This is a genomic window from Pseudomonas sp. KU26590, from assembly GCF_026153515.1.
Taxonomy (GTDB): Bacteria; Pseudomonadota; Gammaproteobacteria; order Pseudomonadales; family Pseudomonadaceae; genus Aquipseudomonas.
The window spans coordinates 2,762,042-2,992,727 of the sequence record NZ_CP110644.1 but is presented as its reverse complement, the minus strand read 5'-3'; the positions used below and the strand labels follow the sequence as shown (position 1 = coordinate 2,992,727).

189 protein-coding genes and 2 pseudogenes (2 of these 191 cut by a window edge) are annotated in these 230,686 nt (G+C 61.3%); 89 read left to right on the top strand and 102 right to left on the bottom strand.

Going from position 1 to position 230,686, the window contains the following annotated elements; genetic code table 11:
- Positions 1 to 1,246, top strand: partial view of an IS256 family transposase gene (locus OKW98_RS13105; RefSeq protein WP_265385925.1) — the 3' portion only. It extends 5 nt beyond the left edge of the window; 1,246 of the gene's 1,251 nt are visible here — the last part of the coding sequence; the start codon falls outside the window, past its left edge; the stop codon is at positions 1,244 to 1,246.
- Here the strand turns inward: OKW98_RS13105 and OKW98_RS13100 are convergent.
- From OKW98_RS13100 to tssL, 5 genes are all read right to left on the bottom strand, one after another.
- Positions 1,230 to 2,045, bottom strand: a complete 816-nt coding sequence (locus OKW98_RS13100; protein WP_416148382.1) for a tetratricopeptide repeat protein — start codon at positions 2,043 to 2,045, stop codon at positions 1,230 to 1,232. The genes OKW98_RS13105 and OKW98_RS13100 overlap by 17 nt on opposite strands.
- Positions 2,042 to 3,235, bottom strand: coding sequence for a DUF6396 domain-containing protein (locus OKW98_RS13095; protein WP_322114175.1), 1,194 nt, complete (start codon positions 3,233 to 3,235; stop codon positions 2,042 to 2,044). Before OKW98_RS13095 ends, OKW98_RS13100 begins: the two co-directional genes overlap by 4 nt.
- Before the next feature lie 89 nt (positions 3,236 to 3,324).
- Positions 3,325 to 5,283: a phospholipase D-like domain-containing protein gene (locus OKW98_RS13090; RefSeq protein ID WP_265389535.1), complete on the bottom strand. Its 1,959-nt coding sequence runs from the start codon at positions 5,281 to 5,283 to the stop codon at positions 3,325 to 3,327.
- On the bottom strand, positions 5,280 to 8,006 hold the full coding sequence (locus OKW98_RS13085) for a type VI secretion system Vgr family protein (RefSeq protein ID WP_265389534.1): 2,727 nt from the start codon (positions 8,004 to 8,006) through the stop codon (positions 5,280 to 5,282). Before OKW98_RS13085 ends, OKW98_RS13090 begins: the two co-directional genes overlap by 4 nt.
- Before the next feature lie 2 nt (positions 8,007 to 8,008).
- Positions 8,009 to 8,692 carry a type VI secretion system protein TssL, short form gene (gene tssL, locus OKW98_RS13080; RefSeq protein ID WP_265389533.1) on the bottom strand — a complete coding sequence of 228 codons (684 nt, stop codon included), beginning with the start codon at positions 8,690 to 8,692 and terminating at the stop codon, positions 8,009 to 8,011.
- Between the two features lie 1,365 nt (positions 8,693 to 10,057).
- On the opposite strand from tssL, the gene OKW98_RS13075 reads away from it, so the two are divergent.
- Entirely contained in the window at positions 10,058 to 11,716 is a 1,659-nt protein-coding gene (locus tag OKW98_RS13075) for a nitrite/sulfite reductase (RefSeq protein ID WP_265389532.1), read from the top strand.
- Positions 11,700 to 12,194, top strand: coding sequence for a DUF934 domain-containing protein (locus tag OKW98_RS13070; protein WP_265389531.1), 495 nt, complete (start codon positions 11,700 to 11,702; stop codon positions 12,192 to 12,194). The genes OKW98_RS13075 and OKW98_RS13070 overlap by 17 nt, the downstream gene beginning before the upstream one ends.
- A 234-nt stretch (positions 12,195 to 12,428) precedes the next feature.
- On the opposite strand, the gene sohB is transcribed toward OKW98_RS13070, so the two are convergent.
- Complete coding sequence (gene sohB / locus OKW98_RS13065; protein WP_265389530.1) at positions 12,429 to 13,451, bottom strand: protease SohB; 1,023 nt, start codon at positions 13,449 to 13,451, stop codon at positions 12,429 to 12,431.
- A 206-nt stretch (positions 13,452 to 13,657) separates the two neighbouring features.
- Between sohB and OKW98_RS13060 the strand changes: the two genes are divergently transcribed.
- The 7 genes from OKW98_RS13060 (at position 13,658) to OKW98_RS13030 (ending at position 22,995) form a co-directional block, all read left to right on the top strand.
- Positions 13,658 to 14,368 carry a histidine phosphatase family protein gene (locus OKW98_RS13060; RefSeq protein WP_265389529.1) on the top strand — a complete coding sequence of 237 codons (711 nt, stop codon included), beginning with the start codon at positions 13,658 to 13,660 and terminating at the stop codon, positions 14,366 to 14,368.
- A 57-nt stretch (positions 14,369 to 14,425) separates the two neighbouring features.
- The gene (locus OKW98_RS13055) at positions 14,426 to 14,740 is read left to right on the top strand and encodes an SCP2 sterol-binding domain-containing protein (protein ID WP_265389528.1); all 315 of its coding nucleotides are present in this window, start codon (positions 14,426 to 14,428) and stop codon (positions 14,738 to 14,740) included.
- 300 nt (positions 14,741 to 15,040) lie between these two features.
- Positions 15,041 to 16,108 (top strand): phosphotransferase family protein, encoded by a 1,068-nt coding sequence (locus tag OKW98_RS13050; RefSeq protein ID WP_265389527.1) that lies wholly within the window; start codon positions 15,041 to 15,043, stop codon positions 16,106 to 16,108.
- A 25-nt stretch (positions 16,109 to 16,133) separates the two neighbouring features.
- The gene (locus tag OKW98_RS13045) at positions 16,134 to 16,901 is read left to right on the top strand and encodes an SDR family oxidoreductase (RefSeq protein ID WP_265389526.1); all 768 of its coding nucleotides are present in this window, start codon (positions 16,134 to 16,136) and stop codon (positions 16,899 to 16,901) included.
- Between the two features lie 219 nt (positions 16,902 to 17,120).
- On the top strand, positions 17,121 to 18,260 hold the full coding sequence (locus OKW98_RS13040; protein ID WP_265389525.1) for a Gfo/Idh/MocA family protein: 1,140 nt from the start codon (positions 17,121 to 17,123) through the stop codon (positions 18,258 to 18,260).
- 344 nt (positions 18,261 to 18,604) lie between these two features.
- Positions 18,605 to 19,788 (top strand): IS3 family transposase gene (locus tag OKW98_RS13035; RefSeq protein ID WP_265385272.1). Its coding sequence is split into 2 segments (ribosomal slippage): positions 18,605 to 18,869 and positions 18,869 to 19,788, totalling 1,185 coding nucleotides; the frame shifts between segments, so codons are not numbered across the junction.
- 777 nt (positions 19,789 to 20,565) lie between these two features.
- Positions 20,566 to 22,995, top strand: a complete 2,430-nt coding sequence (locus OKW98_RS13030) for a DUF3772 domain-containing protein (RefSeq protein ID WP_265389524.1) — start codon at positions 20,566 to 20,568, stop codon at positions 22,993 to 22,995.
- Between the two features lie 84 nt (positions 22,996 to 23,079).
- Here OKW98_RS13030 and OKW98_RS13025 read toward each other — a convergent pair whose 3' ends face one another.
- A complete protein-coding gene (locus OKW98_RS13025; protein WP_265389523.1) occupies positions 23,080 to 24,438 on the bottom strand; it encodes an MFS transporter in 1,359 nt (452 codons plus the stop codon).
- A gap of 433 nt (positions 24,439 to 24,871) precedes the next feature.
- Between OKW98_RS13025 and OKW98_RS13020 the strand changes: the two genes are divergently transcribed.
- Complete coding sequence (locus OKW98_RS13020) at positions 24,872 to 25,276, top strand: type II toxin-antitoxin system HicB family antitoxin (protein ID WP_265389522.1); 405 nt, start codon at positions 24,872 to 24,874, stop codon at positions 25,274 to 25,276.
- A 92-nt stretch (positions 25,277 to 25,368) separates the two neighbouring features.
- Here OKW98_RS13020 and OKW98_RS13015 read toward each other — a convergent pair whose 3' ends face one another.
- The 16 genes from OKW98_RS13015 to tssA all read right to left on the bottom strand — a co-directional run bounded on the left by OKW98_RS13015 (position 25,369) and on the right by tssA (position 45,828).
- Positions 25,369 to 26,391, bottom strand: a complete 1,023-nt coding sequence (locus OKW98_RS13015) for a serine/threonine-protein kinase (RefSeq protein ID WP_265389521.1) — start codon at positions 26,389 to 26,391, stop codon at positions 25,369 to 25,371.
- Positions 26,388 to 27,116: a PP2C family protein-serine/threonine phosphatase gene (locus OKW98_RS13010; protein ID WP_265389520.1), complete on the bottom strand. Its 729-nt coding sequence runs from the start codon at positions 27,114 to 27,116 to the stop codon at positions 26,388 to 26,390. Before OKW98_RS13010 ends, OKW98_RS13015 begins: the two co-directional genes overlap by 4 nt.
- Positions 27,116 to 30,643, bottom strand: a complete 3,528-nt coding sequence (gene tssM / locus OKW98_RS13005) for a type VI secretion system membrane subunit TssM (protein ID WP_265389519.1) — start codon at positions 30,641 to 30,643, stop codon at positions 27,116 to 27,118. Before tssM ends, OKW98_RS13010 begins: the two co-directional genes overlap by 1 nt.
- A gap of 13 nt (positions 30,644 to 30,656) precedes the next feature.
- On the bottom strand, positions 30,657 to 31,544 hold the full coding sequence (gene icmH / locus OKW98_RS13000; protein ID WP_265389518.1) for a type IVB secretion system protein IcmH/DotU: 888 nt from the start codon (positions 31,542 to 31,544) through the stop codon (positions 30,657 to 30,659).
- 5 nt (positions 31,545 to 31,549) lie between these two features.
- Positions 31,550 to 32,881 (bottom strand): type VI secretion system baseplate subunit TssK, encoded by a 1,332-nt coding sequence (gene tssK, locus OKW98_RS12995; RefSeq protein WP_265389517.1) that lies wholly within the window; start codon positions 32,879 to 32,881, stop codon positions 31,550 to 31,552.
- Positions 32,878 to 33,384 (bottom strand): type VI secretion system lipoprotein TssJ, encoded by a 507-nt coding sequence (gene tssJ, locus OKW98_RS12990; RefSeq protein ID WP_265389516.1) that lies wholly within the window; start codon positions 33,382 to 33,384, stop codon positions 32,878 to 32,880. Before tssJ ends, tssK begins: the two co-directional genes overlap by 4 nt.
- Positions 33,385 to 33,389: 5 nt before the next feature.
- Entirely contained in the window at positions 33,390 to 34,589 is a 1,200-nt protein-coding gene (tagH, locus tag OKW98_RS12985; protein WP_265389515.1) for a type VI secretion system-associated FHA domain protein TagH, read from the bottom strand.
- Between the two features lie 17 nt (positions 34,590 to 34,606).
- On the bottom strand, positions 34,607 to 34,747 hold the full coding sequence (locus OKW98_RS12980; RefSeq protein ID WP_265389514.1) for a type VI secretion protein: 141 nt from the start codon (positions 34,745 to 34,747) through the stop codon (positions 34,607 to 34,609).
- Positions 34,748 to 34,825: 78 nt separating this feature from the next.
- On the bottom strand, positions 34,826 to 36,343 hold the full coding sequence (locus tag OKW98_RS12975; RefSeq protein ID WP_265389513.1) for a sigma-54 interaction domain-containing protein: 1,518 nt from the start codon (positions 36,341 to 36,343) through the stop codon (positions 34,826 to 34,828).
- 10 nt (positions 36,344 to 36,353) lie between these two features.
- Positions 36,354 to 38,933 (bottom strand): type VI secretion system ATPase TssH, encoded by a 2,580-nt coding sequence (gene tssH / locus OKW98_RS12970; RefSeq protein WP_265389512.1) that lies wholly within the window; start codon positions 38,931 to 38,933, stop codon positions 36,354 to 36,356.
- Positions 38,930 to 39,952: a type VI secretion system baseplate subunit TssG gene (gene tssG, locus OKW98_RS12965; protein WP_265389511.1), complete on the bottom strand. Its 1,023-nt coding sequence runs from the start codon at positions 39,950 to 39,952 to the stop codon at positions 38,930 to 38,932. The genes tssH and tssG overlap by 4 nt, the downstream gene beginning before the upstream one ends.
- Positions 39,916 to 41,703, bottom strand: a complete 1,788-nt coding sequence (gene tssF, locus OKW98_RS12960) for a type VI secretion system baseplate subunit TssF (protein WP_265389510.1) — start codon at positions 41,701 to 41,703, stop codon at positions 39,916 to 39,918. The genes tssG and tssF overlap by 37 nt, the downstream gene beginning before the upstream one ends.
- A 98-nt stretch (positions 41,704 to 41,801) precedes the next feature.
- A complete protein-coding gene (gene tssE / locus OKW98_RS12955) occupies positions 41,802 to 42,221 on the bottom strand; it encodes a type VI secretion system baseplate subunit TssE (RefSeq protein WP_265389509.1) in 420 nt (139 codons plus the stop codon).
- A 13-nt stretch (positions 42,222 to 42,234) separates the two neighbouring features.
- Positions 42,235 to 43,710: a type VI secretion system contractile sheath large subunit gene (gene tssC / locus OKW98_RS12950; protein WP_265389508.1), complete on the bottom strand. Its 1,476-nt coding sequence runs from the start codon at positions 43,708 to 43,710 to the stop codon at positions 42,235 to 42,237.
- Positions 43,711 to 43,735: 25 nt separating this feature from the next.
- Positions 43,736 to 44,239 (bottom strand): type VI secretion system contractile sheath small subunit, encoded by a 504-nt coding sequence (gene tssB, locus OKW98_RS12945; protein WP_265389507.1) that lies wholly within the window; start codon positions 44,237 to 44,239, stop codon positions 43,736 to 43,738.
- A 32-nt stretch (positions 44,240 to 44,271) separates the two neighbouring features.
- Positions 44,272 to 45,828: a type VI secretion system protein TssA gene (gene tssA / locus OKW98_RS12940; RefSeq protein ID WP_265389506.1), complete on the bottom strand. Its 1,557-nt coding sequence runs from the start codon at positions 45,826 to 45,828 to the stop codon at positions 44,272 to 44,274.
- A gap of 560 nt (positions 45,829 to 46,388) precedes the next feature.
- Here tssA and OKW98_RS12935 point away from each other — a divergent pair.
- A complete protein-coding gene (locus tag OKW98_RS12935) occupies positions 46,389 to 46,907 on the top strand; it encodes an Hcp family type VI secretion system effector (protein WP_122534661.1) in 519 nt (172 codons plus the stop codon).
- 77 nt (positions 46,908 to 46,984) lie between these two features.
- On the opposite strand, the gene OKW98_RS12930 is transcribed toward OKW98_RS12935, so the two are convergent.
- The 5 genes from OKW98_RS12930 to OKW98_RS12910 all read right to left on the bottom strand — a co-directional run bounded on the left by OKW98_RS12930 (position 46,985) and on the right by OKW98_RS12910 (position 51,863).
- Positions 46,985 to 48,052, bottom strand: coding sequence for an alpha/beta hydrolase family protein (locus OKW98_RS12930; protein ID WP_265389505.1), 1,068 nt, complete (start codon positions 48,050 to 48,052; stop codon positions 46,985 to 46,987).
- A 410-nt stretch (positions 48,053 to 48,462) separates the two neighbouring features.
- Complete coding sequence (locus tag OKW98_RS12925; RefSeq protein WP_265389504.1) at positions 48,463 to 49,068, bottom strand: FMN-dependent NADH-azoreductase; 606 nt, start codon at positions 49,066 to 49,068, stop codon at positions 48,463 to 48,465.
- A gap of 243 nt (positions 49,069 to 49,311) precedes the next feature.
- On the bottom strand, positions 49,312 to 49,692 hold the full coding sequence (locus OKW98_RS12920) for a VOC family protein (RefSeq protein ID WP_265389503.1): 381 nt from the start codon (positions 49,690 to 49,692) through the stop codon (positions 49,312 to 49,314).
- Positions 49,689 to 50,654 carry a hydroxymethylglutaryl-CoA lyase gene (locus tag OKW98_RS12915; RefSeq protein ID WP_265389502.1) on the bottom strand — a complete coding sequence of 322 codons (966 nt, stop codon included), beginning with the start codon at positions 50,652 to 50,654 and terminating at the stop codon, positions 49,689 to 49,691. Before OKW98_RS12915 ends, OKW98_RS12920 begins: the two co-directional genes overlap by 4 nt.
- 18 nt (positions 50,655 to 50,672) lie before the next feature.
- Complete coding sequence (locus OKW98_RS12910) at positions 50,673 to 51,863, bottom strand: CaiB/BaiF CoA transferase family protein (RefSeq protein ID WP_265389501.1); 1,191 nt, start codon at positions 51,861 to 51,863, stop codon at positions 50,673 to 50,675.
- Positions 51,864 to 51,976: 113 nt separating this feature from the next.
- Between OKW98_RS12910 and OKW98_RS12905 the strand changes: the two genes are divergently transcribed.
- Positions 51,977 to 52,156: a helix-turn-helix domain-containing protein gene (locus OKW98_RS12905; RefSeq protein WP_265389500.1), complete on the top strand. Its 180-nt coding sequence runs from the start codon at positions 51,977 to 51,979 to the stop codon at positions 52,154 to 52,156.
- A gap of 286 nt (positions 52,157 to 52,442) precedes the next feature.
- On the opposite strand, the gene OKW98_RS12900 is transcribed toward OKW98_RS12905, so the two are convergent.
- Complete coding sequence (locus OKW98_RS12900) at positions 52,443 to 53,018, bottom strand: TetR/AcrR family transcriptional regulator (RefSeq protein ID WP_265389499.1); 576 nt, start codon at positions 53,016 to 53,018, stop codon at positions 52,443 to 52,445.
- A gap of 181 nt (positions 53,019 to 53,199) precedes the next feature.
- On the opposite strand from OKW98_RS12900, the gene OKW98_RS12895 reads away from it, so the two are divergent.
- The 9 genes from OKW98_RS12895 to OKW98_RS12855 all read left to right on the top strand — a co-directional run bounded on the left by OKW98_RS12895 (position 53,200) and on the right by OKW98_RS12855 (position 61,794).
- On the top strand, positions 53,200 to 53,856 hold the full coding sequence (locus OKW98_RS12895; protein ID WP_265389723.1) for a glutathione S-transferase: 657 nt from the start codon (positions 53,200 to 53,202) through the stop codon (positions 53,854 to 53,856).
- A gap of 161 nt (positions 53,857 to 54,017) precedes the next feature.
- Positions 54,018 to 55,649, top strand: coding sequence for a methyl-accepting chemotaxis protein (locus tag OKW98_RS12890; RefSeq protein ID WP_265389498.1), 1,632 nt, complete (start codon positions 54,018 to 54,020; stop codon positions 55,647 to 55,649).
- Between the two features lie 66 nt (positions 55,650 to 55,715).
- Entirely contained in the window at positions 55,716 to 56,711 is a 996-nt protein-coding gene (locus tag OKW98_RS12885) for an aldo/keto reductase (protein ID WP_265389497.1), read from the top strand.
- A complete protein-coding gene (locus OKW98_RS12880; protein ID WP_265389496.1) occupies positions 56,708 to 57,151 on the top strand; it encodes a thiol-disulfide oxidoreductase DCC family protein in 444 nt (147 codons plus the stop codon). The genes OKW98_RS12885 and OKW98_RS12880 overlap by 4 nt, the downstream gene beginning before the upstream one ends.
- A 224-nt stretch (positions 57,152 to 57,375) precedes the next feature.
- The gene (locus OKW98_RS12875) at positions 57,376 to 58,770 is read left to right on the top strand and encodes an MFS transporter (protein WP_265389495.1); all 1,395 of its coding nucleotides are present in this window, start codon (positions 57,376 to 57,378) and stop codon (positions 58,768 to 58,770) included.
- Positions 58,721 to 59,650 (top strand): 2-hydroxyacid dehydrogenase, encoded by a 930-nt coding sequence (locus tag OKW98_RS12870; RefSeq protein ID WP_265389494.1) that lies wholly within the window; start codon positions 58,721 to 58,723, stop codon positions 59,648 to 59,650. Before OKW98_RS12875 ends, OKW98_RS12870 begins: the two co-directional genes overlap by 50 nt.
- A gap of 118 nt (positions 59,651 to 59,768) precedes the next feature.
- Complete coding sequence (locus OKW98_RS12865) at positions 59,769 to 60,563, top strand: NYN domain-containing protein (protein WP_265389493.1); 795 nt, start codon at positions 59,769 to 59,771, stop codon at positions 60,561 to 60,563.
- 33 nt (positions 60,564 to 60,596) lie between these two features.
- Entirely contained in the window at positions 60,597 to 60,845 is a 249-nt protein-coding gene (locus tag OKW98_RS12860) for a hypothetical protein (RefSeq protein WP_265389492.1), read from the top strand.
- Positions 60,846 to 60,918: 73 nt separating this feature from the next.
- A complete protein-coding gene (locus OKW98_RS12855; protein WP_265389491.1) occupies positions 60,919 to 61,794 on the top strand; it encodes an EthD domain-containing protein in 876 nt (291 codons plus the stop codon).
- Positions 61,795 to 61,856: 62 nt separating this feature from the next.
- On the opposite strand, the gene OKW98_RS12850 is transcribed toward OKW98_RS12855, so the two are convergent.
- A complete protein-coding gene (locus tag OKW98_RS12850; protein WP_265389490.1) occupies positions 61,857 to 62,483 on the bottom strand; it encodes a pyridoxamine 5'-phosphate oxidase family protein in 627 nt (208 codons plus the stop codon).
- A gap of 164 nt (positions 62,484 to 62,647) precedes the next feature.
- Here OKW98_RS12850 and OKW98_RS12845 point away from each other — a divergent pair, with 164 nt between their 5' ends.
- Entirely contained in the window at positions 62,648 to 62,848 is a 201-nt protein-coding gene (locus OKW98_RS12845) for a DUF2986 domain-containing protein (protein ID WP_265389489.1), read from the top strand.
- A gap of 1,474 nt (positions 62,849 to 64,322) precedes the next feature.
- Here the strand turns inward: OKW98_RS12845 and OKW98_RS12840 are convergent.
- Positions 64,323 to 65,219: a helix-turn-helix transcriptional regulator gene (locus tag OKW98_RS12840; RefSeq protein WP_265389488.1), complete on the bottom strand. Its 897-nt coding sequence runs from the start codon at positions 65,217 to 65,219 to the stop codon at positions 64,323 to 64,325.
- Positions 65,220 to 65,315: 96 nt separating this feature from the next.
- Here OKW98_RS12840 and OKW98_RS12835 point away from each other — a divergent pair, with 96 nt between their 5' ends.
- Positions 65,316 to 66,206, top strand: coding sequence for an SDR family oxidoreductase (locus tag OKW98_RS12835; protein ID WP_265389487.1), 891 nt, complete (start codon positions 65,316 to 65,318; stop codon positions 66,204 to 66,206).
- 73 nt (positions 66,207 to 66,279) lie between these two features.
- On the opposite strand, the gene OKW98_RS12830 is transcribed toward OKW98_RS12835, so the two are convergent.
- Genes OKW98_RS12830 through OKW98_RS12815 form a run of 4 tightly spaced genes read right to left on the bottom strand, consistent with a single transcriptional unit; the run spans position 66,280 to position 69,877 of the window.
- Complete coding sequence (locus OKW98_RS12830; protein WP_265389486.1) at positions 66,280 to 67,800, bottom strand: ArnT family glycosyltransferase; 1,521 nt, start codon at positions 67,798 to 67,800, stop codon at positions 66,280 to 66,282.
- Positions 67,801 to 67,803: 3 nt separating this feature from the next.
- Positions 67,804 to 68,082 (bottom strand): lipid-A-disaccharide synthase N-terminal domain-containing protein, encoded by a 279-nt coding sequence (locus OKW98_RS12825; RefSeq protein WP_065988912.1) that lies wholly within the window; start codon positions 68,080 to 68,082, stop codon positions 67,804 to 67,806.
- Positions 68,079 to 68,837: a glycosyltransferase family 2 protein gene (locus tag OKW98_RS12820; RefSeq protein WP_265389485.1), complete on the bottom strand. Its 759-nt coding sequence runs from the start codon at positions 68,835 to 68,837 to the stop codon at positions 68,079 to 68,081. The genes OKW98_RS12825 and OKW98_RS12820 overlap by 4 nt, the downstream gene beginning before the upstream one ends.
- Complete coding sequence (locus OKW98_RS12815; protein WP_265389484.1) at positions 68,837 to 69,877, bottom strand: NAD-dependent epimerase; 1,041 nt, start codon at positions 69,875 to 69,877, stop codon at positions 68,837 to 68,839. Before OKW98_RS12815 ends, OKW98_RS12820 begins: the two co-directional genes overlap by 1 nt.
- Positions 69,878 to 70,284: 407 nt before the next feature.
- On the opposite strand from OKW98_RS12815, the gene OKW98_RS12810 reads away from it, so the two are divergent.
- Positions 70,285 to 72,357, top strand: a complete 2,073-nt coding sequence (locus OKW98_RS12810) for a calcium-binding protein (RefSeq protein WP_265389483.1) — start codon at positions 70,285 to 70,287, stop codon at positions 72,355 to 72,357.
- A gap of 54 nt (positions 72,358 to 72,411) precedes the next feature.
- Here the strand turns inward: OKW98_RS12810 and OKW98_RS12805 are convergent, their stop codons facing one another.
- Positions 72,412 to 73,500 carry a YiiG family protein gene (locus tag OKW98_RS12805; RefSeq protein ID WP_265389482.1) on the bottom strand — a complete coding sequence of 363 codons (1,089 nt, stop codon included), beginning with the start codon at positions 73,498 to 73,500 and terminating at the stop codon, positions 72,412 to 72,414.
- Positions 73,501 to 73,541: 41 nt separating this feature from the next.
- Between OKW98_RS12805 and OKW98_RS27495 the strand changes: the two are divergent.
- From OKW98_RS27495 to mntP, 4 genes and pseudogenes are all read left to right on the top strand, one after another.
- A pseudogene (locus tag OKW98_RS27495) lies at positions 73,542 to 74,567 on the top strand (methyl-accepting chemotaxis protein); the annotation flags it as partial.
- A 30-nt stretch (positions 74,568 to 74,597) separates the two neighbouring features.
- Positions 74,598 to 75,470: a methyl-accepting chemotaxis protein gene (locus tag OKW98_RS27490; protein WP_416148463.1), complete on the top strand. Its 873-nt coding sequence runs from the start codon at positions 74,598 to 74,600 to the stop codon at positions 75,468 to 75,470.
- 133 nt (positions 75,471 to 75,603) lie between these two features.
- Positions 75,604 to 76,914 (top strand): ATP-binding protein, encoded by a 1,311-nt coding sequence (locus tag OKW98_RS12795; RefSeq protein WP_265389480.1) that lies wholly within the window; start codon positions 75,604 to 75,606, stop codon positions 76,912 to 76,914.
- Between the two features lie 246 nt (positions 76,915 to 77,160).
- Positions 77,161 to 77,727 (top strand): manganese efflux pump MntP, encoded by a 567-nt coding sequence (mntP, locus tag OKW98_RS12790; protein WP_265389479.1) that lies wholly within the window; start codon positions 77,161 to 77,163, stop codon positions 77,725 to 77,727.
- 39 nt (positions 77,728 to 77,766) lie between these two features.
- On the opposite strand, the gene OKW98_RS12785 is transcribed toward mntP, so the two are convergent.
- From OKW98_RS12785 to OKW98_RS12770, 4 genes are all read right to left on the bottom strand, one after another.
- Positions 77,767 to 78,807 (bottom strand): DMT family transporter, encoded by a 1,041-nt coding sequence (locus OKW98_RS12785; protein ID WP_265389478.1) that lies wholly within the window; start codon positions 78,805 to 78,807, stop codon positions 77,767 to 77,769.
- Between the two features lie 126 nt (positions 78,808 to 78,933).
- Positions 78,934 to 79,077: a hypothetical protein gene (locus OKW98_RS12780; RefSeq protein WP_265389866.1), complete on the bottom strand. Its 144-nt coding sequence runs from the start codon at positions 79,075 to 79,077 to the stop codon at positions 78,934 to 78,936.
- Positions 79,074 to 79,475: a VOC family protein gene (locus tag OKW98_RS12775; protein WP_265389477.1), complete on the bottom strand. Its 402-nt coding sequence runs from the start codon at positions 79,473 to 79,475 to the stop codon at positions 79,074 to 79,076. Before OKW98_RS12775 ends, OKW98_RS12780 begins: the two co-directional genes overlap by 4 nt.
- Before the next feature lie 19 nt (positions 79,476 to 79,494).
- Positions 79,495 to 80,238, bottom strand: coding sequence for an SDR family NAD(P)-dependent oxidoreductase (locus OKW98_RS12770; RefSeq protein ID WP_265389476.1), 744 nt, complete (start codon positions 80,236 to 80,238; stop codon positions 79,495 to 79,497).
- Between the two features lie 138 nt (positions 80,239 to 80,376).
- Between OKW98_RS12770 and OKW98_RS12765 the strand changes: the two genes are divergently transcribed.
- From OKW98_RS12765 to OKW98_RS12755, 3 genes are all read left to right on the top strand, one after another.
- The gene (locus tag OKW98_RS12765; RefSeq protein WP_265389475.1) at positions 80,377 to 81,270 is read left to right on the top strand and encodes an AraC family transcriptional regulator; all 894 of its coding nucleotides are present in this window, start codon (positions 80,377 to 80,379) and stop codon (positions 81,268 to 81,270) included.
- A gap of 120 nt (positions 81,271 to 81,390) precedes the next feature.
- Positions 81,391 to 82,899, top strand: a complete 1,509-nt coding sequence (locus OKW98_RS12760; RefSeq protein WP_265389474.1) for a Fic family protein — start codon at positions 81,391 to 81,393, stop codon at positions 82,897 to 82,899.
- A 76-nt stretch (positions 82,900 to 82,975) separates the two neighbouring features.
- Positions 82,976 to 83,437 (top strand): GNAT family N-acetyltransferase, encoded by a 462-nt coding sequence (locus tag OKW98_RS12755; protein WP_265389722.1) that lies wholly within the window; start codon positions 82,976 to 82,978, stop codon positions 83,435 to 83,437.
- Here the strand turns inward: OKW98_RS12755 and OKW98_RS12750 are convergent, their stop codons facing one another.
- The 4 genes from OKW98_RS12750 to OKW98_RS12735 all read right to left on the bottom strand — a co-directional run bounded on the left by OKW98_RS12750 (position 83,438) and on the right by OKW98_RS12735 (position 90,026).
- Positions 83,438 to 84,679 (bottom strand): DUF1835 domain-containing protein, encoded by a 1,242-nt coding sequence (locus OKW98_RS12750; protein WP_265389473.1) that lies wholly within the window; start codon positions 84,677 to 84,679, stop codon positions 83,438 to 83,440.
- Between the two features lie 256 nt (positions 84,680 to 84,935).
- Entirely contained in the window at positions 84,936 to 86,687 is a 1,752-nt protein-coding gene (locus tag OKW98_RS12745; protein WP_265389472.1) for a right-handed parallel beta-helix repeat-containing protein, read from the bottom strand.
- A gap of 311 nt (positions 86,688 to 86,998) precedes the next feature.
- Complete coding sequence (locus OKW98_RS12740) at positions 86,999 to 89,182, bottom strand: M48 family metallopeptidase (RefSeq protein WP_265389721.1); 2,184 nt, start codon at positions 89,180 to 89,182, stop codon at positions 86,999 to 87,001.
- Positions 89,183 to 89,324: 142 nt separating this feature from the next.
- On the bottom strand, positions 89,325 to 90,026 hold the full coding sequence (locus OKW98_RS12735; RefSeq protein WP_265389471.1) for a DUF3053 domain-containing protein: 702 nt from the start codon (positions 90,024 to 90,026) through the stop codon (positions 89,325 to 89,327).
- 431 nt (positions 90,027 to 90,457) lie between these two features.
- On the opposite strand from OKW98_RS12735, the gene OKW98_RS12730 reads away from it, so the two are divergent.
- Together OKW98_RS12730 and OKW98_RS12725 are read left to right on the top strand one after the other, a co-directional pair.
- Positions 90,458 to 92,155 carry a molecular chaperone HscC gene (locus tag OKW98_RS12730; protein WP_265389470.1) on the top strand — a complete coding sequence of 566 codons (1,698 nt, stop codon included), beginning with the start codon at positions 90,458 to 90,460 and terminating at the stop codon, positions 92,153 to 92,155.
- Positions 92,156 to 92,158: 3 nt separating this feature from the next.
- Positions 92,159 to 93,763, top strand: a complete 1,605-nt coding sequence (locus OKW98_RS12725) for a hypothetical protein (RefSeq protein WP_265389469.1) — start codon at positions 92,159 to 92,161, stop codon at positions 93,761 to 93,763.
- Between the two features lie 86 nt (positions 93,764 to 93,849).
- Here OKW98_RS12725 and OKW98_RS12720 read toward each other — a convergent pair whose 3' ends face one another.
- Entirely contained in the window at positions 93,850 to 94,794 is a 945-nt protein-coding gene (locus OKW98_RS12720) for a DNA/RNA non-specific endonuclease (protein ID WP_265389468.1), read from the bottom strand.
- A gap of 383 nt (positions 94,795 to 95,177) precedes the next feature.
- Here OKW98_RS12720 and OKW98_RS12715 point away from each other — a divergent pair, with 383 nt between their 5' ends.
- Positions 95,178 to 95,951, top strand: coding sequence for a TSUP family transporter (locus OKW98_RS12715; RefSeq protein ID WP_265389467.1), 774 nt, complete (start codon positions 95,178 to 95,180; stop codon positions 95,949 to 95,951).
- Here OKW98_RS12715 and nudC read toward each other — a convergent pair.
- Together nudC and OKW98_RS12705 are read right to left on the bottom strand one after the other, a co-directional pair.
- Positions 95,913 to 96,767 (bottom strand): NAD(+) diphosphatase, encoded by an 855-nt coding sequence (gene nudC / locus OKW98_RS12710; RefSeq protein ID WP_265389466.1) that lies wholly within the window; start codon positions 96,765 to 96,767, stop codon positions 95,913 to 95,915. The two genes, OKW98_RS12715 and nudC, sit on opposite strands and share 39 nt — an antisense overlap.
- 93 nt (positions 96,768 to 96,860) lie before the next feature.
- On the bottom strand, positions 96,861 to 97,673 hold the full coding sequence (locus OKW98_RS12705) for a crotonase/enoyl-CoA hydratase family protein (protein WP_265389465.1): 813 nt from the start codon (positions 97,671 to 97,673) through the stop codon (positions 96,861 to 96,863).
- Positions 97,674 to 97,959: 286 nt separating this feature from the next.
- Between OKW98_RS12705 and OKW98_RS12700 the strand changes: the two genes are divergently transcribed.
- Complete coding sequence (locus tag OKW98_RS12700; protein WP_265389464.1) at positions 97,960 to 99,444, top strand: ATPase domain-containing protein; 1,485 nt, start codon at positions 97,960 to 97,962, stop codon at positions 99,442 to 99,444.
- A complete protein-coding gene (locus OKW98_RS12695) occupies positions 99,441 to 101,471 on the top strand; it encodes a response regulator (RefSeq protein WP_265389463.1) in 2,031 nt (676 codons plus the stop codon). The genes OKW98_RS12700 and OKW98_RS12695 overlap by 4 nt, the downstream gene beginning before the upstream one ends.
- 71 nt (positions 101,472 to 101,542) lie before the next feature.
- Here OKW98_RS12695 and OKW98_RS12690 read toward each other — a convergent pair whose 3' ends face one another.
- The 5 genes from OKW98_RS12690 to OKW98_RS12670 form a co-directional block, all read right to left on the bottom strand.
- The gene (locus tag OKW98_RS12690) at positions 101,543 to 101,920 is read right to left on the bottom strand and encodes a response regulator (protein ID WP_265389462.1); all 378 of its coding nucleotides are present in this window, start codon (positions 101,918 to 101,920) and stop codon (positions 101,543 to 101,545) included.
- Between the two features lie 952 nt (positions 101,921 to 102,872).
- Positions 102,873 to 104,054, bottom strand: a complete 1,182-nt coding sequence (locus OKW98_RS12685; protein WP_265389461.1) for a hybrid sensor histidine kinase/response regulator — start codon at positions 104,052 to 104,054, stop codon at positions 102,873 to 102,875.
- The gene (locus OKW98_RS12680) at positions 104,048 to 104,665 is read right to left on the bottom strand and encodes a chemotaxis protein CheB (protein ID WP_265389460.1); all 618 of its coding nucleotides are present in this window, start codon (positions 104,663 to 104,665) and stop codon (positions 104,048 to 104,050) included. Before OKW98_RS12680 ends, OKW98_RS12685 begins: the two co-directional genes overlap by 7 nt.
- On the bottom strand, positions 104,662 to 105,480 hold the full coding sequence (locus tag OKW98_RS12675; RefSeq protein WP_265389459.1) for a CheR family methyltransferase: 819 nt from the start codon (positions 105,478 to 105,480) through the stop codon (positions 104,662 to 104,664). The genes OKW98_RS12680 and OKW98_RS12675 overlap by 4 nt, the downstream gene beginning before the upstream one ends.
- 48 nt (positions 105,481 to 105,528) lie before the next feature.
- On the bottom strand, positions 105,529 to 109,038 hold the full coding sequence (locus tag OKW98_RS12670; protein WP_265389458.1) for a response regulator: 3,510 nt from the start codon (positions 109,036 to 109,038) through the stop codon (positions 105,529 to 105,531).
- A gap of 271 nt (positions 109,039 to 109,309) precedes the next feature.
- Between OKW98_RS12670 and OKW98_RS12665 the strand changes: the two genes are divergently transcribed.
- Positions 109,310 to 109,672 carry a response regulator gene (locus OKW98_RS12665; RefSeq protein ID WP_265389457.1) on the top strand — a complete coding sequence of 121 codons (363 nt, stop codon included), beginning with the start codon at positions 109,310 to 109,312 and terminating at the stop codon, positions 109,670 to 109,672.
- 4 nt (positions 109,673 to 109,676) lie between these two features.
- Positions 109,677 to 110,975: a glycosyltransferase gene (locus OKW98_RS12660; protein ID WP_416148461.1), complete on the top strand. Its 1,299-nt coding sequence runs from the start codon at positions 109,677 to 109,679 to the stop codon at positions 110,973 to 110,975.
- A 10-nt stretch (positions 110,976 to 110,985) separates the two neighbouring features.
- Here the strand turns inward: OKW98_RS12660 and cobF are convergent, their stop codons facing one another.
- The 3 genes from cobF to OKW98_RS12645 form a co-directional block, all read right to left on the bottom strand.
- Positions 110,986 to 111,747: a precorrin-6A synthase (deacetylating) gene (gene cobF, locus OKW98_RS12655; RefSeq protein WP_265389456.1), complete on the bottom strand. Its 762-nt coding sequence runs from the start codon at positions 111,745 to 111,747 to the stop codon at positions 110,986 to 110,988.
- 71 nt (positions 111,748 to 111,818) lie between these two features.
- The gene (locus OKW98_RS12650) at positions 111,819 to 112,220 is read right to left on the bottom strand and encodes a type II toxin-antitoxin system HicB family antitoxin (protein ID WP_108121936.1); all 402 of its coding nucleotides are present in this window, start codon (positions 112,218 to 112,220) and stop codon (positions 111,819 to 111,821) included.
- Between the two features lie 397 nt (positions 112,221 to 112,617).
- Positions 112,618 to 113,394 carry an SDR family oxidoreductase gene (locus tag OKW98_RS12645; RefSeq protein WP_265389455.1) on the bottom strand — a complete coding sequence of 259 codons (777 nt, stop codon included), beginning with the start codon at positions 113,392 to 113,394 and terminating at the stop codon, positions 112,618 to 112,620.
- 113 nt (positions 113,395 to 113,507) lie between these two features.
- Here OKW98_RS12645 and OKW98_RS12640 point away from each other — a divergent pair, with 113 nt between their 5' ends.
- The 9 genes from OKW98_RS12640 (at position 113,508) to OKW98_RS12600 (ending at position 125,281) form a co-directional block, all read left to right on the top strand.
- Positions 113,508 to 114,407 carry an AraC family transcriptional regulator gene (locus tag OKW98_RS12640; RefSeq protein WP_265389454.1) on the top strand — a complete coding sequence of 300 codons (900 nt, stop codon included), beginning with the start codon at positions 113,508 to 113,510 and terminating at the stop codon, positions 114,405 to 114,407.
- A 1,239-nt stretch (positions 114,408 to 115,646) separates the two neighbouring features.
- Positions 115,647 to 116,552 (top strand): AraC family transcriptional regulator, encoded by a 906-nt coding sequence (locus OKW98_RS12635; RefSeq protein ID WP_265389453.1) that lies wholly within the window; start codon positions 115,647 to 115,649, stop codon positions 116,550 to 116,552.
- A gap of 242 nt (positions 116,553 to 116,794) precedes the next feature.
- Positions 116,795 to 118,117 (top strand): ABC transporter substrate-binding protein, encoded by a 1,323-nt coding sequence (locus OKW98_RS12630; protein ID WP_265389452.1) that lies wholly within the window; start codon positions 116,795 to 116,797, stop codon positions 118,115 to 118,117.
- 81 nt (positions 118,118 to 118,198) lie between these two features.
- A complete protein-coding gene (locus OKW98_RS12625; protein WP_108121932.1) occupies positions 118,199 to 119,131 on the top strand; it encodes a carbohydrate ABC transporter permease in 933 nt (310 codons plus the stop codon).
- Between the two features lie 10 nt (positions 119,132 to 119,141).
- Complete coding sequence (locus OKW98_RS12620) at positions 119,142 to 119,975, top strand: carbohydrate ABC transporter permease (RefSeq protein ID WP_108121930.1); 834 nt, start codon at positions 119,142 to 119,144, stop codon at positions 119,973 to 119,975.
- Between the two features lie 165 nt (positions 119,976 to 120,140).
- Complete coding sequence (locus tag OKW98_RS12615) at positions 120,141 to 121,244, top strand: ABC transporter ATP-binding protein (RefSeq protein ID WP_265389451.1); 1,104 nt, start codon at positions 120,141 to 120,143, stop codon at positions 121,242 to 121,244.
- A gap of 34 nt (positions 121,245 to 121,278) precedes the next feature.
- The gene (locus OKW98_RS12610) at positions 121,279 to 122,796 is read left to right on the top strand and encodes a mannitol dehydrogenase family protein (RefSeq protein WP_265389450.1); all 1,518 of its coding nucleotides are present in this window, start codon (positions 121,279 to 121,281) and stop codon (positions 122,794 to 122,796) included.
- Between the two features lie 23 nt (positions 122,797 to 122,819).
- The gene (xylB, locus tag OKW98_RS12605; protein ID WP_265389449.1) at positions 122,820 to 124,313 is read left to right on the top strand and encodes a xylulokinase; all 1,494 of its coding nucleotides are present in this window, start codon (positions 122,820 to 122,822) and stop codon (positions 124,311 to 124,313) included.
- Positions 124,314 to 124,345: 32 nt separating this feature from the next.
- Positions 124,346 to 125,281: a carbohydrate kinase family protein gene (locus OKW98_RS12600; protein WP_265389448.1), complete on the top strand. Its 936-nt coding sequence runs from the start codon at positions 124,346 to 124,348 to the stop codon at positions 125,279 to 125,281.
- 1,085 nt (positions 125,282 to 126,366) lie between these two features.
- On the opposite strand, the gene OKW98_RS12595 is transcribed toward OKW98_RS12600, so the two are convergent.
- Together OKW98_RS12595 and OKW98_RS12590 are read right to left on the bottom strand one after the other, a co-directional pair.
- Positions 126,367 to 126,981, bottom strand: coding sequence for a hypothetical protein (locus OKW98_RS12595; RefSeq protein ID WP_265389447.1), 615 nt, complete (start codon positions 126,979 to 126,981; stop codon positions 126,367 to 126,369).
- A gap of 219 nt (positions 126,982 to 127,200) precedes the next feature.
- The gene (locus tag OKW98_RS12590; RefSeq protein ID WP_265389446.1) at positions 127,201 to 128,229 is read right to left on the bottom strand and encodes an alpha/beta fold hydrolase; all 1,029 of its coding nucleotides are present in this window, start codon (positions 128,227 to 128,229) and stop codon (positions 127,201 to 127,203) included.
- A 323-nt stretch (positions 128,230 to 128,552) separates the two neighbouring features.
- Here OKW98_RS12590 and OKW98_RS12585 point away from each other — a divergent pair, with 323 nt between their 5' ends.
- On the top strand, positions 128,553 to 130,292 hold the full coding sequence (locus OKW98_RS12585; protein ID WP_265389445.1) for a dipeptidase: 1,740 nt from the start codon (positions 128,553 to 128,555) through the stop codon (positions 130,290 to 130,292).
- A gap of 69 nt (positions 130,293 to 130,361) precedes the next feature.
- Here the strand turns inward: OKW98_RS12585 and OKW98_RS12580 are convergent, their stop codons facing one another.
- The 6 genes and pseudogenes from OKW98_RS12580 to galU form a co-directional block, all read right to left on the bottom strand.
- Positions 130,362 to 130,667 carry a DUF1883 domain-containing protein gene (locus OKW98_RS12580; protein WP_265389444.1) on the bottom strand — a complete coding sequence of 102 codons (306 nt, stop codon included), beginning with the start codon at positions 130,665 to 130,667 and terminating at the stop codon, positions 130,362 to 130,364.
- Positions 130,668 to 132,010: 1,343 nt separating this feature from the next.
- The gene (gene ahpF, locus OKW98_RS12575) at positions 132,011 to 133,573 is read right to left on the bottom strand and encodes an alkyl hydroperoxide reductase subunit F (RefSeq protein WP_265389443.1); all 1,563 of its coding nucleotides are present in this window, start codon (positions 133,571 to 133,573) and stop codon (positions 132,011 to 132,013) included.
- A 163-nt stretch (positions 133,574 to 133,736) separates the two neighbouring features.
- The gene (gene ahpC, locus OKW98_RS12570; RefSeq protein ID WP_065987199.1) at positions 133,737 to 134,300 is read right to left on the bottom strand and encodes an alkyl hydroperoxide reductase subunit C; all 564 of its coding nucleotides are present in this window, start codon (positions 134,298 to 134,300) and stop codon (positions 133,737 to 133,739) included.
- A gap of 247 nt (positions 134,301 to 134,547) precedes the next feature.
- Positions 134,548 to 136,209, bottom strand: a pseudogene (locus tag OKW98_RS12565) (ATP-binding protein); the annotation flags it as partial.
- 159 nt (positions 136,210 to 136,368) lie between these two features.
- Entirely contained in the window at positions 136,369 to 137,724 is a 1,356-nt protein-coding gene (gene gorA, locus OKW98_RS12560; protein WP_265389442.1) for a glutathione-disulfide reductase, read from the bottom strand.
- Between the two features lie 147 nt (positions 137,725 to 137,871).
- Positions 137,872 to 138,702, bottom strand: a complete 831-nt coding sequence (gene galU, locus OKW98_RS12555) for a UTP--glucose-1-phosphate uridylyltransferase GalU (RefSeq protein WP_065987196.1) — start codon at positions 138,700 to 138,702, stop codon at positions 137,872 to 137,874.
- Between the two features lie 422 nt (positions 138,703 to 139,124).
- On the opposite strand from galU, the gene OKW98_RS12550 reads away from it, so the two are divergent.
- Positions 139,125 to 139,310 carry a hypothetical protein gene (locus tag OKW98_RS12550; RefSeq protein ID WP_265389441.1) on the top strand — a complete coding sequence of 62 codons (186 nt, stop codon included), beginning with the start codon at positions 139,125 to 139,127 and terminating at the stop codon, positions 139,308 to 139,310.
- A gap of 203 nt (positions 139,311 to 139,513) precedes the next feature.
- Entirely contained in the window at positions 139,514 to 139,795 is a 282-nt protein-coding gene (locus tag OKW98_RS12545; RefSeq protein WP_065987192.1) for a hypothetical protein, read from the top strand.
- A gap of 50 nt (positions 139,796 to 139,845) precedes the next feature.
- Here OKW98_RS12545 and OKW98_RS12540 read toward each other — a convergent pair whose 3' ends face one another.
- Positions 139,846 to 140,202: a hypothetical protein gene (locus OKW98_RS12540; RefSeq protein WP_265389440.1), complete on the bottom strand. Its 357-nt coding sequence runs from the start codon at positions 140,200 to 140,202 to the stop codon at positions 139,846 to 139,848.
- 203 nt (positions 140,203 to 140,405) lie between these two features.
- Between OKW98_RS12540 and OKW98_RS12535 the strand changes: the two genes are divergently transcribed.
- The 3 genes from OKW98_RS12535 (at position 140,406) to alkB (ending at position 141,679) form a co-directional block, all read left to right on the top strand.
- A complete protein-coding gene (locus OKW98_RS12535; RefSeq protein WP_237253206.1) occupies positions 140,406 to 140,711 on the top strand; it encodes a DUF1883 domain-containing protein in 306 nt (101 codons plus the stop codon).
- 80 nt (positions 140,712 to 140,791) lie between these two features.
- The gene (locus tag OKW98_RS12530; protein ID WP_265389439.1) at positions 140,792 to 140,971 is read left to right on the top strand and encodes a hypothetical protein; all 180 of its coding nucleotides are present in this window, start codon (positions 140,792 to 140,794) and stop codon (positions 140,969 to 140,971) included.
- A gap of 30 nt (positions 140,972 to 141,001) precedes the next feature.
- Positions 141,002 to 141,679, top strand: coding sequence for a DNA oxidative demethylase AlkB (gene alkB, locus OKW98_RS12525; RefSeq protein ID WP_416148459.1), 678 nt, complete (start codon positions 141,002 to 141,004; stop codon positions 141,677 to 141,679).
- Positions 141,680 to 142,343: 664 nt separating this feature from the next.
- Here the strand turns inward: alkB and OKW98_RS12520 are convergent.
- The 4 genes from OKW98_RS12520 to gnd all read right to left on the bottom strand — a co-directional run bounded on the left by OKW98_RS12520 (position 142,344) and on the right by gnd (position 147,562).
- Positions 142,344 to 144,149 (bottom strand): glycoside hydrolase family 15 protein, encoded by a 1,806-nt coding sequence (locus OKW98_RS12520; RefSeq protein ID WP_265389437.1) that lies wholly within the window; start codon positions 144,147 to 144,149, stop codon positions 142,344 to 142,346.
- A gap of 97 nt (positions 144,150 to 144,246) precedes the next feature.
- Positions 144,247 to 145,065: an HAD family hydrolase gene (locus OKW98_RS12515; protein ID WP_265389436.1), complete on the bottom strand. Its 819-nt coding sequence runs from the start codon at positions 145,063 to 145,065 to the stop codon at positions 144,247 to 144,249.
- Positions 145,062 to 146,585 (bottom strand): glucose-6-phosphate dehydrogenase, encoded by a 1,524-nt coding sequence (gene zwf / locus OKW98_RS12510; RefSeq protein WP_265389435.1) that lies wholly within the window; start codon positions 146,583 to 146,585, stop codon positions 145,062 to 145,064. The genes OKW98_RS12515 and zwf overlap by 4 nt, the downstream gene beginning before the upstream one ends.
- Positions 146,585 to 147,562: a phosphogluconate dehydrogenase (NAD(+)-dependent, decarboxylating) gene (gnd, locus tag OKW98_RS12505; RefSeq protein ID WP_265389434.1), complete on the bottom strand. Its 978-nt coding sequence runs from the start codon at positions 147,560 to 147,562 to the stop codon at positions 146,585 to 146,587. The genes zwf and gnd overlap by 1 nt, the downstream gene beginning before the upstream one ends.
- A gap of 321 nt (positions 147,563 to 147,883) precedes the next feature.
- Between gnd and OKW98_RS12500 the strand changes: the two genes are divergently transcribed.
- A complete protein-coding gene (locus OKW98_RS12500; protein WP_108121958.1) occupies positions 147,884 to 148,057 on the top strand; it encodes a DUF6026 family protein in 174 nt (57 codons plus the stop codon).
- A 359-nt stretch (positions 148,058 to 148,416) separates the two neighbouring features.
- The gene (locus OKW98_RS12495; protein WP_265389433.1) at positions 148,417 to 150,162 is read left to right on the top strand and encodes a phosphoethanolamine transferase CptA; all 1,746 of its coding nucleotides are present in this window, start codon (positions 148,417 to 148,419) and stop codon (positions 150,160 to 150,162) included.
- A 170-nt stretch (positions 150,163 to 150,332) separates the two neighbouring features.
- Here the strand turns inward: OKW98_RS12495 and OKW98_RS12490 are convergent, their stop codons facing one another.
- Both OKW98_RS12490 and OKW98_RS12485 read right to left on the bottom strand, forming a co-directional pair.
- On the bottom strand, positions 150,333 to 151,889 hold the full coding sequence (locus tag OKW98_RS12490; protein WP_265389432.1) for a TerC family protein: 1,557 nt from the start codon (positions 151,887 to 151,889) through the stop codon (positions 150,333 to 150,335).
- A 504-nt stretch (positions 151,890 to 152,393) separates the two neighbouring features.
- The gene (locus tag OKW98_RS12485; RefSeq protein WP_265389431.1) at positions 152,394 to 152,885 is read right to left on the bottom strand and encodes a GNAT family N-acetyltransferase; all 492 of its coding nucleotides are present in this window, start codon (positions 152,883 to 152,885) and stop codon (positions 152,394 to 152,396) included.
- Between the two features lie 603 nt (positions 152,886 to 153,488).
- Between OKW98_RS12485 and glgA the strand changes: the two genes are divergently transcribed.
- The 8 genes from glgA to OKW98_RS12445 all read left to right on the top strand — a co-directional run bounded on the left by glgA (position 153,489) and on the right by OKW98_RS12445 (position 166,155).
- Positions 153,489 to 155,075, top strand: coding sequence for a glycogen synthase GlgA (glgA, locus tag OKW98_RS12480; RefSeq protein ID WP_265389430.1), 1,587 nt, complete (start codon positions 153,489 to 153,491; stop codon positions 155,073 to 155,075).
- A 25-nt stretch (positions 155,076 to 155,100) separates the two neighbouring features.
- Positions 155,101 to 156,927, top strand: a complete 1,827-nt coding sequence (gene treZ, locus OKW98_RS12475) for a malto-oligosyltrehalose trehalohydrolase (protein ID WP_265389429.1) — start codon at positions 155,101 to 155,103, stop codon at positions 156,925 to 156,927.
- The gene (gene malQ / locus OKW98_RS12470; RefSeq protein WP_265389428.1) at positions 156,917 to 159,001 is read left to right on the top strand and encodes a 4-alpha-glucanotransferase; all 2,085 of its coding nucleotides are present in this window, start codon (positions 156,917 to 156,919) and stop codon (positions 158,999 to 159,001) included. Before treZ ends, malQ begins: the two co-directional genes overlap by 11 nt.
- Positions 158,998 to 161,784, top strand: a complete 2,787-nt coding sequence (locus tag OKW98_RS12465; RefSeq protein WP_265389427.1) for a malto-oligosyltrehalose synthase — start codon at positions 158,998 to 159,000, stop codon at positions 161,782 to 161,784. Before malQ ends, OKW98_RS12465 begins: the two co-directional genes overlap by 4 nt.
- Positions 161,785 to 161,800: 16 nt before the next feature.
- Complete coding sequence (locus OKW98_RS12460; protein WP_265389426.1) at positions 161,801 to 162,277, top strand: DUF2934 domain-containing protein; 477 nt, start codon at positions 161,801 to 161,803, stop codon at positions 162,275 to 162,277.
- A gap of 174 nt (positions 162,278 to 162,451) precedes the next feature.
- Positions 162,452 to 164,638 carry a glycogen debranching protein GlgX gene (gene glgX / locus OKW98_RS12455; protein ID WP_265389425.1) on the top strand — a complete coding sequence of 729 codons (2,187 nt, stop codon included), beginning with the start codon at positions 162,452 to 162,454 and terminating at the stop codon, positions 164,636 to 164,638.
- A 661-nt stretch (positions 164,639 to 165,299) separates the two neighbouring features.
- The gene (locus OKW98_RS12450; RefSeq protein WP_074885710.1) at positions 165,300 to 165,629 is read left to right on the top strand and encodes a hypothetical protein; all 330 of its coding nucleotides are present in this window, start codon (positions 165,300 to 165,302) and stop codon (positions 165,627 to 165,629) included.
- 220 nt (positions 165,630 to 165,849) lie between these two features.
- The gene (locus tag OKW98_RS12445; protein ID WP_265389424.1) at positions 165,850 to 166,155 is read left to right on the top strand and encodes a DUF6482 family protein; all 306 of its coding nucleotides are present in this window, start codon (positions 165,850 to 165,852) and stop codon (positions 166,153 to 166,155) included.
- 131 nt (positions 166,156 to 166,286) lie between these two features.
- On the opposite strand, the gene OKW98_RS12440 is transcribed toward OKW98_RS12445, so the two are convergent.
- From OKW98_RS12440 to OKW98_RS12430, 3 genes are all read right to left on the bottom strand, one after another.
- Complete coding sequence (locus tag OKW98_RS12440; RefSeq protein ID WP_265389423.1) at positions 166,287 to 167,072, bottom strand: sulfite exporter TauE/SafE family protein; 786 nt, start codon at positions 167,070 to 167,072, stop codon at positions 166,287 to 166,289.
- 146 nt (positions 167,073 to 167,218) lie between these two features.
- Positions 167,219 to 167,722: a cupin domain-containing protein gene (locus OKW98_RS12435; protein ID WP_265389422.1), complete on the bottom strand. Its 504-nt coding sequence runs from the start codon at positions 167,720 to 167,722 to the stop codon at positions 167,219 to 167,221.
- A gap of 120 nt (positions 167,723 to 167,842) precedes the next feature.
- Positions 167,843 to 168,928: a glycoside hydrolase family 3 N-terminal domain-containing protein gene (locus tag OKW98_RS12430; RefSeq protein ID WP_265389421.1), complete on the bottom strand. Its 1,086-nt coding sequence runs from the start codon at positions 168,926 to 168,928 to the stop codon at positions 167,843 to 167,845.
- Positions 168,929 to 169,228: 300 nt separating this feature from the next.
- On the opposite strand from OKW98_RS12430, the gene OKW98_RS12425 reads away from it, so the two are divergent.
- The 4 genes from OKW98_RS12425 to OKW98_RS12410 all read left to right on the top strand — a co-directional run bounded on the left by OKW98_RS12425 (position 169,229) and on the right by OKW98_RS12410 (position 172,682).
- A complete protein-coding gene (locus tag OKW98_RS12425; RefSeq protein WP_265389420.1) occupies positions 169,229 to 169,576 on the top strand; it encodes a hypothetical protein in 348 nt (115 codons plus the stop codon).
- A 217-nt stretch (positions 169,577 to 169,793) separates the two neighbouring features.
- Positions 169,794 to 170,357 (top strand): type 1 glutamine amidotransferase domain-containing protein, encoded by a 564-nt coding sequence (locus tag OKW98_RS12420; RefSeq protein WP_265389419.1) that lies wholly within the window; start codon positions 169,794 to 169,796, stop codon positions 170,355 to 170,357.
- A 198-nt stretch (positions 170,358 to 170,555) separates the two neighbouring features.
- Positions 170,556 to 171,221 carry a glycosyltransferase gene (locus OKW98_RS12415; RefSeq protein WP_265389418.1) on the top strand — a complete coding sequence of 222 codons (666 nt, stop codon included), beginning with the start codon at positions 170,556 to 170,558 and terminating at the stop codon, positions 171,219 to 171,221.
- A 186-nt stretch (positions 171,222 to 171,407) separates the two neighbouring features.
- Positions 171,408 to 172,682 carry an Nramp family divalent metal transporter gene (locus OKW98_RS12410; RefSeq protein WP_265389719.1) on the top strand — a complete coding sequence of 425 codons (1,275 nt, stop codon included), beginning with the start codon at positions 171,408 to 171,410 and terminating at the stop codon, positions 172,680 to 172,682.
- A 1,296-nt stretch (positions 172,683 to 173,978) separates the two neighbouring features.
- On the opposite strand, the gene OKW98_RS12405 is transcribed toward OKW98_RS12410, so the two are convergent.
- The gene (locus OKW98_RS12405; protein ID WP_265389417.1) at positions 173,979 to 174,470 is read right to left on the bottom strand and encodes a copper chaperone PCu(A)C; all 492 of its coding nucleotides are present in this window, start codon (positions 174,468 to 174,470) and stop codon (positions 173,979 to 173,981) included.
- On the bottom strand, positions 174,470 to 175,078 hold the full coding sequence (locus OKW98_RS12400; protein WP_265389416.1) for an SCO family protein: 609 nt from the start codon (positions 175,076 to 175,078) through the stop codon (positions 174,470 to 174,472). Before OKW98_RS12400 ends, OKW98_RS12405 begins: the two co-directional genes overlap by 1 nt.
- Before the next feature lie 438 nt (positions 175,079 to 175,516).
- On the opposite strand from OKW98_RS12400, the gene OKW98_RS12395 reads away from it, so the two are divergent.
- The 3 genes from OKW98_RS12395 to OKW98_RS12385 are packed head-to-tail and all read left to right on the top strand — an operon-like array spanning position 175,517 to position 177,917.
- Positions 175,517 to 176,563 carry an acyl-CoA dehydrogenase family protein gene (locus OKW98_RS12395; RefSeq protein ID WP_265389415.1) on the top strand — a complete coding sequence of 349 codons (1,047 nt, stop codon included), beginning with the start codon at positions 175,517 to 175,519 and terminating at the stop codon, positions 176,561 to 176,563.
- Positions 176,560 to 177,321, top strand: coding sequence for a PIG-L deacetylase family protein (locus OKW98_RS12390; RefSeq protein WP_265389414.1), 762 nt, complete (start codon positions 176,560 to 176,562; stop codon positions 177,319 to 177,321). The genes OKW98_RS12395 and OKW98_RS12390 overlap by 4 nt, the downstream gene beginning before the upstream one ends.
- A complete protein-coding gene (locus OKW98_RS12385) occupies positions 177,318 to 177,917 on the top strand; it encodes an SAM-dependent methyltransferase (protein ID WP_265389413.1) in 600 nt (199 codons plus the stop codon). The genes OKW98_RS12390 and OKW98_RS12385 overlap by 4 nt, the downstream gene beginning before the upstream one ends.
- A gap of 8 nt (positions 177,918 to 177,925) precedes the next feature.
- On the opposite strand, the gene OKW98_RS12380 is transcribed toward OKW98_RS12385, so the two are convergent.
- Together OKW98_RS12380 and OKW98_RS12375 are read right to left on the bottom strand one after the other, a co-directional pair.
- Complete coding sequence (locus OKW98_RS12380) at positions 177,926 to 178,657, bottom strand: GNAT family N-acetyltransferase (RefSeq protein ID WP_265389412.1); 732 nt, start codon at positions 178,655 to 178,657, stop codon at positions 177,926 to 177,928.
- An 82-nt stretch (positions 178,658 to 178,739) separates the two neighbouring features.
- The gene (locus tag OKW98_RS12375) at positions 178,740 to 179,087 is read right to left on the bottom strand and encodes a hypothetical protein (RefSeq protein WP_265389411.1); all 348 of its coding nucleotides are present in this window, start codon (positions 179,085 to 179,087) and stop codon (positions 178,740 to 178,742) included.
- Positions 179,088 to 179,707: 620 nt separating this feature from the next.
- Between OKW98_RS12375 and OKW98_RS12370 the strand changes: the two genes are divergently transcribed.
- Positions 179,708 to 182,044, top strand: a complete 2,337-nt coding sequence (locus OKW98_RS12370; RefSeq protein ID WP_322114185.1) for a glucose/quinate/shikimate family membrane-bound PQQ-dependent dehydrogenase — start codon at positions 179,708 to 179,710, stop codon at positions 182,042 to 182,044.
- Positions 182,045 to 182,170: 126 nt separating this feature from the next.
- The gene (locus tag OKW98_RS12365) at positions 182,171 to 182,932 is read left to right on the top strand and encodes an SDR family NAD(P)-dependent oxidoreductase (protein WP_265389409.1); all 762 of its coding nucleotides are present in this window, start codon (positions 182,171 to 182,173) and stop codon (positions 182,930 to 182,932) included.
- A 176-nt stretch (positions 182,933 to 183,108) separates the two neighbouring features.
- On the opposite strand, the gene OKW98_RS12360 is transcribed toward OKW98_RS12365, so the two are convergent.
- Positions 183,109 to 183,357, bottom strand: a complete 249-nt coding sequence (locus OKW98_RS12360) for a hypothetical protein (protein ID WP_265389408.1) — start codon at positions 183,355 to 183,357, stop codon at positions 183,109 to 183,111.
- A 103-nt stretch (positions 183,358 to 183,460) separates the two neighbouring features.
- Positions 183,461 to 184,276, bottom strand: a complete 816-nt coding sequence (locus tag OKW98_RS12355; protein WP_265389407.1) for a hypothetical protein — start codon at positions 184,274 to 184,276, stop codon at positions 183,461 to 183,463.
- 452 nt (positions 184,277 to 184,728) lie between these two features.
- Between OKW98_RS12355 and OKW98_RS12350 the strand changes: the two genes are divergently transcribed.
- On the top strand, positions 184,729 to 185,274 hold the full coding sequence (locus OKW98_RS12350) for a sterol desaturase family protein (RefSeq protein WP_265389406.1): 546 nt from the start codon (positions 184,729 to 184,731) through the stop codon (positions 185,272 to 185,274).
- Here the strand turns inward: OKW98_RS12350 and crtB are convergent.
- From crtB to fni, 5 genes are read right to left on the bottom strand one after another with little or no spacing between them, the layout of a single operon-like run.
- A complete protein-coding gene (gene crtB, locus OKW98_RS12345; protein WP_265389405.1) occupies positions 185,156 to 186,145 on the bottom strand; it encodes a 15-cis-phytoene synthase CrtB in 990 nt (329 codons plus the stop codon). The genes OKW98_RS12350 and crtB overlap by 119 nt on opposite strands.
- The gene (locus tag OKW98_RS12340) at positions 186,142 to 187,632 is read right to left on the bottom strand and encodes a phytoene desaturase (RefSeq protein WP_265389404.1); all 1,491 of its coding nucleotides are present in this window, start codon (positions 187,630 to 187,632) and stop codon (positions 186,142 to 186,144) included. The genes crtB and OKW98_RS12340 overlap by 4 nt, the downstream gene beginning before the upstream one ends.
- Before the next feature lies 1 nt (position 187,633).
- On the bottom strand, positions 187,634 to 188,824 hold the full coding sequence (gene crtY, locus OKW98_RS12335; protein WP_265389403.1) for a lycopene beta-cyclase CrtY: 1,191 nt from the start codon (positions 188,822 to 188,824) through the stop codon (positions 187,634 to 187,636).
- The gene (locus tag OKW98_RS12330) at positions 188,821 to 190,095 is read right to left on the bottom strand and encodes a glycosyltransferase (RefSeq protein ID WP_265389402.1); all 1,275 of its coding nucleotides are present in this window, start codon (positions 190,093 to 190,095) and stop codon (positions 188,821 to 188,823) included. The genes crtY and OKW98_RS12330 overlap by 4 nt, the downstream gene beginning before the upstream one ends.
- Positions 190,092 to 191,147, bottom strand: coding sequence for a type 2 isopentenyl-diphosphate Delta-isomerase (gene fni / locus OKW98_RS12325; RefSeq protein ID WP_265389401.1), 1,056 nt, complete (start codon positions 191,145 to 191,147; stop codon positions 190,092 to 190,094). Before fni ends, OKW98_RS12330 begins: the two co-directional genes overlap by 4 nt.
- A 199-nt stretch (positions 191,148 to 191,346) precedes the next feature.
- On the opposite strand from fni, the gene OKW98_RS12320 reads away from it, so the two are divergent.
- The gene (locus OKW98_RS12320; RefSeq protein ID WP_265389400.1) at positions 191,347 to 192,276 is read left to right on the top strand and encodes a polyprenyl synthetase family protein; all 930 of its coding nucleotides are present in this window, start codon (positions 191,347 to 191,349) and stop codon (positions 192,274 to 192,276) included.
- On the opposite strand, the gene OKW98_RS12315 is transcribed toward OKW98_RS12320, so the two are convergent.
- A complete protein-coding gene (locus OKW98_RS12315) occupies positions 192,266 to 192,742 on the bottom strand; it encodes a hypothetical protein (RefSeq protein WP_265389399.1) in 477 nt (158 codons plus the stop codon). The two genes, OKW98_RS12320 and OKW98_RS12315, sit on opposite strands and share 11 nt — an antisense overlap.
- Before the next feature lie 95 nt (positions 192,743 to 192,837).
- Here OKW98_RS12315 and OKW98_RS12310 point away from each other — a divergent pair, with 95 nt between their 5' ends.
- Entirely contained in the window at positions 192,838 to 192,987 is a 150-nt protein-coding gene (locus OKW98_RS12310; RefSeq protein WP_265389398.1) for a hypothetical protein, read from the top strand.
- Between the two features lie 1,581 nt (positions 192,988 to 194,568).
- Here OKW98_RS12310 and OKW98_RS12305 read toward each other — a convergent pair.
- The 3 genes from OKW98_RS12305 to OKW98_RS12295 all read right to left on the bottom strand — a co-directional run bounded on the left by OKW98_RS12305 (position 194,569) and on the right by OKW98_RS12295 (position 199,266).
- Positions 194,569 to 195,000, bottom strand: coding sequence for a RidA family protein (locus OKW98_RS12305; RefSeq protein WP_265389397.1), 432 nt, complete (start codon positions 194,998 to 195,000; stop codon positions 194,569 to 194,571).
- A 78-nt stretch (positions 195,001 to 195,078) separates the two neighbouring features.
- A complete protein-coding gene (locus tag OKW98_RS12300) occupies positions 195,079 to 196,263 on the bottom strand; it encodes a DUF2252 domain-containing protein (RefSeq protein WP_265389396.1) in 1,185 nt (394 codons plus the stop codon).
- Positions 196,264 to 196,380: 117 nt separating this feature from the next.
- Positions 196,381 to 199,266, bottom strand: coding sequence for an EAL domain-containing protein (locus tag OKW98_RS12295; protein WP_265389395.1), 2,886 nt, complete (start codon positions 199,264 to 199,266; stop codon positions 196,381 to 196,383).
- 322 nt (positions 199,267 to 199,588) lie between these two features.
- On the opposite strand from OKW98_RS12295, the gene OKW98_RS12290 reads away from it, so the two are divergent.
- The 4 genes from OKW98_RS12290 (at position 199,589) to OKW98_RS12275 (ending at position 204,946) form a co-directional block, all read left to right on the top strand.
- A complete protein-coding gene (locus OKW98_RS12290) occupies positions 199,589 to 200,653 on the top strand; it encodes an NAD(P)-dependent alcohol dehydrogenase (protein ID WP_265389394.1) in 1,065 nt (354 codons plus the stop codon).
- Positions 200,654 to 201,045: 392 nt separating this feature from the next.
- Positions 201,046 to 201,717 (top strand): (2Fe-2S)-binding protein, encoded by a 672-nt coding sequence (locus tag OKW98_RS12285; protein WP_265389393.1) that lies wholly within the window; start codon positions 201,046 to 201,048, stop codon positions 201,715 to 201,717.
- A complete protein-coding gene (locus OKW98_RS12280) occupies positions 201,717 to 202,700 on the top strand; it encodes an FAD binding domain-containing protein (RefSeq protein WP_265389392.1) in 984 nt (327 codons plus the stop codon). The genes OKW98_RS12285 and OKW98_RS12280 overlap by 1 nt, the downstream gene beginning before the upstream one ends.
- A gap of 14 nt (positions 202,701 to 202,714) precedes the next feature.
- Positions 202,715 to 204,946 (top strand): xanthine dehydrogenase family protein molybdopterin-binding subunit, encoded by a 2,232-nt coding sequence (locus tag OKW98_RS12275; protein ID WP_265389391.1) that lies wholly within the window; start codon positions 202,715 to 202,717, stop codon positions 204,944 to 204,946.
- Positions 204,947 to 205,262: 316 nt separating this feature from the next.
- Here OKW98_RS12275 and xylB (OKW98_RS12270) read toward each other — a convergent pair whose 3' ends face one another.
- The 5 genes from xylB (OKW98_RS12270) to OKW98_RS12250 form a co-directional block, all read right to left on the bottom strand.
- The gene (xylB, locus tag OKW98_RS12270) at positions 205,263 to 206,747 is read right to left on the bottom strand and encodes a xylulokinase (protein WP_265389390.1); all 1,485 of its coding nucleotides are present in this window, start codon (positions 206,745 to 206,747) and stop codon (positions 205,263 to 205,265) included.
- A 117-nt stretch (positions 206,748 to 206,864) separates the two neighbouring features.
- The gene (locus OKW98_RS12265) at positions 206,865 to 207,863 is read right to left on the bottom strand and encodes a LacI family DNA-binding transcriptional regulator (protein ID WP_265389389.1); all 999 of its coding nucleotides are present in this window, start codon (positions 207,861 to 207,863) and stop codon (positions 206,865 to 206,867) included.
- 26 nt (positions 207,864 to 207,889) lie between these two features.
- The gene (locus tag OKW98_RS12260) at positions 207,890 to 208,831 is read right to left on the bottom strand and encodes an ABC transporter substrate-binding protein (RefSeq protein WP_265389388.1); all 942 of its coding nucleotides are present in this window, start codon (positions 208,829 to 208,831) and stop codon (positions 207,890 to 207,892) included.
- 64 nt (positions 208,832 to 208,895) lie between these two features.
- Positions 208,896 to 209,888, bottom strand: a complete 993-nt coding sequence (locus tag OKW98_RS12255; protein ID WP_108121758.1) for an ABC transporter permease subunit — start codon at positions 209,886 to 209,888, stop codon at positions 208,896 to 208,898.
- 159 nt (positions 209,889 to 210,047) lie between these two features.
- Positions 210,048 to 211,598 carry a sugar ABC transporter ATP-binding protein gene (locus OKW98_RS12250; protein WP_265389387.1) on the bottom strand — a complete coding sequence of 517 codons (1,551 nt, stop codon included), beginning with the start codon at positions 211,596 to 211,598 and terminating at the stop codon, positions 210,048 to 210,050.
- Positions 211,599 to 212,289: 691 nt separating this feature from the next.
- Between OKW98_RS12250 and OKW98_RS12245 the strand changes: the two genes are divergently transcribed.
- Complete coding sequence (locus OKW98_RS12245) at positions 212,290 to 213,159, top strand: isocitrate lyase/PEP mutase family protein (RefSeq protein ID WP_265389386.1); 870 nt, start codon at positions 212,290 to 212,292, stop codon at positions 213,157 to 213,159.
- A 164-nt stretch (positions 213,160 to 213,323) separates the two neighbouring features.
- Here the strand turns inward: OKW98_RS12245 and OKW98_RS12240 are convergent, their stop codons facing one another.
- Entirely contained in the window at positions 213,324 to 213,767 is a 444-nt protein-coding gene (locus tag OKW98_RS12240) for a cupin domain-containing protein (RefSeq protein WP_265389385.1), read from the bottom strand.
- 94 nt (positions 213,768 to 213,861) lie between these two features.
- Here OKW98_RS12240 and OKW98_RS12235 point away from each other — a divergent pair, with 94 nt between their 5' ends.
- On the top strand, positions 213,862 to 214,761 hold the full coding sequence (locus OKW98_RS12235; RefSeq protein WP_265389384.1) for a LysR family transcriptional regulator: 900 nt from the start codon (positions 213,862 to 213,864) through the stop codon (positions 214,759 to 214,761).
- 9 nt (positions 214,762 to 214,770) lie between these two features.
- On the opposite strand, the gene OKW98_RS12230 is transcribed toward OKW98_RS12235, so the two are convergent.
- Complete coding sequence (locus OKW98_RS12230) at positions 214,771 to 217,140, bottom strand: DNA polymerase II (RefSeq protein WP_265389383.1); 2,370 nt, start codon at positions 217,138 to 217,140, stop codon at positions 214,771 to 214,773.
- 212 nt (positions 217,141 to 217,352) lie between these two features.
- Here OKW98_RS12230 and OKW98_RS12225 point away from each other — a divergent pair, with 212 nt between their 5' ends.
- The 3 genes from OKW98_RS12225 (at position 217,353) to OKW98_RS12215 (ending at position 220,434) form a co-directional block, all read left to right on the top strand.
- The gene (locus tag OKW98_RS12225; protein WP_265389382.1) at positions 217,353 to 218,048 is read left to right on the top strand and encodes a hypothetical protein; all 696 of its coding nucleotides are present in this window, start codon (positions 217,353 to 217,355) and stop codon (positions 218,046 to 218,048) included.
- Entirely contained in the window at positions 218,045 to 218,959 is a 915-nt protein-coding gene (locus OKW98_RS12220; RefSeq protein ID WP_265389381.1) for a hypothetical protein, read from the top strand. Before OKW98_RS12225 ends, OKW98_RS12220 begins: the two co-directional genes overlap by 4 nt.
- 224 nt (positions 218,960 to 219,183) lie before the next feature.
- Positions 219,184 to 220,434, top strand: a complete 1,251-nt coding sequence (locus tag OKW98_RS12215) for a M20/M25/M40 family metallo-hydrolase (protein ID WP_265389380.1) — start codon at positions 219,184 to 219,186, stop codon at positions 220,432 to 220,434.
- 534 nt (positions 220,435 to 220,968) lie between these two features.
- Here OKW98_RS12215 and OKW98_RS12210 read toward each other — a convergent pair.
- Positions 220,969 to 222,141 carry an aspartate aminotransferase family protein gene (locus OKW98_RS12210; RefSeq protein WP_265389379.1) on the bottom strand — a complete coding sequence of 391 codons (1,173 nt, stop codon included), beginning with the start codon at positions 222,139 to 222,141 and terminating at the stop codon, positions 220,969 to 220,971.
- 99 nt (positions 222,142 to 222,240) lie between these two features.
- Between OKW98_RS12210 and OKW98_RS12205 the strand changes: the two genes are divergently transcribed.
- Positions 222,241 to 223,143 carry a LysR family transcriptional regulator gene (locus OKW98_RS12205; protein WP_265389378.1) on the top strand — a complete coding sequence of 301 codons (903 nt, stop codon included), beginning with the start codon at positions 222,241 to 222,243 and terminating at the stop codon, positions 223,141 to 223,143.
- 234 nt (positions 223,144 to 223,377) lie between these two features.
- Entirely contained in the window at positions 223,378 to 224,316 is a 939-nt protein-coding gene (locus tag OKW98_RS12200) for a hypothetical protein (protein ID WP_265389377.1), read from the top strand.
- Here OKW98_RS12200 and OKW98_RS12195 read toward each other — a convergent pair whose 3' ends face one another.
- The 3 genes from OKW98_RS12195 to OKW98_RS12185 form a co-directional block, all read right to left on the bottom strand.
- Positions 224,317 to 224,634 (bottom strand): class I SAM-dependent methyltransferase, encoded by a 318-nt coding sequence (locus OKW98_RS12195; protein ID WP_265389376.1) that lies wholly within the window; start codon positions 224,632 to 224,634, stop codon positions 224,317 to 224,319.
- Between the two features lie 257 nt (positions 224,635 to 224,891).
- Positions 224,892 to 225,329 (bottom strand): DoxX family protein, encoded by a 438-nt coding sequence (locus OKW98_RS12190; protein WP_265389375.1) that lies wholly within the window; start codon positions 225,327 to 225,329, stop codon positions 224,892 to 224,894.
- A 102-nt stretch (positions 225,330 to 225,431) separates the two neighbouring features.
- Positions 225,432 to 226,835: a transglycosylase SLT domain-containing protein gene (locus OKW98_RS12185; protein WP_265389374.1), complete on the bottom strand. Its 1,404-nt coding sequence runs from the start codon at positions 226,833 to 226,835 to the stop codon at positions 225,432 to 225,434.
- A gap of 198 nt (positions 226,836 to 227,033) precedes the next feature.
- Here OKW98_RS12185 and OKW98_RS12180 point away from each other — a divergent pair, with 198 nt between their 5' ends.
- A complete protein-coding gene (locus OKW98_RS12180) occupies positions 227,034 to 227,858 on the top strand; it encodes a TatD family hydrolase (protein WP_265389373.1) in 825 nt (274 codons plus the stop codon).
- A gap of 265 nt (positions 227,859 to 228,123) precedes the next feature.
- Complete coding sequence (locus OKW98_RS12175) at positions 228,124 to 228,345, top strand: hypothetical protein (protein ID WP_265389372.1); 222 nt, start codon at positions 228,124 to 228,126, stop codon at positions 228,343 to 228,345.
- Between the two features lie 77 nt (positions 228,346 to 228,422).
- Here the strand turns inward: OKW98_RS12175 and OKW98_RS12170 are convergent, their stop codons facing one another.
- The 3 genes from OKW98_RS12170 to OKW98_RS12160 all read right to left on the bottom strand — a co-directional run.
- A complete protein-coding gene (locus OKW98_RS12170) occupies positions 228,423 to 229,217 on the bottom strand; it encodes an acyl-CoA thioesterase (protein WP_265389371.1) in 795 nt (264 codons plus the stop codon).
- A 136-nt stretch (positions 229,218 to 229,353) separates the two neighbouring features.
- A complete protein-coding gene (locus OKW98_RS12165; RefSeq protein WP_265389718.1) occupies positions 229,354 to 230,124 on the bottom strand; it encodes a CHAD domain-containing protein in 771 nt (256 codons plus the stop codon).
- Positions 230,125 to 230,181: 57 nt separating this feature from the next.
- Positions 230,182 to 230,686 carry the 3' portion of a transglutaminase TgpA family protein gene (locus tag OKW98_RS12160; RefSeq protein WP_265389370.1) on the bottom strand. It continues 1,496 nt past the right edge of the window, so only the last 505 of its 2,001 coding nucleotides appear in the window; its start codon lies off the right edge, out of view; its stop codon occupies positions 230,182 to 230,184.

The window sequence follows — 230,686 nt, the reverse complement described above, 5'->3', positions numbered from 1 at the left end:
AACCAAAAAGAAACCTGCGCTACGCGAGCTACCGAAAATCCCAAAAGAGCTGCTTGAGCAGTTCGGCGGCGGATTGATGACCGCTGAAGCCATCGAAGACGCCTCCGCGGCGTTCAAGAAGGCGCTAATCGAGCGAGCCCTCAATGCTGAGCTCGGTCATCACCTGGGCTATCCGCCGGGCGCGCAGCGCCCAGAGGATGAAACAAACCAGCGTAATGGCAAAAGCGGCAAGACGGTTTTAACGGGGGATGGCCCGATCCGGCTGGACATCCCCCGTGACCGGGACGGCAGTTTTTCGCCCATTCTGATCCCCAAGCACGAGCGCCGTTACACCGGTTTCGACGACAAGATCATCGCGATGTACGCCCGAGGAATGACGGTCAGGGAAATCCGTGCATTCCTCTCCGAGCAGTACGGTACGGACGTTTCGCCTGACTTCATCAGCTCTGTCACCGACGAGGTCATGGCAGAGATCGGTGCGTGGCAACAGCGGCCTCTGGAGCCGATGTATCCGGTTATTTTCTTCGACGCCCTGCGGGTCAAAATCCGCGAAGAAGGACTGGTTCGCAACAAAGCGATCTACTTGGCGCTGGGTGTTCTACCTGACGGCACACGGGATATTCTCGGCATCTGGATCGAAAATACCGAAGGCGCGAAGTTCTGGATGAAGGTTTTCAACGACCTCAAAACACGTGGCGTTGAAGATGTACTGATCGCCGTTACTGATGGACTCAAGGGCATGCCGGAAGCTCTTGGCGCGGTCTTTCCAGCCACGACACTGCAAACCTGTATTGTTCATCTGATCCGTAACAGCCTTGATTACGTGGCGTGGGATAAGCGTCGCGAACTGGCCAAGGCGCTCAAGCCGATCTACCAGGCGGTCACCGCCGAAGCGGCCGAACAGGCGCTGGATGCGTTCGAAGCCGGGCCATGGGGCAAGCAATATCCAACGGTAGTAGCTTCATGGCGGCGTGCGTGGGATCGCGTCATTCCATTTTTCGTTTTCCCGCCAGCGATCCGAAAGGTGATCTATACCACCAACGCCATCGAGAGCATCAACGCTCAGCTACGAAAGATCATTAAGACTCGCGGCCACTTCCCGACCGACGATGCGGCAACCAAACTGATCTGGCTTGGGCTGCGCAATATCACTGCAAACTGGGGCTCTGCAGCCCATGACTGGAAAAGTGCGATGAATCAATTTGCGATTCTGTACGGAGATCGATTTATCAGGCCGACCTGGTAAAAAACAGCGGCCTGCCTAACGGCAGGCCGTAACGGCCTGCACACAAAAAATCTGACAGTCCCGGCTCCGGACCTCGAAAACTGTCATCCAGCCATCCTGCGGAAGTTTCATCGCCTGCGGCGACGCCGAGCTGAAATGCCTCAAGCGCGTCTCGGTATTGCCGCCTACCTTGGAGATTGACTGCTAGCTCCAGCGCTGCATCTCCATGCCCTTGCTCAGCCGCACACCGACGCATCTGCCGCGCGACATCGGGCGCTCTGCTGCTCGGCGCCAGCGCGTCGCCAATCTCGTATTGAGCTTGGGCACTTCCTTCGTCGGCCGCCTTGCGCAAAAAGCGCAGCGACATTTCCATGTCTTGCTTCAGATCGGCGATACCGTTTTTTAGAAACACCGACACAAAGTAGTAACCCGTGGCTACTTTCGCATCGATCAGGTCTTGACTGAGGCGCAGGTGTCCGTGGCCCCGCAGTTTGTATTTCCCGCGAAGGCTGCCGTTCTGCAGGTTGATGGTGGCCTTGGGGTGCCCATTTTCGGCGGCGATCCGGTACAGACGGGTTATTTCAAGATCGGTAGTCGGGTCCTGTTTCAACTGGTTGTTCTTCTCCAACCAACGGGCGTACTGGAACAGCACATCGCTGTCAGCACTGGCCGGTGGGAGCGCTTCGTGTTTGCAAGTGAAGGCCAGATTTTCCTGGACTGCGCTGAGCGACGGCACCGCAGCGCTATGCGGGCGCTGCGTGAGAGGTGCATCGCAACCTGCCAGCAACAGGCATGACAAAACCCAAGCACGGTTCCTCATGCCAGCCTCCACCAGACCCGTACCGGCCCTTCGTGCTCGCTCTTGGGCAACGGCCAGATTCGGTCACGGTAATAGCGCATGCGCTCGACGGGAAAAACATCGCCTTGCTCAAAATGACGAACAATCGGCTGGCCGTCGGGAGTGTGCAGCTCCCGGTGCTCGACGACCTGCCACCAACCGCTGACCGGGCACTTGGTCCCGGCGACGCATTGGTCGGCCGACAGGTCTGCCTGGCTGAAGCCCTTGGCGCCCGGCATCGGTCTGCCGGTGGCGGGGTCGAGTTTCAGGTCTTGGGTCAGGCGCTGGATCAGCTCTGGCGAAGGTTTTTCAGGCGGGACATTGGCTTCGCGGGCTTCCAGCCATTTCAGCTTGCCGTCCCACGGCGGCAGCTTGGCCGGGGGCAGCGGGAGGATGTCGTTGATTTCGGGGACTTTGGGGTGAGCGTAGGAGTAGTCGGCGAGGATGCTCCAGATTTTGTCGTAGCGCTCGGCACGTTTGAGGTCTTCCTCCAGAGCGAGGTAGTAGAGTTCGTTGGTGGGTTCTGGCCCACGAAATCCGTGGCGCAAAAAACTGGCAGAGCTCTCATCGCCTGCTGCGACACCGAGTTGAAAAGCTTCAAGCGCGTCGCGATATTTTTTGTTGTATTTACGGTCGACCCCCAATGTCGACGCCGCGTCCCCGTGGCCTTGACCTGCGGCACAGCGATACATCTGCACCGCAATTTCTGGAGCAATGTCACTCGGCGCCAGCGCCTCACCAATCTCGTATTGGGCTTGCGCACTGCCCTCGTCAGCTGCCTTGCGCAGGTAGCGCAGGGACATCTCCATGTCCTGTTTCAGATCGGCAATGCCGTTTTTTAGAAACACCGCCACAAAGTAGTAACCCGTTGGCACGTTGGCATCGATCAGGTCTTGACTGAAGCGCAGGTGTTCGTGGCCCCGCAGTTTGTATTTCCCGCGCAGGCTGCCGTTCTGCAGATTGATAGTGGCTTTGACATGGCCATTCTCGGCAGCGATGCGGTACAGCCGGGTAATTTCCAGGTCGGTAGTGGGGTCTTGTTTGAGCTGGTTATTCTTTTCCAACCAACGGGCGTAATGGAACAGCACATCGCTGTCAGGACTCGCCGGAGGTAGCGTTTCGTGTTTGCAGGTAAAGGCCAGATTGTCCTTGATTGCAGCAAGGGATTTCATGTGGATGTCCTTGTCCGGTGGTGGTCGTGAACCGTTGCCGTTGTCGCAGGCAGTCAGGGTCAGGCAGGCGAGTAGTAGTAACCGGCGCATCAGTCGAGGTTCGTCAGCGTGGCAGGGCAGTAATGAAACTCGACGAGAGGCGCAAAGGGTTTGCCTCCCGCCTTTTCACCCTTTCTCTTCTTGTTTTCCTTGATAATGTTCTGCCAAGCCTCAAACGCTACCTTCGGATCATCCTGCATCCCTTGCTTGGCCGTATGCAGCTTCCACAACCTCCGCCTCAACGCCTGAGTTTCACTCGCCCACTCATGGGCAATGTTCAATTCGCTATCCACCTGCATGCTGCGGGTATTGATGTTGGCGGAGCCATGGGTGGTAAACACGTCGTCGACGATCATCAACTTGGAATGGATGTACACCGGCATCCAGTTACCGGGAAGTGAGTCGGGCGCCACCAGCGAGCAGATATGCACTTTGAGGTTAGGTATGTCCTCGGGCTTGAGCACTTCCTGCTGGATGGCCTTGATCTGGCCCTCGAGCACGGCCCGCCGGAAGGCCGCTGCGCTTTCGGCGTCGCGCTGCTTTTGCAGGGCCTTTTCACTCATCTCGCTATTTGGCCCGGTCAGCAAATGGCTCACAAAGGTCATCGCCTGATCCGCGATCAATTCGCTCAGATCCTGCTCCTGCGCAGCGGCCTGTGCCTTGGCGGCCTCGATGCGTTGCAGTTGGGTGATTTTCGGCATGGTGTCAGCGCGCCCCAAGCTGTCGAGCATGCGGTGGGTGTTGACCGTGCCTTTGCCGATGCCGTCGTCGGTGACGTTAGTGATCACGAACAGGTGCAATGCGCCGTGCTTGCCGGGGTCCCGTCCGCCCTGGGTCTGGGCGAGGGCGGCCTTCTTGATCATTTCGGCCAGCGGCGGCCAGCGAAAGTACTGGTTTTCGATGTAGATGAAGCCCGTGGCGTTGTTCACCGCTTGCAGGTAGAGCGTCTCGATGTCGCGGCGGCCTTCCTGGGCCTGGGTGCGCAGGATCTGGGCGAAGTGCCGTTGCTGGTCGGGCGGGCATTGCAGGCGTTTGCCCAGGGCCATGGCGTCGCGAGTGGTCATCAGGTCTTCGCCCGTCGCGTCGAACCAGGCCGTGGCGAAGTTGTGGTGCAGGTGTTCCAGGATCGGCCCGGCCACCTGGCTGGAAATGTCCTGACGCGGCGTGTCACCGCGAGGGCCAGCGTTGGGCGCGGGTTTACTGGCTGGGTCGCGATTGAGCGCCGAGTGCGCGTTGGTGTCCCAGTACTCGTCGAGCGTGTTGTGGCCCATGACGAAACCCACCGCGTGTTCGGGGGCTTCATAGTCCACCAGCACGGTTTTCTGATGGTGGGTGACCGCGCCGCCAAGGGCCGCAAATGTGCCAGCGCTAAGGTTCGGGTCGGAGCCGTAATACCTGGCTTGGTGAATGATCTCGGCGCGGTCGAACAGGCTGAAGCCGCGGCTGGCGAAGGCAGGCCTGTCCAGGTCACGCCATAACGGCATAGGAATACCTGCGATAGAACACATCGCGAACCACTTGCGGTCATAGGCGTATTGATCATCGGTGGCGCTCTGCATCTTGCGATCGTCAATCGGCAACCCCCGCTTCCCCGGCAAGTTGGCCTCACCCGCCACCCCTGCGGCGTTGAAAGGCGCCTCCCAGCCCAAAACGCGTACCTTTACGCCCTGTTTAGCCTTCTGCATGAGCAGTTCGCCGATGCACGCGTGGTGCCACGTCACCCCTTTTAAACCACCGACTTTGGGCACTTCGGTTGTGCAGGCCGGATGCGATGCCCCACGAATGAAATACATCGAAGGCTGAAATCCCCAGCAGATGATGTCCACCGAATGGGTCGCGTTTTCGATGGCCTCGTGCACGGCACCAAAAGTCTCTTCTCCATTGACCAACGGTTTATACGTCGCCAGCGAGGGGCCGTACTCGGACTCCTGCACATACCAGGGCGCGCACAGAGTCACGGTGTCGGTTTCTTGAAACGAGACGGGCGCGACGATTTCGGGCTGCGTCATGGGGCCTCCTCTTCCTGATCGGCGGTGTTATTCAGCACGGCGGCATACTGCGTGCGGTGGTCGGTGTGTGCAGCCGGCTGATTGACCGGGGTGTCGGGCGCGGAACGGTGGTTATGCAGGCCCTGATTGGCCAGCCTTCCCTGGTCGGGATGGCTGTAAGCGGTCACGGCGGGAATGCGGTAGCTGACGCCGTTGGCCATTTCCAGGCGGTATTCCTGCGTCGTCGGCTGATGATCAACCTCGACGTGCCCGCTGCCGTCCATGACGCCTTCGCTGATCAGTCCGCCATCGGCATAAAGCTTGTAGGGCATGTGAGTCCAGCTGCTGCCAAGGTTGGGCGTGGCGGCCAGCTTCAGGCGCAGGGGCTGGCGGGTCAGCTGTTTCGGGGAGTCGGGATGGTCGGCGGCCATGGTCGCGCCGCCCTTGATGAACTGAAAACTCGCGGCCTTGAGGAGATGGTCGCCCGCCGTCCCCGACTCGATGAGGCCCTGCTCCAGCGTCAGGTAGCTGCCTGCGGCGTTGAGCACGATCTTCTTCTTGGCGACGATGTGGATTTCGTCTTCGGTGCTGGTGATGCTCAGGCCTTGCCGGGCCAACAACTCCAGCGTGTCGTTCTGGGCCTGCACGGTGACCGGCCCTTGGTTGGCGATCAGCTTGATGCCCAACTGGCGCACGAACAGGCTCAAGCCTTTGCCGACCCCGATGAACATCCGCTTGACCACGCTGATGTCGGCTTCGCCGCCGGCGTTGAGCATGAGGTTGTCGTGGGCGGCCAGTTGCAGGTGCTTGCCGCTGGTGAGGGCAATCCCCTGGGGTGCGCTGAGCAACAGCACGGCGGATTTGAGCTGTTCGAGATTCTGCTCCAGCAAGTCCACTTGCGCCTGAACGCCAGCGGGCTCGGCTCTGCTCGCCTGGGCATCCTGGGACAGCCCTTGCAGTTGCTCCACCGCGTGCTGCAGGTGGGCAATCGCCGCTGCCATCTCCAACTGCTGCCCTTGAGCGCCGGCCTGTTCATCGGCGCTGATGAACAGCCCTTTGCCGCTGCGAATCGCCCCCCAGCCGTCGGTGCGCAGTTCGAAGCCTTCGCCGCGCCTGTCCTTGTTGGCATCTACCAAGTGGCCCAGATTCAGCTGGCTCTTGCCACTGTGGTCGGTGCTGAGCTTGACGTGCTCCTTGCCGCGCTCGTCTTCCATGCGCAGTTTGTTGTTGGCCGGCGTGCGCAGCACGTTGCGGGTGAAGTCCCGGTCCGCCAGGGTCACCGGGTCGGGATGCCGGTCGTCGTGCAAGGCATGGGCGATGTAGGGCCGGTCGGGGTCGCCGTGCTCAAAGGCCACGGCCACTTCAGTGCCGGCAATCAACGGCAGGTGCAGGCCGTGGGTGTCGCCGGCGTAGGCCCGGGCCAGACGCAGCCACGCGCTTTCTTCACCGGGCTCCCAGTGGTCACGGTCGAACAGGAAGTTGACCTTGTAGCGACCTTCCTTGTCGATGTGGCTGTAAGGGTCGTTGGCGATGACGCTGGTCACCCGGGCGGCCACGGTGCCGGCGAGCTGCGGCTTGCGCGGCAACGGGGGACGGAAGCAAACGGTCTCGCTGAAGGGAATGGCCACGAAGGCGACTTCGAAACTGCGGTCCCTAGCGGCGCGCAGGCTCAGGCCCGTGATCACGGCGCCAGGCTCGAAGGCGTGGGGGGCGTCGCCCGTGACGTCGAGGATTTGCCCCAGCGCCAGGGTCGCACTGCTGCTGACGCCGGTTAAACGCGTCTGGGCATTGAGATAACGTTCGTGGCGCAGCCGGGCATAGAAAAAGCCGCTTTCGCTTTCAAGGCTTTCGTCCTGATCCCGTGGGTCGCCCAGTACGGTATAGGGTTCGGCGTAGTGATAGGCCTCGCCGTAGGTGGTGGTGGCGCGGCGGCTTTGATCGACCTCCCCGTCGAGCCAGGCATCGGCATCGCGAGGGTCGTAGGCACGAAAGTGAATGCTCTTTTCCACCACGCAATGGTCGGATTGCAGCTGCCACACCGCATCCTGATCATGGCTGTCCAGCCCCGATGGCGAGCGACACGGCACCGGGGTTTGCGGCCATTGGTAATGGCGCTGATCGTCGTGGAATTCGATCACGTCGATGTCGAGACGGGCGTCGTGGGCGAAACGAAACCAGATGCCCACCTCGGCCAGCAGCCGTGAGATGAACGCCAGATCGCTTTCGCCGAATTGCATCACTTGCTCGCGCCGGGGGTAGTCACGGACGAGCTTGAAGCGGAAATCATGGCCTTCCATGCCGTGGCGACTGCGCAGAATGCTGTCGACAATCTCCGGCACCGACATGTGTCGGTAGATACGGTACTGATGCCCGCGGGACAGCAGCGCCAGCCGCGGTTCAAGGGTGACTTCGTAACGCGCCTCGTCCCTGGAGGCTGACAGGCACTTGAAACCGGTGACCACGCCACACAGGGTGCGCAGCGGGGGTACGGCGGGTAGCGGCAGACCGCCCATGGCGCTGGACAGCACGTGGGGCGCGGTGTGCAGCGTAAACCGCGCGGCTTTGCCGAGCATCTGACCGGCGCCGATATCCTGCCTCGACGAGGTGAATTCGATGACATAGATGAATGGCTCGCTGAGCTGCTCTTCGCCCGTGAACGTCAGCACGTCAAGGTCGGCATCCAGCTCATCGACGCGCAGGGTGTGACGGCTGTGGTCAAAAAAGGCCGGGAGTGAGTCCGTCATGTTCAGACGCCCCTCACGACAAGCTCGTCGACCATGTTGGCGAGCGTACGATTCAGGAACCACCACACGACGACCAGCGCCAGCCCCGCGATTGCCAGGTGCAGGAGTGGAGAACGTAGCCACCAGGGGAATCTGCGGACAGGCCCTCTGGCGTCTACCCAGGTCGGCCGCACCGGGAACAGTTGCGGCCCTGCCAGTGCGTCCAGCCGGTTTTTCAAGACCAGGCGCTCTTCGTCATCCAGCGATCGATAATTGCCCAGAAATCCCAACATCATCACCCGCTGGAATAGGGTCACGACGTGCATGTCCGGCGCAGGCTCGCGCAGCACTTCCCGCATTTGCTCATGCAGGATTTCACCCGCTCGGTGATGCCCGCAGAACCTCGCCTGCAACGATTCGTTGATCCATATCTGTCGGACGCCTTCCCCGACGTTGCCCAGCACGGCTTCATCAAGCAGCGCGCATTGCGCATGGATGATCAAGTCGACACTGCGCCGGCACATGCCTGCTTCCTGCAATGCGCTGCGCGCGCCTTCGACCTGGGCAATGCACGTCTCGCGCAATGTTTTGCTGTTGGTCATGGTGCAACCATAGTTCAGTTCAACGGCCAGCAAATAGGTGTCCTGGAAGATAAGGTCTACATTGATCGGCGCAGTACCGGCGGGCTCATGACTGACTGGATTCATAGGTAACACCGAGAACAATTTCAGGATTGAATGATTAATCGATCACCCAGGCGATAACGTGATGCCGGCCCACATCAATAAAGTGAGCGCACTGGATAATGCATGTCGTTACTGCTGGCTTGCCATCCGCCTTGATAATCGATATTTAAGGGCGGGAACTCGACTGCGGAAATGTGCACAACGCGAGCCCCGCAGCCTGCCCCGGGACCGACAGCCCTGGGCCGCAGCTACGTCGCCCAGAGTCCACCCGGCGTTGAGAAGCAAGGCTAATCACTGAAAAATAAAATGCTACCCGACTTTTCATATCAAGAAACTTCTTACAAATATCAGGAGCGATCCTACGGAAAGTTCTGACACGTTAAGCGAAATGAATACGAAGCCAGAATCTGAAGTGAGTTAAAGCCGGCACTGTGAACGGCAACACAACAGCAAGGTTTTATATTCATTGGCGAACAGCCCGAATACACATTCCGTTTAATGGAACGTTTGCCCGCTGTTTAAATTTTAAATGCAGACCCTTTACCCGATTCAGCCGGGAACACCTGAGTATTTAAATCGTCAGGGCCGAAATATGTAGAGTGGAAACGGGAAATGGCGGTGTAAATGACCAGCGCCAAACCTCGCCTACTCGGCAGACGTAGGCCTGTAGGAGCGACCAGGGTGGCGCTCCACCTTGCCCGCGAAGACATCCGTAAGGACGATAAAGAAACGTCGGATGTACTGACCCCTTCGCGGGCAAGCGCGCTCCTGCACTGATCTGCGGCACACGGTGCCCGTAGGAGCCGGCTTGCTGGCGAACCCGATTTCGCATAAACCGTTGCAGTGTCTGCACGAACGCATTCGCCAGCAAGCAGGCCCCTACGGATGGGCGGTATCCGCCAAGCCTGTGCATCAGTCAAAACATTTCGGGAGCACGCAGGACCGCGCTACTGGTGATTCACCCAGAACAGCGCCGCCCCCACCACCAGCACAATAATGAACAGAATGGCCCATGCATCCACATGGTTGCCGGTTTTGACTACTTTCGGGTGATTTCGCATTGCATCGCCTTTTGTCTGTTTTATGGGTGATCGCAAAACTCGCAGACCTCCGACAGGTGTCGGCGGCCATCACCAGATTAAAGTTGAGCCATGCCCTTATCACAAGTGAGGTTATGCCGGCCCGACGCGCTGCTTAGCACTTTTGGTTCTGTGCATATACTCAAACATCACTTTTGCGCATATCTGCAAACTGGTAACCTCCCCCGGCTCCGCAAGGAGTGCGCGGCCGTGCGCGCAGATTTCTTCGGTAGCCAGAAAGCAGACGACAATGCATCGCCTTTCCGGCTGGCCCAGCAGCAGTGAACCGCCTGAGAACAGGACCACCATGTACGTATACGACGAGTACGATCAGCGGATCGTCGAGGACCGCGTCAAGCAGTTCCGCGACCAGACCCGCCGCTATCTGGCCGGCGAGCTCAGCGAAGAAGAGTTCCGCCCGCTTCGCCTGCAAAACGGCCTCTACATCCAACGCTTCGCCCCGATGCTGCGCGTCGCTGTGCCCTACGGCCAGCTGACTTCGCGCCAGGCCCGCATGCTGGCGAAGATCGCCCGCGATTACGACAAGGGCTACGCGCACATCAGTACCCGCCAGAACGTGCAGTTCAACTGGCCGGCACTCGAAGACATCCCCGACATTCTCGCCGAGCTGGCCACCGTGCAGATGCACGCGATCCAGACCAGCGGCAACTGCCTGCGCAACGTCACCACGGACCAGTTTGCCGGCGTCGCTGCCGACGAGCTGGTGGACCCGCGCCCCTGGTGTGAAATCGTCCGTCAGTGGACGACGTTCCACCCGGAATTCGCCTACCTGCCGCGCAAGTTCAAGATCGCGATCAACGGCTCGACGTCCGACCGCGCCGCCATCGAAGTGCACGACATCGGCCTGGAGCCGGTCAAGAATGCTGCCGGCGAACTGGGTTTCCGCGTGCTGGTCGGCGGTGGCCTTGGCCGCACGCCGGTGGTGGGCGCGTTCATCAATGAGTTCCTGCCTTGGCAGGACCTGTTGAGCTACCTCGACGCCATCCTGCGTGTGTACAACCGCTACGGGCGCCGCGACAACAAGTACAAGGCGCGGATCAAGATTCTGGTCAAGGCCCTGACGCCTGAAGTGTTCGCCGAGAAGGTCGAGGCCGAGATGGCCCACCTGCGCGGCGGCCAGACCACGCTGACCGAGGCCGAAGTGCATCGTGTCGCCAAACACTTCGTCGACCCGGACTACAAGGCGCTGACCGATGACAGCGCCGAACTGGCTCTGCTGGATCAGCAGCACCCCGGTTTTGCCCGCTGGCGCTCGCGCAACGTCCTGGCCCATAAAAAGCCGGGTTACGCAGCGGTGACGCTGTCGCTGAAACCCACCGGCGTCGCGCCGGGCGATCTCACCGACAAGCAACTGGACGGCATCGCCGACCTTGCCGACCGCTACAGCTTCGGTCAGCTGCGCACCTCCCACGAGCAGAACATTATTCTGGCCGACGTCGAGCAGAGCCAACTGTTCACGATGTGGGGCGAACTGCGCGAGCAGGGCTTCGCGACGCCGAACATTGGCCTGCTGACGGACATCATCTGCTGCCCGGGCGGCGACTTCTGCTCGCTGGCCAACGCCAAGTCGATCCCCATTGCCGAATCGATCCAGCGTCGTTTCGACGACCTCGATTACCTGTTCGACATCGGCGAGCTGGACCTGAACATCTCCGGCTGCATGAACGCCTGCGGCCACCACCACGTCGGCCACATCGGCATTCTCGGGGTGGACAAGAAAGGTGAAGAGTTCTATCAGGTGTCCCTGGGCGGCAGTGCCAGCCGTGACGCCAGCCTGGGTAAGATCCTCGGCCCGTCATTCGCACAGGACGTCATGCCGGACGTGATCGAGAAGCTGATCAACGTCTACGTTGAGAAACGCAACGAAGACGAGCGCTTCATCGACACCTACCAGCGTATTGGCATCGACCCTTTCAAGGAGCGCGTCTATGCAGCGAATCATTAAGAACAACGCCGTCATCGACGAGACCTGGCACCTGCTGCCCAAGGACACGACCTTCGACAGCCTGTCCAACTGCGACGACCTGATCGTGCCGCTGAACCTGTGGCGCGAGCATGCCCATGCGTTGAAGGCCCGTGACGGCGGCCTGGGTGTCTGGCTGGACAGCGACGAGGAAGCCGAAGAAATCGGTGACGAAGCGGATCAGTTCCAGGTCATCGCCCTGAACTTCCCGGCGTTCACCGACGGCCGCAGCTACTCCAACGCGCGCCTGTTGCGTGACCGCTATGGTTACAAGGGCGAGCTGCGGGCCATTGGCGATGTGTTGCGCGATCAGCTGTTCTACCTGCACCGCTGCGGGTTCGATGCGTTCGCGATTCGTGCCGATAAAGACCCGTACGAGGCGCTGGAAGGCCTGAAGGACTTTTCCGTGACCTACCAGGCGGCCACCGACGAGCCGCTGCCGCTGTTCCGGCGCCGTTGATCCGACACTGATCAACAGGCAACAAAAAGCCCCGACTTCCTGCGAAGCCGGGGCTTTTTAATTGGAAAGGTGAACGCTTCATGTAGGAGCGTGGCTTGTCCCGCGATCTGCCGCGAAGCGGCAGTAGATCAGGTCAACGCGGTGTGTCAGCTTTGCAAACCTTGCCATTGCGGCTGCTGCGCAACCGATCGCGGGACAAGCCACGCTCCTACAGACTCATGCACATCAGCTCACCTACCAGAACCGCTGTTGCGTCAGCTTGCCCCACCACCCCGTGACCAGTTGGTCAACCGACGTGCTCGCCGCGATGCCCACGCGCTGCTGCAGGCTTTTGCGTTCGGCGTAGTGCAGATGGAACACCTCGGCGGTCTTGGCCTTCTCCGACAGGTATTCATCGCTGGTCTTCAGCTCATCCACCAACAGTTTGTCCTTGGCCGCGATGCCCAGCCAGATCTCGCCGGTGGCGACTTCGTCGATCTCCAATTGCGGGCGGTAGCTGGCGACGAAGTTCTTGAACAGCTCGTGGGTGATGTCCAGGTCCTCCTGGAATTTCTCGCGGCCCTTCTCGGTGTTTTCGCCAAACACCGTCAGCGTGCGCTTGTACTCGCCGGCGGTCAGCACTTCGAAATCGATGTCGTGCTTTTTCAGCAGGCGATTGACGTTGGGCAGTTGGGCCACCACGCCGATCGATCCCAGGATTGCGAACGGCGCACTGATGATCCGGGTGCCGATGCACGCCATCATGTAGCCGCCGCTGGCCGCAACTTTGTCGATGCAAACGGTCAGCGGAATGCCCGCCTGACGAATCCGCGCCAGTTGCGACGACGCCAGACCGTAGCTGTGCACCATGCCGCCGCCGCTTTCGAGGCGCAGCACGACTTCGTCCTTGGGCGTAGCGAGGCTCAACAGCGCGGTGATCTCGTTGCGCATGTTCTCGGTGGCCGAGGCCTTGATGTCGCCGTCGAAGTCCAGCACATAGACCCGCGATTTGACCTCGGTGGACTTCTTGTCCTTCTTCAACTCCTTGGCCTGCGACTTGCGCAGCGCCTTGAGGCGGGCCTTGTCCAGCAGCGAGCCTTCGAGGCGATCGCGCAGCCCTTTGTAGAAGTCATTGAGCTTGGTGACATGCAGCTGACCGCCAGCACCACGACGACCGCGACCGCGCATCGAGCCGATGACCACCAGCACCACAATGATCGCGATCACGATGGTGACAGTCTTTGCCAGGAAACTGGCGTAATCGAAAATGAACTCCACAGAAACTCCTTACCGGTACAGCAGACCCTCGGCAGAGGATCGCGAATGGGGCCAAGCATACCGGCGCGCCGGTGGCCGGGCCAGTGACGAGACGGGGAATACGGGACAGATCGGCCAATTCAAACGAGCGTATGTTTTTTCATTGACAGACCGCGGGCCGTCCTCATAACCTCCCAGCACTTTCAACGTGCCAGGGTGAAGCGGTCGTGGGCAGCATCTATCTCATACGACATGGCCAGGCCTCGTTTGGTGCGGACGATTACGACGTCCTGTCGCCCACCGGTTTTCGCCAGTCGGAAATCCTCGGCGCGCACCTCGCCCAGCTGGGTCTAAGCTTCGACCGCTGCATCAGCGGCGCGCTGTTTCGCCAGCGCCACACGGCCGAAACGGTGATCGCCCAGCTCAACGCCGCCGGCCTCGCCACACCCGAACTTGAGACCGATATCGCCTTCAACGAATTCAACGCCGAAGGCGTGATTCGCGCCCTGCTCCCGGCGATGCTGGATGAAGAACCCCACGCCTTAGAGATCATGCGTGACGCCGCCAACAACCGCGCCGAGTTCCAGCGCCTGTTCGCCGCGCTCATTCGCCGCTGGCTGGTGGGCGATCACGATGCCGCCGCGCTGCAGAGCTGGCAGGCCTTCGTCGAGCAGGTTGAAGCCGGCCTGAGCGGGATACTCGACAGCGCCGGTCCCGGCGATCGCATCGCCGTGTTCACCTCCGGCGGCACCATCACCGCCCTCCTCCACCTGATCACGCAAATGCCGGCCACCCTGGCTTTTGAAATGAACTGGCACATCGTCAACACCTCGCTCAATCACCTGAAGTTCCGTGAGCGCGAGGTGTCCCTGGCTTCCTTCAACAGTTACGCGCACTTGCAACTGATGAAGGCGCCGGAGCTCATCACCTACCGCTGAGCCCGGCCAATCGCACCCGCAAAGTGCTCGTCATCACTCATATAAAAGGATCACACCATGAGCTCCGTAGAAAACGCCGTCCAAGCCATGAAAGCCAAGTTCAACCCATCCGCCGCTGCGGGCCTGGACCTGGTGTTCGGTTTCCGCATCGACGAAACCAAGAACTTCTCCCTGATCGTCAAGGACAGCACCTGCGAACTGCAGGAAGGCGAAAACCCGGACGCGCAAGTCACCCTGGTGATGGACGGCGAAACCCTGGAAGGCATCGTCAGCGGCGAGACCGACGGCATGCAGGCGTTCATGGGCGGCAAACTGCGCGCTGAAGGCGACATGATGCTGGCAATGAAACTGAGCGAGCTGTTCCCTTCCTGAGGACGCTCGTGCAGGCATTTTGCCCGGGATACCAGGTATGTCTGTGGCAGCTGTGTCGCTGATGGACCGCATCGCGGGCAAGCGCGCTCCTACAAGGAACTGTGCTCATGCCGAAAAACCGAAGCTGCCTGGCTTCGGTTTTTTTTCGGCCGGAAGGCGCGCAGGACAAAGACCGCAGCCGTGAATCAGGGAGGCTGATTGCCCCGTAACACCCACGCCAATAGCCCTTGTTCGCGGGCGCCGGGGAGCATTAGATTAGCCAATGATCCTGTCCCACCAAAATAACCTGCAGGGATACGCATGCCGCTCACCGACCAATCCACCCAGGTTCGATCCGGCGAAGAACTCGACGCTGCACTGATCGACCCTTACCTGAAAGCCCATATCCCCGGCCTGAGCGGCAGCGCTCAGATCAGCCAGTTTCCCGGTGGCGCGTCGAACCTGACGTACTTGCTGAATTACCCCGAGCAAGAGTTCGTTTTGCGCCGCCCGCCGTTCGGTCACAAGGCGAAAAGCGCTCACGACATGGGCCGCGAATTCCGCATCCTCAATCAGCTACGCGACGCCTTCCCTTATTGCCCCAAGGCGTACCTGCACTGCACCGACGAAAGCGTGATCGGCGCCGAGTTCTACGTGATGGAGCGGGTCAAGGGCATCATCCTGCGTTCGGAGCTGCCCGCCGGGCTGAACCTCGACGCCGCGCAGACCGAAACCCTGTGCAAGAGCTTCATTGATCGGCTGGTCGAACTGCATCAGGTGGATTACACCGCCTGTGGGCTGGGCGATCTGGGCAAGCCCCAAGGATACGTTGAGCGGCAGATTCGTGGCTGGACCGAGCGTTACGAAAAAGCGCGCACCGCCGATGCGCCAAGCTGGCAGAAGGTCGCCCGGTGGCTGGACGAGAAAAAGCCGGCGGACCACCCCGTTTCAAGCCTGGTGCACAACGACTACCGCTTCGACAACGTGATCCTCGACCCTGACAACCCGATGCAGATCATCGGCGTGCTGGACTGGGAGCTGACCACCCTGGGTGATCCGCTGATGGACTTGGGCAACAGCCTCGCGTACTGGATTCAGGCGGATGACCCGGCGCCCGTGCAATTGATGCGGCGCCAGCCCAGCCATGCGCCGGGCATGCTCACCCGCGAGCAGTTCGTGGCGTACTACGCCGAGCGCTCCGGCATTCCCATCGACAATTTCGACTTTTACTACACCTACGGTCTGTTTCGTCTGGCCGGCATCGTCCAGCAAATCTACTACCGCTTCTTCCACGGCCAGACCCGGGACACGCGCTTCGCCCCGTTCATTCACATGAATTCCCTGCTCGAGCGCATGGCCCTGCAAGTGATTGAGCGTTCCAGCCTCTGATTGCGACACGACAAGGAAAACAACAATGTCCAAGACTCAACTGTTCGACCTCGATGGCAAGATCGCTTTCGTCTCGGGCGCCAGCCGTGGCATCGGCGAGGCGATCGCCAAACTGCTGGCCCAGCAAGGCGCCCATGTCATCGTCTCGAGCCGCAGGATCGACGGCTGCCAGCGGGTGGCGGACGCGATCATCGCCGATGGCGGCCAGGCCACCGCCATTGCCTGCCACATCGGTGAAATGGAACAGATCACGGCGGTGTTCGCGCAGATCCGCGAGCAGTTCGGTCGGCTGGACATTCTGGTGAACAACGCGGCGACCAACCCGCAGTTCTGCAACGTGCTGGACACTGACCTGGGCGCGTTCCAGAAGACCGTCGACGTGAACATCCGCGGCTACTTCTTCATGTCGGTGGAAGCCGGCAAGCTGATGCGCGAGCACGGCGGTGGCAGCATCATCAACGTGGCGTCGATCAATGGCGTCTCGCCTGGCGTGTATCAGGGCATCTATTCGGTGACCAAGGCAGCGGTGATCAACATGACCAAGGTGTTCGCCAAGGAATGCGCGCAGTTTGGCATCCGTTGCAACGCCCTGCTGCCCGGCCTCACCGACACCAAATTCGCCTCGGCGCTGGTGAACAACGAGAAGATCCTCAACACCGCCCTGGCGCAGATTCCCCTCAAGCGGGTGGCGGCGCCGAGCGAAATGGCGGGGACGGTGTTGTACCTGGCCAGCGATGCCTCGAGTTACACGACAGGCGTGGCGTTGAACGTGGACGGCGGGTTCCTGTCCTGAGCCGCTGAGCGATCATCTGTAGGAGCGCGCTTGCCCGCGAATTCGATGCATCTGATGTCCGCTCATTGCCTGACACACTGCAATCGCGGGCAAGCGCGCGCCCACACCCTCTGCCCATGAGGTGAAACTGAGGTGTTCCTGATGGAATAAAGATTCCATCGGGAGCCACCAACCGCCTACATTTTCCGCACAACAACACGTCTAAAAGGACACGCTGTCATGCGCGGGAATTCTCTTCCAGAACTGGGCGTTGGCCTTATCGGCACGGGCTTCATGGGCCGGGCTCATGCCCTGGCGTTCCACAACGCACGCACCACCTTCGATCTTCCCTTCAACCTCAAGCTTGTCGCGTTGGCCGATGCGGATGCTGCGCGCGCGCAACAGTGCGCAGCCAGTTGGGGGTTCGAGCGCAGTCATGGCGACTGGCAACAGCTGATCAGCGATCCGGCGGTCAATCTGGTGGCGATCACCACGCCAAACCTGCTGCATTTCCCCATGGCCATGGCGGCCCTTGAAGCGGGCAAGGCGGTGTATTGCGAGAAGCCGCTGGCGGTGAGTCTGGCCCAGGCGCGGGAGATGCAGGCCGCAGCGCTCAAGGCCGGCGTCGTGACACGGGTGGGCTACAACTATCAGCACAACCCGATTATCGGGCTGGCGAAGCAGATGATTGAAAGCGGCGAGCTGGGGCGGATCGTCAGTTTTCAGGGGGAGTTCAGTGAGGACTTCATGGGCGATGGGTTGTCACCGTGGTCCTGGCGCTGCGAAGCGTCCCATGCCGGCGGCGCCCTGGCGGACCTCGGCAGCCATTTGCTGGCGATGGCGCGGTACCTGCTCGGTGATATCGAAGCGGTGTGCGCAGACTCGCAAACGGTGCACCCGCAGCGTCCGGCCACCCGCGGCAGTGAAGAGCAACGGCCCATCAGCATCGATGACCAGACCTACGCGCTGCTGCGTTTTGCCAACGGCGCGCGGGGTACCTTTGGCAGCAGCTGGCTCAAGCATGGCTACAAGAATCACCTGAGTTTCGAGATCGGTGGCACCGAAGGCACGTTGTCGTTTGATCAGGAACGCTTGAACGAGCTGCGGCTGTTCCGGGCCGGCTCCCCGGGACACGACGGGTTTCAGCGGATTCTGGCGGGGCCTGCGCAACCGGGGTATGCGTCTTTCTGCCCGGCGCCGGGGCATCAGCTGGGGTACAACGAACTCAAGACGCTGGAAGTGTACGAACTGATTCAAGCGCTGGGTGGGCACGGTTCCAACGGTACGGACTTTGCCCAAGCGATGGAGGTCGAGCGCCTGGCCACAGCGATTCGCATCGCGGCGAAAGAGAGGCGTTGGGTGAGCGTTTCGGATATTTGAATCGGGTGTCAGCCCGGAAGTTGAGGACGGTCTCTCCGGCCCCTTCCCGGCTGAAGCCGGTCCCACTAAATGCAGCGCATGCATTCAGTGTGATTGGCGCTGGAACCTCATTGTGGGACCGGCTTTAGCCGGGAAGGCGTCGATCGCCACACTGCAAATTCGACGGTGCACAGACTGGCCCCTTCCCGGCTGAAGCCGGTCCCACTAAAAGCAGCGCATGCATTCAGTGTGATTGGCGCTGGTCCCACTAAAAGCAGCGCATGCACCCGGTGGGATTGGTTGCAGTGGTCTAATTTCCCCGGACACCTCGATAAGTGGAAAATACATTTATCGAGGAGTTTTTCATGACCAGAAAACGCAACAGGTTTGATGACAGCTACAAATTGGAAGTCGTGAAGATGGTCAGGGATCAGGGCCTGACCGTTCCGCAGGTTTGCCAGGACCAGAATCTCGGTGAGACGGCCGTACGACGGTGGATCCGCCAATACGACGCTGAACAGTTGGGCCAGGCAGGGATTGGAAATCCGCTGACGGCTGAGCAGCAGCGCATTCGACAGTTGGAGCAGGAAAACCGGCAGCTCAAGACGGACAACGACATCTTAAAAAAGGCTACCGCCTTCTTTGCCCGCGAACTGAAGTGACGTATCGGCTGGTTCGGCAACTGCAACAGAAGGCTTATCCGGTGGCGCATGTCTGTCGTTTGCTGAACGTCAGTCGGTCGGGGTTTTACGAAGCCCAGAACCGTGCACAAAGGCCTGCTCGGCTCAGTTGCCCCATCGTCGCGCAGCTCAAGGCAGCTTTTGCCGCAAGCGACGGCTGCTCCGGCAGCCGCCCATTGACCAGGGCCCTGCGGGCCAAGGGCATGAAAATAGGCCTCTATAAAGTCCGCCGACTGATGCGAGCCAACGGTTTGCGCTCGGCGTGGAAACCCAAGTTTGTGCATACGACCGACAGCAAGCATGACCTGCCAATCGCCGAGAATGTGTTGAACCGTCAGTTTGAGCCGCAGGCTATGAATACCGCTTGGGTCGCCGACATTACCTACATCCGAACGCGCAGCGGCTGGCTCTACCTGGCCGTCGTACTGGACTTGTTCTCACGCAAGGTGGTGGGCTGGGCGATGGCCCCCAACATGCCTGCAGAGCTGGTGTGCAGCGCGATGCAGATGGCCGTCGCCCAGCGTCAACCTCCACCTGGCCTGGTCGCCCACTCCGATCGCGGCAGCCAATATGCGAGTGCACTCTACAGATCGCTGCTGGCCAGACACGCCATGCAGCAAAGCATGAGCCGTAAAGGTAACTGCTGGGATAATGCGGTGATGGAACGTTTCTTCCTGAGCCTGAAAATGGAGCGGGTATGGCGGCGCAATTACGCTAACCATGGCGAAGCGATACGCGACATCACTCAATACATCGTTGGGTATTACAACAACGAGCGGCTGCACTCGAAACTGGGGTACCTGCCACCGACCGTTTACGAACGGACGATGGCGTCGAAACCACCTATCGAGGTGTCCGGAATTAGTTGACCACTACAGGTGCTGGAACCTCATTGTGGGACCGGCTTTAGCCGGGAAAGCGTCAGGCGTCACGCTGCAGGATTGAGGGTGTTCACACTGACCTCTTCCCGGCTGAAGCCGGTCCCACTAAAAGCAGCGCATGCATTCAGTGTGATTGGCGCTGGTCCCACTAAAAGCAGCGCATGCACCCGGTGGGATTGGTGCTGGAACTTCATTGTGGGACCGGCTTTAGCCGGGAAAGCGTCAGGCGTCACGCTGCAGGATTGAGGGTGTTCACACTGACCTCTTCCCGGCTGAAGCCGGTCCCACTAAAAGCAGCGCATGCATTCAGTGTGATTGGTGCTGGAACTTCATTGTGGGACCGGCTTTAGCCGGGAAGGCGTCGATCGCCACACTGCAAATTCGACGGTGCACAGACTGGCCCCTTCCCGGCTGAAGCCGGTCCCACTAAATGCAGCGCATGCATTCAGTGGGATTGGTGCTGGAACTTCATTGTGGGACCGGCTTTAGCCGGGAAAGCGTCAGGCGTCACGCTGCAGAATTGAGGGTGTTCAAACCGGCCTCTTCCCGGCTGAAGCCGGTCCCACTAAATGCAGCGCATGCACCCGGTGGGATTGGTGCTGGAACGTCATTGTGGGACCGGCTTTAGCCGGGAAGGCGTTGTGCTGACGCAACTTTGCTATGATCCGCCCCCGCGCATGAATGGTCGAGCGCCCCTGCCTGCCATTCGACCACTGCGCCAAACGATCAGATCGCAAAACCGGTTAACGCCCCAAAGGAACCCGAATGCAACACGCTACGTTGAACCGTTTCTACGCTGGGGTGCTCGCGCTGTTGCTGTGCGTCGCCGTGCCCGCTTTCGCACAGGCAGCGGCGGCGCAGGTCGCGTCCCAGGCAACACCACCGCCCGCCAGCCAGAGTGATGCGACGCCCGAAGCCGAGGCGCCGAGCCTGGATGACCTGAGCGAGCAGCTCGACCAGATCCGGCAAAAAGTCACCGTGAGCGCCAATGACGACTTGCTCTCGAGCCTGCGCCAGGCCGCGTTGCAGGTGCAGAAGCAAGCCGATGATCTGATCGCCAAGCAGGCGGTCGACATCGAGCACCTCAACGATCAACTGAACATCCTGGGCCCGGTGCAACCGGACGAAGCGTCCACCCTGACCAGCCAGCGCAAGGCGTTGACCACCCAGAAAAACGCGCTGGTCAGCGACGAGCGGCAGACCAATACCTTGAGTCAGTCTGCACGGGACCTGGCCACGCAGATCTTCAGCCTGCGCCGCAGCCTGTTTGATTCACAGATCAGCACCCGCACGGCAAGCCCCCTCAGTTCGGCATTCTGGTCCACGCTGATTCGCCCGACCGATGACGACCTGAGGCGCATGAACGGTCTGCTGGACGACGTCCGCAGCGTGTTCACCAGCGCACTGGCGCCCGGCAACCGCATGCTGTTTGCCAGCGTCGTCATCGGCGCGCTGCTGATCTGGGTGGTGGTGCGCCGCCTGCTTGAGAGCCTGCTGATCCGCCTGATGGTGCGCTGGTTGCCCGAAGGCCGCCTGCGGCGCAGCGCCCTGGCACTGGCCGTCGGCCTGTCGACGGTGCTCACCATCACCGCCGCCACCTCCCTGCTGCGTTGGGGCATTGTCAGCAATGCGGTGCTCAGTAACGACGTGGTCAATCTGCTCGACCAACTGCAAACGCTGATCACCTTCTGCGCTTTCATCGTCGGCCTGGGCCGCGCGCTGTTGATGCTGCCGCACCCGTCGTGGCGCCTGCCGAACATTCCTGACGAAATTGCCACCGCCATGGGCCGCTTCCCGGCCGTGTTGGCCCTGGCGCTGATGATCATCGGCACCCAGGAACGGATCAACAGTGTCATCGCCAGCAGCCTGGCGCTGACTGTTGCAGTGAACGGCCTGACGGCGCTGGCGGTTTCGCTGGTGTTTTTCTTCGGTCTGCTGCGCTACCGCCGCACCCGCCGTCGCCATGAATTGGAGCGCCCGGGCGGCCTTGCCGGGCTGATCCCCTTCGTCGTTGCGGTCTGGGTCGGCCTGAGTCTGCTGGCGTTGTTAAGCGGCTACCTGACGCTGGCCTATTTCCTCGCGGTCAAGCTGCTGTGGATGAGTGTGGTCGCGTCCACCGCTTACCTGCTGGTGGCGTTCTTCGGTGATGTCTGCGAGACCCTGCTGTCGCCAAAGCAACCGGGCGGCATGGCACTGGGTTCGGCGCTCGGTCTATCCCCGCGCCATCAGGCCCAGGCGAGCACCGTTCTGGCGGGCGTTGGCCGCAGTTTGCTGCTGCTGGCCGCCGTGCTGCTGGCTTTTCTGCCCTCCGGTTCAAGCCCGGGCGAGTTGCTCGAAAGCTTCACCCGCATGGAAGTCACCGACAAATCCCTGGGCGCCCTGAACATTGTCCCAAGCGACATCCTGCTGGCACTGGGTTGCCTGGTAGCGGGCCTGCTGGGCGTGCGCGTGCTCAAGGAATGGTTCGGCGAACGCCTGCTGCCGGAAACCAACATGGACGCCGGCATGCAGGCCTCCCTGGTGACGTTGATCGGGTACATCGGCTTCGTGCTGGTCGTCGCGGTGGTGATGTCCACCCTGCACATCAGCCTGACCAACCTGACCTGGGTCGTCAGCGCGCTGTCGGTGGGGATCGGTTTTGGTCTGCAAGCGATCGTGCAGAACTTCATCTCGGGCTTGATTCTGCTGACCGAACGGCCAGTAAAGGTTGGAGACTGGGTGAGCCTGGCCGGGGTCGAGGGCGATATTCGCCGGATCAACGTGCGTGCCACCGAAATCCAGATGTCCGACCGCTCCACGGTGATCGTCCCGAACTCACAGTTCATTACCCAGAACGTGCGCAACGTCACCATGGGCAACGCGTTGGGCGTCGTCGGGATTTCCCTGACGCTGCCGCTGGAAACGGATGTCTTGCAGATCCGCGAACTGCTGTTGCAGGCGTTTACCGAGCATGAAGCCGTGCTCGATACGCCAGCGCCGTCGGTCACCTTTAAAGACCTGACCAACACCGGCCTGATCATCAGCGCCAGCGGTTTCGTGAACAGCCCGCGCTCGGTGGGCGGTGCACGCAGCGACCTGTTGTTTACCGTGCTCGGACGCCTGCGGGAAATGGGCATCGCGCTGTCTGCACCGCAGAGCATGGTGTTGATCAATGACGGGCTGGCCAAGGAACAGCCGCCGGCAGTCGTCGATTGATCATTTACTCAGGCGTGTACGAGTGAATGGGCGCGCGGCGTGACAGTCGATTTCATCGACTGCCACGCTACGCACCCACTAGGTTCAGCTCACCTCTTTGTTTGGGTCTTCGGCATGGGCCCACCGATAATCCAGACGCGGCGCGAACACTTTGATTCTGCGCTTGATCTTGATCAGGATCGGGTCATGCACGGGCTCCGGATCTTTCAGGAACGCGGTCAGCACGGCGCTCAGAGCGTACAAGCCGCAGAATGCCCAGACCACGCCCTCAATGCCGTAACTTTCATTGAAGATCGCGACCACCGCAGGGCCCACCCACGTAGAAGCACCCGCACCCAGGCTTAGCACCGACAGCGCCGCGGCCTTGTTGTTGGGCGCCAAGGCGGGTGCGAGCGCCGACAACGGCACGAAACACGCCAGGGTCAGGCCGTAAAAGGCACCGAAGATCGAGGCGATCAGGAAGTCGTGGGGAAACGCTTGCGGCATGAAGAAGAACAACGGGGTGCTGATCGTGCTGCCTACCGCGCCAAACCACAGGATCGTGTTGCGAAAGCCGATCTTGGTGCTGATCACGCTAGAGCCCAGATTCCCGATGATGTTGAACACGAAGACGATGGTCAGCAGTCGCAACCATTCTTCCAGGGTGAAGCCGACGGTGTGCATGAAGAACCCGGGCATGACCACCAGAAAACCAAACATCGACGAGGTATTGATGACCCGGACGATGGCCGCGAGCGACACTTTCGGACGTGTCCACATGATGGTGATGTTCTTGGCCATCGACACCATCGGCCGCTCACCCTCGGGCGCCAGTCGACGCAGGCCATGGGCTTCACGCATGCCGACCAAACCAATCACACCGCCTATAACCACCAGCGCAAACGACAACCAGAAGGTCTGCAGTGCGCCAATCAGCGGGATGGCAATGCTCGCCACCAGAGAGCCCAGCATCGGCAGGCCAGCGGCGTAAGCCACCCAGAACCAGCCCACCGCCATGCCCATTTTGCGGGACGGCGTGGACGCTGCGATCCAGACCAGAAAGCCGTAGGCAAACAGCGGATAACCGAAACCGCGCAGGCCGTAGGTCAGCAGAATCATCGAGTAGCTCAGTTCCTGCAATCCGTAGATCAGGAACAGCACCTCAAACACGCTCCAGATGATCAACCCCAGGAACATCACCCGCTTTGGGCCCCAGATATTGGAGAGCGCACCGGCAAGCCACGATGAAATACCGACCGTGACGCCGTAGAGGGTGAAAATCATGGCGATTTCGTCGCCGGGCATGCCGCGTTCACTGAGGAAGGGAGAGAGGTACCCCAGTTCTACGCCATCGCCGATCATGAAGATCAACAGGCCGACGAACCCCCAGAACATGGGATAGGGAATGCCCACTTTGTCGCAGAATCGTGAGAGTGGAGTGTTCGGAGTGGATTGATCGCTCAATTTTCCGGTCCTTTTTTTGATGCACGGCGTTTGGGACGCGCCGTATGAATGGCCTCGATGAGGTTGAAAGGCAGTCTGGATAGCACAGGCATCCGCTTCGGGCAGCGAGCAAAACCGGCTTGATGGGTAACGCGCGGGGGTCGGACGTTGGAGCAGCTATCGTCGACCCATTAATCTATGTTTTTCTAGATTTTCGAGCCCGTAGCCAGCCTTTTATGACAGATGAAACGATTAAGCTCAACCGCATGACGTTGGCCTGGGTGCGACAACGTGCCCGGTTGTATCGCCTGAGGGGCACAGGGGCCGGGGGATCAGCCGGTACCAATTGTGGATGAAAATAAATACATCTTTTTTGCGGGAATGGCTCTGTTTCGGCATTCTTGGCGATGTTTCGTCAGAACACTGTCATCCCTACGCAGAACAGGAGCACACCATGCAATACCCAATCGCCATTGAGTGGGGCGACGATACGACGGCCATCGGAATACAGATTCCGGACATTCCCGGAGCGGTGACTGCTGGCGACACATTTGAAGACGCTTATAACGCTGCGGTCGAAATTGCCCGCATCTGTCTTGAGGCGTCGGTCGCCGAAGGTCATGCCGTGCCGATGCCATCGTCGGCCAGGGCGCATCATGATCATGACGAGTACGCAAACATGGGCTGGGGCATGGTCGAGATCGACATTACCCCCTATCTGGGCAAGACCGAGAAGGTCAATGTCACCTTGCCGGGGTTTGTCATACAGCGTATCGACCGTTATGTCGGCGACCACAACGTCAAAAGCCGATCTTCATTCCTGGCGGATGCGGCGCTGGAAAAACTCGGGCGGGTTTGAGTCACCAGTGACCACAGCAACACCACACGGTCTGAGTAGGACCGGCTTTAACCGCGAAGGCGTTGGATCTCGCACAGCCCAGGTGATGGCCGTCACCAGGACGGGCGGACCTTCCTGCCCCACGGCCAGGACGAGGGGGTGGTGAAAGCGTCACGCATTTGCCCGGCCGTTATCGCGCGTGCACCGACATCAAAAGCGAGCGCGGTTCGCAAGGCAGGCCAGCAACGTTTCGGTAAACGGGCTGGCGCCTGCAAACCGGAGTCGAGATATTGGTCCCGGGCCTGGGTCGAGGGCAGGTGGCGAAAGGGATGTTTGCCGCTTGCCAGTTCGTAGATCACACACGCCACGGCGTAGATATCAGTGCACGCCGAAAGCTTCTGATGTTCGAGTAATTCGGGTGCGGCATAGCCCGGCGTCCAGGCGTTGAAACGCTCGCGGCTCAGGTGCGGCAGGCCGGGCAGCACGCCCTCCTCGGCCTGGCCGAGCCCAAAGTCGAACAGGCGCACCCCCTCCTCACTGAGCATGACGTTGCTCGGCTTCATATCCCCGTGAACAACGCCGCCGGCGTGGGCGTAAGCCAAGGCGTCCAGCAACGGCAGCACGATGTGTTGCAGTTCTTTCCACGGCAGCCCCAAAGGCCGCTCGCAAAGCAGTTTGTCCAGCGTCAGGCCTCGCATCAGTTCCATGGTGATGAAGGCGCGCTCGCAGGCGGTGTCGACGTGAAACGCATGCACACGCAGCACGTTGTCATGCCGCAGGTATCGAGTCAGGCAGAACTCGCTGTAGAGCACTGCGCTGGCGTCCGGCGATTCGGCGAAGTCTTGGTTGAGGACTTTGAGCGCGACATAAGGATCGGGATCTCCATATTGCTCGGCCAGCAGATCGCGGGCGCGGTAGACCGCTCCCATACCGCCGGCACCGAGCAGGCGTTCGATGCGGTAACGACTTGCCAGTACATCGGGCATTGCGCGCATGCCTGCTGAGGTGAGCACCCGAGCCGGTCCAGGTTTTTGAGGCCGGGCGAAGGCGAAGTAAGTGAGGTTGGCGGGCGGGTCATAGCGGGGAGGATCAATCACCGCCTGCCCATCAAGGTTCAATTGCACGGGCTCGGTCATCCGCGAATCACCACAGCCGTCAGGTTATCTCGGGCAGCGCCGCGCAACGCGTCATCGAACAGACGCTTGAGGGCTGTTTCCGGCAGCGCGAGATTCAGTGCATGGCCCAATGCATCGCTACTCAACCCCTGATACAAACCGTCGCTGCACAGCAAGAACGCATCGCCCGCAAACACCTCAAGTTCCAGCACCTCCAGCGTCAGTTGCTCGGCAGCGCCCACCGCGCGGGTCAAGGCGTGCGCGCCCGGGTGCGCCTGGGCCTGTCGAGCATTCATCTGTCGCTCGTCGATCAACTGCTGTTGCAGCGAGTGGTCCCGGGACAATTGATACAGGCGCTGACCACGCCACAAATAGCAGCGGCTATCACCCGCCCAGACGCAGGCCGCTCGGTTTTTCTCGGCAAGGAGTGCAACCACCGTACTGCCGATGATGCTGTCCTGTCGGCCTGCATTGACGGTCAGCTCCTGGCCCAGACGCCGGTTCAGCCAGTGGAGGCACTGTCTGACGCCGATGAGCCGGTCGTCGAAGTTTTCGTGCACAGGGAGCTCCGCCAGACTGGCGACGATCATCTGGCTGGCGATATCACCCCCCTGATGCCCACCCATGCCATCGGCGACCACCCACAGTCCCTGCTCGGGACACGCCAGAAATGCATCTTCGTTGCGTGCCCGGACCTTGCCGCTGTGGGTCCGCGCAGCGCTGCGCCAATGGGTGGCGATCGCCATCACAGTTGTGCCGGCATGCGGAAGCTGCGCAGCACGGTCATGTCGAACGGGTTCGGCGAGCGCTGGCTCGTTAACAGGTAGCTGGCACGCAGCCCCCCCACGTCGGCCTTCAGTACCAGCACGTCGCGACCACTCAATTCCTCCCGCTGCATCGAATCCAGCAAACGGAACAACGACCACGGCCCTGAGCCTTCTTCTATACCCAAGGGGCGGCCAACCATTCTGTCGAGCACCAGGCTGGTTCGACCGGCCTCGGCATCCGTGGGCCACTTGAAGGACACCGGGACGATCGGGCCGTGACGATATTCGAGGGTCTTGTCACCCAGCGTGAATTCGGAGCGACTGACAGAAGAGTCCAGCGTATGAGGCTCCAGTTTGAACTGCACCTGAGGCTCGGCCGGGTTGTCCGCGAAGAACCCCTGTCGGATGACCCGAGCGGCGCTCATCTGATCGAGATATGCCCGGGAGATCGGCAGGCTTTGCCCGTCGATACTGCGCAGACGATAGCTGCCCTTCTCGCCACCCACGAACGGCCGCAGAAAACCGTCGAAGAAGCGGTCTGCAACGCCCTGAACCTTGAAGAACTCGCGAAAATCACCGAGTGCGACATCGCTGGCACTGTCGGCATTGAACGGATAACGCTTGCTGATGGCCTTGGTATAAAAGCTGTATACCTCGCTCTGGTAATGCTGGCTCACGTGCTGATAGGCATCGCGAAGCACCAGCCGCCATGAGTCCTCGGCCAAGGTGTTGAACCACGTGCCCACCGGACGCGGCAGGCGACTGGATGCCGCGCGCAAAGTGCCCAGCGCATCACGCTGCCCGACCATGCGTGATTTGGCCATGTCGTACGCAGCCTGCTCAGGCGAACTGGCCCTACCAAGACTGGCCATCTGCATTTGCAGCTCGTTGAGCACTGCCAGAACGGGCATCAGATCGGCTGCCGGGCCGTCCTTTTCGTCGAGCAAGCGGTGCAACGGATCAAACCGGTTTTGCAGCGATTTGCGCGCGGTATCAGGGACGTTTGCGCTCAACGCTTCAGTGGCCTTGCTGGACGCGGCCACTGCCAATTTGCCGGCCTTGGCGCCCTTGTCCGCGAGCAGCGCGGTGGCCTCGACAGCGCTTGTCAGCGCCGCAGCGACAGGCGTGAAGCGGGTGTTCTCGCGAACCTCCCTGAGCAGGTTGATCATCGGCGAATGGGCCGACGTCAGGCCAGCCAGTTGCTCGGCACTGTCGGCAAAATCGTAGGGCCCGGGCAGCTCGATCGCGCTCACCGCTTCGCCCCAGTAATCGGCGTAATCGCGGAAATAGAGCTGTTCCAGTTCCACCATCAGACGCCGCATGTCCATGTCGCTGAGGCCGGAGCCTTCGCCCAGTACCCAATTGTCCCGCAGGATATCGGTCACCACCCGTGAGCCGTGCACCGAAAAATACTGCTCGTAGCCCTGTCGGGTGTAGAACCCCGGAATCACATAATCGGCACCGACGAACAGCGCCGCCTGCGGCCCGAGGTGCTGGTCAAAACTATAATCCGGCAAGTTGCCAGCCTGCTCGCGCAGCATCCGGTAGACAACACTCGCCAGCGACTCACCGCGCAGCACCTGGCGTGCCTGCGCCACCCGTTGATCATTGAGGGGGTAGACGAAGGGCAGCTCCAGCAACCGTTGGAAGTGGCTGTTCAGACCGTTTTGCGCGGCGGCATTGCCGGGGTACAGCTCGGACCCGTCAGCGGCGACCCGTTCCTTGAGCCATGCCGCATCGCGCCGGTCTTTCATGCCCAGCATCAAGTAGGCACGCAGGCTTTTGAGCAGGCCCTCCCGACTTTCCAGGTTGGCGGCAATCTGTCCTTCCAGCATCGTCGCCACTTGAGGCAGGAGCAGCCGTTCCAGCTCGCGCTCGTAAGCGCTTTCGACGACCGGGTAGACCGCTTCGCCTTGATAAAGGCCGGCACGCGCCTGGTAACCGACATCTCCTTTGCCTGGGAAAACCTGGGTCGCCGCATAAAGGGTGTCCAAGGCTTTCAGCGCTGCCAACAGGTCGTTCCGGGCTGTTGTAGACGACCGCTGCTCGGTCCAGGTTCGAGCAAAGGCACTCACGCTGTCGAGCTTTTCATAGTTGCCGGAAAAACTCACGGCCCAGAGGCTGCCGAACAGCGCGAGTGACGCCAGCGCCCCTGCATAAAGCGCGCGCTGGGTCCAATGGATACGACTGCGCTCGCGCATGTCCAGGCCCGCAAGATCCGCCTCCGGGAAGATGACCCTGCTGAGCAGGTGATTGATAAAACGCGATCGGCCGCTGCCCAGTGTCGGCAGTGTTCCCGTGCTCCTCCCTGGACTAACACCCCTGCCAGCAGCGGGCGCGTGCATGTCCTGTTCGAAGCCTGGTGCGCTGGTGAGGTAGAAGCCCCGCAACTGGCTGGCCGACTGATAGCGATTGCCAGTGAACGCCAGTTCCACAAACACGCACACGCGCTCGCCGATTCGACTGAGTTGGTGGGGGAAGTCGAGAATGCCGCCACGGCGCGAGGTATCACGCTCTTGATGCATGCGGGTGATCACCTGACTGTTGAGCCGAACCAGCAGTTCGCCGAATTCGTTGCGCAGCACGTCGGCGTCGGTGCCGCTCTGCCCTGTGCGGAAGGTGGTACCGAGGACCTGATCACTTTCCTCACGGGTCAGTTGATCGAAAAACGCGTCGAAGCCCGGCAGGCTGTCCGCTTTGCTCAACACGAGGTAGACCGGCACCTCGACGTGCAGTTTCTGATGGACCTCCTGCAGACGCGTACGCACTTGTCGGGCAAGGATGTCGAGTTCAGGGTCGCTGCCGTAGAGCAGCGTGTCGACAGGGAGTGTGACGAGTACGCCATTCAGAGGGCGGTTGCGGCGATACCTGCGCAACAGGTCAAGCAGCGTGCACCAGGCGCTGCGGTCGAGGTCGGCGCTCGGCTGGGTCAGGTAACGACCCGCAGTGTCGACGAGCACGGCGTTGTTGGCAAAATACCAGTCGCAGTGGCGAGTGCCTCGGGTGTCACGTGTGAGTGTGCGCTCGACTGTGTTGAGCGGAAACTCGAGCCCTGAACAGTCCAGCAGGCGGGTCTTGCCGCTGCCCTCGGGCCCGATCAGCAGGTACCACGGCAGCTCGGTGCGCCAGTGTTCGCTGCGGCCGCGATACAGGCTTGAGGTCTTGAGTGTTTTCAGCGCCTCCTTGAAGCGCGTCGTCAGTTCAGCCTGCTCCTCCTCGATCTGATCGTCGCGCAGGATACGTGCCTGACCGTCTTCACTGTCTTCGACCGCCTTCTTGCGTTCCCCGGCCCGCCAACTGACATAGACCATGGCAAGGCCCCAGAGCAGGAACAGCGAACTGATGGTCAACAGCCGAGAGGTTGAACCCTCCCAGAACTTTCGATCGTCAATGGCCAGGGCCGGCCCGACGAACCAGACCATGAGCGCCACGAGCAAAACCAGCAGCAGCGTCCACACCCACGTCTGACGCAAAAGCGCGCCGGTTTTCTTGAAAAGGTTTTTCATCACACGTCTCTGTTTACGGCTGCGCTTGCGGCGGCGATTGCGGGTGAACGGCAGGCTTATCAAACGGCTGATAAGGTCGAAGCACGGCGTTCCGGTGTTCCCCCAGCACCCAGGCAAAGCCCGAATACATCACGATCAGACAGACCAGGGTGAAGCCCACCACCATCCAGCTGGGCACAATGCGCACCAGACTTCGGCGCTGGTTGCTCAGGCCTTCCCAATGGGGCGACAGCTCGCGAGGCGCATCACCGCGCAGCTGACGAATTTGCCGATAGACCGCGTCGCGAATGTTCTCCAGTTCCTGCACGCCCCGGGTCTGTACCCGGTAGCGGCCCTCGAAACCCAGCGACAGGCACAGGTACATCAGCTCCAGCATCGGCAGATGCTTCACCGGGTTTTTCGAGAGTCGATCCAGCAGCTGGAAGAACTTTTCGCCGCCGAAGGTTTCCTGATGAAACCTGCTGAGCAGGCTCATCTGCGACCACTCGCTTTCGTTGCCCCAGCCACTCGTTACCACGGCCTCATCCAGCGCAGTGCAGAGCACATAGCGGGCGCCCGCGACCTGACTGCTCTCGGCGCCGTTGTACAGCGCGCGCGCTTCAAAGGATTTCATCACGCGGGTCAAATGCTCATGGAGCGCACTCATGTCTTGCGGGAGGTCACCGCTCTTGAGCCGTACCACCTCGGACAACAGCTCCGATGCAGCGGCCACAAGCGGGTTCATGCCGACATTGAACGTCTGCGCCGGGCCCAGGCGCGCGGCGTAGATCATGCGTTCTTCCAGTTGTTCGAAGCGCGGCGGCGGCGTGGAATCCGTGATCGGCTTCGATGCCGGGCCATGACCCTGCCGGCTGACCAGCACGGTTTTGTGGTCCTGGCGGTAATCGTTATCCTTGATCATGGCGGTCAGTTCCTGATGGCCCAGAATTTGAGCTCAAGCTCGGCGAACTCGCCGGACACGTGGAACGCGAAACCACCGGAGCGCTCGAGCTGCGCCAGGTCTTCGGAGCTGAGTTCGAGGACGAAGTAGGTTTTGTTCGAATGAAACGCAATTTGCCGCGGCGCCACCGGCAACGGGGTGAGCTTGATGCCGGGCAGGTGCAGGTTCACCAACTGGCGGATACGCTCCACCGGTGCAACCTTGAAATGCGCGGGCAGACGATGGCGCAGTTCCTCGGAGTCGCAATTGGCACTCGCCGCCAAGACAAAGGAGGCAGAACCCAGCAGCGTGCGATCGTGCAGCGGCGAGACGGTAATGCCGTATTGACGCGGCTGTAGCACCAACTCGATAGCGTGTTGCTCCAGCACCATCGACAGCATCTGTCGCAGCGCTTCCATTAGCGTGCGAAAGCTTTCCCCTTGATCGCTGTGCCGATAGCGGCTGTCCAGACGCGGCCGCTTGCTGTCACTCGAGAAAGTCGCCAGATCACCCAGCAAGGTCAGCAACGCGCGGTAGAGTGCTTCCGGATGCACGTGCTCCAGACCCAGGTAGTGACGCAGCAGCAGTTCGGCGCGATTGATCAGCTGAAGCATCATGAAGTCGCCCACTTGCGCGCCAGCGACCGTGCCGCTGGAGCGGATGCGTTCGGCAATGCTGTCGCCCCGGTGACTGAGCATGCTGATCACTTCCTTCAGGCACGACAGCAGATAGCTGGAGGCGTGAGACTGAAGATAGGTCGGGACGAAATCCGGAGCGAGGCTGACCACCCCGTCAGGGGTGGTGTCGAGCACGTCGCAGATCTTCAGCTTGACGTAAGCATGGTCGCTCTGCTGTTCGCCCAGCAGCAATCTGAAGTCGGGACGACCGCAGCTGACTTGGCACGCCGCGTCATCACCTGCGTTTGAATCGGCGACTTGCGCGTCATAGGCGGTGTAACGCGCCAGCACATCGGACTGCTCCGGTCGCCGGGCTTCCACGTGATTGCCGGTGACCAACGGCAATGCCAGGTAAACCGGCGTGTTGCCGGTATTGGCCGGTATGTCGAGGGCCAACGACTCTGTGTGACCGCCCAACTCGAACACGCTGCCGTCAGGGAGGATGCCCGACGCCTGGTTGATCACCAGTTTGCCCATGTTCAAAAACTGCAGGTCGATCTCCAGGGTCAGGAATCCCCAGACGTAGCCACCCATTAACTGAGTGCGGATTTTCAGCTGGTGGTCGTAATAGCGGTCGTTGTGCTGGAAGTGCTGCGGACGCAGCAGCATGCCCTCCTGCCAGATGACTTTGTGAGTATTCATGGCTGGTCGACCGCCTCGGCGAGCACTTCTTGTGAAGGCCGAATGCCGCTTTCATCAAGGGTCAGATCGACTTCGGTAGTGCTTTGCGGTGCGAGGTGAAGCGTGGAGCGCCACGAGGCTTGTGACAGGTCACGGTACGCCGCAACAACGCCGACGTAGCGACTGCCTTTCTGCACACTGAGCTTGAGCTCGACCGTTTCGCCCGGACGCAGCTCAAGCTCCTCGGTGGCGACCATGTCCCCGGCCAGGGACTCTTTGGCTCGCTCGTAGAGGCTGAAAAAATCAGCGTTCTCGAAGGCCACCGCGTGTTTGAGCTCGTACAGGCGGACCACGATCGGTGACGGACGACCGTTCAGATCGGGATTGAGCTGATTACTGGCCGTTAGCCTGAGGTTGAGTTTGGTGAGGTGTGAATACGGCGACAGCGTCGAGCAACCTGCCAGCATGAGCACGGCAATCAACGCAGTCAGCGTGTGTAGCGATACAGTTGAACGGCGAAACATGCGCTTCATCCCTGGTGATCGGTGTGGAGGGTGGAAATCAGACGAATTTGCTCTTCGTAGGCCTGGGCGAAATCTCGGGCCAGCAAGCGTTCGCTCCAGTCATTGTCCTGACGCAATGCCTGGTGATAGCGGCCATAGGCTCTCCAGCGGCTTCTGGAGGTTGCGAGCAGTGGCGGGTTGTCGCGCTCGAATCGCAGGGTGAGTTGCTCTGGTGAAAAATGCTCCAGCGTGGCGCGCATTGCTGCCCGACTGGCGGCCAGCAAGGCGACCTGGTGCGCCTGCACGTCATGGAAGGCTCGGGTTACCGCCCGCTCAGCGGGCAGTTGCCCGGGCTTGCCAGGCCGCAACAATGCCGACAGTGCTTCGCCAGGATCGGCAGCGGACTTCAGCGGGTTGCGTTGAGCGCCCTGCGCGGTTGTCTGCGACAGGCGCAACTCGTTTTTCAGCTCGCTGCGGGTGTGCAGATTTTGCTGGAGACCGGCCACGCACTGCCTGAGCACACGGCCGGCATTAAACGCCAGCGCCTCCCGGGCATCCTGATCAAGCTCGTCGAATTCGATACCCAGCGCTTCGGAAAACCGCGTCCAGAAATCATCGGTCTGGCGCTCGACTTCAACAGCTGCCGGCCCGGGTGCTGGCTGTGCTGCGGGATCTTCGACCAGCTCGGGCACGCGCAGGCTTTCCATATCCACCCGCGCATAGTCAGCACGCTGTTGACCGTTCCTGATGGCGGCACCTGGCGAAATCAGTTCGTCGATGTCCGAGTGGACGCGCTCCTGCTGGTCGAGCGCACTTAGCGGGTCGAGATCCAGAAACGAGTCGTCAGGGATGATGCTGCCGGCCGCATAAGTACGACCCACGTCACCGTCAAATGAGGCCGGGTCACCCATGAGCCGGGCACGCAGCTCGAAATCGCCCAGCACATACAGGCTGCCATGCTCGATGCGAACGGCTTGCCCCTTGGCCAGGCGTACCCTGCTCTCCCCACTCAGTACGCCATTGCTGCTGGTGTCGGTGAGATAGAAGCCACCATCGCGGTAGCTGATCGTGATGTGGTGGTGCGACACGTGCCGGCTGCGGTCGGGAATGACCCAATCGCAGTCCTCGCCACGTCCGATCACCCCGCCCGCCTGCCTGAATGTCTTTTGGCACTGCTCCGCAGGCACAAACTGCCGGGTGCTCAGCATTTCGAAAACCAGTTCCACGGTGATGCTCCTTGCGGTCAGTTACCGCGGTTGGCCGCCTGCGGATCACCCAGCGGGCGATAGGTGTTGTCATTGAACTTGTAATTGCCGCTGCAACCCGATAGGCCACACAGAACAAAAAGGGTCAGCAGAACGGCTTGCCGGTGACGAGCAAACATCAGAGGGTCTCCAGAGGTGAGCACAAGGCGCCGACGATTGGCGCGATGGAAAGCGAGTGGGGAAAAAGTCGTTCGTGCCTACGCATTGACTTCACCCACATTGATGTTGAGGCGGCCAAGGCGGTACAGCAGCGTGCGCCTGGGCAGGCCAAGCTCACGCGCGGACAGGCTCTGGTTACCTTCGTTTTTACGCAGGCAATCGAGCAGCAAGCCGCGTTCGACCTGCTCAAGGCGTTCGCGCAGATTGAGGCGGGCATCATCAGGGGCCGATTCCGCGCGGAGGGTGAAATGCTCGGCAAGTAATTGGCCCCCTTCGCACAGAAGAACAGCACGCTCAACCAGACCCTTGAGCTCGCGAACGTTGCCGGGGAAGGCATACCCGCACAGGTGATCGAGCGCCGCGTCCGACCAGCACAGCGCATCCCGTTGTAGAAATGCGCAGGCCTTGTCGGCGAAATGCCGGGCGAGATCGATGATGTCATCGCCGCGCTGGCGCAGGGCGGGCAGCTCGATGGGGAATTGCGAGAGGCGGTAGTAGAGGTCCTCGCGAAACGTGCCCTCGCTGACCATGACCGACAAATCCCGATGGGTCGCGGCAAGGATGCGCACGTCTATCGTGTGCGTTTGATTGGAACCCAGCGGGCGGATCTCGCCCTCCTGCAGTACGCGCAGCAGCTTGGCCTGTAGCGTCAGCGGCATATCGCCGACTTCATCGAGCAATAACGTGCCGCCGTCGGCCGCGTCGAAGAGTCCGGCACGATCACGCAGAGCACCCGTGAACGCTCCTTTGCAATAGCCGAACAACTCGCTTTCCAGCAGGCTTTCAGGCAGTGCCGCGCAGTTCTGCACGATAAAGGCCTGAGAGCGACGCGGACCATAGTCGTGGATGGCGCGTGCCACCACCTCCTTGCCGGTGCCCGTCTCTCCGCGCAGTAAAACGGTATACGGGCTGTGCAGGACTTTACTGATCATCGAACAGGTCTGTCGCATGGGCGCGCTTTTGCCGATCAATCCATAGGCGCTGATGCTTGGCACACTCACGCGCACAGGTTGCAAATCATCGCTGCGTCGTCTCAAGCGCTGAAGCAGGTGCAGTTGACGCAGCACGAAAGTGCCCAGTCGGCCAAGGGAGTCGGCAAAAGCCTGCAGCTCAAGATGTCGACTGCTCGCGCAGACGAGCAATCCTTCCACCCTCTGTTGATCACTGATGATGGGCACACACAGCAGCGACTGCCAGGGCACCGCCCTCGTGGGCAAGAAGCTGGTTTCGTGGAGACTGCCCGGCAAATCGGCGAGGCACACAACGCGGTTCTGGCACAGCGCAAACTGCAGCAGTTGCTCACCGTTGTAATCGGCCGGCAGGCTTTGCGCCTCACGGGGTTGCAAGCTGCCATCAAGGCACTCGGCCGTCATGCCCAGACACGTATGGGTCGCGTCCAACAGATAGAGCTGCGTCAGCTCGCACCCGCTCAACTCCGCAAGTCCAAGCACGAGCCCGCCGAGCAGCGCAGCATCGTCGGCGGCGCACGCGAGCCGGGCGAATTGCTCCAGCAACGCTTCTGCGTAGGCCAGCGGCTGGGGCAGCTGAATAAACATCGCGCCCACCTCAGGCAAACTCGCAGGTCACGGCGGCTTCGCAATCAAGCGTTGCGTGCACGGACGTGAGACGTTGACCTGCCGCCATTGCGTCGAGCAGCCGGTCAGCTACCTGGGGCAGAACGTGAAGCTCCAGCAAATGGTCGATCAGACGTGCCCCGCTGTCGTCTTGGGTGCAGCGTTCAGCCAGATGATCGACCAGCGCCTCGGAAAAGGTGAACGCCAGTTGACGGCGGTTGAGACGCTCGCCCAGGCTCCCCAATTTGATCTCGATCAGTTCACGCAGCACCACCCCGCTCACCGGGTAGTACGGGACAACGCGCATGCGTGCCAGCAGCGCCGGCTTGAAGTGCCTCCCCAGAACCGGACGGATATGTTGCTCAAGCACCTGCGCAGAGGGGCGCGCGCCGTCGGCGCACAGGTCACTGACAAGATCGCTTCCAAGGTTCGAGGTCATCAGGATGAGCGTGTTGCGGAAGTTGATCTCCCGCCCTTCCCCGTCGTTGGCCACGCCCTTGTCAAAGATTTGATAGAACAGGTTCAGGACGTCCGGATCAGCTTTTTCGACTTCATCGAGCAGGACGACCGAATACGGTTTCTGCCGCACCGCTTCGGTGAGCATGCCGCCTTCGCCGTATCCCACGTAGCCCGGCGGCGCGCCAATCAAACGCGAGACGGTGTGCTTCTCCTGAAACTCGGACATGTTGATGGTGGTGATGAATCGCTCGCCGCCGTACAACAAGTCGGCGAGCGCCAGCGCGGTTTCAGTCTTGCCGACACCGCTAGGGCCGACCAACAGGAAAACGCCCACCGGTGCGTCAGGTTTGTCAAGGCCGGCTGCAGTGGCCCGCATCGAACGATCAAGGGCGTGCACAGCTTGCTCCTGACCTCGAATACGGGCGCTCAGGTCAGTTGAAAAGCTGGCGATTTTGGCGTTGTGCTCTCGCGCCAATTGCGCCAGGGGTACGCCGGTCCAGGCGCTGATCACTTCGGCGACAAGACGCGGACAGACTTCGAAGCTCACCAGCCGCTCGTGGGCCTGGGCCTGAGTCAAATCGCGGTGAGTCTCGTTGAGCGCGGCTTGCAGGCCTTCGATGCTTTGCGCTTCATCGGCATCACGGGCCTGCGCCAGTTGCTGACGCAGGTCCAGCAGGCGCTCGACCGAGCGCTTCTGTTCTGACCAGAGGGCTTCGAGAGCCTGTGTTTCCTGAGCCGCAGCGCGCAGACGGTCCTCCAATGCGTCCAGTGCCGGATGATCGATGAGCAAACCTGCTTCGGCGTCCCGACGCAACGCCTGACGCTGACGGCTGCCTTCGGCCAGTTCGCTGCGCAGACGCTCAAGACGTTGCGGCGCGGCCGCGAGGCTGATGCGAACGCGCGCGCACGCCGTGTCGAGCACATCAACGGCCTTGTCCGGCAACTGGCGGCCGGCGAGATAGCGGGCCGACAACTCGGCGGCCGCCACCACTGCATCGTCCCGCAAATAGATGCCGTGGCTCCGTTCGTAGACGGGAGCAAGGCCCCGTAGAATGGTCACCGCCTCATCGACGGTCGGTTCGTGCAGCCGCACCGGCTGAAACCGACGGGCCAGTGCCGGGTCTTTCTCGAAGTATTTCTTGTACTCGCTCCAGGTGGTCGCCGCGATGGTGCGCAGTTCACCGCGCGCCAGGGCCGGCTTGAGCAGATTGGCCGCATCGGAACCACCCGCATCACCGCCGGCCCCGATCAGGGTGTGGGCCTCGTCGATGAATAATATGATCGGCTTGGGCGACGCCTTGACCTCGTCGATCACGCCCTTGAGGCGACGTTCGAACTCTCCTTTGACACTGGCGCCCGCCTGCAACAGCCCCATGTCCAGCGACAGCAGCTCAACGCCCTTCATTGCCTCGGGCACCTCCCCTGCGACGATGCGCGACGCCAGCCCTTCAACGATCGCCGTCTTGCCGACACCGGCCTCACCCACCACGATCGGGTTGTTTTTCCGGCGACGAGCGAGAATATCCACCATTTGCCGGATGGCGTCGTCACGGCACAACACCGGGTCGATGTTGCCGTCCCGTGCTTGTTGGGTGAGGTTATGGGTGAAGCGCGTCAGCAATGACTCGCCGGCCGCACCGGGCTTCGCCCTGTCGGAATGGTCCCTCTGCGACAGGGCGAATGCTTTCAATCGCTCGATATTCAGTCGGGCGAGCAATGCCTGAGAGCGGCTGCCTGCGTAACGCATGGGGTTGCGCAACAGCGCAAGGATTAGCGCGCCTTGTTCAACCTGGGTCTGGCCCAATTCGAGGTTGGCCACCAGTAGTGCGTCCTGCAGCCACTGCACCAGTTCCGCCGCAAATACCGGGTTGCGTGACGCGCTGTTTTCCATCCGCATCTGCAGCGCGGCGCTGAGTTCACCTGCGTCTACATCCGCATCCTGCAGTGCGCGGGAAAGCAGGCCCTGCGGGCGCTCCAGCAAGCACAGCAACAGGTCCTCGACGAGGACTTTGCTACCGCCCCGTCCCACGCAGCGTTCGGCGGCGTGCTCCAGGTCGCGTCGGCTTTCGGCGTCGAGCGCCTGAATAAGTTGTTGCAGGTTGACATGACTCATCGTTCAGCGGTCCTTAATGATTGGCTAGCCAGGGTCACCACGCCGTCCGCGCGTTCGCGGCCCAGCCAACTGGTCCATCCCAGGCGACACGCGTTCTGTCCGGCCAGGCGCAGTTCGCGAATTTCTTCCTGACGCAGCGCAAGGCGAACGTCGTAATCAAGGGGGTCCCGCAGCGTGAATCGCACCAATGCGCACAGCGGCTGGTAACCCGTGCCGATTGGCAGGAACTCGTGGAAACGCTGCCAGCCAAGCTCTCGAATATGAATGCGGAATTTGCCACTGCGATCGCGAACGTGTTCGCCGAGCACCAGGTCCTCGCCTAGTTGGCTGTTGGCTCGGCCAAGACGGTTGCGCTGCTCTTCAAGAATTTCTACGCGGCGCTCCATGCATTGCTCGATCGTCAGTTCTGCGTGTTTGAAGTAGTACCGCAGCACCGCCTCGATCAGCGCCGCCGAATGCGCGCGCAGGCTGAGCAAACCCAGGTATGGCAGCAGTCGCTTCCAGTTCAGCTCCCGCGCCCTTCGCATCTCCTCGCTGCCCAGTCCGATCAGCGCGAACAGCTGCGACGAAAACGGATCGATCGCGCCGCTTTCGAAACAGGCGCGGTAGCGATATTTCTTCCAGATCGGCAGCATCAGCCGATGCAGCCGATGGTGAAACAGATCGAGGAACTGGCGGGTCGGATTGCCCTCCTCACTGTCACCCAAGGCTTGCTCGCTATAGAACGCAGGCAAGGGTGATCCGGACCCGACAAGGCCCAGCAGGTTGAAGCGCAGGCGTGCACGCATCAGCCCGGACTCTTCAAAAAACTCCACGCGGTCCACATCACTGCCCGGAAAGCCAAGGCTCGGGTTGGCCTGGAATTCCAGCTGGTCATACAAGTCGTCATCGTTAAGGCGCGGGTGCGCAGTGCGCAGCCGGTCGATGACCAGCAAGATGGCCTGAAACAGCGAGTATTCGCGGATGCCTTGGGTCAGCCCGCTCAAAGCAGGGGCTGTTGGCCCATACGGGGTGTCCATTGGTACACCTCTCCCTGTGTGCTTTTCACGCGCAGCTCGTGATACGAATTGAGGCTGGCGTAAAGCGCAAAAAACTCGTTGAGCACCGAGGCAAACACGAACACGTCGCCCTCGCCGATATAGCCTTGCGGATCGATGGTCAGCTCGGTGCGCAGCCCGCGTACCGGCAACCCTCTGTGCAGCCGGTCGACATGCTGGTGCCTGATCGACGTGAGCCCGCCCAGCAGGCGCTTGCTGACCTTTTCTGCGTGCGGGTCGTAATAGCGCGGCAGGTCGTATGTTTCGAGGATCACCTTCAAGGCGTTCACGTCCGCCAGGGACAGGTAGTTAAGCGACATGTTGCTGATCAGCTTCCACAGGAAGTCCCGATTCAGCGGCGGCGCATAACTGGGTGTGGCCGGGGTGATATTGCGGAAGGTCAGAAATTCCGGTGTCTGTTCGCAGGCGATGCAGATGTCTCCCAGCTTGAGCCTGCGCGGCAGGTTCTGATTGGTGCAGATCATCTCGATCGACAGTGTTTCAGAGGCTTCGGTGTGACGGATGCCGAAGCTCAGGTAGGTGTCGAGGCCATCGTGCAGCGACGATGGACGCTGCACGATGCTGTAATGCGGACGGCGGTTCGGCACATCGAAACTGGGGTCATGCTCGAAAGACTCGAACGGCACGTAGGCCTCGTAACCCAAGCCACCGGGCTTCCAGCCGATCACGGATTCGACCGAAAACACGCCGCAATTTTCCGGGCTGTAGAGCGCCGGCATCAACAGGTACTCGTCCTGTTTGCCCTCGAGGCGTATTGGCGAGGCATCGTGCTTGAACAGATTCACGATAGGCGTGCAATGGAGCTTCACGTTGTCCAGCGTCGGGCGCAGACGCTGGACGCCGCTCTTGCGGATGTCGAAACGCATTTCAAGTCCGCGCACTTGTTTGAGCGTGTCTTGCGGCAACGCAGCGAGCAGCTCCAGGCCATTCACGTCCACGAACAGAAATTTGTCCTGGAACGCGAAGTACTCCTGCAGGTAGCGATAACCGCGGAAGGTATTCAGCGGATACGGAATCAGCGCCTCATCTTCGGCAAAGCCCATGGGCTGGATACGGTCGCCTGGCACTTTGAATGCCATCGGCATGCCGTTGACGCCGTGTAGGGGCTTGCCGTCCCCGTCCAATGGCACCAGCTCGATGCTCTCCAGATTGCGCAGAAGGCTTAGATAGAGCATCTGGCTGATGTAGCGCTCGCCAGCAAAATGCAGGCGCAACCGGCTTAATCCCAACTCACCGAAATGGCCTTCGCCGCTCATCTCCAGACGCAAGCTCAACAGTGAGCCCTCGCCCTTGACCGAGTACGTCAGCTCCACCAGATCCAGCGCCTGGACATCGGTTGGGTAGCACGTGCGAAAGCGGCACTGCACGCCATCGATCGGCACGCTGTCCACCGGCGTGTCCCGCTCCACCCTCAGCGCAGGCCCTGCCAGCTTCAACGGGGCAAACTGGAGAATGCTGAAAGCCGGCAGCGGCTGCATGTAATTGGGCCACAGCAGTTGCATCAGCGAATGGCTGAGCTCAGGCAGTTCGTCATCAAGCTTCTGCCGCAGGCGTCCCGTCAGGAACGCAAAACCCTCCAGCAACCGCTCTACGTCGGGATCCCGCCCGGCCTGCCCCAGAAACGGCGCCAACGCCGGACTGCGCTCGGCGAATCGACGACCTAACTGGCGAAGCGCGGTGAGTTCGCTTTGGTAGTAGTGGTTAAAAGACATGGTATTACCTTCGAGCGGAGCTGTTTGGTTCAAGGGTGGGCATTGCGGAAAACTGCCTGCGAGCGGCTTAGGTCACCAGGTGCACCGGGCACCTGGCATCAGGTTTTCCTGTGGCTGACCTGTACCTGACCCCCACCCTCCAGGTGTGCGGCGAAAGTGACCTGACGCTTCAAGCCCTCAACCTCCAGCAACCCTTCAATACTGAAGGCGAGCCGAAGCTGATCGTTGTCATGGGGCAGTGCGATGACCTGGACGCTACTCAGGCGTGGCTCGTAGGTTTCGATGAAAACCTCGATAGCGAGCCGCGCCTTCGTTAAAGCGTCATGAAGGCTCAAACGCATGTCATTGAGATCCGGCAGCCCGTAGTCGGAAAGCGTCTGAACGCTACCCGCCCGGGTACTGAGCATCTTGGCCAGATGGGCAGCCACCGACGCCGTCGCAGCGTCTTCGCGGCTCCAGCCGACGCGCTTGTCTGCATCGCCACTCAGGCGTTCGAAAAGGCTGCCGTATCCAGTCATGTGTTGAAGCCCTTCACTCTTTGTCCAGCTTGCCCACCAGCGACAGAGTGAAATCGGCGCCCATGTATTTGAAATGCGGGCGCACGTTCAGGCTGACGCGATACCAGCCGGGCTCGCCCTCCACGTCACTGACGATGATCTGCGCGGCACGCAGGGGACGACGACCACGGACTTCGGCGCTCGGATTTTCCTGATCGGCAACGTACTGGCGGATCCATTTGTTCAGTTCCAGTTCGAGGTCGGTGCGTTCTTTCCAGGAACCCAGCTGCTCGCGTTGCAGGACTTTCAAATAGTGAGCAAGACGGTTGACGATCATCATGTAGGGCAGCTGGGTGCCGAGTTTGTAGTTCAGCTCGGCCGCCTTGCCTTCCGCGCTGGTACCGAAAAACTTCGGCTTTTGTACCGAGCTGGCGGAGAAGAACGCCGCGTTGTCTGAGCCCTTGCGCATGGTCAGGGAGATGAAGCCCTCCTCCGCCAGTTCGTATTCACGACGATCGCTCACCAGAACTTCGGTAGGAATCTTGGTTTCGATTTCACCCATGCTTTCGAAGTGGTGCAGCGGTAAATCCTCGACTGCGCCGCCGCTCTGCGGGCCGATGATGTTCGGGCACCAGCGGAATTTGGCGAAGCTGTCGGTCAGCTTCGTACCGAAGGCGTACGCCGTGTTGCCCCACAGGTAGTGCTCATGGCTGTTGGCAACGGTTTCCTTGTAGACGAACGATTTGACCGGGTTCTCTTGCGGGTCGTAAGGGTTGCGCAGCAGGAAACGCGGCACCGTCAGACCGACGTAACGAGCGTCTTCCGACTGGCGGAAACTCTGCCATTTGGCGAACTGCGGGCCCTCGAAATGATCTTTCAGATCTTTCAGGTCTGGCAGGCCGGTGAAGCTTTCCAGGCCAAAAAACCTGGGGCCGGCGGCGGCGATGAACGGCGCGTGGGACATGCAGGCGACGCTGGAAACGTACTGCATAAGCTTCACGTCCGGGGAGCTTGGGGACATGAAGTAGTTGGCGATGATCGCCCCCACAGGCTGGCCACCAAACTGACCGTACTCGGCGGTGTAGATATGTTTGTACAGACCGGCTTGCATGACCTCGGGTGAATCTTCGAAATCCTCCAGCAAGTCCTCTTTGGACACGTTGAGGATTTCAATCTTGATGTTCTCGCGGAAGTCGGTCCGCTCGACCAACAACTGCAAGCCTCGCCACGACGACTCCAGAGACTGGAAGTCCGGATGGTGCAGAATCTCGTCCATCTGGCGGCCTAGCTTGGCATCGATCTCGGCAATCATGCGGTCAACCATGGCCTTCTTGACCGGTTCACCGGCGTTTTGTGGCTTGAGCAGCTCCTCGATAAACGCCGACACGCCGCGCTTGGCGATGCCGTACGCATCCTCATCACGAGGCAAACGGGTCTCGGCGATGATGCTGTCGAGAATGCTGTACTCGCCGGATTCTTTGCTCTGCTGCTGCGCTGGTGTAGTACTCATGATGTTGGCTCCTTGGCGGATGGACTCAGGTGTCCTGGGCGGCGGCGTTCAAACCCAGCTCGCCGAGCACGCGACCGCGGGACTCGTCGTTGGCGAGGACGCCTTCGATGGCCTTTCGGAAAGCGGGCGCGTTACCCAGCGGTCCTTTGAGCGCCACCAGGGCGTCGCGCAGTTCCATAAGTTTTTTCAGTTCGGGTACCTGGTCAACCAGCGAGGCTGGATTGAAGTCCTTCATCGATTTGACGTTCAATTGCACCGCCAGCTCTTCGTTGCCCTCATGCTCTTGCAGACGATTGGGCACGCTCAGCGTCAGGCTCAACGCCTGCTTGGCCAGCACCTCGTCAAACGTCATCTTGTCGATGCTGATCGGCTTGCGCTCTTCAACCTTTCGCTCGTCTTTACGCAGGGTGTAGTCACCGATTGCGAGCAGCTTCAGCGGCAGCTCGATTTCTTCCTGCGCCCCACCCGTGGCGGGCTTGAACGTGACATTGATGCGTTCTTTGGGGGCTACCGATCCTTCTTTGGCCATGGCCGTTCTCCTGGTAATTGGGGCCCTGGGGCCTATTCAAGTACGACTTCGAGGTCGAGGTGGCACAGCCTTCGATACACTTCTTCCCTGCGCTCTCGGTCCCCATGACCCTGAGGCAGTAATTCGAAACAGCTGTGCAAGAGATGCAGCACTTCGAGCGCAAGATCAGGCTCCCAGGCATTGATGCCTGAGTCCTGCAGGGTTTGATCGAGGGTTTCAAGCTGGGTCTTGGCGAGTTCGTATTTCCTGGCGGTGAAGCACAAACGCGCGAGGGCAAATCGCCAGAAAAATCGTGCGCGTCCGCCTTGGGCACTGTGCCCGCCTTGTTTGAGAAGCTGCACTGCCGCTCTGAGGCCGTCCTTGCGCAACACCGACGACGCGCTTTCCAGAGCAGACTCCCAGGCCGGGTGCGTATCAGCCACTTCTACTGTGCGGGGCGCACTGGCGACTTGCAGGCGAGGCATGACGCTGGCGGTAATCCAGGCCCGGGTTGCCGGATCCGCAAAAGGCACGCCGTCGTGAAAACGCAGTTCGATGACACACGGTAATCGCTGGATCAACTGCGCAAAATGAAGCTCTACCTCGCGCATTGCTGTCTCCGCGTTCAAACCTTGCAGGCACTCCCAGACCATTCGCTGGCCATCGAACCAGAAAGGTGCCTTTGCCAGGCTCGCCTCCAGTTCAAGAAGCAGATCGGCATAGCTGCCCTGATCGTATTTGTCCTGATAGCCCTTGAGCTTGTCTGCCGGGAGTCCACGAAGGGCGGTGATCCGCTGTGCATCACGTTCCGGCAGGGCGTCGATTGGCAGCCACAGCAACGTGCGATTGAGGCGCAATGCGCGCAGATCGCCGGCCTTCTGCTTGAGCCACCAGTCACATAACGAGCGCGCGCTCTCCTGCTGATTACGCAGCGACTTGTGCGCGTCTTTTTCATTGGTGATCACTGCCGTTGAGGCGAATAACTGGGTAGCAGCCTGCTTGACCTGCGCGACAGCCACGTCAGCGGTACCGGCGTCAGGCAGATTGTCGGCCGCGCGCCGGGCCAGATTTTTCAAACGTCGCGAGATCGGCAGCAGTAAGGGCGCAAGGGCGCCCAAGTGCTGTGTAAACACCGCATCAAGTTCTTCGAGAATTTCAACAAGGCGACTGAAGAGCGGCAGTTGCTCTTTGATCGGAACATTATCGTTGAGCACCTTCTCTAGACGGGGGACCAGCCAACTAATAGCTGCCGAGCGTGTGCGGGCTTTCACGGGATGAACGTCGTCCCAATGCTGCACGCAAAAATAGTGAAGAAGCCCAAGCCCTGCCAACAGCCCCTGGAAAGACTCCCGCTGATACAACGCCCATGTCAGCCATGCCGCGACGCGCAGGTCTTTGGATTGAGTACGGAGCAGGTTTTCGCTTTGTTCATGCACTTTAACCCAGTCGATCTGGCCATTTCCGTGAATGGATTGAGCCTTACCCAGTTCACTTTCCAGGGCTTCGTATTCGTTTGAAAAACGCACGTCTTCACCTGCGAAGCTCTCTAAGGAAATAGGGGCTTGAGCGGCTTCAAGATAATGAGCAGAAAGTTGACTTGAATAAGACATGCGAAATCTTCGATATAAAACCACGTCAAACACAGCCAGTTAAACTACTGAGATAACGGGGTTACGGTAGTAACTGTGTGTTCGGTTGATATGTAACAAAACGTCTACCCTTCCGAGGCCGCAGATAATACTCAGCACCCCTATCGCTATCAAGCTCTCTATAAACGCGATAATTCCATTTGAATTGTAGGAAGATTCCACAACTGTATAGCTGCACGGTGGCCGCGTTGATACACCTGTGCGAGCAGTAGTAGCGCAGAGCCGTTATGCGCAAAAAGTTGCGCACCTTTCTGGCAATAAAACAATCACTGACACCGCCCAGAGCAAGTGCAGCGGGGCTTACAGCCAAGTGCGCAAGAAGTTGCGCAACACTGCGCAACTTATTGCGCACATTTAATCGGTCAAGCCACCTTACCTAACGCTCCGATGACAAATTTTTCGGTTAAGCAATTGAATAATATGGATAATTTATAGCCTGGCACGGAGATTGAAATAGCTTCTTCACCCACAAGGCTACTTGGCTTTCGGGGATTTCTATTTATGAGGCAAGGAGCATCTTCATGGCTACACCAGCATATATGTCCATCACAGGCACCAAGCAGGGTCTCATCACCGCAGGCGCCTTTACCGCAGATTCGGTCGGCAACACTTACCAGGAAGGTCACGAAGATCAAGTCATGGTGCAGGGGTTTCAGCATGAAATGATCATCCCGCGCGATCCGCAGTCGGGCCAGCCAACCGGTCAGCGTGTGCACAAGCCGGTCAAGATCACCAAAGTGTTCGACAAGTCTTCGCCACTGTTGCTGGCCGCTTTGACGTCTGGCGAACGCTTAACCGAAATCACTATCCAGTGGTATCGCACCTCGGCAGCGGGCACACAGGAGCATTACTACACCACCAAACTTGAGGACGCGATTATCGTCGACATCAAAGACTACATGCACAACTGCCAGGATCCGTCGAACTCGCACTTCACTCATTTGGAAGACGTGGAGTTCACCTACCGCAAAATCACCTGGACCCATGAAGTGTGTGGCACTTCGGGCTCCGATGACTGGCGTTCCCCGGTTGCTGGCTAACGTGAGCTGACATCCTCAAAGCCTCGGCCGGTGCTGCCGGCTGAGGTTTTTAGACGGGGAAGGTTATCGGTGCAGCCTTACTGATCCAGGCTGTTGACAGGTTCAAACTCACGATGGGCAGCGGTCTGCATCCCGGCGGTGCTGGTGGGCCCGCCCAGGGCAGTGCCGAAAAAGCGCACGGCCTCGCTGCTCAAATCGCGGTGAATGCTTTCGCGATTAACGCCAATAGCGTCGGTGCACAGGCCCGGCTGAGTCGCGCGTTGCTCGTCATCACAGGGCGCCATGAACACAAAGTGCCCTGCCCCGGCGAACAGTTTGAAATCCGAGACATCGGGCAGTTTGCGCGCCAGCGCCTCGGCGTTCTTGTCGATGGCGAGCAGTTCGTCGCCGTCGCCGCTGTACAGCAACACCGGCACGTGCACGTCAGCCAGCGTCTGTCGACCGAACATCAAGCCCAGTGGCGCCATCAGCATCAACGCGCCCACGCGGGGATCGGCTTGGGCGTGCAAGTCTTCACGGTCTGCCAACAGTTCGCCCTGGGTTTTGCAGGCATCGCGGTCCTGGGGGCGCTCGGTGCAGTAATGACGCAAACGCTGCAGATCAGGCTGGGCGCCGGCGAGAATCAGCGCCGTTTCGCCACCCGCCGAATAACCGATCACCCCAACCCGACGCGCGTTGATGTACGGCGACAGCATGGGGTCGATCAACGCAGCACTGATCGCTTCGGATATTTGCAGCGGACGACCGTAGAGATTGCTCAGGCTGCCGAGGCGGCTGTGGTCCATGTAGTTGTCGCCCGGATGAAACACCGCCACGACGACAAACCCCTTGCGCGCCAATGACGTCGCCAGGTCGTGCTGCGCCAGCGGCGTGCCGGTGTTGCCGTGGGACAGCATCAGCAACGGGAAACGGCCCATGGCAATGGTGGCGTCTTGCGACGCTTCAATCGGGTAACCCTGAACACGGGTAATGTGTTCATCGTCGGTGGAGGGGTAAAAGGCGTAGGCGTGCATGGGCCGGGAATCCAGCGGATCGAGAAACGTCAGCTCGTGAAAGCCCACGCTCCAGCTCTGCAGCTCACTGGCCTGCACCGAAATCAGGCTGCCCAGCAGGCTGATCATCATCACTGCACAAAGACGCATCATTGCAATGCCCCTCACCTTATCAATCCATGCCTGCCGATTCACACGCTCAAGGGCTGAAGCCCCGTGAAAGCGGTGTCTGTCGCTATCTGACCCGTGGGGTTCGATAACATTCCGAAACGTTTCAGGATCAATGGTGCACAAGGCGGGCCAAGCTCGATAAATTGAAGGCATCGGCCGCCGTTTGACGCAGAACAGACCGAATTGGCCGGCATTCTACGGTGCTTAGCGAAGATTACGCGCAAAGAAGTCATAAAAGCTGTCGCCCGCCTGAACACGCGGCCGCAAAAAGACGAATGCCCCGTCACCTGTCGGCATGGGAGCCGGCGATGACGGGGCTTTCGGGTGAAGCTTTTCTATCGCGTCGAGCCGCTTCGAGCCCCTGCGCGGGGACGCTTGCGACGTGGTCGGGCTTACGCGAACAGCGTTTCGCTGATGTGCTTCTGCGCGGCGGCCATGGCAGCGGCACGCGGCTCGTCGCCATATGCCAGGCCTTCGGCGACGACGAATTGCAGGTCGGTGACGCCGATAAAACCGAACACCACCTTGAGCAGGTCATCATGGCCCGCACCGCTCGGCAGGCCTTGATGCAGACCGCCAGTGGTCGAAACGATGATCACTTTCTTGCCCTTGCACAGACCTTCCGGGCCCGCTTCGGTGTAGCGGAAGGTACGGCCGGCGACGCAGATACGGTCGATCCACGCCTTCAGCTGGCTCGGGATGCTGAAGTTGTACATGGGCGCACCGATGACCACGACGTCAGACGACAGAAACTCTTCCAGTGTCGCTTCGTTGGTCTCCACTTCAAGCTTCTGCGCCGCGTCGCGGCCTTCCACCGGCGTACCGGCAGCGGCCAGCGTGGCGCCGGAGAAATGATTGAGTGGCTCGTTCGCCAGATCGCGGTACACCACCTGAGTGTCCGGGGTGATAGCGGTGAAAGACTGAACGACACTGCGGCTCAACTGACGCGAAGCGGAGTGATCGCCGAGGATGCTGGAATCGATGTGCAAGAGTTTCATGAAGGGCTTCCCAAGGTGAGAATCGCCGCTTGGCGATCAAGTGGCGTCATCCTACCTTGTAGCGTAATGCGTGATTAGAGGGTGTAAATGCGATTGATCGTCTCGCTGGCAGGACAATCGTACTACTTACCGCTGGCTTCTTCGGGTAGACGGTGGCGGCATTACGGGCTGGTTGAGGCGTCGTATAGACGGGCCTCTTCCCGGCTAAACCGTTCCCACCCACGCACGACCGGCGCAGCGCCGTCAGCCGGTCAGTTCGGAAATCTCGATCAGGTTCAAATCCGGGTCACGCACGTAGACCGAGCGAATAGGTCCGGTGGCGCCGGTTCGTTGGACCGGCCCTTCTACGATCGGCCACTGCTGCGCCTTTAAATGCGCGATCACGTCGTCGAGGCTCCCGCTGGCGATGAAGCACAGGTCCAGCGCGCCCGGCACCGGCAGGTGAGCCTTGGGTTCAAACTCGTGACCGCGCTCGTGAACGTTGATCTTCTGGTTGCCAAAGCGAAACGCCAGGCGGCCGCTGCCGAAGGTTTCCAACTGCATGCCCATGATGCGCACGTAGAAATCCTTGCAGGCCTCAACATCGACGGTGGTCAGGACCAGATGGTCGAGGTGATCAATCACTGAGTGCGCTCCATGGGGTTAATGGCGATCTGCTGACTGAGGCTGGGTACAGGCTCGGGAATCGGGTGCAGGTCCAGGCGCTTGCCCGCCCGCAGGATCTGGCTCGGCGTGTCGTGGCCGATGAGGCCGGGCAGCCGCGCCGAGGCGGCGATGACCCGGTCCAGGTCCATGCCAGTGTCGTAACCCATGAGATCGAGCATGTGCACCAGGTCTTCCGTGCACTCGTTGCCACTGGCGCCCGGCGCATACGGGCAACCGCCCAGGCCGCCAAGGGAGGCATCGAAACGATCGACGCCGGCTTGCAGCGCCGCGAGGGTATTGGCCAGCGCCATGCCCCGGGTGTTGTGGAAATGCAGCGTGAGTTGCAGCTGCGGGAAATGCCTTCGCACCGCCTCGGACAGCGCCTGAACCTGCGTCGGATACGCCATGCCCGTGGTGTCGCACAACGTCACGCCACGAACATCCAGCGCAACGAAGCCCTCTACCCAGCGCAACACTTCTTCAGGGGCAACATCGCCCTGCATCGGGCAGCCGAATGCCGTGGACAGCGACACATTGACCGCCACCGGCCCGCGCCCGATGACGCCAATCACTTCCTTCAACTGAGCGAATGACTGCTCGCGGGTCATGCGCAGGTTAGCGCGGTTGTGCGGTTCGCTCACCGACATCACCAAGTTGGCTTCGTCGATGCCGCAACCCAGGGCACGCTCCGCGCCGCGAACGTTGGGCACCAGCACGGTGTACTCGACGCCAGGCTGACGACGGATCCCGGCCATCACCGCTTCGGCATCACGCAACGCCGGAATGGCCTTGGGCGAGGTAAACGACGTTACTTCAATCTTCGCGTAACCGCACTGGCTGAGCTCATTGATGAGGGCGACTTTGTCCTCGGTCTCGATGAAGGTCTTTTCGTTCTGGAAGCCATCCCGGGTGGCGACTTCATGGATGTACAGGCGTTTCATTCTGGGGACTCCTGACGATTAGATGAGGCCGCGCGCGCGCCATTGCTCGCGTGTGTCGGCGTCGATGCCCACGCTGGCGAGCACCGCGTCAGTGTGCTGACCCAGGGTCGGCGCACGGGAGCGCACCTGCCCCGGGGTGCTGAGTAACTTCGGCACGATCCCGGGCAAGGTGACCGGCGTGCCGTCATCCAGCTGACTGGGCAGCAGCATTCCCCGTGCCTGATAGTGCGGGTCGGCGGCGATGTCGGCGGCGTCGTAGATTTTCCCGGCCGGGATATTCGCGTCTTTCAGCGCGTTCAGCACCTCGTCTAGCCCTCGCTCGGCGGTCCAGGTGGAGATCGCCGCATCGATGCGCGCGACATGCCGCACCCGGCCGTCGTTGTGCTCAAGCGCCGGGTCATTGGCCAGGTCCGGGCGCTCGATTTTTTCCATGAGGCGCTTGTAGATGCTGTCGCCATTGCCGGCGATGAGCGCGTACTTTCCGTCCTGGCAACGGTAGGCATTGCTGGGCGCGATGCCCGGCAGGCTGCTGCCAGCGGGTTCGCGCACGGCGCCGAACACCGAATGTTCGGGGATCAGGCTCTCCATCATGTTGAACACCGATTCGTACAGCGCGACATCCACCTGCTGACCAGCGCCTTGATGCTGTTCGCGGTGACGCAGCGCCAGCAGCACGCCGATCACGCCATGCAGGGCCGACAGCGAATCGCCGATGGACACGCCGACGCGCACCGGCGTTCGACCGGGTTCACCGGACAGGTGCCGCAAACCGCCCATGGCTTCGCCGATCACGCCGAAGCCCGGCAGGTCTCGGTAAGGCCCGGACTGGCCGTAGCCCGATACCCGCAACATGATCAGGCCCGGGTTGATGGCGCTCAGGGTATCCCAGCCCAAACCCCATTTTTCCAGGGTGCCGGGGCGAAAATTTTCGATCAGGATGTCGGCGTCTTTGACCAGCCGCTTGACCACGTCGTGAGCCTCGGCCTGACGCAGATCAAGGGTCACCGACTGCTTATTGCGTGACTGCGCGGCCCACCAGACCGACGTGCCGTTGTGCAGCAGGCGCCATTTGCGCAAGGGGTCGCCGGTGGTCGGCGGCTCAATCTTGATCACCTCAGCGCCGAAGTCCGCGAGGATCTTCGCGGCGAAAGGCCCGGCGATCAGTTGGCCCATCTCGATGACCTTGATGCCATCCAGCGGCAGGCTCATGGGGATTCCTTATTGTTGGAAGGGATGTCGGGATCATCCTCTTAAACCGCCCTCGTGAGAATTTCAATGATTTCCACTACCCTTTCCGCAACGGAAACCCTCGAAGGCCCCCCATGCTCAACCTGCTGCAACTCGGCCTCGCCTCACTTCGGTTGCTGGTGCTCGCGGCCGACAGTCAGAACCTCACCAAGGCGGCCCGCGACGCGCACATGACCGTATCGGCGGCCAGCCAGCGCCTTGCGGCACTCGAACGGGAAGCGGCCCGCGTGTGCACCCTCCATTTTCCGGTGTGACGTCCGACGTCTTCCCGGCTAAAGCCGGTCCCACTGTCGATACGCGCGGTGTCAGTGGGACCGCCTTTTGCCGGGAAGTGGCCAGCGCAGACACCATCAATCTTGCGGTGTGACGCCCGACGCCTTCCCGTCTAAAGCCGGTCCCACTATCGATACGCGCGGCGTCAGTGGGACCGGCTTCAGCCGGGAAGTGGCCAGCGCAGACACCATCAATCTTGCGGTGTGACGCCCGACGCCTTCCCGGCTAAAGCCGGTCCTACTGAATGCGCGCTGTGTCAGTGCAGCACTACCCTTTCAGGTCCGTCGGGATCAGCCCGGCGTCACGGTAGTCCTGAATCAGCGCATCAAACAGTTCGATGTCGGATCGGGTCCGGGCAATCAGCTGCGCCCCGGCCACGGCGGTGTAAATCGCCAGTGCGCGGCGTTGGCAGTGCTCGACGCTGCCCAACCCCGCCTCCATCAGCCTGTCCGCCAGCCAGGCCACGCTGGCATCGGCATAGGCTTTTACCTCGCGGCGGATTTCTTCCGGCAGGTCTTCGTGCTCTGCAGCCATGAAGCTGGACAGGCACAGTCGGTTGCCGTTTTCCAGCGAGGTGCGAAAGATCGACGAATACAGCGCCAGGCAGCGCAGCGGGTCGGGATTCGCCTCGCGTATTGCGTCAAGCGCCTTGGCAGTGTCCTGCCAATAACGCGCCGCCACCGCAGCGCCCAGCTCGGCCTTGCTCGGGAAGTGGTAGTAGATGCTGGCGTTCTTGATGCCGACCGTCTCGCCGATGCTGCGGAAATTGATGCCGCTGTACCCGTGCAACTGCGCTGCCGTTTTCGCAGCGGCCAGAATGGCCTCGCGCGCATTTTCGCTCACGCTGAATTCCTCGAAGGGTCGATAGATGGCCCGCATGCTACGCCTAAAGATCTCAACCTGCCAATTGACAGGTAGGGATTGACAGCGTCCTCTAATGCGCCCAAAGTTTGCCTACCAACTGACAGGTAGACACATTATGAACGCTTCTATACCGCAGTCCGACACCTCCGCAATTCCCATGATGACCATTTACGACTGGTTCAATGGCCCTTACCCGGCCCGGGTCCGCATCGCCCTGGCAGAGAAAAACCTGCTGCCGCGAATCGAATTCGTATCAGTGAACCTGTGGAATGGCGAGCACAAGAAACCCGAGTTTCTCGACATCAATTACTCCGGCACGCTCCCCGTGCTTGAACTGCAAGACGGCACGCTGATCGCCGAGTGCACCGCCATTACCCAGTACCTTGACGCCCTCGTGGGCAGCCCCGAGCTCACCGGCGCAACGCCTGTGGAAAAAGGCCGCATTCACATGATGACCAAACGCGCGGAGATCGAGTTTCTCGACGCGGTCAGCACGTATTTCCATCACGGCACGCCTGGCCTGGGGCCTGACGTCGAGCTGTACCAGAACGCCGAATGGGGCAACCGCATGTGCGACAAGGCCGTACGGGGCATGCGCTATTTCGACAGTGTGCTGAAGATGCAGCCGTTCGTAGCCGGGGACTCGTTTTCGATGGCCGACATCGCAGTCTTCGGCGGGATGATCTTCGCCTCGCTGGTGGAGCTCGCGGTGCCGGCAGACTGTGAGGCGCTGCTGGCCTGGCACGCACGGATGAATGAACGTCCGAGCATCCAGACCTGGCGGGCCATGGTCGCAGCCGGCGGGCCCCAAGGCTGAAATGCTGCGGTTGCCATCCGAACACGGCTACGGCAACCGCGATCCATCCAAAACAGCACATTCGCACTGCATTTCTGCCAAAAAGAGGACAATCTGTCATCAAGCTGAACCGGTTCATGTCGATAACAAGGTGATCCCTTTATCTATGGACAGCCCTCGACATGAACCTCCGACGCCTTAACATCGCCCCCCGCTCCCTGATCTGCTTCGGCTTTTTTGCCGTATTGATCTCCGCCGTCGGACTGTTCTCGCTGATGCAAGCCTCTAAGCTCAAAGACGCCAGGGACGCCCTGCAGGACAACGTACTCCCCACCCTCCTCGCCATCGCCGACATCAAAAATGACCTGCTGACCATTCGCCTGGGCAACACCAGCCTGCGCGCAGCACAAAGCGCCGCCAGCAACGACGCGGCCATGAAGCGGGTCAGTCAGGGTCGCACCGACCTTGAGAAAGACGTGCAGGGCCTGAAATCATTGCTCATCTCCGAGCGTGGCCTGAGTGCCTATGCCGATATGGCGCGCGACCTGCAGGCCTATCTCGCCGTGCATGCGCGTTTTCTGGACGCCGTGAAGCAGAAGCGTGACGACATCGTCGTTTCGTTGACTGAACCCTCTGGCGAACAAACCCGCGCGGCAGACGCGCTCACCAAGGACATCGCGACCATCGCCGACCTGGCCAAACAGAAAATGCAGGATTCGGATGTCGCGGCAGATGAAAGTTACGATCAGGCCCGCAATGTCATCATTGCCGCCATCGTGGTGGCGCTGGCCGCCACCCTCGCCCTGGCCGCGTTGTTTACTCGCAGCCTGGTGGCGCCGATCGCCAAAGCCCTGGCCGTCGCGGAAAACATCGCCGCCAACGACCTGAGCAAGCCTATTCAGGTCGACGGTTCCGATGAGCCGGGCCGCTTGCTGCAAGCGCTGTCCGTGATGCAGCAGAACCTGCGCCACACCCTCTCGGAGCTCGGCCACTCGTCCAATCAACTGGCCTCGACCTCGGAAGAAATGACCGCCGTGACCGAAGAATCCCTGCGCGGGGTTCAGCGTCAGAACGACGAAATCAATCAGGCCGCCACCGCCATCAACCAGATGAGCGCAGCGGTGGAAGAAGTCGCACACAACGCCTCTCTCGCCTCCACGGCGGCGCGGGATTCCAGCGACTCGGCGGAACAGGGCCGCCTGCGGGTCAACGAAACCATTTCGGCGATCAACGAGCTGCACCAATCGGTCGGCACCACCGCGGATGAGATCAACGGGCTGGCCGGCCAGGTGCAGAACATCAGCGGCGTGCTGGACGTGATTCGCGGCATCGCCGATCAGACCAACCTGCTCGCCCTCAACGCGGCCATCGAAGCCGCCCGCGCTGGCGAAGCCGGACGTGGTTTCGCGGTAGTAGCCGACGAAGTCCGCGCCCTGGCGCACCGCACCCAACAGTCCACCGCCGAGATCGAAAAGATGATCGACTCGATTCAGGGTGGCACCCACAAGGCGGTCACGGCCATGGGCCAGAGCAGCGAGCGCGCGCGGGTCAGTCTGGACGTCGCAGGTGCGGCCGGTCGCGCCCTCGCGGAAATCAAAACCGCCATCGTGCTGATCAATGAACGCAACGTCAGCATCGCGACGGCCACGGAAGAACAGGCCCAGGTCGCCCGGGAAGTCGATCGCAACCTGACCAGCATCCGCGACCTGTCGCTGCAGACGTCTGCCGGCGCCCATCAGACCTCGGCGGCGAGCAACGAGCTGTCGCAACTGGCGGTGGGCCTGAACGGTCTGGTGATGCAATTCAGAACTTAATCGGACGCGAGGGATCGCACCTCTGAGCCGCTTGTTTGGGCATCAACCGATTTCGGAGGTGAATGCATGAAGTTCGTGAAGCTGGGTTCCACGGGGCTGGACGTGTCGAAGTTGTGTCTGGGGTGCATGACGTTTGGCGACCCGGACGCCGGCACGCACCCGTGGACGCTGGATGAAAACGCCAGCCGGCCGATCATCAAGCACGCCGTCGAGCAAGGCATCAACTTCTTCGACACGGCCAACAGCTACTCGGCGGGCACCTCGGAAATCATCGTCGGCAAACTGCTGAAGGCATTCACCCGCCGCGAAGAAACCGTCATCGCGACCAAGGTGTTTTTTCCGGCCAATATGTGGGAAGGCTCCAAGCGACCCAACGAACAAGGGCTGTCGAGAAAAGCCATCATGGCCAACATCGATGCCAGCCTGACGCGGCTGGGCACCGATTACGTCGACCTGTACCAGATCCATCGCTGGGATTATCACACCCCCATCGAGGAAACCATGGAGGCGCTGCACGACGTGGTCCGGGCCGGCAAGGCGCGCTACATTGGCGCGTCGTCGATGTTCGCCTGGCAGTTCGCCAAGGCTCAGCAGGTCGCGGCCGCCCATGGCTGGAGCCGCTTCGTGTCCATGCAGAACTACCTCAATCTGGTGTATCGCGAAGAACAGCGCGAGATGATTCCGTTGTGCCTGGATCAGGGCGTCGGCCTGATGCCATGGAGCCCGATGGCCCGTGGCAGGCTGACACGGCCACACGGCCAGCAAACCGAACGCACCAAGACCGACATCTCCGGGCAGTCGTTTTACGAGGCCACGGAAGCGGAAGACGGCCGCGTCATTGATGTGGTGGAAAAGATTGCCAGTGAGCGCGGCGTGCCCATGGCCCAGGTCGCGCTGGCGTGGGTGTTGGCCCAGCGTGGCGTGTCGGCGCCGATTGTCGGGGCGTCCAAGCCGCACCATCTGGACGATGCGATCGCGGCGCTGGATCTGGTGCTCAGCGACGACGAAGTGAAACGCCTTGAAGCGCCCTACGTTCCCCACGCTGTAACGGGCTTCGCGTGAAGCCCGATGGCAGCTCCGGGCTTGCCACGGGCCGGGCCGTCGTGTTGTTCGACGGTACCTGCAAGCTGTGCAATGGCTGGGCGACCTTCATCATCGGCCAGGACCACGAGCACCGTCTGACGCTGGCGGCCGTACAGTCGCCCGAGGGTCAGGCGCTGCTGAAATGGGCGGGATTGCCCCAGGATCAGTTCAATACCATCGTGCTGGTGGAAAACGACCGCTTTTATGTCCGTTCGGACGCGATGTTCAAGATCCTCGCCCACCTGCCCGCACGGTGGCACTGGCTGCTCATGGCGCGGGCTTTCCCGAGGGTTTTGCGTGACTGGCTGTACGACAAGATCGCCCTGAACCGCTACCAGCTGTTTGGGCGTTATGACGCCTGCCACTTGCCCGCCGCGGATCATCGAGATCGCTTCTTGAACAAGAACGCCCTGAAGTAGCGGCTATGAGTGTGTAAATGCACTAAATCTTCAGCGGGTGAAATGGCGTCTTCGTGATCAGGCTTTCTGTCAGAAGCCCGTCGAACGCTCAGAAAGATTGCGTCACTCCCACACCATTAAATCCCACTATATGGGACGGCTAATCACATATTGAGGTATCAGGATATGTCGTCTATGGTGGAACGTCGTCGCTCCTCATCCTTATAAGAACAACAGGAAATCCCATGCCCTCGCCATTTCTGGATTCGGGCCTGCACGCCAGCACCATGAAGCGCCTCAACCTCAAGTTGATCCCCTTCCTGATGCTGCTGTACATGGTCGCGTACATCGACAAGTCGAACATTTCCGTCGCCGCGTTGCAGATGAATGCCGAGCTGGGCCTGACTGCCCGCATGTACGGCATCGGCGTGGGGCTGTTCTTTCTGACCTACATTCTTCTTGAAGTCCCGAGCAGCGTCATTCTCACGCGGGTCGGCGCGCGGCGCTGGATTGCGCGGATCATGATCACCTGGGGCATCGTCGCAGCGGGCATGGCGTTTGTGCAGAGCGCCAATCAGCTGTATGGCATGCGCCTGCTGCTGGGCGCCGCCGAGGCCGGTTTTACGCCGGGGATCATTTATTACCTGTCGCAGTGGTACCCAAAGACTGATCGGGCCAGGGCCATGTCGTTCTTCTACATCGGCGCCGCGCTGGCCTCGGTGATCGGCCTGCCGCTGTCGGGCGCGTTTCTGCACCTGGACGGCTATTTCGGTGTGAGCGGGTGGCGCTGGCTGTTTCTGCTGGAAGGCCTGCCAGCGGTGATCCTCGGTGTCGTCGTGTTGCGCTACCTGCCGGATTCGCCGCAGACCACCCACTGGCTGCACGCCGATCAGAAGGAATGGCTCAGCCGCACCATCGCGGCTGAACAAGCGAACTCGCCGATTTCCCACCATGCGGCCTGGCAGACCGCCTTTCGCAGCCGTCAGGTCTGGCTGCTGAGCCTGTTCTGGCTGTTGCAGGCGTTTGGCACCATTGGCATCACGCTGTTCCTGCCGCTGATCGTCAAGTCGGTGTCCGGCCAGGAGTCGTTCACCGTCAGCGTCATGTCGGCGCTGCCCTTCCTGTTTGCCTGCGTGTTCATTTATTTCAACGGCACCCATTCCGACCGCAACGGCGAACGCGGCTGGCACCTGGCGCTACCGCTCATGGCCGCCGGTGTGCTGCTGGCGCTGGCCGTGTGGACCAGCAACCCGTGGCTGGCGTACGCCTTGCTGGTGCTGGCGGTCGGTCTGAACTGGGCCGCCACGCCGGTGTTCTGGGCGACCACTACCGAATACCTGTCAGGCGCTGCCGCCGCGGCGTCCATCGCGCTGATCAACTCCATTGCCAACATCGCCGGCCTTGGCCTGCCACCTGTCATGGGCTGGATCAAGGACGCCACGCAAAGCTACGACTACGCCCTGCTGCTGGTCTCCGCAGCCTTGCTCGCCGGCGGCGTGTTGGGACTGTTCCTGGCCCGCGCGCCCCGTGCAGCGCCTGTCACAGCCACTGCAACGGCTCCCGCCGCTGCTCCTGTTCCAAGAGGTTTAGATGAAGCCAAGGCTCCTGAAAATCGCCCGCTTGCCGGCCATGCTCGATGACGCGCTGAACGCCACCTACGAGGTGGTGGAAGCCGATCAAAACGGCACCGGCGTCGACGACTCGACCGCTGACATCCGTGCCATGGTCGCCAACGGCGAATCTACGGTCAGCCGTCAGTTGATCGACAGCCTGCCAGCGCTGGAAGTGATCGTCGTGTTCGGCGTGGGTTACGACGGCGTCGATGTGGCAGCGGCGCGGGAGCGTGGCATCCGCGTCACCCACACCCCCGATGTGCTCACCGAAGACGTGGCGGATTTCGCCATGGCCTTGATGCTGGGCATCGCGCGCAACCTTCGCGTCGCCGACCGCTTCACCCGTTCGGGCGCCTGGGCAAACGGGCCTATCGCCTTCAGCCGCAAGGTCAGCCGGGCGCGCCTGGGCATCATTGGTCTTGGCCGCATCGGTACCGCCATCGCCCGCCGGGCCCAGGGCTTCGACATGTCGATCGCCTACACCGGGCGCCGGCCGCAGGACGTCGGGTTCACTTATTACGCGTCGGCGCTTGAACTGGCCGCAGCGGTGGATTTTCTCGTCGTCGCGGTCGGCGGCGGCTCTGGCACCCATCATCTGGTGGACGCGAACGTGCTGGAGGCGCTGGGGCCGAAGGGCTATCTGATCAACGTCGGCCGGGGCAGCGTGGTCGATGAAAACGCCCTCGCCCAGGCCCTTGCCGAAGGCCGTCTGGCCGGCGCGGCGCTGGACGTCTACGAAAACGAGCCGCACCCCGCAACCACGCTTCTGCATCTGGACAACGTCTTGCTCACCCCGCACATGGCCAGCGCCACATGGGACACCCGGCAGGCGATGTCCGATCTGGTCATGGCCAACCTCAACGCCTGGCACAGCGGCGCAGACTTGCCCACGCCCGTGCCGGAATAACCCGACGTCGCCCGTGGCTCGCTGAACGAGCGACCGAGCTGCGGAAGACGGGATTGGTTGCCTGTTTGCAGTGAGGGTTTGCAGGTATGGTGTGGCTTTCCCTTCTCAAGGAAGATCCATGGCCACGCATACCGCCAGCCACGCTCAAAAGCACCTCGCCGTTCTGATTGATGCGGACAACGCCCCCGCCGCCATCGTCGAAGGCTTGTTCGAAGAGATCGCCAAATATGGCGTCGCCAGCGTCAAGCGCATCTACGGCGACTGGACCGGGCCGCAGCTCGGCGGCTGGAAGAAGGTCCTGCTCGACCACTCGATCCAGCCCATCCAGCAATTCGCCTACACCAAAGGCAAGAACGCCACCGACAGCTCGCTGATCATCGACGCCATGGACCTGCTGTACACGCGGCGCTTCGACGGCTTTTGCCTTGTCTCCAGCGACAGCGACTTCACCCGCCTGGCGTCGCGATTGCGCGAAGAAGGCCTGACCGTGATTGGCTTCGGTGAAGAGAAAACGCCCCGCCCGTTCGTGGCGGCCTGCGACAAATTCATCTACATCGAATTGCTCCGCGAGGAGGTGATTGCCGCCGCCAGCGTGGAGCAGACCCTCGACGCCCCGGCGCAGTCAGACGTGACAAGACCCGCAGCGGCTGAAACCCCGAAACGGCCTAAAGCGCCTATCAGTTTCATCGCAAAAATCCTCGACGACATCGCCGACGAAGACGGCTGGGTGCAGCTCGGCGCCCTCGGCACCAACATCACCAAGCTGCGACCGGAGTTCGACCCCCGCACCCACGGCTATAAAAAGCTCAGCGACCTGATCAAGGGCTACCCCCAAGCCTTCGAGCTGCAGGCCAGGCCCGCCTCCAGTGGCACGGCGGTGATGTACGTCAGGCACAAACAAAACGGCAAATAAACCGATCAGCGTTTTTCATTTATGGAGCCCTGCATGCCCATTTACTCAGTCGATTACCGCTTCAACGCTGAACCCCGCAATCATCACTTCGACCTGAATCAGCCGGAGCTGTCCGTGAGCGACGCCGCAATGCACCTGCTTGAGCTGCATTTCGGCGACAGCGAAAACAGCTTGATGATGCCCAACGCCGACGCGCTGCCGGATGAAATCATCGAACAGGCCGGCCAGCTCGGTCTGACGGATATTCGCGTCACCCAAGCGGCGAGGGATGACGTCCGGTAAAACGCGTTGAACCCTGCAGCGGCACCTGCATCCGATCACTACGACTGAACATTTCCCGACTGACAGGTGCCCCATGATCGAGATCAACAGCTACACCACCGTAAAGCGTCGAGAACGCGTGCCCCATGACGTGTTCGCCCATTACTGGCGCGACGTCCACGGCCCGCTGTGCTCGCGGCTTCCGGGCCTTGGCTTGTACATCCAGCACCACTTTTCCCGGCAGCAGGATGCTCACCTCTGGCCGCTGGCCGAAGGGATCAGTGAGATTCAGGATTACGAACTGGACGGTGGCGTGGAGATCGGTTTCGAATCTGCCGCCGACCAGAAGCAGTTTCAGGACGCCAGCCCGATTCTGTTCTCGGACGAACAGAACATGTTCGACGAGACCCTCGCCTACGCGCTGCCTCAGGGCTCGCTGACACTGACCAATTCGCTGGCGGATGAGCGCTTCAACGGCACCGACACCTTCGACCGCATTCACGTGCACTTCAGCCCGCGCGAATCACTGCCGCAGTTGCAGGCGTACTTGAAGTCGAATCTGGGGCCACTGTTGGCAGGCGCTGAAGGGGTGGTCAAAGTCTGTCTGCACCTGTGCGAGCCTTTCGAAAACGACGGCCAGCACCCGCCCGCGCCGAACGTCGCGCACTTCGCTAACCCGGCGCGCGCAGAATTGGCCGTGCTGGAAATCGCGTTCAGCTCGCCCCTGGCGCGCCGGCATTTTTTCCAGAGCAAAACGTTCCAGAACACCTTGGCTGAGCAGTCAAAGCACATCGCTGAGCTCAAGGCGTTCGCCGTCTCCGGGCTGTACACCTACGTGCGCGACAAGTCGCTAACCACCGCCGGATTGCGCGGCAGTCGGGCAGCGGAGCTGATCGAGTATCTGGGGGCGGTGAATCAGGTTCAGGCGGATGTTCAGGAACTGATGCTTAAAGGCGCGCAAAACGCCTAAACGCGGCTCTCGGCAGCCACGTCCGGTGGCTGCCAATCTGCTGCTTCGGGTTTACGCGGTCGTCAGTACAACGAATTGGCGATTCGGCCCGGCAGCGCCTTGTCATACGCCTCACCGTCGATGGCTGCCTTCGAAACCTCTTTGAGAATCTGCCCGGCACTGGGCAACGCGCTGCGCGGTATTTGCCGGGACCCATCCCACAGCCCTGCCCTGATCACCGCGCGGCTGCACTGGAAATACACGCTGGTGACGCTAATACGCAGCACCGATTTCGGCGGTTTCCCCTCCACGGCAAAACGCGCCAGCAGGTCAGGCGCGATGGATATCTGCGCCGTCCCGTTAACGCGTAAGGTTTCGCCAACGCCCGGGACGAGAAGCAACAGCGCGACGCGCGGGTCCTCGACGATGTTGCGCAGGGTGTCGATGCGGTTGTTGCCGCGTCGGTCCGGCAGATACAGCGTCTTGCTGTCTTCGATGTGCACGAAGCCCGGCTGATCGCCGCGCGGCGAAGCATCCAGGCCGCCTGCGCCCGACGAGGCGAGGATTACAAAGGACGCCGCTTCGATGAACGGCCGGTAAACCGGGTGAATATGATCGACTTCCTTGACCAGGGACGGCGGCGCGATCGGGCCATAGATCGCTTCCAAGGCCTGTACAGTGGTCAGGTATGAGCTGTCTTCATGGTCCATCGTGGGCTCTCTGCAATTTCTTCGTGGCTGGACAAGTGCTGCATGCCGTGACGCTTCATGCCCGTTCGGGGCAATAGTGCCAGACGCGTGTGGCAGATTGACCGGCGATCTGATTCACTGCCTGCCTTTTCACCGTCCAGCATCTGCACACCGGGTAAACAGGCATGAACCGTCGCAAGAAACTTAACCAGATACTCAGAACCAACGCAAAAAAAGCGAGTGCCAAACTGGCGCCGAAGAACAAAGACACCTACGTCAGCAAGGCCGATCGGTTGAAGCTGGCGGCGCAGGCCAGTGCTGAAGCCAGTTCTGATTCCATGACCGAATCCACGCCTGAAGCGGCCCGCCCTTCCGAGCCGGTCTGAACGCCCTCAGTTCGCGGTGCGACTGCCCACGCCTTCCCGGCTAAAGCCGGTCCTACAGGGAACACGCGGTTTCATAGTGGGACCGGCTTCAGCCGGGAAGAGGCCAGTGCGTACGCCATCAATTTTGCAGCGTGACTGCCGACGCTTTCCCGGCTAAAGCCGGTCCTACAAGAAACACGTGCTTTCATAGTGGGACCGGCTTCAGCCGGGAAGAGGCCAGTGGTGACACCCTCCATTTTGCGGTGTGACTGCCGACGCTTTCCCGGCTAAAGCCGGTCCCACAGGGAACACGCGGTCTCATAGTGGGACCGGCTTCAGCCGGGAAGAGGCCAGTGGTGACACCCTCCATTTTGCGGTGTGACTGCCGACGCTTTCCCGGCTAAAGCCGGTCCTACAGGGAACACGCGGTCTCATAGTAGGACCGGCTTCAGCCGGGAAGAGGCCAGCAGCGACGCCATCAATTTTGCGGTGCGACTACCGACGCTTTCCCGGCTAAAGCCGGTCCCACAGGGAACACGCGGTCTCATAGTGGGACCGGCTTCAGCCGGGAAGAGGCCAGTGGTGACACCCTCCATTTTGCGGTGTGACTGCCGACGCTTTCCCGGCTAAAGCCGGTCCCACAGGGAACACGCGGTCTCATAGTAGGACCGGCTTCAGCCGGGAAGAGGCCAGTGCGTACGCCATCAATTTTGCAGTGCGACTGCCGACGCTTTCCCGGCTAAAGCCGGTCCTACAGGGAACACGCGGTTTCATAGTGGGACCGGCTTCAGCCGGGAAGAGGCCAGTGGTGACACCCTCCATTTTGCGGTGTGACTGCCGACGCTTTCCCGGCTAAAGCCGGTCCCACAGGGAACACGCGGTCTCATAGTGGGACCGGCTTCAGCCGGGAAGAGGCCAGTGGTGACACCCTCCATTTTGCGGTGTGACTGCCGACGCTTTCCCGGCTAAAGCCGGTCCCACAGGGAACACGCGGTCTCATAGTAGGACCGGCTTCAGCCGGGAAGAGGCCAGCGGCGACACCATCAATTTTGCGGTGTGACTACCGACGCTTTCCCGGCTAAAGCCGGTCCTACAGGGAACACGCGGTTTCATCGTGGGACCGGCTTCAGCCGGGAAGAGGCCAGTGGTGACGCCATCAATTTTGCGGTGCGACTGCTGACGCTTTCCCGGCTAAAGCCGGTCCTACAGGGAACACGTGGTTTCATAGTGGGACCGGCTTCAGCCGGGAAGAGGCCAGTGGTGACACCCTCCATTTTGCGGTGTGACTGCCGACGCCTTCCCGGCTAAAGCCGGTCCTACAGGGAACACGCGGTCTCATAGTAGGACCGGCTTCAGCCGGGAAGAGGCCAGTGCGTACGCCATCAATTTTGCAGTGTCACTGCCGACGCTTTCCCGGCTAGAGCCGGTCCTACAGGGAACACGCGGTTTCATAGTAGGACCGGCTTCAGCCGGGAAGAGGCCAGTGCGCACGCCATCAATTTTGCAGTGTGATTGCGGACGCCTTCCCGGCTAAAGCCGGTCCCACAGGGCGCGCCAGCTTCAGCCGGGAATGCTCTTCGATCACCGCCCGCACACGATCGGCATCGCCGGCAGTGACCGGGTTATAGACGATCATCGACAGGTCCAAACGCCCGTCCACCGCAAAGTTGGAGTATTCCAGCTCGATGATGCCGTGGGGATCGTGACGCAGGCGCTTGGTGCCTTCGCCTTGAAGCCGCACGTCGTTATCCCGCCACAGCGCCGCGAATTCCGGACTCAGGGTGCACAGCTCTTCGGCCAACCGAGTGACCTCGGACGCAGCACCGGCGCGAGTCGCATCCGCCCGAAACGCCGCGACGATGAAACGCGCCACGGCGTTCCAGTCAGCCTGCCGGGCTTGGGCGCGCGGGTTGCAGAACATCAGGCGCAAGATGTTGCGTTGCCCCACCGGCAGCAGGCTGTAGTCGGTGAAGACCGCCGCTGCTGCGGTGTTCCAGGCCAGCACGTCCCACGTCGCCGTCTTGATAAACGCCGGGCTGAACGCGAGAGTGTCGAGGACGCGTTGCAGGCGCGGCGTCACCCCTTCGGGCGCGCTGTAGACCACTTCCGGCGGATGGCCGAAGGCAAGCATGAACAGATGCTCGCGCTCGGGTTCGGTCATCAGCAGACTTTCGGCAATCCGGTTCAGCACCTGGGCTGACGGTGCACCGCCGCGGCCTTGCTCCAGCCATGTGTACCAGGTCGCGCTGATGTTGGCGCGCTGCGCGACTTCTTCCCGGCGCAACCCGGGCGTGCGCCGTCGGGCACCTGAAAAGCCCAGGCTTGCCGAGTCCAGACGGGCCCGGCAATCCTTCAAATAAGTGCCCAGCAAATGAACAGACGGGTTGGCCATGATGATCCTGTTGGTTTCTATACCCTGATAACGTCACGTCTTTAACCGGATAAACGTTACGCGCATCCTGCCGACTTCAGCAAAAGGAGTTTAACCATGCGCGTATTTGTTACCGGCTCGACAGGCTTTATCGGTTCCCATGTGACGCAAGACCTGCTCGCCGCCGGTCATCAGGTACTGGGAATGACGCGTTCACAAGCCGGCGCCGAATCATTGCGGGCCCTCGGCGCCGAGCCACATATCGGCACCCTTGAAGACCCCGCCAGCCTCACACGCGGCGCCGAACAGTGCGACGCGGTCATTCATACCGCGTTCGATCATGACTTCGCACACTTCGTCGACAACTGCCACAAAGATGCGCGGGCCATCGCCGCACTGGGCGAGGCGCTGAACGGTTCCCAGCGACCGCTGCTGATCACCTCCGCCACGCCGGTGGGTTCGCCGGCACCGGGCGAGCCTGCCGATGAGGATCACTTCAATTCCGGGCACCCAAATCCCCGCGCCGCATCGGAACGGGCGGGAGAAGCGCTGTTGCAACGCGGACTCAACGTGGTGGTGATGCGCCTGTCGCAGATCCACGATACGGTCAAACAGGGCCTGGTGACCGAACTCATCAAGCACGCGCGTCAGGCAGGCGTCTCAGCCTACGTCGATGAGGGCCTGAATCCGTGGTCAGCCGCCCACGTTTCAGACACCGCCCAGCTGTACCGTCTTGCGCTGGAACACCATCAGCCGGGCGCTCGCTACCATGCAACGGCCGAAAGCCACATCCCCTTCCACCTCATCGCCCAAGCCTTGAGTGAAGGCCTTGGCCTGCCCGTTGTCTCGGTACCGGCGGACGAGGCGATGGCGCAGTTCGGTTGGCTGTCGAGCTTTGTAGGGCGAAATATGTCGAGCAACAGCAGCAAAACCCAGGCGCGATTGGGATGGGTGCCGACCGGGCCGGGCTTGATTGAGGATCTCAAAGGGAGTTTTCAGCGACGGTGACTGTTTCTTGAGGACTGCGCTGCGTCTCTAACCAAAGCCCCCTGCGCACAGCAAGGGGCTACACAGCAAGGGGCTACAGCGCGTCAGCCCCCCATGAAAAGTGATAAGCGCGGTCAGGCGCCATCGGCTGGCAGCGACCATTGTCCGCGTCAGGCCCGACGATCAACCACTCCGCCCTCGACGTTGACCCCAGCTGGCGAGCTTTGCCTGCTGCAAAGCAGCGTTCAAGCTCGGCAGCGGGCACCAGAGCGAATGCCGCAGGATGAGCGCGCAGCCAGAGCGCAGCGTGCTCGACGGCCGATTGATCGGCGAACCCGAAATGCACCACCGGCTGGCGGGCGAACAGCCAGTGCCCTTCCCGCCAGCCGACCAGCACCAGTTCGGCGCCGTCAGTCAGCCGGGCCGCTTCGCCCATGAGCACCTTGTGGGGATTGGGGCCGTCGGTGAACGGCTCGACGAAGCCACGGCCGAACCACAGGCAAAACCACGCCACCACCGCCACACCAAACACGGCGCGGGCTTTGGGGCGATCGCCAAACCAGCGTCGAAGCAACCACGGAATCAAAGGCGCGGCGGCCAGCACCAGGCCTGGTAACGCAGGGAAGATATAGATTTTGCGCTTGCCGGTGCTCAGGCAGAAAAACAGCACCACCAACACCACCCAGCCCAGCAACAGCAAGATCCGGGCGTCATGCTTTCGCAGTTGGCGACGCCAGGCGGGTACAAGCCACGGCAACGCCAGCACCAACGGCAGCCAGTACTGCGGGATGACAGTCAGGAAATACCAGAACGGTTCGCGGTGATCCCAGGCCGAGGCGTAACGGCCACCGGTCTGGTGAAACAGGATTTCCTTCAGGTACGCCACTTCGTCAGGGCCGCCCTTGAGCCACACCGTGGCAAGCAGCGGGACAAGCCAGACCGCACAACCCACCAGCACCACCAGAAAACCGGCCGCCCAGCGAAGCGCCTGCCCCGGCATGACGGCCACACCCGACCAGCCCTTGCGCACGGCATAACCGTAGGGCACCAGCATCAACGCCGGTAGAAAACCCACCCCTTTGCTGATGATGCCCAGGCCCATGGCCAGACACGCGACGTAGAACCAGCCCCACGCCGGCCCCAGCAGAAGATGCCGGACCATGCCGTAGAAGCCGAGCGCCACCCACAGGCACAGGAAGCTGTCGATCTGGCCGGTGCGCAGAATGCTGTAGGTCTGGTAGGTCGCCAGAAACAGCAGCGCGGCAATGCGGCCCACTCTGCGGCACCAGAGGCGACGGCCCAAGTCGTACAACACCGCCGTGGCGGTAGCCGCCGAGAGCAGGCCCGGGATAAAGAGTGCCAGCGACGGCGAACCGGTCAGCCAGGTGAAAAACGCCACTGTCCACATGAACAAGGGCGGCTTGTCGCCGTAGATTTCACCGGCCCGGTGGGGAATCAGCCAGCTGCCGCTGTGCAGCATTTCCAGCGCTACGCCCAGAAACCGTTCTTCGTCGACATTGAGCGGCTGCCTGATGCCAAAGCCGGCACCGACCAGAAGCAGCGCAAGCGCCACCAGCGCCAGGCACTGCAACGCGGGAGAATGAACACGTCGCACTGGCTATTCCTTCAGGTCTTTGTGTTTGGCAATCAGCTGCAGGTTGCGCAGGTAAACCACAAAGCCAAATGACTGGCCAATGATGAACACCGGGTCCTCGCGGTAGATCGCATAGATCAGCAGCAATGCGCTGCCAAGCATGCTCAGGTACCAAAACCCCACCGGAATCACGCTGCGTTTCTTGATTTCGCTGTACAGCCACTGCAAGACGAAACGGCCGGTGAAGACCGCCTGACCGAGAAATCCCACCGTCAGCCAAAGCGCTTCGCGCGTGAAGTTCATCCGTTCATCTCCTCGGGTTGCGTATTGAGTCGCGTGCGGCGCAACAGCCACCAGACCCCGAACAGGTCGAGGATGCCGACCAGCGCACGGTCGAGGTTGCCGTAGTTGGAGACACCGGCCTGGCGATGACGGTGATGAACCGGATGGACGATCATTCGGCCATGGTGGCGCTGGATCAATGCGGGGATGAAGCGGTGCATGTGATCGAAGTAAGGCAGTTGCAGAAACGCCGCTCGATGGATCAGCTTCAGCCCGCAGCCTGTGTCCGGCGTGGCGTCCTTGAGCAGGCGGCTGCGCAGGGCATTGGCGAAGCGGGACGCCCAGCGCTTGCTCGCGGTGTCTCGGCGGTTGACCCGATGCCCCGCCACCAACGTCACCTGCTGTCCTGGTTTCTGGTCGTTGCCCTGCGCGGTGTTGCGCACCAGCGCCAGCATGCCGGGCAAGTCGGCGGGGTCGTTCTGGCCGTCACCGTCCAGCGTCGCCAGCCACTCACCGCGCGCGGCGTGGGCGGCATGCCAGATCGACGTGCTCTGGCCGAGGGAAACCCCGTGGTGCAGGATTCGCAGGGGTTCGAAGCCCTCGGCCTTGATCTGCTGCAGCACATGCAGCGTGTCGTCGGTGCTGCCGTCGTCGACCACCAGCACCTCATAGCGCTCACCGGCCAGCGCGGTGCGTACTTCATTGAGCAACGAAGGCAGGTTTTGCGCTTCGTTTTTTGCCGGGATCAATACCGACACGAACACCGATTCACTCATCACGCCCACCGCGCCTCTTGTTTTGATTGTCTGGCCTGTTTTGCCTGTCTGGCCTGCTGGCCCTGTTCGCAGGGGTGGAAATCGCGATACCAGCGCACGAATTCAGCCACGCCCTGCTCCAGCCCGACCTGCGGACTGAAGTCGATCCATCTCGCCAGGCCGGTCACATCGGCCCAGGTTTGCAGCACGTCACCCGGCTGAAGCGGTAAATAGTTGCGCTTTGCCTGAATCCCCAACGCCGACTCCAGGCACTGCACGAAGTCGAGAAGCTTGACCGGCGCCCCTCGCCCGATGTTGAAAAGCTGACACGGCGCCACCCCGTCAACGAGCGGCGGTGGTCGGGGCAAGAGCCGGCTCATCGACTCGATGATGTCGTCGACGTAAGTGAAATCCCGCGCCATCTCGCCGTCGTTGTATATATCGATGGGCTCGCCTTCGAGGATGGCCCGGGTGAATTTGAACAGCGCCATGTCCGGCCGCCCCCAAGGGCCGTAGACGGTAAAAAACCGCAGGCCCGTCGCAGGAATCCGGTACAGATGCGAATAGCTGTAGGCCATGAGTTCGTTGGCGCGTTTGGTCGCGGCATACAGGGAAACGGGTTGCTCGACGGCGTCTTCCACCGCGAACGGCATCTTGGTATTGGCGCCGTACACCGAGCTGCTCGACGCGTAGACGAGGTGCTTTACGGGGTACGCGCGGCAGGCTTCAAGCACGTTGAGAAATCCGACCAGGTTGGCATCGGCGTACACGCCCGGGTTGTCGATGGAATACCGAACACCGGCCTGCGCCGCGAGGTGAATGACCTCGCTGAAACCAGACGCACTGAACAGGCCAAGCAAAGCGTGTGGGTCGACGATGTCGATGGGCTGGAACTGAAAGGAGGGGTAATTTTCCAGCTGCGCCAGTCGGGCCCACTTGAGATCGACGCTGTAGTAATCGTTCAGGTTATCGATGCCCACCACTTGAACGCCCTGGCGGCACAACGTTCTGGCCATGTGAAAGCCGATGAACCCCGCTACCCCTGTGACCAGCACCGTCATTGGGCTACCGCCCAGCGGCGGCATCGAGCCTGGGTCAGTCCTGCGTATCCTGCGCGTGAGACAGTGACGTTCATTTCATGAGTCCTTTTTACAGAACCAGCCAACCGCCCGGAACCCTTGGGTAGCCAGCCAAATCTGTCGGATGCTTGCGTAAGCGACATGAAACTGTGTCACAGCAATATTTAAGCAATGTGAATAGGGTTAGCGGCACATCGCGTGATGCGCTCGGTACGTTGACCGAGCAACGCCCGAAGCTGTTGAGCAATCCGCTCTAGCGCAGCCCTGACGGCTTTTTGCCGACAGGGAACCTCGTTCGCATTTATTGACGCCCACACGGTCAACCCCAGAGCGTCATTCCCCCCGGCGCCTTCAAATCCCATCAAGTTCCATGTCAAAAGGACAATGTCATGGCCTCAACAGACAGCAAGCCCACCATCGATTACACCGTACGAACCGGCCCGGGCACCGTGCAGGTCGACCCCTCCACGGGGGGCGATCAAACCTGGAGCATCATTCTCCAGCCTGACGGCAAGATCATCGTCGGTGGCGAAAGTTTCCAGACCGCCATTGGTTATCCCGGCTCGCCGGGCGATGAAAGCTATGGGACACGCGGCAGCTTCACGGCGGTGCGCCTCAACAGTGACGGCAGCCTGGACAGCAGTTTCAGCCGGGACGGGATTGCCCTCGTCCCCGGCAACCTGAACCCGGAAGACGATGCCGACTATGTCATGGCGGTGCAGGCCGACGGCAAAGTGCTCGCAGCGCAGCCGGGGCTTGGCGGTTTAAAAGTCGAACGCTTTAATCTGGACGGTACCCTGGACACCACCTTCGGCCACGACGGCGCCGCAGCAGTGGTCCCGCCCTTCAGCTACGACGGCCTGGCGATGTACGCGACGGCGGACGGCTCGGTGTATGTCAGCCTTCGCGGCACCTCGCAAGCCGTGGTGTTCAAGCTGGACAGCAGCGGGGCTCCGGCCGAGGATTTCGGTGCCGACGGCGCACTTGTCCTCAACCCGACCGGGTATTACGGCACCGGCAATATCGCCACCGTTGTGCAGCCCGACGGCAGCGTATTGCTCGGCAGTTGGCTGTACGTGGGCTCCGACGGCCCCCATGACCCGGGCGATCCGGTTTATGCCGTTCAGCGACTTGCAGCCGACGGCAACCTGGATACCGCGTTTGGCGTGGACGGCGTGGTGTACTTCGATACCGCGCTGGGGCTGGACTACCGCGCTGCGATGACCGTGCAAGCCGATGGCAAGATCATCATTGCCGGCGAGAGTAATGACAGTACCGCCTTCAACGTACTGCGGCTGAATGCGGACGGTTCCTTCGATACCTCCTTTAGCGGTGATGGCAAGCTCACCATTCAGGTGCCCCAAGGCGAGTCCGCCTATGCCCACTCGGCAATCGTTCAGCCAGATGGCAAAATCCTGATCGCCGGCGACGTCATCACTCGACTGAACGCCGACGGCAGCCTGGACACCACCTTTGGCAGCCAGGACGGTCAATTCCATGTGGATGGCTCCAGTGACGCCAATCACCTGATTGGCAACGACACGGCCGAGATCATCCGCGGTCTGGGCGGTGACGATCTGCTGCAAGGCGGGGGTGGCCGTGACGTACTGACAGGCGGGACGGGCGCAGACATTTTCCGTTTCAGCCAGATCAGCGACAGCTACCGTACCGCTACGCAAACCGGCAGCGACCGGATTCTGGACTTCGACGCCTCCCAGGACCGGGTAGACCTGATTGCGTTGGGATTCACCGGCATGGGCGACGGCCACAATGGCACGCTGGCCATCCAGGCCAACGCTGACGGCACCCGAACTTACCTGAAGAGTTTCGATGCCAACGCCGACGGGCAGCGCTTTGAACTGGCGCTCGAAGGCAACCTGACGGGGCAGTTGAACAGCATCAACGTGGTGTTCACGGCCCCCACCGTCGAAGGAACGGCTGCCAAGGACGTGATCACGGGGAGCGCGATGTCGGGAGTCATCTATGGCCTGGCCGGTAACGATCGTATCGATGGCGGCAGAGGCTCGGATGTGATCATCGGCGGCGCGGGTGCCGACCAGCTGAGCGGCGGCGACGACCCGAACCTTTCAGTCTATGGCCGCAATGGCATCAATGACGCTGACGTGTTCCGCTACACGGCAGCCACTGACAGCTACCGCACCGACACCCAGAGCTTCGTGGACCTGATTGACCGGTTCGCCAACAACAACGACAAAATCGACGTGTCAGCATTGGGCTACACGGGTTTCGGAGACGGCACCGGGACGACGCTGAAGATGGTCTATAACCACGATCTGGACCGCACTTACCTGAAGGATGTGGAAGCGGACGCTCAGGGCCATCGGTTCGAAATCGGCCTCACCGGCGACTGGACCCAGGACCTGCGCAGTACCGACATGATCTTCGCGCAGGCGCAGGAAGTGACGCTGGTGGGGATGGCCACTGAGGTTGCCCTCGGCTGACAGGCTGGGTGCATCGAGGGGAACGGCTGATGCGCGTTCCCCTCATTTTAAGGCTTAGAGCCGGTTACCCGCGTCAACCAACTCGTTATATGACCTCAAGAGCCGCATCGGTGAACCTTCAACCATCCAGCCGCCGCTCCCGTCACCCTTCATCAGGAGCTGGTCACCATGACTGTAAGGGGTTTTGTCACGCACCCGGCGCATGCGATCCTTGCCCTCCTTCAGAAAACTCTCGGCTTTACTCTGGAAGAGCGACCAGCTGATTGGCTTGCCGGGCTCGTTGACCGTCGCCTTGGTTGACTCGTCCAGCAGCGCACCGTAGGCGTCGATCGCTTTCGAAACCTCGGCGACGTCGAAAGATTCAGCGCTGAGCGGAGCAGCCAGCAACTTCGCCTGCCTGATCAACGCCAAATGGTAGAACGCGCTGTGACGTCCCTCGTTTTTTTCGATCTCGACGATTTGCGCGGCTGACAGAGCGTCGTTCTCTTTCCCAAGTTCGGCGCCATATTTGTCGCTGGACAGAATGAAACGACCGAAGGCCATCATCAACGGCTGGTGCATCTGCTTGGCTTTCGCGAAGCCATCGTCCTTGTAATCCTCATGACTGTAATAGGCGTGGGCTTGAGTAACCAACGGTGCCAGCGCGGTCAAGTCAGCAAGGTATTGAGTAGCAGCTGCGTCCAGCGCTGGAAGTGCCGGCTTGGCGTTCGTCGCTTGCGGGATAGCCTTGGTACACGTTTCCAGGTGGTAGGCACTCACATCGCCCAAAACATTGACGCTACTTTCTTTGCCGGTCGGGCCAGCGTCCAGATCAGCAATCCAGCTGACATAACTATCGGCACTGGCGCGCGTCGAGCCATCGGCGGTATTGAAGCAATCCACATAGGCGCCCAGTTTGCTGCTCAGTTGCGCGTCAGGGTCCTCTTCAACAATCCTGGCGGCGGCCTGTGGTTCGGGCTTGCGTTGCGTCGTGCTCTTTTTGTCACACGCCACCAACGGCAGCACAAGAGCGGTCACCCACATCCCCAGCGTTATAGCCTTGATCCCTTTGTTCAACACAGTCGCTCCTTGATCCATTAGTTTTAAAACCGGTGCAGTATCAATTTTTTCAATGATCTTTTGAATCAACTTTTCTGGCGTCAAGTCGATAAGGGAGCATTATGTAAATTCAAAGGCTGAACGCAATGAAATCAACTTGGCTGGATAACTTGAAGGTTGGCAAGAAGCTCGGCATAGGCTTCGGTGCCATTCTGCTGGGCGTGCTGACCGTCACCGGGATTGGCTACGTCAGCTCGGACCTGCTGATTCAACGGCTGGAAAAGGCAAACCGGGTCGCTGAAGTGAAAGCCGATACGCTGAACGTTAAAGTTGCCGCGCAAGCGTATACCGCCAGCCCCAATGCCAGCACCGCCCAGGCTTATGGGGTTGCCCTCGGGTCACTCAATAGCAACATCGAGAAAGGTGTGCAGATTCTGACAGTGGCCAAAAACGTCGAAATGCTCAGGGCGATCGGAGAACAGTCAGCGGCACTCAGACGGACGTTCGACCAGTTAGTCAGCAACAACCAGAAAGTCGATGACGCCATGAAGCCGCTCATCAAGGTCTCCGATGAGGTGAGTGCTACCTTTGAGAACCTGCTGCAGAAGACGCTGGACGATGCCTCGCGCTCGCCAGACCAGGCGGGTATCGACCAAGTGAAAATCGCAGCCGACCTGCGTAATGGCATGACCAACTTCCGCCTGGTATTCCGCCGCTACCTCAGCATTCCCAACGTGGATAATCGCCAGGCCACGTTCGCCACAGCGGACGCGCTCCTCGCCCAGGTGGCGGCCGCCCGCGATAAGTTGCCGACCCAGGCCAATGCGGCAGTCGATACCGCCCTTGTCGCTCTTCGCCAGTACAGAGAGAACATGGCGACCATCTCGCAGATGATGCAGCAAAATGACCAGATGCGTGACGCCTTGCTGCAACAGATGACCGACACCGTCAAAAGTGTCGAAGACTTGATGGCCTCGCAGGTTGTTGCCGCCAATAAAGAAAAGGCTAATGCGATAACGCAATTGTTCAGCGTCGCGTTAGTCGTGCTGCTGCTGGGTATCCTCGCCGCCGCGCTGATAACCCGTCAGATTACCCGTCCGCTCAACGACAGCGTCGTCGCTGCCCGGCGCATCGCTGATGGCGACCTGACGTTCGACATCAGCACAGACCGGCAGGACGAGCTGGGCCTGCTGCAAAACACCATGCAGCACATGACCTCTTCGCTGCGCGAGCTGATCACCGGCATCGGTAAGGGCGTTACTCAAATCGCAACGGCCGCCGAAGAGCTCTCGGCGGCGAGCGAGCAGACCCGTACTGGCGTCACCCAGCAAAAACTGGAGGTTGATCAGGTGGCAACGGCCATGAATGAGATGGCGTCGACCGTGCAGGAAGTTGCGCAGAACACAGAAGATGCTTCAAGAGCCGCCAGGCAAGCCACCGAGCGTGCCGCCCATGGCAGTAAGGTCGTTCAACATGCCACACAGGAAATCAGCCAACTGTCCGGAGAAGTCGGCCAGTTGGGCGCGGCGATGCAGCGTCTGACCCATGACAGCGACAAGATCGGTAGCGTGATCGACGTGATCAAGGCAGTTGCAGAGCAAACCAATCTGCTCGCGCTCAACGCCGCCATCGAAGCCGCTCGTGCCGGCGAGCAAGGCCGCGGTTTTGCAGTGGTGGCAGACGAAGTCCGCTCACTGGCGCAGCGGACACAGAGCTCCACCACTGAAATCGAAGCGCTGATCCAGGCACTTCAGCATGGCACCGGGGAAGCGTCGAACTTGATGGAAGCCAGCATGCGGCGGACAGAGGGCACCGTAGAGCTGTCCCGACAGGCCGAGCAAGCCCTCGTCGAGATCACTCACTCCATTAGTACGATCGAGCAGATGAGTCAGCAGATATCGGCCGCAGCCGAGCAACAAAGCGCTGTGACCGACGAGATCAATCGCAGCGTAATCAGCGTGCGTGACGTGGCCGACCAATCCGCGACTGCGACTGAGCAGAGTGCCGCGTCGACGCTGGAGCTGGCACGCCTAGGCAACACCCTGCAAACCATGGTGGCTCGCTTCAAGGTGTGACGGCACTGGCTGTGACAACCTGATCGTGCTCTGGCGTCAATACTTCGACAAAGCCTCAACGGACCGCTGCGCTTGCGGTCCGGCGGGCCTCAGCGCATGATGCCGGACCACTTCCTCTAGCACCGGTTTATCGATGGCCCACCATCCCGCCCCCTTTCCTTTCAACGAGGAAGAGCGCGCCTTGTCGCTCGAACACCTGGACGTGCTGGACAGTGCCAAAGAGAAGGCATTCGACGACATCGCTCTGTTGGCGACCACCTTGTGCGACGCACCCATTGCCCTGGTGTCACTGGTGGACAGGGACCGCCAGTGGTTCAAGGCCTGCGTGGGCCTCGGGGTGCAGGAAACCCATCGGGACCTGGCCTTCTGCGGCCATGCGATTCTTGACCCTGCACAGGTGCTCGTCATCGAAGATGCAGCGCTGGACCCACGCTTTTCGTCCAGCCCGCTGGTGCTCGGTCCGCCCTACATTCGTTTCTACGCAGGCGCGCCTATTGTTACGGACAGCGGCCTCGCACTGGGCACCGTCTGCGTGATCGATACGCAACCCCGGCAGCTGAGCGAACGTCAGTCCCTTGCCTTGCAGGCACTGGCGCGTCAGGCCGCTGCCTTGCTCGAAGCGCGATGGCTTGGCAAACAACGCGAAAAGCAGCTGGCGCAACTTCAAGATCAATTCAAGCAATCCGGACAAAACAACAGCGAAGTCACCCCTCTGCTGGAAAACGCCCGATGCATTTCATCGCTGGGCATGCTGACGGCGAGCATTGCCCATGACTTCAACAACCTGCTGCAGAGCGTCAGCGCCGCGTTTCAGCTGACACGCCTGCGATCCCGCCGGCCGATAGACGTCGAGCGTTTCGCCGAAACCGGCCTGCAAGCTGTGGAGCAAGGCCGACAGCTCATCAGTTATTTGATGTCGAGCGTGCGCGGTGACGGGCCTGAACTGATCTGTATTGATGTGACTGCACGCCTCCACGGTGCGCAATCGCTGATGCGCCACTCGATGAGCGAAGGCATCGACCTCAGCTTCGATTTTGCGGAATGGGGCTGGGGCGTGCTGTGTATGGAAGCCCAACTCCATGCCGTCCTCATGAACCTGCTCACCAATGCGCGCGATGCGCTGAAGGGTGCCGGTCAGGTGCATGTATCCACGGGCTGGGTGCACGTGGAAGATGACCTGACGCTGCACCAGGGCGACTACCTTGTCGTGAGCGTGCGAGACAACGGTCCCGGGATGCCCCCTGACATCGCCGGCCGGGTGTTCGAGCCGTTCTTCACGACCAAAGCAACCGGCCAGGGAACGGGTCTGGGCCTGGCCCAGGCAAAGGATTTCGCCGTCAAGTCGGGCGGTGACGCGCGCATCGAAACATCGCCCGGGGCGGGTACGACGGTGAAGCTGTATCTGAGAATTCTGGGCTGTATCGCGACGTCGGAAGTGGGTTAAGCCGTGTGCTGACTCGTTGAACAAAACATCATGGGCCGACATTTTTTTTACATTCACGCGTTATAGTGGCGGCCCTTGTTGGGGAGTAGCCTGCTCTGGACTCATTGTCACAGAGCGTTCGTGTCAACATTCTCGGCGGCCTGCCGTGGCACGAACACCTTCGGGTTGGCGAGACCAACGATGCATCCATGCCTAAAGTCGGGCGTGTGGTTGCGTCGTTGACTCACAGCCCGACTGGAAATAACCGTGAACCCCTTTTCCCTTATCTTTCTCGCTTTGGCCATGTCCACGGACGCTTTCGCAGCGGCCATCGGTAAAGGCGCGAGCCTTCACAAGCCGCGATTTATCGAAGCGCTGCGCACCGGCGTTATCTTTGGCGTCATCGAAGGCATCACGCCCCTGATCGGTTGGCTGATCGGCCAGGCTGCCACGTCCTACGTCAAAAACTGGGATCACTGGATCGCCTTCACCCTGCTGGTGGTGCTCGGCGTGCACATGATCTACAACGGCCTCAAGCACGAAGACGCCGAAGAAGAAAAGCCCAACCAGCATTCCTTCCTGATATTGGCCGTTACCGCCTTTGCCACCAGCATCGACGCGCTGGCCGTGGGCGTTGGCCTGGCCTTCGTCAACGTCAATATCCTGGTCGCTGCCGCAGCCATCGGTGTCGCGACAACGGTAATGGTCACCATCGGCGTAATGCTGGGCCGTGTGCTGGGCACAGTGGTGGGCAAACGCGCTGAAATCATCGGCGGCATTGTGCTGATGCTGGTCGGTGCGACGATCCTCTACGAGCATCTGTCGGCGGCATAACCGCAGGGGCCAGGTGCGCACTCCCTTCATCCGACGCTGCTAATGGGTATGCCGGTGATGGATATCCGGGAAGTGAGGATGGCTGTGGCGCACCTGCACATGCTCGTGAACATGGCTGTGTGCGCCCGTCCCCTTCCAGTCGAAAGCGTGTTCGTGCTGATGGTGCTCATCATGAACATGCCGGTGTGCATGGGTCATGGGCAGGTGCTGATGCTCATGGCCGTGGCGCTCGGTGAGGTGCAGCCACACGCCGATGCCCATTAGCACAGCGGCCGCCCAGAACGCGCCTGACACAGGCTCGCCGAGGAGGAGGATCGCAATGGCCGCGCCGAGAAACGGTGCAGTTGAGAAATACGCCCCTGTCCGCGCGGAACCCAGGCCACGCAGGGCGAGAACAAAGAGCACCAGGCTGACGCCATAGCCGAGAAACCCGAGCGCCAGTGTCTGCCCCAGCAACAGGGCATCAGGAAACCGGGCGCCTAGCAGAAACGCCAGCGAACAATTGACCAACCCCGCCACCAATCCTTTGAAACCGGCCAGAAAAAGCGCATCGGACGCAGACACCTTGCGCGTCAGGTTGTTGTCGATGGCCCAGCACAGACAGGCAGCGCCAACGGCGAGCGGTCCGAGCCAGTCATGGGCTTGCAGGCTTTCATGGGGCCAGGCCAGCACCACGCCACCGGCAATGATCGCGATCATGCCCCCGACAATTCGCCGGTCAGCACTTTCCTTGAACACCACCCACGCCAACAATGCCGTCAGTACCGCTTCGAGGTTGAGCATCAACGAGGCGGTTGCGCCAGAGGTCGTGGTGAGCCCGAACATCAGCGCCACCGGCCCGAGCACGCCCCCGAACATAATCGCGCCCAGCAACCAAGGCCACTCGGACGGCGTCAGGCCGGCGTTTTTCCAGCCACGGTCACGGACGAATCGGACAAGAGCAAGTCCCAGCCCACTGCCCAGATAGAGCAAGCCAGCGAGCAGCACAGGGGGAACGTTGAGCCCGAGAAGTTTGGCAAGCGGCGTGCTGGCACCGAACAACGCGGCGGCCGCGAGCGCATGGAAAATACTGCGATTCATGGGTCATACCAAGCCGGGATGGGTGGGTGGCAATCTTATCCCATGAAGGTTTTGCACAGACGTTTTGCGGCGACAATACCTGCGACGAGAGCCCGACGCGGCGATGCATCAAGCATTGCGACAATCTCACCCTCGCAGCTGAGTAGCCAGTGCTTCGACGCGCTGATGGTTGCGCCCGGCGATTTCGAACGCCAGCCCTTGGGCTTTCGCGCGGTTTGCTGCCATGCGCCCGGTATAGCCCGTGGCGCCGTATATCAGAAGTGTGCTCATTGGGCGTGCTGCCATTTTTTGTAGACAAATTCCAGGCTGTAGCCATCCGGATCCAGCACATTGGCGGCGTAGTAATCAGGGTCGTAGTGCAAGCGTGGGCCCGGCGCGCCATTGTCCACCGCTCCGTGATTCATGGCGGCGGCGTAGGCGGCGTCCACTTCAGCTTTGCTGTTTGCGACGAACCCGACGTGGACAGCTCGACTTTCGACAATCCCTTCACGCATCCAGAAAAACACGCGGCCGTTGGCGCCGAAGCCTTTCAGGTCAGGATGGCCCGCTGGGCCATCCTTGCCGTCGTAGTTCAGCCGCGACGTAATACCCAGCTCGCTCAACGCTGCGTCATAAAAGCGGATGGACCGTGGGATGTCGCTCACTGACAGAAAAATATGATCCAGCATGCTCGAAATCCTCCCGTGGTCAGATGTTGTAGCCGCCGGCGACTTCAAGGGTCTGGGCATTGATCCAGCCGCTTTCGTCGGACAGCAGCATGGCAATCACCCGCCCGACGTCTTCCGGTTCGCCCACTCGGCCGAGCGCAGTCTGAGCCGCCAGCAGCGCTTCGAACTCATCGTTGAGGCCGCCGCCCAGTTCTGTGCGGATGGCGCCGGGTGACACCGCGTTGGCGCGTATCCGTCGCTCGCCGAATTCCTTGGCCATGTAGCGGGTCAGCACTTCAAGGCCACCCTTGAACGCCGCGTAGGGTGCAACGCCTGCGGTGGCCACTCGCGTGGTCGCGCTGGTGAGATTGACGATGCTGGCGTTCTCCGCCAGTAACGGCAGCAGCGCCTGGGTGAGAAAGAACGGGCCTTTGAGGTGGACATTGAACAGGCCGTCGAACTGGGCTTCGCTGACTGTTGCCAGTGGGTTGAACAGGCCATAGCCGGCGTTATTGACCAGGCCACTCAACGTGGTGGTCGCCCAGGTTTCGCGAAGCACTGTGACGACGGAGTCGCGAAACGCCGGGAAGCTGCCGACATCAGACACGTCGAGTTTCATCGCAACGGCTTTGCCACCGGCGAGTGCAATGCGTTCGACAACCGACGCGGCTGCCTTAGGGTTGGCGTTGTAAGTCAGGATGACACCCATCCCCCGTTTTGCCGCGTGTTCGGCTGCACTTGCACCAATCCCGCGGCTGCCGCCCGTAATAACGATAACGCCCATGTCGTGTTCCTCTGGTGATTCAATGTGGCTCCACAGTACCCACCAAGGTAATCAAGGACGTATCCGTTCCTGCTCCGAACCTGCCCGTTTCTGCTTTTCTCTTGCGCCGCATGCCGCTCAGCCCTCAGCATGCTGCCCATGGAAAAACAACTGAATGAACTCCGATTGCTTGCTGCCGGTGCTGAAAACCGTCGCACCGAAACGGGCATCCCCCGGGTGGCCATGGTCCAGGGCAAAATCCCCGAGCACCTGCTCGCGGCGGTGTATGACCCGATGCTCAACGTGATTCTGCAAGGCAGCAAAAGCATGACGGTGGGGGATCGAACGCTCAGGTATGACCCGGCGACCTACTTCGTCATGTCCATTGATCTGCCTGCCGTGGGTTCGGTACATCCCGCCGTGTCAGGCGAGCCCTACCTGGCGGTCAGCCTGACGCTGGACCCGGCTGTGCTCGCGACGCTGTTCGCCGACCTGCCCAAACCTGCTCGCCGCGCTGAACAGGATGCGGGGTTTTCCGTCGCATTAATGACAGAAGAATTGATGGACGCCTGGGTGCGAATGCTGCGGCTGATGGGCGACCCGGAAGCGATTGCCGCCCTCTCTCCGGTCTATGAACGGGAAATCATCTTCCGCGTGCTCCAGGGCCCGCTTGGCTGGATGTTGCGCGAAATCGCCGCGCCGGACAGCGCCATGGCCCGGGTCAACATGGCGATCCAGTGGATCCGTCGCGACTTCGCCCAACCCTTGGGCGTGGAGCGCCTTGCCGAGAGCGCCTCAATGAGCGTCTCGGCGTTTCATCGGCATTTCAAGGCGGTCACCCACCTGAGCCCTTTGCAGTACCAGAAGCGCGTTCGCCTCCTGCAGGCCAGAACGCTGATGGTCGCCAATGCCATGAGCGTCATGGCCGCCGCGTTCGAAGTCGGCTACGAGAGCGCCACGCAATTCAGTCGTGATTACGCCCGGATGTTCGGGCTGCCTCCCGCCCGGGATGCCGGCAGGATTCTCAGAGATACGGGTGTGGTCGGGCGGTGATAGGAGTAATACGGGATGTATCAAGTTAAGAAAAAATCAGGATAATTGGTCGAACTGAAGATTTTCTGGGTGCACTGAAGAAAAACTGCATGGGATCGTCGTGAATCAAGGAATTGCGCTATGTATTTAGTTGGCTACGCCAGGCTGCAAGAGTCGTTGCGCCTGTCGGCTTTCCCGTTAAACCGACCCGCGAAGATTCAGCCAGTCACAAGGATCAAGCGCATCGGTGAAACGCTGACGGTGCCACCGGGCAGTGCGCCTGAGCAAGATGACCTGCTGGGGCATTTGCTGTTTGCGCTCAAGCACGAAGGCATCAATCTCACTATCCTGGCCCAGGCACTGCCGCAGATCCCGGCATCGAGAATGGAAGCGGAGTTGGAAAAAGCGCCCAACGGCATCTACCTGCGCAAAGCCTGTTTTCTACGCGAAGCCTTAACCGGAGAAGAGCTGATTCAGCATTCACCCGTGCGCGGTGCATTCGTACCGCTGTTCGATCCTGATTTGTACGTGACCATGCCTGGAGAGCGCAATTCTCGCTGGCGGGTAGAGTTTAACGGTATTGGGACAATCGCCTACTGCGCGACTGTTGAGCGTACGCCGGAAATCGTCGCACTTCTGGACTACGACATCCTGGCACGCGCTCAGCACTTCATGCGGAGCCTCCCGACAGGAATGATGGATCGCGCGATCAACTGGGCTTACCTTCACGAGACGCAGGATTCATTTGCGATTGAGAAAGAGTCGCCTAGCGAGGATAAGGCGCGCAAATTTATCCAGCTGCTCCGGCAGGCGCACGAGGGTATTCCACTGGACGAGGACTATCTGGTCCATCTCCAGAATGCAACGATCTCCAACCCTTTTGACATGGCGGGCGCGTTTCGGCATGAGCAGAACCATCTGGCGAATGGGCTACAGGGCGCCGCAGGGGTCACCTATGTTCCGCCAGGTCCAGATCTCTGTCGTGAACTAATGGAGGAGCTGATGGCCTTGGGCAACAACGCGCCTGCGCGGATCGATCCCCTCATCGCGGCTGGAATCATCTCGTTCGGTTTCGTCTTTCTACATCCGTTCATGGACGGCAATGGTCGCCTCTCCCGGTTTCTGATCCACCACACCCTGTGCCGCGCCGGCGCGCTGGAAAACGGTTTACTTCTGCCGGTATCTGTCGCCATGAAACGCGAGGAACGCCTGTATCTGGAGACGCTGCAGTCCTTCTCTCGCCCGGCGCGTGAGTTCTGGGATGTACGGTGGATTGATCAGGGTCAGTACGCGTTCGAATTCACGGGTGATCCCTCGATCTATCGCTTCTGGGATGCCACTTCAGCGGTACGGTTCACTCTGGAAATGGCGAAGCGTGCTTTAGAAGTGGAACTTCGGGAAGAGACAATCTTTCTTGAAAACTATGACAAGGTCGTGCGGACGGTAAATGAGGTCTACGACGTGCGCGGCAGCGATTTGGCCACCCTGGTCATGATGTGCCTGACGAACAATGGGAAAGTGTCCAATAACCGTCGCAAGCAGTACCAATACTCGGTCCAGCCCGAGGTGTTCGACTACATTGAGCAGGTCACGCATATGTTGCTTGACCAGCAGGCGCAGCAACGGCCCCAAGATGAAAGCGGCCAGTAAATGAAAGGGGAATATCAGTGGGTGCTGCTCACCCGGTATTCAGATAGCCGCGCCCGGACGCAAGGAGCACAGCCCCATCAACCGCCTGATCCGCAAGGCAACAGACAACGACGCCACCGCGATCAGCCATGTCATCGTGGCCGCCCTGCGCGAGTCCAATAGCCAGGACTATTCCGCCGCCGTCATCGCCCAGGTGGAGCTGAGTTTTTCCCCGTCGGCGATCCTGCGTTTCATGGCGCAGCGGCAGGTGTACGTGGCGAGCTTCGGCGAAGAGATCATTGCCACGGCGAGCCTCGATCAAGGTACCGTTCGCAGCGTATTCGTCGCGCCGTCTCACCAAGGGTCAGGCATTGGACGCGCGTTGATGGCGGCCATTGAATCAGCCGCCACCACCCACGGCGTCAGTCGGTTGCGCGTGCCCTCTTCCATCACGGCAGAGGGCTTCTACCGGTCACTTGGCTACTCGCCAATTCGGGATGAGTACCACGGCGAAGAGCGGACGATCATCATGGAGAAGTCGCTGACGTCTCAGGTGTAGTCAGCGCCGCCACACCCGCCCTTCTGCGCTGACCACCCAGGGCGAGCGATCGGCAACAATCTGCACGCCGCCGACCCACCGCTCTGCTGGCTCAAGATCGAGCCCGTTCAACTCCCCGCGCACTACGCGCTCACCCAGCGCCGTCAGCCGGACAGCGCGCCTCGGCCATTCGCTGCCCGGTTGTTCGTGGAGCAGCGGTTGCGGCGCATCGATGAGCGGCCTCAGCAGCGCGTAAAACATCATGTCGCCCAGATACGGCAGCGGTTCGTAGGTCAGCATCAAATGACCGAAGACCTTGCCCGCAGGCATTTCGCCCTTCTCGGCGAGGATGCGCAGGATCAACCGCTGGGTCAAACCCAAGCCATCCTCGGCGCCGGGCAGTTCTTGCAGTTGCCTCGTCAGCGCAGGGCCGAGCAGCGGCAGCGCCGGATGGTGTTGTGCCGCGAGCTCAGCCCAGCGGGTCGGGTCCGCTGCGGTGTAGGCGGCCCACACCTGCCGGGCCAGGGTCAGGGCGTCCTCACCGATGGCGCGCCGCTGGGGCCAGAGCCAGGCGAGCACGTCCGGGGCCAGTTGCCCAATGCCGATGAATCGCTCGACGCCGGGCACGCGGTTGATTTCGATCAGTTCCAGCCTGCGCGGCATGCTGGGCAAGCTCGCCAGCAAGCGGACCAGAAACAGCTGATCGTAGGCATCGGCCTCGCACCACAGCACCAGTTCACTGTCGGGATTCAGGCGTGCCAATGCGTCACGCTGAACCGCCTGGCGCTGCTCGGCATCACGGGCTGACAACCCAAAGGCCTGCTGGGCAAACGCTGTCCGCACCGCCCAATAGTCGTCGTCAGGCAGCGCCGGCACCGGGCCCATGACCATGGGGTCGTCGAACATCTGGAACGAACCTGCAAAGCCTGCAACGCGCAGGCTGCGCTCGATGTCGTTGCCGCAGCGCCAGTGCTGAACCTTTGACTCACCCGTCGCCGCGAAATCCGGATGGCGGGCGGCAAACGCGACGGCGTCGGCATGGGCGATCAACTTGGGCCAACTGGCAAACCCCGCCTCGCGGGCCACCAGCCATTGGGTGTCGGCGAGTCGATAGTCGGGGCCCGGCAGGCCCATCGCGCGCAGTTGCGCCCGGGCGTCATCCGCTTCGGTGTTTTTCAGGGCTTTGAGAAGACGTTTTGCGTGCTTACGCAGCGCAGGTAGATCGAGCAGACCGTGTTGACGGGACGCATTCGTGGCAGGCATGCCAACTCCTTACAGGGCTCGGTCCGCCGACAAGCCGGGAGCTGGAATGAATGATTGGGGAAACGCTTGCCTTGGGAAACCCCTTCGCGCGGACCGCAGGCGCAGCAGACGCCCAAGGGCAGACTTTAGCGGGAAGGTCGGCAGGATGCAAAGAGGGGTGCGGGAATTGTACGGCATCACGCCGCGAGGGTAGCCTCACGGCGCGTGCCTGTCTCAGATCATCACTGCATGCTGGCAGACTGAACCTGACACCCCATCAAACGAGCGCGACATCTGGATGATCCTGCGCCACCCCTACCAGCTCCACTGACACCGCGTCCGCTGTGGTTGATGTACGGGCCAACGACGCTGGGGCGTCGGCAAATACCATCGATTTTGAAGGGAGACCGGCACCGAAATCACCGTCCAGTACCAGTTCGAACCGATGCCCTTGCACGTCGGCGTCCAGGCCCTTGAGATAAACCCGGGTGTGCTCGGCGTTGGTGGTGAACTTCAACGTGCCGTCGTGGCCGTCGCCAAATCCGGTAAAGCCGAGGCCCGAGACGTCGATTGTGTCGTGGGCGGCATCGAAGTCGCCGATGCGGTCGGCATGGCTGGCAGTCGACGTCCGGTAGCTGTCGGACACCGAGGCAAACCGGAACAGATCCGAACCTGCGCCGCCAAACAGCACGTCGGCATCGGCGCCGCCGACCAGGGTGTCGTTGCCGCTGCCGCCCAGCAGTCGGTCATGGCCGGCGCCGCCCCAGAGCAGGTCGGCCCCGGATCCGCCATTGAGGGTGTCTGCCCCGTCCTTGCCATTGATCGAGTCGGCGCTGGCCGTTCCGACGATGGCATCGCCGCCATTCCCGCCGTCGATAGCATTCAGCACGGGGTTGGTGCCGACGTGATCGCCCGTGCCTTGCAGTGATACCTCGCCCTGCTGAAGATGAGCGAAGGTGTTGCCGTAAACCGAGGTGCTGCCGGTCTGACTGCTCTCCTCGGCCACGCCGAAGGTGCTGTTGTCGCCGCCCGTAATGATGTTGTCGACGAAGGTGTTGTGGTCAGCCGGATGAAGCTTCCCGGAGACGCCGCCGCGATCGTCAAACGGCTGGATCAGCACTTCAGGGATGCCGGCTTTCTGCGCGTTCTCGTGAATCAGATTGCCGCGAACCTCAACGTCGGTGCTGCCATAGACACGCACGCCGGACGTGCCGTTGTGGTGAATGTCCACGCCGCTGATATCAACGCCATTGGACAGTTTTACCAACACGCCTTCCGCCGCATTGCCGTACACCTCGCCGCCCTCGATGCTGATGTGGTACGGCGAGGGAATGTTTTCGCTGCCACGCTGGACGACGATGCCGCCGCCGCCATTGTCGTGGGAAACGTTTTTCAGCAGCGCCAAATCGTGGGTGGTCGTGACGATGTTGAAACCGTGACGGTCATTGTCGTAAGCCAGGTTATTGCGAAACGTGCTGTCGATCAGGTAATCGGCGACGAACCCGTCCAGGCCGTTGCCGTGGGACACGCTGTTTTCGATGAGCATGTTCGCCGTGCGCTCGTGGGGGTCGAAGCCGTAGCCCGAGCAATCGCGGATCTCGACGCCGGAGAGCGTGACATTGGAGTCCTGACCCGGTTGGCCTGGCAGAAAGCCGTTGTACCAGCCATCGACCTTGCCGCTGGTGGCAACTCGGTTGCCGTCGAGGGTGAGGTTACTGACGCCGAAATCATGGGTCGCTTCGCCGCTCGCCGAGCGGATGATGCCGGTGACCGCCTGATCGGTGCCATCGGCCAGCTTGAGCACCGTGGTGCCCATGCCCTCGCCTTTGATGAACACATTGCTTTTGAGCATCAGCGCGCCGTCGGCGGGTTTGTCGCCTGGGGTCAGGGACCAGGTGCCGGCAGGAATATACACATTACCGCCGCCTGCTTTTGCTGCGGCATCGATGGCGGCTTGAATGGCCGCGGTGTCAGACGTATGCCCATCACCGACCGCGCCGAAATCCCGGACATTGAATTGCAGTGTCATAACGTGCTCCGTTTCAACTGAAGAGACGGGAGCAGTATGGGCGTGCTGTGTGAAAGGCGAGTCATCTGACGGGATAGGTGACGGGCGGTGGGGGAATCAATCCGCGGGCAATCGCAGAGTGGGATGGCTTGCGGCTGCCAATGTAGGAGCGTGGCTTGTCCCGCGATCGGCTGCGCAGCAGTCGTGAACCTGACGATCGCGTTTGGACTGACACTACGCAATCGCCCGATTGACTGCCGCTGCGCGCCAGATCGCGGGACAAGCCACGCTCCTACAGGTGGTTTTCAGTCACGCCACTCACCCCTGCTTTATCACGCACTCACTTCCCCACCCTGCTCAAACCGCTGCTGCAGCAAATGCCGCGCGGCACCGGCGTTGACGTAGGTCCCGATCAGTTCGGCCAGCTCGGAGATCTTGAGCTTTTTGTCATCGCGGCAGAATTTGCTCATCGGCAACATCAGCCACCGTTTCTTCTTGTTCAGCGCCACATCCGGCGCGAAGAACGAGCGGGAGGTCAGCTCCGGCAGGGGTGCGTTGTCTTCGAGCAGGATCGTCAGCATGACGACATTTCCTACCTGCAGATTGAAGTCGGCAATGTCGCGAATCGGCAGCGGCGCTTTGAGGTTGGCGAACACAAAGTGATCCGGCGTCAGCAGCAGCGCGGTTTTATGCGCACGCCTGAACAAGCGCAACCCGAAGGGCAGCATGCACAGCATGATGAACAGAGCAATGCCGGCACCGACGAAAAACGGCTGCGGGTCACGTCCCGCAGCACCTGGAAACAGCAGCGGCGCAAGCAGCAGGATCAGTCCCGCCACTGCCAGCAGGCCACTGAACCCGAGCAGGATCTGCCCCCGCAAGCGCGCCCCTTCGTGCAGTGCAACGTCCCCGGTTACGTTGCCGGCGTGGGTGCGCAACGTCTCCACGAGGGTGGCGTCCTGTTGGACGTGATGGGTCAGATAATCGTCCGTAAGGCGACCGCGCAACACGTCGGGCTGGGCGAAATAGCGATCCATCGCCCCACAGGCTAGCGATGCATCCAGCGGCCGCGTGCCACTGCGTACGGCATCGTCGACCGACACCTTGAGAGACGCCACGCGCTCGCCGTTCGAAGGATGCGTGTCTGATGGATGCGGCAGCTGCGTGGCCATTTCCTCTTCCGGCAGGGTCAGCGGCATTGCCGCAATCTCGTGCAGAACAGTGGTTGGCAGATCATTGACCGACACATGCTCGGGCGTCGGTCGGGTTGCCTGGGTGATGTGGGCGGCCAGACGCTCTTGCAATAAAGGATCGATGGCGGAAATACGCACCAGCGCCGAAGCGGCAGCCAGATTGCCCGCCAGCTGCGCACCGGCGGCATCGGCTTCCAGCTCGCGCACACGGCTCCAGTGCATCACCGCGTGGTCGAAGCTTTCCATGAAGTAGGCACCCAGCATGAACGCCGGGTGCAGGGTCGCGCGTTGCAGCCATTCACTGTCAACCAGGGTCTGGCCGATCACCACCAGGCTGCGCTCGATGCCGTGGTAAATCGGCACGAAACGCATGCTGAACTCGGTATCCGCGCCGGCAAAATGCCCCAGCTCGTGGCCGATGACCGCGGTGGTTTCGGCTTCATCGAGGATGCCCAGGTACACCAGCGGCACATGCAGGGTGCGGCCCGTCAAAGTGGTGTTGGCCGGCGCGAGGGTGATGTCGCCGGAGGTGACGTAAAAGCCGGCGGCCATGCCCAACACGATGTGATCGGGCGGCAGTGCGCCGAGTTTCTGGGCCAGATCCTTCACGTAAGCCCAGAGCACCGGCGCCTGTTCGGCGGTGACCGCCTCTCCCATCACGTCCATTGGCGTGGGCTGGAACATGTTGAGCATGACGCGCAATTGCGTGCCCATCTGCCAGATGGAATACAGGCAGCCTGCGACGAGGACCATGGCGAAGAACATGAACTTCATTTCGCCGGCGGAGAGTTGCCCGGCGTGCCACACGTTCAGCGCCTCGAACGCGACGAGGGCGGCAATGGCTGCGCCTATGACCACCACATGCCCGACCAGAACGAAGGGCAACAGTCTGGTGACACGGGTGAAGCTGTGCAGCAGTTGCTCACGAGACTGCATGGCCCGTCGGCCCGCCCAGTTCAAAGCGAGCAAACCGACCCCGCCCATCAGGGCAGCCAGCAAGCCCAGCGTGATGACACCGATTGCAAGCCAGACCATGACGTCGGTCAGCGGCAGCAGCGTGTCCAGCTCGTCCTGCAAATCAGCGACGCGGGACAACGCCTCCTTCACTTCCATTTTCTCGCCGTCGCCGACGTCCACCATCACGGGACGCGAACCGCTTTTGTCGGCAATGGCCTGGAGTTCCGGACGGGCCCGATCGAGGTCAGCCTGATAACCCGCGTAGGTCAGGCGGTTGTCGGTGCTGCGTTGCAGCTCCCAGACCCCCAGCAGATTCAATGCAAGGGGGAATAAAACCAGTACAGCGATAAGCTTCAGCTTTTTCATGTTCATGGGGCGGCCCTTTTCACTGCGCCGCCGAGTGCCGTCCCTGGCGCGCGCATACGTCCTTGAACAAAGGCCGGATGACCTTTGGGTGCTTTACGAAACCGAGGGATCAGCAACCCTCGGCGCCGTTATGAGGGGGGATTCAGCGACCCGACATAACCGTCTGCATGCGCGTCTGCGCTTCCTGAACCACCTTGGCCTTGGTATTCAGGTCCTGCAGCAGTGTGTTCAATTCAGCCTGCACCTTGGGGTCTGTCACTTGAATCACCGAGCCATTGATCTGGATCTGCGCTTTGTGAGCATCGACGTAGTCGGCCACTTTAAGGCTCGATTCGAAGGTGCCGTTGACTTGCGGCATAACAGTCAGGAGCGTGTTGGCCGGTAAGGTGACGGTGCGATCATAGGCGCTGTCATACACCGTTTTCAGATCGTCAGGCTGCTTGAGCTGGGCGTGGGCTGTGTCAGCTTTGGCCAACGCTTGCTTGAGCTGCACGACCAGGTCGTTCAAGCCGGTTTGCACCGTCTTGAGATCATCGCGGCGCTCGATCACGTCACTCAATGAATGGAACGCGCCTTTCTGCACGAAGCCGTTGAGGGGTTTGATGCTGGCGTCCATACCACTGTTGAAGTCAGTGATCACGGCGTAGTGCTGGGTGTAATCGCCGAAAGATTTCGATTCATCCGGGGTCAGCTTGGGCACGTGCACACCCGGCTTGTCGATGATGCGGGTTTGCAGGAACTGCTTGAATGCAGCGCGCTGGTCTGGCTCGCTGCTGCCGCAGGCGGTCAGTAGCAGCGGCAGTGCGAGGGCGAGTAACCAGTGGCGGCTGAATGAGACGGTCATTGTCGGAGAATCTCCAGAAAGTAAATAAACCCGTGGCAGATGCATTCTGCTTCAGGGCGTTAAGGGCGTCGCCTGGATACCCGCAGCAAAGCCTCGGGCATCAGATCAGGACGTGGATTGCAAACAGTTTTGAGGAAAACCAAGGCCCGGAGGCTGGCCGCTTATTCAGACTGTCTTCCATAAACAGGTCTCTAAGCCTGATGCTAGATAGCTTACGCAAAAATAAATTCCTTTTGGATCCTGTTTGTTTGTATTTTTGCGAAATGTTACGCAGTCGGCGCAGTGGGTCCAAATGAGCACTTGAACCCTTCGCGATGATCGTTCTCAAATTCCCGCACACCACCCCCAGACTCAAGGAAGACAACGATCATGAACGTCATACCGCACATCAACGCCCACGGCGCCTCGAGCCTGCACACAGGCATTCACCCATGATCGTCGGGATTGACCTCGGCACGACCAACAGCCTGGTCGCGGTCTGGAAAGACGATGCCAGTGTGCTGGTGCCGAACGCGCTGGGCGAGTTACTCACCCCCTCCGTGGTCGGCCTGGACGACGAGGGTCGGATTCTGGTCGGCCAGGCCGCTCGCGAACGCCTGCACACCCACCCTTCCCTGACCACTGCGTTGTTCAAACGCCACATGGGCAGCGCCCACACGACGGCCCTCGGCGACCACGCGTTTCGTCCCGAAGAGCTTTCCGCACTGGTGCTCAGGAGCCTCAAGGAAGACGTCGAGCGTGCCTATGGCGAAACCGTCGTCGAGGCGGTCATCAGCGTCCCGGCCTACTTCAGCGACGCCCAACGCAAAGCCACGCGCATCGCAGGGGAACTGGCCGGCCTCAAAGTCGAAAAGCTGATCAACGAGCCCACCGCCGCGGCGCTGGCGTTCGGCTTGCCGCAGCACGGCAAGGAATGTTCGTTTCTGGTGTTCGACCTGGGTGGCGGGACGTTTGACGTGTCGATCCTCGAGCTGTTCGAGGGCGTGATGGAAGTGCGCGCCAGTGCGGGGGACAACTTCCTCGGTGGTGAAGATTTTGACCGGCTGCTGGCCGAGGCTTTCGTTCGCACCCAGGCCGGGCAGCCAGGCTTCCCCGCCCCCGAATCAATCGCTCACGCGCTGCACCGCGAAGCCCAACGCCTGCGCATCGCGCTGGGCCAGGTGCGCAGTGACGCGTTCGTGCTGCGCGTGGATGGCCAGCAATGGCAGCAGACCTTCACCCAGGAGGACATGGCCGCGCTGTATGCGCCGTTGCTCGAGCGGCTGCGCAATCCGGTCGAACGGGCCATGCGCGATGCCAAGCTGCAGGTCGGCGATCTGGACGAAATCCTGTTGGTCGGCGGCACCACGCGTATGCCGCTGGTGCGCAAACTGGCAGCGGCCATGTTCGGACGCTTTCCTTCGATTCAGCTCAACCCGGACGAAGCCGTGGCCCACGGCGCGGCGATACAGGCGGCGTTGAAATCCCGGGATGCGGCCCTGGAAGAAGTAGTCTTGACCGACGTCTGCTCCTACACCCTGGGTATCGCGACCTCACACCAGGTCGGTCAGCATTTTGAGGGCGGGCACTATCTGCCGATCATCGAGCGCAACACCACCGTACCGGTCAGCCGGGTGGAAACGGTCTGTCCCGTCGACGACACACAAACCAGCGTGATGGTGAAGATTTTCCAGGGCGAAAGTCGCCTCGTGCGCGACAACATACCCTTGGGGGAACTGGAAATACCGCTACCGCCGCGCAGCGGTGGCAACCTCAACCTCGATGTACGGTTTACCTACGACAACAACGGCATTCTCGAGTGTCAGGTCACCATTCCCAGCACCGGCGAGCAGTTTGCACTGGTCATCGAAAACAACCCCGGCGTGCTCAGCCCCAAAGAAATTGCCCAGCGCCTGCAAGCACTCGCTGCGCTCAAGGTTCATCCGCGTGATCAGCAGATCAACACGCTGTTGATGGCGCGCCTGGAGCATCTCTATCAGGAGAGCCTGGGCGCGCGCCGCGAGCTGATCGATAACTGGGCAAGCCAGTTTCAGCGCGCCCTCGACAGTCAGGACGAGCGGATCATCCGGCAGACGCGCACCGAGCTGGACGAGCGGCTTGGCCAGCTGGAACGCGGCGGTTGGCACTGACCCATGGACACGACTCTCGATTGCTGGAAGATTCTCGATCTCCCTGCCCGCTCCGATGAGCGCAGCGTCAAGCGGCAGTACGCCAAACTGCTGAAGGTCACCCGCCCGGACGAAGACCCCGTCGCGTTTCAGCAACTGCGTGAAGCCTACGAGCGCGCATTGCAGCTGGCCCGCGAGGGCGACGATGGCGTTGGGGGTGACGCTTCGTTTGTACAGGCCTCAGCAGCGCCTCTGGTGCAAAGGCCTGCGCCGGTCACTCGGCCAGTGGTGCGTTCCGCTCAGGAACAGGCCGCCGAGCTGCTCGATACGTTTGACGACGCTGCCGTGGATCAATGCTGGAATGAGGCGATCGCGCGCGGCATTGAATCAACCGTCGAAGCCCTGCTGTTCGTGCGTTGCGTGCAGGCGCCGGACTCGCACCCGAACCTGTTGCACTGGGGCCTTGAAACCCGCCAGTGGCTGACACCCTGGCAGCAGATTCGCCCGCGGGATGCCGATCAGCAGCGGCTTGGCCATTTGCTCTCCATGGGGTTGTACCGCCGGCTTGAGCAGTACATGGCGGCCGGCGAAGAAACACGCTTCATCGGGTGCCTTGAACACCACAGTCGACAAGGGTGGCTGGGCGATTTGGCGCGTCGCCAGACGCTTCACGTGCAGGTGCTCGATCTTTTTCTCGAACACAAGAACTGGTCCCCCGCTTTGTTTCAAAGGATCCGACAGCTGTTCGCCTGGGACACCGAGTCAGCGGTTGTCCCCATCGTTGATGAGCAATGGCACGCCCTGCTCTGGCGCTGCGAAGAGCGGAAATGGCTCGACGAGCTGCGGGCGCTGGTGCGCGAGGGCGAGGGCGAGGGCGAGCAGCATCCCAACCCGCGCGCTAATGCAGCTGCGCTGTTCCTGACGGGTTCATCTGCGGAGCGCCTTCAGGCACGCGTCGCGACATTCACCGAGGCTGACTGGCAGGCTTGCGAACAATTATCCGAGGACTTCACCCAGCGGTTTCCCGACTGGGCACGGAGGTTCCCGGACCACAATCCGTGGTTCTGGAAAGCACTGGTAGGGCCGGAAAGTCCGCCCCACGTCACGCAGCGGGCGGGCATTGTTCTGACCATTACCCTCGCACTGAATTGCGTACTCCCCTCCGCCCCCCTGCTCTTTGTGCTTATATCGCCGCTGATCTTGATGGCAGGGATAGCACTCACATACATGGGCAAGAAGCTGTATGAGCACTGGGTCAGATTCACGGAGTACTTCTACGATGAGGATCAACGCTTCAGCATATGGTGCGCACGCCTGACACTGACGCGCAATCGGCGCTATCTGGTGATCCGCAACGGCGTACCGGTGCTGGCCCTGGCCTTTGTCCTCTGGAAATGGCTCGGACTTCTGGGGGTGGCCACCTACGTCATCACCGGCCTGATCGGCAGACTGCAACCCAAAAGTGCAGTGCCAGTGGATCGCCAATATCGCTGGCGCAAGCCGCTGCAGGCAATCTACCGGATCGCCGGACTCAGCCGTCTGCAGTGGCTGTTCTGCATCGTCATGGTGGGTGTGATTGCGTATGTGCAAATAGACATGCCCGGCACCCAGCTGACGCGAGGCACCTGAGACCGGGCCGCTTTCTGGAGAAGTTGCACGGAAGGGCCTGGTCGTAGGTAAAAGAGGCCCCCTCGCAGCGGTATCGCAGGACAAAGCTACAGCCGAATATCCTCCGGCCGTTGAATCAGCGCTTCGATGCGGGTGCCGGTGATCTGTTCTTCATTGGAGAAACCGTCGTACCGCGCCAGCGCCCCGAAGCTGATGCCGGTGAGCTGCTCGATCTGAGCGACGCTGCGTCGATAGGTCCTCAGTGCACCGAAGACCAGTTCCAGCTTGCCCAGCTCGCGGGTCTGGTCGATCAGGTACGCGCTGGCCGAAGGTTTGCCGTCATCGCCAAGGAACGCGACGACTTTCCAGAAGGCTCGGGGGATTTGTACGCCCCGGTACAGCGGGTCGTCACTGCGCAGGACCGGCCCGGTGAAGACCGTGGCGCGCTCTTTCCAGCGGCGGGTGTTGTCCAGGATAAAGTCTTCGAGCTCCAGCCAGGTTTTCTGGTTGAAGGCAGACATCTGCGGCGAGCAGTTGGTGAAGTGGAAGGTGTCCTGATTGGCGGTCTGCGCCTCGCCGCCCCAGTTGGGGTCCTGCCGGCGAACCAGATGACCGCGATCCAGCAGGTTGTCGCGGTACAGATCGTCGCCAATCTGCGCCTCGACCGGCAGGCGGCCGTCGTAAGCCCACGCGTCCTGACTCCGCACGATCTCGACGCTGCTGCCCCCCTCGATGTTCACCCCGACGTACAGCGCGATGCGCCGACTCCGGGACATGCTGATCGAGAAATGCGTGTAGTCCAGACGGTTGTCCGGGTTGCCCAGGGGAAACACGTCGTCAGGCGTTGATGTCGTCGGCCAGGGCACGACGAATTCCCCGAGAAAATCACCGCTGTAGCCTGACCGACCTTCCAGTTGCGACGCCGGCGTGACCCGCCCTTGCGGGGTTGATCGCAGCGCGCTGGCATGGGATGACGGGGCGGCGGTGATGGGCTGAAGATCAGCAAGACGGGGGCGATGGGCGAGATCCACCTGAGCGTTGTGTGTCGGCATCGTGCTACCTCATTGAAGTGGGCAGGCCCGTCGGGCGCGGGCCATGGCGTTTAAACCAGACCTGATCATGTGCCGCCAAGTGTGACCATCACATGACCTGACCGGACGGCCAGTATCGGTCAGCTGTGTTGCACGCGAGGGCCCCTTCCCGGCTGAAGCCGGTCCCACTGAAAGCAGCGCCTGCATCCAGTGGGATGGGCGATGGGGACTCATTGTGGGACCGGCTTTAGCCGGGAAGGCGTCAGTCGCCACACCGCGAATTCGACGTTGCCCAGGCTGGCCGCTTCCCGGCTGAAGCCGGTCCTACTACACCGTTCGCCTTGCAGGTAGAATGCTGCGCTTTCGGGCAGCCATTCTGCCCATCTGCCCGGTAAGCGCCTCCCATGCCGTTCGAACTCACCGTTGAACCCACCACCTTGCTGGTGCTGGCTGTCGTTGCCTTTGTCGCCGGTTTCATCGATGCCATTGCCGGCGGCGGCGGTCTGTTGACCACGCCTGCCCTACTCACCGCCGGGCTGCCGCCGCATTTGGTGCTGGGCACCAACAAGCTCAGCTCGACCTTCGGCTCGGCCACCGCCGGCTACACATTCTACCGTCGCAAGCTGTTCCACCCGGCGCAGTGGAAACGCGCGCTGATCGGTACGGCAGTGGGTGCGCTGATCGGTGCGGTGGTTGCCCATTATCTGCCGGCCGAACTGCTCAACCAGATGCTTCCGGTGATCGTGTTCGGCTGCGGGCTGTACCTGCTGTTCGGCGGCACCCCCAAGGCGCCACTGGACAGCAATGCGCCGATCAAAACCAAATGGCAGCTACCCCAAGGCCTTGGGCTGGGTTTCTACGACGGCGTGGCCGGTCCCGGCACCGGGGCGTTCTGGACCGTCAGCACGCTGCTGATCTACCCGGTGGATCTGGTGAAGGCCAGCGGCGTCGCGCGCAGCATGAACTTCGTCAGCAACGCCGCCGCATTGATGATCTTCGCCATCAACGGCTCGGTGGACTGGGTGATCGGGTTTACGATGGGACTGGCGGTAATGGCCGGCGCCTTTCTGGGCGCTAAAACCGCCATCAAGGGCGGCGCCAAGTTCATCCGCCCTGTGTTCATCACCGTGGTGCTGGGCTTAACCGTCCGCCTGGCCTGGCAGCACTGGTTCAACTGAGCCTGAGCGCTGGGCCAGATACAGATCGATCAGGTAGCGCGCAATCGAGCGACTGGCCGGCAACGGCGGCAGGTCATGGATGCTGAACCACTGGGCGTCTTCGATTTCGTCTGCCTGGGGCACGATTTCGCCACTGTCGTATTCAGCGTGAAAGCCCAGCATCATCGAGTGCGGGAACGGCCAGCACTGGCTGCCCTTGTACTGGATGTTCCTGACGGTCACCTGGACCTCTTCCATCACCTCGCGCCTTACACAGTCCTCGGCCGACTCACCCGGCTCGGCGAAACCGGCCAGGGTGCTGTAGACCCCGCTCACGAAACGCGGTGAACGCGCCAGTAGCACCTCATCGCCGCGGGTGATCAGCACGATCATGCTCGGCGAGATCCGCGGATAAGCGCGCAGATCGCAGTGCGGGCAATACATCGCCCGCTCGCCCGGCACCTGCTGGGCCGGTTGGCCGCAACTGCCACAAAAACGGTGTTCGCGGGCCCATGTGCTGATCTGCGCCGCGTAGCCGAGCATCTGGAACACATCGGCGTCGTCCGCAAGCATGAACTGACGCAGGGTCTGCCACTGCGTACCCTCCAGCGCCAATGCCTGCGAATCCCCAAGCGTCTGCACATACACCGGCTCGCCATCGAAATGGCCAATGCCGTGCTCGTGCATCAGGGGCAAGTCCTGCCGCTTCAGCCATTCGCGCGGGAACAGCACGCCGTTGCTGTCCTTCAAAAAGCCCTGGTCACTCTGAACCACAGCCCAACCGCCGGGCGCCTGGACATCAAGCACGGCGGTGGTCCAACGCTTCGGGGGCGTCATGCCTCAACTCCTCTGGTCACCGACCTGCCCGTCTGCCGTTCGATAGAGAGGCTCAGCAGCAGCAGCAGGCGGTTACACGTTCAAATAGGTCAGTCAATTATCGAAGACCGGCTTCTGTTTGCTCATGTGAGCCACCATCGCCAGCTTCAGGTCGGCTGATTGCAACATGGCAGCGTTCCAGGTGGCAACGTATTCGAGCCCATCGTCCACGCTGTGATCGCGCATGTAGCCAATCATGCGCTTGCTGCCGCTGATGGCGATGGGTGATTTGCTCGCGATGTCCCGGGCGATGGCGAACACGCCTTCGAGCAACTGCGGCAGATCAGCGAACGTGCGGTTGACCAGGCCAATGCGCAGCGCTTCTTCGGCGCCGACGTTGCGCCCGGTGTAGGCCATTTCGCGCATCATGCCGTCGCCGATCAATCGCGGCAGGCGCTGCAAGGTGCCGACGTCTGCCGCCATGCCCATGTCGATTTCGCGAATGGAAAACAACGCATCGTCCGCCGCATAGCGCATGTCACAGGCGCTGACCAAGTCAATCGCGCCGCCAATGCAATAGCCCTGAATAGCGGCGAGCACCGGTTTGCTGCAACGGTCGACGACGCTGAAGGATTCCTGCATCTGCAGGATCTTGCGCCGCAGCAGGCGGGCGTTCCGACCCACGTCCTTGCCCAGCTCGCTGGCCACCGACGCCAGCAGGGTCAGGTCGATGCCCGATGAAAAGTGTTTGCCGGCGCCACTGAGCACCACTGCGCGGACGTCATCGGTGTCTTCGATCCAGCGGAAAATCTCGACGATCTCTTGCCAGAACGCCGCGTTCATCGCGTTGATTTTTTCCGGGCGATTGATTTGCACATGGGCAATGTGGTCGGTCAGTTCGACGTTGAACGCACTGTAGTCAGACACGGCTTTTGATCCTTCCAGGGGCCATATGGGGTTTATTCCTTAACGCCGGATCATAGCAAGTCAGTCCGTGCGCCCGCAGGCCACGGTTGCGCCATTTGCCGGACATCGGCCCTGTGATCACGCCGGTACAGGCCGTTGGTCGCTCGGCAATAAACTGAACGGTCTCAACCGGTAACGGTCCAGAGAGATGGCGGCATGAAATCGGACTTTCCCGACATCATGACGGCCTGGGCCGCCGAATCCGATTTGGCGCCCGCCCCTTTCTCAGGTCGCAAGAGGGCGATTCTTGACTACATCAAAAGCGGCAACCGGTATCGTGGGCCTGGACGACATCCTCGCGGGTGGTCTTTCGCGCAGCCACGTGTTTCTCCTGGAAGGAGAGCCCGGCACCGGCAAGACCACCGTCGCGCTGCAGTTTTTGCTGGCAGGCTCGGCGGCAGGCGAACGTGGCCTGTACATCACACTGTCCGAAACCGAACGCGAACTGCGCGATGGCGCGCGTTCCCACGGCTGGGAGCTGGACGACAATATCTCGGTGTTCGAGCTCACGCCCCCGGAAAATTTGCTCAACGCTGCCCATCAGCAGAGTTTGCTGCACTCCTCGGACCTTGAACTGGGCGAGGCAACCAAACAGATTTTCGAAATCGTCGAGCAGGTCAAGCCTTCGCGGGTGATCATCGACAGCCTCTCGGAAATCCGCTTGCTGGCGCAGAGTTCGTTGCGTTATCGCCGGCAGATCCTGGCGATCAAGCACTATTTCGCGCGCTACGACACGACGGTGGTGCTGCTCGACGACCTCACCACCGAATCCCTGGATAAAACCGTGCACAGCGTGGCCCACGGTGTCATTCGTCTGGAAGAGCTGACGCCGACCTACGGCGCCGAGCGCCGCCGTCTGCGTGTGGTGAAGTACCGCGGGCAGAAGTACCGCGGCGGCTATCACGACTTCAACATCATGGCCGACGGCATTCAGGTGTTTCCGCGCCTGGTGGCGGCCGAGCACCGCACCGGGTATGTCAGCCGGCAACTCAGCAGCGGCATCAAGGAAGTCGATGCCCTGCTCGGCGGCGGCCTGGACAGCGGTTCCAGCACACTGATACTAGGCCCTGCGGGCACCGGCAAATCGCTGATCTCGCTCATATTCGCCGCGGCGGCGGTGGAGCGCGGCGAGAAGGCAGCGCTGTTCATCTTCGACGAGGAGATGGGCCTGCTCTACGCGCGAATGAAGAAGCTGGGCATCGACCTGCACGCGCTGCAGCAGACCGGCAATCTGGTCATCGAGCAAGTGGACGCGGCTGAATTGTCGCCGGGCGAGTTCTCCCATCGCGTCCGCCGCTGCGTAGACGAAATGGGCATCCAGACGGTCGTGATCGACAGCCTGAACGGCTATCAGGCCGCGATGCCCGAAGAAAATGCGCTCGTGCTGCACGTTCACGAGTTGTTGCTCTACCTCAATCGTCAGGGCGCCTCGACCTTCATGACGGTCGCCCAGCACGGTTTGGTTGGCGACATGCAGACGCCGGTGGACATCACGTACCTGGCCGACACGGTCATTCTGCTGCGTTACTTCGAAGCGCTGGGTCAGGTTCGTCGGGCCATCTCAATCATCAAGAAACGCACGGGCACCCATGAATCGACCATCCGCGAATACCGCATCAGTTCGTCGGGCATGACCATCGGCGAACCGCTGGAAGCCTTTCAGGGCGTGCTGCGTGGCATTCCTCAGTACCTCGGCGAGAAAAACCCCTTGTTGCGGGACGCTGACGCGTGAGCATTCCGGGACAATTATCGGAACGGGCCATCATCCTGGCCCCCCACGGAAGGGACAGCCAGCTACTGTTGACCATGCTGGAGGAAGCCGGTTACCCGGCGATCATCACCCACGATCTGGTGCAGCTGTGCACTGAGCTGATGTCGGGTGCCGGGCTTGCGATCATCGCCGACGAGGCCCTGCGCAGTGCAGACATCAATCCGCTGCTGAGCCTGCTGGCCCATCAGCCGGCCTGGTCGGACCTTCCCATCGTGTTACTGACCCACCACGGCGGCCCGAAGCAGAACCCCTCGGCGCACCTGGGCAAGATGCTCGGCAACGTCACGTTTCTGGAGCGTCCGTTCCACCCTGCCACGCTCATCAGTCTGGTGAGCACCGCCGTGCGCGGACGTCGACGGCAATACGAAGCGCGCACCCGGCTGGAAGAACTGCTGGAGAGCGAGCAACGCCTGCAACACGCGCTCAAAGCCGGACGTCTGGGCTCCTGGCAGCTGGACACCGAATTTCTCGCGCTGCATTGCTCGGCCATCACCAAGGCGCACTTTGGCCGGGACGAGGGCGACGCGCTGCCCTATCACGACTGGCTCAGCTCGGTGCACCCTGAAGATCAGCCGCGCATGCAGTCAGTGCTGCAGCAGACCCTGGACAGCGGCGCCGATTTTATCATCGAATTTCGCAACGTCTGGGCGGACGGCTCGGTGCATTGGGTGGACATCCGCGCGCGGGCCATCCGCGCGCGCAATGGCCGCGTCAGCCTGCTGTCCGGTGTGACCTCGGACATCACCGAACGCAAGCTCGCCGAGCAGCAACTGCGCCGCCTCAACGAGAGCCTGGAACAGCAAGTGGAGGAACGCACCTCCCAGCTGCACCACAACGAAGAAATCCTGCGTCAGTCGCAGAAGATGGAAGCGGTTGGCCAGCTCACGGGCGGCATCGCCCACGACTTCAACAACATGCTGACCGGTATCATCGGCAGCCTTGAGCTGCTGCGGCGACGCATCGCGCGGGGACGCATCGACGATCTCGACGGGCTGATCGACCTGGGCGTGACCTCGGCCAACCGCGCCGCCGCCCTGACCCACCGTTTGCTGGCGTTCTCGCGCCGCCAGTCGCTGGACACCAAGCCGGTCTTGATGAATGACCTGGTCAACTCCATGGGCGAACTGCTGAACCGCAGCGTCAACGAGAGCATCCGCCTCGACAGGTGCCTGGACCCGGAGCTATGGACCGCCGAGGCCGACCCGAACCAGCTTGAAAGCGCCCTGCTCAATCTCGTGCTCAACGCCCGCGACGCGATGCCCGATGGCGGCATGCTGATGATCGAGACCTTCAACCGCCGCCTTGACCGCGACTTCACCAACGCTTACGAAAATCTGCTGCCGGGTGACTACGTGGTGCTCAGCGTGCGCGACACGGGTTGCGGAATGCCGGAGACCGTCATCAGCCGTGCATTCGATCCGTTTTTCACCACCAAACCGATCGGCCAGGGCACCGGCCTCGGCCTGTCGATGATCTACGGCTTCACCAAGCAATCCCACGGTCATGTCGCGATCGTGAGCCAGGTGGGCGACGGCACCACAGTGCAACTGTTCCTGCCGCGCTATCACGGCGTGGCCCAGCAAGATGATCCCGCCCTTCCCAATGACACGGCGCAGGCCCGTGAGGGCGAGACCATTCTGCTGGTTGAGGACGATCCCGCCGTGCGCGCGCTGGTCAGCCAGGTGCTGAGTGAACTGGGTTATGCGTACGTGGAAGCCGGTGATGCGGTCGGGGCGATTCCGATTCTGGAATCGAGCCAGCGCATTGACCTGATGATCAGCGACGTTGGCCTGCCGGGCATGAATGGACGTCAGCTGGCCGACATTGGCCGGCAACTGCGCACTGATCTGAAAGTGCTGTTCATTACCGGCTACGCGGAAAACGCCAGCGCGCGCTCGGGGTTCCTTGAAGGAGGCATGCAGATGATCACCAAGCCGTTTGCCTTTGACCAGTTGACGGCCAAGGTGCGGGAGATGATCGAGGGCTGACGCGGGACAGGCGCAGACACAAAAGCCGGCGATTGCCGGCTTTGTTGTTTTGTTGATGAGACGCGGGGGGATCAGTTGAGCAGGGTTTGAATCTGCGAGTGCAGCGTTTCCATGGTGAACGGCTTGGCGAGGATCGGGGCCTTGCGGGCGATCGGGCTGCCAGACTCGACGATCTCTGCCGGGTAGCCGCTGATAAAGATCACCTTGAGCTCCGGTCGCAGCTTGACGGCGGGCTCGGCGATCATCACGCCGGATACTCCGCCGGGAAGGCGGTAATCGGTGATCATCAAATCGAGGTGGGGCTTGGTGGCAAGAATTTCGAATGCCTGCTCCCCGTTCTCCGCCTGCAACACCCGATAGCCTTCGCCCGACAGGTAATCGGACAGCAGCATCAGAATGAGCGGCTCGTCTTCGACGATGAGTACGACATTTTCTGCATCAGAGCTCATTTGAACGCCTTTGATCTTATAGATAGCTGCCATTACGACCATGGGCCGCGCAGGAGGTTGCGCAGATAGCTCAGTTATTTGATTGAAGGGCTGCGGGATGAGCAATGGTCGGCCTAACGGCCTCCTGTTTCGCCTTCGGCGAGTTACTTGATAAAGCCCCAAGTAACCAAGGGCTTGTGCTCCTGGTTGGGCTCCTCCTCCGTCGGAGTACCCTCACTCCGACGACGCTCCGTGGGCCCGCGCCGAACGGACATCCATGTCCTGACGGCGCTCTCGCGGCATCCATGCCGCTCGACCCACTCCACGTCGTCTGCGTTCAGCCTGCACCCAAGTCGCGATTGTCGTCGTCTGAGATATTTGTGTATGAAGATCAAGATCAACCGCAGATCAAAGGCTTCCCGGCTAAAGCCGGTCCTACGATTGGACCGCGTGCTATCGCGTGATGATCGTTCCCACGCTCCGCGTGGGAATGCATCCCGTGACGCTCCGCGTCACCTCCCCAGGCCTGAATGCGTGTCGCCTTCGGGACGCGGAGCGTCCGGGGGCGGCGTTACCACGCAGAGCGTGGGAACGATCAGAACAGCACGGCACCGCATACACCCAGTAGGACCGGCTTTAGCCGGGAAGCCTTTGATCTGCTTTAAACGCGCTTTTGATCTTCAAACACAAGAAGTTCAGTCACCGCCAATCGCGACTTGGGTGCAGGCTGAACGGAGGTCTCGCGGAGTGGGCTGAGCCGCATGGATGCGGCGAGAGCGCCGTCAGGACATGGATGTCCGTTCGGCGCGGGGCCACGGAGCGGGACCGGAGTGAAGGAACCCGACGAAGTCGGGCCAAACCAGGAGCACAAGCCCTTGGTTACTTGGGGGTTTATCAAGTAACTCGCCGAAGGCGAAACCCGAGGCCATTAGGCCGACGCCCTTGATCTTAGTGCAACAAGCCACGCCGCCGATCAAAGCGGCAACGAAACCCGAAACATCGACCCCGCCCCTTCCTCGCTCTCGACACTGATCCGCCCACCGTGAGCGCTGACGATCTGGTCAGAAATAAACAACCCCAGACCCAGCCCCGCCACCGCATGACTGGCCGCCACCCGCTCGAACTGCTGAAAAATACGCTTCTGATTTTCCGGACTGATCCCGATCCCGTGATCGCGCACCTCCACCCGCGCCTCCCCGGTCTCGCTGTACACACGCAACTCGATGGGCTTGCGCGCGCCGTAGCGCAACGCATTGGTCAACAGATTCGCCACCACCTGCTCGATGCGAAACTCATCCCACACGCCAATCACCGGCGTCGGAGCCTGCAACGTAACAACGCTGCCGGCGGCGGCGATCTGCGCGGAATAGCTTTCCACCAGATTGACCACCAGCTCCGACAAATCAAAGGGACTGGTACGAATCGACAGCTTGCCCGTACGAATCCGCGACACATCGAGCATGTCCTCGATCAGGCGAATCAGGCTCTGGATCTGCCGTTCATCGCGATCAACCATCGCCCGGAGTTTTTCCATGGTGAACGCCGACGCGTTGTCCTTGGCCAGGTGCAATTTGCGCAGCTGGGTTTCGAGAATCAGCCCATTGAGCGGCGTGCGCACCTCGTGGGAGACGATCGACATAAAGTCATCGCGCATGCGGATCGCACGCTCCAGCTCGCTCTGCGTCGACTTCAGCTCGCGCATCAGGGCTTCCTGCTCCGCGCGTCTGTGTTCAAGCTCTTCGAGCTGCTGCTTCAGGACCTTGCGCTGGCGATACAGGTCGACGAAGACGTTGACCTTGCTCTTGACTGCATGAATATCGAGGGGCTTGTGCAGGAAGTCCACTGCACCGCTTTCATAGCCCTTGAACGCGTAGTTCAGCTCGCGCCCGGCCGCACTGACGAACACGATGGGGATGTTCTTGGTCTTCTCGGTGCTGCGCATCAGCTCGGCCAGTTCGAAGCCGTTCATCCCCGGCATCTGCACGTCGAGAATCGCCATCGCAAACTCGTGTTCGAGCAGCAACGACAAGGCCTCGTCCGCAGACAACGCCTTGAACACCTGGCGGTCCTCACGTTTGATCAACGCTTCGAGGGCGAGCAGGTTCTCCGGCAGATCATCGACGATCAGCAGTTTGGCTTTGATTTCACTCAGCATGCAATTCGTTCCAGCTCGACAAGCAAGGACCCGATGTCGGGCAAAGGCAATAGAAAATCCGGCGTATGAAGGGCCAGCGCCGCTTCGGGCATGGTCCGCGCGAGCGCCTGGGCCGGGTCCTGGACCACGGTCAGACCACCGTACTCCTTGATTCGTGCAATGCCGCGCGCGCCATCGCTGTTGGCACCGGTCAGCAACACGGCTGCCAGCCGCTCACCATAGGCGTCTGCAGCCGATTCGAACAGGATGTCGATACTCGGGCGCGAATGATGCACCCGTTCCTCCTGACTCAAGGACAGGCTGAAATCGTTCTCGATCGACAGGTGATAACTCGGCCCGGCGAAATACAGCGTGCCCGGCTTGATGGTCTCTTTATCGTCCGCTTCCTTGACCGGTATCGACAGGTTCACGGCAAAGACCTCGGCCAACTGACTGCGACGCTGATCCGGCACATGGAGCACCGCAAGGATCGGCAGGCGATAGCCCCTGGGCAGGGTACGAAAAATCTTCAGCAGCGCTTCGACGCCGCCGGCCGACGCGCCAACCACAATCGCGTCCACCGCTGGCAATGCGCGCGGCTCCGGCGTGGAGCCAGGAAACGACGTTCTCATGATTTGCGGTAGATCCGCTCGTGTTTGACCAGAGGGTCGAACTGGTTCTTGTACCCCGAGAAGTCCAGGGTTTCCTTGCTGCCGAGCACAAGAAAGCCGCGATGGCACAGGGACTCGTGAAACAGTCCGAAGGCGCGATCCTGCAGCTTCTTGTTGAAATAGATAAGCACGTTGCGGCAGGAGATCAACTGCGTCTCGGAAAACACGCTGTCGGTCGCCAGGCTGTGGTCGGCAAACGTGACGTTCTCGCGCAGGGTCTTGTCGAAAATCGCGTAATCGTAGGCCGCCGTGTAGTACTCCGAAAACAGCCGCTTGCCGCCGGCCTTGAGGTAGTTCTCGTTGTAGCCACGCATGTTCTCCATCGAGAAGATGCCTTGCTTGGCCTTCTCCAGGGAAGTGGGATTGATGTCGGTGGCGTAGATGATGGTCCGCTCAAGCAGCCCTTCCTCGCGCAGCAGGATCGCCATCGAGTACACCTCTTCGCCGGTGCTGCACCCGGCAATCCAGATTTTCACCGACGGGTAGGTTTTGAGCAGCGGCACAACTTCTTCGCGAATGGCGAGGAAGTGCGTCGGGTCGCGGAACATCTCGCTGACCGGGATCGTCATGAATTGCAGCAGCTGCATAAACGCCGAAGGGTCATGCAGCACCCGCTCCTGCAGCGCAGAAATGGTCTTGAGCTCAAACTGACGCAGCGCGTGGGTCACCCGTCGTTTGACCGACGCTCCCGAGTAATCGCGGAAATCGTAGCTGTACTTCAAGTAAATCGCTTCAATCAGCAAGCGCAACTCGATATCGGCGTCTCGTTCAGGCATCAGCAACACTCTGGGTCGGGCAGCGGGCGGTCAATTGATCCGATCCATTCAGATACGTTCCATCTTCGGCAGCCACACGCGAATCAGCGAGAACAGCCGGTCCAGGTCGATCGGTTTGGCCAGGTAGTCGTTGGAACCGGCCTGCAGGCAGCGATCCTGATCATCCTTCATCGCTTTGGCCGTCACCGCAATGATCGGCAGCTTGCGCCAGCGGGGGTTCTTGCGAATCTCGATGGTGGCTTCGTAGCCGTCCATTTCCGGCATCATCACGTCCATCAGCACCAGGTCGATGTCATCGACAGTATTGAGCTTCTCGATCGCTTCCAGGCCATTGCGCCCTACCTCGACGATCGCGCCTTTGTGCTCCAGCGCACTGGTCAAGGCGAAGATGTTGCGCACGTCGTCATCGACCACCAGGATCTTGCGCCCTTCGAACACGCGGTCGCGGCTGCGCGCGGTCTTGAGCATCTTCTGGCGCTCGTTGGACAGCTGCGACTCGACCTTGTGCAGGAACAGCGTCACCTCATCGAGCAAGCGTTCCGGCGAGCGCGCACCCTTGATGATGATGGTGCGCGAGTACTTCAGCAGCTCGGCTTCTTCGTCCCGGGTCAGGTTGCGCCCGGTGTAGACGATGACCGGCGGGAACGCGCAGATCTCGTCGGTGGACATGCGCTTGAGCAACTCGTTGCCGAGCATGTCCGGCAGTTTGAGGTCGATGATCATGCAGTCGTAGGCGTTGTCGCGCAGCAGATCAAGGGCATCCTGAGCGAAGCCGACCGCCGTGATCTCGATGTCGTCGTCACCGATCAGGCGCGCGATGCTGTCACGCTGCAAAGCATCGTCTTCCACCAGCAGGATGCGTTTGACCTTCTGTGTGAGCTTGGCTTCGAGGCGGGCGAAGACGTCCTTGAGCTCCTCGCGAGTGGTCGGCTTGACGGCGTAGCCGATGGCGCCCATTTGCAGCGCGGCTTCCTGACGGTCTTCGACGGAAATCACGTGCACCGGGATGTGTCGGGTGCTCGGCAGTTCTTTCAGACGTTGCAGCACGGTCAGACCGGAATGGTCCGGCAGGCGCATGTCCAGCAGGACGGCGTCCGGCACGAAAGAGGACGCCAGATCAAAGCCTTCGTCGGCGGCGTGGGCCACCAGGCAGTTGTAACCCAGCTCATGGGCCAGGTCATAGAGGATCTGGGCAAAACGCACTTCGTCTTCGATCACCAGAATGCAGCGTTTACTGAACGGCGCTTTCTCACGGTCATCGGCAAAACGCGGAATCGGCGCCGCGGGCGGTGCAGCTTTGGCGGCGACTGGCGCCGGTGGCGCGATGCGGGCCGCAACGGGGGTAGGCTGCACGGCAACCACCGGCGCATCGGCGTATTGCGAAGGCTCCTGCTCGACGTACTCTTCCGGCACCACCAGGGTGAAAATACTGCCCTGCCCCGGTGCGCTGGTGACGCTGATCGAGCCGCCGAGCAGGCGCGCCAGATCGCGGGAAATCGACAGACCCAGGCCGGTGCCGCCGTAGCGGCGATTGGTGGTGCCGTCGGCCTGACGGAACGCTTCAAAAATGCTTTCCTGCTGCTCATCGGCGATGCCGATCCCGGAGTCGCGAACGGTGAAGGCCACGCCTTCGCCGGGCTGACGGGAAACCGTCAGGCTGACGGCGCCGCTTTCGGTGAACTTGACGGCGTTGGACAGCAGGTTCTTGAGGATCTGCTCAAGCCGCTGGCGATCGGTGTACAGCGACACCGGCGTGCCGGATTGAATCTCCACCGAGAACGCCAGCTTCTTCTCGCCCGCCAGCGGTTCGAAGGTCATGCGCAGGCCTTCGACCAATCGGCTGACGCTGCTGTTTTCCGGGCGCATGTCCAGCTTGCCGGCTTCGACTTTGGAGATGTCCAGAATGTCGTTGATCAGGTTGAGCAGGTCATTGCCGGCCGAGTAGATCGACTCGGCGAACTTGACCTGTTCAGCGGTGAGGTTGTCCTGGGGGTTTTCCGACAGCAGCTTGGCCAGAATCAACGAACTGTTCAGCGGCGTGCGCAGCTCGTGGGACATGTTGGCGAGGAATTCGGATTTGTATTTGCTGGAGCGTTGCAGCTCGTCGGCGCGGGCTTCGAGCTCGATCTGGGCAATGTGCAGTTCTTCGTTATTGCGGTCCAGCGCGTCACGCTGGTCAGCCAATGCCTTGCCCTGCTCGGACAACTGCTCGTTGGTTTGCTCAAGCTCGGCCTGCTGGGTTTCCAGGTGGGCCTGGGATTCCTTGAGAATCCGTGACTGCTCTTCCAGCTCTTCGTTGGCAGTGCGCAGTTCTTCCTGCTGCACTTGAAGCTCTTCGTTGAGCTGCTGGGTTTCGGCGAGCACTTCCTGCAAGCGCTGGCGATAGCGTGCGGCCTCGATGGACGTGCCGACGTTCTGCGCCACCAGTTCAAGGAACTCCAGATCACGGGGCGTCAGCTCTCGTAGGAAGCCCAGCTCGATCACGCCGTTGACGTGGTCATCGTTGCTGGTCGGCACCACCACGACGCTGCGCGGCGAGCCCTGACCCAGACCAGAGGTGACTTTGAAGTAATCCTGAGGGACGTTGTCCAGGGTGATGATCTGAGCCTGCTCGGCCGCCTTGCCGACCACGCCTTCACCGCTGTAGATCGACTGCTCGTGCTGTTCCTGCTCGCGGGAGAAACCATAGGACGCCACGCGCACCAGACCGCCGTGCTCCTGGCGCACGTACACCGCCGCCACCACCGCACCCAGGTACTGGGCGAAGAAATGCAGCACGTTGCGGCCCAGCAGATTAAGGGTGAGCTGGCCGATGACCTGCTCGGCCAGTTCGCTCTGGCCATTGCGCAGCCAGGCGACGTGGGACAAACGATCGGCGTCCAGCTGTTGCGCCCTGAGGTTGGCGGCGTAGGTGTCGGACAGCGTGGTCATGTCCCGACGCCCGACCCAGGCAAGAATGCCGCTGACCATCAGAATGAACGCGACGTACACCGAGACCGACATCACAGTGGTGTGGGTCACGTCGGTGTTGCGGGTCAGACGCAGCTGATGCTCGACGTTGGCCGCCTGCTCATATTGATCGCGCATCTCGTCGGCCAAGCGCTTGCCGCGACGCTCCTTGATCGGCGTCTGGTAGTCGCCACCGGTGCGCCGCAGGGCGATCATCTGCTCGGCGAACTCGTTCCACGACGACTGCAGTGCCGCCAGCCGCTTGAAGCGATCGACCTGATCCGGATTGTCGGCGACCAGCTCTTCAAGCCCTTTAAGCTCGCTGCCAATGGCCGGCTTGGCCACTTCGTAGGGGTCGAGAAAACGCTCATCGCCGGTCAGCAGGAAGCCGCGCATGCCGGTTTCCATGTCCACCGACAGCTTGAGGGAGCGGTTTATATTGTTGATGACCCGGTCGGTGTGTTCGACCCACTGGATCGCCGACAACAGGTAGGTAATAAGAATGACGAAGAAGGCCGCACTCAGCACGCCGACGGCCAGCGGTAAACTGACGTTGCGGCTTAACAGTTTGCGGAAACGTTGCTCATCGACTGCAGAGTTGGTGATCATCGCGAGGGCTCAGGCGGATTCGTCTAAACGACGGAGTTTGCCGTAAACCTCGGCAAAAACTCCAGCTTCAGACGTAGAAGGTTGAATTTTCTGACAATAGATCGCGAACAATCGCGCTCGCACTGTACATTTGAGTGCAATCCAAAAGCCACTACACTCAATTGAATCGTGTTGTTGCGGCGCAGAACTTGGCACAATTGCGCCCCCCCAGCGAAACGCCGTACACCTCTATGCCGTGCGATGCGCTCCCTGCTCAATTAAGGAACTTGCAATGTCCGATTCACCCCGCACGATTCTGGTGGTCGAAGATGACAACATCGTCCGGATGTTGATTGTCGACGTCCTCGAAGAGCTTGAGTACAACGTGCTGGAAGCAGCCGACGCCGCCGAGGCCCTTGCGGTGCTGAACCACGCTGAACAGACCATCGACCTGATGATGACCGATCTGGGTCTGCCCGACATGAACGGTCGAGAACTCGCCCTCAAGGCGCGGGAGATCCGCGCCGACATTCCGGTACTGTTCGCCAGTGGCTACGCCGATTCCGTTGAGGTGCCCCAGGGCATGCACAACATCGGCAAGCCGTTTTCCATCGACCAGCTACGTGACAAGGTAAAGGGCATTCTTGGCAACTGAGCAACTGGCGCAGCGATCCCCGATCCATGTGCTGATCATTGGATACGTCTGGCCCGAACCGCAGTCGTCTGCGGCCAGCGGGCATGTCATGCAGCTGATCGACTGTTTTCTCGAACAGGGCTGGCAGATCACTTTCGCCAGCGCCGCCAGCGAAGGCGAGCACAAGGCCGATCTGACCGCGTTGGGCATCACTGAAGTCGCCATCGCCCTCAATCACAGCAGTTTTGACGCCTTCATCAGTGAGCTGCAGCCCGACGTGGTGTTGTTCGACCAGTTTCTGATGCAAGAGCAATTCGGCTGGCGGGTGGAAAAGCACTGCCCCGACGCGATCCGTCTGCTTGAGACTTCTGACATGCAGAGCCTGCGCCATGCCCGTCATCAGGCGGTCAAGGAACGGCTCGACGGCAAGCCCGATGCTGACCTCACTGATTATTTCCAGACGTCCCGGGAGCAGTTGTTCACGCAGATGGCCACCACTGACCTGGCCCAGCGCGAAATCGCAGCGATCCACCGCAGTGACCTGAGTTTGATGGTGTCCGACGTCGAAATCGAACTGCTGACCCAGTCATTTTCAGTACCCGCTTCTCAGCTGCACTGGGTACCGCTGCTTGTGCAAGAGCGGCGCGAAGTGCCAGATCGCCCACTTAGCTTCGAAGACCGCGCGCATTTCATCACCATCGGTAACTTCCGCCACGCGCCGAACTGGGATGCCGTGCTGTGGCTGAAAAACACCGTCTGGCCGCTGATTCGCGCGCAATTGCCCTCGGCTCAGGTCCATGTGTATGGCGCGTACACGCCGCCCAAGGCGGCGGCATTGCATAACGCCGCACAGGGGTTTCACATCATGAACTGGGCCGAAGATGCGCTGGAGGTGATGGGTGCCGCGCGGGTTTCCCTTGCGCCATTGCGATTCGGCGCGGGGATCAAGGGCAAGATCATCGACGCCATGGTCTGCGGCACGCCAACCGTCACCACGCCCATCGGCGCCGAAGCCATGCACGGTGAACTGGCATTTCCCGGTGCCGTGGCCTGTGACGCGCAAGGGTTGGCGGACGCGGCAGTCAGCCTCTACACCGACCGGGCGCGCTGGGAACAGGCGCAACAGGACGGCTGGCAATTGCTGCCGTCGCGCTTTGGCCATGACCGCCACTGCGCCGTGCTGATCGAACGCATCATCGCGTTGCGGGAAACGCTGCAGGCCCATCGCACGGCCAGCTTCACCGGCGCCATGCTTCGCCATCATCAGCACAAAAGCACGCAGTACATGTCGCAGTGGATCGAAGCCAAGAACAAAAACGCCTGAGACGTTTTGTCTAGCGGACGGCGCGGCGCAGCAAGTAGGTGTCCATGATCCAGCCCTTCTGTGCCCGCGCGGTTTCCCGCGCCTGACGTATCTGCGCGCTGACTTCGCGCAGCGGGCCTGAAATGAGCATCTCGTCAGGGCTGCCAAGATAAGCGCCCCAATAGATGTGCAGATCTTCGTCGATGAACCGCTCGAAGGTGCAATGGGCGTCGAGCATCACCACGCTGTTGCTGATGTGCCCACCCTGCTCCGCTGCAAGCTCACGGCCGGTGGTGATGTTGATGGGCTCGCCAATGCGGTTCAAGCCGATGCGGTGCCCGGCAGCGAGCGCCTGCACGCTGGTGATGCCGGGAATGACGTCGTAGGCGAATGACTCCCGGCCGCGGGCGAGCACCTGATCGAGAATCCGCATCGTGCTGTCGTACAGCGCCGGATCGCCCCACACCAGAAACGCCCCGGTCTCGCCCGCCTTTATTTCATCGCCGATCAACTGCTCGAACAGGACGGCGCGCTGCTCGTGCCAGTGTTCGATCCCGCTGCGATAAGACGTCGAATCGTCCCTGCGCCTGGGATCGCTCACCTGCACCAGACGATAGTCATGCCCCTCTATGTAGCGCTCGCAAATATCCCGGCGCAACGCCAGCAGGTCGTCGTTGGCGTAGCCCTTGTCGAGGATGAAAAACACCCGGGTGCGATTCAGCGCCTTGATCGCCTGAACGGTGATGTGCTCGGGATTGCCTGCGCCGATGCCGATCACGAGGACTTTTTTCATGGGGTGGCGCTTCTCTGAAGGCATTTGCGGAAGGTGCTCGCAATGCCGCAGCTAAGCGGCATTGCGCGGACTTATTCGTGCAGCTCGCGCAACGCGGCTGTCGCCAGGAAGCCCGAACGCGATCTGTAACGTTGATCGCTCCTGACGCGGGCATCGATGCGTTCCAGCAGCACTTCCGGCAACGTTGCATTGAACCGCACTGAGCGGCCGAAATACGGTGTCACGTCAAATTCGACCACAGCCCACACGCCGCCCTGATAGTCCGGATTGTTGATATGCGCGTCGATGTCCATCGGCTGCGGCAGCGCCTCGCCATCAGCGACCAGCCCTTCAAAGTGCAGCGCCAGGGCTTCTTTCACATTGTCCAGCGCTTGGCCAATGGTCGCGCCAGCGGAAAAACATCCCGCGATATCAGGCACGGTGACGCCGTACACCGAGTCGGGATCCTTATGTAAAACGACGGGTAATTTCATGTTTTATCCTTCCGAGCTCATTTGCGTTGGAACATTCATTTGAGGCCGGCCTGTTTCAATATGTCCCCGCTGCGCATCAGCCTATCCTTTTGCTGACTGATGTGGACAGTACACACCGCAGTTTCCTGCGCCACCGCGCGGGAAACCTTTTAAGCGACGGTATGTAACGTGACCCCGAGGCGATCCTGCTTGCGCGTCCTCCCTTGCTGAAGACATTCCCAATGTCCCACTGCAGGGTTTTAGTGGGATTGGCTTTAGCCGGGAACGCGTCGGACGTCACGTCGCAGAATTGACGGTGCGCAAACCGGCCTCTTCCCGGCTGAAGCCGGTCCCACTGAAAACACCGCGTACACCCGTAGGACTGGCTTTAGCCGGGAAGGCTTCGGACGTCACGATGTCAGGCTTCGTAACTGCCACCGTATTCCTTTGCGACCAGATCGGCTTGTGCATCGCCGCTTTCGATCAGACCCAGGATCGTTTCCGCCACCCGTTCTGGCGGGTGTGCGAACGAAACGGTCTCGGCTTCCTGCGCCTTGGCAGACGCAAGGCCCGACTTCACCGAGCCGTAGAACTCGGTGCTGGTGATAGAGGGGTGCACAACGGAAACGGCGATACCCGCGTCCGCCAGCTCTAAGCGCGCCACGCTCGAGAGCATGTTGAGCGCAGCCTTCGAGCTGGTATAGGCCGCCGAACCCGGGTAGGTGGCAAGCGTCGCGCCCGAACTGACGTTGACGATGCTGCCGCGTCCTTGCTTGAGCATAGAGGGGATGACGGCCTGCATCAGGGCAAGCGGGGCCACAGTGTTGAGATTGAGCAGCTCTTTGAAATCCTCCAGCTTGATGTCTTCGATGGTGGCATGCAGTCCCTGTCCCGCATTGTTGATCAATGCATCGATGCGTCCAAACTTAGCGATGGTGGTGTCGATGGCGTGTTGCACCTGCTCGGGCCGGGTGACATCGCACACCACTGTCAAGGCATCAACAAGCTCTAGTGCCAAGGCCTCGATGCGATCCTGCCGACGGGCTAGCAACACCACCCGCGCGCCGGCACGGGAGGCCGCGCGCGCAGTGGCTTCTCCAATTCCGGATGAAGCCCCGGTCACGATGACCACTGCATTTCCAATGTCCATAAGGTATTCCCTCGATCTGGCTGTTGCGGGCGAGTTAATGCGCATGGGTAGAATCCTACGGCGCGTCCGCGAGCGATGCTTGTGCGATCGGGTCAGTCATTTGCCCATTCGTGCTAACGTGCTTTGATCGGTCATCTGGATCTGGCAACTGGCACGCTATGCACGACGTCATTAGGGTCATTAAATCGTTTGTTGAGCAGCGTGCTATCGGCGTGCTGACACTGACTAACATGCCGCGTGTTGACATCCTTAAGGTCTGTGCGCCTACCCAGCTTGCCCCAGATATCTACCGACCCGTCGTTAGCCTAATCCTGCAGGGTGAAAAGCGGCTCGTCATTGGGAGCCAAGTCCTGCGCTATACCGCCGGACATACCTTCATCGCTTCCATTGATGTCCCTGTGATCGGGGAGATCGTCCAGGCAAGCGCCAGCGCTCCCTACCTCGCAGTCCGCTTGACCTTTGACCGTTCGGTGGTGGCTGACCTGCTACGCGATGCGCAGGGGCTTGACGAGACTCCAGATCATCGAAGCTTCTGCGTCAGTCAGGCCAGCGAAGACCTGTTGGACGCCTGGCTTCGCATGCTGCGCCTGATGGAGCGTCAGGATGAGATTGCGGTCATGGCCCCGTTGCTGGAACGGGAGATCCTCTTTCGTTTGTTGCGCGGCCCGCAAGGTGCGGTCCTGCGACAAGTGGCCAGCATCGACAGTCGGTTTTCACGAATAAGGAAGGCGTTAGACTGGATCAAGGCAAACTACTCCACCGCTTTGCGCGTGGCACATCTCGCCAATCTGGCCAACATGAGCCCATCGTCTTTCCATCGAAGTTTCAAGGCAAGCACGGGCATGTCTCCGCTCCAGTACCAAAAGCATCTCAGGCTCTATGAAGCCCGTCGCAGGCTATTCGCCGACCCGGGTCATGTTGCTGGCGTCGCCCTGGCGGTTGGCTATGAAAGCCTGTCGCAATTCACCCGTGAATATGCGCGGATGTTTGGCGCTCCACCTGCTCGCGACGTCCGGGGCCACTCAAAAAATACTCGAACTGACAGAGCCGGACGTTAGGCTGCGATAGCCAACAGGCTTACCGTCGACAAGGCCTGAGCAGATTGTTGTTCGGGCAAGCGCGCGCCTGACCTATCTTGAATGGGCAAACAGACTGGCTTTCGCCGGAAGACGGCAGCCGTCACTCCGCATACTCGATGGTGTTCGAACCGGCGTCTTCCCGGCTGAAGCCGGTCCCATTGAAGCACCGCGTTCAGCCTGTAGGACTGGCTTTAGCCGGGAAGACGGCAGCCGTCACACCGCAGAATTGATGGTGCTCAGGCTGGCCTCTTCCCGGCTGAAGCCGGTCCCACTGAAGCGCCGCGTTCGGCCTGTAGGACCGGCTTCAGCCGGGAAGACGTCGGACCTCACAATACAGATTGATGGTGTTCGAACTGGCCTCTTCCCGGCTGAAGCCGGTCCCACTGAAGCACCGCGTTCAGCCTGTAGGACTGGCTTTAGCCGGGAAAGCGTCAGACCTCACAATGCAGAATTGATGGTGCTCAGACTGGCCTCATCCCGGCTGAAGACGGTCCCACTGAAGCGCCGCGTTCGGCCTGTAGGACTGGCTTTAGCCGGGAAAGCGTCAGACCTCACAATGCAGAATTGATGGTGCTCAGACTGGCCTCATCCCGGCTGAAGCCGGTCCCACTGAAGCACCGCGTTCAGCCTGTAGGACTGGCTTTAGCCGGGAAAGCGTCAGACCTCACAATGCAGAATTGATGGTGCTCAGACTGGCCTCATCCCGGCTGAAGACGGTCCCACTGAAGCGCCGCGTTCAGCCTGTAGGACTGGCTTTAGCCGGGAAGACGTCGGACCTCACAATACAGATTGATGGTGTTCGAACTGGCCTCTTCCCGGCTGAAGACGGTCCCACTGAAGCGCCGCGTTCGGCCTGTAGGACTGGCTTTAGCCGGGAAGACGGCAGCCGTCACACCGCAGAATTGATGGTGCTCAGGCTGGCCTCTTCCCGGCTGAAGCCGGTCCTACTGAACACCGCGTTCAGCCTGTAGGACTGGCTTTAGCCGGGAAAGCGTCGGACCTCACAATGCAGAATTGATGGTGCTCGAACTGGCCTCTTCCCGGCTGAAGCCGGTCCTGCTGAACACGCGATCACCTGGTGGGACCGGCTTTAGCCGGGAAGACGTCGTACAGCACACCGCAAAAGTTCGAGGTGGTGTTCGTTTAAAACCCGCATCTGTATTCCGCCCAACAAATAGTGCACATTAGCCCCACGCCTCTCTCCAGATCGGCACCCGCATGACCAAAACAACAAGAGTCACCGACCCTTCCTACGAGCTGATGGACGACCACAATGGCCTGTCGATCATCTACCGCGAGCACGGGTTTCCCTGCCCGTTGGTGCGCTGGCATTTCCATAAGGAATTCGAGCTGCACCTCATCGTTGCCAGTTCCGGCAAGGTCTTCGTCGGCGATTACATCGGCAATTTCTACCCTGAGACGCTGTTTCTCACCGGCCCCCATCTTCCGCACAACTGGATCAGCCAGATCGAGGAAGACGAGGTGGTGCCCAAGCGCGACATGCTGGTTAACTTCACCGAAGAGCTGCTCGAAAGCGGCAATCAGGTGTTCGCCGAACTCAAGACCCTGGCACCGCTGCTCGAACGCGCGCGGTACGGCATCGAATTTCGCTGCAAGCGCACCATCCGCCAAGCCACCAGACTGATGCAGAAAATCGCCGACACCACGGGCATGACCCGCCTGGGGCATTTCTTCATTCTGTTGGAGGTGCTGGCGGCGAGTGATGATTTCCAGCTGTTGTCGGGTACTACGGCGTCGCAGCTGTCCGATGATCACGCCGTGGAGCGCACCAACAAAGCCGTGGAATACATCTTTACCCACTACGCCCGGGAGCTGCCGCTGGAAGAAGTGGCCGAGTACCTGGGCATGAAGCCGACCTACTTTTCCCGGGTGTTCAAGCAAGCCACCGGGCGCTGCTTTGTCGAATTCGTCAACCGGCTGCGCATCAGCAAGTCCTGCGAACTGCTCGCCGATGGCGACCGGCCGGTGACCGACGTCTGCTTCGAGTCCGGTTTCAATAACATCTCCAACTTCAATCGGCGCTTCCAGAAGCTTAAAGGCATGACCCCTTCGCACTATCGCCGACTCGCCGTGCAGCGCCTGACCGAACAAAACCTGTACTGATTCGCTCCCTCTTCGGCCCTGTCGACTACGCTGGAACTGCGCCGCCCCGTGCGCTGGCGCAGTTCTGCGGCGTGCCCCCCGGAAACTGCAGTGCAAAAAAGTATCAGTTCAAGTGCGCCGCAGGATTTGTCAACCCGCGCGTACAAGGCTGTAATCAACTGACATTCTTCCTGGCCTCCGGAAGAAACAAAAACAATAACCAAGCTTCTGACGTCCGCCTGGGCGCAGAAGAGGAGTGATAAATGAAGACCTCTGCACATGTTCTCCTTGCCGGTACCTGTCTCACCCTCCTGTCCCTCTGCACCACCGCCAATGCGGGTGACGTGACCATCGCCACGGTCAACAACAGCGACATGATCCGCATGCAGCGGCTGTCCAAGACCTTCGAAGAACAGCACCCGGACATCAAGCTCAAGTGGGTGGTGCTGGAAGAAAACGTGCTGCGCCAGCGCCTGACCACCGACATCGCCACCAAAGGCGGCCAGTTCGACGTGCTGACCATCGGCATGTACGAAGCCTCACTCTGGGGCGCCAAGGGCTGGCTCAAGGAAATGAACAACCTGCCTGCGTCCTACGCGCTGGATGACGTGTTTCCTTCGGTACGCGATGGCTTGTCGGTCGACGGCAAGCTCTTCGCCCTGCCGTTCTACGCCGAAAGCTCGATCACCTACTACCGCAAAGACCTGTTCAAGGCCGCCGGCCTGACCATGCCGGAGCGTCCGACCTGGACGCAGATCTCCGAATACGCCGACAAGCTCACCGACAAGTCCAAGGAACAGTACGGCATCTGCCTGCGCGGCAAGGCCGGCTGGGGCGAGAACATGGCGCTGATCACCACCATCGCCAACTCGTTCGGCGCCCGCTGGTTCGACGAACAGTGGAAGCCGCAATTCGACCAGCCTGAGTGGAAGAACGCGCTGACCTTCTACACCAACGTGATGAAGAAGGACGGCCCGCCTGGCGCCTCCAGCAACGGCTTCAACGAAAACCTCGCGCTGTTCAACAGCGGCAAATGCGCAATCTGGGTGGATGCCAGCGTCGCCGGCTCGTTCGTCACCGACAAAGCCCAGAGCAAAGTGGCTGACAGCGTAGGCTTCACTTACGCGCCGCACGAAGTGACTGACAAGGGCTCGGCATGGCTGTACTCGTGGGCACTGGCGATCCCGACCAGCGCGAAGAACGACAAGGACGCGCGCGCCTTCACCGAATGGGCCACGTCCAAAGAGTACGCCGCGCTGGTCGCCGAGAAAGACGGCGTCGCCAACGTGCCGCCAGGCACCCGCGCATCGACCTACACCGATGCCTACAAACAAGCCGCGCCGTTTGCCAACATCACCCTGGAATCCCTCAAGGCCGTCACGCCGAAGGCGCCAACCCTCAAGCCGGTGCCGTACGTGGGCATCCAGTTGGTGACCATCCCCGAGTTCCAGTCGATCGGCACCTCCGTCGGTCAGCAGTTCTCGGCGGCACTGGTGGGCACCTCCACCGTGGATCAGGCATTGACCAGCGCGCAAAGCGTGACAGAGCGGGAAATGAAGCGCGCGGGTTACCCGAAGAAGGGCTGACACCCGCTGCTTGAAGGCGGCAGGCGCCGATTGCCTGCCGCCCACGTTCACGCTCACGCTTTTGCCCGGTTCGGAGTCGACATGAACACCTCAACCCTCACCCCGCGCACCGCCGCGGCCGACGATAAGTCGTCCGCCAAAGGCAGCGTCACCAAGCCCGGCTGGTTTCTGGTCAGCCCCTCGGTGCTGTTGCTGCTGGTCTGGATGATCGTGCCGCTGGGCATGACCATCTACTTTTCGCTGATCCGCTACAACCTGCTCAACCCCGGCGAAAACGAATTCGTCGGCCTTGAGAACTTCGAATTCTTCGTCACCGACGCAGGCTTTCTGCCCGGCGCCATGAACACGCTGTTGCTGGTCGGCAGCGTGCTGGCCATCAGCGTGATCCTCGGCGTGTTGATTTCGGCGCTGCTGGAAGCCAGTGAGTTTTTCGGTCGCGGCATTGTGCGGGTGCTGCTGATCTCGCCGTTTTTCATCATGCCGACGGTCAGCGCGCTGATCTGGAAGAACCTGATTTTCCACCCGGTGTCCGGCATCCTCGCCTGGGTCTGGAAGCTGTTCGGCGCCCAGCCGGTGGACTGGCTGGCGAATTACCCATTGCTCTCGATCATCATCATTGTGTCGTGGCAGTGGCTGCCCTTCGCGATCCTGATTCTGATGACCGCCATGCAGTCCCTGGATCAGGAACAGAAAGAAGCCGCGCGTCTGGATGGCGCCGGCCCGATCGCGATCTTCTGGCACCTGACCCTGCCTCACCTGGCGCGCCCGATCGCCGTGGTGGTGATGATCGAAACGATCTTCCTGCTCTCGGTGTTCGCCGAAATCTTCACCACCACCAACGGCGGCCCGGGCTTCGCGTCCACCAATCTGGCGTACCTGATCTACAACCAGGCACTGCTGCAATTCGACGTGGGCATGGCATCGGCAGGCGGCTTGATTGCTGTCGTGATCGCCAACATTGCCGCAATCATCCTGGTACGGATGATTGGCAAAAACCTCACCGACAAGTCTTGAGGGCAAGGCCATGATGACGCTCAAACAATCCCGTCGCCTGCAAAGTGCTCTGCTCGGCACCTTGTCGTGGTTGATCGCGGCGCTGATCTTCTTCCCGATCTTCTGGATGGTCCTGACCAGCTTCAAGACCGAGATCGACGCGTTCGCCACGCCGCCGCAGTTCTTCTTCACGCCGACCCTGGAAAACTACCTGCACATCCAGGAGCGCAGTGACTACTTCCACTTCGCCTGGAACTCGATTCTGATCTCCTTCAGCGCGACGATCCTGTGCCTGCTGATCGCGGTGCCGGCGGCCTACTCCATGGCGTTTTTCGAAACCAAACGGACCAAGGGCACGCTGCTGTGGATGCTCTCTACAAAAATGCTGCCGCCGGTGGGCGTGCTGATGCCGATCTACCTGCTGGCCAAGACCTTCGGCCTGCTGGATTCGCGCATCGCGCTGATCGTGATCTACACGCTGATCAACCTGCCGATCGTGGTGTGGATGATCTACACCTACTTCAAGGACATCCCCGGGGAGATTCTCGAAGCGTCGCGGCTGGACGGCGCGACCACACGCCAGGAAATCTTTCGGGTGCTGATCCCGATCTGCAAGGGCGGGCTGGCATCGACGGCGCTGCTGTCGCTGATCCTGTGCTGGAACGAGGCGTTCTGGTCGTTAAACCTGACCTCGTCGAATGCCGCGCCGCTGACTGCGCTGATCGCCTCGTATTCAAGCCCCGAGGGCTTGTTCTGGGCCAAGTTGTCGGCGGTGTCGACGCTGGCTTGTGCGCCGATCCTTATCTTCGGCTGGATCAGCCAGAAACAGCTGGTCCGCGGCCTGTCGTTTGGTGCCGTGAAATAACTAACGCAGCCCTCTGTAGGAGCGCGCTTGCCCGCGATTGCGGTGTGTCAGCGCCGAATTTATCGCTTGATGTACCGCGTTCGCGGGCAAGCGTGCTCCTACAGGTCGGTGTTGAGGCCACCCGAACATCTGGCCCTTCTTGAAGAACAAAAACTGGAGCCCATCATGGCTAACCTGACAATCAGAAATCTGCAAAAAGGCTTCGACGGCCACCAGATCATCAAAGGCATCGACCTGGACGTGAAGGACCGTGAATTCGTGGTCTTCGTCGGTCCGTCGGGCTGCGGAAAATCCACCCTGCTGCGGCTGATCGCCGGCCTGGAAGACGTCACCGGCGGCAGCATCGAACTCGATGGCCGCGAGATCACCCAGGTCACACCGGCCAAGCGCGACCTGGCGATGGTGTTTCAGACCTACGCGCTGTACCCGCACATGACCGTCGGCAAAAACCTGTCGTTCGCACTGGACCTGGCCGGCACGCCAAAGGACGAGGTCAAAAAGAAGGTCGATGAAGCCGCGCGCATCCTCGAGCTGGGCCCGCTGCTGGAACGCAAGCCCAAGCAGCTGTCAGGCGGTCAACGCCAGCGCGTCGCGATCGGTCGCGCCATCGTGCGCAATCCGAAAATCTTCCTGTTCGATGAACCCCTGTCCAACCTCGACGCCGCCCTGCGGGTGCAGACCCGACTGGAGCTGTCGCGCCTGCACAAAGAGCTGCAGGCGACGATGATCTACGTCACCCACGATCAAGTCGAAGCCATGACCCTGGCCGACAAGGTGGTCGTGCTCAACGGCGGTCGCGTCGAGCAGGTCGGCTCGCCGCTGGAGCTGTACCACCACCCGGCCAACCTGTTCGTCGCAGGCTTTCTTGGTACGCCGAAAATGGGCTTCCTCAAGGGCATCATCAGCGGCGTCGAAGCGTCGGCCTGTGAAGTCACCCTGGACGCCGGCGCGAAAGTGCTGCTGCCCTTCACCAACGCGCAACAAAGCGTGGGTGATGCGGTGACCCTGGGGATTCGTCCCGAGCACCTGGAACTGGCCAACGAGGGCGATTGCCAGTTGACCGTCATCGCCGACGTCAGCGAGCGCCTGGGCAGCGACACCTATTGCCACGTGCGCACCACCTCCGGCGAACCGCTGACCATGCGGATTCGCGGCGACCTGGCCAGCCAGTACGGCGAAACCCTGAAACTGCACCTGAACAGCGCGCACTGCCACCTGTTCGACGCTCAGGGCCAGGTCATCCGCCGCGCGCTGCAGGCCGCTGCCTGACCCCTCGCACTCCACAGCATTCGGGAACACCGTCATGAAACTGAGCAAGCAGAACCTCTCCAACCTGGGCGCCGGCATCGCCATCCCCGCCTACTCCCTTGATGAGCGTCGCCAGGGCATTGCGCACATCGGCGTCGGCGGTTTTCACCGCGCCCATCAGGCGTTTTATACCGATGCGCTGATGTCCCTCGGGGCCAATGAACACAGCGGAGAAGGCCTGGACTGGGCCATCTGCGGGGTCAGCCTGCGCGAGGAAGACCGCGGTAACTTCGAGGCGCTGAAGGGCCAGGACTTCCTCTACACGCTGTTCGAACTGGGCGACACCCCGGACACCGAAACCCGCGTGATCGGCGCCATGAGCCAGATGCTGATGTCCACCGACAGTGACCTGGCGCTGATCGACAAACTCGCCAGCGCCGACATCCGCATTGTCTCGTTGACCATCACCGAAGGCGGCTACTGCATCGACGACAGCACCGGCGAATTCATGAGCCACCTGCCGCAGATTCAGTACGACCTTGAACACCCCGCGACACCGAAAACCGTGTTCGGCTATCTGTGTGCTGCCTTGGTCAAGCGCCGCGCCGAGGGCACTCCGGCGTTCACCCTGATGTCCTGCGATAACCTGCCGCACAACGGCGCGGTGACACGCAAGGCCCTGCTGGCGTTCGCCCAACTGCGCGACCCGGAACTGCACGACTGGATCGCTGAACACGTCAGTTTCCCCAACGCCATGGTCGACCGCATCACGCCGATGACCAGCACCGCCCACCGCCTGCAACTGCATGACCAGAAAGGCATCGACGACGCCTGGCCGGTGGTCTGCGAACCCTTCGTGCAATGGGTGCTGGAAGACAAGTTCGTCAACGGCCGCCCCGCCTGGGAAAAGGTCGGCGTGCAGTTCACCGACGACGTGACCCCGTACGAAGAAATGAAAATCAAGCTGCTCAACGGCAGCCACCTGGCGCTGACCTACCTGGGCGCCCTGAAGGGTTATCGCTTCGTCCACGAAACCATGAACGACCCGCTGTTCGTCGACTACATCCGCACCTACATGGACCTGGACGTCACGCCGCAACTGGCGCCGGTGCCGGGCATCGATCTGACCGAGTACAAACAGACCCTGATCGACCGCTTCTCCAATCAGGCGATTGCCGATCAGCTGGAGCGGGTGTGCTCCGACGGCTCGTCGAAATTCCCGAAATTCACCGTGCCGACCATCAACTGTCTGATCCTCGACAGCGGCAACATGGACCGCGCATCGCTGGTGGTCGCGGCTTGGGCGCTGTACCTGCAGGGCAATCGCACCGGCGACTTCACTGGCGAAAACGGCGTCCCGTACACCGTGGTCGACCCGCGCGCCGACTTCTGCAAGGCGCTGGTGGCCGATGACGTGTTGATCACCCAGCGCCTGCTGGACGTGGAAGAAATTTTCGGCGCGGCGATTCCCCGCTCGGCCGAGTTCGTGGCATCGTTCGAGCACAACCTGAACAGCCTGAAGCAATTGGGCGTCAGCAAAACCCTGGAAAACCTGTTAGCGAAAACCGCCTGAGCTTCATAGGTAAAGAGGTGAACATGTTTCTCGGCATCGATTGCGGCACCCAAGGCACCAAGGCGATTGTTCTGGATGCCGTCAGCGGCAAGGTTCTGGGCGAAGGCTCGGGTGCCCATCACATGATCAGTGGCGCCAACGGGCGCCGCGAACAGGATGTGCAGGAATGGCTCGATGCGTTCGAGCAGGCGACGGCGGCGGCCTTGCAGCAGGCCGGGTTGTCCGGTGCGGACATCCTGGCCATCGGCGTGTCCGGGCAGCAACACGGCCTGGTCATGCTCGATGAATCAGGCCAGGTGCTGCGCCCGGCCAAGCTGTGGTGCGACACCGAATCCTCGCCCGAAAACGATCGGCTGCTGGCGTATCTGGGCGGTCAAGCTGGATCGCTGGAGCGTTTGGGTATCGCCATCGCGCCCGGCTACACGGTCTCGAAACTGCTGTGGAGCAAAGAACAGTTCCCCGAATTGTTCGCCCGCATCGACAAGATCCTCCTGCCCCACGACTACCTCAACTACTGGCTGACCGGCCGCAGTTGCAGCGAGTTCGGCGATGCCTCGGGCACCGGTTATTTCAACGTGCGCACCCGCGCATGGGACCTCGACATCCTTCAGCACATCGACCCCAGCGGCCGGCTGGTCAAGGCGCTGCCGGAGCTCATCGAAGCGCATCAGCCGGTGGGCACGATTCTCCCTGCGATCGCCGAGCGCCTGGGCCTCAACCCGAAGGCGATCGTCTCCAGCGGCGGCGGCGACAACATGATGGGCGCGATCGGCACCGGCAATATCGCGCCGGGCTCGATCACCATGAGCCTGGGTTCGTCGGGCACGGTCTACGCCTTTGCCGATGCAGGCAACGTCAGCGCGCAGCCGTCGGTGGCGACCTTCTGTTCCTCGTCGGGCGGCTGGCTGCCGCTGATCTGCACCATGAACCTGACCAACGCCACCAGTGCCATCCGCGAGCTGTTTACGCTGGACATCGGCGCCTTCAACGCGGCGGTCGCGTCGTCGCCGATTGGCGCCCAGGGCGTGCTCATGTTGCCGTTCCTCAACGGCGAACGCGTGCCCGCCCTGCCCCACGCAACCGGCAGCATCCTCGGGCTGGACAGCACCAACCTGACCCAGGCCAACCTGTGCCGCGCGGTGGTCGAGGGCACCACCTTCGGCCTGCGTTACGGCCTGGACCTGTTGCGCGACAGCGGCATTAAGAGCGATAACATCCGCCTGATCGGCGGCGGCGCAAAAAGCGCGGTCTGGCGGCAGATCGTCGCCGACATCATGGATACGCCGGTCATCTGCACCACCGGCACCGAAGCGGCAGCTCTGGGCGCAGCGATTCAGGCGGCGTGGTGTCATGCCCATGCCGATGCCGGGGGTAACGGCGACGGCGAATCGCTGCAGGCGCTGACCGAGCGTTGCGTCAGCCTTGATCCGGCCAGCGAAACCCGGCCGGTTGCCGAACACGTTGCGGCGTATCAGGCGGTTTATCAGCACTATCGCAATCAATTGCAGGGCCTCTGACGGACAGCCCCGTCGGCCTTTATGGAGCAACTATGTATCTGGTCTGTGGCGAAGCACTGTTCGACTTTTTCTGTCAGCCGGACAGCGGACAAAGCAACAAAGTGGGGTATCAGGCCATCGCCGGCGGCTCGCCGTTCAACGTCGCCGTCGGGCTGCGCAGGCTGGGCATCGATGCCGGTTTTTTTGCCGGGATTTCCAGCGATTACCTGGGCAAGCGCCTGTTGAAGGTGCTGGCCGAAGAAGGCGTGCGCGATGACTTTCTCGTGCACATCGACGCGCCGACCACTCTGTCGATGGTCGCCGTGGGCGCCGACGGCTCGCCGCAGTACAGTTTTCGCGGCGAAGGCTGCGCCGACCGGATGTTGAGCGTTGAGCATCTGCCGACGCTGGACGACAGCGTGCGTGGCTTGCACGTGGGGTCGTTTTCGCTGGTGGTGCAGCCGGTCGCCGATGCGCTGTTGACGCTGGTGAGGCGGGAAAGCGGCAAGCGGCTGATTACTTTCGATCCCAACGTGCGCCTGAATCCGGCGCCGAGCATTGAGTTGTGGCGCAGTCAGGTGGCGAAGTTTGCCGAGCACGCGCACATCATCAAGGTGAGTGATGAGGATTTGGAGTTGTTGTATCCGCAGAAGGATGCGGCGGCGGTCGCCGAGGGTTGGCTGAAGGACAATTGCCAATGGGTGATCATGACCCGGGGTCGTCAGGGCGCGACGATATTCACGCGGGCACTGGGCACGTGGTCGGTGGCGGCGCGCAAGGTGGATACGGCGGATACGGTGGGTGCCGGTGATACATTCCAGGCGGCGCTGATTGCGTTTCTGACGGAGCGGGGTCTGGATGCGCCGGCCGCGCTGGCTGGGGTGGATCGGGAGACGCTGACGAAGATGCTGGAGTTTGCGGTGGCGGCGGCGGCAGTGACCTGTACGCGTGAGGGGCCGGATTTGCCCTATCGGGCGGAGGTCGTTTAGATCAAGATCAAGGGCGTCTGCCTGGGGGCAGACTGTTTCGCCTTCGGCGAGTTACTTGGAAAAGCACCCCAAGTAACCAAAGGTGCTTGCTCCTGGTTTGGCCCGACTTCGTCGGGTTCCCTCACTCCGACGACGCTCCGTGGGCCCGCGCCGAACGGACATCCATGTCCTGACGGCGCTCTCGCGGCATCCATGCCGCTCGGCCCACTGCGCGTCGTCTGCGTTCAGCCTGCACCCAAGTCGCGATTTGTGGTGTTTGAGCTTTCTGCGTATGAAGATCAAGAGCAGATCAAGAGCAGATCAAGAGCAGATCAAGAGCAGATCAAGAGCAGATCAAGAGCAGATCAAGAGCTTCCCGGCTGAAGCCGGTCCCACTAAAGCAACGCGTACACGCTGTGATCGTTCCCACGCTCCGCGTGGGCATGCATCCCGTGACGCTCCGCGTCACTTCCCCAGGCCTGAATGCGCTTCGTCTGCGGGACGCGGAGCGTCGGGGTCGGCGTTACCACGCGGAGCGTGGGAACGATCAGGATCGGCAAGCCCATCTGCGGCCTGCGTGTTCGGAAAAGTCCTTCGGCGTGATGAAGATCCCCTGTAGGAGCGCGCTTGCCCGCGAATTGCGGTGGGTCAGCTGGATGGCTGTGGCTGACAGGACGCCATCGCGGGGAAGCGCGCTCCTACAATGAATATGCATGCAGTCAGTGGGACCGGCTTCAGCCGGGAAGCTTTTGATCTGCGGTTGATCTTGATCTTCATACACAGAAAGGCCAGACACCGCAGAACGCGACTTGGGTGCAGGCTGAACGCAGGTCTCGCGCAGTGGGTCGAGCCGCATGGATGCGGCGAGAGCGCCGTCAGGACATGGATGTCCGTTCGGCGCGGGCCCACGGAGCGGGACCGGAGTGAAGGAACCCGACGAAGTCGGGCCCAACCGAGAGCAAGCCCCCTTGGTTACTTGGGGGGCTTTTTCCAAGTAACTCGCCGAAGGCGAAACAGTCTGCCCAAAGGCAGACGCTCTTGATCTAAACAAACCGCCGAAGGCGAAACGCTCTGCCGTTAGGCAGAGCCCCCGAAGCGCCAACAGATCAGGCCATTTCCGCCTTCGCCATGGCGATCCTGGTCTTCACCTCCTGCTCAGCGACCTGCTGATCCGTCTTCTGCTTCTGCAGCTCGGTCACCTGCTTGTTCACCGCCGCCTGCTCGTCCGGACTCATGGCGTCGTATTCAGCCTTGCTGACACCCGTCAATCGCTGCCGCACTTTCTCCGCATCGGTCTGGTTCATGTAGGACAAAAACTGATCCTTCACCGAACCCACGCCGTCAGAACCCGCCGCGCCATCACTGGCTGCCAGATCATCGGAGACAGTCTTGCTGACGCTATCAGACGCCGCAACCTGCTTGTCAGCACTGGACACAAACGCCGCGGCGGCTGCCGCCTTGTCATCATCCGTCACCGACGACGCCGTGTTGGCCGCCGCTGCCTTCAAGTTCACCATCATTTTGGCAAACGACTCGTCATAGCCCTGCTTACCGTCGTTACTGCTTTGCGTCGCGCCTTCGCCATTGCTCGCAATCGCCGCCACGGGTGTGGCGGCGCCGGCCATGGCGCTGGTGTAGGCATCCGTGTCCGCCGTGGCGTAATGCGTGTGGCTTACGGCCTTCGACACGAACTGCTGGATGGCACTGTTGCCGATTAACATCTTTCACCTCCTGTTCAGGTTGTCCGATGTACCCCGACAGCAGCAAAACCGATGCCATGCAGCCCGACATCCCCTGAAAGCCCCGCCAGCACTGGCCTGTGGACCAAGCGCCAAGCAATTACGGGCCGTGTAATCGACAATGCTTGCCGTCTGCGGCAGATTCTCGCCGCCGGCTTGCCGTACTGGCCAGAGCGCCGCTGACAGCCCGGGGCCGCCGCCCTATTTGAGAAACGCCTTCACCGCCTCGTTCACCTTGTCCGCCTCACACGCCGGCGCCATGTGCCCGCAATCGCTGTTGAGCACCAGCAACTGCGCGCGCTTTTGAGCGGCCAGCGCCTTGGAAGGTGCCGGGTCCACCATGCGGTCCTGCTCAGAGGTGATGATGAGCAGCCGCGCCTTGATTTTCCCGGCCAGCACGGCCATGTCGCCATGGCGCAACAGATCGAAGGAGGTCATCGCCTGCAACTGCCGGTACCAGTCGACGGTGCTGAAGGACTGATTGCCCGTGGCGACGGGCAGTTTTCCGCCAGGCGCCGGCCCCTTGGCGACGGTCTTGGCCGCAGCACGCTCCGGCGTCCACAGGTAGCCGTTGTGTAGCGCCGTGAGCTGCTTGAACACCGTGCCCGACGCGTAGTTGCCGTCATTCCAGCCCGGCGCGCGTTCGATGGCGGCCAGTTCTGCATTCCAGGCCTGCAGGTCGCGCTCGGTCGGGTGAGGCGTGGCGACGATTGTCACCACATTGCTGGCGAAGTCCGGGTACATCACCGCCCACTGCAAGGCCTGCATGCCGCCCATGGAAATGCCGACGATGGCGTGGGCGTGATCGATGCCCAGGTACATGGCGAGCAAGCGATGCTGCGCCTTGACCATGTCGCGAATGCCGAACTGCGGGAATTTCAGGCGTGGCGCGCTGGGGCTGTTGGACGGCGAGCAGGACACGCCGTTGCCGATGGCGTCCATCGCCACCACGTACCAGCGATTGGTGTCGACCAACTTGCCGGGGCCGATCATGTCGGCTTGGTCGGACGTCCGTCCGGCGAGCCAGGTGGTCACCAGCACGACGTTATTGCGATCTTCTGCCAGCGTGCCGTAGGTGCGATAACCCAACGCGCATTGTGAGATTTTGCCGCCGCTCATGTTCACCGAGCCGATATTCACCCGCTGCTGCTCTGCCGCCTGACAGAGGCCCACACTCATCATGACCAGCAACGCACACAGCGTCCGGTCAGCGTATTGACGCAGTTTCATGGAGTTCCTTAGTGATATAGCCTGGCGTGAAAGCGCCTGAAAGACTTGCGGCTACGGAAAACCATGTACATCAACACCATGCCGTCGCGCTGCGCCATCAGCGTAGACGGTTATGTGGTATGAGCGAGGCCGGTTCACAACTATTTTTTCAGGCCATTCAATAGCCTGAGTCATTTACGGTTGTGCGCCGCTTTCACCCTCCAAGGCGACAGATATCAGCATGAGGACTCCCCCTGCTCCACCGGCGATGGTAGCGTGCGGTGGTTTCTGATCGAACGATCAGACATTTCTCTCAACATGCCTGCCAAGGAATGCCCCACCCAATGGATTTTTCGCTCAAGCACCTCGCCGCCGCCACACTGATGTTCGCCGGTGTTTCCGCCTTCGCACCGGCTGCCTTCGCCAACCTCACCGCGCAACAGAGCAGCGTGATCGTCGGCAGTTTCAAGGAAAACGCGGTCACTGATTTCCGCCAATTCCTCAAGACGATCAGCACCACAGACGTGGTCAAGGCTGCGGGCATCGAGCCGGCGATCAACACCTTCCTCGCCAGTAAAAAGCTCTCCGCCGAGGAGCAGAACGACATCCATCGCCTGCTGGGGATCTACGCGCGGGTGAAATACGGCACGGCCGCCACCGAAACCCTGCGCGAGCTGGTCGCCATTCCCACGTTCCAGACCGAAGGCGTTGCCCAGCACGACAACCCGGCGTTCATCAAGATTGCCGAGAAAATCAAAACCCTCGCCCAGTCGTTCAACCTGACCTTCCGCAATATCGACAACCGCGTGTATGAAGTGTCCCTTGAGGGCTCAAGCCCTGAAGTGGTGGGGATTCATGCCCACGCCGACGTCGTTCCGGTCACCCCGGAAAACTGGGTGCTGGCGGATGGCACTCGCCTCGATCCGTTCAAAGTCACCCTGATCGGCGACCGCATGTACGGGCGCGGCACCGAGGACGACAAGAACGGCATCGTCGTCGCGCTCTACGCCATGAAGGTGATCAAGGAGGAAAAGCTTCCGTTGGCGCGCAATTTCAAGCTGCTGATCGACACCACCGAAGAAACCTCTGGCGACGCCATTCCCTATTACTTCGAACGCAACCCGACGCCGGCCTACAACCTGGCACTCGACGGCAGCTACCCGGTGGTCATCGCGGAAAAGGGTTACGGCACGGTCATGGCCAGCTTCCCCCGTCGCAACGCCGAAGGCACGGGCGCGGAAATCACCTCGATGACCGGCGGCATGGCGACCAATCAGATCCCGTCGAAATCGGTTGTCACGCTGGTCACTGATCGCCCGGCTGAACTCGCGGCCGAGCTACAGAAAGCCGGCGTCGATTACGTCCAACGCAACGGCCGCAACTTCAAGGTCGACGCAGAAGTCGCCGGCAAGGACGTCAAGCTGACGGTCACAGGCGTCTCGGCGCATTCCTCCGAGCCCGAATCGGGTGTCAACCCGGTGGCGCGAATGCTCGATTTCATCAACGGTCTGGATGGCAAAGTCGCGTTCAAGCAGAACGCGATCACCGACGCCGCGCGCTACGCCGCTGACAACTGGGGCCTGGATTACCTGGGCAGTAAACTGGGCGTCGGCTTCAGCGATGAGTTCATGGGCCCGCTGACGGCCTCGCTGACCTACGTGTCCATGGACGACAAGGCCTTCAAGCTGGCGGTCAATCTGCGCGTGCCAAGGGGCAAATCACCGCAAGCGTTGAAGGCGCAAATCGCACAGAAGCTGACCGCCTGGACCCAGCAGAGCCATATCACACCGGGCTTCGATTACTCAATCGCCGAGCCGATGTACCGCAATCCTGAAGGCGAGTGGGTCAAGGCGCTGTTGGCCGTGGCCACCGAGAACCTGGGCATGGAGCACAAGTTCGGCACTTCGGCCGGCGCCACGTCAGTGCATGAGCTGCCCAACGGCGTGCAGTTCGGTCTGGCCAAACCCGACGTCAAATACACCGGTCACACCGACGCCGAGTTCAAGACCACCGAGCAATTCCTGCTCGACTTGCAGATCGTCACCGAGATGATGGGCCGCATCGGTCAACTGCCGAAACTCTGACCGCCCTGCTTCGGGCCCGCTGCAATGGCGGGCCTGATTCGCGCCGCTGAAGGTGCAGTCATCAGGCACTCAGTTTTGAAGCCTGGAGCCTGACCGGCGCACGATCTTGATCGAGTGTTTAAGGTTGGGCTTGCGCGTCACGCTGATCGCCCGTTGGGTGACCGTGTCCAGGGTGATGTTCCAGAAGCCGGTACTGGGCACGACGATTTTCGCCGGGAAACGGTCGAAGGCGCCGCCGTGGTAGGTGTGCCGACCGCCGTTCTTGAAACTGCGGAAGTTGGCGTCGCTCATGAGGCGGATGTTGCAGGCGTTCGAAGACTCGATTACCACGATGTCGCCTTCATTGAGGTGTTCGCGTTGGTGGATGAATTTCACGGGGATCCCACGGCAGTGATGAAAACGGGCGCGAGAATATCACGGAGGCCTGGCCAGAAAGGCAGCGCTTACGTGAACGCATAAGCGACAGACCCAAAAAAACCTCATGATCGCTCATGAGGTTTTTCTGTTTCTGCAGCCTGGGTTCAATGGTATGGCGGCCGACGCCTTCCCGGCTGAAGCCGGTCCCACAAGTCGGCGTACCCCCGATCCCACTGAATGCATGGGATACCTTTAGTGGGACTGGCTTTAGCCGGGAAGAGGTCGGTGTGTACGCCATCATTTTTTGCAGTATGGCGACAGACGCCTTCCCGGCTGAAGCCGGTCCCACAAGTCGGCGTACACCCGACCCCACTGAATGCATGGGATGCCTTTAGTGGGACTGGCTTTAGCCGGGAAGAGGTCGGTGTGTACGCCATCATTTTTTGCAGTATGGCGACAGACGCCTTCCCGGCTAAAGCCGGTCCCACAAGTCGGCGTACACCCGATCCCACTGAATGCATGGGATACCTTTAGTGGGACTGGCTTTAGCCGGGAAGAGGTCGGTGTGTACGCCATCATTTTTTGCAGTATGGCGACAGACGCCTTCCCGGCTGAAGCCGGTCCCACAAGTCGGCGTACACCCGATCCCACTGAATGCATGGGATACCTTTAGTGGGACTGGCTTTAGCCGGGAAGAGGTCGGGGTGTACGCCATCATTTTTTGCAGTATGGCGACAGACGCCTTCCCGGCTGAAGCCGGTCCCACAAGTCGGCGTACACCCGATCCCACTGAATGCATGGGATACCTTTAGTGGGACTGGCTTTAGCCGGGAAGAGGTCGGTGTGTACGCCATCATTTTTTGCAGTATGGCGACAGACGCCTTCCCGGCTGAAGCCGGTCCCACAAGTCGGCGTACACCCGATCCCACTGAATGCATGGGATACCTTTAGTGGGACTGGCTTTAGCCGGGAAGAGGTCGGTGTGTACGCCATCATTTTTTGCAGTATGGCGACAGACGCCTTCCCGGCTGAAGCCGGTCCCACAAGTCGGCGTACACCCGATCCCACTGAATGCATGGGATACCTTTAGTGGGACTGGCTTTAGCCGGGAAGAGGTCGGGGTGTACGCCATCATTTTTTGCAGTATGGCGACAGACGCCTTCCCGGCTGAAGCCGGTCCCACAAGTCGGCGTACACCCGACCCCACTGAATGCATGGGATGCCTTTAGTGGGACTGGCTTTAGCCGGGAAGAGGTCGGTGTGTACGCCATCATTTTTTGCAGTATGGCGACAGACGCCTTCCCGGCTAAAGCCGGTCCTACAACACCGCATGCAGCCAGCAGGACCGGTTTAGCGCGGTATCACGCCGGGGCGCTGGTGCGGATCAGGTGGTCGAAGGCGCTGAGCGAGGCTTTGGCGCCCTCGCCGACCGCGATCACGATCTGCTTGTACGGCACGGTGGTCACGTCACCGGCGGCGAAGATGCCGGGGATGGACGTCTCACCGCGTTGATCGATGATGATCTCGCCCCGTGGCGACAGCTCGATGGTGCCCTTGAGCCATTCGGTGTTCGGCAGCAGACCGATCTGCACGAAGATACCTTCCAGCTCAACGGTGATTTCTTCACCGGTGAGGCGGTTCTTGTAACGCAGGCCGTTGACCTTCTGGCCGTCGCCGGTCACTTCGCTGGTCAATACGCTGGTCAGCACCGTCACGTTGGGCAGGCTGTGCAGCTTGCGTTGCAGCACCGCATCGGCACGCAGGTTGGCGTCGAATTCCAGCAGGGTCACGTGGGACACGATACCGGCCAGGTCGATGGCCGCTTCCACACCGGAGTTGCCGCCGCCGATCACCGCGACGCGCTTGCCTTTGAACAGCGGACCGTCACAGTGCGGGCAGTACGCCACGCCCTTGTTGCGGTATTGCTGCTCGCCCGGGACGTTCATTTCGCGCCAGCGTGCGCCGGTCGCCAGAATCACCGTCTTGCTTTTGAGCACGCCACCGCTGGCGAACTTGACCTGGTGCAGCTCGCCGCTCTTGCCCGGAATCAACTGCTCGCCGCGCTGCAGGTTGATGACGTCGACTTCGTACTGCTTGACGTGCTCTTCGAGCGCAACAACCAGCTTCGGCCCTTCGGTGTGCTGCATCGAGATGAAGTTCTCGATCGCCATGGTGTCCAGCACCTGGCCGCCGAAACGCTCGGCTGCCACGGCGGTGCGAATGCCTTTGCGGGCCGCGTAAATTGCTGCGGAGGAACCGGCCGGGCCACCGCCGACGACCAGCACGTCGAACGCTTCTTTGCCATTCAGTTTCTCGGCCTGACGGTCGCCGCCGCTGGTGTCGATCTTCGCCAGAATCTCTTCCAGGTTCATGCGGCCCTGGCCGAACAGCTCGCCATTCAGGTAGAGGCTCGGCACCGACATGATCTGGCGGTCGGTCACTTCCTGCTGGAACAGGCTGCCTTCGATGGCGACGTGCTGCACGTTCGGGTTCAACACCGCCAGCAGGTTCAGCGCCTGGACCACGTCCGGACAGTTCTGGCAGGTCAGCGAGAAGTAGGTTTCAAACTTGAACTCACCGGTCAGGCCGCGGGCCTGTTCGAGGGTGTCCTCGGAGGATTTGGACGGGTAGCCGCCGACTTGCAGCAGCGCCAGCACCAGCGAGGTGAATTCGTGACCCATTGGCAAACCGGCGAAGCGCAGCTTGATGTCCTGGCCCGGGCTGTTCAGGGCGAAGGACGGCGTGCGTGCATCGCTGCCATTGGTGTCCAGGGTGATCTTGTCGGAGCTGCTAACGATGTCGTTGAGCAGGGCCAGCATTTCCTGGGATTTTGCGCCGTCATCAAGGGACGCAATGATCTCGATCGGGCGAGTGATCCGCTCCAGGTAAGATTTCAACTGAGCTTTAAGATTGGCGTCCAACATGGTTCGGCTTCCTTCTTCACTTTCAGGGTCTAGATACTTTTCAGCGTCTGGATAACGGGTTCTGCAAAAAAAAACGCCCGAGCGATAACCGCCCGGGCGTTTTTTGGGGGCGATGCGGTTTACGTGCCTATGGGCTCATCGCCCCCGATCCGGTCATAACGACTTAGATCTTGCCAACCAGGTCCAGGGACGGTGCCAGAGTGGCCTCGCCTTCTTTCCACTTGGCTGGGCAGACTTCGCCCGGGTGCGCAGCAACGTACTGAGCGGCCTTGATCTTGCGCAGCAGCTCGGAAGCGTCGCGGCCAACACCGCCGTCGTTCAGTTCGACGATTTTGATTTCGCCTTCCGGGTTGATCACGAAAGTACCGCGGTCAGCCAGACCTGCTTCTTCGATCAGGACGTCGAAGTTGCGGGAGATTTTCAGGGTCGGGTCACCGATCATGGTGTACTGGATTTTGCCGATGGCTGGCGAGGTGTTGTGCCAGGCAGCGTGGGCAAAATGGGTATCAGTGGAAACGCTGTAGATTTCGACGCCCAGTTTCTGGAACTCGGCGTAGTTGTCCGCCAGGTCTTCCAGCTCGGTTGGGCAAACGAAGGTGAAGTCAGCCGGGTAGAAGAACACCACAGACCATTTGCCTTTCAGGTCGGCGTCCGACACTTCTACGAAGTTGCCGTTCTTGAAAGCAGTTGCCGTGAACGGTTTGACTTGGCTGTTGATGATAGGCATCAGTGAATCTCCTGAGGGTTGTAGAAATGGGTGTTACAAATTCGATGGGGAGGATACTACGCAAAATCGTCGGCAAGAACTCATTGGCAAAGCTCATGCTAACGATTGGTTTTGACTATGAGGATGCTTTATTAATAGAAGACGTTGTTGGGTAGGCTGCGGTCTGGCCGCCCGCACCGTCAACCGCAGAGCTTCCCGGCGAAAGCCGGTCCTACTAGCCCAGCGGGTCCTGCTGGTCCAGCCGGTGCTACGCCACCAACTCGATAAGGCTGCGAACGCGCACGGCAAGTTCGTCGATGCTGAAGGGTTTGCTAAGTAAATCCATGCCATCGTCGAGAAAGTCTCCGCGGACCTCCGCATCCTTCGCATAGCCAGTCATGAAAAGAACCTTAAGCCCGGGGCGATGCTGGCGGGCGATTTCGGCCAACTGACGTCCGTTCAAACCCGGCAGCCCTACGTCTGTGACCAGCAGCTCAATGGGTTCGGCACCCTGCAAAACGACCAGCGCCTCATGGCTGTCGCAGGCCACGTTCACGCGATAACCCAGATCCTTCAACACATCGACTACCAGCATGCGCACGTCAGGCTCGTCTTCGACCACCAGCACGCGCTCGCCCAGGCTGGCGCGAGGGGGCTCGATGCGGCGGTCAACGGCAGGCGGATGCTCGACGGCTTCGTGATGACAGGGCAACAGTAAATCGATCCGAGTGCCGCGCCCTTCTTCGCTGGAAATGCTGACCCGGCCGCCGGTCTGGTTGATAAACCCATAGACCATCGACAGGCCCAGCCCGGTGCCCTGCCCGATCGGCTTGGTGGTGAAGAACGGATCGAAGGCCCGTGCGATGACCTCGCTGGACATGCCCAGCCCGGTGTCCTGCACACGAAGCCGCACGTAGTCGCCCGGCGCCAGCGCATCCTGCAACAGCGAAACGTGGGTCAACTCGGTCTGAATCAGCAGCCGGCCGCCATCGGGCATCGCGTCGCGGGCGTTGATGACCAGGTTGAGCAAGGCGTTTTCAAGTTGGTGCTCATCGGTGTTGGTCAGGCACGAAGTCGCGTGCAGATCGACTTCCAGCTCAATGCTTTCGCCGATGGTACGGCGCAGCAGCTCTTCCATGGACATGACCATGCGGTTGACGTCGACGGGACACTGATTGAGCGACTGGCGACGGGCGAACGCAAGCAGGCGATGGGTGAGTGACGCCGCGCGGTTCGCTGAACCCATGGCGGCTTCGATGTAGCGATCAATCTCCGAAACACGCCCTGCGGCCACCCGACGCTGTATAAGATCCAGCGCGCCGAGCACGCCGGTCAGCATGTTGTTGAAGTCGTGGGCAATGCCACCCGTCAGCTGGCCGATGGCGTCCATCTTCTGGGCGTGGCGCAGTGCTTCTTCAGCCTGGGCGCGCTCGCTGATTTCGATCTGCAGGCGCTCATTGCTTTCGGCCAGTTCGCGGGTGCGCGCGGCGACGCGCTGCTCAAGACTCTCGTTCAGCTCGCGCAACGCATCTTCGGCACTCACCTGCGCCGTGATGTCCGTGCTCGTGCTCAGCCAATAGGTGATGCTGCCGCGCTCATCCCGGATCGGCAACGCACGGGACAGGAACCAGCGGTACTGGCCGTCCTTGCCGCGCAGCGGGAACGTGTCCTCCCACAAAGAGCCCGTAGCGAAGCAGCGCTGCAGGCGCGACTCGACTCGCTGGCAATGATCGGGGTGATGCAACGATCGCCAGCCCAGCGCCATCATCGCTTCGTGCGAGGTGCCGGTGTAGCTGTACCAGCGTTCGTTGTACCAATGGATGCGCCCGGCGGGGTCGGCGATCCAGGCCAACTGACTCATGTTGTCGGCGAGGCTGCGAAACTGCCGCTCACTTTCCTCAAGCGCTTCGGTTCTGGAAAGCGCCTGGTCATCAGGTCCTGCTGGATTCAAAGGCATGGCTGCCGAAAAACTCGTGCTGGTCAAAGAGTGGGTCCGTCCCTAAAAACAATGGCTCGTCCAGCTCCCTCCATGGAGGCCGGACCGTTCACGTGTGCTGTGCGGTGTTCAATACCGCGTGTTGTGCAAGCCTTAGCGAGTCGGTGTGCGCATGGTGACGAATTCTTCCGCCGCCGTAGGATGCACGCCGATGGTGTCGTCGAAAATCTGCTTGGTGGCGCCAGCCTTGAGTGCGATCGCCAGGCTCTGGATGATCTCGCCGGCGTCCGGGCCGACCATGTGGCAACCCAGCACGCGATCGGTTTTGGCGTCGACCACCAGCTTCATCAGGGTGCGCTCCTGGTTGTCGGTCAGCGACAGCTTCATCGGCCGGAACTTGCTTTCGAACACCTGCACCTCATACCCGTCCTTCATGGCTTCGGCCTCGGTGAGGCCGACCGTGCCAATGTTCGGCAGGCTGAACACCGCCGTGGGAATGTGGTGGTAATCCACCGGACGGTATTGCTCGGGCTTGAACAGGCGCCGCGCGACGGCCATGCCTTCGGCAAGGGCCACCGGCGTCAACTGTACGCGACCGATGATGTCGCCGACGGCGATGATCGACGGCTCGGTGGTCTGGTAGTCACCGTTGACCTTGATGAAGCCCTTGTCATCCAGCTCGACGTTGACGGTGTCCATGCCCAGGTTGTCGAGCATCGGACGGCGCCCGGTGGCGTAGAACACGCAGTCCGTGTTGAACGTGCTGCCGTCGTTCAGGCTCAGTTGCAAGGTGCCGTCGGCCAGCTTCTCGATGCTGTTGATTTCGGTGTTGAAGCGAATGTCCATCTCGCGCTTGGCGAGTTCTTCGTGCAGATGGGTGCGCACGCTTTCGTCGAAGCCGCGCAGGAACAACTCGCCGCGGTACATCAGCGAGACGTCAGCGCCCAGGCCATTGAAGATCGAGGCGAATTCCACCGCGATGTAGCCGCCACCAACCACGACGACGCGCTTGGGCATCTGCTCGAGGAAGAACACTTCGTTGGAGGTGATGGCGTGCTCGCGGCCTGGAATGTCCGGCACCTGCGGCCAGCCACCGGTGGCGATCATGATGTGCTCGGCGGTGTGGACCTGACCGTTGATTTCCACCTCATGGGGGCCGCGCAGGCGCGCATGGCCTTCCATCAGGGTTACACCGCTGTTGGCCAGGAGATGGCGATAGACGCCATTGAGGCGGCTGATTTCACGGTTTTTGTTGGCGATCAGGGTCGGCCAGTCGAAATGCGCCTCGCCACTGCTCCAGCCATAGCCTTTCGCTTGTTCGAAGTCTTCGGAATAGTGCGCGCCATAGACCATCAGCTTCTTCGGTACACAACCGACGTTGACGCACGTGCCCCCCAGATAACGGCTCTCGGCCACGGCCACGCGCGCACCGAACCCGGCAGAAAATCGCGCCGCCCGGACGCCGGCCGAGCCTGCGCCAATTACAAAAAGGTCAAAGTCGTAACTCATGTGGATCTCCTAAGCGAGGCGTTAGCATAACCGCTTGAGCGCGCTCGGCAAGTTCCGCAGGACAGAAACGACAAAGCCACCCGAAGGTGGCTTTGTCTTACATACAGCGGCGTGGCAAAAGCCAGTACAACTGCTGTCATGTGCTGATTACAGTTCTTTGTAGAAATGCTCGAAGCAGAAGTTGGTGGCTTCGACGTAGCCGGCCGCACCGCCACAATCGAAACGCGTGCCTTTGAATTTGTAGGCCAGTACGTTGCCTTCAGCAGCTTGCTTCATCAAGGCGTCAGTGATCTGGATTTCACCGCCTTTGCCCGGCTCGGTCTGCTCGATTTTCTCGAAAATGTCCGGGGTGAGGATGTAACGACCAATGATCGCCAGATTCGAAGGAGCATCTTCAGGCTTTGGCTTCTCGACCATGTCGGTCACGCGGAACAGGCCAGGCTTGATCTCTTCACCAGCGATCACGCCGTATTTGTGAGTCTGATCGGCAGGCACTTCCTGAATGGCGACGATGGAGCATTTGTATTGCTTGTGCAGCTTGACCATCTGCTCCAGGACACCGTCACCGCCGGGATTGACACACAAGTCATCCGCCAGAACCACGGCAAATGCTTCGTTGCCAATCAGAGGCCGGCCGCTGAGAATTGCGTGGCCCAGGCCTTTCATTTCGGTCTGACGGGTGTAGGAGAAGCTGCATTCGTCGATCAGTTTGCGGATGCCGACCAGGTATTTCTCTTTGTCGGTGCCTTTGATCTGGTGTTCGAGCTCGTAGCTGATATCGAAGTGGTCTTCCAGCGCGCGCTTACCGCGGCCGGTCACGATGGAGATTTCGGTCAAACCGGCCTCCAGGGCCTCTTCTACGCCGTATTGGATCAGTGGCTTGTTAACAACTGCCAGCATCTCTTTGGGCATGGCCTTGGTCGCTGGCAAAAAGCGAGTGCCGTATCCGGCTGCAGGGAACAAGCATTTCTTGATCATATAAATCCTTGATGAGCTGGGGGTGTTGCGGCGCAGTCTAATGAGGCGGCGATAACCTTACAATGCCGCTACTGGCCGTTCGCTGCCTAGGTAGAGGAACGCTGGAGCAGATAGTTCCCCAATGAGTTGCGCTTAACTGTTCGGGACACCCTCGCTGTCGAGCAGGCAATTGCCTGCCACGACCTCGCTGCGCTCCACCCACTGATTAATGGAATTCCATGCTGACCATCGTACGAGGGCATCCAGCGCCGCGTAACTGCCGTTCGGTGACCCTCGCAAGCGTAGCCCTGTTCGCCAGCCTGCGGGGGAAATGTTCGCCATCGCGCACGGGAATTCTCTAGCGCTCGCGAGAAAATTGTGCGATTGCCCTTTGGCATTTGCCGATTATCATGGGCGCCTGAATCACTAATCGAGACGAGTCGATGTCTGAAGTCAAAAGCGTGAACGGGTACCTGATCCAGAAACTCCAGGACGGCCAGTGGTGGCTGGTGGGCCACGATGGCGAGGCAGTTGCCGGGCCGTTCTCCAGCGAGAGCACCGCCATCGAAGTCGCGTCCGTGTTCGAGGACACACCGGCTCCGCGCCGCCGCGCTGACAAGAAAGATTGATAACCTCGCCCGGCCAGCCCTGCAATGGGGCATGGCCGGGCGCGCTTTAGATAAAGCCGGCGCGCATGTGCAGTTAAATCAGCGCGCGCGTCGTGCAAAAAAATGTCGGGTGATGCCGGAACGATGGCACACGCCTCAAGTCTGACATTAGCCATTTCAAAGCAACAAACCCCACACCGGCCCTCATCGCGAAGCATTCCACCATGATCAAGATCTTATCCGTCATTGCTGTACTGGCCTTGACCGGCTGCGCGACTGCGCAGAACACCTACCTCAAAGACGGCAAGCAGGCGCTGAGCATCGACTGCTCCGGCGAAGCCATGTCCTGGGCTGCCTGCTACGAAAAGGCTGACGCCTCCTGCGCGGGCACCGGCTACAACATCGTCAGCACTAACGGTACGCCGCAACCCAAGGAAGATGACAAGACCCTGGGTGTCGATGTCGGCAATTATAAAAACCGCACGGTGCTGGTGGTCTGCAAATAACGTCCCCGCCTGCTTAACTTAACGCCTGAACGCGTCGCGTCTCAACTGCGTTACTCGCCCGAGATACAGGCGGTGACGGCGTGCTGTACGTCTTTGGGCCGCAGCGGGTTGTTCGCAATGCGCTCGAACAGCTTGATCGAGCTGCCGCTGGAACGGGTCTCGATGTCGACGATGGCAGCAGGGTCACTGCTCAGCAGCTTCTGTGGAACGATGATACGCAGCCCCTCTTTGTGCGGCTCGATCTGCGGCGGCTTGCGGCTATCGGAGATGCGTCCGACAAAGCACGCGGCATAATCTTTCGGCGACTTGCCGGACATGACGCTCATGGTCGCCGGGGTGTGTTCGATGTCCGCAACTGTGGCGCAACCGGTCATCGCCAGGGCCAGAATAACAACCGCCAATTTCATACAATCCCTCCAGTAAAGGTGTTTACGACAAGCCTGATCCGGATTAAATCCCGCGCGCCTGCTTTTTTAACTGCCCGCCTTGCTGTCAGCGCTGCGCTGACTGGCGCTGAGGACAGCGCAATAAAACCGGCCGGGATGGTCAATGCCCAGGCTCGGCGTGGTATCGTTTCGGGTTTTCGAAAACGCTGTCTCCGGAGACACCCATGAAATTCGTCCACCAGCGCGAGCACCTCAACGAAGACGACGTGGTCGTCATCGAGTGCTCCCAGCTTTGCAACATACGCCTGATGAGTGATGCCAACTTCCGCAGCTTCAAAAACGGCGGCCGTCACACTTACCACGGCGGCGCCTTCGACCGTTTCCCCGCCAAGATCGCGGTGCCCAGCACCGGCTTCTGGAACATCACCATCGACACCGCTGGCCGCAAGCTGGACAGCAATGGCGGGCGCAAAACCGCTTTCACCCATTCGATCAAGATCGTCCGCCGCTCGTCCTCGCGTCTGAGCTGATGCGTCATTGAACACCGGATGGCGTGAAATCTTCGTGTTTTTTTTGCGAACATCCGGTCAGCTTTTCCAAGGAGTCAAATGTGAGCACCTCTGCCCCCGTCGTCAAATATGCCATCAGCTACAAGCTCAATGGCGAGCGTCGTTTCGAGTTTGCCCTGTTGCCGTCGCCTTCCGCCGAGGAAGCGCTGGCAGCCCTGCAGAAGATGCACGGCGACAGCAATGATGTGATCAGTGATGTCAAGGTCAGCAAAGCGCTGTAGGCGAAATCTGAACCGGGGAAGCCCATGGTGATGCAACGCAAAGGCACGACGCCGGCGACGTTTGATCTGTTTGCGGAAGATACGCCGCAACCGCCTTCACGGGAGCAGATCGGGCCGGAGTCGTTTGTGTTTCGTGGCTTCGCCCTGCCCTTCATAGAGCGGCTGCTGCCGACGCTTGAGTCGGTTCTGACTCAGGCGCCGTTCCGCAACATGGTCACGCCCGGTGGTTACACGATGTCGGTCGCATTGAGCAGTTGTGGGGAGTTTGGCTGGACCACTGACCGGGGTGGCTATCAATATTCCCCGATCGATCCACTCACCGGTCAGCCATGGCCGGCAATGCCTGAGGTATTTCTGGAGCTGGCGCTGGCGGCGGCTTCGGCGGCGGGCTTTGCGGGATTTGTGCCGGATGCGTGTCTGATCAACCGTTACATTCCCGGGGCCAAGATGTCGCTTCATCAGGATAAGGATGAGCGCGGTTTAGAGTGGCCGGTGGTGTCGGTGTCGCTGGGGTTGCCGGCGATGTTTTTGTTTGGCGGGGATGAGCGCGGTGATCCGACTCAGCGGGTGCCGTTGTTTCATGGGGATGTAGTGGTGTGGGGCGGGGTTGATCGGTTGCGGTTTCATGGGGTGATGCCGATTCGGCAGGCGGAGCATCCACAGTTGGGGGAGCAGCGGATTAATTTTACGTTTCGTAGGGCGCGGTGATCGGGGCTGGGATCCTCGAGATTTAAGATCAAGATCAAGAGCGTCTGCCTAAGGGCAGACCGTTTCGCCTTCGGCGAGTTACTTGATAAAGCCCCAAGTAACCAAGGGCTTGTGCTCCTGGTTGGGCCCTTCCTTCGTCAGGGTTCCTTCACTCCGGTCTCGCTCCGTGGGCCCGCGCCGAACGGACATCCCTGTCCTGACGGCGCTCTCGCCGCATACATGCGGCTCGGCCCACTGCGCGAGACCTGCGTTCAGCCTGCACCCAAGTCGCGATTGGCGGTGACTGGACCTCTTGTGTTTGAAGATCAAAAGCACATGCAAAGCAGATCAAAAGCTTCCCGGCTAAAGCCGGTCCCACAGTTGGGGCACCGCCAAACTCACTGACTGCCCGCATGCTGTTAGTGGGACCGGCTTTAGCCGGGAAGAGGTCCGTGTGAGCACCTTCAATCTCGCGGCATAACGCAAAACCAGCCACCTCATTCGATCGTGCCCACGCTCCGCGTGGGTATGCATCCCGAGACGCTCCGCGTCCATCTCAGGCTGAAGCCGGTCCTACGGGTTGTACGCCGGTGCTTTTGTGGGACCGGCTTTAGCCGGGAAGAGGCCCGAGCGGGCACCTTCAATCTCGGGCTATAACGCAAACCATCCCCCAATCACCCCTCCACTAAGAGCGCGCAGCCGCGCGGCTTTTTACGGGGCAGATGACGCGGTGCAGGTTCAGCGCTGTGTTGATGATGCCAATGTGGCTGAATGCCTGGGGGAAGTTGCCGAGCATGCGGTTTTGCTGGGGGTCGTATTGTTCGGCGAGGAGGCCGACGTCGTTGCACAGGCTGCACAGTCTTTCGAACAGGATTTGGGCTTCTTCGTCGCGGCCTTGCAGCACGTAGACGTCGGCCAGCCAGAACGAACACACCAGGAACGTCCCTTCGCTGCCGGACACGCCATCGGTGCTGCGTTCGCTGTCGTAGCGCAGCAGCAGGCCGTCCTTCATCAGCGATTGTTCAATCCGCGTGACGGTGCCGGTGACGCGCGGGTCGTCGACCGGGAGGAAGCCGGTGAGCGCGATCTGCAGCAGGCTGGCGTCCAGCTCTGTGCCGCCATAGGTCTGCACGAAGCTGCCCAGCGCGGCGTCGTAACCGTTGGCGCAGACGTCGGCGTGAATCTGATCGGCGACATCTCGATAGTGCCGTCCCCGCTCGCGATCCTCTGGATCATCGCTCTTGGCCAACACCCCGGCATTGCGGTCGAATGACACCCAGGCCATGACTTTGGAATGGGTGAAATGCCGCGGTGCCGAGCGGATTTCCCAGATACCGGCGTCCGGCTGATGCCAGACTTTTTCCAGAAACGGCATGATCACTTTCTGGATTTCCGTGCTGCGAGGCAGCGCAGGCAAACCGTTTTTAAGCGCCTGGGTCATGGCGTCGGCGACTTCGCCGTACACGTCCAGCTGCACCTGACTGGCCGCACCATTGCCGACCCGCACCGGACGCGATTGCTCGTAACCGGCCAGCCATGGCAATTCATACTCCAGCAAACGTCGCTCGCCCGCCAGGCCGTACATGATCTGCACTTGATCCGGGTTACCGGCGATAGAGCGCAGCAGCCAGTTGCGCCACGCGGTCGCTTCTTCGAAGTAGCCCAGGTTCATGAACGCCAGCAGGGTCATGGTCGCATCGCGCAGCCAGCAAAATCGGTAATCCCAATTGCGCTCGCCGCCCAACTGTTCGGGCAGCGAGGTGGTCACCGCCGCGACGATCCCGCCCGTTGGTGCATAGGTCATGGCCTTGAGGGTGATCAGCGAACGTTTGACCTGATCCGTCCACTGCCCCACATCCGGGCAGCGTCCGGAGAAATCACGCCAGAAGGTTTCGGTCTGTTGCAGCGCCGACTCCACGTCGAAGCCCGCGCGCAGTGGCTCGTGGGAGACCTGCCATGACAGCGCGAAACCCAGCCGCTGACCGGCTTCAACGCTGAACAGGCTCTCGGTGTGATGGTCCATCGGATGCAATTCTGCAGGCGTGCGCAGCACCAGCATGTCCGGCCCGGCAACGGCGGTCATGGTGTGCGGATCGCGTTTTTCAACCCAGGGCACGGTGCTGCCATAGTCAAAGCGGATCGCCAGATCCATCGAGAAATCCACGCGCCCTTCCACACCAACGATGAGGCGCACCACGCTGCTGTCGATCTCCATGGGCATGAAATCGATGAGCAGCGCTTGTCCGGTGTCGGTGGTGAAGAGGGTTTCGAGAATCAGCGTGCCGTCGCGATAGCTGCGTCGCGACTGAGCGCTGCCATCCACCGGGGCCAGCTTCCAGCGTCCGTTGTTGCTGTCGCCCAGTAACGCGGCGAAACAGGCCGGCGCATCAAAGCGCGGGAAACACAGCCAGTCCAGTGACCCGTCGCGGGCCACCAGCGCTGCGGTCCGGCAGTTGCCGAGCAGCGCGTAATCTTCAATCAATACAGCCATCGGGCGGTCATCCCTCTTGGTTAGCACTTTATTCTTGTTGTACGACGGACCCTTGAGTAGCTGTACCCATGAGTAGCAGCGCAACCCCTGCCCCGAATCAACGAGGCAGAATGTAGCGCTCGATGGCCTTGGCGAGCCCGTCATCGGCATTGCTGTCGGTGACGTAGTTGGCTTGGGTCTTGACCCCCACTTCGGCCTGACCCATCGCGATCGACAGCCCGGCGCGGAGGAACATCGCCACGTCGTTGCCCGCATCACCGATCGCTGCCGTATGGGCCAGCGGCACGCCCAACGCATCGGCCAGCGTCTCAAGGGCAGTGCCCTTGTTGGCGTCCAGGGCGGTGACGTCCAGGTAGTAGGATTGCGAGCGCGCTGCCAGCGCCGACTTGGCGATCAGCGGGTTGAGCTTGGCCTCAAGGCGCTTGAGCAGCTCGAAGTCCTTGCTCGCCGCGACGATCTTGTCGATGCGGTCCAGGTAGTCGTCGAAGCTGGCGACCTGTACGAAGTCGTAGCCAAGGGTGTTGCGCTCGTGGTCGACGTAATCGCCCTCGGGATTGAGCAGCAGCCACTGGTCATCGGCGAACACCCAGACCGCCACCGCCTCGCCGGCGAACAGCTCAAGGCTGGTGCGCGCCGCTGCGGCATCAATGCGGTGGGCCTTCAACAGGCTGCCGTCAGGATTGATGATGTTGGCGCCGTTGAACGCCACCGTCGGCAGCGTGATGCCCAGGGCTTCGATCTGCTGACGCATGGCACGGGGTGGACGGCTGCTGGCGACCGAGAAATAAATCCCGGCCTCCTGCAATTTACGCACAGCGTCGATATTGGCCTGGCTCAGGCTGTGATCGGGGTGCAGCAGCGTGCCGTCGATGTCGGACAACATGAACTGGATGAGGGGTTGCGAAACCTCACTCATCCCAGGCGCTGCCATGTGCGGCCGTCTCGGGCCAGCAACTCATCGGCCTCCGAGGGCCCGTCCTCGCCAGCGTGGTAGAGGTCTACTTGCGGATCCTTGGCCCAGGCATCGATGAACGGCTGCACCGCGCGCCAGCCGTTTTCGATGTTGTCGGCGCGCTGGAACAGGGTCTGGTCGCCGGTCAGGCAGTCGTAGATCAGGGTTTCGTACCCCGTCGACGGCTGCATTTCGAAGAAGTCCTTGTAGGCAAAACCCATCTCGATGGTCTGCATGTCGAGGGTCGGGCCGGGTTTCTTCGCCTGCAGATCAAACCACATGCCTTCGTCAGGCTGGATCTGGATCTTCAGGAAGTTTGGCGCGGGGCGGTCGACATCGGTATCGCGGAACTGCGCGTACGGCGCGGGTTTGAAGCAGATGGCGATCTCGGTGTCGCGCACGCTCATGCGCTTGCCGGTGCGCAGGTAGAACGGCACGCCCATCCAGCGCCAGTTATCGATCATCACTTTGAGGGCGACGTAGGTTTCGGTGTTGCTTTCGGGATCGACGCGATCTTCCTCGCGATACCCGGTAACCGCCTTGCCATCAATGTTGCTCTCGGAATACTGACCGCGTACCGAATTGGCCAGCGCTTCCATCTCCGACCATGGCCGGATTGCGCCGACCACCTTGGCCTTCTCGCCGCGCACGGCATCGGCGCCAAATGCAGCGGGCGGCTCCATCGCCACCATTGCCAGCAACTGGAACAGGTGATTGGGCACCATGTCCCGCAGCGCGCCGGTGGTTTCGTAGAAACTGCCACGGGTTTCAACGCCCACCGTTTCGGCCGCGGTGATTTGCACGTGGTCGATGTAATGGTTGTTCCAGAACGACTCGAACAGACCGTTGGAGAAACGGCTGACCAGAATGTTCTGTACCGTCTCTTTGCCCAGGTAATGGTCGATCCGGTAGATCTGCTTCTCGCTCATGACCTTCAGCAAGCAGTTGTTCAGGGCCACGGCGCTGGGCAGATCGTGGCCGAACGGCTTCTCGATCACCACGCGACGGAAGCTCTCGTCGTCTTCGACCATCAGTCCGGAAGAGCCCAGGCGCTGTGTCACTTCACTGAAGAAACGCGGCGCGGTCGCCAGGTAGAACACCGCGTTGCGGGTACCCGTGCTCTTGATCTTCGCGTCGATGTCCGCATACGTGGCGTCGTCGAGAAAATCGCCGGTGATGTAGGTGATGCGCTTGGACAGGCTGCCCCACAGCGCCGGGTCAAGCGGCTCTTCGCCGCCCTGGGCGACCTTGCTGGCCGCCTCCTGACGAATGAAGTCCTCAAGCTTTTTGGCGAAATCGGCGTCGCTGACGGTGTTGTGGTCAACGCCGACAATGTGCAGATCCTCCCCCACCAACCCGTCGCGAAACAGGTTGTAGAGGGCCGGCATCAACAGCCGTTTGACCAAGTCACCGTGGGCGCCGAAGAGGAACAGCGTGGTCGCCGGAGCGACCGGCGCATTCTGCTTGCTGCGGGATAAACCCATTATTTTGGTTCCTTGTGACCACCGAATCCGAAACGCATGGCGGACAGCATCTTGTCGCCGTACGTGCTTTGTTGACGGGAGCGGAAGCGGGCGAACAGCGAAGTGGACAGCACCGGAACCGGCACCGCCTGCTCCATGGCCGCTTCGATGGTCCAGCGGCCTTCACCGCTGTCGGCCACGGAGCCGGAGTAGGCGTTGAGCTGTGGGTCGGTGGCCAGCGCGTCGGCGGTGAGGTCCAGCAGCCAGGAGGACACCACGCTGCCGCGACGCCAGACTTCGGCGATGTCGCCCAGGTTCAGGTCGAAGCGCTGCTCAACCGGGAGGTGGTCCGAATTCTTGGTCTTGAGGATGTCGAAGCCCTCGGCGAAGGCCTGCATCATTCCGTACTCGATGCCGTTGTGGATCATCTTGACGAAGTGGCCGGCGCCCGGCGGGCCCGCGTGGATGTAACCGTGCTCGGCACGCGGATCGGCATCTTTTGAACGGTCCTTGGTGCGAGGGATGTCGCCGATGCCAGGGGCCAGGGTCTTGAAGATCGGGTCCAGACGCGTAACGACGTCGGTCTCGCCGCCGATCATCATGCAATAGCCGCGTTCCAGACCCCATACGCCGCCGGAGGTGCCGACATCGACGTAATGCAGGTTTTTGTCTTTCAGCGCGACGGAGCGACGGATGTCGTCCTTATAGAAGGTGTTGCCGCCATCGATGATCACGTCGTCGGCATCGAGCAAAGTGGCCAGCTCGTTGATGGTGTCTTCGGTTGGAGCGCCAGCAGGCAACATCACCCAGACGGCTCGTGGTTTTTCCATGGCCGCGACCAGTGAAGCGAGGTCGTGGGCTGGGGTCGAACCTTCGTTGGCGAGCACGGTGCGAGACTTCTCATCGCGATCATAGACCACGGTCGTGTGGCCATTGAGCATCAGTCGACGTGCGATGTTGCCGCCCATGCGGCCTAGTCCAACAATCCCGAGTTGCATGTAGAGGTGCTCCTTAATCAAATTCAGAGGTGCCTCAGTTTATAGCCCAGTGCCGCATAGTGGGTTAGTCCGGGGAGGCAAACTATGGTTTCCCGGTGAAAAAAGTTTCATGTGCAACGGCACAGAGGTCTGCAAGACTGCCCTATGACGCGGGTTTTCGCGATCAAGAAACGTTCGTGACAATCAAAAATAAAAAAGTTCCTTTTTTACGCAAAAGAAATCAGACTTCCGGCCGATAGAGGTAGTGAGCAGGACATGCCGAGTAGCAAACGTCCTGGCTTGAACCTTATGAAGTTGAATCCGCCATTTGCGAGGTGTGCAATGGGCACAGTACTGACAGCCAACGCTCCACAAACGCTCTACGTCACCATCCGTCGTGACGAGCTGCGCCAGCTCAGGGAAGAACGGGCCGTATTGCAGAACAAAGTCGCCCAGCTGACTTCGATGCTGCAGCACGCGCAGCTCATCGGCAGCGGCACTGCCCTGCACGCCTGACCCGCGACGCCCCTGTGCCTCATACGCCAAGGCAAGCCCGATCTGCAGGCTTGCCGGCGCATCGTTTGATCCCCCGCAGCACATTGGCTATAGCTTGGCAGGAGCTTGCACCGCCCCATGCCAGGCGCGGTTTTCGACCCTGCGTCGGACCCGACAGAGTCTGTTACGTTCCCCGCCCTGCTCCATCGTGCGCGTCTGTAGCTGCTATCTGCCGCTCCACAATGCCTTCCTGACAAAATTTTCACCCGTCTGAAAACATAATCCCGACCCTTAACAGGTTGGTTGCTGGCGAATTGCTGGCACTGGAATGAATCCGGGCGGTGTTCTGCCGCCTGAAAAGATCTATAGCGGAGCGCTTGATGGCAACGATGAAACGGAGCACTGCGACTCCGAAAGGGTTCGACTGGGCCGGCATAATCTGGCTGTTCGTGTTTTTCTGGTATTTCTCTGGCATCACCCAGCTGCTTATTCAACTGACCGGTATCACCGGTTTTGCCGGTTTCCGCCAGGCGTTCGTCATCAGTGGCATCTGGCTCGCGCCCATGCTGATGTTCCCGCAAAAGACCCGGATCATGGCCGCCGTGATCGGCGTGATCCTGTGGGCCTGCTCCATGGCGAGCCTGGGTTACTTCTTCATCTACCAGCAAGAGTTTTCCCAGAGCGTCATCTTCATCATGTTCGAATCGAACATTTCTGAAGCCGGCGAATACATGACCCAGTACTTCGCCTGGTGGATCGTGCTGGCGTTCATCGCCCACACCGCGTTCGCGATATTCCTGTTTACACGCCTGCGCCCGGTGTACATGCCACGCCCCCGCGCCTACGCCGTTGCAGCGGCGCTGTTGATCGGCATCATCGGCTACCCGCTGGCCAAGCAGTTTGCGCGGTTCGACGAAGCATCGACCGCGCTGGAAGCCTTTGAATCACGCATCGAGCCAGCGGTGCCATGGCAGATGATCGTTGCCTATCACCGATACACCCAGCAACTGGATGGCATGCAGGACATGCTGACCAGCAGCAACAACATCGCGCCGCTGAAAAACCTCAAGGACCAGCAGGCCAGCCTGCCCACCACGCTGGTGCTGGTGATCGGCGAGTCGACCAACCGCGGGCGCATGCACCTTTATGGCTACCCGCGTCAGACCACACCGAACCTGGACGCCATGAAGGACCAGTTGCAGGTGTTCAACAACGTCATCACACCACGGCCTTACACCATCGAGGCCCTGCAGCAGGTATTGACCTTCGCCGACGAGGAAAACCCGGACCTTTACCTGAAGACGCCGTCCATCGTCAGCGTAATGAAGCAGGCGGGCTACAAGACCTTCTGGATCACCAACCAGCAGACGATGACCAAACGCAACACCATGCTCACCACCTTTTCCGAGCAGGCTGACGAGCAGGTCTATCTGAACAACAACCGCAATCAGAACGCCCGCCAGTATGACGGCGATGTTCTGGCGCCGTTCGCCAAGGCGCTGACCGATGCCGCACCACGCAAACTGATCGTGGTTCACCTGCTCGGCACGCACATGGCCTATCAGTACCGCTTCCCGGATGAGTATGCGAAATTCAGCGGGCGTGACGGCGTGCCGGCGGACATCGATGACAGCAAGCTGGAGTTCTACAACAGCTACGACAACGCCGTGCTGTATAACGATTTCGTGGTGTCCAGCCTGATCAAGGAATACGGCAAGGCTGACCCGAACGGCTTCCTCTTGTACCTTTCCGACCACGGCGAAGATGTCTATGACTCGCCAGGCCGCAATACCCTGGGCCGCAACGAGAACAAGCCGACCATCCCGATGTACACCGTGCCGTTCATTGCCTACGCCTCGCCGAAATGGCGGCAGACCCATGACTGGAATTTCGAGAGCATCCACGACCGGCCTTACACCAGTTCGAACCTGATCCACACCTGGGCGCAACTGGCAGGCTTGAGCTTTGATGAACTCGACACCACCAAAAGCCTGGTGAGCCTGGACTTCAAGGCGCGCCCACGGATGATTGGCGACCCCTACGCGCCAAAAGGCCTGAGTGACTTCGCCCACATGGAGAAGGCCGCCAGCCAGCCCGGCGCCATGCCCGAAGTCGTAAAGAAATAACACTCCAGCGCAGCCGGTGGCGAACGCAACACCTGTAGGAGCGCGCTTGCCCGCGATGGCGGCGGTACAGACGATAAAGATGGGTCGGATGCGCCGGCCCCTTCGCGGGCAAGCGCGCTCCTACAAATGCCCGCCTTGGTTTCCGCTGAATGGGTCAGCGAGAGGGACGGCTATGACGACGGGCTCTGGCGCAACAACACGCGGGTCACCCGCCGCTCCTGCACTTGCACGACCTTCATCTGCCAACCCTCCCACTGCACTTCGTCGCCGATCACCGGCAGCCGATCCAGCAGGCTCACCACCAGTCCTGCCAGGGTCTGATAGTCACCGGTCGCCCGCGCCCTGAAGCCGATGCGTTCGCGCAGGTGACTCAGGTTCATGGCGGCGTTGACCAGCACGCCCTCGCCCTCTTCGATCAAGTCCGGGCCCTCGATTTCGCTGGCGTCCGGCAGCTCGCCGGCGATGGATTCGAGAATGTCGGTCATGGTCAGGATGCCGGCGAAATCGCCGAATTCGTTGATCACGAAAGCAATGTGCGTGGACTGCGCGCGCATCTGTTCCAGGGCGTTGAGGATCGAGAAGCTTTCCAGCAGATTGAGCGTCGGTCGAGCCAGGTGCTCAATGTTCGGCTCGGCACCGGACAGCCAGGCGTTGAGCATTTCCTTCTTGTGTATGAAGCCCAATGGCTCGTCGATACGGCCCCCGCGGATCAGCGGCAGGCGCGAGTACGACGAGTTGACCAGTCGCTGGCGAATGCCTTCCGGCGTGTCATCCAGATCGATCACGTCAACGTCGTTGCGCACCGTCATCACGCCGCGAATGGGCCGCTGGGCCAACTGCAAGACGCCGCTGATCATCACCCGTTCGCGACGGTCGAACACCACCTCGTCGCTGTCGCCATCGAGCATGTCGGCGATCTCCTCACCGACCTCCTCCGCGCTCGGCCTGCGGCCACCCAAAAGACGCAACACGGCATGGGCGGTGCGCTCGCGGCGTGGCAGGTCGCCTTTCACACTGCGTTTGCGCCGCGCCCGGGCGATCTGGTTGAACGCCTCGATCAGGATCGAGAAGCCGATGGCCGCGTACAGATAGCCTTTGGGGATATGGAAACCCAGGCCGTCGGCGGTCAGGCTGAAACCGATCATCATCAGAAAGCCCAGGCACAGCATGATCACCGTCGGATGGGCGTTGACGAAGGCGGTCAGCGGCTTGCTGGCGATGATCATGATGCCGATCGAGAACACCACGGCAATCATCATGATTGACAGCTCATCGACCATGCCCACGGCGGTGATCACAGCGTCGAGGGAGAACACGGCATCGAGCACCACAATCTGCGCGACGATGGGCCAGAACAGCGCGTAGGCCGTGCTGCCGGCTCGCTGGGTGACGTGGCCTTCGAGGCGCTCGTGCAGTTCCATGGTCGCCTTGAACAGCAGGAACACGCCGCCGAACAACATGATCAAATCCCGACCGGAGAAGCTTTTCTCGAAGATCTCGAACAGCGGCTCGGTCAGCGTGACCATCCACGAAATGCTCGCGAGCAGGCCAAGACGCATGATCAACGCCAGCGACAGGCCCAGGACTCGCGCACGGTCGCGCTGCTCGGGCGGCAGCTTGTCGGCAAGGATGGCAATGAACACCAGATTGTCGATGCCGAGCACCAGCTCAAGCACGATCAGGGTCAACAGGCCAAGCCAGGCCGTGGGGTCTGCAATCCACTCCATGGGTCAGCGCCCCTTCTCAGTCAATACGACAGACACGAAAAGGCCCGACACACCGCGAAATGGGTCGAGCCAGACAGCAATCTTGTTTAAGCGGGATAACGAGGAATGAACGCCTGCGATCCGAAGTGTAGCGAATCGGCGACTGGGAGGTTCCAGAGAGAGTGACATGTGAGTCCTGAAAGCAATACGGGAGGCGATCCTATCGCGCTCTCGGAATTGCCTTACAGGACAGAACTGTTACAAATGGTTTGCGCATTGAGTAGGACCGGCTTCAGCCGGGAAAGCGTCAGGCGTCACACCGCAATATTAAGGGTGATCATGCTGGCCTCTTCCCGGCTAAAGCCGGTCCCACTAACAGCATCGCGTACATTCGGCGGGGTGGTGAATGAACGCATAGTGGGACCGGCTTTAGCCGGGAAGGCGTCAGGCGTCACACCGCAATATATTAAGGGTGCGCATACGGGCCTCTTCCCGGCTGAAGCCGGTCCCCCTGACAGCACTCCGCTACAGCGCTTTCTGCCAAAACAGCGCGCGGCCCATTTGCGGGTCCAGCTGGTAGTCGGCAAAACCCAGCTTGCGGTACGCGCCTTTGGCCGCTTCGTTCCCTTCCAGCACTTCCAGGGTGATTTTGCAGCAGCCGCGCTGGCGGGCGATTTCCTCGACCTTCGCCAGCATCTTCTGGCTGATGCCCTGGCCTCTGGCCGAGGCGATCACCGCCACATCATGAACGTTGACCAATGGCCGACAGGCGAAGGTCGAAAACCCTTCGAAACAGTTGACCAGCCCAACCGGCTCACCGGCAATGAACGCCAGCACGCTGAACGCATGGGGGCGCTTGGCCAGTTCAATCGCCAGTTGCTGACGCGTGTCAGCGGACAGTGACTGTCCGCCACCCATGGCGTCTTCGGCGTATTGATTGAGCAGGAATCCGATGGCTTGTGCGTGTACCGAATTGGTGTAACTGGCTTGCAGTACCAGAACCTCAGGGGCTTGCATTGACTTCCTCTACCGCTGGAGAAACCTCAACAGGCGCTCGACTCAATGTGCCGACGTGCCGCGTGGCATGGATTCTACCGCCCTGGTCGAGAAAATATCCTTATACAGAAGTAGGAAATGTCTCTGATCGGTCAGGAATTCTTCCGGTATGCACCGAGAAAAGGCAGCGCGATCAAATTGTGCGTGCCGCGTCCCACAAAAGCGCAGGGGCTGCACGGGAGTAGACCATTGGCCCGATGATTGTCCAACAATCCGACCGGCGGCGCCCCGTTATAGAGGCCGACACCCCATGCTCCGCAACGGCGCATTCAGGGCGTTGCAGATCAATTCAACGCTATGGCTTTCACGATGCCCCCCATTGCAACCCCGCATGCCAGACATGGCCCGGAAAAATAGTCGAAACTTCTGCACAGGCGCCGGGGTCATGTGAATAGAGCAACTATGCTGTTGAAAATCGAAGCAGAGCCTGCTTTCACCTTGTCCCTTAATGTGCAGTCGGTAAATGGGTATCGATCTTGCGTAGGTCTTGTGTGCCTGGCCATAGGAAATGGCCGTTTACAACCAAGTGCTGTACCAACACTGCATATCGAACTGGAGAAAACGATGATTAGTGCCGCTGTCAAAACCCAGAAGGGAGAGAGTTTTAATCAGCCGGCCAGCGAGCTGACCCATCTGCCGGTCTTCGCAACGACGAGCGCACCTGTGCTGCAACTGCCTCCTGTTCAACCAGCGATTTCTTCGGTGACCCGCAAGAAAGTCCTGTTCGTGACTTCAGAGATGGCCGACCTGGTGAAAACCGGCGGCCTGGGCGATGTGTCTGCCGCACTGCCGCGCGCCATGCGCCACCTGCACGATGTACGCGTGCTGATTCCCGGCTATCCACAGGTCATCAACAGTGGCAACCCGATCCATATCATCAGCGAGCTGCCCGGCCACGCCGCGCTGCCTCCCTGCAAGATCGGCCGGATGGACATGAAAGACGGTCTGGTCATCTACGTCCTGATCTGTCCCGAGTTGTACGAGCGTGAAGGCACGCCCTACGGTGACAATGACGGCCGCGACTGGTCCGACAACCACATCCGCTTCGCCCGCCTGGGCCTGGCTGCTGCCGACTTTGCTGCCGGCGCGGTGAAGACCCAATGGTGCCCCGAACTGGTTCATGCCCACGACTGGCCAGCAGGTCTGGCGCCGGCGTATATGAAATGGCGCGGGCAGAACACGCCGTCGATCTTCACCATTCACAACCTGGCTTACCAGGGTTTCGTCAGCATTGCCTCCAGCCGCGAGCTGGGCATTCCCGACGCAGCGCTGAACCCTGAGGGCATGGAGTTTTACGGTCAGCTGTCGTTCATCAAGGCCGGTATGGCGTATTCCAGCCATATCACTACCGTGAGCGCGACCTACGCCAAAGAAATCACCACACCGGATTTCGGCTGCGGCCTGGAAGGTTTTCTGCAGAGCAAGGCCGATCGCGGTCAGCTCAGCGGCATCCCCAACGGCATCGACGAGAGCTGGGACGCTGCCACCGACGAACACCTGATCTGCCGCTTTGCTCCGAATGAGTGGACGCGCAAGGAAATCAACGCCGACTACGTACGCGAGCTGTTCGAGCTGGAGCCTTCAACCGGACCGCTGTTCGCCGTGGTCTCGCGCCTGGTTTACCAAAAGGGCCTGGACCTGACCATCGGCGTGGCCGAGCACATCGTCAACAACGGTGGCCAGATCGCGATCATCGGCCGTGGCGAGCCTGACGAAGAAGACGCCATGCGCGACCTCGCCGCCCGCTTCCCGGGTCAGGTCAGCGTGCGGGTCGGCTTCAACGAAACCGACGCGCGCCGCATGTTCGCCGGCAGTGATTTCCTGCTGATGCCTTCGCGCTACGAGCCTTGCGGCCTGAGCCAGATGTACGCGCAGCGCTTCGGCTCGTTGCCGGTGGCCCGTCGCACCGGCGGCCTGGCTGACACCATTGAAGACGGCTGCACCGGCTTTCTGTTCGACGAATCCACTGTCGAGAGCTACAGCGAAGCCCTGACCCGTGCCTTCAAGGTCTTCGAGAGCCCGCTGTTGCTCAACGCCATGCGTTGCCGGGCCATGGCCGCTCCGTTCGATTGGCACAAGGCGGTAGAACCCTACGCCGATCTTTACCAGGAGCTGCTGAAGAAGAACGCAGGCGCGGCATTGCATTATTGATAACTCACTGATCAAGGAATTACGGATGCCTTCGCGCACGGATCAAAACTGGCGCCACGGCGCCGTCATGCTGGATCCACAACACACCCGGTTTGCCCTCTGGGCACCGGACGCCAAAAGCGTCAGCGTCGAATTCGAAAACGGGCCTGCCCAGGCCCTTCAGCCAGAGCAGGACGGCTGGTTCGTGCTCGAGACCGAGTGTGGAGCTGGCACACGCTATCGCTACAACGTCGCCATCGGCCCCGAAAACCACCTCACTGTTCCTGACCCGGCTTCCCGGGCTCAGGAAGGCGACGTGCATGGCTACAGCATTGTCGTCGACCAGGCGGCCTATCAATGGCAGAACACCCAGTGGCAAGGTCGGCCGTGGCACGAGGCGGTCATTTACGAGCTGCACGTCGGCGCGCTGGGCGGCTATGAAGGCGTAGAACAACGTCTACAGCATCTGGTCGACACCGGCATCACCGCCATCGAACTGATGCCCATCGCGCAATTCCCGGGTGACCGCAATTGGGGCTACGACGGCGTGCTGCCGTATGCCGCGCAGTCGTCCTACGGCACGCCCGACCAGCTCAAGCACCTGATCGACACCGCCCACGGGCTGGGTCTGGCGGTCATTCTTGATGTCGTCTACAACCACTTCGGACCGGACGGCAACTACCTCGGCGCCTACGCCAGCCATTTCTTCCGCAGCGACAAGAAGACCCCTTGGGGCGACGCGATCGATTTCCGCCGTCGTGAAGTGCATGATTTCTTCATTCACAACACGATGATGTGGCTGCAGGACTATCGGTTCGACGGCCTGCGTTTCGACGCGGTGCACGCCATCGAAGACCCGACCTTTCTCGAAGACCTGGCGAAGCATGTGCGCGAGACGATTCCGTCTGACCGCCACGTCTGGCTGACCCTGGAGAACGAATTCAACGAAGCCGGGCGCATGGATCAGGGCTACGACGCCCAGTGGAACGATGACGGCCACAACACGCTGCACGTGCTGCTGACCGGTGAGACCGACGCGTACTACACCGACTTCGCCGAGAAACCCACGCAGAAACTCGCGCGGCTTTTGGGTGAAGGCTTCGTCTATCAAGGCGAAGCCACTCGCCATGGCCATCTACGAGGCGAACCGAGCGGCCATTTGCCGCCGACCTCCTTCGTGCTGTTTCTGCAGAACCATGACCAGATCGGCAACCGTGCCTTTGGCGAACGCCTGATCCAGCTGAGCCCGCCGAAGGCGTTGCGGGCGGCAACCGCGCTGTTGCTGCTGTCACCGATGATCCCGATGATGTTCATGGGCGATGAATGGGGCGCGAGCGAACCGTTCCTGTTCTTCACTGACTTCCATGACGAGCTGGCAGACGCCGTGCGTGAAGGCCGTCGCGGCGAGTTCAAGGACTTTGCCGCGTTCAAGGACCCCGCCAAGCGCGAGCAGATTCCCGATCCCAACGCCCTGAAAACCTTCGAGGCCTCGCGCCCGGCGTTCGATGCGTTGCTGCTGGAAACCGACAAGGGCCAGGACCATCGCAACTGGCTTGAGCTCTACAAGAGTTTGCTGGAAATCCGCCGGACCGAGCTCTTCCCTCGGCTGCACGGCGCGAGCGCCCTCGGCGTGAAAGAGCTGGGCGACAAGGCCGTCAGCGCACGCTGGAAACTGGGCGACGGCAGCGAACTGCGCATCGATCTGAACCTCGGCACCGAGCCGGTCGACACCGATGACTACGCCGCTTACAGAGTCCTTCATCACTCCCACGGCAAGTCCGCAGAACTTTCCCACTCCGCCACCCTCAATCCCTACACGGCCATTGTCAGCCTGAAATCGAGTGACGTTGTGGAGGAACAGGATGAGCAATGAGCAACTGGAAACGCTGGCGGCCCAGGCGGGCCTGTCGGTTGACTGGAAGGACGCCAACGCCAAACCGCAACACGTAAGCCCCGAGGTCCTGCGCAAGGTCCTCGGCGGCCTGGGTTACCCCGCCGAGACGGACGAAGACGTCGAGGCCAGCCTCAAACGCCTTAAGCAAGAAAGCCAGCCGGCCACCCCGCCGCCGTTGATGACCGTCGACCATGCCAAGGATCTGGATCTGTCGGCGTGGTTCGCGCCGGCCACCGCGTTCAAGTTGACCCTGGAAGACGGCTCGCTGCTGGAAGCCAGCCTGACCGACAAGGCTGCGCTGCCCGGACTGGCCACGGTGGGTTATCACCAGTTGGAAGTGAACGGCCAGCAGTTGACCATCGCCGTTGCGCCGAAGACCTGCTACAGCCTGACCATGGCCAGCAAGAAGGCGATTGCCCGCGACTGGGGCCTGACCACTCAGCTGTACTATCTGCGTCGCGAAGGCGATGGCGGTATCGGCGACACCCAAGGGCTGGAAGCTTTTGTTCGCGCTGCGGGCACACGTGGCGCATTGGCCGTGGCAATCAGCCCGGTTCACGCGATGTTTTCCAACGACAGCGAGCGCTACAGCCCCTACTCCCCGTCCAGCCGTCTGTTCCTCAACGCGCTGTACGCAGCGCCCGGCACCATCCTCGGTGACCGTGCGGTTGAGCTGGCGATCGAGAAAGCCGGCCTGGCCGACGAGTTCAAACGTCTGGAAGCGCTGCAGCTGATCGAATGGCCCGCCGCCGCCAGGGCAAAATATGCCCTGCTACGCGAGCTGTATGCCGGGTTCATCGGCAGCGATCACCCCTTCCATGAAGACTTCAACAGCTTCCGGCGCGCAGGCGGCGAAGCGCTGGAAAACCACTGCCGCTTCGAAGCCTTGCGTGACGCCGGCGATGAGCTGGGCATTGGTGGTAACTGGCACGAATGGCCGGAGCAGTACAAGAATCCGCAAGACCCTGCCCTCGACGCCTTCGCCACAGAGCATGAGAAAGAAATCGGCTTTCACGCCTTCGCCCAATGGCTCATCGCCCGTGGCCTTGAACGTGCGCAGACCGCTGCCCGTTCGAGCGGCATGAGTGTCGGCCTGATCGGCGATCTGGCCGTGGGTGCCGACGGTGCCGGCAGTCAGGCCTGGAGCCGTCAGGACGAACTGCTTTCAGCCCTGACCGTCGGCGCGCCGCCGGACATCCTCAACCGCTCGGGCCAGAGCTGGGGCATTTCGGCGTTCTCGCCGACCGGCCTCAAGCGCAACGGCTTTCAGGCGTTCATTGAAATGCTCCGGGCCAATTTCGCCCACGTCGGTGGCCTGCGCATCGACCACGTGATGGGGCTGCAGCGCCTGTGGGTGGTCCCGTTGGGATCGCCTGCCAGTGAAGGCGCTTACCTCAATTACCCGCTGGACGACATGCTGCGCCTGTTGAGCCTGGAATCCTGTCGTCACGAAGCGATTGTTTTGGGCGAAGACCTCGGCACCGTGCCTGAAGGCCTGCACGAGAAACTGTCCGAGCGCGAGATTCTCGGCATGCGCGTGCTGCTCTTTGAACAGGACGACGCGACGTTCAAGCCCATCACGAAGTGGTCCAAAGAAGCACTGGCCACCACCAGCACCCACGACCTCCCCACCCTCACCGGCTGGCTGAGCGAGCTGGATATTCAGTGGAGCAAGACCCTGGGTTTTGTCGACGACGAAGCCGAGCAGAAGATGCGTGACGGCCGCGAGCGCGAGCGCCAGGGGCTGGTCAAGGCACTCAAGCAGAACTACACGATGCCGAGCGACGGTGACAACATCAGCGCCGCCGATATCATCGACTACAGCATTGCTTATCTTGGCCACACCCCGGCACCGCTGGTGTTGCTTCCGATCGAGGACGCCCTCGGTATCGAAGAGCAGGCGAACTTCCCCGGCACCATCGACAGTCATCCCAATTGGCGACGTCGGCTCAACGGCGACAGCGGTTCACTGCTGGACAACGCCGATGCAGCGCGACGTTTGAAAATTCTGGCAGCGGCACGGCAACAAGCCGCGGAGCGTGATCAAAAATGAGTACCCCTCTTAAATCCCTGCGCGCCACCCAGCGCTTGCAGTTCCATAAAGACTTTACCCTCGACGACGCGACCAAACTGGTGCCGTACTTCGCCAGCCTGGGCATCAGCCACATTTATGCCTCGCCGCTGCTCAAAGCCCGCGCCGGTTCCATGCACGGCTACGACGTGGTCGACCCACGGGTGATCAACCCCGAACTGGGCGGTGAGCCGGCGTTGCGCCGTCTGATCGCGGCGCTGCGTGAGAACGGCATGGGCCTGATTCTCGACATCGTCTCCAACCACATGGCGGTCGGCGGTAATGACAACCCCTGGTGGCTTGACCTGCTGGAATGGGGCCAGCGCAGCCCCTATGCCAAGTTCTTTGACATCCAGTGGAATTCCCCGGACCCGCTGCTCAAGGGCCAACTGTTGCTGCCGTTCCTGAGCACCGACTACGGCACCGTGTTGCAGAACGGCGAAGTGCCGCTGCGTTTCGACGCAGAAAACGGCAGCTTCCACGCCGAGCACTACCAGCATCACTTCCCGATCAACCCGGCCACTTACGCGCCGCTGTTGAAGGCGGCGAAGCGTCCCGAACTGGACGAAGTGACCCGGCGTTTCGCCGAGCTCGACCACTATCCTCAAGCCTACGAGCGTGCGCGTCAGGCCAAGGCCGAGCTGGCCGAAGCAGTCAAGGCCAAGCCCGAGCTGGTCAAGGCTATCGAAGAAGGTCTGGCGCAGTTCGATTCCAGCACACCGGAAGGCTTTGATCGCCTGCACCGTTTGCTTGAGCAGCAGGATTATCGTCTGGCCAGCTGGCGCACGGCGGGCGATGACATCAACTGGCGGCGCTTCTTCGACATCAACGAGCTGGGCGGCCTGAAGGTCGAGCGCTCGCAGGTGTTCGAAGCGACCCACGGGAAGATTTTCGAACTGATCGCCGAAGGCCTGGTAGACGGCCTGCGCATCGACCACATCGATGGTCTGGCCGACCCGCGCGGCTACTGCCGCAAGCTGCGCCGTCGCGTCGACAGCCTGATGAAACTGCGCCCTGCAGGCACCGAGCTGGATCGCTTGCCGATCTTCGTCGAGAAGATCCTCGGCCCAGACGAGCAACTGCGCACTGACTGGAATATCGACGGCACCACCGGTTATGAATTCATGAACCAGGTGTCGCTGCTGCAGCACGATCCCAAGGGTGAAGCCGTGCTGGGCGAGCTGTGGAGCCGCCTCAGCGGGCGTACGGCCGACTTCAACAAGGAAGTGCTGGAAGCCCGCGATCTGGTGCTCCACGGCACCCTGGCGGGGGATTTCGAGAACCTGGCCCAGGCGCTGCTGCAGGTCTCGCGCAGTGACGTGATGACCCGCGACCTGACCCTCGGCGCCATCCGCCGCGCGCTGCTGGCGCTGGTGAGCAACTTCCCGGTCTATCGCACCTACCTCACCGCGTGCGGCCGGTCGGCTGAAGACGAGCGCTTCTTCCGGCAGGCCATGGACGGCGCGCGCGAGATGCTCGGCGAAGGTGACTGGCCGGTGCTGGATTCACTCAAGCTGTGGCTGGGCGGCGAGAAGCTGCGCGACTACCCGACCGGCCCGTTGCGCGAAATGCGCCGCAAGGCCGGCAACCGTTTCCAGCAACTGACCTCGCCTGTGGCAGCCAAGTCGGTGGAAGACACCTCGTTCTATCGCTCCGCCGTGTTGCTCTCTCGCAACGATGTGGGCTTCCACCCGCAACATTTCAGTGCGCCGGTGAACGATTTTCATCAGGTCTGCATCGAGCGTCACGCGACTTTCCCGAACAACCTGCTGACCACTGCCACCCACGACCACAAACGCGGCGAAGACACTCGCACCCGTCTGGCTGTGCTCAGTGAACTGGCACCCTGGTACGCCGAGCAGGTCGAGCGTTGGCAGCAATTGTCGGCCCCTCTGAAGACCGGCGAAACGCCCATCAGCCCGGGTGACGAGCTGATGCTGTATCAGGCGATCATCGGCAGCTGGCCGCTGGATCTCGAAGGCGAGCCGGCTTTCGAGGCCTACGCAAAACGCCTGACTCAGTGGCAGGAGAAGGCCCTGCGCGAAGCCAAACTGCACAGCAGCTGGAGCGCGCCCAACGAGGCGTATGAGACCGCTTGCCGCGAGTTTCTCGAGCACTTGCTGTTGCACCCCGACGGCCTGGCGCTGCGCCAATCCATCGGTGCCACAGCCAATCGCATCGCGGCGGCCGGCGCGCTCAACAGTCTGGCGCAAACTTTGCTGCGCATGACTGCCCCTGGTGTGCCTGATCTGTATCAGGGCACCGAGTTCTGGGACTTCAGCCTGGTGGATCCGGACAACCGTCGTCCGGTGGATTACCCCGCTCGCGAACGTGCGCTGCAGGCATCCGTTCCGGTCACCGAGCTGTTGAACCAGTGGCACGACGGCCGGATCAAGCAGGCGTTGATTGCCCAGGTGCTTCGCCTGCGCAATGAGTACCCCGCTCTGTTCAGTGAAGGTAAGTATCAACCGCTGGAAGTGGTCGGCGAAAAAGCCGATCACGTCATCGCTTTTGCCCGGGTAACGAAGGAGATGCGGGCTATTGTTGTGGTTCCGCGCTTGCCGGCTGAACTATTGGGCACTGCGCAAACTCCATTCATCAATGCAGAAAATTGGGGCGATACACGAATCAACCTGCCGTTCGCTGATTCACATCCAAATTGGAAGGGACTTTTTTCACAGGCTACAGTCACATCCAGCAAGGAAATGTTGCTCAGCGCAGCGCTCAAGGAAATTTCTGTAAACCTGCTTATACAAACCTTGTGATACCGGGAGTGTCGAGATGAGTGCCGACGATAAAAGAATCAGCGAGCTTGCCCACCAGATCTGGGAAACGGAAGGCAAGCCACATGGGCAAGATGCCCGCCACTGGGAAATGGCTAGCAAGTTGGCCGCCGCCGAGGCGAAGTCGCCTAAAAAACCGGCTGCTGCGAAGACGGCGAAGTCCAAGCTTGACGGCAAAGCGGAGCCCAAGGCTGCCGCCGCCAAACCCGCTGCAAAGGGTGCAGCCAAACCGGCGGCGAAGCCTGCTGCCAAGCCTGCGGCTAAAACTGCAGCCAAGCCCGCAGAGAAATCCGCTGATCAGGCGGCAAGCAAGCCCGACGCCAAAGCAGACGCCAAGCCTGCCGCTAAACCGGCTGCCAAAGCGCCGGCCAAAGCGCCTGCGAAACCCAAGGCTGCTGCGAGCGGTACTGATGCCCCTGCAAAACCGGCCGCCAAGCCTGCTGCCAAGAAGCCTGCGGCCAAGCCGGCGCCTTGATCGCATACCGTAACGCGTCACTGCTGCGCAGCTAACACCCCTACCGCAGGGATCGTCTCAAAACGGTCGTCACCCTGCGGTAACTTTCAAACCTGTTGCATCGATGGCGCAGTCCTGTACTGAGGCCACGGCTTTGTTCGCCTTCAGGAACTCATTCGCACGTCAGGAATACACATGAGCACGCAAGATAAGAACGCCGCTACACAGAATGAATCCGGCAACGCTGGCAGCCCAGAAGTCACCGCTTCGCGCATTCGTGAAGGCCTGCCCTTCCCGCTGGGCGCGAGCTGGGACGGCCTCGGCGTCAACTTCGCCATCTTTTCCGCCAACGCCACCAAGGTCGAGCTGTGCCTGTTCGACTCTGCCGGCGAAGTGGAGCTTGAGCGTATCGAGCTGCCGGAATACACCGACGAAATCTTCCACGGTTACCTGCCGGACGCCCACCCGGGCCAGGTTTATGGCTACCGCGTATACGGTCCGTACGATCCGAAAAACGGCCACCGTTTCAACCACAACAAACTGCTGATCGACCCGTACGCCAAGCAACTGGTCGGCGAGCTGAAGTGGTCCGAAGCGCTGTTTGGTTACACCATCGGTCACCCGGACGACGACCTGAGCTTCGACGAGCGTGATAGCGCGCCGTTCGTGCCCAAGTGCAAGGTCATCGACCCTGCGTACACCTGGGGCCGCGAGCAGCGTGTGGACGTGCCGTGGGACAAGACAATTTTCTACGAGACCCACACCCGCGGTTTCACCATGCGTCACCCTTCGGTACCTGATGAAGTCAAAGGCACGTTTGCCGGCCTGATGGTCGATGACGTGATCAAGCACATCAAAGGTCTGGGCGTCACCTCGATCGAATTGCTGCCGATCCACGCCTTCGTCAACGACCAGCACTTGCTGGAAAAAGGCATGACCAACTACTGGGGTTACAACACCCTGGCGTTCTTCGCACCGGACCCGCGCTACCTGGCCCACGGCAAGATTTCCGAGTTCAAGGAAATGGTTGCGCACATGCACCATGCCAACCTGGAAGTGATTCTGGACGTGGTCTACAACCACACTGCCGAAGGCAACGAGCGCGGCCCGACCCTGTCGATGCGCGGTATCGACAACGCCTCCTACTACCGCCTGATGCCGGATGACAAGCGTTACTACATCAACGATTCCGGCACCGGCAACACCCTCGACCTGAGCCACCCGTGCGTCCTGCAGATGGTCACTGACTCGCTGCGTTACTGGGCGACCGAGATGCACGTCGACGGTTTCCGCTTCGACCTGGCCACCATCCTCGGCCGTTACCACGACGGTTTCAGCGAGCGCCACAGTTTCCTCGTGGCCTGCCGCCAGGACCCGGTGCTGCGTTCGGTGAAACTGATCGCCGAGCCATGGGACTGCGGTCCAGGCGGTTACCAGGTCGGCAACTTCGCGCCGGGCTGGGCGGAGTGGAACGATAAATTCCGCGACAACATCCGTGCGTTCTGGAAAGGCGACGAAGGCCAGCTGGCCGACTTTGCCAACCGCATGACGGCGTCGGGCAACCTGTTCAACCAGCGTGGCCGCCGGCCATACGCGTCGGTGAACTTCATCACCGCCCACGACGGTTTCACCCTGCACGACCTGGTGTCGTACAACGACAAGCACAACGAGGACAACGACGAGAACAACCAGGACGGCAGCAACGACAACCGCTCCTGGAACTGTGGCGTCGAAGGCCCGACCGAAGATCCGGAAATCAACGCGCTGCGCCTGCGTCAGATGCGTAACTTCTTCTCGACGCTGCTGCTGGCTCAGGGCACGCCGATGGTGGTCGCCGGTGACGAGTTCGCCCGCACCCAGCACGGCAACAACAACGCCTATTGCCAGGACAGCGAGATCGGCTGGGTCAACTGGGACCTGGACGAAGACGGCAAGGCCTTGCTGGCCTTCGTCAAGCGCCTGATCAAGCTGCGCCAGTCGTACCCGATCCTGCGCCGCAGCCGTTTCCTGGTGGGCGATTACAACGAGTCGCTGGGCGTCAAGGACGTCACCTGGCTGTCGCCAAGCGGCGAAGAGATGAGCATCGAGCAATGGGAAGACCCGAACGGTCGCTGCCTGGGCATGCTGATGGATGGCCGCGCGCAGGAAACCGGTATCCGTCGTCGCGGCTCTGAAGCCACGCTGCTGCTGCTGGTCAACTCCCACCACGACGGCGTCAACTTCACCCTGCCGGAGGTGCCGGAAGGCCTGAACTGGACCAGCCTGATTGACACCAATCAGCCGGAGATCGATGGCACGGATCAGTTCGAGTTCGGCAGCGAGTACACGGTCACGCCGCGTTCGCTGTTGCTGTTTGAACTGCAAAAGGCTCCACAGGCGTAAGTCTTCGCGTCTGGATTCATAGCGACACGCTTGCCCGCGACAGGGTCGGTCAGCCAGGAACAACGGCTGACTGATTCGGTCGCGGGCAAGTTTCGTTTTACGCCCTCCCTTTCCCGACCTGCGCCCCACTCCTGCGCCAACCCTCCCGCTTTCATTGACTTTGTAGTCACGAATCGACCTTCGTGTTCTAAAACTACAAATTATGTAGTGCTTGAAAATAATCACTACAAAACCGTTGACGAGGCCTTTTGCCGACTGCATAGTGCAGGCGTCTCCCCGATCGGGAGAGCTGGCAAAAGTATTCCGGGCCCGTTCGACACAGCCGTCGAACCACCTCTGGATGTGTGCTGCCCACAAGGCAGATTGATGAAGCGGAACCTGCAAGATCGACCCACCAGGCCGAGTGCTGGCGAAACGTCCTCATGACACTTGTGGTCGACCACTCAGTCGCCCGTGTCCTCAGGCGTCCGCCCCTGCTCTCCCAGGTCCGATCTTCCCTCTGCTCTCATCAGTATTCACACACTTGCGGCCCGGCACCGGCTCTGTGCACCGACGGACCATGCTTGTCAGCGACTGGAAGGACTGCGAATCGACGGACGATTCGCCATTGCGTTTGAACTCACTCGATAGATTAACCAGTGGTCAAAAAGGGGTAACAACCATGAACCTGAACAACCAACCTACCATTGATCAATTGGCTCGACTGTTCGCCGCACGCAAGGATTCCCTGGATAGCCACATCCTCTGGGTGTGCGAGGAAGGTAACGTGCACATGGACGGCCTGGGTGCCTGCACCGAGGAAGAACAATTCGAGAGCCAGCACCCGCACATGCGTGCCCGGCTGAAGATGTACCGCAAGGGCCACGGCTACGTCGGCAAGAAGGCCGCAGCGGACAAGCAGTTCCTCGGCCAGGTGCTGGAAACCCTGAGCAGTGAATGGGGTGCCGTTCAACAAGCGCCGGGCCTGCGCGTCATCGACAAGCTTTGCTGATTGAAGCGCCGTTGCCTGCCTGTTTTCGATGGGCAGGCAACGGTGGTTTCTTGCGGCGCTGATCCCGCTGCAAGCCCCGCGACAACGCCCCCCGTCCGCCTCCCCCGATTTGCCTTGAACTTGGCACCGCCATCCCCTTCCAATGCAAGCGAGCCGCGTCGACGGTTGCGCATCAATCCATGGAACAGACAACGCCCGCGTGCGTAATTAAGGTGCCGTAATGGATCTGGACAAGCTCAGCAAACACGTCAAGGCCGGGGAAGTCACCGAGGTCAACCTGGTGTCGATCGAAGGTGGCTCGTACGCCATACATGCGCTCCTGGACGGCAAGTCCAATGCCGTCAGCAGCCCGGACGGCAAAGTCCTGCACGTGGCCTCGGTCGACGAAGCGCGCAAATGCCTGTCGTCACTCCAGGAAGTGAAGCTGTTCATCGTCCACCCGGTGGTGTACGACGAAATGGTCGGGCAGCCCCACACCACACCCGAAGCGCCACGCCAGCCGATTCCGTTTCGCTCGGGTAATTGATTGGGATGTAGGACCGGCTTCAGCAGGGAACAGGCCAGTGTGAGCAGCCTGGATTTTACGGCGTGACTACTGACGTTTTCCCGGCTAAAGCCGGTCGTGCAAAGCCTCGAATCGTGTCCACGAAATCCCCTTCAAAATGCCAGCTTGTATCCGATCGCCAGTAGCATCAGCGCCAGGCACGGACGCAGGATGGCGTCGGGGATGCGGCCAGTGAGGTGGCTGCCGATGTAGATGCCCGGCAGCGAGCCCATCAGCAGGTAGCCCAACATCGACCAGTTCATGTTGCCCATGCTGGCGTGGCCGATGCCGGCGATGAGGGTCAGGGGCACGGCGTGGGCGATTTCGGTGCCGACCAGGCGGCGGGTTTCGAGGAAAGGATAAAGCAGGAACAACGCCACCGTGCCGAGCGCGCCGGCGCCGATAGAGGTCAGCGCGACCATGGTGCCGAGAATGACGCCGGTCAGCACCGTTAGCCCGTTCAGGTTTCGTGTGCTGAGGCGGTAGCGATCACCGGCGTGGCGTTGCGCAAACGCCAGCAGGCGCTTCTTGAAAAAGATCGCCAGCGCGGTCAGCAGCAGCACCACCCCCAGCGCCTGTTTGATCACCGAGTTCATCGCGTCAGGCGCCGTGTGCAGGCTGCTCAGAAACCACAGCGTCAGCCCGGCGGCAGGCACGCTGCCCAAGGTGAGCCAGCCAGTGATACCCCAGTCGATGTTGTCGTTTTTTCTGTGAACCAGCACGCCGCCGCTTTTGGTGATCGCGGCGTACAGCAGGTCGGTGCCCACCGCTGTGGCGGGGTTGATCCCGAACCACAGCAGGATCGGGGTCATCAGCGACCCGCCGCCCACCCCCGTCATGCCGACGATAAAACCCACCACCAGTCCTGCTACGACGAAACCTGCGTTGCCAAAATCCATTGCTCTGCCTGACTGAACATTCAAAAGCCGGCGGGCAGGATAGCGATTTTTGCTCTAGGCACCGCTGCTTTTCTTATATGGCGGCTAGATCGAGACGCTATATGGTTATAACCGAATGCGCGATCAGACCGTGCCCGACTCGTTCATCAAGGCTCACCCTCCCAGTAATCCAGCGTCGCGTCGGGGCGTTGGACGGCAGCAAACGCCCGTGCCCCATTAATGGTGACCATCGCCTGGTACTTGCCGGAGTCCGGGTATTCGCACACTTCAGGCGTCTCGCGGGTACTGATGGACAAATACTTCAGCGGTGCATCCGAGGTGTTGATCAACTGGTGGGGATACTCCGGCCCCGGCGGAATGAAGATGACATCGCCGCTGCGGATCGGCAGCATTTCCCCTGCTACGCGCAGCGTGCCCTGCCCGTCGAGGATGACGAACATCTCTTCCTGGGCGTAGTGAAAATGATAGGGGCACGAACGCTTGCCCGGCGCGACGATGTCCACCGACGCCCCCAGCTTCTGCGCGGCGGTGTCAGTGCCCAGGCGCGCGGCATGGCTCTCGTACAACGGGTCACGCCGCTCGTGCTGCAGCGGCACCTCGTTGAAGTTGCGAATCAGGCGCGCGGCCAGTTCGCTGGGATCAATGCTCATGGCTTGCTCGAGTTAAAGGTGTACGGCCGAGAGTAGAACGCGCGGGCCAGGAGTACAAATGGGGTGAGCGGCAAGCGATACGCTGCAAGCTGCAAGCGGTTCGCAGCGAGCAGCGGGTGTTCAGATCATGACCCGTCGGGTGAGGTGCCCGGCTGAGACCGGGTATGAGACGTACAGGCCTGAATCCACTTGGGCTCGGCATGCGTGGGCTTGAGCGCGGACTTTGTGCGCCGCCGCCAGCAGGCGTTGCGCATCCAGTCCCCCATTGATTACTGCATCGACGATCGCGCGCGCGATGTCGTCCAGCCCCGCTTCGGCCGACACCAGCAGCAGATGAGCGCCGGCATTCAAGGCGGCGACGGCGGTGTCGGCGATGCTGTTGCCGCGCAGGATGGAGACGGCGTCGAGGTCGTCGGACACGATCAGCCCTTCAAAACCCAACGTATCTCGCAGCAGGCCGATCACCGCCGCCGAGGTGCTGGCCGACCGGTGCGGATCCAGCGCCGGAAACACCGCCGGCCCCGGCATGATCGCGCCGACGCCTGCCGCAATGACCTGGCGGAACACGTCCAGCCCGTCGCGGAGCGCAGCAGCGTCATCAGGGACGGTAGCCTGCTCCACCGCCGGGTCCTGCTCAAGTCGGGGGTGACCGGGAAAGTGCTTGGCCGTGGCGATCACGCCAGCGCGTTGCACACCGCGAATGAACGCGCAGGCAATGCGCGCCACTTCGACGGGATCGGGCCCGAGATTACGCTGGTGCAGCCAGGGATTGACCCCGGTGACCACGTCAACAATCGGCGCCAGGAACAGGTTGACGCCCATGACCCGGGCCGAGCTGGCCATTTCATAACAGCGCGCTTCGATGTCTTCGGTGCTCATGTGGGTTAATTCGGCCGCAACCGGCATACCGGGCACCAGACCGTGCAGGCGCTGGATGCCGCCAAGCTCCTGATCGACGGCAATCAGCACTGGCGCTGCCGCACACACCGCCGCCTCCCTGGCGATCGCGGAAAATTGCGCGTCGGTTTCTTCGCGGCGCCGCTCGAAACTCATGCGCCGCGCCAGGTACTCGTCACGGGTCTCGCCCAGCAGTACCGACACGCCGCCGGCTTGCAGATGCCGGCGCACGGGTTCATCCAGCGCCAGACCGGCGATCGCCGGCATCAGGACTGACCGCGCAGCTCGTTGCAGTTCATCGTGTGACATGTGCTCTCCGTCGATCAGGCGATGACGAGCCCACGTCACGTGAATGTGACTGCTCGTTTCCGCTCACTTTATTCGCTAAACGAGCAATGTCAACTGAACCGAGCGCTATGAGCGTCAGTAGCGAGCAAGATAAGTCACCGCAATAATCGCTCGGAGGCTCGTTGAGAGCCGGGGGCAAGGGTCATCGACGAGAGGCAAAAATTTTGGGCACGTGCGCTTTTCATTTGCACGGTTGCTGGTCAACATAGGCGCCCATCGACCCGGTCGAACTGTTTCCGTTTTCTTATTCAGGATGAATTGATGCGCCTTTCATTTCCGTACTCGTTACTGGGCTGCGCCATGTCCGTGGTGCTGGCGGGTTGCAGTTCAACCCCCAACAACCCGTCGTTCAATTTCGATACCGCCAAGACGCCGTCAGACTACGCCAAGTGCATTTACCCCAAATGGCAGCAGATCAAGCCCGGCACGACCATGACCGAGAGCAAGGGCCATTACAAATTACTGATCTCCGGCAAGATCGCCTCCGATGAAATTCTCGAGGTCTACAAAGGCAACCCCAATACCCGGGTTTTCCTGTACCAGCGCGCTCCGCTGTCGTCGGCTTTCGGCCGCAATGCCCTTGAGACCGCGGTCCGCGAGTGCCTGTGACGACCGTGTGAATCGTGATGCGCGGTTTCGTCGCACGGCACTGCTCCCAGCGCCCGGAATCGCGGGCTGCGCTTGAGCCATGCGCCACGGCCCCACTGCCCGGCCACGCAATCGGGCTGAACTTTTGCTTTTACGGCTTCCTCTGAAAGTGACACCGCCTGCCGATGGCAGGCGCAGTTTCAACTTCAGCAGTTTCAATTCAGAGGAAAGCGAAAGCATGAGCAATCAATTGAACGGCAAGAAGGTTTTGATCATCACGTCCAACACCGGCATCGAGCGCGACGAACTGCTCAAGCCGCTGGAAGCGTTGAAGGGCCAGGGCGCTGCGTTGACCCACGCCTCCATCGAAGGCGGCACCGCGCAACTGTTCCTGAACGACACCGACAAAGACGCCGTGGTGACCTCAGACACCAAGCTGGCCGGTCTGTCTGCCGCTGATTTCGATGCACTGGTCATTCCCGGCGGCACAGTCAACGCCGACACACTGCGCCAGGACAGCGATGCCCAGAAGCTGGTTAAAGCATTCGCCGACGCCGGCAAGACCATCGCGTCGATCTGCCATGGCCCATGGCTGCTGATTGATGCGGGTGTGATCAAAGGCAAAACCCTGACCTCCTACCCAAGCGTGCGCACCGATCTGGTCAATGCCGGAGCGGCTAACTGGGTCGACGCCGAGGTCAAGGAATGCCCGGCCAACGGCTGGACCCTGATCACCTCCCGCACGCCAGACGATCTGCCTGCGTTCAACGAGGCGATCGCCAAAGCACTGCTGGCGGGCTGAAGCTTCATCAGCACGCCGTAACGCCAGAACCATCGACGCCGCTGATCAGCGGCGTCGCTGCGTTTGGGAGATGCCTCCACGCCTGACAAGCGAGGCGGTGGTCTTCGTAAACGAAAATACTTGAAACCAAATTTCCATCGCTTCGGTCGACATCGAAGGACGCCGCGATCAGCGCAGGTGCCGCGACGAGACACTTCGATGATTGGAATTATTGTCCCCGCCCACAACGAAGAAGACTTCCTGGACGACTGCATCAAGTCCCTGATCGCCTCGTCTGTCCACGAAGACCTCCACGGCGAACCCGTGGAAATCCTGATCATGCTCGATGACTGCGCCGATGCTTCGGCCCGGGTCGCGGCAGCCCACGGCGTCACCACTCAGATGTGCGCGTACCGCAATGTCGGCATGACCCGCGCGGAAGGCGCACGGCTGATGCTCGAACGCGGGGCTCGCTGGCTGGCATTCACAGACGCCGACAGCGTCGTGCCCTATGCCTGGCTGGCCCATCAGGTCAGTCTGAAGGTGGACGCGGTATGCGGCATCGTCGAAGTCGATGACTGGTCCGGTCATCCTGAACACGTGCGCCAACGCTACGACTCGCTGTACCGACCGGTCGATGACCATCGGCACATCCACGGCGCGAACCTGGGCGTCAGCGCCGATGCCTATCAGCGTGCCGGCGGGTTCAAGGCGCTGGCCGCCCATGAAGACGTGCACCTGGTGGCCGATCTGCAACGCATCGGCGCGTCCATCGCGTGGATTTCCGCGAACAGCGTCACCACCAGCGCACGAAAAGACTACCGGTGCAAAGAAGGCTTCGGGGATTATCTAAACTCACTGGCAGCGACGTCGCTGTCCAGCTGAGGTGCTCCGTTTGCACGCGCCACGGCAGGCACGCTGGCAGGCGATAAACGCGCGCTGAAAGCGCATAGCAGGGCCAGGATGCCGTGCCCGTCGACACGTCTGATTATTCAATATTCAACGCCGGAATCCTCAATGCCGCCCATCGATCACCCTGCCCGCCCAGGCGACGACACACTCGGCGGGGGCATGCCCAGCGCCAGTGTCGCCATGCCCACGACCGGCAACTGGTTCAAGCGGCTGCTAGCGTTCACCGGCCCCGGCTATATGGTCGCCGTGGGCTACATGGACCCGGGCAACTGGGCCACCGACATCGCCGGCGGTTCGAAATTCGGCTACCTGCTGCTGTCGGTCATTCTACTGTCGAACCTGATGGCCATCGTGCTGCAAGCGCTGTCGGCACGGCTGGGCATCGTCACCGGATGGGACCTGGCCCGGGCCTGCCGCGAACGTTGCAGCCGGCCGGTGTGCATCGCCCTGTGGATTGCCTGCGAGATCGCGATTATCGCCTGCGACCTGGCTGAGGTGATCGGCACGGCCATTGCGCTGAACCTGCTGTTCGGCATCCCGCTGATCTGGGGCGCGGTGATCTCGGCCGTCGACGTTTTTCTGATATTTCTGCTCATGGGCCGCGGCTTCCGGGCGCTTGAGGCATTTGTCATTGCCTTGCTACTGGTCATCTTTGCCTGCTTCGCGATCCAGATGGTGCTGGCCCAGCCTGATCTGGCCGAGCTGTTTGCCGGCTTCATCCCCAAGGCCGAAGTGGTGACCAATCCCGAGGCGCTGTACCTGGCGATCGGCATCATTGGCGCGACGGTGATGCCGCATAACTTGTATCTGCATTCGTCCATCGTGCAGACCCGCGCCTACCCGCGTACGGACGAGGGCCGCCGTATAGGCCTGCGCTGGGCGGTGACCGACAGCACCATCGCGCTGACGCTGGCGCTGTTTGTCAACGCGGCGATTCTGATCACGGCGGCGACGGTGTTTCACAAGGCCGGCAAGACCGACGTAGTGGAAATCGAACAGGCTTACCATCTGCTTTCGCCGATGCTGGGCGTGGGCATGGCGTCGATGCTGTTCGGCGTGGCGCTGCTGGCGTCGGGGATCAATTCCACGGTCACGGCGACGCTGGCCGGGCAGATCGTCATGGAAGGTTTTCTGCGCCTGCGCCTGCCAGGCTGGATCCGGCGCCTGCTGACAAGGGGGCTGGCGATCATTCCGGTGATTGTGGTGACCAGTATTTATGGCGCCCAGGGCACCGCCAAGTTGCTGGTGCTGAGTCAGGTCATCCTGTCGATGCAGTTGCCCTTTGCCGTCGTGCCGCTGGTGCGCTTCGTGTCGGACCGCAAGCTGATGGGTAATTTCGTGACCGGCCCCATGCTGACGACCCTGGCCTGGGGCATCGCGCTGCTGATCATCGTGCTGAACGTGGTGTTGCTGCTGGGGGCGTTTGGGGATTGAAGCTTGCCCGTCTGGAGACCGCATTGAATATGTAGGACCGGCTTTAGCCGGGAAGACGTCGGTTTGAACACCATCAATCTGCAGCGTGGCTTCAGACGCTTTCCCGGCTGAAGCCGGTCCTACACTGGATACGCGGTGCCTTTGTGGGACCGGCGTTAGCCGGGAAGACGCCGGTTTGAACACCATCAATCTGCAGCGTGGCTTCAGACGCTTTCCCGGCTGAAGCCGGTCCTACCGGGGTACGCGGTGCCTTTGTGGGACCGGCGTTAGCCGGGAAGACGCCGGTTTGAACACCATCAATCTGCAGCGTGGCTTCAGACGCTTTCCCGGCTGAAGCCGGTCCTACCGGGGTACGCGGTGCCTTTGTGGGACCGGCTTTAGCCGGGAAGACGCCGGTTTGAACACCATCAATCTGCAGCGTGGCGCCTGACGCTTTCCCGGCTGAAGCCGGTCCTACACTGGATACGCGGTGCCTTTGTGGGACCGGCTTTAGCCGGGAAGACGTCGGTTTGAACACCATCAATCTGCAGCGTGGCGCCTGACGCTTTCCCGGCTGAAGCCGGTCCTACACTGGATACGCGGTGCCTTTGTGGGACCGGCTTTAGCCGGGAAGACGCCGGTTTGAACACCATCAATTCTGCGGTGTGCCGCCTGACGCTTTCCCGGCTGAAGCCGGTCCTACACTGGATACGCGGTGCCTTTGTGGGACCGGCTTTAGCCGGGAAGACGTCGGTTTGAACACCATCAATTCTGCGGTGTGGCTTCTGACGCCTTCCCGGCTGAAGCCGGTCCTACACTGGATACGCGGTGCCTTTGTGGGACCGGCTTTAGCCGGGAAGACGCCGGTTTGAACACCATCAATTCTGCGGTGTGCCGCCTGACGCTTTCCCGGCTGAAGCCGGTCCTACACTGGATACGCGGTGCCTTTGTGGGACCGGCTTTAGCCGGGAAAACGCCGGTTTGAACACCATCAATTCTGCGGCGTGGCACCTGACGCTTTCCCGGCTGAAGCCGGTCCTACACTGGATACGCGGTGCCTTTGTGGGACCGGCTTTAGCCGGGAAGACGCCGGTTTGAACACCATCAATTCTGCGGCGTGGCACCTGACGCTTTCCCGGCTGAAGCCGGTCCTACACTGGATACGCGGTGCCTTTGTGGGACCGGCTTTAGCCGGGAAGACGCCGGTTTGAACACCATCAATTCTGCGGCGTGGCACCCGACCTGTTCCCGACCTGTTCCCGGCTGAAGCCCGTCCTACCTGGGTAAGCCGGTCCTACCTGGGTGTGCCGATCCTGCTTAATGGGTCATCCCGTGATCATGGCTCATGTCCATCGCGCCGCGGGCCGGGGCGCTGACGTTCACCACTTCGGTCTCGCCCTTGGCGTTCTTGACCGTCAGCGTCAGCGGCACCTGGTCGCCCTCTTTGATCTGGCCGTTCAGGCCCATGAGCATCACGTGGTAGCCATCAGGGTCCAGCGCCACCGTCTTGCCCGCCGGCAGCGGTACGGCGTCGACCGGGCCCATGCGCATGACGTCGTTGGTCATGCTCATTTCGTGAATCTGCACGTCTTTGGCCACCGGCGAGGTGACGCCGAGCAGCGTGCTGTCGGTGTCGGCAGTGATGCGCATGAACGCGCCGGATGAAGGCTGACCGGCCACCGTTGCACGCACCCACGGGTCTTCGACCCGCGTCTCGGCAACCGCACTCAGGCTAACGCCGGCCAATAGGGAGATCACCAATGTGCGGGAAACAAACACGCGCGGCAGAGCAGCAAGCAAAGCATTCATCAGCAGACTTCCATGACAGTGAGCAAATCTTCCGCGCATTGCTTGGCGGAAAGCGAAGGCGACAGCCCCAGGCGCAGGTTGCCCCGGGAGTCGAAAACGAAGCTGGTGGCGGTGTGGGACATGGTGTAGGTGTTGCCCGCCGGGACCTTTTCGTAAAACACGCCGAATTCTTTGGCGACGTGAGCGGTTTCTTCCAGCGTACCGCGCAGGGCGGCGAACGTCGGATCGAACTGTTTGACGTAGGCGTCGAGGATCTGCGGCGTGTCGCGCTCGGGATCGACGGTGATGAAGATCACCTGCAGCGTCTTGCCGTCCTCGCCCATCATCTTTCTGATCTGCGCAGCGCGGGCCAGCGCCGTCGGGCACACCGCCGGGCATTGGGTGAAACCGAAAAACACCATCGGCATCAGCCCGCGATAGCTCGACAAGGTTTTGACCTCACCGTCGGTGTCGGTCAGCTTGAAGGTGCGGCCCATGATCTTGTTGCTCAGATCTTTGCCGTACTTGAAATCCAGCGCAGTGGTCGAACCGTCACAGCCGGCCAGCAGCCCCAGCCCCAACAGGCCCATGCCGGTGACCACCTGACGGCGGGTCAGAAACTCATTCATCTGGCGAACTCTCGAAAGCAGCGGCTGGCGCCAACGCCAACCCTTTTTTCGTCCACCTCGCTGATCGCAGGCGTTGATTGGCAGTCGCACTGCAGCAGCGAGGGACGAAGCGAAAAAAACACGTGCCCGACAGTGTCGCGCAAAACCGGGCTGAATGCGTTACGGGCGACTTTTACCGACACTATTTAACGACGCTGTACGCCTTGTCGCCCATGGGTCGGGAAACGCCCACTGCGACAAAACCGCGCATCTCGTCGCGTGGCGATGATCAGCGGCCTCGCGGACTCTCCTTGCCGGAATCACTCAACCGGTCCGGCAGAACAAATGTTTGAACCCCGCCCCGCTTGCGCTGCCGAATTTCATCAGCAGGCCGCGCAAGCGGCCCAGGCAAAAGCCCGCGCACATCGCGTCGGCTTCACGGGACGGAGACAGTCAGCCATGCGCGACGATGCACAAGGACTTGAATCACTCCTGGCGGATTTCGCCCACCGTGACAATCCCCACGTGCCGGACGCACCCCTGCGTCATGCCATGCAGCGCTGCCTCGACAGCGGACTCGATCAACTGCCGTTGCCCGGCAGCGGTCGCACCCTTGAGCGCTGGCGCCAATTGGCAACAGTAGCGGGCATCGACCTGGCGCTGCTCAAACTCTACGAAGGCCACACCGACGCCCTCGCCATTCTGTATGAACTAAGAGCGCACGAACTGGGTGCCGCGCCTTTCGAAGCACCCGGCATCTGGGGGGTGTGGGCCGCTGAACCGCCCGACGCCAAGGTGGGTGTCAGCCAACGCCACGGCGACAAGGTTCGCCTCAACGGCCGCAAGGCCTGGTGCTCCGGCGCACAAGATCTGGATTACGCCCTGCTCACCGCCTGGGCCAGCGATGAGTCGCCGCAACTGGTGGCCGTCGATCTGAAGCAGCCGGGGGTGCGCTTCAGCAGCGAGACGTGGCAGGCCGTGGGCATGGCCGGCACCGCCAGCGGCGACGTGCACTTCGACGGCGCTGTCGGCATTTGCGTTGGGAACAACGGCGAGTACCTCACCCGGCCAGGATTCTGGCAAGGCGGCGCCGGTATCGCCGCCGCTTGGTATGGCGCCGCAGTGGCGCTGGCGAAAAGCTTGCGCGCGCACCGACATCACGGACGCCCGGAACCCCATGCCGACGCCCATCTGGGCAGCATCGATGCAGCGCTGTGCGGCGCGGCGGCAGCCTTGCGCGAATGCGCCTCATGGATCGACGCGCATCCGCAGGACGACGCGAGCCTGCCGGTGCAGCGCCTGCGGGCGCAGGTCGAAACGGCGGTTGAGCAGGTGTGCCGGCACGTCGGCCGGGCGCTGGGCGCGACGCCATTCTGCCGCGATCCGCACTTTGCGCGGTTGGCCGCCGACCTGCAGGTGTTTATCCGACAAAGCCACGCTGAACGCGACCTGGCGCATCTGGGCCAGCGAGTTGCCACGAGCGAAACCGAGGATTGGTCACTATGAACGAAGCACAGCCTTTTGGCGTCACCGGAACCCCGTTGAGTGCCTGGCAGAACAGTGTGGCATTGCGCGGCGTGCGCCCGATCACCCTGGAAGAACTGGTCCCACCCGGCGCGCGCCTGATCGTGCTCGCGCCGCACCCCGACGACGAAGTGCTGACCTGCGGCGGTCTGCTCGCAGCGATGGCCCAGCGGCAGAACGATGTGCAACTGGTCGCCGTTACCAACGGCGAAGGCAGTCATCCGCAATCACCGCTGTGGCCCGTACAACGCCTGCGCACCGAGCGGCGTCGGGAAAGCGAGCAAGCCGTCGCCCATCTGGGCCTGGACGTGTCGCGCCTTTCCTGGCAAAGGCTCGGCATGGGCGACGGCCAGGTTGCCGAGCAGGCCGAGTCGTTGATCGCGCTGATCAGCGAAGACCTGCGTCCCTCGGACGTACTGCTGACCACCTGGCGCCACGACGGCCACTGTGACCACGAAGCCGTCGGCCACTGCGCGGCCCAGGCGGTTGCCAACACCGGCGCGACGCTGGTGGAAATTCCGGTATGGGCCTGGCACTGGGCTGAACCGAATGACCCACGCATCCCCTGGGAACAGGCCCGCAAATTCTGGCTCAGCGATGAACAACGGCGGCGCAAGCGCGAGGCCATCGGTGCCCACTTGAGTCAGCTTGAAAACGACCCGAGCACCGGCGCACCGGCGGTGTTGAACCCGCAGACGCTGGAGCGTCTGCTGCAACCCTTCGAACTGGTGTTTCTGTGAGCATTACAGGTAAATATTTCGACGAACTGTTCGCCAACAGCGACGACCCGTGGGCCTTCCGCACGCGCTGGTACGAACACCGCAAACGCGACCTGACCCTCGCTGCCCTGCCCCGCCAGCAATACGCGCGCATCTTTGAGCCGGGCTGCGCCAACGGCGAATTGAGCCTGCGCCTGGCCGAACGTTGCGACGCGCTGCTGTGCATGGACCTCAGCCCCCGGGCCGTCACCCTGGCCCGCGACCGCTTGGGCGGGCATGCCCATGTTCAGGTGCTGGAAGGCTGCCTGCCCCAAGACTGGCCGGCGGGGGAATTCGATCTGGTGGTCATCAGCGAATGGGCCTATTACCTGACGCCGGATGCCTTTGGCGAGATCATCGAGCGCATTCGCGAAAGCCTGACGCTGGACGGCGCGGTGCTGGCGTGCCACTGGCTGCACCCGATCGAAGGCTGCCCGATGGAGGGCCGCGAAGTGCATCAGGTCCTCGCCCGGCATCTGGCCATGGAACGCACCCTGCATCACGCCGAGCGGGATTTCCTGCTGGAAGTGTGGAGCAAGGACTCACGCGGGATCGACCTCAACGAGGCCGTTCGTTGAAGCGGATGTTAAACGAGCCGCGGACCGATGAACGCCTCCGCGCCCGACTCGCCCAGCAATCCGTTGACGAACAGACGCGCCTGCCGGGTCAACTGGTCGATGTGCCGATCTCGCTGTTTTTCCGCAGCGGTCATCGCGCGCTTGCCGTGCTGCTTCAACAGATAGCTGTGGATCTGCCGCACCTCCAGCGAGTTGTAGATCGGCGCGATGTCCAGCACGGCCAATAAGCCGTCGGTCTGTTGCTCGCGGGTGTTCATCAGCACCTGCGGCCCGCGCGCACCCAATACCTGAAAGCCCAGCGCCTCAAACACCGGCACTTTTGCGACGAAGCACGCCAGCTCGGCATGGGGGTAGCGTTCGGTCATCTTCATCAGCATCGCCCGGGCCACGCCCTGACGGCGATGTGTCGTCTGCACCGCCATGTACGCCACAGCGCAGGCCTGCGGGTCCTGTTGAACCGGCAGACACAGCAAAAAACCGATGACGATCGAAGGATCCTCGGCGTCCAGCGCCACGATCAATTCCACCGCAATCCCCCGCGAACCGTCCATCGCCTGCACGTACTGATGCACTTCATGGCCGACGCCGTATTGGTACAGCGGGTACAACGGATTGCTCGGAGCGATGGCGACCATGCTGAGCTCGGTGACGTAATCAATCACCATCTGCATGATCTGGCTCTTGATCGATTCCGGTGGCGTGGCGTCGAGGCGCATGACGGTAAACGTGGGGGAAGACATTGTGATCCTGAATCCGGGCTGGGGCGGTGGGTTCGAGCCGTGCATGATACCTGCGCACTGACTCAATTATCGAACCCTGCCGCTAATGCGCAGCCCAGTGGGACAGTTTGCGCTGGACGTCAGCCGCACCTCCCAGGCACTCGCTGGCGGAGGTACCTGGGGCGCTGCGTTGCAGCGTGGTGACGGGCCTGCCGGGAGGCGAATAGATAGTGATCCGCTGCTCTCCCACTGGCACAAACTCAATGCGGGTGCCGTCTTCCAGATACAACGTCTCTTCGGCGTACTTTCCGTCCATCGCGTGGTAATAAGGCGGAGCGCTCAAGCACGTACGCAGGTCGCCGTCCTCGAAAATTTCCACGTAGAAGATGCCGCCGGCATGGGGGCCGGTCCAAAGGCCGGTGAGGTGTTGGGGCGGAGAAGATGCGCTCACTGAGGTGTAATCCACTAACGACAGTCCAGATGTCCTGGTGTTGCTGCCGGTGCCAGTACAGCCAGACGCGCACAACACGAACGCCGCCCATAACAGCGTCAGTGTGGCTCGCGTCCTGCTAAACCGTTTATGCATAGTGAACTTCGACTTCCAGCACGTTATTGACTCGCAGGCTTGATGGAGTTCCGAGAACTCCCCTCGCTTATAAACCTGCTCTTAGTCTGAATGGGCTGTAAATAACTCTAGTACGCACCCACAGCCCTCGCAACTCTGAGCAATGGAATGCAGCCGCTACGCGCATGGCCGTGTCCCTTTCAAGCGCACTTTAAGTGCCCTTTCACCCGCCCTGATCAAGGCCTGAACTCGCGCAACGCCGCGCCGTTCGCCATCTGAATGCTTTTCGCCCGGGATCAGATCGTAAACACAGCCTATGCTTTGAAGCGCGGGTGGTCAGTGATGCCGAAAAATTTCATCTAAACCGCAGGTCCGGGAGTTGAACCCCATATACGGCGCACAGTCCATGCACTACATCCCAAGGGGGAACATCGATGAATGATTTATCAAAAGCTTCAGGGCTGAGGCGTTTCACGTCCATCATTGCAGGCATCTTTGCCTTGTTTATGTTGGTTGGCGGTATCTGGCTGCTCACATTGGGCGGCTCTTTTTATTATCTGTTCCTGGGCGTCGCGCTGCTGGTGTTCGCCGTTCTGCTGTGGCGACGTTCCGCTGCATCGCTCTGGCTGTACGGCGCGCTGATGCTGATCACCGTGGTCTGGGGCCTGTGGGAAGCAGGCACGGACTTCTGGGCCTTGGTGCCGCGTTTCGACATCCTCGGGGTGTTGGGTCTGTGGCTGCTGATCCCGGGCGTCACCCGTGACATTCCGGAGCGCCTGAAGCCGGGCAAAACCTTTTTATCCGCGACATTGGCGCTGGCGATCGTGGTGATGGTGTATGCCATCTTCAACGACCCGCAGGAAATCAACGGCAGCATGGCGACGGCGCAACCCGCGCAGCATCAGCCTGTCGAGGGCATCGCCAACGGCGACTGGCCTGCTTATGGCCGCACCCAGTCGGGCACCCGCTATTCGCCGCTGACCCAGATCAACGAAGGCAACGTCAAAGACCTTCAGGTGGCCTGGACCTTCAACACCGGTGAATCGAAAACCGCCAATGACTCCGGTGAAACCACCAACGAACTGACGCCAATCAAGGTTGGCGACAACATGTACATCTGCACCACCCACCAGATCCTGGTAGCGCTGGACCCGGCCACCGGTAAAGAGAAGTGGAGATTCGATCCCAAGCTCAAATCCGATCCGTCCTTCCAGCACTTGACCTGCCGTGGCGTCGCCTACTTCGATCAGGCAGACACCACCCAGTTTGCGAAAAGCCTCGAAGGCACCCAACCGGTCGCCACCAGTTGCCCGCGCAAGGTGTTCCTGCCGGTCAACGACGGGCGTCTGTTCGCCATCAACGCTGACACCGGCGCACCGTGCGCCGACTTCGCCAAAAACGGCGAGCTGGACCTTCTGCACCTGCAGCCCTACCCGTATCCGGGCGGCCTCGAACCCACCTCCCCGCCTGTCGTGACCGGCACCACCGTGATCATCGGCGGTTCGGTGACCGACAACCTGTCGGTCCATGAGCCATCCGGCGCGATCCGTGGCTACGACGTCAACACCGGCGCACTGAAGTGGATCTTCGACACCGGCGCCGAAGACCCGAATGCGATTCCGGGCGACGGCAAGACCCTGGTCAACAACTCGCCAAACGCCTGGGCACCTCTGGCGTACGACGCCAAGACTGATGTGGTCTACGTGCCAACCGGCAACCCGACGCCGGACATCTGGGGCGGCAACCGCACCCCGGTGATGGAGCGTTACGCCAGCTCGATCGTCGCGATGAACGGTTCCACCGGCAAGCTGGTGTGGAGTTTCCAGACCACCCACCACGACTTGTGGGACATGGACGTACCGGCCCAGCCAACCCTGGCTGACGTGAAAACCGGGACCGGCGAAGCCGTCCCTGCGGTGTACGTGCCGACCAAGGCCGGCAACCTCTTTGTGCTGGACCGTCGCGATGGCAAGCCAATCGTGCCGATCCATGAAATGCAGGTGCCCGCCGGGCAAGCCGCCCCGGGCGACCGAGTCAGCCCGACCCAGCCGCGTTCGGACCTCAATCTGACTTCCGTGCAAACCCTGTCCGACAAGGAAATGTGGGGCGCGACGATGTTTGACCAACTGGTCTGCCGCGTGATCTTCAAGCAGCTGTCCTATAACGGCCAGTACACGCCGCCGTCCGAGCAAGGGACGCTGGTGTTCCCGGGCAACCTGGGTGTCTTTGAATGGGGCGGTATCTCGGTCAACGCCGACCGTCAGGTCGCGCTGATGAACCCGATGGCGCTGCCGTTCGTGTCCAAGCTGATCCCCCGTGGCCCGAACAACCCGCTGTGGCCTAAAGAAGGCCTCACCGGCACAGGCACCGGTACCGAAATGGGCATTCAGCCTCAGTACGGCGTGCCTTACGGTGTCGAGATCAACGCCTTCCTGTCGCCACTGGGCCTGCCGTGCAAAGAGCCGGCGTGGGGCTATGTGGCGGGCGTCGACATGAAGACCCACAACGTGGTCTGGCGCAAACGCATCGGCACCATCCGTGACAGCCTGAAAGGCATTCAATTGCCACCGCTGAAAATTGGTGTGCCCATGCTCGGTGGACCGATCTCCACGGCCGGCAACCTGATGTTCATCGCCGGTACGCAGGACAACTACCTGCGCGCCTACAACGTCACCAATGGCGATCTGCTCTGGGAAGCGCGCTTGCCAGCAGGCGGTCAGGCGACGCCGATGACCTATGAAAGCAACGGCAAGCAATACCTTGTCATCATGGCCGGCGGGCATGGCTCGTTTGGCACGAAGATGGGCGACTCGTTGATCGCCTACGCCCTGCCGTCGAAGTGATCGACGCCTGAGCGGCAAGTGAAAAGAGCCCGAGTGATCGGGCTCTTTTTTTTGCTCGTTTTTTGTCACGCTGGCACGACGAATGTGTGAGTGGTAATTCTTTAGCAACCCATTCGAGATCTCAATATGAAACCCAATCCGCCCATCGATAACGCACTACGCGTCGCGTTGGTTACAGGATCCACTTCCGGTATCGGCGCAGCCATTGCACGAACACTGAGCCGGGCGGGTTATGCGGTGGTCCTCCACTCGCGAAACTCCGCGGACACGGGTCGCGCTATGGCTGCCGAAATGAAACAGGCTATCTACGTGCAAGCTGATCTTACTGTCGAAGCTGACAGGGTCAGACTGGTTAACGAGGCGATCGCCGTGTGGGGTCAGCTCGACGTATTGGTCAATAACGCGGGCATCAGCAGAGTCATTCCGCACAGCGATCTTGCCTCGGCCACTTCGGCGGTGTGGCACGAACTGAACGAAATCAATGTGGTGGCGCCGTTCCATCTTGTCGCATTGGCCGAATCGGCATTACGCGATGCCGCCCGTTACCGTCGAGCAGGTAGCGTCGTAAACATCAGTTCGCATGCGGGTGTCCGGCCCAAGGGCGCATCCATTCCCTACGCGGTGAGCAAAGCTGCGCTCAATCACATGACACGCCTGCTGGCGGTGTCACTTGGGCCAGACATTCGCGTAAATGCTGTGGCGCCTGGCTTGGTCGACACGCCTCTGACCGCAGAGTGGACGGGTGCCCAAGAATTGTGGCGAGATCGCGCTCCAATGCGCAGGGCAGCCAGCCCGGAGGACATTGCAAACGCTGTCCTGATGCTGGTTGATTCGGACTACTTGACCGGTGAGATATTGCTGTCAGACGGCGGCTTAAATCTGACCTAGGATCAGCGCTCCGCGCTCCGCGCTGGGACGGCGCGAGAAGCGGCTGCGGGGCCTACCCTATTGAAAAAACCAAGGCACGATGCCCACTGACATTGAAGTGGACACCACGACTTGGCTTCATCGGACCTGAAAGATAGCTTGGCCCGCCGGTGAAAGTAATGGCGGGCGCCTGGACCTTAGTCAGTCTCAATCACACCCGTCATCGCCGTAAAACGACTCTGCGGGTTCTTGAGCTTGTCGAGCACCTCATCCGGCGTGGACTCACGGAACACCACCATGTGCCCCACTTCCTCGCCGCCCTCGGTGACTCGCTCGATGTCGTTGATCATCCAGGTTTTCAGCTCTTCCACGCTGATGCCCAGTTGCTCGGCAACCTGACCGTGGAAGCGTTCTGCGTCGTATTGATTGAATTCGTCGTTGTTCATGGCCTTGGCCTCCTTTAGCGGTTGTATGTCTGAGGCCGCAGGAGGCCGGCACAGTTCACTCGGTTATGACCCGCGGTGCTCAGCGCCATGATCAACACAGTTTTCAGCGCCCGCGTGGCCCGGCCATCCACGGGGTGTAGTCGAAAGACACCGTGCCTCGGGCCACGCCGGTTTCATCCACCGAAAACCCGGGCATCTCGCCAATGTCGAGGTGCTTGCATTGCTCGGTCAGACGGCTTTGCAGGACGTTGTCGTATTTGAATGCATCCGGGCGTTCGCGGTGGCGTTCGAGGTTGACGACGCATTCCTGAACCTTGCCCTGCTTGTTCGCCAGATATTCGAAGGTGACCACGCCGATGCTGCCGGGCGGTGATTTCATCAGTGTCCGCTCGGCGAAATACCGGCCCTGCGCGTATTGCTGATAACGGGGCTGCATGGACAAGCGCAAGATGTCGTTCATCGGCAGGTAGATCAAAGGGGCGACGACTTCCACGTTGCCGTCCTTGTTCAACCGGTCCCCGGGTACGATCGGGAACACTGAGCTCCAGCACACCTTTTTTGAAAGCTCGGCCACCGGTGCATTTGCCGTGGCAAGGCCGGTGGCCTGGGTTTCGCAACTGAATACCTCATTGTTGCGATTGATCTTGATGAGCAGGCGGACCTCACCCGTCAGGCCTTTGCTGTTGGCCTCAAGCGCTCTGTTTCCGAGAATGGACTGGAAACGCGTGACGAAGGTGTGGAATTGCTGCTTCTTGGTTTCTTCCGGGCTCGGGACGGCTGGGGCAGCGGCAGGAGACGCCACCTGACGGGACTGACAGGCCATCAGGGCACAGGCCATGCCGGCGATAGCGGTCAAGCGCAGCCAGGGGGAGATGGGGCGAAGCAATGACAGGCGGGACAAAGGCAGAGCAGGCAACATTGATCATCCTTGAACGACACAAATTAAAGCGCGCGAAGATACAGTTGCTCAGCGCAGTGCGTCTACGGCACTCGGAAAAACTGTTGGCGTTTGAACCGGCCCCTTCCCGGCTGAAGCGGGTCCCACGAAAAGCAAAGCGCTCGACCCGTAGGACCGGCTTCAGCCGGGAAAGCATCAGGCGTCACGCCACAAAAATGAGGGTGTTCACACCGGCCTCTTCCCGGCTAAAGCCGGTCCTACTGACACAATGCAGTCCCACTGTGCACCGCGTACTCAGAGTGGGACCGGCTTCAGCCGGGAAAGCGTCAGGGGCTACGCCACAACAATCAGAACCTTCACACCGCAAATCAGCAACCGACAAACCGACCTCCGCCTCCGGCCAACGGCATGCGACAATCACGCACCGAACACCGTCGGCCTTTTTACGGTCTGACGTTGAGACTCTTGCGCGGATGAACCCGATGATCAATGCCCTCGTCTTTTTCGCAACCGTGATCGGCATGGAAGGCTTTGCCGTGTTTGCGCACAAGTACATCATGCACGGTTGGGGCTGGGGCTGGCATAAGTCGCACCATGAGCCGAGAACCGGCTGGTTCGAGAAGAACGATCTCTATGCCGTGGTGTTCGCCGGGTTCGCCATCGTGCTGATCGCGCTGGGCACTGCAGGCGCGCATCCGCTGGAGTGGATCGGTGCGGGCATGACCGCTTACGGCTTCCTGTATTTCATTGCCCACGACGGCTTGGTGCACAAGCGCTGGCCGTTCAAATACGTGCCGCGCAATGGCTACCTCAAGCGCCTGTATCAGGCGCATCTGATGCACCACGCGGTGTCGGGCAAAGAGCGTTGCGTGTCGTTCGGCTTTCTCTACGCGCCGAGCGTCACTCGGTTACGCGCCCAGCTCCGGCGCTTGCATGACGGCCCGTTGCACAAATCCGACCCGGACGTTGCCAAAGGCTCGTCGGTCGCGCCGGCCACTGCCGACCTCGAGACGCGCTAGCCTTCCACGCCCCCACCAACACCAGTCGCAGCTTGTCCAGTTTGCTGGTCGAGACCCGCGTATCCCACGCCCGCGCGCCGCGTTGCCTGACCTTCACGCCGATCTCACGATAGACACACCCCGCCGTCGCCACCGCCCAGGCTGAGCGCCACGGCAGCGCGGTCAGGCCGGCGTTGGCACTTTCGTAGTACGGCTCGGCCATGTCCACCAAGCGCTTCGCCAGCACCGCCACTGCCGGGCGAAACTCCGGGGCTGCAAGGCGATCATGGGGAATGCCCAACTCATCCAGCCAATCCCCCGGCAGATAACAACGGCCCACCGAGGCGTCTTCGACGATGTCCCGCGCGATGTTGGTGAGCTGAAACGCAAGGCCCAGATCGCAGGCCCGGTCTAGCGTCGCTTCGTCACTGACGCCCATGATCTGCGCCATCATCAAGCCGACCACGCCAGCCACGTGATAGCAGTACTCCAGCGTGTCCTCGACACGCAGGTATTCGCGCTGGCTGACGTCCATCGCGAAGCCATCCAGGTGCTGCAAGGCGTAACGTTGCTCGATGCCATGGCGCAGGACAACCTCCCTGAACGCCTCGAACGCCGGACTGTGGGTCGGCGTGCCGGCATACACGGCGTGGGTCTGGGCGATCAGCCGTTGCAGCCGCTCGGCGACTTCCTGCTGACTGACGACCGACGCCGAGTGCCCCGCTTCCTGACCGTCAATGACGTCGTCGCAATGGCGGCACCAGGCGTAGAGCATCACCGCACTACGCCGGGTGACCGGGTCAAACAGGCGTGACGCGGCGGCGAAGCTCTTCGAGCCGACTTCGATGCTCTGGGTGGCGTGGTCGAGCAGCGCCTGATCGGCGACGCTCATGCGTGCAGGTCCTCCAGCATCAGCCCGGCCGTGGCTTTGGCCGAGCCAATCACGCCTGGCACACCGGCGCCCGGATGGGTACCTGCGCCGACCAGATACATATTGCTCAGGCTCGCGTCGCGGTTGTGGGGGCGGAACCACGCGCTCTGGCGCAGGATCGGCTCAAGGGAAAACGCCGAACCGAGGTGCGCGTTGAGTTCGCCTTTGAAGTCCTGGGGCGTGAAGATCCGGCTGGTGACCAGGTCCTCGCGAAGGCCCGGCATGTAGTGCTTCTCCAGGTACTCGAAAATGCGATCGCGATAACGCGGCCCTTCCACTTCCCAGTCGATGTCGGCGTTGCCTAGGTGCGGCACCGGCGACAGCACGTAATGGCTGGAACAGCCCGGTGGCGCCAGGCTTGGGTCAGTGATGCACGGAGCATGCAGGTACAGCGAGAAATCTTCGGCCAGCGCCGCGCCCTTGAAAATCTCCTGAATCAGCGCCTTGTAGCGCGGCCCGAAGCACACCGTGTGGTGCTGCAACTGAGGCTGCGGGCGCTTGAGCCCGAAGTGGATGACGAACAGCGAATTGCTGAAGCGCTTGCCCTTCAGCCGTGCGCCTTCCTTGACCCCGCGCGGATGGCCGCCAAGCAGCTCGGCGTAGGTGTGCATGACGTCGGCGTTGGAGGCCACGCAGTCGGCGTCGATCTGCCGGCCATCCTTGAGCCGCACGCCAGTCACCCGCTGCGCGCTGGTTTCAATGCTGGCGACATCGGCGTTCAGCTCGAAGCGCCCGCCGATGTCTTCGAACAGTTTGACCATGCCCTGCACCAGCGCGCCGGTGCCTCCCTTGGGAAACCACACGCCCCATTGGCGTTCGAGGGCGTGAATCAGCGTGTAAATGGAGGACGTCGCAAACGGATTGCCGCCGACCAGCAGCGAGTGGAACGAAAACGCCTGACGCAGTTTGTCGTCCTCGATGAACTCCGAAACCATCGAATACACGCTGCGCCACGCCTGCAACTTCGCCAACTGCGGGCCGGCCTGAACCATGTCGCGGAAGGACAGAAACGGCACGGCGCCGAGCTTCAGATAACCCTCCTGAAACACCGCTTTGGAGTACGCCAGGAAACGCTGATAACCGGCGACGTCCTTGGGGTTCATCGCCGCTATCTGGGTGTCCAGGGACTGCTGATCATTGGCGTAGTCGAACTTGGTCCCGTCTTCCCAGCACAGGCGATAGAACGGCGACACCGGCAGCAACTCGACGTAATCCTTGATGGATTTGCCGGCGGCGGTGAACAGCTCTTCGATGGCGGTCGGGTCGGTGATCACCGTCGGCCCCGCGTCGAACGTAAAGCCTTGGTCTTCGTAGACATAGGCGCGGCCGCCAGGCTTGTCGCGCTTTTCCAGCAGCGTCGTCTGCACGCCCGCCGCCTGGAGCCGGATGGCCAGGGCCAGGCCGCCGAAGCCGGCGCCAATCACAATTGCGCTTTTTGCTTGAGTCATTTCAATTCTCGTTGTGCTTAGGCTGGGGGTGCCTGGCCAGGTAATGCTTTGGCAGGTAACGAACAGCGGCTTTGACCGCCTCGTTGATCGGCACGGGAGGTTTGCCGGTCAGCACGCGAAGCTTGTCGCCAAGGGTGCTCCGGCCGGCATAGAAACGGCTGATCAGGCCTTCGGACAGACCATAGAAACGCTGCATCACCTGCCAGCGATTGGACGGACGTCCGGCCAGAAACAGCATGCGGTTAAGCAGGCGATAGAAACGCTGGGATTGCCACGCTTCCTGCGCAATGGCGCGAATGCCAGCGTCCAGCGACCCGGCATCCAGCGTGCGTTGAGTGGCAATCCACTCCGCCAGCCGCACGGCATGGGGCAGCGAATAGCCGGTGGTGCAATGAAACAGCCCGGCCCGCAAACCGGAACGTGGCTGCCCTGCCGCCTCACGCCAGAACCCGGCGAAATCCCCGGCCAGGGTGATCGGCAACACGCCCTGCTCCTCGCGAAGGCACTCGGCAATCTCCCAGCCATGGGCGGCGGCGTAATCAGCAATGTGCTGACGAAGCTGCTCGGCGGAAAACGAATGCCGGTCGACGTAATGGGTGTCCTCGATCAGCAGGGTGTCCGCTGAAAAAGGCAGCACGTAGACGAAACGGTAGCCCTCACTCTGCGCAACGCGGGCGTCCATGATGATCGGCGCGGTCAGGCCATGGGGCGCCTTCAAGCGCAGTAACTGACCCAGAAACGCCTGCTGACCCAACACCATGTGCGCCGTGGCCTGCACGCCGCGGCCGTCGATCACCGCGCTGGCCTGAAGCCGCTCGCCGCTGTCCAGCACGACGGCGTTCGGCGTGAGTTCGGTGATGCGTCGGCCGGTCAGCAGCGCATCGCCCAAGGCGGGCTCGATGAGCTGCGCAAAGCGTTCCGACGTGATGCTGGCATAGCCACTGTTCAACCGTCGCGAACGTTGCGGGAAGTGCACGTCATAGGTCGCCCAGCGCTGCACCACCAACGGCTGCAGCCATTGATGCTGCTCGGCGCTGAGGTCGCCCTCGTGGTAGGACCAGGTGTGGTTGCCGCCGAGGTGTATCTGCTCTTCGATGCACAGCACCCGCAGCTCAGGCCTCAACTGTTTGAGGCGCCAGGCGATCAGCCCGTTGGCCAGCCCGCCGCCGGCAAGAATCAGGTCATAGGTCATGGCACCAACCCCGCCAGCACGGGCTCACCGGTGCGCACCACGGCTTCGACAATGTCGGCGGCGCGGGACGTGCCGCCAGCGTTCGCCAGCTCGGTCGCCAGACGCTCAAAGGGCTCAGCGGACAGCCCGCGCAGTTGCGTGAGTCGCTCGCGGATCTGCCCTGCCCCGGCGCCACGCCGCAGTTGCAGGCCAATGCCGGCGTGGGTGACCCGGGAGGCCACGCCAGGCTGATCGAAGGCGATGGGCATGACCAGCATCGGCGTGCGCGCCACGATGGCGTCCATCACGGTGTTCAAGCCGCCGTGGGTCACCAGCGTGTCAGCGTGATGCAGCGCCCATTGCTGGGGCGCGAAATCGGTGACCCAGGTCGCGCCGGCCTTGATCAGCCGCTGCGCTTGCCGCGCATCAAGCCCACCGCAATGGGCGATCAGCAACTGCGCATCCATCTGTCGGCTGGCCGTGGCGATGCGCTTGAACATGTCAAAACGACTGCCCTGCAGCGTGCCGAGGCTGGCGAAGATGAACGGCCGGGCGGGATCAATCGGCCATTCGCCCTGTTGTTCGGCTTGAGGCGCCCGCAGCGGACCGACCGCGTGAAAATTAGCCGGTGGATGCTGGCGGGGGAAATCGAAACCGGGAATGGTCTGACTAATCTGCGCATAGGGCGAGAGGCATTCATGCAATCCGTCGCGGGGCTCGATCGCCAGACGCCGTGAAGCATCACGCAGCACCTTGCTCAACGGGCCCATCAGCCAGTCGTAAACCTTGCGGCTGCCTTCGAAAATATGCTGACTGCGTTCATCGGTGGCGTAGGCAAAGGGCATCACCGGCAGCGGCAGATGCGGCTCGCGGTTGACCGGCAAGGCGCAGGCCACAGAGACATACGGCACGCCCAGCCCTTCGGCGACCATCCCGCCCGCCGCTTCCATCTGGTCGCACAGCAAGGCCTCGATCTGCCGAGTTGCCAGCGCGGCGGGCAACTCGGCGCAGAGCATGCGGGTGGTGTCGCACATATCGCGGATCACCCGGCGCAGGCGCAATGGATTATTCGAACAGGCGGCACGCCGCAGCGCCGCTTCAAGACTGCCCGGCGGATGACTGAGGGCACCGAGGGCATGAAAGCCGATGCGCGGATCGGTCAGCCAGCGCCGGGCATCGGCCTGCTGGAAAAAGGTCACCTGATGACCCCGGTCGATCAGCGTCCCGGCCAGGGCCTGAAACGCCTGAAAGTGGCTGTAGAACGCCGGCGCCACGACGGCAAAATGGGTCATGAGAGTAACGACTGCAAGGTGTCGGGCGCCAGCAAGCGGGCCCTGCGCAGCGCGCGAAGGTCCTCTGAACCGGTGCAGAAACAGGCGATACGCAGCTGGCGGATGACGATGTCGAAGTGTTCGATGACGGCAGCGGTGGACAGGGTTGCGTTGCGCAGCACGCCTGCGGCCTGACCGACAACATCCGCGCCCAGGCGAATGGCCTTGGCCACGTCGATGCCATTGTGAATGCCGCCGGAGGCGATCAGCGGCGTGTCCGGCAAGGCCTGGCGAACCATGGCCAGGCTCACGGCGGTGGGGATGCCCCACCGCGCAAACGCCATGGCGACTTCGCGATCGGCCGGGTTCTCGGCGCGCTCGGCCTCGACGGCGGCCCAACTGGTACCGCCAAGCCCGGCGATGTCCAGCACCTGCACCCCGGCTTTCACCAGCGCCAGCGCCACATCGGCGGACAGGCCAGCGCCCACTTCCTTGACCACCACCGGCACGCCGACACTCAACACCACGCGGTGTATGGCGTCGAGAATACCCTGCCAGCGCCGGTCGCCGCCGGCCTGAACGGCTTCCTGCAAAGGGTTCAGATGAATGATCAACGCATTGGCCTGAAGCATGTCGACCGCACGGCGGGCCATGTCCAGGCCGTCAGGCTCGATCAACTGCGCGGCGCCGATATTGCCCAGCAGCGCGATGTCCGGCGCCAGACGCCGAAGCTCGCGGGTCAGGCCCTGATCACCGCCGCGTTGTAGCGCCACCCGTTGCGAGCCGACGCCCATGGCAATGCCCAGCTCCTGGGCGGCTTCAGCCAGATGTCGATTGATCGCGGTGGCTCGGTCAGCCCCGCCGGTCATGGAGCTGATGAGCAGCGGCGCGCGCAATGCAATGCCCAGCAGCGAGCTGCTCACGTCAACGTCGTCCAGATTCAACTCCGGCAGCGCACAGTGTTCGAAGCGGATGTCGTCCAGTCCGGAGAAGGAGGAACGCACGCTGGCGCGCCTGTCCAGCACGATATCAAGGTGATCGTCTTTTCGACGACCCATATCGCTGTGAGTCATACTCGCTCCATGCAGCTGAATTATTGAACCGGCTATGCGGTCTTCTGCAGACGCAATCTTGTACAAAACCGATTTTCCTGTACAACTTTGCCGTATCTTGAGGCATTTAGAAACAGCAGTTGTTCCGTGACGACCGGCCCCGCACCTCCTCACCGGTCCGCGACGAACAGTATTACCGCTAAAGCATAGGGAAAGACCGATGGCAGGTAACGTCGACATAACAATCAAATCGGGCTTTGCCGGGCGACTGGGAGACGTTCGAAAGGCCATCGAGACGCGGCTCTCCGAGCTGTTGCCCGAATCCGGCAACGAGCGCGATCTGGTGGCGCTGGCCATGCGTGAATCGACTTTGGCGCCGGGCAAGCGCATGCGTCCGGTGCTGTTGGTGCTCGCTGCCGAAGGCTTGGTCGAAGACGGCCGTGAAAACAGCCGCACGATCAGGCAACAGGCCGTGGACCTGGGCTGCGCGGTCGAGATGATTCACGCCGCGTCGCTGGTGCTCGACGACATGCCGTGTATGGACAACGCGTCACTGCGGCGCGGTCAGCCCACGGTCCACCTGAAGTTCGGTGAAGACGTGGCCATTCTGACCGCCATCGCCCTGCTCAGCCGCGCCTTCGGTGTGGTTGCCAGCATCAGCGATCTGGCCGCCACCACCCGTACCGAACTGGTCGAAGTGCTGGCCAACACCGTCGGTATGCAAGGGCTGGTGCGCGGGCAGTTCCAGGATTTGCGCGACGGCCAGCGCAGCCGCGACGCGGACGAGATCGCCCTGACCAACAACCTGAAAACCGGCGTGCTGTTCGGCGCGATCATGGACATGGCGTGGCTGATCAGCGGTGCGCGGGAAGAACAGCGGCCGCTGCTGCAGAACTTCGCCATGGAGCTGGGCCAGGCCTTCCAGATGTACGACGATCTGCGCGACCGCTGCGCCGACAGCGACAAGGATCAAGGCAAGGACGACGGCAAATCCACCTTCGTCTCGCTGTATGGCGAAGACAAGGTCAAGCGGCAACTGGCGCTGCACCTGACCAGCGCCGAGCACGCGTTGCGTGAGGTCTACGGCGACGCCTCGACCATCGCCGGCTACCTGAGGCAGATCTTCGAGAAGGCCGCGCTCAACGGCTAGCCGACTGCGAACCGAGCTTGGCAATGGCCTGCTTGAGTTGTTCGCCATCCGCAAAACGTTCCTGACGTATGACCGCGCCGTTTTTCAGCGCCAGCCACTGCACGGTGTCGCGGTCGCCGTCGTAGGCCGAGGCGACGCGAGCGTCACGGTCCAGCAAGATGCGGAACTTGGCCGAACGCATTGCCGGCACTGCCACCATCTTTATCAGGGACGGCATCTTTTCGATGTCCGCCACGTATACAACGTGGCGCTGCTCCAGGTAACCCTCGGGATTGTCTTCCAGTGCGGCGTTGACCATCTTCGCCGCCGACATGCTGCGGGCGATCAAAAGCACCTGGGCCTGATCGTCCAGCGTGTAAGCCTTGTCGAACTGGTCGAGCAACGTCCATTTGGCGATCGGCTGGGGCGCGTCCTGGGCAAATGCATTGAGACTGAGAAACAGAGCGAGGGCCGCAAAACGCCGCATGGTTTAAATCCCTTTAGCAGGAAAGATTGAATAAGGATAAGGGTCGAGGATAAGGCATGGCATACCAGCGCGAATTACCCTTTCTGGAGCCAATAATGGCTCAACAAATCACACGTGCGCCAATTTACCAGCAAGCGGTCGGGCCGGTTCGCCTGTTATGGGGTTTCTCACATGATTTCCAGCCGATGACCGGAAACCCGAGCAAGAAGGATCAGCTGAACCCGAATGTGTGGGACCGGCTTTAGCCGGGAAGGCGTCAGGCAGTCACACCGCAAAATTGATGGTGGACAGACTGGCCTCTTCCCGGCTGAAGCCGGTCCTACCAGAAGACCGCAAGCACGCAGCGGAATTGGCAGACCTCGACTGTAGGACCGGCTTTAGCCGGGAAGGCGACGGCAGTCACACCGCAAAATTGATGGTGGACAGACTGGCCTCTTCCCGGCTGAAGCCGGTCCCACTAATCGACCGCGTACTCATTGTGGGACCGGCTTTAGCCGGGAAGACGTCAGGCGTCACGCTACAAAATTGATGGTGCTCATAAGGGCCTCTTCCCGGCTGAAGCCGGTCCCACTAATCGACCGCGTACTCATTGTGGGACCGGCTTTAGCCGGGAAGGCGTCAGGCAGTTACACCGCAAAATTGATGGTGGACAGACTGGCCTCTTCCCGGCTGAAGCCGGTCCCACTAATCGACCGCGTACTCATTGTGGGACCGGCTTTAGCCGGGAAGACGTCAGGCAGTCACACCGCAAAATTGATGGTGGACAGACTGGCCTCTTCCCGGCTGAAGCCGGTCCCACTAATCGACCGCGTGCTCATAGTGGGACTGGCTTTAGCCGGGAAGACGTCAGGCGTCACGCTACAAAATTGATGGTGCTCATAAGGGCCTCTTCCCGGCTGAAGCCGGTCCCACTAATCGACCGCGTACTCGTTGTAGGACCGGCTTTAGCCGGGAAGGCGACGGCAGTCACACCGCAAAATTGATGGTGGACAGACTGGCCTCTTCCCGGCTGAAGCCGGTCCCACTAATCGACCGCGTACTCGTTGTAGGACCGGCTTTAGCCGGGAAGGCGACGGCAGTCACACCGCAAAATTGATGGTGGACAGACTGGCCTCTTCCCGGCTGAAGCCGGTCCCACTAATCGACCGCGTACTCATTGTGGGACCGGCTTTAGCCGGGAAGGCGTCAGGCGCGACGCTGCAGAATTGATGGTGTTCATAGGGGCCTCTTCCCGGCTGAAGCCGGTCCCACTAATCGACCGCGTGCTCATAGTGGGACCGGCTTTAGCCGGGAAGACGTCAGGCGTCACGCTACAAAATTGATGGTGCTCATAAGGGCCTCTTCCCGGCTGAAGCCGGTCCCACTAATCGACCGCGTACTCGTTGTAGGACCGGCTTTAGCCGGGAAGGCGTCAGGCGCGACGCTGCGGAATTGATGGTGTTCATAGGGGCCTCTTCCCGGCTGAAGCCGGTCCCACTAATCGACCGCGTACTCATTGTGGGACCGGCTTTAGCCGGGAAGGCGTCAGGCGCGACGCTGCAGAATTGATGGTGCTCATAAGGGCCTCTTCCCGGCTGAAGCCGGTCCCACTAATCGACCGCGTGCTCATAGTGGGACCGGCTTTAGCCGGGAAGACGTCGGTAGTCACGCTGCGGAAGTGATGGTGTTCATAGGGGCGTCTTCCCGGCTGAAGCCGGTCCCACTAATCGACCGCGTACTCGTTGTAGGACCGGCTTTAGCCGGGAAGACGTCGGTAGTCACACTGATGAATTGATGGTGCACGCACCGGCCTCTTCCCGGCTGAAGCCGGTCCTACTAAAAACCGGTCAGTCTCTGGGCATAAGCGCCGCTACCGCTTCGATCTCGATCAACATCCCGTCCAGCGCCAGGCGTGGGACCGGGATCAGTGTGCACACCGGCATCATATTGCCGGCCCATGCGAGATCCGCCTGTTCGATCCACGTACGCAACCGTTCTCCCGAGTGATCAGCAATTAGCAGCGTCAGTTTGAAGATGTGCTGAAGGTCGGCCCCGCGCGATTGCAGGGCGGTGCGGACGTTGGCTATGGCTTGGGCTGCCTGATCGGCAAAGACCGGGGACAGCTGGCCTTGAGCATCCTCCCCGCCCTGCCCGGCGACGAACAGCCACTCGGTGCCCGGGCCGACGACGGCGAGGTGGGAATAGGCGTTGGGTGCGGGATCGTACAAGCCCGGTGGGTTGTACAACGTGAACGGAGCAGCAGCGAGGGTTGGTGTCATGGCAGTCATCCTGAACGCAAGAGCGCCCAGTCTCGAACCTCCACCTAAGTGGAGGTCAAGCGAGCGCCGCCGTTAGGATCAATTCTCCAGCGCATAGCGCCGGCAATGCTCCAGATAGCCCTGCTCGTGGCTGCCCACCAGATGCACAACGTTGCTCCACAGCCACGAGGGCGCGTCCAGGGTCTGCGAGCGGTTGAGCTGCAAGTCCCGCATCCAGGATGAGCGGGTGGCGAGGTCCATCTGGCGGGCGTGGGCCAGGCCGACGACGCGGGCCAGGTAACCGGCGGCTTTCATGGCTTCGCGTTCGCTCAGTTGATCGAGCTCGAGCTTCATGTCTTGGGGCAGCAGTTCGCGGACGAAGAAGCCGTGATCCAGCATGCGCGTGGCGATCATTCGGTTGCCGAGTCCCGGCGACAGATGCCGAGCGCCTTCCACCACGCGCTTGCCGTTATCCCGGGGCATGCCCGCGCGCGGGGTGCGCGGCGCGGCGGCAGCGACGGCTTCCTTGACGTCGAGCAGGCAATATTCCTGATCTTCATCGTCGCCCACGCTCAACAGGACCGCATAGCGCAGCAGGCCCAGCGAGCTGCAACCCTTCACCCAGTAAGCGCAGTCGAGCATCTCGACGCGGTCATCCTTCGACCGGCCTTTGAGCGAGGTGACCAGCGAGTGAATCTCCGGCGTCGCGCACAGTTCTTTCAGGGCATGACGCTCATCGCGGGACAACGACCAGAAATGCTTGCCCAGCGGAATGGTCGGCCGCGTGTCTTCGATGCGCTCCTGGGCAAGATGCTTCCAGGTCCTTTGAACGGCGCTGCGCATCCCCGCCTTCACCTGCGCCGGGCGCGCGGGCTCTTCATCGTCGCCGTCTTCGAACGCCAGCTCGTAGCCCTGCATCATCTCTTCGAGCATTCTAGCGGTGGCGACGCCCGGCAGATCAGAGCCCCGGGCAGCAGTGGCCAGGGAGAGCGCCAGACGCACCAAGTCGTGGGCCGGGTTGCCAATCACGGTCTGATCCAGATCGCGAATGTGAATGTCGATGCGCCCTTTCAAATCCCCGGTCGGGCCGAGGTTACCCGCGTGACAGTCACCGCAGATCCACACCGGAGGGCCGCTGGGCAGGCGCCGACCGGACTGGCTGTGCAGCCATTCGTAAAACTGCACCGTGCTGCCGCGCACATACGCATGGGCGGAACGGGCCATTTTCAGGTTACGCAGCTCGTTGAGCGGCTTGAGGCGTGCGGTGGGTCGAGGGGTCTTCATGAACAATTCTTTGCAGGGAGATGTAGCGTTGACTCGCCGCGAGGGAAAATGTTGCGGAATGTTTCACGATATCGCGACGGCCGACCTCAATCACCCCGGTTGCCGGAACGTCTTGTCTTACAGCAATGCGCTCAAGTCCAGCTCGTCCTGGGGCACCGGCATCGAAAAGTAGTAACCCTGGGCCTGACCGGCGCCCATTTCCCGCAGCAGCTCCAGGGTCGCGGCGTCTTCAACACCTTCTGCCACCACCGTCAGCCCCAGGGATTCGGCCATCCGCACAATGGCGCGAACAATGGCCCGGCTGCGGGAACTGGCGGTCAGTTCCAGAATGAATGACTTGTCGATTTTCAGGCCGCTGAAGTGGTACTGGTGCACGTAACTGAGGGATGAAAAACCTGCGCCGAAATCATCCAGGACCACCGACACGCCGTTATCCGCCAGGTGCTTCATGGCCTGACGCGCCAGCTCGGGTTCGGCCACCAGCGCGCCTTCGGTGAGTTCCAGGCAGATGCGCGACGGCGCAACAGCGTGCTGGCTCAGCAGACCCAGGACTTCGCTGGAAAATTCCGGGCGGGTAATGCTGTAACTGGAGCAGTTGACGTGCACCGTCGGCCAATGCGCGTGATCGGGATGGGCGAGGATCACCACCACCTGCTGCAGCATGTACAGGTCCAGACGGCCGATCAGGCGCAGGCCTTCCAGCGCCGGCAGAAATTCACCCGGCGCGACAATCCGACCATCGGCCTGGCGCCAGCGAATCAGCGCTTCGAGGGCCAGAGTCCGGCCGCTGGCCACGTCGATGATCGGCTGGAAATACGGCACAAGCTCATCGGTGCATTTGAGAGCGTTGCGCAGCGCGGTCTCCTGCTCCATCTGGTCGGACACTTCGCGGCGCACTTCCTGGTTGAACACCGCGTAGCTGTCGCGCCCGGCGTTCTTGACCCGGTACATGGCGGTGTCGGCGTCGCGAAGTAAATCCGCCGGCTCGCTGTGAAACTGCAGGTCGGCGCCCACCACGCCGATGCTGCACGACGAAAACACCGCGTGGCCGTCGATGTAGAACGGCACGTCGAAGGCCAGCAGGATGCGCTCGGCGATCGCCACAGTGACGTCCGGCGGCGCGGCGTAGGCCAGCACCGCAAATTCATCACCGCCCAGCCGAGCGAGCAAGTCGCTGTCGCGCATGCAGTGGCGCAAGCGGTCGGCGGCCTGGATCAGCAACAAATCGCCCGAGTGATGGCCGAGGCTGTCGTTGACCATCTTGAAGCGGTCGAGGTCGATGAACATCACCGCCAGCTCCTCGCCTTTGTCACAGAAATCCTGCCACGCGACTTTCAGCCGCTGCTGCAGATAACTGCGATTGGGCAAGCCGGTCAGCGCGTCGTGGGCGTTTTCGTGCTGCAGCTTGGCGTTGGCGTAGTCCAGCTCACGAGTGCGGTCCTGAACCCGCGCTTCCAGGCGCAGATTGGCGGTGTGAATGGCCTCGGCGGCGCTGCGCCGGGACAGCGCCGTATCGATATGGCGTGACACGAAGGTCAGCAGCTCCTGATCGCGCAACGAGTAGCTGACATGGGAGGTGTAGCTCTGCACTGCCAGCACACCACGCACCACGTTGCCGTCGAACAACGGAATCCCCAGCCACGAACTGGACCGATTGACCTCATTGTGCAGGGTGATTTCACCGATGCTTTCCAGCCAGCGCGCCTCGGTCCCGTCGATCAGGCACGCCCGGCGCTGGCGAATGACGTATTCGGTAAAGCCGCGCTCGCCACGGCGCGGATCCGGGCGGCGGGTCAGGCGTTCGTCCACGTAGTACGGGAAGGTCACCTCGCCGGTGGCATCGTCGAATAGCGCGATATAGAAGTTAAGCGCAAATAAGAGCTCGCCGACGATGCCGTGCAGGCTTTTGAACAAGTCGGTCATGTCACCGGGCTGGCTGGACAACTCGGTGATCTGGAACAGCGCGCTCTGCAAGTGTTCGGCGCGTTCGCGGTCGGCCACTTCGTTGCGCAGGGCGTCGTTCAGGCGAGACAGCTCGAGGGTGCGGCGGGCGACGGTTTCTTCCAGTTGCACGCGGTGCAGAATCCGGTCCAGGGCCATCGCCACGTGGCGAGCCACCACCAGAAACAACTCCTGATCTTCGACGCTGTAGACCCGGGCGACGTCGTAGACCTGCATCGCCAGCATGCCGAAAACGTCGTCGGAGGCGTTTTTCAGCGGCGCGCCCATCCAGAATTCGGGGCGATGGCCCACGCAATGAAAGCGGTCCAGCGCCCGCGCCCGCTCGATGGCGGCGGCATCGACGAACAGCGCCTGCTCGGTGGTCAGCACATAACCGGTCATGGACAGCCGCGCGGGATCGAGAAACTCGTAGGTTTCCGCTTCGAGGGCGTCGACGTCGGTGATGTCGATGTAGTACGGGTAAGTGATCTTGCCGCTGTGGCTTTCGTACAGCGCCAGGTAGAAGTTTTCCGCGTCGATCAGGGTGGAAAGCTGTTTGTGCACGCCCTGCAAAAACGCCGAGCGGTCACGGGTGGAGCTTGCCAGGTAGGTGATTTCATAGAGCACCCGCTGGGTCGCCTGGGCCCGCGCCAGCGCATCGGTTTGCAGGCGCAGGCCGAGACGTCCGGCCAGCTCGGCGAAAAACGGATCGCCTGCGTGCGCGTCCGGCATCAACAACCAGCCCAGGGCGGACTCGCCATGACCGGTCACCCAGCGCTGCAAATGGTGCTTGCGGCAGTAGCCGTCGAAGTCTTCACGGGGTATCAGCGTTGGCCAGCCCATGGCCGAACTGCCCTGCCCCAGCAGGTGCATTTGCTGGCCGGCACGGTAAGCGGCCCAGCCCAACTCCGGCGCAGCCTGGCGCGCGGCGCGCAACAAGGCGTCCAGCGAATTCTCCCCGGTCACTCCACCCAAGGCCAGCGCGCCGTTATCACCGGGTGCAGAGACCCGCACGTCGGCAATCGGCGTGTGCCCGGAGAGGGTCGAAAGGGGGGAATTCATAGGCGCTCCATTGCCAGCGTCAGACTGCGCTATCTTCATGGGGTGTGACAGAAGGTTGCAAGCGGCATATTCGCATACGCGGTCTATTCGCGACGAAAAAACCGAATTCCACGACATTAATTGCAATTACCCGCCGTACGGCCCTATAGCGGTCTGCAAAGTGAAAGATTTAACCCCGCACTCTGTTTACACAGTCCGCTCACACAGCTTGTCAGAGAGCCCGGCAGCGACGGTTTCATGTTACGGCATTGACCTTTGAGCGCCCTCGCCTGTCACTGAATACTGTCACCCGTCTTTTTGCCCCACTGGAGATGATCACCCAATGATCAAGACTTACAGCTACGCCGCGCAAAAATCCACCGACAAACTGGCTCCGTTTCAGATCGAGCGTCGCGACCCGGGCGCCGATGACGTGCAGATCGACATCCTGTTCTGCGGCGTCTGCCACTCGGACCTGCACACCGCGCGCAACGAATGGCACAACACCCTGTATCCGTCGGTACCGGGCCACGAGATTGTCGGCAAGGTCACCGCAGTCGGCGCCAACGTCACCCACTTCAAGGTCGGCGACCTGGCCGGTGTCGGCTGCATGGTCGACAGCTGCCAGCACTGCGCGTCCTGCGCGGAAGGCGAAGAGCAATACTGCGAAAACGGCTTCACCGGCACTTACAACGGCCCGGTGTTTGGCGGTGAGAACACCCACGGTGGCTACTCCGACAAGATCGTGGTGAAAGAAAAATTCGTCCTGAAGATTTCCCACAGCGACAATCTGGCCGCCGTCGCCCCGCTGCTGTGCGCCGGGATCACCACCTACTCGCCGCTGCACCACTGGAAAGTCGGCCCGGGCAAGAAGGTCGGCGTCGTCGGGCTGGGCGGCCTCGGTCACATGGCGGTGAAGATCGCCCACGCCATGGGCGCCCACGTGGTGCTGTTCACTACCTCGCCGAACAAGCGTGAAGACGGCCTGCGCCTGGGCGCCGATGAAGTCATCGTCTCGAAAAACGCTGATGAAATGGCCACCCAGACCAATCAGCTCGATTTCATCCTCAACACCGTGGCGGCGCCGCACAATCTCGATCCGTTCCTGAACCTGCTCAAGCGTGACGGCACCATGACCCTGGTAGGCGCGCCGGATCAGCCGCACCCGTCGCCAGGCGTGTTCAACCTGATCTTCAAACGCCGTAGCCTCGCCGGCTCGCTCATCGGCGGGATTCAGGAAACCCAGGAAATGCTGGATTTCTGCGCCAAGCACGGCATCGTCTCCGACATCGAGATGATCCACATGAAGGACATCAACGAAGCGTACGAGCGCATGATCAAGGGTGACGTGAAGTACCGCTTTGTCATCGACATGGCGACCCTGAAAGAAGAAGCGTCAGCCGCCTGATGCCTGGGGTTCCCGGGTGCGGTTTCGCCGCCCCGGGCACTCGTAACATTCTGTGATTTTTCCGCTCGTGAAATATCCGCAACCATCCCCCGGTGCTTCGGTCACAACCCTTGAGTCATGGCCAGCTCCGCCTGCTTTTGCTGATCCCGTCAAGGCGCCAGCCCTCGCTGCTGACACAAGCGCCACGGATTAGAGAGAACGACTCACCAGTGCATGCACGGATTCAACTGAATGCAGTGCGTGCGCATTGGTTATCGTTTAAGGCTGCCGTCACCTTGAAGACTGCCGTTAACTCCAGCCATACCGGATGCCGTTCCACCTGTCGTCCCTGCCCGCGCGTCCGCCCACCGTCGGCCGCCAGGTCTGACCCAACGCTGACGAGGAACCCGTACATGACCGATCAGCCTGATCGCCCCAATAAAGAAGAACCGTCTTGTGACCTCAAGACCTTCACCGCCCCTTCCCGCCGCAACTTTCTCAAATCCATCGGCGTGTCCAGCCTCGCTGCCGCAACGGCGCCGATCTGGACCCAGGCGCTGGAAGCCCAGGCCGCTGTCGCCGATGACCTCGACCCGCCTGCGGCCGACGAGCGGCGCATGACCCTGAAGGTCAACGGCCAGGCCCACACGCTTAACCTGCCGGCCAACGCCGCGCTGCTGGATGTGTTGCGTGATCGTCTGCAACTCACCGGCACCAAGAAAGGCTGCGACCACGGCCAGTGCGGCGCCTGCACGGTTCACGTGAATGGCGTGGCGATCAATTCGTGCCTGTCCCTCGCAGCCATGCACGAAGGCGACGACATCACCACCATCGAAGGCCTGGCGCAGAACGGCAAGTTGCACCCGGTGCAGGAAGCCTTCTGGGAACACGACGCCTACCAGTGCGGCTATTGCACCTCCGGGCAGATCATGAGCGCGGCGGCGTTGTTGAAAGACAAGAACATCGGCACCGACGATCACAGCGTGCGCGAAGCCATGAGCGGCAACATCTGCCGCTGCGGCGCGTACAAGAACATCCTCGCGGCGATCCAGTCGGCGCGCATCAAAGTCCAGGAGGTGAGCTGATGAGAGCCTTTGATTACGTGCGCGCCAACAGTGTCGAACAGGCCGTGGCGACCCACGCGAAAAGCCCGACCACCTTCTTCCTCGCCGGCGGCACGACATTGCTTGACTTGGTCAAGCTCGACATCATGCCGGCCGATGAGGTGATCGACGTCAATCACCTCTCCCTCAAGCAGATTGAGGTGCAGAATGACGGCAGCGTGCGCATCGGTGCGCTGGTCAGCAATACCGAACTGGCCCATCACGCGCACATCGTCGAGCACTATGCCGTGCTGTCCCAGGCGTTGCTGTCCGGCGCCACCACTCAGTTGCGCAACAAGGCCACGACGGCCGGTAACGTGATGCAACGGGTGCGCTGCAACTATTTCCGCGACGGTTATTCGCCCTGCAACAAGCGCGAACCGGGCTCAGGTTGCGCCGCTATCGACGGGCACAATCGCAGCGTGCACGCCGTACTCGGCACCAGCGACCAGTGCATCGCCTCTCATCCTTCGGACATGTGCGTGGCGATGGTCGCCATTGGCGCGACGGTCGAGGTGCAGGGTCCGAAGGGAAAGCGCAGTGTTGATTTCGCTGATTTCCACCTGCTGCCCGGCGCGACGCCGTGGAAAGAACACGCGCTGCTGGACGATGAGTTGATCACCCACGTGGTGCTCTCTGCACCCATGGCCGGCAATAAGTCCGCTTACCTGAAGCTGCGTGACCGCGCCTCTTACCAGTTCGCCCTGGCGTCCAGCGCCGTGATCGTCGTCATGGACGGCAACACCGTGCGTGACGCGCGGGTGGCGCTGGGCGGCGTCGGCACCAAACCCTGGCGGTCGGTCGAAGCCGAGCAGGCGTTGAAGGGCCAGACCCTCACGCCGCAGACCCTCGAGAAAGTCGCCGCCATCGCCCTCAAGGGCGCCAAAGCCTATCGCCACAACGCCTACAAGATCGCGTTGGGGCAGCAGGCCATCGTGCGCAACCTTGGCACCTTGAACGCCTGACCGGAGGATTCACCATGACGGATGCAATGATTGGCTCGGCACCCCGCCGCATTGATGGCCAGCGTAAGGTCACCGGCAGCGCGATGTACGCGTCCGACCACCACCTGAAAAATATGGCCTACGGCTACGGCGTGTTCAGCACCGTGGCCAGCGGCAAGATCACCGGCCTTGAACTGGACGCCGCGCGAAAATCGCCGGGCGTGCTGGAGATTCTGCACCACGGCAACTTCCCGTCGCTTTATCACAACTCGACGCTGCCGATGTCCTTCGCGCAGATCCTCAAGGCGGCCAAGTCCGATGAAAGCCGCCTGCCGTTCGAAGACGACACAGTGCATTACGCCGGGCAGTTCGTTGCGCTGGTGGTGGCTGATACCTTCGAGCACGCGCGCGCCGCCGCTTACAAAATCAAAGTCAGCTACAGCAAAACCGACGCCGTGGCGAACCTCGAACAGGGCCTGAAAGCCGGCTCGCTACAGGACGGCAGCCCGAACCACAGCCGGGGTGACGCCGCCGCTGCGTTCGACGGCGCGGCCCACAGCATCGACACCACCTATTCGACACCGGTGGAAACCCACAACCCGATGGAAATGCACGCCACCGTTGCCAGTTGGGAAGACGGCCGCCTGATTGTGTACGAGGCGACCCAAGGCGTGGTCGCCCACCGCAACTCCCTGGCGAAAATCTTCGGTCTGATCCCGGAGAAGGTCGAAGTGCGGGCGCCGTTCATTGGCTCCGGTTTCGGCAGCAAGTTGTGGATCTGGCCCCATTCGGTCGCCGCCTGCGGTGCTGCCAAGATGCTCAACCGCCCGGTGCAACTGGTCGTGCCACGCCAACAGATGTTCACCACCACCGGCCATCGCCCGGAAACCCGTCAGCGCATGCGTCTGGCCACCGATGACAAGGGCAAGCTGGTGTCGGTGCGCCATGAGTCGATCAATACGACGTCCTTCACCGACCCGTACAAGGAAAACTGCGGCACCTCGACCAAGAGCCTCTACAGCTGCGCGAACGTACTGGTCACCCACAAGATCATCGAGGTCAATCGCGGCACGCCGACCTCCATGCGCGCGCCCGGTGCAGCGCCAGGGCTGTTCGCCCTGGAATCGGCCATTGACGAGATGGCGGAAAAAGTCGGCATGGACCCGCTTGAATTCCGCAAGCTCAACGTGTCCGAGCGCGACGAGAGCCAGAACTTGCCGTGGTCGAGCAATCATCTGCAGGAGTGCATCGACAAGGCCGCCGAGCGCTTCGGCTGGAGCCAACGCAACCGGGTGCCGGGCTCGATGAAAGACGGCACCGAGGTCATCGGTTACGGCATGGCCGCTTGTAACTGGGACGCCTATCGCACCCCCGCCGAAGCGCAAGTCGCGCTGCGCGCCGATGGCACGGCCTGGGCCATATGTGGTGTGCAGGACATCGGCACCGGCACCTACACCATCGTCGCCCAGGTGGTCAGCAGCATCACCGGCATCCCGCTGGACAAGATCGACGTCGAGCTGGGCAATTCGTCGTTCCCGCCGGCGCCAGTGTCGGGCGGATCGTGGGCGACGGCGAGCGTGCTGCCAGCCATCGCCGAAGCCACCCGCCAGGCCGTTGAACAGTTGAAGGCGTTTGCGACCGCGCCCAAGGGCGTGTTTGCCGGCGTCAAGGCTGATCAGGTGAGCTTCGAGCAGGGCCAGTTGAAAAGCGGTGACAAGACGTTTGCGATCGCCGATGTGCTGAAGGCGCAGAAGCAGGGCAGTGCCTTCGGTGAAGCGAAAACCGGCATGAACGACACCAGCAAGCACTCGTTCCGCTCCTTCGGCGTGCATTTCGTCGAAGTGCGCTGGGACCCGGGCATCTCGCGACTGCGCGTGTCGCGGGTGGTCAGTGCGATCGACGTGGGCAAGGTCATCAACCAGAAAACCGCGCTCAATCAGGTCGAGGGCGCGATCGTCATGGGCGTCGGCATGGCGCTGTTTGAAGCGACGGACTTCGACGAGCGCAACGGCATGCCGGTGAACAACAACTACGCCGAATACGTGGTGCCGGTGCACGCCGACCAGCCGGAGATTGACGTGATCCTGCTGGACTACCCGGACTTCGAGCTCAACGAGTTCGGCGCGCGCGGGATTGGCGAGATCGGCATCACCGGGCTTGCCGCGGCGGTGGCCAATGCTGTCTCACACGCCACCGGCAAACGCATTCGGGATTTGCCTATTACGCTGGATAAATTGATGGAGTTGCCGCCGACGATGAAGGTCTGAGCCGGAAACTCCAGCGCCCTGACTGTCCTCTTCCCGGCTAAAGCCGGTCCTACTCACCGCGTGCAGTCAGTAGGACCGGCTTTAGCCGGGAAGCCTTTGATTTCGATAGGCAGCGTCCAAACTGAGCGACATACGCAAAACCCAAGGAGCCGGCTTGCTGGCGAACGCGCTTTGTCAGGCGACACCTTCTGTTCTGACCCACCGCATTCGCCAGCAAGCCGGCTCCCACAGTAAATCTCGAAAGCGCCCGAAATCAGCGGCGAACGCAAACACTTGTGATCGTGCCCACGCTCTGCGTGGCATGCCGCACTGGACGTCAGGCACGCAATACTTGCGCGGCACCCAGCAAGCCTTTGAATTTCCCGTATCGCGCCTGCAACGCCCCCTGCACCGCCGGCATCGGCTGATAACGCGCCTTCACCGCCATCCCCCGCTTCAGCAACTCAGCCCCCTCCCCGATCGACAGAAAACCCAGCTTCGCCGCACCCATGCACGCGCTGAGTTCGCTGCCGTGTAAGGTGTACACCTCGCGATCAAGAATGTTGGCCAGCAGCTGTGCCCAGTATTCGCTGCGTGCCCCGCCGCCCACCAGCGCGCAGGCGTTGACCGTGGCGCCGGCGGACAGCGTGGCGTTCATTGCGTCCAGCAGTCCGAACCCAACACCCTCAAGTACCGCATAGCCCAACATCGCCGGCGTGCTGTCGTGGCCCAGGTTCATGAATCCGCCGCGCAGCAGCGGGTCGTTGTGCGGCGTGCGCTCGCCCGCGAGGTACGGCAGAAACAGCGGACTGGACACCGCCACCGGCTGATCGACCGGCAACCCAGCGTGAACCTGATCGAGCAACGCCTGCTCATCGGGCTGACCCAACAAGCGGGTGACCCAGCGCAGGCAGCTCGCCCCGGCCAGCATCGCGCCCATGGTGTACCAACGCTGCGGCAACGCGTGGCAGAAGCTGTGCACGGCGCTGGCCGGCTTGCCAGCCGGATGATCCGTGATCGCAACAATCGCCGCGCTGGTGCCGAGGGTGACGAACGCATCACCGGCGTTGATCGCGCCGATGCCTACCGCGGAAACCGGGTTGTCGCCACCGCCTGCGGCCACGGGCAGACCCAGCGGCAAGCCCAACGCATGCGCTGCCTCGGCACTCAGCCCGGCCGACGGTTGATCGGCCTCCAGCAACCGGGGCATCTGCTCGATGGTCAGCCCGGTGGCGTGGAGCATCGGCGCGTACCATTCGCGCTTCGCCACATCCAGCCACAACGTGCCGGCGGCGTCGGACATATCACTCACCTGCTCGCCGGTCAGCAGCAAACGCAGGTAATCCTTCGGCGACAGCACGCTGGCAATGCGCGCGAACACCTGCGGCTCGTGCTGCTGCATCCACACAAGCTTCGGCGCGGTGAGGCCGGCCATGGCCAGGCTGCCGGTGACTGCGGCGTAATCCGGGAAATCTTCGTTGAGCCGCGACGCTTCAACCACAGCGCGCGAATCGTCCCAGAGAATCGCCGGATACAGCACCTGCTCCGCCGCATCCAGAAGAACCGCGCCGTGCATCTGCCCCGACAGCCCGATGCAAGCCACCCGCGTCCACGCCTGGGGATTGGTTGCCCGCAACTGGCCCAGCGCCGACAGACAGGCCTGCCACCAGTCAGCCGGGTTCTGCTCCGACCAGCCCGACTGCCGTCGGCTGACCTCCACCCGCGCACCGGCCCGGGCCAGCACCTCGCCGTCGGCGTCCAGCAGAATAGCCTTGAGCTCGGACGTGCCGAGGTCGATGCCCAGGGAAACAAGCTGATTCATGAAAATCGGGTTCCTGAAAATTCGATGGCTGAAAACTCGGCGCTTGGAAGTTCGGTGCCTGGAAGTTCGGTGACTGGAAGCTCGGTGCCTGAAAATCCGGTGAATGGCAGCGGACGCTCAAAGGCACCCACACGAATTGCGAATGCGTAACGTCGGCGCCAGTCGCTCCGACAGTCGTTTGCCCTCGGGATCGTCGATGCGCTGCAACAGCAACTGCACCGCCCGCGCGCCCAGGGCCGGCACCGGCTGAGCGATCACGCTCAAGCGCGGCAGGAAAAAATCCGCCCAGTCGAAATCATCAAAACCCACCAGGGCCATGTGCTCGGGTACGCCAATGTTCGCTTCACGCAAGGCGTGCATCGCACCAATGGTCATCAGGTTATTCGCCGCCAGAATCGCCGTGGGCGGCGGGTTCAGGCGCAACAGCGCTGCTGTGGCGACCCGTGCCGATTCGCTGTTCGACTCGCCGTCGATCAGCAACTGCGGATCCCACGGCAGATCAGCGTCGACCAGCGCCTGCCGGTAGCCCTCGATCCGCTCCTCCGTCGTGCTCAGGCCGCGATGACCGGCGATCATGGCAATGCGCCGGTGACCGTGGCCGATCAGGTGCGTCACCAACTCAGCGGTGGACAGACGATTCTCGACGCCGACCTGATCGAAACCCTCGACCGCCATCCTGTCCACCAGCACGCTGGGAATCGCGTTGTTGCGCAGGTACGCCAACGCTGCCTGCTGCGGATCGCTGGACGGCGCGAGCAGAATGCCGTCCACACGTCGGTGGTGCAGCGCCTGAACCACGCGCAGTTCCTGGGCGGGATTGTCGTGGGTGTCGACGAACAACATCATGATGCCGTGGCGCGCGCATTCGGTTTCGATGGCGTGCACGGTTTCGCTGAAATAGTGGTTCGACAGCGCCGAGATCGCTACGCCGATGGTGTTGGTGCGCGAACGGGCCAGCGAGCGCGCCAGGGTGTTGGGGATGTAGCCCAAGTCCTGAACCGCCCGCTGCACCGCTTCCACCGTCTTGTCGCTGACCTTGCGCGTGCCGTTGAGCACGTGGGAAACGGTCGACGTCGATACCCGCGCCCGCTTCGCCACGTCTTCCATTTTGATCACTGCGCCGACTCCTTCAGGCCTGCGTCTCAGTGCTTGCTGGACCAGCCGCTGTAGGAACCGATGTTGTCGCGGGTGATCAGTTTCGGCGTGAGCTGGGTCACCGCTTCAGCCGGCTTCTTGTCGTTGAGCAGGTCGTTGCCGATGACCACCGCCTGCTGCGCCATGGCCCACGGGTCCTGACTGGCCGAGGCCTGAATCGAGGTATCGGCCTTGAGGGCCTGCTCGATGTCCGGCGCACCGTCCACCGAGGTGATGACGATGCCGCTGCGTTTCAGCTGCTTGGCGGCCAGGTCACTGCCGATGGCTTGAGGGTCGTTGATCGCGAACAGGCCGTCGATTTTCGGGAAGCGGGTCAGGTAACCCTGCATCGCATTCAGGCCGCCTTCGCGTGAGCCTTTGGCGTCCTGATCTTCGGACAGAATCTTGATGTCCGGCGCGGCGGCGAAGGCCGATTTGCAACCGGCGACGCGGTCGGTCACAGCGGTGACTTGCGGGCCGTTCTGGATGATCACGTTGCCCTTGCCCGACAGCTTGTCGACGATGAACTGGCAGGCCAGCTTGCCCGCTTCCACGTTGTCGGTCTGAACGGTGGCGTCGACACCGGCGGCGCTCACGTCCACGGCGACGACCTTGATGCCGGCGGCCTGGGCCTTCTTGACCGCCGAAGCAATGGCCTTCGGGTCCACGGCGTTGATCAGGATCAGGTCGACGCCCGAGGCGATGAAGTTGTCGATCTGCGAGAACTGCTTGCTCAGGTCGTAATCGGCGGAGACAGAGGTCACTTTGACATTGGGGTTGAGCTCCATGGCCTTGGCCTTGGCGCCGTCGGCCAGGGTGACGAAATACGGGTTGCCCAGGGAACCCAGGGTGATGCCGACGGATTTCAGCTCGCGGGCTTCAACGCCCTGGGACAGCAAAGCGGCCAGGCACAGGGACATGACAGCGGGGAATTTGCGTTTGAAGTTCATGGGTTCTCTCTTGTGATTATTGTTGGATTCTTCGTTGAAACGCATGCAGCCATACAGCGTTGGATCAGGTTCGTGCACCGGACTGGCGATAACGATCCAGCGCCACCGCACCGATGATCACGATGCCTTTGATGATGTATTGCCAAATATCGGAAACGCCCAGCAGTACCAGGCCGTTGGTCAACACCGCGATGATCAGCGCGCCGATCAGGGTGCCGCCGATGGTGCCGACGCCGCCGGTGAAGCTGGTGCCGCCGAGGATCACCGCCGCGATGGCGTCCAGCTCGTAGGACTGGCCCAGTTGCAGGCCGTTGGCGGCGAACAGGCGCGAGGCGCTCATCACCGCGCCGAGCCCGGCCAGCGCACCGGAGACCGCGTAGACGAACAGCAACACCTTCCACACCTTGATCCCGGACAGGCGCGCGGCTTCGGGATTGCCGCCCACCGAATAGATCTGCACGCCCATCACCGTGCGGCGCAGGATGAACCACGACACTGCGATGACCGCCACGGCGATGATCACCAGCCACGGCACGCCGAGGACTGAATCGTTACCGATGAAGGCGAAAGGCAGGTCGGGGTTGAAGACGGTTTTGTCGTCGGCCAGCAAACGCGCCAGGCCGCGCATGGCGGTGAGCGCACCGAGGGTGACGATGAACGGCGGCAGACGCATAAATGCGATGAGGCCACCGTTGACCAGACCCAGCAGCAGGCCGAAGCCGACACCGGCGGCGATGCCGAGCATGCCGAACTGCGGCGACATAGAGGCTTGCAGGGCAACCACAGCCGAAGCCGCGAGAATCGCGCCCACCGAAAGGTCGATGCCGGCGGTCAGAATCACGAAGGTCATGCCCGCCGCCAACACCACGTTGACCGAGGCTTGCTGGGTAATGATCGACAGGTTCTGCCAGCTCATAAAGGTGTCGGTCATCAGCGAGAAGCCGATCAGCAACAGAATCAGCACCGGCAGCATGCCAACGGTACGCATCAGTTCGCGCACCCGTTCACGCTTGCTGATGGCGGCAACGGTGGGCGAGTTTTCCAGGGGCAGACTCATGGCCTGGGTTCCTTTTTATTGTTATCGGAAGATTGCGATCCGTGTAGGAGCGCGCTTGCCCGCGAACGGGATCTGTCAGTGGCAAATGCGCTGACTGATACAACGCGTTCGCGGGCAAGCGCGCTCCTGCACGTTAAGTGTCGCGCCTGAGAGGTGGGTCTAGACATGGGCCACCTGTGCACTCCCCGTTGCCAGATCGATGATCCGCTCCTGGGAGATCTCTTGCCCCGACGCGCCGCCGACTTCGGCCACCAGCTCACCTTCGCGCATGATCAGCACGCGGTCGCAGGTGCCGATGATTTCCGGCAGCTCGCTGGAGATCACCACAATGCCGACGCCGGCCTTGGCCAGTTCGTTGATGATTCGATAGATCTCGGACTTCGAGCCGATGTCCACACCGCGCGTCGGCTCATCAAGGATCAGCACGTGGGGCTTGACCTCCAGCAGCCGCGCCAGCAGGACCTTCTGTTGATTGCCGCCGGACAGCGCGCCGACATTGACCTTGCCCGACGCCACGCGAATCGACAGCGAACGAATCGCCTCGATCGCCCGTTTCGCGCCACGGCCGCGATCCAGCACGCCGCCGGTGTGGGCGTCGGGCACGCAGGCGCAGACGTTGATGTTGTCGCGCACGCTCATGTCCAGAAACAGGCCCTGGGCCTTGCGATCTTCGGTCAGGTAAACCACCCCCGCGCGGATGGCGTCGGTGGGGTTGCGCAGATCAGTGATCGCATTGCCGGCCACTTCGAGGGTGCCGGAGGTGCGTGGGTCGGCAGCGAAAATCAGCCGCGCCAGTTCCGTGCGCCCTGCCCCGACCAGCCCGGCGATGCCCAGCACTTCGCCGGCGTGCAGATCGAAGCTGCACGGCTTGACGCGCTTGCCGTCGGCCATGTCGCGCACGCGCATGACCACCGCGCCGGGGTCGTAGGCGGCGTGTTCTTTCTTGTAGAAACCGGACAGGTCGCGGCCGACCATCATCTTCACCAGCGCCTCGGCCGACAGCGCATCGCGCTCCAGCATGCCGACGTACTCGCCGTCGCGCAGCACCGAAACTCGGTCCGACAACTCGTAGATTTCGGCCATGCGATGGCTGATGTAGATGATCGCCAGGCCCTGGTCACGCAGCTGTTTGATCAGCGCAAACAGGCGATCGGTTTCCCGGGACGACAGCGGCGTGGTCGGCTCGTCCATCACCAGGATTTTCGCGTTGGCGTGCAGCGCCCGCGCAATCTCCACCAGTTGCCGCTCGGCAATGGACAGCACGCTGACCTTGGTTGAGGGTTTGAAATCGGCGCCCAGTCGCACCAGCACGTCAACGCAACCGGCTTCCATCGCCTTGCGGTCGATGCTCCAGCCACGGCGCAATTCGCGGCCCAGATAAATATTCTCGGCGACGCTGAGGTTGGGGCAGAGGCTCAGTTCCTGATAGATCACCGCGATGCCGCGCGCTTTGGCAGACAACGGGTCGAACGCGTTCAGGGTCTGTCCGTCGATGCGGATCTCGCCACCGGCATCGGCCTGATAGGCACCGGACAGAATCTTCATCAGCGTCGACTTGCCCGCGCCGTTCTCGCCCATCAGGGCATGAACTTCACCGGCGTACACCTTGAGGGCCACATTTTTCAGCACGCGCAGGCCGTTGAAGGTCTTGGAAATGGCGGTCATTTCCAGCACGGGCTGGGGAGAATCGGAGAGGACGGCAGCACTCATGACCGAGCAGCCGATGAATCAGAAAGGACAAGCGCGGACAGCACACGCGGCAATCGAGCAGACGAGCTGATCATGTGAATCTCCGAGGTTTCTTGTTTTTATGCCTGGGCCACCTCTTTTGCGGGTGGCGCTCGGGTATTGCCTTGAAATATTTCGGAACAGCTGAATCCTAGAACAGCTGAATCGATTCACGCAAGCGCTTGCTTCGGTATTTACAGTTTGGGGTTCGCGGCGGGAGGTCCTGCGACTTCCCGGCTGAAGCCGGTCCCACTAAGAGCGCGGGTCCTACTGGGCGCGGTGTTCCCGTTACGATCGTCCCCTCGCTCCGCGTGGGGATGCATCCTGCGACGCTCCGCGTCACCTGCCCAACATGAATGCGCGTCTTCTGCAGGACGCGGAGCGTCCGGGGCGGCGTTACCGCGCAGAGCGTGGGAACGATCGGCACTCGGCGCGCGTGGTGTTTAAGTGGGACCGGCTTCAGCCGGGAAGAGGCCGGTGAAGTCACCCTTAATTCTGCGGTGTGTTGCTGCCGCCTTCCCTGCTGAAGCGGTCCTGCCAAGTGCTGCGGAGGTCAGCCCTGCGCCGCCACAAACCCACATCAATGCACGTCGCTCGTCGAGGTGAGACGTTTCAGCCTGAATTTGCGGTAGCATTGCTGGCATTTCGATGACGGCCTGAATCAGGAAGCCCTATGTCCAGAATTTCCCACTCCGCTTTGCGTCGCAAATTCCGTGAGCAGCTGGCTTCGCAGCACTGCGTCGAGACAGCTTCAGTGTTCGATCCCATGTCGGCGCGCATTGCGGCCGATCTGGGTTTTGAGGTTGGTATTCTGGGCGGGTCGGTGGCGTCGCTGCAGGTGCTGGCAGCACCGGATTTTGCGTTGATTACCCTGAGCGAATTCGTCGAGCAGGCGACCCGGATCGGTCGTGTCGCGCAGCTGCCGTTCATTGCCGACGCCGACCATGGCTACGGCAACGCCTTGAACGTCATGCGCACCGTGGAAGAACTGGAGCGCGCCGGTGTGGCGGCGCTGACAATCGAAGACACTTTGCTGCCCGCGCAATTCGGGCGCAAATCCACGGATTTGGTGTCCATCGAAGAAGGCATCGGCAAGGTCAAGGCGGCACTTGAAGCCCGGGTCGACCCGGAACTGACGATCGTCGCCCGGACCAACGCCGGCGTGCTGCCCGTCCAGGACATTATCGAACGCACCCTGGCCTACGAAAAGGCCGGTGCCGACGGCATCTGCATCGTCGGGATCAAGGACTTCGAGCACCTGGAGCAGATTTCGGAAAAGCTCAGCGTGCCGCTGATGCTGGTGACCTACGGCAACCCTGAACTCAATGACCGTCAGCGCCTGGCCGATCTGGGCGTGCGGGTGGTGGTCGCAGGCCACGCGGCGTACTTCGCCGCGATCAAGGCCACCTACGACAGCCTTCGCGCCCAACGTCAGGTCACCCACAGCACCTCGAACCACAGCGCCACCGAACTGACGCACACCTACACGTTCCCGGAAAATTACGTGGCCTGGGCCAAGGATTTCATGGACGTGAAGGAGTGAGGCGCAGCGTGACGCAACGGTGCGTCACGCCTCCTGCAGAGTGACATCGGTGGAATACGCGGATCTGTCCTCAGACCGCGGGCCCTGTAGGAGCGCGCTTGCCCGCGAATGCAATGGTTCAGTTACGAAGTGTCCACCGACACAACCCGTCCGGCACCAACCCCTCAGTCTTTTTTCACCGGCCCGGCCAGGTAGGTCTGCTCGGTCACCGGCTCCAGCCAATCAACCGGCTTGCCATCCAGTGCTTCATTGACCGCGACGTGTTGCAGGGCGGTGGTGTCGGTTGCGCCGTGCCAGTGACGGCGGCCGCAGTTGCACCAGATCAGATCGCCCGGGCGGATTTCGGTTTTCGGCCCGCCGTCGCATTGGGTCCAGCCGACGCCATCGGTGACCAGCAAAATCTGCCCCAGCGGGTGGGTGTGCCAGTTGGTGCGCGCGCCGGGCTGGAAATTCACGATAGCCAGGCCGACCCGCGCCGGCGCCGGTGCGTTGAAAATCCGGTCGATTCTGACGTCACCCGTGAACCAGTCTGCCGGGCCCTTGATGGCCTTGGCCGAGCCGGCGCGGTGGATTTGCATGTCTTCAGCAGATAAATCAGTTGAGCTCATAGCGACCTCCAGAAAATGTGCAGGCAGCGTAACAAGGGCGCATTGCCGACAGTATCCGTAGAATGCTTCGATCAAAATGAAGGAGCGCTTCGCAATGGCGGATTACAAACTGGATGACCTGGCCGTATTCGTCGCCGTAGGCCGCGAAGGCAATTTTACCCGCGCCGCCACCGCGCTGGGCATCTCACCCTCCGCCGTCGGCCAGACCATGCGCCTGCTTGAGGAGCGTCTCGGCGTTCGCCTGCTCACCCGCACAACCCGCAGCGTGACCCGCACCGAGGCCGGCGAGCAGTTATTCAAGGGACTGGCGCCGCTGCTCGACGGCATCGAGGAACAGGTCAACGCCGCCATCGACCACAGCGGCCGCCCTTCCGGCACGGTCCGCATCACCGCTGACGAGTTCGCCGCGCGATACGTGCTCTGGCCGCGACTCAAACCGTTGCTCGACCAATACCCTGACATGACCATCGAACTGGTCACCGATTATGGTTTGACCGACATCGTTGCCCAGCGCATCGATGCCGGCGTGCGCCTGGGTGACACCCTCGCGGCGGACATGATCGCCGCGCCGATCGCCCCGCCGTTGCGGCTGATGACCGTGGCGTCCCCCGACTACCTGGCGCGGCATTCCACGCCGCAGGTGCCGGAAGACCTGCCCCGCCATCGCTGCATCAATCTGCGCCTGCCGACCCACGGCGCGCTGTATCAATGGGAGTACGCCAAAGACGGCCGTGATATCCGCGTGCGCGTCGACGGCCCGTTGATCATGAACAGCGTATTTCAGATTCTGCAGGGTTGCCTGGACGGCATCGGTCTGGCGCAGCTTCCCGAGGGCCTGGTGGCCGGGCCTATCGAGCAGGGCGAACTGGTGGAAGTGCTCGCCGATTGGTGCGAACCGTTCGAGGGCTATCACCTGTACTACCCCAGCCGGCGCCAGCACACGGCGGCGTTTCGCGTGGTGCTGGACGCGTTGCGGATCAATCCGCTGGCGTGAGAACGCGGGTCAAAAATCGAAGCTGAACTGGTCCTGGGAACTCAGATCGATGGTCCGCGCGATCACGAACGGCAGGATCGCGTCGGCAATCGGCTGCAGCTGTTTGCTGATGTAGTGGCCGTAATCGATGGCCGCCGTACGCACTTCCAGCGGCTCGGGGCCGGCCACCGTGATCACGTAGCTGATCCAGCCACCATTCTGGTACTGCAACGGCCGTCCCTGCTGGCGGTTGTACTCATCGGCCAGCCGCGCGGCGCGCACATGGGGCGGCACGTTGCGCTCGTAATCGTCGAGGGCCCGGCGCAGGCGCTTGCGATAGATGAGCTGGCCGTCGAGCTCCCCGGCCAGGGTTCGCCCCACGTACTCGCGAATGTATTCCTGAAAGGGCTGACGCTGGAAAATCCGCAGGTACAGCTCCTGCTGAAAGGTCCGGGCCAGCGGTGACCAGTCGGTGCGCACCACCTCAAGGCCCTTGTAGACCATTTCGTCTTCGCCATTGGCGCGGGTCACCAAGCCCGCATAGCGCTTCTTGCTGCCCTCTTCGGCGCCGCGAATGGTTGGCATCAGGAAACGTTTGAAGTGGGTTTCGAATTGCAGTTCGAGCGCACTCTTCAGCCCGTATTCCTCTTCTACATGAGCGCGCCACCAGTCGTTGACCTGCTTGACCAGCGCGGTGCCGATCTGGGCGGCATCGTCTTGCGCGTGGGCTTTTTTCAGCCAGACAAACGTCGAGTCGGTATCGCCGTAAATCACTTCGTAACCCTGGGCTTCGATCAGCAGCCGGGTCTGGTGCATGATCTCGTGCCCGCGCAGGGTGATCGACGACGCCAGCCGCGTGTCGAAGAAGCGGCAACCGCTGGAGCCGAGCACGCCGTAGAACGCATTCATGATGATTTTCAGCGCCTGGGACAGCGGCGCATTGCGCTCGCGTTTGGCGACTTCGCGCCCTTCGGCGACACGCGAGACGATGGCCGGCAGACAGTGCCGCGTCCGGGAAAACCGCGCGCCGCGAAAGCCTTCCACCGACTCGCTGTCGTCGGGGTGCTTGAGGCCTTCGATCAAGCCCACGGGGTCAATCAGAAACGTGCGGATGATCGACGGATACAGGCTCTTGTAATCGAGCACCAACACCGATTCGTACAGCCCGGGCCGGGAATCCATGACGAAACCGCCGGGGCTGGCTTCAGGCATGCGCTCGCCCAGGTTCGGCGCGACGAAGCCCTGGCGATGCATCAGCGGGATGTACAAATGCTCGAACGCGGCCACCGAGCCGCCGTTGCGGTCCACCGGCAAGCCGGTCACCGTGGCGCGTTCGAGGAGGAAGGTCAGCAGCTCGGTCTTGGCAAAAATCTGCGTAACCAGTTCGCAATCCTTGAGGTTGTAACGCGCCAGCGCCGGTTTGTCCTCGGCGAACATGCGGTTGATTTCATCCATGCGCTGATACGGATTGTCGATGGCCTTGCCTTCGCCGAGCAGCGTTTGCGATACGTTTTCCAGACTGAACGAAGGAAAGCTCCAGGTCGCTGAACGCAACGCCTCGATGCCGTCGATGATCAGCCGCCCGGCCGCCGCTGCGAAAAAGTGATTGTTGCGCGCGCCGTGCTCGCGCCAGGTCATCACCTCCCCGCCGCGACCCAGGCGCAGCGGCACATTCAAGCGCCGCGAGTGCTCGTGCAGCACGCGCAGATCGAACTGCACGACGTTCCAGCCGATGATCCCGTCCGGGTCATGGCGGGCCATCCATTCGTTGAGTTTCTCCAGCAGCGCGACGCGGGTGTCGCAGTACTCAAGCTTGAAATTCACCTCGGCGTCATCGCCATTGGCCGGGCCGAGCATGTACACCTGACGCTCGCCGCAGCCGTGCAGGCCGATGCAATACAGCTCACCGCGCTCGGTGGTTTCGATGTCCAGCGAGACCAGTTTGAGGGTCGGTCGGTAACCCGGATCAGGTCTGAGTTGCGCGTCCAGCAACAAGCCATTGCCATCAGCTCGACCGCTGAACTGCACCGGCGCGGTGATGAAACGCTCCATCAGGTAACGCTCGGGCGGGCGGATATCGGCTTCGTAGACGTCGACGCTGGCTTTGCGCAGATCGCTTTCCAGGTTCATCAACTGGCGATGCTGCCGCGTGTAAAGCCCGAGTACCGGGCGATGGCGGAAATCACACAGCTCCAGTGGTTTGAGCTCGACATGGCGCTCGTTGCGCAACACGGCCTCGGCGCGCTCGCGGTGCTGCGCCGGAATAAACGCCACGGAGGTCTGATACGGCAGGCGCACCTGGCGCGGCCCCTCATCGGTGGCCAGCCAGAATTCCACCTCGGTGCCGGCGTCCGTGTCGCGCCAATGCCGGGTCAGGACGAAGCCCTGCTGTAAATCCACCGCTGCAACCTCAAGACCGCTCTTCAGAGCCGAGATTCTACGGCGTCTGGCAAGGTAATGCGCGGGGCGGTTCCACGACACCGCAACGCCGTGTTAGTGCGGACTTATGCGTAAATATATTGACGTCAGTAAACAGTTTTATGGCATCATGCCATCAAGGCATCGCCGCCATGTCTTGACACACTTTATTCACAATCAAAGGGATTTGCCCCATGCTGTTACGCGCTACCCGCCATTGTCTCGCCCTGGTTTTGCTGCTCACCACACTCTCCGGCTGCTCCAGCTTCGTTCAGAAGCCCATCGACCTCGACGCACAGTTCTGGAATGACAAGAAGCCGGTCATAGGCGTCGCATTGAGCCCGCTGCCGCCGCCGCAACTGGCACTGGTCGGCAACCAGGGTCTGCTGGAGCTGGCGATCAATAAAGGCATCAACAGCAAATTGAGCGATCAGGTCAGCGCGTGGGAGTTGCACGACCTGGAGAGCCTGCCTGACGAGGTGGTCGCCAGCCTCAAAGCCAAAGGCCTTAACGCCAAGCGCATACCTGACCTGATCGACCTGACCAAATTCAAGGAGACGGAAAAGCGCGAAGGCTACCTGGCGCGCAACATCAGTGAGCTGCAGACCCGTTACGGCGTTGATCGCGTGCTGCTGATCTCTTACACGACAACAGGGGCGTTCCGCAGTTACTACAGCGTGGTTCCCACCAGCGTCCCGACCCCACAAGTGGGGGGCATCGGCATGCTGGTTGACCCTAAAGACAGCCGCCTGGTCTGGTACAAGCCGTTTGTGGTCGTTCAGCCTGCCCAGGGTGAATGGGATCAGCCGGGGTACAGCAACCTGTCCAACGCGTTCTATCAGGCCGTCGACGGCAGCCGTCAGCAAGTGCTGTCAGCCTTCAACAAATGAGCCCGAAGTACCTTCTCGCCGCGCTCGGATTGAGCCTGGCGCTGGCCGGCTGCGCTCAGTCTTCAGCGCCTTCGCGCAGCTTTAATGACCCGCTGGCGCTGCGCTATATCAAGGATCACGGCGTTCTGGTCGATGTGCAGCTGCCGGCCAGAGATCTGGTCACGGCGTCAATGATCATCGACGCCAAGACTGCCCTGACGGCTCAGCAGACCAGCCAGAACGTTGTCAACGCGGCCCGCGGCACCGGCCTCGCCGGACTGCTGGTCGTCAGCGCGCTGAGTACGCAGATGGGCAGCGCCACGCTGGAGCGCAATGCACGCGATGAGGCCCGCAAAGATGCTCAGCCCATGGCCGCGCTGATCGGCGGTCAACCGCTGGACACCCGCTTGCAGGCACGCTACCGCCAAGCCAGCATCGGTGCCGGACTGCGGCCCGCGACCAATGTGGTTGCAGGTCGGTTGCTCATCCGCCCGAACATCATCCTCGAAGCGGACCGGGGCAGCTTTCGCCTGTTCAACGAAGTCGAGCTGCAAGACATCGCCGGTTCTGCGCTGTATCACGCCCGCATCGAAGTCATCAGTCAGACCTTCCGGCGCTGCGGGGAGCAATGTGTGGACGACGGAGAACTTGACCTCAACAAGGTCATGGAGGTCCTGGATGCGTGCATTGACGAATCAATGAAGGTGCTGGCCCAGGACCTCCAGACTCAGGGCGTGACGGCAAAGGAGCAGACGATCCGCTACGTGGTCAACGGCCAGCGTCATGTCGAGCGTGGACAACTGCTCTCCTCCACTGACACCTACACCCACTATCGAAGCCTGGACGGCGCAGTGCGTTCAGTGCCCGTTCAACTGGAAGGAGCCCACACCGCCCTGCAACAGATCGCTGGCGCGCCCGCCACTCAGCCCTGACCTGCCCATCTGATCGACGATGGTTGCACGCTCCGGAGTCTAGGGTGCATGCCATCGGAAGGCGCAGCGGCGGCAGGACTGCGCTGCGCCAGGGCTGATCTTTTGGCGATCCGGGCGGTGCGAGAGGATCGAGGCGCTGATAGCGCCCGACAAACCTATGCTGCGGGAACGATGTGGGTCCCATGGACATCACAACAACTCGACCACCATCTGAGGGATCCAGCATGCACGTTCGACGCACCGCCCTGACCGTTTCTGTCCTCGCCGCTCTGTTGAGCGGCGGCTTTTCTGCCTTCGGCGCCTATGCCGCGGATGTCTCTCCCGAGCAACTGTTGAAGAAGGCAGAGGCCGAGCAAAAACCCTATCTGGCCACCGTCAAGCAACTGGTCGACATCGACACCGGGACCGGTCAGGCGCCCGGCCTGAAAATGGTCAGCGCGGTGCTGGTCGAACGCCTCAAGGCCCTGGGCGCAACGGTGGAAACCACGCCAGCGACGCCCTCGGCGGGCGATAACATCGTCGGCACCCTCAAGGGCACGGGCAGCAAATCCTTTCTGCTGATGATTCACTACGACACCGTGTTCGGCCCGGGCACCGCCGCCAAGCGACCTTTCCGCGTCGACGGCGAGCACGCCTATGGCCCCGGTGTGGCCGATGCCAAAGGTGGCGTGGCCATGGTGCTGCATACCCTGAAGCTGCTGGAAGACGAGAAATTCAAGGACTTCGGCACGATCACCGTGCTGTTCAATCCTGACGAAGAGACGGGGTCCGCCGGCTCGAAAACCCTCATCGCCGAACTGGCCCGCAAGCACGACTACGTGTTCTCGTTCGAACCACCGGACAAGGACGCCGTGACGGTCGCGACCAACGGCATCAACGGCGTGTTCGTCGACGTCAAAGGCAAGTCCTCCCACGCCGGCTCCGCCCCGGAAGCCGGGCGCAATGCGGCCATGGAACTGGCCCACCAACTGGTGCAGCTCAAGGACCTGGGCGACCCGGCCAAGGGCACAACGGTCAACTGGACGCTGATCAAAGGCGGCGAGAAGCGCAACATCATCCCCTCCAGCGCCGCGGCCGAAGGCGACATGCGCTACTCGGACCTGAGCGAATCCGACCGGGTGCTGGCCGACGGACAGCGCATCGTGCAAGGCAACATGATCGACGGCACCGAGGTCACCTTCCGCCTCGACAAAGGCCGCCCACCCCTGGCGAAAAACCCGGCCACCGACGACCTCGCAAAAACGGCGCAAGCGATCTACGCCAAAACCGGCCGCACCCTCGAACCCATCGCCATGCGCTTCGGCACCGACGCCGGCTACGCCTACGTGCCCAATAGCCAAAAACCCGCCGTCCTCGAAACCATGGGCGTCGTCGGCGCCGGCCTCCACGCCGACGACGAATACATCGACCTCACCAGCATTGCCCCGAGGCTCTACCTGACGGCGGCGATGATTATGGAATTGTCTGAGAAATGACGCGGGGCTGATGCTCCGTAGGACTAGTGAACAGGCGGTTGGGGTGGGACGCGGAGCGTCAGAGGCGGCATTACCACGCGGAGCGTGGGAACGATCGGGCATAGAACCGCACGATTGATGGTGCCCAAACCGGCCCCTTCCCGGCTAAAGCCGGTCCCACTAACAGCAGCGCGTGCAGCCTGTGGGATTGGCTCGGACTGTAGGACCGGCTTCAGCCGGGAAGCTTTTGATCTTGATCTGCTTTTGATCTTCAAACACATAAAGCCCAGACACCACAAAACGCGACTTGGGTGCAGGCTGAACGCAGGTCTCGCTCCGTGGGCCGAGCGGCATGGATGCCGCGAGAGCCGCCCCCCCGCCATGGATGGCGGATGGCGGCGGGCCCACGGAGCGAGACCGGAGTGAAGGAACCCTGACGAAGGAAGGGCCAAACCGAGAGCAGGCACTTTTGCTTACTTTTGGTGCTTTTCAAAAGTAAGTCGCCGAAGGCGAAACAGTCTGCCCCCAGGCAGACGCTCTTGATCTTAAAAAACCTCAACCGCGAAGCGCGCCTACAACGCCCGCCACAATCCGGTCCACCTCATCACCATCAATCACCAACGGCGGCAACAGCCGAATCGTCTGCCCCCGCGTCACATTGATCAACACCCCATACTCCTGCGCCGCCACCAGACACACATCCCGAATCGGCCGCGTCAACTCAATCCCGACCATCAACCCCAACCCCCGCACCTGCGCCACATCAGCGTGCCCCGCCAGCGCGACGCGCAGCCCCGCCAGCAACCGCTCGCCCTGCACCGCCGCATTGTGCAAAAGCCCCTCCCCCTCAACGATATCCAGCACCGTACAACCCACCCGACAAGCCAACGGATTACCGCCGAACGTACTGCCATGACTGCCCGGCGTGAACAACCGCGCCACCGCCGTCGTCGCCAGACAAGCGCCAATAGGAATGCCATTGCCCAACGCCTTCGCCAGCGTCATCACATCCGGCACGATCCCCTCATGCTCAAACGCAAACCAGCGCCCCGTCCGGCCAATCCCGGTCTGGATCTCGTCGAGCATCATCAGCCAGCCGTTGTGAGTGCAATGGACACGCAACGCCTTCAGATACCCCGGCGGCGGCAACGCCACACCGCCCTCGCCCTGAACCGGCTCGACCAGCACCGCAACAATCCGCTCGCCATACACCCGCGTTGACCGCTCAACTGCCGCCATGTCGCCGAAGGCCACCTTCACGAACTCGCCCGACATCGGCTGATAACCCAGCCGCGCTGCGCCGTTATCGCTGGCCGACAACGTGCCCAGGGTACGGCCGTGAAACGCGTTGTCCATCACCAGCACCAACGGATGCTCGATGCCCTTGGCCCAGCCATACAAACGCGCCAGCTTGAGCGCGGTTTCGTTGGCCTCGGCGCCGGAATTGTTGAAAAACACCTGATCCAGGCCCGACAGCCGGGTCAGACGCTGCGCCAGTTTCTGCTGCCAGTCGATGCGGTAATGGTTGGACGTGTGCAAGAGCAGCCCGGCCTGTTCGCTGATCGCCGCGACAATCTGAGGGTGGCTGTGGCCGACGTTGGTCACGGCGACACCCGCGACGGCATCCAGGTACTGACGCCCACTGTCATCCCACAGCCGCGCGCCTTCGCCACGAATGAAGCTCAAGGGCATCGGTTTGTAAGTGTTCATCAGGCAGGCGGCGGTCATGTCGGTGGCTCCATCACGGTTAAGTGGAGCCAGTATCGTTAGCCCGTTCTGATGTATAAAGACCGCCATCCTTCAGTGACTTTAAAGCAGGACTTGATAATGGACGTTTTTTTGGCGATGACGGTGTTCGTCAAAGTGGTGGAAGGCGGCAGCATGACCGCGGCCGCTCGCCAGTGCGAAATGTCTACGACCATGGTCGGCAATCACCTCAAAGCCCTGGAGCAACGCCTGGGCGTGAGCCTGCTGCAGCGCACCACGCGCCGGCAAAACCTCACTGAATTCGGCCTGGAGTACTACCGGCGTTGCGTCGAGGTGCTGGGTTTGGTCAACGACTCCGAGCGCATGGCCGAACAGGCCCAGACCGCGCCCAGCGGCACGCTACGCGTCACCGCTCCGCCGGCCTTCGGCGCCGAACGTCTGGCGCCGCTGCTCAGCGATTTCGTCCAGCGCTACCCGGAGATCAAGGTCGAGGTGGTGCTCAGCAATCAGACGATGGACCTGATCGAGCACGGTTTCGATGCCGCCATCCGCCTCGGCACCCCGGAATCATCGGCCTTGATCGCCCGACCGCTGCAGGACTATACCCTGACCATCTGCGCGGCGCCCTCGTACCTGAAACGCCGGGGCACGCCGAAGACCGCCGATGACCTGCGTGACCACGACTGCCTCGCGTTCGCCTATCCGGCAGGCGACGACTGGCGTGCCGCCGAGAAACTGTGGCGTCTGACCGGGCCCGACGGCGTGATGGAAGTGCCGGTGTCGGGCTCGATGATCGTCAACAGCACGCCGGCGCTGCGCCAGGCCGTGCTCGCCGGAATGGGCGTGTCGATGCTGCCCGACGTGCTGATCAGCGAGGACATTGCCAGCGCAAAGCTCGTGCCGTTGCTGCAGGATTACCAACCGCCCAGCCGCACGCTGTGGCTGATGTACCCCCAGGACCGCTACCGCCTGCCCAAAGTGCGGCAGTTCGTTGAACACGCGTTGCGCGCCTGGGGTAAATGAGCAGTCAAGTCCAACAGGCCGTCTACCCGAGCAGCCACCGTCAACGGGGCGCGCAGCCCCGGCTTGTTTAACGCCTCGGTTCGGACCCCGCGCTTACATCACGATACAGTCATGAGCCTTTGGTGCGGTTGACGCCGGCGAGGCCACGGCCAGACTCCAGAAAAGGACTTTCGAGCGACTCATCGCTCAGACCGCTCCTCTTCGGAGCTTCATCACACGTCAAGGAATGACTGTATGCCCCTCAACTCATCCGCTACATCCCGCCCGCCCCATCTCGACTGGATGGCGCAAACGGCTGAACTCGGTCGGTTGCGCATCGACCAACTCATCCTGCCCGGCGCCCACAATGCCGGCAGTGACAAGCTATCACCCAACTTCGCCGTACCCCAGGAGATGGCGCAGGATCTCGCGCCCCTGGAACAACTGCGCCAGGGCGTGCGGGCGCTGGATTTGCGCGTGGCGTTCTATTCAAAGTATGAAAAAGGTGATGCGCGGCGTTTTCAGCTGTTTCACCTGACCTCGTCAGGACGCACGGTCGCCGGGGACATTCTGGCGTGTGTCCATGCATTCTTTGAAGAACTGGAGCAGAACAGCGCCCCTGCACGTGAAATCGTTATTCTGGATTTCCATCTGTTCAAGGATTTCACTGAATCGACCCATCGCGAATTCCAAGGCCTGATCACCACAACCCTCGGCTCGAGGGCTGTGCCTCGGCGGATGGGCAAGCTGACCCTGGAAAACATCTGGCGGGATCATCCGGGCAAGCATGTCGTGCTCGCCTACAACCACCGTTCGGGTGACGATCTGTTATGGCCCGGGGTCAAGCAACGCTGGCCCGGGGCGAACCTGTTCAACACCAACACCCTGAAGGCGTTCGTCAACGAAGTCGCGCTGGAATACAAACCGCCGTTCAGCCTGACCGCCATCCAGTGCGCCAAGTATTCGCTGCCGCTGCACGCAGCCAGCGACTTGAGCCAGAAGATCGATCAGTGGTTTGCGTCGACGGACGAGAATAGCTTCATTCAGAACTTCTACATCATCAACACCGACTGGACCCTGCGCAGTGCGCTGGTCGCCCACTGCCGCCATGCGAACGCTGTGCGTGCGCGTTTGCACCTGCGCCATCCGGAACTGTCGCTGCAACCGAGACGGCGAGTGGCCAGCAACGGGTGATCAGCAGCGCGTGATCAGGCCCTGTCGGGCGACGCGGATCAGTTGGTGAATCACCTCTTCCGCGCGCTCGGCTGTGGGCGCCTGAATCACCGCCAGATCAAACTGGTCATTGCTGAAGCGCGCGAGGGCGTCGTCGGTTTCGATGAACTGAATGAGAAAGGCGTGGGGGCCGCCCTGGCGACGCGGCCAGCCGTCGAGATAACGCAGCAGCGTCGGCTGGTGGGCGCCGCCCAGAAGGATTTGCGGATTACGGCGATTGAACTGGCTGGCGATGGGGGCCAGACGAACGAGGGGACGCGGGTGGGAATGACGGCTCATAGTGTCGTTTTCTCTGCCTCATTGATCCGCTGGGCAGCGGTGAGAGGCAACACCGAACCAGCGCTTTAGCGGAATTTCGATGACGAATGACCGTCACCCGGCGCCCCGCAAGTAGCTGTTTAAATCGGCGCATGAGCGGCATCCTAGAGAAGCGGCGTGGGCATTGTCAATCGGCGCATCCCGTCGTTTGCCCATTGAACCTGACGCAAAAAAAATCCCGGTGTCGTGAGATGCCGGGATTGCTTTGGTGGCGAGAACTAGCGGCGTGCGATCACGCGGTCCAGGGACAGGCGACCGGCGCCTTCGAACAGCACCGCTACCGCAGCGGCGATCAGCGCCAGGCCGAATTCATAACCGTTGTTGGCCATGAACAAGCCGTTGTGGATGTGCACCGAGAGGATCGCCACCACCAGCATCACGATCACCACCAACGCCGCCGGCCGTGCCAGCAAGCCGAGGAACAGCGCCAGGCCACCGAAAAATTCTGCGCTGCCGGACATCAACGCCATCAAGTAGCCAGGGTTCAGGCCCAGGCTCGCCATGTACTGGCCGGTGCCTTCCAGGCCGTAGCCGCCGAACATACCGAACAGCTTCTGGCTGCCGTGGGCCATGAGGATGATGCCGATCAGAATCCGCAGGCCGGTGATGCCGAAACCGGCGTGGGTGTTGAACAGCGATTTGAGTTGAGCATTCATGGCGTCTAATTCCGTTTGAGTTGAGAATGGCGCCATCTTAATCGTTTCTATAAATATGAAAATCGCAAAATAAGCGTCATACACATCGAATCCATAGATATGTTACCGCGTGGCAGGACGCTCCAGTGAACTGCGGGCCTGATCAAACGCCAGGTAGTATTTGTTGACGCTATTCACGTAGCTCACGACGTTCTTGCCGCCCTGCTCCATGGCCACGCGCTCGACCTGAAAAAACCACTGGTTGGGGTTGAGCCCCTGGCGCTTCGCTTCCGCGCGCATGGCCTGCACGCGCTCCGGGCCAAGGTTATAGGCCGCCAGGGTAAACGCCATGCGCTCGCGCTCGTTGATTTTCGGGCTGGCGAAAAACTTGCGCCGCAGCAGCGCCATGTATTTGCTTGCCGCCTGAACGTTACCGTCGAGGTCGTGAATGTTGTCGACGCCGACGCGCTGGGCAGCCGACGGCGTGATCTGCAGCAGGCCTGTGGCGCCACTGCCGCCCTTGGCGACCGGGTTTAGCGCCGACTCCTTGAAGGCCACGGCGGCGAGGTCGAGCCAGTCCATCTTCTGTTTCTCGGCATGCAGTTGCAGCGTGGGACGCAGTTTTTCCAGGCGCTGACGGTCTTCGCGGGCCAGCGGGTTGTGGATCTGGTAGCGGTCCTTGTAGGCGGTCTGGAAGGCGGCGTCCTGATTGCGCGGCGGTTCATAGGTTTGCAGGAAACGGTCAACGGCGCCGCGCAACATCACCGCGTCTTTGCGCACGAACCAGTTCATGTCCCCCGGATCGCTCAAGGCAGCGGCGCGGTCAATCCTCAGTTTCGGCATCACTTTGGCCCAACGCTCGGCGATGGGTTGCTCGACCACGGTCAGGTGATAAACCCCGGCTTGAACCATTTCCAGCACATCCTCCACTGCCAGGCTCGGGTCGACCCATTCGATCTTCACCGGCGGCAGCTTGCGCAGGGCCAGTTTCTGGTTCAGTTGAAGGATGGCTTCATCGGCGGCGCTGCCGCTGGTCAGCATCAGCGTGCGCCCGGAGAGCTGTTCAGGATGCCTGAGCCCGCGCTCACCTCTGACGCCTACGACCACCAGCGGCACTTGGGCCACCACCGGTTCAGAGGCGTCAACATAGAGGGCGGCACTGGCATCCAGCAGTTCGCCCGGCGCAACCATGTCGCCCTCGCCCCGCTGCAGTGCGGCGAGCAGTTGATCCTTGGCTTTGGGAATGAGTTTGAGGGAGATTTTCTGGCCATCGCGGGCGTGGCTGTTGAGGTAGGTCTCGAATGCCTGCAAGCGACGGCACTCGACGCCAACGGGCTCACCCTGCACTTCGGCGGAGCTGTTGCGGCTCTGATTGACCAGCACCCGCAGGACTTTGCCGCTGCGGATTGCCGGCAGGTCGCGCACCTGACTCTTTTTGATCACCACGGGCGGGCCGGCGGGGCGCGGCGACGCGTGGCCGGGCACGGCCATGACGCACATCAGGGAAAACAGGGACGCTCGGATCATTGACGCTCCGATGAAAGGCCGAAAAAAAACGGGCTTGAAGTCTGTGTCGCGCAGCTGACCGGCTCGCCTCGTGCATCGCGGCGTGCGTCAACAAAAGCGGGTTCACAGGATTGGGTATGCCAAGCAGTTGAGCCTGCTTGTTTTTTATCGCTTCAATCGCTCTGGTATTCTTCTCGGCCTCTGGCCTGAGGTAGCACCATGCAACTAATAGACATTGGCGTCAACTTGACCAACCCCAGCTTCGCTGCCCGCGAACGCGAGGTGGTAGAGCGCGCTTACGCCGCCGGCGTCGGTCAGTTGATCCTCACCGGCACCGACGTCGAGGGCAGCGAACAAGCCCTTGTGTTGTCGCGCCAGCTTGATGAAAGCGCCGAGCGGTTGTTCAGCACCGCCGGCATTCATCCGCACTCGGCCAGCGCCTGGACGGGCGAAACCGAAGGCCAGCTTAGGGCGCTGCTGCGTGAGAAGACCGTCTGCGCCGTGGGTGAATGCGGGCTGGATTTCAATCGCGACTTCTCCCCTCGCCCGCAGCAGGAGAAAGTCCTGGAAGCGCATCTGGCGCTGGCCGTCGAGCTGCAACTGCCGGTGTTTCTCCATGAGCGCGATGCCGACGAGCGCCTGCTCGCCATTTTGCGCGACTACCGCGACCAGCTCCCGGCGGCGGTGGTGCATTGCTTCACCGGGGAAAAACGCGCGCTGTTCAACTACCTGGACCTGGACCTGCACATCGGCATCACCGGCTGGATCTGCGACGAACGCCGGGGCACGCACCTGCACCCGCTGGTCCGCGAAATCCCCCGTGGCCGGTTGATGCTGGAAAGCGACGCCCCATACCTGCTGCCTCGCACCTTGCGGCCAAAACCGAAGAACGGCCGCAACGAACCGGCCTATTTGCCTGAGGTGTTGCGGGAAGTGGCGCTGCACCGAGAGGAAAGCCCGACGGATGTCGCGGCCCACACCACCGAGTGCGCGCGGGCGTTCTTTGCGTTGCCGGTGGTTGCGGCGTTCGCTCAACAGTCGTAAAACCGCCGCCTGGCATAGATTTCCCGGCCGCACGGATCTCAACTGTAGGAGCGCGCTTGCCCGCGAACGCGGTGGGTCAGCTGACATCTTCGTGACTGACCCACCGCGTTCGCGGGCAAGCGCGCTCCTACACGACCGTTGGGAGCCAGCCCATCTGCCTTCTATCAGGGTGATAGCAATCCTCGATTCGCCGAACCGAAGATCCGGGCCTATTCTCACCTTTATCGAAAACACTTCTTATTCAAGCGTTACCGAGGTAAGCATCATGCCCAAGTTCATCACGGATCTTCACATCGGCGAATTCTTCAACCCATCGCGCAAAGAAGGCCTGCCGTCGAACGTCGTGCTCTCGTCCCTGGCGTTCCCGCTGTCCATCGTCTCCGGTCTGCTTCTGCTGGACGGCGCGTTCAACGGCAGCCTGACGTCCGCCGCCATCGGTGTGCTGGGTCTGGTCGCTGCCCAAGCCATTAAAGCCCGAGGCCAGTAAGGCCTCAGGCTTTTAGTCACTCCAGGCAATGCGGGACGTGAGCACGTCCACCGTAAATCCGGCCTATCCACTGCTGGTCAGCCAAACACCGCCACTGTCTGGCGACTGATCGCCACCAACTCCCCTTTCGGCGTCCACAGCGCCGCTGCGGTATGACCGTAGCCATCGCGGGCATGCTCGATCACCGCTCGGTACTGCGTCCAGTCGTGGGTGGTCATCGCGGGCAACGGCTGCACAAACTCGATCGTCCAGGTCAACGAGCTGCCAGGCGCCGGCTTGTTCAGGTGCGGCAATACGGCTGGTGGCCAGGTGTCGACCAGCGCCAGCAGGTGCGCTTCGGTCAAGGGTTCCTCTTCCACGTCACGCAAGCGCGCGTAGCCGCCAATCGCCCCAGACGGCGTGTTGGAAAACGGCAGGCCGCCCAGCGCCCAGCGCAGGTCGATGAAACGCAGGTATTCCGGCATCACCCCCGAAACAAAAGGGAACGGCTGAATCTCGTCCACCGGCTTGAACACTGGCGCCGGCTCAGCCTGCACCGAAATCATCGAATCACGGGGCGCGCCGAAACTGCCTTGAATCAGCGTGACGACTTCGCCGTTCTGCACGGCCCGGCCCAGGACCTGGCTGACGGCCTTGCCCTCGCGCAGGATTTCCACTTCAAACGAAATCGGCGTGTCGATGGCCGGCGGGGCCACGAAACAGATCGCCAGCGACCGAACCGGCCGCTCAGTTGAGACCTTCGCGCGCATCGCTTCATACATCAGCGCAGCCATCAGCCCGCCGAAACAGGCACGCCCTTGGGCCCATGAGGCGGGGATGCTGACGGATTCGGGATGGGTACGGACGGCATCGAGCAGCTCGGAGAATTTCATGGGCGTTCCAAGGTGGCAGGCAGGATGGGCGAATGGTAGCGAGGCAGCCGCCGCAGGACAGGGTTTATAAGCGCCATTCCTGCGGACCAGACTGTTTAAAAGCGACTGTGCCCGACCATCCCGCGCCCGAGGTCACTTAGCGCGCAGAGTGTTTACCGAAGCAGGCCTTGTACAAGCGTTCCAGGACTTGATCGGACTTTTGCTCGGCACGATGAATGCCCAGTTCCCACCCGGCCACGCAAGGCGAAAGATCGGTCTGATGCCGCGCCTGTTCCAGCCATTGCAGGTGATCGTGCCAATCGCCCAGTGCGCCTTGGGCCGCTTTCAAACGGCGTTGCATGTCTTTCGGCTGATGACTGAGTTCCGGGTAGGCCTCGCCGGCATAACGCACGCGCTTGATCAACAGGCGCAGGCGATGACGGTCATGGGCGGGATCACCCATGGCTTCACGCAGTTGCTTCCACTGTTTGTCCAGGCGCTTTTCGATGCGTTGCTCCAGCTTGTCGAGCAGACCGTGGCGCTGCTGGGTGCGCAGCAGGGCCGGCAATTGATCCAGCACGTCGAACAGCCGATTGAGCTCTGCAGAGCTGGCCACTTTCGGGCACGCTGATTTCAGGTACTGATCGCGCTTGGCCGCCGCCTGGGGCAGACCCTGTTCATCGAGAAACGCCGCCAGCACCTGCATGTCGCGCAAAGGCGTGGTCAGCGCACCGACCTCTTTCGCCGCCCCTTCCACTTGATCCAGCCCCGGCAGACCACGCAACGGGCGCAAGACACTGCGCAGGCGGCGGACGTTGGTCCGCAGATCGTGCAGCGCTTCGCTGTCGGTGGAGACTTCCAGCCGCGCGTGGCAGGCAAGCAGTTTGATATGAAGACCGATAATCTCGGCGACCAGGTGATCGACCATCGATGACATGAAACACTCCTTGGCTGTTGATGACGGCTGAAGATTCATGGGTGTGATTTACGGCTGCTTGCCCCTCACGGCGGACAAACGCCACGGCAGGCTGCGGCGCAGGGATTTCAGGCGCTGGCGCAGCGCACCAACGGAGCCGTCTGCCCCGGCATAGCGCTGGGCCTCGAACTCGTGGACAAAATCCCTGATCGCCCCGGCGTGGGCCGGCAGTTGCTCGGCAGCACGTTGCGCGAAGGCCTGAGCGCCTTCACCCGGCTGACGTTTAAGACCCTGCCGGGCGAGCAGACGTTCGAAATGGTTGAACAGGCGCAGTTGTGAATCGCTTTCGCGCCGCCACGGCTTGAACAGCCACAGCGCCAGCAGGCCCAGGATAACCGCCGCGCCGCCGGCAAACACCGGCGCCTGAAAACCTGAGAACCAGCGGCCCAGGACCTGCAGCTGTTGCTGACCCTGATAGCCCAGCACCCAGCGCTGCCAGCCGTAATTGAGGTTGTCCCAGCCCATGCGGATCGAATTGACCCAGGCCAGGTGCCGATAGCGCAGGGCTGACATC

Coding starts and splice junctions, on each gene's coding strand:
- OKW98_RS13100 (WP_416148382.1), bottom strand. CDS start 2,045: ATGAGGAACCGTGCTTGGGTTTTGTCATGCCTGTTGCTGGCAGGTTGC.
- OKW98_RS13095 (WP_322114175.1), bottom strand. CDS start 3,235: ATGAAATCCCTTGCTGCAATCAAGGACAATCTGGCCTTTACCTGCAAA.
- OKW98_RS13090 (WP_265389535.1), bottom strand. CDS start 5,283: ATGACGCAGCCCGAAATCGTCGCGCCCGTCTCGTTTCAAGAAACCGAC.
- OKW98_RS13085 (WP_265389534.1), bottom strand. CDS start 8,006: ATGACGGACTCACTCCCGGCCTTTTTTGACCACAGCCGTCACACCCTG.
- tssL (WP_265389533.1), bottom strand. CDS start 8,692: ATGAATCCAGTCAGTCATGAGCCCGCCGGTACTGCGCCGATCAATGTA.
- OKW98_RS13075 (WP_265389532.1), top strand. CDS start 10,058: ATGTACGTATACGACGAGTACGATCAGCGGATCGTCGAGGACCGCGTC.
- OKW98_RS13070 (WP_265389531.1), top strand. CDS start 11,700: ATGCAGCGAATCATTAAGAACAACGCCGTCATCGACGAGACCTGGCAC.
- OKW98_RS13055 (WP_265389528.1), top strand. CDS start 14,426: ATGAGCTCCGTAGAAAACGCCGTCCAAGCCATGAAAGCCAAGTTCAAC.
- OKW98_RS13050 (WP_265389527.1), top strand. CDS start 15,041: ATGCCGCTCACCGACCAATCCACCCAGGTTCGATCCGGCGAAGAACTC.
- OKW98_RS13045 (WP_265389526.1), top strand. CDS start 16,134: ATGTCCAAGACTCAACTGTTCGACCTCGATGGCAAGATCGCTTTCGTC.
- OKW98_RS13040 (WP_265389525.1), top strand. CDS start 17,121: ATGCGCGGGAATTCTCTTCCAGAACTGGGCGTTGGCCTTATCGGCACG.
- OKW98_RS13030 (WP_265389524.1), top strand. CDS start 20,566: ATGCAACACGCTACGTTGAACCGTTTCTACGCTGGGGTGCTCGCGCTG.
- OKW98_RS13020 (WP_265389522.1), top strand. CDS start 24,872: ATGCAATACCCAATCGCCATTGAGTGGGGCGACGATACGACGGCCATC.
- OKW98_RS13015 (WP_265389521.1), bottom strand. CDS start 26,391: ATGACCGAGCCCGTGCAATTGAACCTTGATGGGCAGGCGGTGATTGAT.
- OKW98_RS13010 (WP_265389520.1), bottom strand. CDS start 27,116: ATGGCGATCGCCACCCATTGGCGCAGCGCTGCGCGGACCCACAGCGGC.
- tssM (WP_265389519.1), bottom strand. CDS start 30,643: ATGAAAAACCTTTTCAAGAAAACCGGCGCGCTTTTGCGTCAGACGTGG.
- icmH (WP_265389518.1), bottom strand. CDS start 31,544: ATGATCAAGGATAACGATTACCGCCAGGACCACAAAACCGTGCTGGTC.
- tssK (WP_265389517.1), bottom strand. CDS start 32,881: ATGAATACTCACAAAGTCATCTGGCAGGAGGGCATGCTGCTGCGTCCG.
- tssJ (WP_265389516.1), bottom strand. CDS start 33,384: ATGTTTCGCCGTTCAACTGTATCGCTACACACGCTGACTGCGTTGATT.
- OKW98_RS12980 (WP_265389514.1), bottom strand. CDS start 34,747: ATGTTTGCTCGTCACCGGCAAGCCGTTCTGCTGACCCTTTTTGTTCTG.
- OKW98_RS12975 (WP_265389513.1), bottom strand. CDS start 36,343: ATGTTTATTCAGCTGCCCCAGCCGCTGGCCTACGCAGAAGCGTTGCTG.
- tssH (WP_265389512.1), bottom strand. CDS start 38,933: ATGAGTCATGTCAACCTGCAACAACTTATTCAGGCGCTCGACGCCGAA.
- tssG (WP_265389511.1), bottom strand. CDS start 39,952: ATGGACACCCCGTATGGGCCAACAGCCCCTGCTTTGAGCGGGCTGACC.
- tssF (WP_265389510.1), bottom strand. CDS start 41,703: ATGTCTTTTAACCACTACTACCAAAGCGAACTCACCGCGCTTCGCCAG.
- tssE (WP_265389509.1), bottom strand. CDS start 42,221: ATGACTGGATACGGCAGCCTTTTCGAACGCCTGAGTGGCGATGCAGAC.
- tssC (WP_265389508.1), bottom strand. CDS start 43,710: ATGAGTACTACACCAGCGCAGCAGCAGAGCAAAGAATCCGGCGAGTAC.
- tssB (WP_265389507.1), bottom strand. CDS start 44,239: ATGGCCAAAGAAGGATCGGTAGCCCCCAAAGAACGCATCAATGTCACG.
- tssA (WP_265389506.1), bottom strand. CDS start 45,828: ATGTCTTATTCAAGTCAACTTTCTGCTCATTATCTTGAAGCCGCTCAA.
- OKW98_RS12935 (WP_122534661.1), top strand. CDS start 46,389: ATGGCTACACCAGCATATATGTCCATCACAGGCACCAAGCAGGGTCTC.
- OKW98_RS12930 (WP_265389505.1), bottom strand. CDS start 48,052: ATGATGCGTCTTTGTGCAGTGATGATGATCAGCCTGCTGGGCAGCCTG.
- OKW98_RS12925 (WP_265389504.1), bottom strand. CDS start 49,068: ATGAAACTCTTGCACATCGATTCCAGCATCCTCGGCGATCACTCCGCT.
- OKW98_RS12915 (WP_265389502.1), bottom strand. CDS start 50,654: ATGAAACGCCTGTACATCCATGAAGTCGCCACCCGGGATGGCTTCCAG.
- OKW98_RS12910 (WP_265389501.1), bottom strand. CDS start 51,863: ATGAGCCTGCCGCTGGATGGCATCAAGGTCATCGAGATGGGCCAACTG.
- OKW98_RS12905 (WP_265389500.1), top strand. CDS start 51,977: ATGCTCAACCTGCTGCAACTCGGCCTCGCCTCACTTCGGTTGCTGGTG.
- OKW98_RS12895 (WP_265389723.1), top strand. CDS start 53,200: ATGACCATTTACGACTGGTTCAATGGCCCTTACCCGGCCCGGGTCCGC.
- OKW98_RS12890 (WP_265389498.1), top strand. CDS start 54,018: ATGAACCTCCGACGCCTTAACATCGCCCCCCGCTCCCTGATCTGCTTC.
- OKW98_RS12885 (WP_265389497.1), top strand. CDS start 55,716: ATGAAGTTCGTGAAGCTGGGTTCCACGGGGCTGGACGTGTCGAAGTTG.
- OKW98_RS12875 (WP_265389495.1), top strand. CDS start 57,376: ATGCCCTCGCCATTTCTGGATTCGGGCCTGCACGCCAGCACCATGAAG.
- OKW98_RS12870 (WP_265389494.1), top strand. CDS start 58,721: ATGAAGCCAAGGCTCCTGAAAATCGCCCGCTTGCCGGCCATGCTCGAT.
- OKW98_RS12865 (WP_265389493.1), top strand. CDS start 59,769: ATGGCCACGCATACCGCCAGCCACGCTCAAAAGCACCTCGCCGTTCTG.
- OKW98_RS12860 (WP_265389492.1), top strand. CDS start 60,597: ATGCCCATTTACTCAGTCGATTACCGCTTCAACGCTGAACCCCGCAAT.
- OKW98_RS12855 (WP_265389491.1), top strand. CDS start 60,919: ATGATCGAGATCAACAGCTACACCACCGTAAAGCGTCGAGAACGCGTG.
- OKW98_RS12850 (WP_265389490.1), bottom strand. CDS start 62,483: ATGGACCATGAAGACAGCTCATACCTGACCACTGTACAGGCCTTGGAA.
- OKW98_RS12845 (WP_265389489.1), top strand. CDS start 62,648: ATGAACCGTCGCAAGAAACTTAACCAGATACTCAGAACCAACGCAAAA.
- OKW98_RS12840 (WP_265389488.1), bottom strand. CDS start 65,219: ATGGCCAACCCGTCTGTTCATTTGCTGGGCACTTATTTGAAGGATTGC.
- OKW98_RS12835 (WP_265389487.1), top strand. CDS start 65,316: ATGCGCGTATTTGTTACCGGCTCGACAGGCTTTATCGGTTCCCATGTG.
- OKW98_RS12825 (WP_065988912.1), bottom strand. CDS start 68,082: ATGAACTTCACGCGCGAAGCGCTTTGGCTGACGGTGGGATTTCTCGGT.
- OKW98_RS12820 (WP_265389485.1), bottom strand. CDS start 68,837: ATGAGTGAATCGGTGTTCGTGTCGGTATTGATCCCGGCAAAAAACGAA.
- OKW98_RS12815 (WP_265389484.1), bottom strand. CDS start 69,877: ATGACGGTGCTGGTCACAGGGGTAGCGGGGTTCATCGGCTTTCACATG.
- OKW98_RS12810 (WP_265389483.1), top strand. CDS start 70,285: ATGGCCTCAACAGACAGCAAGCCCACCATCGATTACACCGTACGAACC.
- OKW98_RS27490 (WP_416148463.1), top strand. CDS start 74,598: ATGCAGCACATGACCTCTTCGCTGCGCGAGCTGATCACCGGCATCGGT.
- OKW98_RS12795 (WP_265389480.1), top strand. CDS start 75,604: ATGGCCCACCATCCCGCCCCCTTTCCTTTCAACGAGGAAGAGCGCGCC.
- OKW98_RS12785 (WP_265389478.1), bottom strand. CDS start 78,807: ATGAATCGCAGTATTTTCCATGCGCTCGCGGCCGCCGCGTTGTTCGGT.
- OKW98_RS12780 (WP_265389866.1), bottom strand. CDS start 79,077: ATGAGCACACTTCTGATATACGGCGCCACGGGCTATACCGGGCGCATG.
- OKW98_RS12775 (WP_265389477.1), bottom strand. CDS start 79,475: ATGCTGGATCATATTTTTCTGTCAGTGAGCGACATCCCACGGTCCATC.
- OKW98_RS12770 (WP_265389476.1), bottom strand. CDS start 80,238: ATGGGCGTTATCGTTATTACGGGCGGCAGCCGCGGGATTGGTGCAAGT.
- OKW98_RS12765 (WP_265389475.1), top strand. CDS start 80,377: ATGGAAAAACAACTGAATGAACTCCGATTGCTTGCTGCCGGTGCTGAA.
- OKW98_RS12760 (WP_265389474.1), top strand. CDS start 81,391: ATGTATTTAGTTGGCTACGCCAGGCTGCAAGAGTCGTTGCGCCTGTCG.
- OKW98_RS12750 (WP_265389473.1), bottom strand. CDS start 84,679: ATGCCTGCCACGAATGCGTCCCGTCAACACGGTCTGCTCGATCTACCT.
- OKW98_RS12745 (WP_265389472.1), bottom strand. CDS start 86,687: ATGACACTGCAATTCAATGTCCGGGATTTCGGCGCGGTCGGTGATGGG.
- OKW98_RS12740 (WP_265389721.1), bottom strand. CDS start 89,182: ATGAAAAAGCTGAAGCTTATCGCTGTACTGGTTTTATTCCCCCTTGCA.
- OKW98_RS12735 (WP_265389471.1), bottom strand. CDS start 90,026: ATGACCGTCTCATTCAGCCGCCACTGGTTACTCGCCCTCGCACTGCCG.
- OKW98_RS12730 (WP_265389470.1), top strand. CDS start 90,458: ATGATCGTCGGGATTGACCTCGGCACGACCAACAGCCTGGTCGCGGTC.
- OKW98_RS12725 (WP_265389469.1), top strand. CDS start 92,159: ATGGACACGACTCTCGATTGCTGGAAGATTCTCGATCTCCCTGCCCGC.
- OKW98_RS12720 (WP_265389468.1), bottom strand. CDS start 94,794: ATGCCGACACACAACGCTCAGGTGGATCTCGCCCATCGCCCCCGTCTT.
- OKW98_RS12715 (WP_265389467.1), top strand. CDS start 95,178: ATGCCGTTCGAACTCACCGTTGAACCCACCACCTTGCTGGTGCTGGCT.
- nudC (WP_265389466.1), bottom strand. CDS start 96,767: ATGACGCCCCCGAAGCGTTGGACCACCGCCGTGCTTGATGTCCAGGCG.
- OKW98_RS12690 (WP_265389462.1), bottom strand. CDS start 101,920: ATGAGCTCTGATGCAGAAAATGTCGTACTCATCGTCGAAGACGAGCCG.
- OKW98_RS12685 (WP_265389461.1), bottom strand. CDS start 104,054: ATGCTGAGTGAAATCAAAGCCAAACTGCTGATCGTCGATGATCTGCCG.
- OKW98_RS12680 (WP_265389460.1), bottom strand. CDS start 104,665: ATGAGAACGTCGTTTCCTGGCTCCACGCCGGAGCCGCGCGCATTGCCA.
- OKW98_RS12675 (WP_265389459.1), bottom strand. CDS start 105,480: ATGCCTGAACGAGACGCCGATATCGAGTTGCGCTTGCTGATTGAAGCG.
- OKW98_RS12670 (WP_265389458.1), bottom strand. CDS start 109,038: ATGATCACCAACTCTGCAGTCGATGAGCAACGTTTCCGCAAACTGTTA.
- OKW98_RS12665 (WP_265389457.1), top strand. CDS start 109,310: ATGTCCGATTCACCCCGCACGATTCTGGTGGTCGAAGATGACAACATC.
- cobF (WP_265389456.1), bottom strand. CDS start 111,747: ATGAAAAAAGTCCTCGTGATCGGCATCGGCGCAGGCAATCCCGAGCAC.
- OKW98_RS12650 (WP_108121936.1), bottom strand. CDS start 112,220: ATGAAATTACCCGTCGTTTTACATAAGGATCCCGACTCGGTGTACGGC.
- OKW98_RS12645 (WP_265389455.1), bottom strand. CDS start 113,394: ATGCGCATTAACTCGCCCGCAACAGCCAGATCGAGGGAATACCTTATG.
- OKW98_RS12640 (WP_265389454.1), top strand. CDS start 113,508: ATGCACGACGTCATTAGGGTCATTAAATCGTTTGTTGAGCAGCGTGCT.
- OKW98_RS12635 (WP_265389453.1), top strand. CDS start 115,647: ATGACCAAAACAACAAGAGTCACCGACCCTTCCTACGAGCTGATGGAC.
- OKW98_RS12630 (WP_265389452.1), top strand. CDS start 116,795: ATGAAGACCTCTGCACATGTTCTCCTTGCCGGTACCTGTCTCACCCTC.
- OKW98_RS12625 (WP_108121932.1), top strand. CDS start 118,199: ATGAACACCTCAACCCTCACCCCGCGCACCGCCGCGGCCGACGATAAG.
- OKW98_RS12620 (WP_108121930.1), top strand. CDS start 119,142: ATGATGACGCTCAAACAATCCCGTCGCCTGCAAAGTGCTCTGCTCGGC.
- OKW98_RS12615 (WP_265389451.1), top strand. CDS start 120,141: ATGGCTAACCTGACAATCAGAAATCTGCAAAAAGGCTTCGACGGCCAC.
- OKW98_RS12610 (WP_265389450.1), top strand. CDS start 121,279: ATGAAACTGAGCAAGCAGAACCTCTCCAACCTGGGCGCCGGCATCGCC.
- xylB (WP_265389449.1), top strand. CDS start 122,820: ATGTTTCTCGGCATCGATTGCGGCACCCAAGGCACCAAGGCGATTGTT.
- OKW98_RS12600 (WP_265389448.1), top strand. CDS start 124,346: ATGTATCTGGTCTGTGGCGAAGCACTGTTCGACTTTTTCTGTCAGCCG.
- OKW98_RS12595 (WP_265389447.1), bottom strand. CDS start 126,981: ATGTTAATCGGCAACAGTGCCATCCAGCAGTTCGTGTCGAAGGCCGTA.
- OKW98_RS12590 (WP_265389446.1), bottom strand. CDS start 128,229: ATGAAACTGCGTCAATACGCTGACCGGACGCTGTGTGCGTTGCTGGTC.
- OKW98_RS12585 (WP_265389445.1), top strand. CDS start 128,553: ATGGATTTTTCGCTCAAGCACCTCGCCGCCGCCACACTGATGTTCGCC.
- ahpF (WP_265389443.1), bottom strand. CDS start 133,573: ATGTTGGACGCCAATCTTAAAGCTCAGTTGAAATCTTACCTGGAGCGG.
- ahpC (WP_065987199.1), bottom strand. CDS start 134,300: ATGCCTATCATCAACAGCCAAGTCAAACCGTTCACGGCAACTGCTTTC.
- gorA (WP_265389442.1), bottom strand. CDS start 137,724: ATGAGTTACGACTTTGACCTTTTTGTAATTGGCGCAGGCTCGGCCGGC.
- galU (WP_065987196.1), bottom strand. CDS start 138,702: ATGATCAAGAAATGCTTGTTCCCTGCAGCCGGATACGGCACTCGCTTT.
- OKW98_RS12550 (WP_265389441.1), top strand. CDS start 139,125: ATGTCTGAAGTCAAAAGCGTGAACGGGTACCTGATCCAGAAACTCCAG.
- OKW98_RS12545 (WP_065987192.1), top strand. CDS start 139,514: ATGATCAAGATCTTATCCGTCATTGCTGTACTGGCCTTGACCGGCTGC.
- OKW98_RS12540 (WP_265389440.1), bottom strand. CDS start 140,202: ATGAAATTGGCGGTTGTTATTCTGGCCCTGGCGATGACCGGTTGCGCC.
- OKW98_RS12535 (WP_237253206.1), top strand. CDS start 140,406: ATGAAATTCGTCCACCAGCGCGAGCACCTCAACGAAGACGACGTGGTC.
- alkB (WP_416148459.1), top strand. CDS start 141,002: ATGCAACGCAAAGGCACGACGCCGGCGACGTTTGATCTGTTTGCGGAA.
- OKW98_RS12520 (WP_265389437.1), bottom strand. CDS start 144,149: ATGGCTGTATTGATTGAAGATTACGCGCTGCTCGGCAACTGCCGGACC.
- OKW98_RS12515 (WP_265389436.1), bottom strand. CDS start 145,065: ATGAGTGAGGTTTCGCAACCCCTCATCCAGTTCATGTTGTCCGACATC.
- zwf (WP_265389435.1), bottom strand. CDS start 146,585: ATGGGTTTATCCCGCAGCAAGCAGAATGCGCCGGTCGCTCCGGCGACC.
- gnd (WP_265389434.1), bottom strand. CDS start 147,562: ATGCAACTCGGGATTGTTGGACTAGGCCGCATGGGCGGCAACATCGCA.
- OKW98_RS12500 (WP_108121958.1), top strand. CDS start 147,884: ATGGGCACAGTACTGACAGCCAACGCTCCACAAACGCTCTACGTCACC.
- OKW98_RS12495 (WP_265389433.1), top strand. CDS start 148,417: ATGGCAACGATGAAACGGAGCACTGCGACTCCGAAAGGGTTCGACTGG.
- OKW98_RS12490 (WP_265389432.1), bottom strand. CDS start 151,889: ATGGAGTGGATTGCAGACCCCACGGCCTGGCTTGGCCTGTTGACCCTG.
- OKW98_RS12485 (WP_265389431.1), bottom strand. CDS start 152,885: ATGCAAGCCCCTGAGGTTCTGGTACTGCAAGCCAGTTACACCAATTCG.
- glgA (WP_265389430.1), top strand. CDS start 153,489: ATGATTAGTGCCGCTGTCAAAACCCAGAAGGGAGAGAGTTTTAATCAG.
- treZ (WP_265389429.1), top strand. CDS start 155,101: ATGCCTTCGCGCACGGATCAAAACTGGCGCCACGGCGCCGTCATGCTG.
- malQ (WP_265389428.1), top strand. CDS start 156,917: ATGAGCAATGAGCAACTGGAAACGCTGGCGGCCCAGGCGGGCCTGTCG.
- OKW98_RS12465 (WP_265389427.1), top strand. CDS start 158,998: ATGAGTACCCCTCTTAAATCCCTGCGCGCCACCCAGCGCTTGCAGTTC.
- OKW98_RS12460 (WP_265389426.1), top strand. CDS start 161,801: ATGAGTGCCGACGATAAAAGAATCAGCGAGCTTGCCCACCAGATCTGG.
- glgX (WP_265389425.1), top strand. CDS start 162,452: ATGAGCACGCAAGATAAGAACGCCGCTACACAGAATGAATCCGGCAAC.
- OKW98_RS12450 (WP_074885710.1), top strand. CDS start 165,300: ATGAACCTGAACAACCAACCTACCATTGATCAATTGGCTCGACTGTTC.
- OKW98_RS12445 (WP_265389424.1), top strand. CDS start 165,850: ATGGATCTGGACAAGCTCAGCAAACACGTCAAGGCCGGGGAAGTCACC.
- OKW98_RS12440 (WP_265389423.1), bottom strand. CDS start 167,072: ATGGATTTTGGCAACGCAGGTTTCGTCGTAGCAGGACTGGTGGTGGGT.
- OKW98_RS12435 (WP_265389422.1), bottom strand. CDS start 167,722: ATGAGCATTGATCCCAGCGAACTGGCCGCGCGCCTGATTCGCAACTTC.
- OKW98_RS12430 (WP_265389421.1), bottom strand. CDS start 168,928: ATGTCACACGATGAACTGCAACGAGCTGCGCGGTCAGTCCTGATGCCG.
- OKW98_RS12425 (WP_265389420.1), top strand. CDS start 169,229: ATGCGCCTTTCATTTCCGTACTCGTTACTGGGCTGCGCCATGTCCGTG.
- OKW98_RS12420 (WP_265389419.1), top strand. CDS start 169,794: ATGAGCAATCAATTGAACGGCAAGAAGGTTTTGATCATCACGTCCAAC.
- OKW98_RS12415 (WP_265389418.1), top strand. CDS start 170,556: ATGATTGGAATTATTGTCCCCGCCCACAACGAAGAAGACTTCCTGGAC.
- OKW98_RS12410 (WP_265389719.1), top strand. CDS start 171,408: ATGCCCAGCGCCAGTGTCGCCATGCCCACGACCGGCAACTGGTTCAAG.
- OKW98_RS12405 (WP_265389417.1), bottom strand. CDS start 174,470: ATGAATGCTTTGCTTGCTGCTCTGCCGCGCGTGTTTGTTTCCCGCACA.
- OKW98_RS12400 (WP_265389416.1), bottom strand. CDS start 175,078: ATGAATGAGTTTCTGACCCGCCGTCAGGTGGTCACCGGCATGGGCCTG.
- OKW98_RS12395 (WP_265389415.1), top strand. CDS start 175,517: ATGCGCGACGATGCACAAGGACTTGAATCACTCCTGGCGGATTTCGCC.
- OKW98_RS12390 (WP_265389414.1), top strand. CDS start 176,560: ATGAACGAAGCACAGCCTTTTGGCGTCACCGGAACCCCGTTGAGTGCC.
- OKW98_RS12380 (WP_265389412.1), bottom strand. CDS start 178,657: ATGTCTTCCCCCACGTTTACCGTCATGCGCCTCGACGCCACGCCACCG.
- OKW98_RS12370 (WP_322114185.1), top strand. CDS start 179,708: ATGTTGGTTGGCGGTATCTGGCTGCTCACATTGGGCGGCTCTTTTTAT.
- OKW98_RS12365 (WP_265389409.1), top strand. CDS start 182,171: ATGAAACCCAATCCGCCCATCGATAACGCACTACGCGTCGCGTTGGTT.
- OKW98_RS12360 (WP_265389408.1), bottom strand. CDS start 183,357: ATGAACAACGACGAATTCAATCAATACGACGCAGAACGCTTCCACGGT.
- OKW98_RS12355 (WP_265389407.1), bottom strand. CDS start 184,276: ATGTTGCCTGCTCTGCCTTTGTCCCGCCTGTCATTGCTTCGCCCCATC.
- OKW98_RS12350 (WP_265389406.1), top strand. CDS start 184,729: ATGAACCCGATGATCAATGCCCTCGTCTTTTTCGCAACCGTGATCGGC.
- crtB (WP_265389405.1), bottom strand. CDS start 186,145: ATGAGCGTCGCCGATCAGGCGCTGCTCGACCACGCCACCCAGAGCATC.
- OKW98_RS12340 (WP_265389404.1), bottom strand. CDS start 187,632: ATGACTCAAGCAAAAAGCGCAATTGTGATTGGCGCCGGCTTCGGCGGC.
- crtY (WP_265389403.1), bottom strand. CDS start 188,824: ATGACCTATGACCTGATTCTTGCCGGCGGCGGGCTGGCCAACGGGCTG.
- OKW98_RS12330 (WP_265389402.1), bottom strand. CDS start 190,095: ATGACCCATTTTGCCGTCGTGGCGCCGGCGTTCTACAGCCACTTTCAG.
- fni (WP_265389401.1), bottom strand. CDS start 191,147: ATGACTCACAGCGATATGGGTCGTCGAAAAGACGATCACCTTGATATC.
- OKW98_RS12320 (WP_265389400.1), top strand. CDS start 191,347: ATGGCAGGTAACGTCGACATAACAATCAAATCGGGCTTTGCCGGGCGA.
- OKW98_RS12315 (WP_265389399.1), bottom strand. CDS start 192,742: ATGCGGCGTTTTGCGGCCCTCGCTCTGTTTCTCAGTCTCAATGCATTT.
- OKW98_RS12310 (WP_265389398.1), top strand. CDS start 192,838: ATGGCTCAACAAATCACACGTGCGCCAATTTACCAGCAAGCGGTCGGG.
- OKW98_RS12305 (WP_265389397.1), bottom strand. CDS start 195,000: ATGACACCAACCCTCGCTGCTGCTCCGTTCACGTTGTACAACCCACCG.
- OKW98_RS12300 (WP_265389396.1), bottom strand. CDS start 196,263: ATGAAGACCCCTCGACCCACCGCACGCCTCAAGCCGCTCAACGAGCTG.
- OKW98_RS12295 (WP_265389395.1), bottom strand. CDS start 199,266: ATGAATTCCCCCCTTTCGACCCTCTCCGGGCACACGCCGATTGCCGAC.
- OKW98_RS12290 (WP_265389394.1), top strand. CDS start 199,589: ATGATCAAGACTTACAGCTACGCCGCGCAAAAATCCACCGACAAACTG.
- OKW98_RS12285 (WP_265389393.1), top strand. CDS start 201,046: ATGACCGATCAGCCTGATCGCCCCAATAAAGAAGAACCGTCTTGTGAC.
- OKW98_RS12280 (WP_265389392.1), top strand. CDS start 201,717: ATGAGAGCCTTTGATTACGTGCGCGCCAACAGTGTCGAACAGGCCGTG.
- OKW98_RS12275 (WP_265389391.1), top strand. CDS start 202,715: ATGACGGATGCAATGATTGGCTCGGCACCCCGCCGCATTGATGGCCAG.
- xylB (WP_265389390.1), bottom strand. CDS start 206,747: ATGAATCAGCTTGTTTCCCTGGGCATCGACCTCGGCACGTCCGAGCTC.
- OKW98_RS12260 (WP_265389388.1), bottom strand. CDS start 208,831: ATGAACTTCAAACGCAAATTCCCCGCTGTCATGTCCCTGTGCCTGGCC.
- OKW98_RS12255 (WP_108121758.1), bottom strand. CDS start 209,888: ATGAGTCTGCCCCTGGAAAACTCGCCCACCGTTGCCGCCATCAGCAAG.
- OKW98_RS12250 (WP_265389387.1), bottom strand. CDS start 211,598: ATGAGTGCTGCCGTCCTCTCCGATTCTCCCCAGCCCGTGCTGGAAATG.
- OKW98_RS12245 (WP_265389386.1), top strand. CDS start 212,290: ATGTCCAGAATTTCCCACTCCGCTTTGCGTCGCAAATTCCGTGAGCAG.
- OKW98_RS12240 (WP_265389385.1), bottom strand. CDS start 213,767: ATGAGCTCAACTGATTTATCTGCTGAAGACATGCAAATCCACCGCGCC.
- OKW98_RS12235 (WP_265389384.1), top strand. CDS start 213,862: ATGGCGGATTACAAACTGGATGACCTGGCCGTATTCGTCGCCGTAGGC.
- OKW98_RS12225 (WP_265389382.1), top strand. CDS start 217,353: ATGCTGTTACGCGCTACCCGCCATTGTCTCGCCCTGGTTTTGCTGCTC.
- OKW98_RS12220 (WP_265389381.1), top strand. CDS start 218,045: ATGAGCCCGAAGTACCTTCTCGCCGCGCTCGGATTGAGCCTGGCGCTG.
- OKW98_RS12215 (WP_265389380.1), top strand. CDS start 219,184: ATGCACGTTCGACGCACCGCCCTGACCGTTTCTGTCCTCGCCGCTCTG.
- OKW98_RS12210 (WP_265389379.1), bottom strand. CDS start 222,141: ATGACCGCCGCCTGCCTGATGAACACTTACAAACCGATGCCCTTGAGC.
- OKW98_RS12205 (WP_265389378.1), top strand. CDS start 222,241: ATGGACGTTTTTTTGGCGATGACGGTGTTCGTCAAAGTGGTGGAAGGC.
- OKW98_RS12200 (WP_265389377.1), top strand. CDS start 223,378: ATGCCCCTCAACTCATCCGCTACATCCCGCCCGCCCCATCTCGACTGG.
- OKW98_RS12195 (WP_265389376.1), bottom strand. CDS start 224,634: ATGAGCCGTCATTCCCACCCGCGTCCCCTCGTTCGTCTGGCCCCCATC.
- OKW98_RS12190 (WP_265389375.1), bottom strand. CDS start 225,329: ATGAATGCTCAACTCAAATCGCTGTTCAACACCCACGCCGGTTTCGGC.
- OKW98_RS12185 (WP_265389374.1), bottom strand. CDS start 226,835: ATGATCCGAGCGTCCCTGTTTTCCCTGATGTGCGTCATGGCCGTGCCC.
- OKW98_RS12180 (WP_265389373.1), top strand. CDS start 227,034: ATGCAACTAATAGACATTGGCGTCAACTTGACCAACCCCAGCTTCGCT.
- OKW98_RS12175 (WP_265389372.1), top strand. CDS start 228,124: ATGCCCAAGTTCATCACGGATCTTCACATCGGCGAATTCTTCAACCCA.
- OKW98_RS12170 (WP_265389371.1), bottom strand. CDS start 229,217: ATGAAATTCTCCGAGCTGCTCGATGCCGTCCGTACCCATCCCGAATCC.
- OKW98_RS12165 (WP_265389718.1), bottom strand. CDS start 230,124: ATGGTCGATCACCTGGTCGCCGAGATTATCGGTCTTCATATCAAACTG.